The following is a 226,749-nucleotide window of genomic DNA, read 5'->3' on the forward strand; positions in this document are numbered from 1 at the left end:
ACCGAGACCCCCGAACTCGTCGAGGAACTCCGCGCCCACGTGGGCAGGACGCTCGGCCCGATCGCCAAGCCCAAGCAGATCAAGGTCGTCGGCGAGCTCCCCAAGACCCGCTCCGGCAAGATCATGCGCCGTCTGCTGCGCGACATCGCCGAGGGCCGCGAGGTCGGCGACACCACCACCCTGGCCGACAGCACCGTGATGAGCCTGATCCAGTCCCAGCTCCCACCCGCCGGCAGCGAGGGCTGACCTGCGAACTGCGCTGAGCGCAGAGCTGCACGGAACGGTGCCCCGGGGCGGTCAGGAGGACCGCCCCGGGGCACCGCCGTGCCAGGCGGGAAACCGAACCGGCCGGAACGACCGGGCGGCCCCCGCGCCGGTCCGCTGACGCGGCCGGCCGCCCGGCACTCCCTGCAGACCTGGCAGACCTGGCAGGTCGGGCAGGTCGGGCAGGGTCGGTCTGGGCATGGTCGTGCCTGCACAGCACAGCAGAGAGAAGGGAAGAAGGAGAGGGAAAGAGGGGAGGAGGATCACGCCGTCCGGACGGACGGCGCCTGCGATCGACGATAGGGAGGCGTTCACCCGTCTGCATGCGGCCGGCTCCATTCGGGGGCCGTCGAGCCGCCCGTACGGGGGCGGAAGAAGCCACCAGGGCTTAGGTCCTGAAATATGACGATCAGGGTGTCATCTCGCCCTTCCGGCTAGACTGTCAAAGACGCATCAAGATCCAACGCCATTGGATCCAGCGTCACAGGGCGCGCCGGGAAGTCTGGTCGGCACTGCACCACAGGTGCATCCGTATGCCGTTCCCCGCCCCAGGAGGTCTCGCGTGGCCAGCCAGCCGCCCGTCCACGAGCCGACGAACCGACGCCGCCAGCTCCTCGGCAGGCTGCCCCTCCCCGAGCGCACCTTCATCCTCGAAGCCCTGCGCACCGAGACGGTCGGCGGCATCCTGCTGCTCGCCGCCGCGCTGGTGGCCCTGATCTGGGCCAACGTGTGGCCCGCCGCTTACGACAGCGTCCTCGACTACACCATCGGGCCGTCCGGCCCGCTCCACCTGGACCTCACCCTGGCCACCTGGGCCAAGGACGGCCTGCTGGCGGTCTTCTTCTTCGTCGCCGGCATCGAGCTCAAGCGCGAGTTCGTGACGGGCGAGCTGCGCAGCCCGAGCGCCGCGCTGCTCCCCGTGGTCGCGGCGGTCTGCGGCGTCGCGCTGCCGGCGATCCTGTTCGCCGTCGTGAACGCGGGCAGCGGCGGGCACCCGGGCGGTTGGGCGATCCCGACCGCGACGGACATCGCCTTCGCGCTCGGTGTGCTGGCCGTGATCAGCACCCACCTGCCGGCCGCGCTGCGCGCCTTCCTGCTCACCCTCGCCGTGGTGGACGACCTGATCGCGATCCTGATCATCGCGATCTTCTACAGCTCCGGCATCAAGTTCTGGGCACTCGGGCTGGCCTTCGCGGGCCTGGTGCTGTTCTGGTTCCTGCACCGGCGCGGGGTGCACGGCTGGTACCTCTACGTGCCGTTGGCCTTCGTGACCTGGGCGCTGATGCACGAGAGCGGCGTGCACGCCACGGTGGCGGGCGTCGCGATGGGTCTGATCCTGCGCTGCCACCGGGTCGGCGACGAGCAGGAGTCCCCCGGTGAGCACATCGAGCACCTGGTCCGCCCGTTCTCGGCCGGGTTCGCCGTCCCCGTCTTCGCGCTGTTCTCGGCGGGCGTGACGATCTCCGGGTCGGCGCTGGGCGAGGTCTTCACCCAGGCGACCCCGCTCGGGATCATCCTCGGCCTGCTGGTCGGCAAGACCGTGGGCGTCTTCGGCGGCACCTGGCTGACCGCCCGCTTCACCCGCGCCGAGCTGAACCCGCAGCTCAAGTGGGCGGACATGTTCGCCGTCTCGGTGCTGGCGGGCATCGGCTTCACCGTCTCCCTGCTGATCAGCGAGCTGGCCTTCCCGGACTACCCGGCGCTCGCCGACCGCTCCAAGACGGCCGTCCTGGTCGGGTCGCTGCTCTGCGCCCTGCTCGCCACCGTGCTGCTCAAGCTCCGCAACCGGCACTACCGGGCGCTGTACGAGGAGGAGGAGCGCGACCTCGACGGCGACGGCATCCCCGACATCTACCAGCAGGACGACCCGGCCTGGCAGGAACGGACGGCCGAGCTGACGGACCACCCGGCGGAGAACCCGTCAGGGAGCCCGGCCGACAACCCGGCGAGCAACCCGCCAGACCGCCCGGCCGACGGCCCGCCGAACAACCCGTCCGAGACCCCGGCCGACAACCCGGCGAAGGACTCCCCGAAGGGCACGCCCGGGGGCTCGGCGAAGGGTCGCCCGGACCGGGGTTCCGGCACCGGCTGAGGCCCGCGGCGCCGTCGGCAGCAAGGGGACACACCACTCCGGCAGGGCCCCCGGAGTGGTGTGCGACTGACTGCTGGGGGCATGATTCTGAGCTGTCGACAGTCCACAGCCGCCACCGGGCCCCCTCCGGCCCCGGAGAACGCACCGCCCGGCGGCGTACGCCGCAGAGCCGCAGAAGGAGAACCGCTGATGCCCGCAGGAGCCGCAGACCCGTCCAGCAACGGCCGGGCGCCCTACGAGGGCGAGCGTTCGGTGGGGCAGCTGTTCGCGGCGGCCACCGCCGACCTGTCCGCCCTGGTGCACGACGAGATCGCGCTGGCCAAGGCCGAGCTGCGCGCGGACGTCAAGCGCGGCGTCTCCGGCGGCGCCTCGCTGACGGTCGCCGGTGTGGTGGCGCTGGCCGCCGTGCCGATGCTGAGCGCCGCGGCGGCGTTCGGGATCCACGCACTGGGCCTCTCGCTCGGCTGGTCGTTCCTGATCGTGGCCGGTGCCTACCTGCTGCTCGCGGTGGTGCTCGGGCTCCTGGCGCTGCGTTCGTTCAAGCGGATCGAGAAGCCGCACCGCACCATCGAGGGTGCCCAGAAGACCGCCGACGTGCTGAAGAACGCCCGGCCGCGCCCCGCCACCAAGGAGGAGATCGACCGGGCCCTCGGCCGCATCCCGTAAGGACGGACGACCCCGCGGAGCGCGCGGACGCTCCGAGACCGAGTGCCGGGCGCGTGTCCGGCGCACGGATGTGACACGCTCTCGGTATGCCGCTCGACCAGAAGCACCTGCCTGCGCAGCCGTCCGCCGACTCCGGTCCCGACCGCACGAGCGGTCGGGACACCGTCGACCGGGACGCCGTCGACCGGGATGCCGTCGACGAGGCGCCCGACGAGGCGCCCGACGGCGCGACCGCGCTCGCCGACGGCGGCGACCCGTTGTCGGCCGCGCCCGCGCCCGCCTGGGACATCCGCCAGGCGGGCCCCTGGACGCACCGCGACCTGGCCGCGAACGGGGCCCGCTTCCACATCGCCGAGCTGGGCGAGGGGCCGCTGGTGCTGCTGGTCCACGGCTGGCCGGAGTACTGGTGGGCCTGGCGCCACCAGCTGACCGCGCTCGCCGAGGCCGGCTACCGGGCGGTCGCGCTCGACCTGCGGGGCATCGGCGGCAGCGACCGCACCCCGCGCGGCTACGACCCGGGCAACCTCGCGCTGGACATCACCGGGGTGATCCGCTCGCTCGGGGAGAACCGCGCCCACCTGGTCGGCCACGCCTCGGGCGGCACGCTCTCCTGGGTGGCGGCGGTGATGCGCCCCTCGGTGATCCAGAGCCTCACCGTGGTCTCCGCCGCGCACCCGCGCGACCTGCGCCGGGCGCTGCTGACCGACCGCCGCCAGATGGCCGCCTTCGAGCACGTGCTGGGCTTCCAGCGGCCGTGGATACCGGAACGCCGGCTGGTCGCCGACGACGGCGAGCTGGTCGGCCGCTACCTGGACGCCTGGACCGGCCGCAACCAGCTGGACCGGGCCGCGGTCGCGGCGTACCGGCAGGCGATCCAGATCCCCAGCACCGCGCACTGCTCGATCGAGCCGTACCGCTGGCTGCTGCGCTCGATGGCCCGCCCAGACGGCATCCAGTTCGCCCGCCGCATGAAGAAGCCGATCACCGCCCCGACCCTGCACGTCCAGGGCGCGGCGGACCCGGTGCTGCTCTCGCACACCGCGCTCGGCGGCGGCGAGTACGTGGCCGCGCCGTACCGCTGGCGGCTGATGCCGGGGATCGGGCACTTCCCGCACGAGGAGGCGCCGGAGGAGTTCACGGCCGAGCTGCTGGACTGGATCGGCCGGCACAAGGACTGAACGCCGCGGCCGCCCAGCCGGGAGCCCACCCTGGCGGCGGCCCCGGCCGGCGTGCCGGGGCGGAGCGCCGGGCGGCCGGGGCACTCGGACGGCGGACGGAGGGGCGTCGCGGGTACGTTCCTTCCAGAGGCCAAAGGCCCCAACTCCCTTGATCTTGCGTTCATATGACAAACGCATAGGCCAAGTTGGCGCCGCCGCGAGCGATTACCCCGACCGGCCCAGGGGCATCCATTGCGGTATGACCTGGATGCCCGATCGCGGCGGCGCTCCGCGCGGCCGACGCCACAACAGCTCGCAGAGGTCCGGACACCGCCCCGACTGGGCGGACGACCTCGGATACGACGGCCTGGACCGCCGTCAGCGCACGGGGCAACGGCAGCTCGGCATCCCGCGCATCCTGGGCCGGCGCGCCCGCTGGGTGGGCGCGCGCCTGCGGCGCGACACCTGAGGCCCGCGCCGCACCCGCCCACCGGACGGCACCGGACCGGCGGGCTCCACCCCCGGCCCCAAACCAACGGACGGCACCGGACCGGCGGAGCCACCCGGCCCCGGACGAACGGACGGCCCCGAACCCGGCCGGACAGACGGACCCGGCCGGGCAGACGGTCCCGGGCCCGCAGGCGTCAGAGCGCGCAGCCCTGGGTGTCCACCCGGGCGCTCGCCGCGCTGCCCTGGACGGCGTCGTCGCGCACCTCGGCGGCGGTCAGCACGTACCCGGTGTCCGCACTGTCCAGCGACTTGGCGAACACCACGCCGTACACCTGGCCGTCCGGGGTGAGCAGCGGGCCGCCGCTGTTGCCCTGCCGGACCAGTGAGCGCACCGAGTAGACGTCCCGGACCACCTGGCCGCGGTGGTAGATGTCCGGCCCGTTGGCCTGGATCCGGCCGCGGATGCGGGCGGGCTGGACGTTGAAGGCGCCGTTCTCGGGGAAGCCCGCCACGATCGCGCTGTCGTTGGTCTTGGCCTCGCCGGCGAAGGCGAGCGGCGGCGCGTTCAGCTTGGGCACGTCCAGGATGGCGATGTCGCGCTGCCAGTCGTAGCGGACCACGGTCGCGTCGTAGAGCTGGCCGACGCCGCCGATCTGCACGGTGGGCTCGTCGACGCCGCCGACCACGTGGGCGTTGGTCATCACCCGGTGCGGGGCGTAGACGAAGCCGCTGCCCTCCAGCGTCTTGCCGCAGGCGGTGGCGGTGCCGACCACCTTGACCAGGCTCTGCTTCGCCCTGGCCACCGCCGGGCTGGCGGCCAGCGCCGGGTCGGGGGTGTCCACCTGGGTGATCGGCTCGTGCTCGAAGGGGTTGAAGACCTGCGGGAAGCCGTTGCGGGCGAGCACCTTGGAGAAGTCGGAGAACCAGTTGGGCGCGTCGGAGGGCAGCGCGTCCTGGACCCCGCCGAGCACCGCCGAGCTGCGGACCTGCTTGGAGACGGTCGGCAGGGACGTTCCGGCGAGCGCCGAACCGATCAGCCAGGCGACCAGCAGCATCGAGATCACGTTGACCACGGCCCCGCCGGCCGCGTCCAGGGCCTTGGCGGGGCGGCGGTCGATGTGGCCGCGCAGCTTCCAGCCGAAATGGGTGGTGACCGCCTGGCCGATCGCCGCCAGCACGATCACCACCACGACGGCGATCACCGACGCGGTGGTACCCGGGCTGAGGTGGTCGAGCAGCAGCGGCAGCAGTTGGACGGCGATCAGGCCGCCGCCGAGGAAGCCGAGGACCGACATCACGCCGACCACGAAGCCCTGCCGGTAGCCGGACACGGCGAATCCCACGGCGGCGGCGATCAGCAGCAGATCCAGGACGTTCACCCGAACACCCTCCCACGCCCGGCGGGGCGCCCGCGCCGACGGGCGGCCCCCGTTCCCGGGCCACGACGGCGCAGGGCCGGGGAACCGCGGCCTTCCCGACGGACGGCCACGGCCCCCTGAGCAGCCCGACCCGCGACCGCGGCGACCCGGCGTCGCGCGAACACGGCGCCCCCGCGTCGCGTGATCACGGCGACCCGGCGTCGCCGCCCGACAGCGAACCGGCGCGGCCGCGGTCGCCGCCCTGCGCCAGTTCGATCGCCTCCTCGGAGAGGTCGAGCGTCCGGGAGACGTCCCAGGGCAGCTCCAGACCACTGTGGTGCAGTACCCGGTCGATCACCCCGGCGGTGAAGCCCCAGACCAGCCGACCGCCGACCTCGAAGGCGGGGCCGAGGTGGCCGGAGGGGTGCCGCAGCCGGGCCCGGTTGGCCGGGTCGGTGAGCTCGGCGATCGGCACCCGGAACACCGCACCGGTCTCGCCCGCGTCCACCGGCCGGACCGGCGACTCCTCGCGCCACCAGCCGAGCACCGGGGTCACCACGAAGCGGCTGACCGGGATGTAGAGGGCGGGCAGTGTGGCGAAGACCTGCACCCCGGCCGGGTCCACGCCGGTCTCCTCCCAGGCCTCGCGCAGCGCCGCCGCGACCGGGCCGGGCCCGCCGGGGTCGCCGTCCTCCGGGTCCAGCGCGCCGCCGGGGAAGGACGGCTGGCCGGCGTGCGAGCGCAGCGACCGGGCCCGCTCGATCAGCAGCAGGTCCGGTCCGGCGGCGCCCTCGCCGAAGAGCATCAGGACGGCGGCGGCCCGGCCGCCCTCGGCGGGCGGGAGGAATCGGCTCAGCTGCTCGGGCAGGACCCGCTCTGCGGCGTCCCGGACGGGCTCCAGCCAGGACGGCAGGCCGTCCCGCTCCACCTGACGGGCCGGCGCCTCCGGCTGCCCCCCGTTGCTCCGCAGCGTCATCCGGCCACCGCCATGTCCGCGACCTCGCCGTGGTGCGCGGCGGCGTCGGCCCGCGCCGCCGCCTCGCCCGGGAAGTCGGCCGGCGGCCGCAGCCGCTGGCCGGGCTGCCCGCCCATCTCGTACTTGAGGAGCTTCTTCGCCTTCTCCGGATCGATCTCGCCCTCCCCGTAGGACGGGCAGAGCGGCGCGACCGGGCAGGCCCCGCAGGCCGGCTTGCGGGAGTGGCAGATCCGCCGGCCGTGGAAGACCACGCGGTGGGAGAGCATCGTCCACTCGGACTTCGGGAAGATCTCGGCCACGGCCGCCTCGACCTTCTCCGGGTCCTCCTCGGCGGTCCAGCCGAACCGCCGCGCCAAGCGCCCGAAGTGGGTGTCCACGGTGATCCCCGGCACGCCGAAGGCGTTGCCCAGCACCACGTTGGCGGTCTTGCGCCCGACGCCGGGCAGCGTGACCAGGTCCTCCAGCCGGCCGGGCACCTCCCCGCCGAAGTTGTCCCGCAGCGCGATCGAGAGCCCGATCAGCGACTTCGCCTTGGCCCGGAAGAAACCGGTCGGCCGGATGACCTCCTCCAGCTCCTCCGGCACCGCCGCCGCCATGTCCTCCGGCGTCGGGTACTTGGCGAACAGCGCCGGCGTCGTCCGGTTCACCCGGAGGTCGGTGGTCTGGGCCGACAGCACCGTCGCCACCAGCAGCTCGAAGGGGTTGCCGAAGTCCAGCTCCGGGTGCGCGTACGGATACAGCTCCGCGAGCTCCCGGTTGATCCTCCGCGCCCTGCGGACCATGCCCAGATGCGTCTCCGGCTTCCCCGGCCTCACAGCCGCCCTGCTCGCCGCCGGCTTCTTCACGGCCGCCTTCTTCTCGGCCGCGCTCTTCACGGCCACGCTCTTCACGGCCGGCTTCTTCGCGGCCGGCTCCGGCTCCGCGGCCTTCCGGACCTTGCTCTCTGCCATGCCCGAAGGCTACGCCGCCCGCTCGACGGCCGGGAGCACTTCATGACCGTTCACAAGACCCCCTTGTGCAGGGGCGCCGAGTGTGCCGGAGGCGGCGGTTCAGGGGCAGGTGACGACCTGGCCGGCCCAGGAGAGGCCGCCGCCGAAGCCGAGGAGGAGGGCGGGGGCGCCGCTGGGGGCCTCGCCGCGCTCGACCAGCTTGGCGAGGGCGAGCGGGACGGACGCGGCGGAGGTGTTGCCGGAGTCGACGACGTCGCGGGCGACGACGGCCCGGTCGGCGCCGAGCCGCCGGGTGATGGCCTCGACGATCCGCAGGTTGGCCTGGTGGGTGACCACGACGCCGAGCTCGGCCGGGGTGATGCCGGCCCGGCGGCAGGCCTCCTCGGCGATCGGGACGAGGGCGGTGGTGGCCCAGCGGAACACGGTCTGCCCCTCCTGGCGGAACCGGGGCTGCCAGCCGTCGTCCAGCCGGACGGCGTGTCCCCGGGTCGGGTCGGAGCCCCAGACCACGGGACCGACGCCCCCGCCGGTCGGATCGTGGCCGAGGACCGCCGCACCGGCGCCGTCGCCGAGCAGGACGCAGGTGGAGCGGTCGGTCCAGTCGGTGACGTCGCTCATCTTCTCCGCACCGATCACCAGGGCGTGCCGGGCGGCGCCGGCCCGGAGCGCGTGGTCGGCGGTGGCCAGCGCGGTGCAGAAGCCCGCGCAGCCGTTGTTGACGTCGAAGCCGACGGCCGCGGGGACGCCCAGCCGGCCGGCGACCTGGGTGGCGATGCTCGGGCAGCGGTCCATCGCCGAGCAGGTGGCGACCACCACCATGTCGATCTCGTCGGGGGCCAGGCCGGACGAGGCGAGTGCCTTGGCCGCCGCGGCCGCGGCCAGGTCCGTGACGGACTCGGTCTCGGCGATCCGGCGGGTGACGATGCCCGTCCGCTGCCGGATCCACTCGTCGCTGGTGTCGACCGTCCCGGAGAGGTCGTCGTTGGTGAGGACCTTCGCGGGCTGGTAGTGGCCCAGGGCGGTGATACGGGAACCGGGCATGCCTGCTCCTTACGCGGGTGGCGTCACGCATGACGGGGTGTCACGCCGGCGACTATAGCGTCCGAACGGTCGGACGCTAAATGGTCGGCGCTGGATACACTGGCGCGGTGAGCCCCAGAAGATCCGTCGCCGACACCCGCCGGACCCGAACCGCGATCCTGCGCCGGGGCCTGGACCTCGCCTCGGTCGAGGGGCTGGAGGGCCTGACCATCGGGCGGCTCGCCGCGGACCTGGCGATGAGCAAGTCCGGCGTGCTCGGCCACTTCGGCACCAAGGAGAGCCTGCAGCTCGCCGTCGTCGACGAGGCGGTGGCGCTCTTCGTCCGCGAGGTGGTGCGCCGGGCGGACGCTGCCGGCGCGGCTCCCGGGCTGCCCCGGCTGCTCGCCCAGTGCGAGGCCTGGGTCTCCTACCTGGAGCGCGACCTGCTGCCGGGCGGCTGCTTCTTCACCACCGTCACCGCCGAGTTCGACGACCGGGAGAGCGGCCCGGTCCGCTCCGCCGTCGCCGCCAAGAACGCCGTCTGGCAACGCGAGCTGCGGCGGCAGGCCGAGCTGGCGATCGCCGCCGGGCAGTTGCCCGGCGAGCCGGACGCCGAGCAGCTGGTGTTCGAGCTCACCGGACAGGTGCTCGCGCTCAACCACGCCCGGCGGCTGTACCGGGACGGCGCCGCGGCCGGGCGCGCCCGGCGGGCGATGCGGCGCGTCCTCGGGATGCCCGCAGGGGCGGGGCCGCTCGCCGGGCTGCCCGATCCGGCGCCGGGCGAGCCGGCCGGGCACCCGGAGGCGTAGGCGGCGCGCCGGGCCTCGCCGCCCTCGGCCCACCGCCCTGCGACGGCCGCAGACCCCGCGGGCGACCGTCAGCGGCGGTAGAGCGCGTCCAGCTCGCCGAAGCCGAGCGAACCGTCCAGCTCCGCCAGCGTGCCCGCGCCCAGCAGCTCGGCGGCGGCCCGCCGGGCGGCGGTGTACGCGGCCTGCGCCAGGCCGGTGCCGACGCTGATCCGCCTCACCCCGGCGGCCGCGAGTTCGGCGACGCCCGGACCGCCCGCCACCGCCATCGCGTTCACCGGCAGCGAGGTGGCGGCGGTCAGCCGGGCCAGCACGTCGAGATCCAGCAGGCCGGGGACGAAGAGACCGTCCGCGCCGGCCTCCGCATACGCCTCCGCGCGGGCCAGCACGTCGTCCAGGCCGCCCAGCCCGAAGAGGAAGACGTCCGTCCGGGCGTTGACCACCAGCTCCGGCAGGCCCGCCTCGGCGGCCGCCTCCCGGGCCGCGCGCAGCCGGGCGGCCTGCTCGGCCACCGGGAAGAGCGGTCCGCCGGGGGCCGCCGAGTCCTCCAGGTTGACGCCGGCCGCGCCCGCCGCGACCAGCGCCCGGACGGTGTCGGCGACATCGGCCGGCTTCGGGCCGTAGCCGCCCTCGGCGTCGACGGTGACCGGCAGGTCGACGGCCGCGGTGATCCGGCGGGCCACCGCCGCCATGTCCTCCCGGCCGAGCTGCTGGCCGTCGCCGCGGCCGAGCGACCAGGAGACGCCGCCGCTGGTGGTGGCGACGGCGGCCGCGCCGGCCGAGGCGATCACGGCGGCGCTGCCGGCGTCCCAGGCGTTCGGCAGGACGAGCACGCCGTCGGCCACCAGCTCCCGCAGCCGCAGGGCGTGCTCGCGGAGCTTCGTGGTGGGGAGGGTGGCGTCAGTGGACATGCGGGGTCACCGTCTTTCGGGTCTGCGGATGGAGCGGGGCTGCGGGTGTCGCGCATCTGCGAGCGCTTCGGTCTGCGGGCTCGGGCCTGCGGCAGGTGCGGGGCTGCGGCAAGCTCGGGCCTGCGGCGGGTGCGGGGCTGCCGGACCGGCCCTGGTCTGAATCCTGCGCCCGACGCGGCACCCACCTCCATTGATTAAGCTGAGGCCGAATCATCCGCCCCCGACCCCCGGCGCCCGGACCTGGGAACAGGGACACAGGAGGAGCGCGTCAATGCGGACCGAGCTGGCGTTCTCGGCGAACGACCTGGCCCAGACCCGGTTCGCCGTCTCCCCCATGTGGGAGGTGGTGACCAGCCTCCGGGCCCTGGCCCACGCGCCCGCGCCCGCCCTGCACCGCCGCTGGGCCGAGCAGGTCCGGCCCCGGCTGGCCGCCGCCGGGCTGGACTGCGGTCGGCTCGCCGCGATGGTCCCGGCCACCGGCCACCTGCCCGACTTCCTGAACCCGACGCCGACCGGCCCCTCCCCCGCGCTCGCCGACGAGCTGGCCGCGATCGGCGCCACCGCCGCCGAGCAGGTGCGGACCGACCTCGACCACGTCGCGGCGGAGCACGGCGGACGGCTGCCGGCCCGGCTCGGCCCGCTGTACCGGGACCCGGCGGGCCAGCTGCCCCGGGTGGTCGCCGAGATCGAGGCGTACTGGGAGCTGGCGCTCGCCCCGTACTGGGCCCGGATCCGCGCGGTCCTGGAGGCGGACGTCTTCCACCGGGCCCGGCAGGCCGTCGAACACGGCACCGCGCGGGTCCTCGACGACCTGCACGAGACGGTCCGCTGGGACGGCGGCGCGCTGCGGCTGGAGCAGCGGCACTGCGCGGTCGAGCGGATCGACGCCGCGGAGGGACTGCTGCTGGTGCCGTCCGCCTTCGCCCGGCCGCGCGTCCTGACCCGCTCGCTGCCGCCGGACCCGCCGCAGCTCGCCTACCCGGCCCGCGGCACCGCCGCGCTGTGGGAGCGCCGCCCGGGCGCCGGCTCCGACGAGCACGCCGGTGCGCTCGCCGCCGTGCTCGGCCGCTCCCGGGCCCGGCTGCTGGCCGAACTGGACTCGCCCGCCTCCACCACCGAGCTGGCCCGCCGGACCGGGCTCTCCGCCGCCGGGGTGTCCCAGCACCTCACCGCCCTGCGTGCGGCCGGACTGACCAGCGCCCACCGGGCCGGCCACGCCGTCCTCTACGCCCGGACCGCCGTCGCCGACGCACTGCTCGACCCGGCGCGCCCCACCGTCTGAATCCGGGCGGAACCGGCTGAATCCGGCGTCCGCCGGCCCTCCGCAAGGGCCCGGCCGGCGGTACGAATGGCCCCGCGCAGCACACCTCGGCGCACCCCCTCCTCATATGATCGGAGCGACATGCGCCATGCTTGGTGATGCAGAGCACTGTACGGAACTTGCGCCGGCCGGCTTGATCGCCGGGCGGCCGAGAAGGAGGAAGCACGTGGACGACGTTCTGCGGCGCGCCGCACTCTTCGCGGCACTCGACGACGAACAGGCCGGCGAGCTGCGCGCTTCCATGACCGAGGTCACCCTCGCCCGCGGTGAGTCGCTGTTCCACGAGGGCGACCCCGGCGACCGGCTCTACGTCGTCGCCGAGGGCAAGGTCAAGCTGCACCGCGCCTCGCCGGACGGCCGCGAGAACATGCTCGCCGTCCTCGGCCCCAGCGAGATGATCGGCGAGCTGTCGCTGTTCGACCCGGGCCCGCGCACCGCCACCGCCAGCGCGCTGACCGAGGTCAAGCTGCTCGGCCTCGGCCACGGTGACCTCCAGCCCTGGCTGCACGCCCGGCCCGAGGTGTCGATCGCGCTGCTGCGGGCCATCGCCCGCCGCCTCCGCCGGACCAACGACGTGATGTCCGACCTGGTCTTCTCCGACGTGCCCGGGCGCGTCGCCAAGGCCCTGCTGGACCTCTCCCGCCGCTTCGGCGTGCAGTCCGACGAGGGCATCCACGTCGCCCACGACCTCACCCAGGAGGAGCTGGCCCAGCTGGTCGGCGCCTCCCGCGAGACGGTCAACAAGGCGCTTGCCGACTTCGCCGGCCGCGGCTGGCTGAAGCTGGAGGCGCGCGCCGTGGTCCTGATGGACGTCGAGCGGCTCTCCCGCCGTTCGCGCTAACCGCACCCCGTCCGCGTCCGGCCATCGGCCTGCGGCCTCCGGCCGTCTCCCAGCGGCCGACCGGTCCACCGCGAGGGCCCGCACACCACCCGGTGTGCGGGCCCTCGCGCATGCCTGGACGACACCCGTCCGCGCAGGTGGGCGCGCCGCACCGAGCGGGCCCGGGGCGGTCAGATCAGCCCGTGCTCCTCCAGGTACTGGAGCTGGGCCAGGACCGACAGCTCGGCCGCCGGCCAGAGTGCGCGGTCCACGTCCGCGTAGACCCGGGCCACCACCTCGTGCGCCGTCCGGCAGCCCGCCTCGACGGCCGTCTCGACCTGGGCCAGCCGGCCCGCCCGGTGCGCGAGGTAGTAGTCGACGGCGCCCAGCGCGTCCGCGAGCACCGGCCCGTGGCCGGGCAGCACGGTCCGGACGCCGTGCTCGGCGGCCATGGTGTGCAGGTGGCGCAGCGAGTCCAGGTAGTCGCCGAGCCGGCCGTCGGGGTGGGCGACCATCGTGGTGCCGCGGCCGAGGACGGTGTCCCCGGTGAGGATCGCGCCGTCGGCCGGCAGGTGGAAGGTGAGCGAGTCGGAGGTGTGGCCCGGGGTCGCGACCACCCGCAGGTCCAGGCCGCCGACGTCCAGCCGCTGACCGTCGGTGAGGCCCTCGGAGCCGAGCCGGTGTGCCGGGTCCAGCGCGCGGACCTCGGTCCGGGTGAGCTCGGCGAACCGGGCGGCGCCCTCGGAGTGGTCGGCGTGGCCGTGCGTGAGCAGGGTCAGCGCGACGCGCTTGCCCTGCTGCTCGGCGGTCTCGATCACCCGGCGCAGGTGGCCCTCGTGCAGCGGGCCCGGGTCGATCACCACCGCGAGGTCCGAGCCGGGCTCGGAGAGCAGCCAGGTGTTGGTGCCGTCCAACGTCATCGGCGACGGGTTCGGCGCCAGGACGCAGACCGCCCGGGGGGTGGCCTCGCCGCCGATGCCGGCGGCGGGGTCACCCGGCAGGAGACCGCTCACCGGCCGCCCTCGCTGGAGCGGTGCAACATGCGCAGTGGGAGGGCCCGGACGATCGCGCGCTGCGCCACCTCGGTGAAGGGGACGGGGGCGGAATCGCAGGCGGGGGCGTGCGGGGACAGGCTGCGGGCGGGCATCTCGCGCGCCGTCCGGCGAGCCACGTCGTTGTGGGTCATCGGGCGTCGGTCCTTCCTCGGGTCGGTCGGCGTTGTCGGCGTTGTCGGCGTTGTCGGCGTTGTCGCTGGTGTCGGTGATGTTCGGTGGTGTCGGTGGTCTTCGGTGCAGCGGTCGTCGGTGCCGGGGTGATCCGTCGGCCCCGGCGACCGCACCGCGTCCGGGGGGAGGTCAGTCGTCCGCGGGGAAGTGTCCATCGATGGTCAGCTCGTCGTACCCGGCCCAGCGAACCGTCATGCGGTCGCCCCGGACCTCGGCCCGGCCGAGGATCGGTTCGAGCGAACGGCCCGCGGCCGCCCGCAGCGCCTCGGCGGCGCTCTGCACCGGCATCAGCTCGCGCAGCACCGTGACGGTGGGCGGCAGCATGCCGAACCGGCCCTCCTCGCGGCCCCGGACCGCCTCGGCCGGGGTGAGCCAGGTGACCCGGTCGGCCTCGCCGACCTCCAGCGCGGCCCGCTGGCCCGGCGGCAGGGCGGCCACGAAGAACCAGGTGTCGTACCGGCGCTCCTCGAACTCCGGGGTGACCCAGCGGGCCCAGCCGGCCAGCAGGTCGCTGCGGAGCAGCAGGCCGTGCTTGCGCAGGAAGTCGGCGAAGGAGAGTTCGTGGGCCTCCAGGGCGGCGCGCTCGGCGCTCCAGTCCCGCGGTTCCGCGGTGCTCTCCGCATCGGGGCCGGCCAGCAGGACGCCGGCCTCCTCGAAGGTCTCGCGGACGGCGGCGCAGACCACGGCCTGCGCGGTCCCGGCGTCCACCCCGAGCCGCTCGGCCCACTCCTGGGGGCCGGGGCCGACCCAGCCGAGTTCGGCCTCGGCGTCGCGCGGGTCCACGCCGCCGCCCGGGTAGGCGTACATGCCGGCGGCGAAGGCCATCGAGGTGCGCCGGCGCAGCAGGTAGGCCTCGGGCCCGTTCGCCGCGTCCCGCAACAGCACCACGGTGGCGGCGGGCTTGGGCACCGGCGGGGTCAGCTCGCCGGACTCGACCCCCCGGATCCGGGCAGGCCAGCCGGGCGGCATCGGGAGCGTCGTTGCTCGATGGTCCATGCCCCGGATGCTAAGCGCACGGAGGCGGGGTTGGAAGGGCCAACCCCGCCTCGTGATCGACTGCCCGCTCTTCCACCGGCCCGCAATCGGGGCCCGCAGTCGGGGCCCGCAGTCACGGCCCGGTCACGGGGCGGTGCTCAAGCGTCGGTGCTCAAGCGTCGGCGCCCAGGCGCCGCGGTCAGACGTCGGCCTTGATCCGGACCTGCAGCTCGACCTCGACCGGGGCGTCCAGCGGCAGCACGGTGACGCCGACCGCGCTGCGGGCGTGCACACCGGCCTCGCCCAGCACCTGGCCGAGCAGCTCGCTGGCGCCGTTGATCACGGCGGGCTGACCGGTGAAGTCCGGGGCGGAGGCGACGAAGCCGACCACCTTCACGACCCGCTCGATCAGATCCAGGTCGCCGATCACCGACTTCACGGCGGCCAGCGCGTTGAGCGCGCAGGTCTGCGCGAGCTCCTTGGCCTCCTCCTGGGTGACCTCGGCGCCGACCTTGCCGGTGGTCGGCAGCTTGCCGCCCACCATCGGCAGCTGGCCGGAGGTGAAGACGAACTCACCCGTCCGCAGGGCCGGGACGTAGGCGGCGACCGGAGCGGCCACCGGCGGCAGCGTCAGGCCCAGCTCGGCGAGCTTCTCCTCGACCTTGCTCATGCGTTCTTCTCCCGCTTGAAGTAGGCCACCAGCTGCTCCGGGTTCGGGCCCGGCACGACCTGGACGAGCTCCCAGCCGTCCTCGCCGAAGTTGTCCAGGATCTGCTTCGTCGCGTGCACGAGCAGGGGCGCCGTCATGTATTCCCACTTGGTCATGGCCAGACTCTAGACGAGCGGCCCCCGCCAGCGGCGCGGCCCGCGGTCCGGCGTGTGAGGTGGCCCACAAACCGGGCATGATTCAGCCCTGGTCCCCCCGATGCTCCCGGCATCCGGCGCGGTCCCTGGTTACCCTCGCGGGAGGGCACCTGAGCGGTGCCGGCCCTCGGAGACGGACGGAGACGGAGCGTGACACGCACCCCCGGCCAGGAGGCGGCCCGGCGCGACCCCGACTGGGAGGGCGTACGGCTGCACGTGGTCAGCGGCAAGGGCGGCACCGGGAAGACCACCCTGGCCGCGGCACTGGCACTGGCGCTGGCCGCCGAGGGCCGGCGGACCCTGCTGATCGAGGTGGAGGGCCGCCAGGGCATCGCCGAGCTCTTCGGGATCTCCGCGCTGCCGTACGAGGAGCGCAGGATCGCCTCGGTCTCGCGCGCCCAGCTGGGGCTGCCCGGCGCCGGCTCCGGGAGCGGGGCCGCCGGCGGCGAGGTGTTCGCCCTGGCCATCGACACCGAGCAGGCGCTGCTCGAATACCTGGAGATGTTCTACAAGCTCGGCCGGGCCGGCAAGGCCCTGCAGAAGGTCGGCTTCGTCGACTTCGCGACCACCATCGCGCCCGGCGTCCGGGACGTCCTGCTCACCGGCAAGGCCTGCGAGGCGGCCCGGCGCAAGGGCCCGGACGGGCGGCGGGCGTACGACGCCGTCGTGATGGACGCGCCGCCGACCGGCCGGCTCACCCGGTTCCTGAACGTGAACTCCGAGGTGGCCGGGCTGGCCCGGATCGGCCCGATACATACGCAGGCGCAGGCCGTGATGCGGGTGCTGAAGTCTCCCGAGACCGCGGTGCACCTGGTCACCCTGCTGGAGGAGATGCCGGTGCAGGAGACGGTCGACGGCTTCGCCGAGCTGCGCGAGGCCGCGCTCCCCGTGGGCGGGGTCATGGTGAACATGGTCCGGCCCCCGGTCCTGGACGCGGCGGCGGTGGCGGCGGTCGACGGCGACCACCGCGAGCAGGTCGCGCTGGCCCTCGGCGAGGCCGGCCTGGGCGGGCGCTCGCGCAAGGCGGAGACCGTCCGGGCGGCGGTGGACCCGCTGATCGACCCGCTGCTGGACCAGGCTCGGGAGCACGCGGAGCGGGTGGAGCTGGAGCGCGAGCAGCGTGCCGACCTGCAGCAGCTGAAGCTCCCGACGTACGAACTTCCGCTGCTGGGCGAGGGTGTGGACCTCGGCGGGCTGTACCGGCTGGCGGGCGAGCTGAAGCGTCAGGGGGCGGCGTGAGCGACCACGGGGAGAGCGGCGGCCGGGCGGCCGGCAGCCGGGAGAACAGTGGCCGCAGGAGCGGTGTCCGGGAGAACGGCGGTCAGGGGAGCAGTGGCCGGGTGAACGGCGTGCGGGGCACGGGGAGCCGGCTCGCGGTGGACGAGCTGATCGACAACCCGAAGACCAGGATCATCGTCTGCTGCGGCTCGGGAGGCGTCGGCAAGACCACCACCGCCGCGGCGCTCGGGCTGCGCGCCGCCGAACGCGGCCGCAAGGTCGTCGTGCTGACCATCGACCCGGCCCGCCGACTGGCGCAGTCGATGGGGCTGTCCGAGCTGGACAACACCCCGCGGGTGGTCAAGGGCGTGACCGGCGAGGGCGAGCTCCAGGCCATGATGCTCGACATGAAGCGGACCTTCGACGAGGTCGTGCTGGCCCACGCCGAGCCCGAGCGGGCCCGGGCGATCATGGAGAACCCGTTCTACCAGTCGCTGTCGGCCGGGTTCGCGGGCACCCAGGAGTACATGGCGATGGAGAAGCTCGGCCAGCTCCGTGCGGCCGAGGAGTGGGACCTCATCATCGTCGACACCCCGCCGTCCCGCTCCGCGCTGGACTTCCTGGACGCGCCGAACCGGCTCGGGTCCTTCCTGGACGGCAAGGTGATCCGGATCCTGACCGCGCCGGCCAAGGTCGGCGGGCGCAGCGCGATGAAGTTCCTCAACGTCGGGATGGGCCTGTTCACCGGCACCCTGGGCAAGATCTTCGGCGCCCAGCTGCTGACGGACGTGCAGACCTTCGTCAGCGCGATGGACTCGATGTTCGGCGGCTTCCGCGAGCGCGCCGACCGGACGTACCAGCTGCTGAAGGCGCCGGGCACGGCGTTCCTGGTGGTGGCCGCGCCCGAGCGGGACGCGCTGCGCGAGGCGGCGTACTTCGTCGACCGGCTGGCGGCCGACCGCATGCCGCTGGCCGGGCTGGTGCTCAACCGGGTGCACGGGACGGGCGCTCCCCAGCTCACCGCGGAGCGCGCGCTGGCGGCGGCCGAGGCGCTGGAGGAGAACGGCTCGGAGAACTCCTCCCCCGAGGCCGAGCTGCTCGCGGCCGGGCTGCTGCGGCTGCACGCCGAGCGGATGCAGATCATGGCGCGGGAGCGCCGTACCCGTGACCGCTTCGTCTCCGTCTACCCGGACGTGCCGATCGTCGAGGTCGCCGCACTGCCCGGGGACGTCCACGACCTGGACGGGCTGCGGACCATCGGCGAGCGGCTCAGCGGCGGCGCTTCGTAGCGGCGGCACCTCGTAGCGGCGGCACTTCACATTGGTGGCGCCGCACCGTGACGCCCGGTCGGGCGCGCGGAGCCGAAGGCGGCTCGGCCTGTTCCGGCTTCGGCCGTGACGGCATCGGCCGTGGCGGACCGGCCCGTCGGGGCCCGGCCCGTGGCGGCTCAGCCGGCCTGGGCGTAGTCCGTCAGTATCACGCCGGTCGCGAGGGACTCCTCGTACTCGGTGCGGGCCGTCTCCAGCAGCCGCCGCCACGAGATCACCGTCGGCCGGCGGCGCAGCAGCGCCCGGCGCTCGCGCTCCGTCATCCCACCCCAGACCCCGAACTCCACCCGGTTGTCCAGCGCATCCGCCAGGCACTCCGTACGGACGGGGCACCCGCTGCACACCGCCTTGGCGCGGTTCTGCGCCGCCCCCTGGACGAAAAGTTCGTCCGGATCACTAGTGCGGCAGGCGGCCTGCGCACTCCAGTCGTCTACCCAGCCCATGCCGGCGCCGTCCTCTCCCGAATCGAGGCTCCCCCACGGCGGCAACGGCATATTCACCGTTGCCAGTTGAGGACGTTACGGAAGAACGACAGCTTGCAACAGCCCCTTCGGGCTCAATCTCGAATGGTCCGATTGGACTATGGGTATCGGTCAGCTCACTCGTTGGAGTGATCGCAGGTCGCAAGCCTTGCCAAGAATGCCGCGGACACTCTCGTCACGCGCGCCGTCACAGAGCGCCACCAAAACCGCCCGCACCAGGGGTGACAGTCGCCTCAAAAGCACTTCAGAAAGGGGCAATTCGGGCAAAGCTCATCACTCACAAGAGTGAGCGATGTTGACGTACCGAAGCTGTCGCAAGCTTGTGACAAGCCTAGGCGAACACCTGCTCCGCCGGAGGGGATTCGGCAACGTAGGGTTCTCCTCATGGCACCGAAGCGCCCCCAGGCACCCCAGCCCCCAGGCAACACCGGAGCTCCGCGCGGCCGGCGCCGCGAGTCACCGCTGGACTTGGCGGGGCACGGAGTGAAGTTCCTGGGCGTCAGTGTGCTCTCCGGAGTCCTGCTGGCCGGCATGGCCCTGCCTGCGGTCGGCGCGCTCGGCCTGACCGCCAAGAACACCGCGGAGAGCTTCGACAGCATCTCCGACGACTTCAAGACGCCGCCGCTCACCCAGGCCACCCAGATCTTCGACAGCAAGAACCAGCTGATCGCCAAGGTCTACGAGCGCGACCGCACCGTCCTCGCGGCCGACCAGATGTCGCCCTACATGCGCAAAGCGCAGGTGGACATCGAGGACGCCCGCTTCTACGAGCACGGCGCCGTCGACCTCAAGGGCGTGCTCCGCGCGATCGGCAAGAACGCGGAGAGCGGCACCGCCTCTCAGGGTGCCTCGACGCTGACCCAGCAGTACGTGAAGAACGTCAACGTCGAGAAGGCCGGCGACGACCAGGCCGCCGTCCTGGAGGCCCAGCGCAAGACCCTGGGCCGCAAGATCCAGGAGCTGAAGGTCGCGATCAAGCTGGAGGAGGATCTGACCAAGGACCAGATCCTCACCAACTACCTGAACATCACCTTCTACGGCCACCAGGCCTACGGGGTCGAGTCCGCCTCCCAGCGGTACTTCAGCAAGTCCAACAAGGACCTCACCATCGCCGAGGCCGCCACCCTCGCCGGCCTGGTGCAGAACCCCTCCCAGTACGACCCGGTGCGCTACCCGGAGAACACGGTCAAGCGCCGCAACGTGGTGCTCGACAAGATGCTGGAGAACAAGCACATCACGGTGGAGGAGGCGAACACGGCGAAGGCCGCCCCGCTGGGTCTGAAGTACAAGGACCCGCAGAACGGCTGCATCACCGCCAACGCCGGCATGGGCTTCTTCTGCGACTACGTGCGCCACGTGGTCAAGCAGGACCCGATCTTCGGCAAGACCGCCGCCGAGCGGAAGAAGTTCTGGGACCAGGGCGGCCTGAACATCTACACCACCCTGGACCCGGACAAGCAGGCCGCCGCACAGAACGCGGTGACCAGCAAGGTGAAGGTCACCGACCCGGTCTCGGCCGCCGCGACCATGATGGAGCCCGGCAGCGGCAAGATCCTGGCGATGGCCCAGACCCGCCCGTACGGCCTGGACCCGAACAAGAACCAGACCGTCGTGAACCTCAACGTCGACGCTTCGATGGGCGGCGGCAACGGCTTCCAGACCGGTTCGACGTTCAAGCCGGTGCTGGCCGCGGCCGCGCTGGAGTCGGGGATGTCCCCGACCCAGGCGTTCCCGTCCGAGAACCGGATCGACTACCCCACGATGTCCACCTGCTCGGGCACCTGGAAGAACACCGCCAAGGGCAAGGACCGCAGCGTCGGCAACGAGTCGGCCGGCGAGGTCGGCCCGTACGAGCTGAAGCAGGCCATGGCGCTGTCGGTCAACACCTACTTCGTGCAGATGGAGCAGCAGGTCGGCCTCTGCGCGATGAAGCAGATGGCCAACAAGCTCGGCATCAACCAGACGGCCAAGGGCGACCCCTTCGTCGAGGTCCCGTCGATGGTCCTCGGCACCCTGGAGCTCTCCCCGCTGACCATGGCGAACGTCTACGCGACCTTCGCCGCCCGGGGCAAGTACTGCACCCCGATCGCCATCAACAAGATCACCACGGTGGACGGCAAGGAGGTCAAGGTCCCGCAGTCGTCCTGCAGCCAGGCCTACTCCGAGAGCACCGCCGACGCGCTCAACGCCGTCCTGCTCAACGTGACCGAGAAGGGCACCGGTGCCTCCCTCGGCCTGGAGGGCGGCCGCCAGATCGCCGGCAAGACCGGTACCACCGACGAGAAGAAGGCCGCCTGGTTCAGCGGCTACACCCCGCAGCTCGCCACCTCGGTCTGGCTCGGCGGTCCGGCCGGCGGCGTGAAGATGAAGAACATCAAGATCGGCGACACCTTCTACGGCAGCGACGGCGTCTTCGGCGCCACCGGCCCGGGCCCGATCTGGCAGATGGCGATGAACCAGGCCCTGCGCGGCGCCCCGATGCAGACCCTGCCGACGATCAGCATCCCGGACCCGGCCCCCAAGCCGGACCCGAACGCGACGCCGTCGGGCGGCGCCACGCCGCCGCCGAACGGCGACGCGGCGGGTGGCGGCAACCCCGGCGGCAACCCGGGCGGGGGCGGGAACCCCGGCGGCATGATCGGCGGCGGGTTCACCCTTCCGCCGGGCGTCATCGGCGGCAACGGGAACGGCAACGGCGGCCGGCACTGACCGGGCCGACGGACCCGGCCGGCTGACGGCACGCGAGAGGGGCGCCTCCCGAGCGATCGGCTCGGGGGGCGCCCCTCTGTCGTGGTCCTGCACGGCCGCCGGCGGCCTACGAGTCCTCGGGAGTGTCAGCCGGAGAGCGCGGCCTTCACGGCGGCGGCGACCCGGCCGCCCTCGGCCAGCCCGTCGACCTTCGGCTTCACCAGCTTCATCACGGCGCCCATGGCCTGCGGGCCGGTCGCGCCGCTCTCGGCGACGGCGGCGGCCACGATCGCCGCCAGCTCCTCGTCGGAGAGCTGCTTGGGCAGGTACTCCGCCAGCACCTCGCCCTCGGCCCGCTCCCGGGCCGCCTGGTCGGTACGGCCGGCGTTGTCGAACGCGGCGGCCGCCTCCCGGCGCTTCTTGGCCTCGCGCGCGAGCACCTTCAGGACCTCGTCGTCCGACAGCTCCCGCTTCTCCGTACCCGCCACCTCCTCGCTGGTGACGGCGGAGAGCGTGAGCCGGATGGTGGACGAGCGGAGCTCGTCCCGGTTCCTGATGGCAGCCGTGAGGTCCTCCTGCAGCTGCTCCTTGAGCGTCGTCATGGCCCCGAGTCTCCCACCTGCGGCGTTCGGCCGCCCACCATTAACGCCCGGGCCGCCGTTCCGCGACCCGACCGGGCCGGCCGGGTCACGTCCGCAGCCTTCCCTCCGCTTCAGGTAACTCCTTATAGTGGTTACATGACTGACGAGTGGACGCCCGGCCTGGTCCTGCACTCCCCCGAGGGCACGCGGTACCACTTCGACCCCGGGGCGCTCTGCCTGGAACTGCTCACCACCGGCGGGCCCGACGCGTACGCCCGGTACGAGGTGCTGCACCGGCCCGAGGACCTCGCCCAGTGGCTGGAGAAGTCCCGGCTGCGGCTGCCGGCCGACGCGGTCGCCGTCAGCCCCGGCCAGCTGGCCGCCGCGCGGAGGCTGCGGGACGCGCTGTGGCGGCTCGCCGCCGCGCGGGCCCACGGCAGGCCGGGCGCGGCCGCGGACCACGCCGTGCTCAACGAGGCCGCCGCCCACCCGCCGCTGGTCCCGCAGATAGCCCCGGACGGCACGCCGGCACGGCCGCTGCCGGCCGACGGGGCCCAGCTCGTCTCGACCGTCGCCCGCGACGCCATCGCCCTGCTCACCGGCCCCCACGCCGACCGGGTCCGGGAGTGCGGCGCGGCGGACTGCTACCTGCTCTTCGTCGACACCTCGCGCCCCGGGCGGCGGCGCTGGTGCTCGATGGAACGCTGCGGCAACCGCCACAAGGTCCGGGCACTGCGGGCCCGGCGCGACCGGACCGAGGAGTGATCCGGATGACCGGGGAACGACCGACGCCAGGACCGGTGGAGGGCGCCACCGGGAGCGCGGCGGACGGCGCCCCGGGGCGGCCCGACGGGCGGCTTCGGGGGCGGCTCCCGGCAGCACCCCCGGCGGTGCGTCCGACCGGGGGCTCCCCCGGTGCGGCGGCGTGTCCGGGCACGCCCACCAGGCGTTCACCAGCTGATCCGCCGTCTGAGAGCATGGAGCGATGCGACCGCTGTACTCCGTCCCCCTCGGAATCGCCGCCACCGGCGCCGCCTGCCTCGCCTACTCCGTCGGGTACGAGGTCCGTGCCTTCCGGCTCCGCCGGGTCGAGGTCCCCGTCCTGCCCCGGGGCGCCCGCCCCCTCCGGGTGCTGCAGGTCTCCGACATCCACATGGTCAGCGGACAGGGCAAGAAGCAGCGCTGGCTGCAGAGCCTCGCCGGGCTCCGCCCCGACCTGGTGGTGAACACCGGCGACAACCTCTCCGACCCGCTCGGCGTCCCCGCCACCCTGGACGCGCTCGGGCCGCTGATGGACTTCCCCGGTGTCTACGTCTTCGGGTCGAACGACTACTACGGCCCGGCCCGCAAGAACCCGGCCCGCTACCTGCAGGCGATGCGCAGCGGCGTCCACGGCATGAACAATCCCGACGGCACCGCGCGGCGCGGCATCACCGGCGCCGTGCACAACCCGTGGGAGAAGCTGCGCGACGGCTTCGACGCGGCCGGCTGGCTCGACCTCACCAACACCCGGGGCCGGCTGAACCTCGGCGGCCTCGACGTCGAGTTCACCGGCCTGGACGACCCGCACATCCGCCGCGACCGCTACAGCGAGGTCGCCGGGGGCCCGTCCGCCGACGCCGACCTCTCGCTCGCCGTCGTGCACGCGCCGTACCTGCGCGTCCTGGACGCCTTCACCGCCGACCGCTACCCGCTGATCCTCGCCGGGCACACCCACGGCGGCCAGCTCTGCGTCCCCTTCTACGGCGCCCTGGTCACCAACTGCGACCTCGACGCCAAGCGGGTGAAGGGCCTCTCCACCCACCAGGCCGGCGGCCGCCGCTCCTACCTCCACGTCTCGGCCGGCTGCGGCACCAACCGCTACACCCCGATCCGGTTCGCCTGCCCGCCGGAGGCCACCCTCCTCACCCTCACCCCCGCCCGCTGACCTGCGACGGACGCCCGCCGGGAATCGGATTTCGTGTCTCGGCGAGCGTCCGGTAGAGTTCTACTCGTCGCGAAGGAGACGGAGCGACAAACAGAAAGACCGGGGTGTGGCGCAGCTTGGTAGCGCGCTTCGTTCGGGACGAAGAGGCCGTGGGTTCAAATCCCGCCACCCCGACCCAATGCAGAGGCCCTGCCGGAGAGATCCGGCAGGGCCTCTGGCGTTTCCGCAGGCAGGAAGTGCGGTGGGCGGCCCCCGAGGTGAGGGGGCGTCGAGGGGGTGATGCGGAATACACCGCTCGCCACCCGCGCCGCTGTCGACCGGCCGGGTACCGGCTTCGGCCTGCTCGACTTCACCGGCCCGCCTCGGCCGGCACCGCCACATGACGATGGTTTCGGCCGCGTACGCCCCTCGGCCGCGACGACCGGCAGGCCGGGGCCGTCGCGGGCGGGCGGACCGGGCGGACCGGGTGGGCCGGGCAGGCCGCCGGGCCGCTCCGGGCGGGCGCTCCGGGCTCGGCCCGACCGGCCGGGTCGGCCGGGCCGGCGGCGCTCAGAGCAGTGCCGGCAGGTCGGCCCGGGAAGCCACGCCGAGCTTCGGGTAGGCCTTGTAGAGGTGGTGCCCCACCGTCCGGGGGCTGAGGAAGAGCTGGGCGGCGATGTCCCGGTTGGTGAGGCCCTGCGCGGCGAGCCGGACGATCTGGAGCTCCTGCGGGGTGAGCGCGGTGAGCACGCCCGCGGGGGCGTCCGACGGGGCGGGCGCGCTGGTCCCGGTGGCCGTGAGCTCGGTGCGCGCGCGGTCCGCCCAGGGGTGGGCGCCGGCGGCCTCGAAGGCCTCCAGGGCGGCGCGCAGGTGCGGCCGGGCGTCGGTGCGGCGGCGTTCGCGCCGCAGCCACTCGCCGTAGAGCAGCGCAGTGCGGGCCTGTTCGAACGGCCGCTGGGTGCCGTCGTGGAGGTCCAGGGCGGCCCGGTAGGCGGACTCGGCGAGCTCGTCCGGGCCGAGCAGTGCCTCGCAGCGCAGCCGCAGCGCCTCGGCCCAGGGCAGCCCCGCGGCGCGGGCCCAGCGGGCGAACCGCTCGTACGGGCCGGCGGCGCGCTCCGGGGCGCCGAGGCGGACGGCGGCCTCGACCAGGTCGGGGACGGCCCGGGTGCCGCTGACGTGGTGACGGTAGGGGCCGGTCGTGAGGGCGTGCAGGCGGTCGGCGGCGTCACCGGCCCGGCCCCGGCCGAGGTCGAGCAGGCCGAGCGCCCACTGCGTCCAGGGCTCCCCGGGCGCGGGTGCCGCGGCGCCGGCGGCCGCGCCGGTGAGGGCGGTCGCCGTCCGGGCGGTCGCGGCGAGCGCGGTGCACTGCGCGTCGTCGCCGCCGAGCGCGGCCAGGCAGGCGAGCAGCGCGCCGAGCTGACTGACCCACTGGTGCTGCCCGGTGTCCCGGGCGAGGGCGAGGGCCTCGGTCGCGGTGACCTCGGCGTCGCGGTGCCGGCCGTGGAACAGCTCCGCCTCCGCGAGGAAGAACTGCAGCGTGGGCAGCACGCCGACGGCGCCCTTGGCCCGGGCCTCGGCGACGAGTTCCGTGGCGAGCTCGGCGGTCTCGGCGTCCCGCCCGAGGATCAGCGTCGCGCCGCAGAGCTGGACCAGGTCGACCGGGGTTTCGGCACCCGCCCGGCGGGCCGCCGCCGCGGTGTCCCGGACGGCCGGCAGCGGCCCGGCCGGGCGGCCCAGGGCCGGGAGCACGGCGGCCGGCAGGTGCCGGGCCAGCGGGGTGAGCGGATCGTCCGCGGCGAGCGGGAGCCGGGCGAGCCGGTCGAGGACGGCGACCACCGCCTCCTCCCCCGCGTACCAGGCGGCGTGGAAGGCCTGGAGCAGCATCCGGGCGGCGTGGGCCGGCTCGATGCCGGTCGCCGCCGCGTCCAGCAGCAGGCGGTAGGCGGTGGGGTAGGAGCCGCGCCAGAAGTGCGCGGTGGCCCGGACCTGATCGAGCAGGGCGTGCACGAAGACGCTGTCGGTCCGGGCGCCGGCCCGCTCCGCCAGCTCCTCGGCCTGCGCCAACTTGCCCTCTTCGGTGGCGGCTTCGGCGGCGAGGACGAGTCGGCGGGTGGCCGCGTCGCGGTCGGGGGTGAGCCGGGCGGCGCGCTCGTACGCCGCCGCGGCGCCGCCGTGGCCGCCGCGGCCCTCGGCGCGGACGGCGGTGCGCTCCAGCGCGTCGGCGAGCTCGGCGTCGGGCGCGGTGGCGGCGAGGGCGAGGTGCCAGGTGCGGCGGTCGCCGTCCTCCAGCGCCCCTCCGATTGCCCGATGGACCGTCAGCCTCTGCTGCAGTGGCGCGCGTTGCAGGACGGCGGCGCGCAGCAGCGGGTGACGGAAGACGATCCGGCGGTCCGCACCGACGGCGACCAGGCCGGCCTCCTCGGCGGGCGCGAGGTGCTCTGCGGTCGCGCCGAGTGCAGCGGCGGCGGACAGCACGACGTCGAGCTCGCCGTTCTCCTCGGCGGCAGCGACCAGCAGCAGGCTCTGGGTGGCGGGCGGCAGGCCGGTCACCTGGCCGTGGAAGGCGAGCTGCAGCCGGCTGGTGAGCGGCAGCACGCCGGGCGCCAGCGCGGGCTCCGTCGGGCCCGACTCGTTGACGGCGGCGGGAAGTTCGGTGAGCGCCAGCGGGTTTCCGGCCGCCTCGGCGAGCAGCCGGCGGCGGACCTCGCCGCTCACCCCCGCGCCGGCGCGGGCGTCCAGCAGTCGGGCCGCGTCCGGCTCGGCGAGCCCGGCCAGCCGCAGCTCGGGCAGGCCGGCGAGCGGCAGTCCGTCGGCCCCGGTCGCGCCGGCCGGGGCCGACCGACCGCTCCCGGAGGCGCCCCGCGAACCGGCCGCCGAGCCGGGGCCCGGAGCCGCCGCGCCGCCGTCCCGCACGGCGAGCAGCAGGGCCACCCCCTCCGCCTGGAGTCGGCGGGCGGCGAGCACCAGCGCGTCCAGCGAGGAGCGGTCCAGCCACTGCACGTCGTCCACCACGCACAACAGCGGCCGATCGGCGGCGAGTTCGGCCAGCAGTCCGAGCGTGGCGAGCCCGGCGAGCAGTCGGTCGCCGGGCGCCGCCGCACCGGCCGGCGCCTCGGCGAGCCCGAACGCCCCGGCCAGGGAGCGTTGTTGCGGGCCGGGCAGCGCAGAGAGCCGGTCCAGCCCGGGCGCGAGCAGCAGGCTGAGCCCGGCGAAGGGCAGTTCGGCCTCGTACTCGACGCCGGTCGCCCGGATCACCCGGAACGCGCCGCCTGCCGCCGCCACCGCGTGCTCCAGCAGCGCGGTCTTGCCGATCCCGGGTTCGCCGCGCACCACCAGCACCCCGCTGCGGCCGCTCCGCGCGCCGTCCAACAGCGCTTCGACGACGGCCTGTTCGCGTTCCCGCCCGTACAGCATCCCCGGCATCCCCGGCATCCCCCGCATCCCCCCGTGCCTCCGGCCCTCCCGCCCCGGCGGCCACCGGCGCCCCGGCGGCAACACCCGCGCCCCACCGACGACCCTACCCGCGGCTCACCGGCGCCGTACCGGTCCGGCCTACGTACACCCCTACCCATACGTGACAGATTCGGCTGCCGCCCGCCGTCCGTACCTTCATGAGCAGCGGGAACGACCCGCCGAACGGACCAGCCGCACAAGGGAGAAGACGATGACCGAGACCCGGACGACCGACCTGCAGCAGCTCGCCGAGCGCTACCTCGCCGCCTGGAACGAGACCGACCCGGCCGCCCGCCGCAAGCTGATCGACGAGGTCTGGGCGGAGGACTGCCGCTACACCGACCCGCTGGCCGCGGTCACCGGCCGGGAGGGCGTGGACGCGCTGATCGGCGCGGCCCAGACGCAGTTCCCGGGCCTGGTGTTCACCCTCGGCCCGGTGGACGCCCACCACGACATCGCCCGGTTCACCTGGAACCTCGGGCCGGCCGGCGAGGAGGCCCTGGTGGTCGGGTTCGACGTGCTGGTGGCCGACCCGGAGGGCCGTATCACCGCCGTCCACGGCTTCCTGGACCGCGTGCCGGGCGCCTGAGCCACCGAGCGCGCACCAGCGTGCAGGGGCGGGCCGCACGCGCCCGCCCCTCCAACCCCCCGAGGAGAAGCCGAGATGAGCACCGACCTGCGCCCCGCGCCGGCCACCGCCGGCGGCCCCGCACCAGCCGAACCGGTCGAGCACGCCCCGCACGTCGAGCCTGTCGAGTCCGTCGGGTCCGCTCCCCGGGGGCTGCTGCCGGTCGTCCTGACCGCCACCTTCATGACCTCCCTGGACGTCTTCGTGGTCAACGTCGCCGTCCCCTCCCTCCAGACCGGCCTCGGGGCCGGACCGGCCGCCGTGCAGTGGGTGATCGCCGGCTTCGGCCTGGCGCTGGCCGTCGGCCTGATCACCGCCGGACGGCTCGGCGACCGCTACGGCCGGCGCCGGGTGTTCGGCCTCGGCCTGGCCCTCTTCACGCTCGCCTCGGCCGGCTGCGGGCTGGCCCCCACCGCGGCCGCCCTGGTCGGCGCACGGGTCGCCCAGGGGCTGGCGGCGGCGCTGATGGGACCGCAGGTGCTGGCCATCCTGCGGACGGCGTTCAGCGGCGCCACGCAGGCCAAGGCGTTCGCGATGTACGGGCTGACCATGGGCGTCGGCGCGGTGTTCGGCCAGCTCATCGGCGGTGTGCTGATCCGCGCCGACCTCTTCGGCCTGGACTGGCGCAGCTGCTTCCTGATCAACCTTCCGGTCGGCCTGGCCGCGCTCGCCCTGGTCCGCCGCTGCCTGCCGGAGTCCCGTGCCCCGCACCGGCCCGGCCTGGACCCGGTGGGCGTGCTGCTGGTCACCGCCGCGCTGACCGGCCTGGTGCTGCCGCTGATCCAGGGCCGGGAGCTGGGCTGGCCGCTCTGGACCTGGCTCTGCACGGCCGGCTCGGTCGTGCTGCTCGCCGTCTTCGCCGTGCACCAGCACCGGACCCGCGCCACCGGCTCGCCGCTGGTCGACACCCGGCTGTTCCGGTCCCGCGCGTTCACCGCCGGGCTCTTCGCCCAACTCGCCTTCTGGCTCGGCCAGGCTTCCTTCTTCCTGGTGCTGGCCCTGTACCTGCAGCCGGGCCGGGGGCTCGACGCGCTCGGCGCCGGCCTGGTCTTCACCGCGATCGGCGTCGGCTACCTGCTGACTTCCACCGCCGCGCACCGCGTCGCCGCCCGGCTGGGGCGGCAGACGGTCGCGCTCGGCGGGCTGCTGATGGCGGCCGGGCTGGGCCTGCTCGGCCTCGCCGCGTACGCCGGCGGTACGACCGGCAGCGTCTGGTGGCTGGCGCCCGGCCTGTTCGTGGACGGCCTCGGCATGGGCCTGGTGATCGCCCCGGTGACCGCGGTGGTGCTGGCCGCGGTCGAGCCCGCGCTGGCCGGCTCGGCCGCGGGTGTGGTGGCCACCGTCCAGCAGGTCGGCGGGGCGCTCGGGATCGCGCTGATCGGCATCCTCCACTACGGCGCCGGCGACCCGGTCGCCGCCTTCGGGCACAGCGTCGCGGCGCTGGCCGGGCTGGAGCTGCTGCTGGTGGGCCTGGTGCAGCTGCTGCCCCGGCGAACCGGCTGACGGGTCGGCGGACCGGCGGACCGGCTTCCTGCGCACCGGCGGACCGCGGGCTCACCGGCCGGCGGGCTCAACGGCCGGCCGGCCGACCGGCGCGTCTTCGCGGACCGGGCGGGCAGGTGGACGGAGAGCGCACGGGCGGGTGGGCCGACGGGGTCCACCCGCCCGTTCCGTTCGGTCACCCCGATCGGGTTGGATGGGTGGATGAGCGAGGAGAAGAGCGCCGTACCGGCGTGGGAGCAGCGGTTCAGGGCGGCACGGGTTTCCCTGCCGGACTGGGCGGACGACGCCCCCGACCGGGCGCTGTACGTGTCCAACGCGACCGGCACCTACGAGGTGTACGCCTGGGACCGCGCCACCGACACCCACCGCCGGGTCACCGGCCGCCCGAACGGCACCACCGACGCCGAGCTGACCCCGGACGGCGCGTGGGTCTGGTGGTTCGACGACAACGACGGCGACGAGTTCGGCATCTGGCGCCGCCGGCCCTTCGCGGGCCGGCCGGAGGGCGCCGACGGCCCGGACGAGGAGGCCGTCCCCGGGCTGGCCGCCTCCTACTCGGCGGGCCTGGCACTCGGCCGGGACGGCACCGTGGTGGTCGGCCGCTCCACCGACGAGCACGGCACCACCCTGCACCTGCGCCGCCCCGGCGCGGCCGAGGCCGTGGAGATCTACCGGCACGAGGAGTACGGCGGGGTCGGCGACCTCAGCTACGACAGCACGCTGCTGGCGATCGACCACACCGAGCACGGCGACGCGATGCACTCGGCGATCCGGATCGTCCGGCTCTCCGACGGCGCGACCGTCGCCGAGCTCGACGAGGTCACCGGCCGGGACGAGCCGCGCGGGGTCGCCTGCCTCGGCTTCGCCCCGGTCGAGGGCGACACCCGGCTGCTGGTGGCGCACCAGCGCACCGGCCGCTGGGAGCCGATGATCTGGGACGTCGCCACCGGCGCCGAGACCGCGCTGCCGCTCCGCGACGAGCAGGGCCGCGAGCTGCCCGGCGACGTCTCCGCGCAGTGGCGGCCCGGGGCGGCCGCCCTGCTGGTCGAGCACGAGTACGAGGCGCGCAGCGAGCTGTTCTCGTACGCGCTGGACACGGGTGTGCTCACCCGGCTGGACACCCCGCGCGGCACCGTCGGCGGTGCGACCGCCCGCCCGGACGGCACGGTGGAGTTCCTCTGGTCGTCCGCCGCCGAGCCGTCCGCGGTCCGCTCCACGGCCGGCACGGTGGTGCTGCGCGCGCCCGGCGCCGTCCCGCCCGGTTCGGTGCCGGTCGAGGACGTCTGGGTGGACGGCCCCGGCGGGCGGGTGCACGCGCTGGTGCAGCGGCCGGCCGGCGCCGGGGAGGGCGACGGCCCGTTCCCGACCGTCTTCGAGATCCACGGCGGCCCGACCCACCACGACAGCGACGCCTTCGCCGCCGGCCCGGCCGCCTGGCTGGACCACGGCTTCGCGGTGGTCCGGGTCAACTACCGCGGCTCCACCGGCTACGGCCAGGCCTGGACGGACGCCCTGCGCGAGCGGGTCGGCCTGATCGAGCTGGAGGACATCGGCGCGGTCCGCGACTGGGCGGTGGCGAGCGGCCTCGCCGACCCCGCGCGGCTGGTGCTCACCGGCGGCTCCTGGGGCGGCTACCTGACCCTGCTCGGCCTCGGCGTGCAGCCGGAGAGCTGGGCGCTGGGCGTCGCCGCCGTCCCGGTCGCGGACTACCTGACCGCGTACGACGACGAGATGGAGGCGCTGAAGTCGCTCGACCGCACGCTCTTCGGCGGCACGCCCGAGGAGGTGCCCGAGCGCTGGACGGCCTCCTCCCCGCTGACCTACGTCGAGCAGGTCCGGGTGCCGGTCTACATCAGCGCCGGGGTGAACGACCCGCGCTGCCCGATCCGGCAGATCGAGAACTACGTCGAACGGCTGGAGCAGCTGGGCAAGCCGCACGAGGTCTACCGGTACGACGCCGGGCACGGCTCGCTGGTGGTGGAGGAGCGGATCAAGCAGCTCCGGCTGGAGATCGACTTCGTCCGACGGCACCTCGGAGCGGGCGTCGTCGGCGAGAATCGGGTCGACGGGACCGCGGGGGCCACGGGTGCCGCAGTGGCCTCGGGGGTTGCGGGGAGAGACGGGGGGACCGGGTGAGACGACTGCTGGCGGTCGTGGGGGCGGGGGTGGCCGGGGCGTTGGTGCTGACCGGCTGCTCGGGCCAGGACGACGACGACGAGGTGGCCTGCCCGCCGCCGTCGGCTGTGCCGTCCGCGCAGCCGACGGCACAGCCGACCGCGACGGCGTCGCGGTCGGCCTCGCCCTCGGCGGGCGCCTCGGCTCCGGCGAAGGCGTCGCCCGCGGCGTCGGCGGGCGCGACGCGCGTCGGTGCCGCGGGCGTCGGTGCGGCGGGCGTCGGTGCGGCGGGCGTCGGTGCGACGGGCGTCGGTTCCGCGGATGTCGGGACGGCGGATGTCGGGACGGCGGCGTCGGTGGGCGGTCTCGCCGTGCGGGCGGCCTTCGTCACGGCGGAGAACGGTGAGGGCGGGGGCGGGATCGTCCTGCTCGCCAAGTCCGGGTCGAAGAGCAGCTCGAAGGGGTCGAAGAGCTCCAAGAGCGGCCGCAAGGTGCGCCACCACACCGACCACGACTCGGACGACGACGACTACAGCGGGAGCAACAACAGCAGCGGCCGGCGGTGCGACGACCCACCGGCGGCCGGCCCGTCGGCCACCGCGACGGTCTCGCCCACGCCGTCCGCGCCCTCGCCCTCGGCTTCCGCGTCGGCTTCCGCCGCGGCACCGGGTGCGCCGGCCAAGTCGCCGTCGGCCTCGGTGCCCGCGGCACCGCCGAAGTCGCCCGCCGGTGCGGGGGTACCCACCCGCTGAGGCGGGGGCCACCCGCCGGGCGCTACTCCAGGACCGGGTCCAGTCCGAGGGCCCGGTCCTGCTCGGCCTCCGCCTCGCGGCGCGCCAGGCGGAACCACATGAAGACGACGAAGCCGCCGAAGACGAACCACTCCAGGGTGTACCCGAGGTTCTGGAACGCCCGCAGGCTCAGGCCGTTGCCGCCCTGCGGCTGCACGGTCGGCACCGCGGTCAGCCCGGTCGGCACGGTGTCCGCGGCGACCCAGCCGTCGTACCAGCCGTCGTAGGAGAGCTTGTTGACCAGCGCGGCCTGGTTGATCGTGCCGAGCTGCCCCGCCGGGAGCCCGCCGGCCACCGCACCGCCGCTGCCGCTGGTCTCGCCCGCCTGAAGCCGCCCGGTCACCGTGACCTCGCCGGTGGGCGCCGCGACGGCGGACGCCTCGGCGGCCGGCCCACCCGGCGCACCCGGCGCCCAGCCCCGGACGACGGCGACGGTCCGGCCGTCACCCGTCCGCAGCGGGGTGAGCACGTAGTAGCCCTGCTTGCCGTCGAGCACCCGGTTGGGGACGACCAGCTGGTGCTCCTGGTCGAAGGTCCCGGAGACCGTCACGGCCCGGCCGACGGTGTCCGTGGTGACCTGCGGGCGGCCGTCGTCGAGCAGCTCGCCGAGCGGCCTGGCCGCTCCGGCGTCGGTCACCGACTTGCTGATCTCCTGGTGCGAGGAGACCTTGTCCTCGAACCGGCCGAGCTGCCAGGAGCCGAGCCAGACGCACACCGCCACGGCCGCCACGGCCAGCGCGGTGCCGCCCAGCCAGCGCGGGGTGAGGAGGAACCGGTACACACCCCCCACGGTAACCACTCCTCACACCGCTCCCGACCACAGGGGGTGCGCAGCAGCACGGGAAGTCGGCCCGTCCGACTTCCCGTGGACGGGCCGGGGCGCCGAGAGCGCCCGGGTCACCCTCACCGGGCCACCCGCGGGCTCGTCCGCCGGACGTCGGCCCGTCCGACTTCCGGCGCGCGGACTCAGCCGCCCGAGGGGGACGCCGACGGGGTCGCGGCGGGCGGGGGCGGGAGGGGCTGCGGGCCGGTGCGGTAGACCGTGCCGGAGCAGGCGCCGAGGAGGGTCGCCGTGGCCGCGGACGGGCTGCCGGGGGCCGGGGTGTGCGCGATGGTAACGGCGGACGGCGGCGTACTCGGCCCGCCGGTCGCGGTCGCGGTCGCGGTCGGGCTCGAGGCCGTGGTGGGACCGGCCGACGGCGAGGCCGAGCCCGCGCCGCCGCCCGCAGTGGGTCCGGCCGACGGTCCCCCCGCCGGGGCCATGGCGGCCGGGCCGCTGCCCGGCCCGCCGGACCGCGCACTCGACGACGTGCCCGCGCCGCCCGCGTCTCCCCCGCCTCCCGCGATGCCCGGATTGCCCGCCACCGGCCGGCCGGCCACGCCCGGCGTCGCACTGGGCGAGGAGCCGGCCGGTGCCGGGCAGCCGGCGGCGTCCGGCACCCAGCCGAAGTCCACCCGGTACCCCGCCCGCGGCGCGAGGAGCAGGCCCTGGCCGTCCGCGGCCGCGCCGCCGCCGTCGCCCGCGGTGGAGGTCGGGCCCGGCGCGGGCAGTCCGGTCGCGGGATCCCCGGCCACGTGGTCGGTCACCCTGATCCGGGCGGGGTCGGTGCCGGCGGTCTCGGTGACGGTGACCGAGCCCGGCCCGCCCAACCGGCAGACCCGGCCGGAGATGTTGACGACCATGAAGTACCCGTAGATCCGTCCGGCGCCGTCGGCCGCGCCGACCTGCGAGGCGCCGCGCCCGAGATCTCCGCGGGTGCAGAGCGGTACCAGGGGGCCGCCGTCGCTGCCGGCGCCGGCCGACGTGACCGGCACGGTCGGGTCCGGGACGGCGTTGGTGGCGCTCGCCCAGGGGCTGGGTGAGGCGCTGGCGGAGCCGGAAGGGGTGCCGCCGGTGGCGGTCCCGCTCCCCCCCGGGTGCGGGGTGGGGCCGTGGCCCCCGACGGTGCCGGGCCCGACACCGTCGTCGTCGTGGTCCGCGGCCGTCCCGCCGCGCGCGGTGGGCGAGCCCGGCCCGCCGGAGAGCCCCAGGTGGTCGGGGTCGTGCAGGGCGGGCAGGGCGATGGCGAGCGCGAGGGCCAGCGCGGCGGCGCCGGTCAGGGCCCCGCGCCGGGCGGCCCGTCGCCGCGGTACGGCGGTCCGGATCCGCTGCAGACCGGAGGGATCGGGCTCGATCTCGGCGACGGCGCGCTGCATCAGCTCCCGGAGCGTCCGCTCCTCCGCGCCCGCACCCGCGCCCGCGCCGCAGGCCGGGCCGCCCGGTGCGCCGGCCGCCCCACCCCGCCCGCCGGCGTCCGCGCCCTCGGCGCCGCCGCCGTCCCGCCTCGGACCGATCCGATCGTCAGCCATGCCCGGCCTCCATCTGGACCCGGAGTGCGGCGAGTCCGCGCGAGCCGTACGCCTTCACCGAGCCGAGCGAGATCCCCAGGGCCTCCGCGACCTGCGCCTCCGTCATGTCCACGAAGTAACGCAGCACCAGAACCTCCCGCTGACGGCGTTGCAGACCCCGCAGCGCGGCCTTCAACTGGTCACGCTCCAGGGCATCGTAGGCCCCTTCTTCTGCACTGGCCATGTCAGGCATCGGCTTCGGCAGCAGACGCAACCCGAGGATCCGGCGGCGCAGGGTGGAGCGGGACAGGTTGACCACGGTCTGCCGGAGGTAGGCGAGCGTCTTCTCGGGCTCGCGCACCCGGCGCCGGGCCGCGTGGACCCGGATGAACGCCTCCTGAACCACGTCCTCGCAGGTCGAGAGGTCGTCGAGGAGCAGCGCCGCGAGCCGCAGCAGGGAGCGGTAGTGGGCCTGGTAGGTCTCGGTGAGCAGATCCTCGCTGGCGCCGGCGGTGGTGTCGGCGCCGGGATCCGCCGCGCCGGGTGCGACCGCGGTCATCTGGCTGTCTTCCGGCCTATCCGAGGGCCGATGGGCGCGCGGCGGGAAGGTCACCGCGGCCATTGCCGAGATGCCCGCCCCAACCCCCACCATCACGTTCGCCACGCCCGTTGGACACTCGATCCCCTGTCATGGTTGCCCAGCCCGCGGGACATTCTCCCGCATGGGCCGAAGCGCCCTCCAGGGGATTGGGACGTTACCCACAACTACCCGGTCCGAGTCGGCGTCACCACCCCCCGGGCCAGGTCCTCACCGTCTCTCGACCGGGTCCTCACGACCCCTCAGCCGGAGAGCTCGCCCGCCACCAGTTCGGCGATCTGGAGGGCGTTGAGCGCCGCCCCCTTGCGCAGGTTGTCGCCGCAGAGGAAGAGGTCCAGCGCGGTCGGGTCGTCCAGCGCCCGGCGGACCCGCCCGACCCAGACCGGGTCCGTCCCCACCACGTCGTTCGGCGTCGGGAACTCCCCCGCCGCCGGGTCGTCGTAGAGCACCACGCCGGGGGCGTCCCGGAGGATCTCCTGGGCGTGCTCCTGCGTCACCTCGCGCTCGAAGACCGCGTGCACGGCCAGTGCGTGGGTGCGCACGACGGGGATGCGCACGCAGGTCGCGGAGACCCGCAGCGCCGGCAGGCCGAGGATCTTGCGCGACTCGTTGCGGATCTTGATTTCCTCGGACGACCAGCCGCCGTCCATCAGCGAGCCGGTCCACGGCACCGCGTTGAACGCGAGCGGGGCGGCGAACGGGCCGTTGTCGGCGATCACCGCGCGGAGGTCGCCGGTCTGCTCGCCGACCTCGGTGCCGGCGACCAGCGCGGTCTGCTCGCGCAGCGCGTCCACGCCGGACCGGCCCTCGCCGGAGGCCGCCTGGTAGGAGGCGACGACCAGTTCGCTGAGCCCGTACTCGGCGTGCAGGGCGCCGATCGCCGCGATCATCGCGAGCGTGGCGCAGTTGGGGCCGGCCACGATGCCGCGCGGGCGCATCCGGGCCGACGCCGCGTTGACCTCGGGGACGACCAGCGGGACGTCCTCGTCCATCCGGAAGGCGGCGGAGTTGTCCACCACCACGACGCCCTTGGCCGCCGCGATCGGCGCCCACTGGGCGGAGACCTCGTCCGGCACGTCGAAGAGCGCGACGTCGACACCGTCGAAGGCGTCCTCGTCGAGGGCGAGCACCTCGACGGGCTCCCCGCGCACGACCAGCTTGCGGCCGGCCGAGCGCGGGGAGGCGACGAGGCGTACCTCGCCCCAGATGTCCTGACGGAGGGAGAGCAGGCCGAGCAGCACCTCGCCGACCGCGCCGGTGGCGCCGACGACGGCGAGGTTCGGCCGCCGGGTCATCGCCCGGTGCCCCCGTAGACGACCGCCTCGTCCGACTCGCTGTCCAGGCCGAAGGCCGTGTGGACGGCGCGGACGGCCTCCGGGACGTCCTCGGCGCGGGTGACGACCGAGATGCGAATCTCCGAGGTGGAGATCAGCTCGATGTTGACGCCGGCCTCGGAGAGCGCCTCGAAGAAGGTCGCCGTGACGCCCGGGTTGGAGCGCATGCCGGCGCCGACCAGCGAGATCTTGCCGATCGCGTCGTCGTAGCGAAGCGACTCGTAGCCGATGCCCTCCTTGACCCGGCCGAGCGCGTCGATGGCCTTCTGGCCCTCGGTCTTCGGCAGGGTGAAGGAGATGTCGGTGAGCCCCGTCGACGCGGCGGAGACGTTCTGCACCACCATGTCGATGTTGACCTCGGCGTCGGCGATGGCGCGGAAGATCCGCGCCGCCTCGCCCGGCTTGTCCGGAACGCCGACGACCGTCACCTTGGCCTCGGACGTGTCGTGGGCGACTCCGGAGATGATGGCCTGCTCCATCTCGCCCCCTTCGGGCTGGTTCGGGTTGTCGTTGCTGACGATCGTCCCGGGAAGGCCCGAGAAGGACGAGCGTACGTGAATCGGGATGTTGTAGCGCCGCGCGTACTCCACGCAGCGGTCGAGCAGCACCTTGGAACCGGACGAGGCCAGCTCCAGCATGTCCTCGTACGCGATCCAGTCGATCTTGCGGGCCTTCTTCACCACGCGCGGGTCGGCGGTGAAGACGCCGTCCACGTCGGTGTAGATCTCGCAGACCTCGGCCTTGAGGGCCGCGGCGAGGGCGACGGCGGTGGTGTCCGAGCCGCCGCGGCCGAGGGTGGTGATGTCCTTGCTGGACTGCGAGACACCCTGGAAGCCGGCCACGATCGCGATGTTGCCCTCGTCCAGGGCGGTGCGGATGCGGCCCGGCGTCACGTCGATGATGCGCGCCTTGTTGTGGACCGAGTCGGTGATGACACCGGCCTGGCTGCCCGTGAAGGACTGGGCCTCGTGACCCAGGGATTTGATCGCCATGGCCAGCAGGGCCATGGAGATGCGCTCCCCAGCGGTCAGCAGCATGTCGAACTCACGGCCGGCAGGGAGCGGGGACACCTGCTCCGCGAGTTCGATGAGCTCGTCCGTCGTGTCGCCCATCGCGGACACCACGACGACGACCTCATGGCCGGCCTTCTTGGCGTCAACGATTCGACGGGCCACGCGCTTGATGCCCTCGGCATCCGCAACGGATGAGCCGCCGTACTTCTGCACGACAAGGCCCACGTGCGCTCCTCGACTTGTGTCGTTTCCGGGGGCCCGGGGCCCCCGGCACCCCCGGGTGGCGGGGGCTGTGCGGTCGGCGCCAGTCTACCGAGCAGGGGTGGCCCGGCCGCTGCTTTCCATATGATGAGACGCACGTTTCAGCAGGTGGGCGCCGGTGCGGGGACCCGACCGGCAGGTCTGCGGGCGCCTCGCCGCCCTCCCGAAGAATCGGCGGACGAACGGACGACGGCCCCCGGGATTTCCGTTCCGCGGAGATCCCTGAGGTTTCCGTCACAGCGCCGCACAGCGCCGTACAGCACCGCACTTCGCCGCACTTCGCCGCGAACGGCTCCTGGCAGAACCGGGGGCCCTAGCGGTGGAGGCCCAGCTCGGCTGCCATCAGGTCGCCGGCCTGCTGCTCCAGCTGCTCGTCGGTGAGCCCGTCGTCGTCGGTGTCCGCGCCGTCCGGGACCGCCCCGATCGGGCTGTCCAGCCGGACGTGGGCGATCAGCGACTGCAGCGCCCGGAGCACCGCCGTGCAGGTGGTGCCCCAGTTGGAGAGGTACGAGAACTGCCACCACCAGAGCGCCTCGCTGACGCGTCCCTCGCGGTAGTGGGTGAGGCCGTGCTGCAGCTCGCTGACCACACCGGCCAGGTCGTCCGAGATCCGGAACGCGTTGGGCTTCTCCGGCGGACCGTACGGGTCGAAGACCTCGTGGTAGACGTCGATCGGCGCGAGCAGCTCGGCCAGCCGCTCGCGCAGCTGCTCACCGTCCGGCTCCGGCCCGGTGTCGGGCTCGAACCGGTCCTCGGGGACGACGTCCTCGATGGCGCCCAGCCGGCCACCGGCCAGCAGCAGCTGCGAGACCTCCAGGAGGAGCAGCGAAACCGCGCTGCCGGGCTCGTCGCCCTTGGCGACCTCGGTGACGGCGAGCACGAAGCTCTCCACCGAGTCCGCGATCTGCACCGCGAAGTCGTCCGGCTCGGAGCCGTGCGCGTGGGTGTGCGGGGCGTGCCGGTCGTGCTGCGGACCGGCCTGGTGGGGCGTGTGGGGCTGCTGGTTGATCGTCCGGTCAGACATCGAGCAGTCGTCTCCCTTCGAAGGCACGGCCGAGGGTGACCTCGTCCGCGTACTCCAGGTCCCCGCCGACGGGCAGTCCGCTCGCCAGCCGGGTCACCTTCAGGCCCATCGGCTTGCAGAGCCGGGCCAGGTAGGTGGCGGTCGCCTCCCCCTCCAGGTTGGGGTCGGTGGCCAGGATCAGCTCGGTGACCGTGCCGTCCGCGAGGCGTGCCAGCAGCTCGCGGATCCGCAGGTCGTCCGGGCCGACGCCCTCGATCGGGCTGATCGCGCCGCCCAGCACGTGGTAGCGGCCGCGGAACTCGCGGGTGCGCTCGATGGCGACGACGTCCTTGGGCTCCTCGACCACGCAGATCACCGCGAGGTCGCGACGCGGATCGAGGCAGACCCGGCACTGCTCGGCCTCCGCGACGTTGCCGCAGACGACGCAGAACCGGACCTTGTCCTTGACCTCCAGCAGCGCGTGCGCCAGCCGGCGCACGTCGACCGGGTCGGCCTGCAGAACGTGGAAGGCGATCCGCTGCGCGCTCTTGGGCCCGACGCCGGGCAGCCTGCCCAGTTCGTCGATCAGGTCCTGAACCACGCCCTCGTACACGTCGCGCCTTCCCTCAGGTGGTCGGTGGGGCACCCGCTCGGGGCGCCCCGGTGCCATCATCCAACGAATCGGGCGCCGGGCACACCGCCCGACGCCCTACTCCCGCATAAATCACACAGGTCGACTGTCTGAACTTCGGACCGTCAACCCCTCTCACCGCTTGCGGTCGAACCGCACCGCCCGCCGTCCGGGCTCACCGCTCGCGGCCGAACCGGAACGATCGCCTTCGGCCCCGGATCTGCCCTGGATCGGGCCTGGATCGGCCCTGGATCAGCCCCGGAACGGACCTAGAACGGCAGACCGGGGATGCCGCCGCCCAGGCCCTGGGTCAGCGGGCCCATGCGCTCGGCCTGCATCTTCTGCGCGGCCTGGTTGGCGTCGCGGACCGCCGCCAGGATCAGGTCGGCCAGGGTCTCGGTGTCCTCCGGGTCCACGGCCGCCGGGGCGATGGTCAGCGCCACCAGCTCACCGGCACCGGTCACCGTCACCTCGACCAGGCCACCGCCCGCCGAACCGTTCACCTTCGCCTCGGCCAGCTCCTGCTGCGCCTTGGCGAGGTCCTGCTGCATCTTCTGCGCCTGCTTGAGCAGCTGCTGCATGTTGGGCTGGCCACCACCGGGGAACACGGCTCACTCCTTGCGTTCTGTGTGCGTGCTGTCGCGCTTGCGTCGTCACCCCGAGCCTACGTGCTCTCCGCGCCCGGTACGCCCGTACGGCCGGGTGGAGCGCCGGGCACCTCAGCCCCGGGGGCCCGGGGCCATCGGGCCCGGGGCTCAGCCGCCGCTGTGGCGGATCTCCTCCAGGACCGTCGCTCCGAGCTCGCGGATGATCAGCTCCTGGCCGGAGAACGCGTCCTCGTTGATGTCCGGGTCGTCCTCCTCCGGGATGTCGTCCTCCGGGGCGACCGCCTGCACCGGCCGGCCGACCGGCGCGGCCACCGCGGCCTGCGCCTGCACGGGCGGCTGTGCCACCGGCGCGACCGGGGCCACGGGGGGCGCGGCCATCGGCGCGGGCACGGGGCCGGGCGCCGGTGCGGAGGGCTGTACCGCGGGCGCGGGCGCAGCCGGGCGCGCCGGGGCGGCACCCCAGCCGCCCCCACCGCCCCCACCGCCCCCACCGCCGCTGCCGCCGAAGCTGCCGCCGCCGGCCGAACCGCCACCGCCGGCACCACCGGCGCCGCCCGACGGGTCGACGATGCACTCGATCCGCCAGTCCACACCGAGGGCGTCGGCGAGCGCCTGGCGCAGCACGTCGTCACTGTTGCTGCCGACGAAGCTGTCCCGGGCGCCCGCGTTGATGAACGACACCTGGAGCACGCTGCCGTCGAACCCGGCCACCTGGCCGTTCTGGCTGAGCAGGATCCAGGTGAAGCGGCGGCGGTTCTTCACCGCCTCCAGGATCTGCGGCCAGAGCTGGCGGACCTGCGCCGCGCCCTGCTGGGCGGCCTGCGAAGGCTGTCCGCCGCCCGGCGCGGCCGCCGGCGCCTGGACGGGCGCGGCCGTTGCGGGTGCGGGCTGTACGGGCTGTGCGGGCGCCTGCTGCACCGGTGCCGGCTCCGCCGGCGCACCGGCCGCACCGGCCGGCGGGAAGCTGCGCGGGATCGGCCAGGCACCGGGCGCGGGCCCGGCCGGGGCCGGCGGCGCCGCGGGCGGAGCCACCGGGGCGGGGGCGGCCTGCACGGGCGCCATCTGTACGGGGGCGGGCTCGTCCACCACCGCCGGGGCCGCCACCTGCGGCACTGCTGCCGGCACTGCCGCCGGAGCGCCCAGGGGAGCCGCCGCAAGGGCTCCCGGCTGTGCCGCGAACCCTCCGGCCGCCGCCCGCCGCTCCAGCTTGTCCATCCGCGCCTGCAGCGACAGCTCGTCGCTGTACGCGCCCGGCAGCATCACCCGGGCGCAGATCAGCTCCAGCTGCAGCCGCGGCGCCGCGTTCCCCCGCATCTCGGTCAGCCCGGTGTTGACGATGTCGGCCGCCCGGCTGAGCTCCGCCGCCCCGAACGCGTCCGCCTGCGCCTGCATCACCGCGACGCGGTCGGCCGGGGCGTCGATCAGCCCCTTCTCTCCCGCGTCCGGCACAGTGGCCAGGATCACCAGGTCGCGCAGGCGCTCCAGCAGGTCCGTCACGAACCGCCGCGGATCGTGCCCGCCCTCGACCACCCGGTCGATCACCTGGAACACCGTCGCCCCGTCGTGCGCGGCGAAGGCGTCCACCACCTCGTCCAGCAGCGCCGAGTCCGTGTACCCGAGCAGCGCGGTGGCCATCTGGTACGTCACACCGCCCTCGGCGGCCCCGGCGAGCAGCTGGTCCATCACCGACATCGAGTCACGCACCGACCCGGCGCCGGCCCGCACCACCAGCGGGAAGACGGAGTCCTCGACCTGGATCTGCTCCCGGCCGCAGACCTCCGCCAGGTAGTCCCGCAGCGTGCCGGGCGGCACCAGCCGGAACGGGTAGTGGTGCGTGCGGGACCGGATCGTCCCGATCACCTTCTCCGGCTCCGTGGTGGCGAAGATGAACTTGAGGTGCTCCGGCGGCTCCTCCACCACCTTCAGCAGCGCGTTGAAGCCGGCCGAGGTCACCATGTGCGCCTCGTCCAGGATGAAGATCTTGTACCGGCTGTGCACCGGCGCGAAGAAGGCCCGCTCGCGCAGCTCCCGCGCGTCGTCCACACCACCGTGCGACGCCGCGTCGATCTCGATCACGTCGATCGACCCGGGCCCGCCCGTCGCCAGGTCCCGGCAGGACTGGCACTCCCCGCACGGCGTCGGCGTCGGCCCCTGCTCGCAGTTCAGGCAGCGGGCCAGGATGCGCGCGCTCGTCGTCTTGCCGCAGCCGCGCGGGCCGCTGAACAGGTACGCGTGGTTGACCCTGTTGTTGCGCAGGGCCTGCTGGAGCGGAGCGGTCACGTGCTCCTGCCCGATGACCTCGGCGAAAGTCTCGGGGCGATAGCGGCGGTACAGGGCTAGGGACACACCACCGACGATATCGGGACGGACAGACAAACGCGTCGCCCCTCGTCCCGCCCCCGCCCACCCTTCCCCGGGAACGCAAAGACCCCTCGCGCACCCGCCAGAGCCCTCCTACCCTTGCTGCCTTCCGGCCCTGGGGGGGTTCAGAGAGATAACGCCACACGAGGGGCTGACCCCCACAGTACCGGATCCCCGCCCCTCACCTCCACCTCCCCGATCCGCAGGTCACACCACTCCCCCGCCTACGAGATACGTGGTCGCGACCACCCCTGAACATGTACTAAGCTCTCCCTCGGAGGATTCGCCTAGAGGCCTAGGGCGCACGCTTGGAAAGCGTGTTGGGGGCAACCCCTCACGAGTTCGAATCTCGTATCCTCCGCCTCCGCCCGCCAGGGCAAACGAAGGCCCCCGACCGCCCAGCGGTCGGGGGCCTTCGTCGTGTCCCGTCTCCGTTTCCGTCTCAGTCGGCCGTTTCTGGGCCGCCGCCGGCCGCTCCGGCGGGCAGACCCCAGAGCAGACCGCCGATCTTCTCCGCGACTTCTTGCAGCATCGGGTCGGTCACGTGCTGGTAGCGCTTGGCCATGGAGGTGGACGACCAGCCCATGATGGCCATCACGATCCGCTCGGGGACCTTGGGAAGCAGCAACACGGTCCCAGCGGTGTGGCGGGCGTCATGGAGCCGGGCTTCGCGGACGCCGGCGGCCCCCAGGATGTCCTTCCACTCGTGGTAGTCGGTGTTCGGGTTCAGCGGCTCCCCCGTCGGCGAGGCGAAGACGTAGTCCTTGTCCGTCCAGAGCTGCCGCGCATCAGCCCGCTCCCGGGCCTGCTCCTCCCGGTGCTTCCGGAACAGCTTGATCAGCTCGTCCGGGAGCGGGATCGGGCGGCGGCCGGCCCGGGACTTGGTGCCCTTCGTCTCCCGCCGGGTCTGCACCCGCTGACGGCAGTAGCCGGCCTTCCGCCCGCAGTCGCCGCCGCAACCGTGCGCATACTTCGACCTGAGGCCCCCCGGCGAAGCCTGACGACGCCCAGCTCCAGGTCGACATCTGACCACTTCATACCGAGCGCCTCTCCTTGGCGCAGGCCGAGTGCAAGCGCGATGACCCACCGGGCCGGATGCCGACGACGTCCGACCTCCAGCAGGATCTTCTGCACCTCACCGACCGAATAGGGCTCGATCTCCTTCTCTTCGAGGCGCGGCGCTTTGGCGATCGTGGCCACGTTGCGGGTCACGTGGCCACGCCGAACGGCCTCGCCGAGGGCTACCCGGACCGGGGCCTGGTGGACAGTACCGGCGGCGCTGCCGCTGGCCTGCATCTTCTTGTAGAAGCGCTCCAGGTGCTCGGGCTCCAGCTTCTCCAGGCGGTGCGCGCCGAGGCCGGGGACGAGGTGCACGCGGACAGCGACCCTCGTATCCGGCGTACGTGTTCTCGCTGACGGTGCCCGGCACGATCTCCTTGATCCATTAGGTCAGCCACTTGCCGGCCGAATCCTCCGGCCAACCACCTCGCCGAGCCCTCACCCCTTCGATGTCTTCTCCGGCGGCCGGGTACCATCCCGGCCGCCGTGCGTCCTGTGTGCTTGCCAACCGACACCCGACACCGAAGGACACCACTTGACCAACCCCAGCACCGACCACGACGGCCACCACAGAGCCGTCATCCGCGCCGTCCCCCACCCCGGCGAACTCGACGCCCGCGGCATCGTCATCACCTGCCCCAACGCCGCGCCCGCCGCGATTGGCTTCTCCTCAACGTCCGCCAGCAGGTATTCGTCCGCTTCCGATGCGCGGCCGAGTGGCACGAGCCCGACCTCACCCGCGCGTACTTCGACCTGCACTTCACCGCCGCCGAACACGAATGGGACGACTACGACACCGCCATGCGGGCACTCGACTTCGACGGCCTGCACGCCGGCACCACCTGGGGCTGGGCAAACAGCTCTACGGGCGGTATCGCAGCGCGGGTGAGCACGGTCAGGCCGACGACGGCAGGGGCTCGGAACTTGCGAGTCGCGCCCCCTCCGTCCACAGGTGCAGGACCGGCTCGCTGCAGCCGTTCAGGCCGCGATCCCCCGAACGCTCCCAGCTACGGCTCCAAGCGGTGGGGCCCGCGGAAGAGGAAGGTGACCTCGCGGATGGTGGGGAGGCCCAGGAGCAGCATGAGAAGCCTGCCAAGGCCGAGGCCGAGGCCGCCGTGGGGCGGGGTGCCGAAGCGGAAGCAGTTCAGGTAGCTGGCGAGGGGCTCAGTCTCCATGCCCTTCTCGCGGGCCTGGGCGATGAGACGCTCGTGGCGGTGCTCGCGCTGGGCGCCCGTGGTGATCTCGATGCCCTTCCACAGCAGGTCGAAGGACTCGGTGACGGTGGGGTCGTCTTCGGGCCGCAGGTGGTAGAACGGGCGGACGGAGGCGGGAAACCGCGTCACGAACACGAACTCGTGCCCGGTCTCCTCCGCGATCAGGGTGGAGAGCTTGCGCTCGCCTTCGGGGTCGAGGTCGTCCTTGACGCCTTCGGGGTCCCAGCCGGTGGCCCGGAGCTTGGTGAGGGCGTCCGCCATTGTGATGCGCGGGAACGGCGTCTCGGGGACCACGACTTGGACGCCGAAGTGCTCGTTGATGGCGTCGCCGTGGCGCTCGGAGACCTTCTGGAGGACGCGCTGGAGGAGGCGTTCCTCGAAGGCCATGACGTCCTCGACGCCGTCGATCCAGGCGAGTTCGGCGTCGACGCCGGTGAACTCGGTGGCGTGGCGGGAGGTGAAGGACGGCTCGGCGCGGAAGACGGGGCCGATCTCGAAGACCTTGTCGATGCCGGCGGCGATGGCCATCTGCTTGTAGAACTGCGGGGACTGGGCGAGGTAGGCGGTGCGCTCGAAGTAGCCGACCTTGAACACCTCGGCTCCGGACTCGGAGGCGGTGCCCATCAGCTTGGGGGTGTGCAGCTCGGTGAAGCCCTCCTCGGCGGTGACCTCGCGCATGGCCTGCTCGACGGTGGTCTGCACCGCGAAGACCAGGTGCTGCGAGGGCCGGCGGATGTCGAGGAAACGCCAGTCGAGCCGCTGGTCCAGGCCCGTGTGCTCGTCGATGGGCAGCTTCGGCTCGGCCGGGGAGACGACCTCGACGCGCTCGGGGACGATCTCCAGGCCGCCGAGCTTGACCTGCGGGTTGCCGACGACCTTGCCGGTGATCTTCACGGCGGACTCGGCGGTGATGCTCTCGAAGACTGCCTCGATCTCGTCGCCTTCGCCGCCTCGGGCGTGGGTGACCTGGATGAGGCCGGTGTGGTCGCGGACCAGCACGAACTGCATGCGCCGCTGGAGGCGAAGTGTGTTGATCCAGCCGTAGACGGTGACCGTCTCGTCGAGGTGGCTGGACAGGTCTGCGACGAGGGTGCGCGTCATGGCTGGCAACTCCCTGGTTGCGGGCGCGTTGGTCGCGCCAAAGGCGTCGGACGGTAGACGGCCGCCCGGGGGGACTGGTTCACCATAACCGAACCTGTCCCGCCCGCCCCGCCGGATTAAGCCGTTCGTGATCACGCGAGGCTGAACACGCCGGAGAAGACCGGGAGTTCGTAGCGGTCGATGATGTCGTTGAAGCCGACGTGGACGTCGATCAGTCCGTCGAGGTCGTACTGGAACGGGATGTCCATCTGCTTGACGACGAACGGGGTGAGGACGGTCGGCGCGGGGCACACGCCCAGCTCGGCGATGGTCTCCAGACCACGGAGAGTGTCTTCGGCAGGCTCGATGCCGGCGAGCAGGCAACTGCCGACCTCGAGGCGACCGAAGACGTCGACTGCGTCGGCGAAGACGGCCGTGTAGTCGTCGAAGGTCAGGGTGCCCTTGTAGCCGTGAACGTGGCGCTGGCGGTAGTCGTTGTTGACGATCTCGACGCCGGAGTTGAAGCGGCTGATCCCGGCTTCGCGCAGCGTGGTCAGGTAGTCGTGGCGGTGGGCTGCGTCGCGGCGCATGCGGTCGGGGATGACCTGGGAGACGTAGATGCCTCCGGTGTAGCCAATTCCGCGCAGGGTGGGGGCCCCGACCGCTCAGCGGTCGGGGCCTTCGTCGTTCTGTGGTTGCAGTTTTAGCGCAAGAGCACGGCGGGCGAGTACCTGCGGGTACGGCACGGCCATGCCCGTCTCAAGATCGGCTACCTGATCGAGGACGCCGCCCAGCCACTACCGCACCTGCCGAGTCGTCACCCCCGGCATGACCGCCCGGCGCTGGGGCCGCGTCGTCAACATCTGCAGCGTCAATGCCCGCGCCGGACGCCCCGGCCTCGCCGCCTACAGCACCGCCAAGGCCGGACTGATCGGCTCACCAGATCGCTGGCCAGGGAACTTGGCCCGGTCGGAATCTGCGTGAACACTGTCCTCCCCGGGGCCATCCAGGTCGAGGCGGAGAACGACCTGCCCGCCCACCACCGCGCCCGACCCTAGGACCAGATCCGCCGCCAGTGCGTCCAGCGCCGCGGTCGCCCCGAGGACGTCGCCGCCGCAACGGCCTTCCTCGCCGGGCCGAGCGCGTCCCTCATCACCGGCCAGTCCTCGCTTCTCTAGCGAGTCCCGTGTTGTTGCAGATCCGTGTTGCTGGGTGCCGCGTACCGGAAGCGTCACCGATTCGGGTGAACGGGTGGCTGTTGAGGCCCTGGTGTGACCTGGGGCAATGCAGGATCCGTGGCGTGAGATGGAGGGTGTACTTTCACGGGGAACGCGTGGGCCTTCTCCCAGAGTGCGACGACCCAGTCGTGTTGCAGCACCGGGACGTCCTCTTGCGGGCCGCAGCCAGGCCGCGGAGGGCTGGCCAGCCATTCCTGCTCGATCCTCTGGGCGCCCCAGATCTCCGAGTGGACAGTTGGTTCGACAGCGACGACGTTCGCGACCTGGGGCGGAAGACCTGGCGGAAGTACGCGTACAGCCTTGCGGTGTGGCTGAACTTCCTTTGGTCGTACGGGCGGCCATGGGACGGCGTCGAGCCGACGGCAGTGGAGGCCTTCAAGACCTGGCGGATGCTGGACGGGCGCAACCCACGTCTGGTGGAGTCGGGCACCTACAGCGACAACCTCACCCACATCCGGCTGTTCTACCTGTGGGCGGCGAACGAGTTCCAGATCACCAACCCGATTCGGACCCGCCCGGGGCGGGGCAAGCGGCACGACGGCACACGGTCAGAGAAGCCCGTGACCGATCCGAAGGCGACACGGGACCGGGATGTGAAGTGGTTCGACCCGGCCGGCTACGAGCGGTACCGGGACTGCGGGCTGCTCGGACTGACGCTGGAGGGCGACGAGGACCCGAGCTGGCGGGGCCGCAACGGGCAACGGAACGCCGCCTTCGCGGACTGCCTCTACAACTCAGGGCTGCGGCTGGAGGAAGGCGGCTCGCTGCTGCTGGTCGAGCTCCCGCCGGACGACCCCAGCCGCGGCTTCTACACCTGTCACCTTGCCGAGCAGACCGCCAAGGGCAGCGTGGCGCGCAAGTACTGGATGTCGCGCAAGGGCCTGGTGCCAGTGCTGAATTACTGCGAGGGCGAGCGGGCCACCGCGGTGCGTCGGGCACAGGCCGCCGGACGCTACGAGCGCATCGCGGGCACCCGGTTGCTGACGCGGACGCTGTCCGGTCGGCGGGTGAGGCTGATCGGACCGGACGGCCTGGTCGAGGAGGTGCCGCTGAGCTCGCTGACGCCGGAGGCCCGCCGACTGCTACTACGTGAGACACCGCAGGGGTTGGAGCCGGTTGCACTGTGGCTGAACGAGGACGGGATGCCCCGGGATCCGCACGGGTGGCAGCACGTCTTCACCCAGGCCAATCAGCGGCTGCGCGACGGCCTGGGGCTGGAGGGGTTCGCGGGCGCGGCCCATATGCTCCGCCACAGCTTCGCGCTGCGCTGGTTCTCGGTGGGTCGGCTGCTGTTCGACAGGAAGTTCGCGCACCTGGACGGGGAGGAGCTGCGGGATCTGCGTTACGAGTTCGGCAGCACCTGGGACCTGGTGCGACTTTTGCTCGGGCATGCGGACCAGCGCACCACCAAGGAGATCTACCTGGAGCCCTTCGAGGCCCTGGAACTGGAGTTGCTGCTGATGCATGCCGACAGCAGCGGCATCGCGGACCTGATGGCGGCGGTCTACGGCGCTGACCGGCGGGTGCTGGGCGATCCAGTGGCGGCTCGATGAGCCCGGGGCGCCCGGCGACGATGCCGGAGGCGGGCTACGTCCCGCCGCAGCGGCTGTTCCTTGAGGAGGATCAGTGCCGGGTGCGGTTCTTCTCGGAGCAGGACCCCGACGAGGTGGCCGACTACGACTTCGCAACGCTTCCGGTGGCCCGTCCGCTGCAGGAGGCGTTCGCCCGTGCCTTCAACGCGCACGTAGGACCGGCCGGGAAAGTGAAGGCGTCCGCTGTTGCCAGCAACACCTTTCGACTGCTGAGTTACTTCGTCGACATCCTGCTCCTCGACGAGAAGCATCCGCAGGCCCCGCAGGACCTGGCGCCCAGGCACCTGACGTCGTTCCTCCTCGGCAGAGGAGATGCACCGACTGCCGGGATGGCTGTGGGGGCACTGAGGGCTCTCCTGATGAACGTGGAGGGGCTGACGCCGCAGTTCGCCGCGAAGTGCGCGGAGTGGGTGCCAGCACGACGGGACCGGATCGCCTCGCGGGGCAGCTACAGCCTGGCCGAGGAGAAGGCGATCCTGGACAACGCGCGGAAGGTGGTGCGGGCGGCCGCGAAACGCATCCGCGAGTCCCGCGAGGTGCTGGGGCGGTGGCGCGAGGGCCGTACCTCGCGCGAGGAGGAACCGGTGCTCTACGAGTACGGCTCGATCCTCGACCGGGTCGAGGCGACCGGGGGGCTGCCGCGCAACAAGCGGGGCAACGGACTTGCACCGTGGGTAGTCCCCCACGGGACCGTGGCCGAGTTGACCACCCGGCTGCACCTGACCCGGGATGAGACGTGCGCGCTGGTGATTCTGCTGGTGCGGCTGACCGGGGAGAACGGCTCGACGATCATCAAGGCGCCGGCAGCGTTCCACCGCACTGACGGCGGGGCCGGGCCGCTGGCCACGGTCCAGGTCGACCTGAGCAAGCCCCGACGGGGCAAGCGGCGCTACATGACTGCCGCGCTGAGCGACCTGCCGCCGTGGGCGCCTGCACCAGCGGAGGAGGGTGAGCTGTCGGCCCGAGACGAGTTGCACACACCGTTCGGCCTCTACATGCTCGCGCTGGAGCTGACCGCCTCGTCGCGAAGGATCAAGGGCAGCAACCGGCTCCTGGTCTACTGGGTTCCCAAGGCCGGGTCAGGGCGCCCGTCCAAGAGCATCGAAGTGATCAAGCGCCGCAACGTGTGCGGGAGGGGCTTTCGCGACCAACTGTCGCAGGCGGCGGTGGGTGAGTGGGGCGCTGGCCTGAACCTGGTCGCCGATGAGCCCGGCGAAGAGGGCAACCCCCAGCGGCTGATCGTGGGTGCCGGGCGGATGCGGGTCACGCACGGGGCACGCGAGCAGAAGCCGGTGGCCCAGACCCGGGAGACCCTGGCGAACATCTACCTGCGACGGGACAAGTCGAGCCTGCGCGAGTACCAGAAGGTGGTCGCCGACGTCCTGGAGAACGAGGTCGCCAAGGCCCGCACCGCGGGCCGAATCCCACGACTGAGTACGGCGGACGTCGCCGAGGCCCTGCGCGCCCCTGAGACGGTCGCCAGACGGTTCGGGGTGACGACGGAGATGATGCGGTTGCTGGTCGCCCGGGACGCCGACACGGTGCTGGCCGCCTGCGTGGACAACGACAACAGCCCGCACAGCACGCCCGGCGAGCCCTGCCGGGCGTCATTCCTAAAGTGCCTGGAATGCCCGTGCGCCCGTGCGATGCCCCACCACCTGCCGCTCCAGGTGGTGGCCCGGGACATGATCGACGAACGCCGCACGCACATGACAGCCCTCCGCTGGGCCGAGCGGTTCGCCCTGCCCTTCGAAGAACTGGATGATCTGATCCGGTCGGCGGGCAAGCGGGCCGAGGACCGGGCCCGCGCGGCGGCGGGCCAGGAGGAGCGGGACCTGGTACGGCGACTGCTGGATGGAGAGCTGGACGAACGATGAGCCACGACGAAGCCGCCCGCGCGCCAAAAGAGATGTTCCTGCCCGGCCCGGGCACGGTGGTGCTGCAGAACCGGCAGCTGCGGCCCGGCACGGACCACTCAACGCTGTCGGTGGTGGGCGACCTGCGCTGGAACCTGCGGCCGGCCATCCTTGAGGATCACATGGCCTCGGTCAGCATCAACTTCGCGTTGGTGCCCGAGCGGTTCCGCGACATCGCCAAGGTCTACATCTGGATGGAGCTGAACTGCGAGGAGGGGTTGACGATCCTCCGCAGGGCGAACATCAACGGCAAGCTCGCAGTGTTCACGATGGTCTCTCAACTCCGCAACCTGCGCGGGCTGTTGGACTGGCTGGATGTCCACGGGTTCACCTCGGTCGCGGAGGCGACGTCGGAGGACCTGGAGGACTACCTCGACGCAGTGCGGGACGCGGAGCTCACCCACGGCTACCGCAGCGATCTGCTGCAGGCCGTCCGGAGGTTGTGGGCGTTTCGCGAGCTGCTGCCTCCCGAGGGGCGGCTACCCGAGATGCCGCCCTGGGGAGGGAAGGAGTCCAGGGTCCTACTGGGCAAATCGCGGCGGGACCGGGAGAACGGCACTCCCCGCATCCAGGAAGCGACGATGACGATGACGGTGCTGTGGGCGGCGAGGTTCGTCGAGGACTTCGCCGAGGACATCATCGCGGCGCTGGAGGAGTTCCGGCCGCTGTTCGGCTGCAAGCCCGGCCGCCACACTCCCGGCCCCCACCGCCGGGTTCGGATCCCGGGCCAGGCAGGGGCAGCCCCGGAGGTCGGCGCCCTGATCAAGTCCTTCCGAGTGAGCGGCCGTGACCTGCCTGGCAGGCAGAGGGAGGACGGCACCTGGGAACCGGACTGGCCCTTCCTCGCCAAGCTCCTGGATCTCGGGCTCACCACAATGCAGAAGAACCAGGCGTACCGAGACATGTTCCTCACCTCCGGCATCCCCGTCGCCCACGGCACGTTCCTTACTCTCCAGCCCCGGCGCCTGCTGGACGGCAAACCCTGGGCGAAGAACATCGCCTACAACGACGTCAAGCAGCTGGTGCGAACACTGTCGACCGCATGCTTCCTTCTGGTGGCCTACTTGACTGGCTGCCGGCCCGGGGAGGCGCTCAACCTGCGGCGGGGCTGCTTGCGCCGGGACCGGGTGACGAAGCTGTGGGAGGTCCACGGCCGGAAGTGGAAGAACGCCCGAGACGAGAACGGCGAGAAGATCCCCGAGGGGCAGTTCCGCGACGAGCCGTGGATCGCCCCCGCCCTCGTCGCCACGGCGATCGGCGTCCAAGAACGCCTCCACGACGCCGATGTCCTGTTCCCCGTCTGGCTGGTAGCGGACGAACGTGCCGAGCACGAGGGAGGCGAGGCCCGCACGCTCGCCTCGATCAATGAGGACCTGAACCGGTTCGTGACCTGGGTGAACCACTTCTGCGACCGGCACGGCCGCAGCGATGTGATCCCCGTCGATTCCAGGCGGCTGACAAGCTCACGCCTGCGGCGCACGCTGGCCTGGTTCATCTGTCGCCGCCCACGCGGCATGGTCGCCGCGGCGATCCAGTACGGGCATCTCCGGGTCCAGATCACTCAGGGCTATGCCGGCACATACGCCTCGGGATTCCCTGACGATCTGGCGTTCGAGCGGTGGCTGACCCGGCTGGAGGACTTGCAGGACGCAGACCGGCGCTTGAAGGCCGGCGAGCACGTCAGCGGCCCCGCCGCCGACACCTACCGATCGCGGGTGGGCGGAGGGACGAGGAAGTTCGCCGGGCGGGTCCTGAGGACCGGGGCTGAGGCGAGGCACGTGATGGCGAACGCCTCGCTGCAGATCTACCCAGGTAGGGGAATGACCTGTGTATTCACCGCATCGACGGCACGCTGCGAGCTGAATCCCTCCCTCGACGACGCACGGGTCACTCCGGACACCGAGGGCTGCCATCCGGCCTGCGTCAACATCTGCCGGACCGACGACAATATCGACGAACTGCGGACCGAGGCAGCGGAGTTGAGAACCGTGGTCGCTGACGAGACGAGTCCGCCGATTCGCTGGGAGCGTGAGCGCCGGCGCCTGGCCCAGCTGGACCGGCTCATCGAGGACCACGAGCGTGGACGCATCGGAGGGGACGCGCGGTGAAGGCCGAGCAAGAGCCACCGCAGGAGTTGTGCGTCAGGCTGAGGGCCGCCGCCGACCGGCTGCTGGCTGGCACCCCGCTGCACTCATCGGGCAAGCTCACCGTCCTCGACCTGGCAGAGGAAGCCCAGATCAAGCGGTGGCTGCTGACGCACAAGTACCCGAACGTCCTCATGGCCAAGTATCAGGCGGAGTTCAAGGCCGCCCAACACCGGAGCGAGCCGGTCAGGAAGGCCGAGGCCGAGATCGACAAGCTCCGCGAGGACCTGGCCCGGGCCAGGAAGGAGAAACGTCAGCTGGCAGACCTTCTGGGCAGCTACGCGGTCATGATCGAGCAGCTGGCTCGTGAGCGAGCCGAGGCCATCGCCGAACGCGACCAGGCTCTGGCTGCCCGAGATGCCGCTCTGGGTGTCACCGCCCTGAATCCGCCACCGCAGCGGACGGCCCCCACCGGCAGGGCGCACCGTCCGCTTCCGCGCGGTCGGCGGTGACCCTTGCGGCCCGTTTCCGCACATCAACCATTTCAGGGGCTCACTGCTCGTCGAACCTCTCGGTTGTGCGTAGCCGCCACTTCGATGGCCCGGCCGAGTTCACAGGCTCCTCGATGAGCTTTCCCTCCTTGACCATCTTCTTCACGTAGTCCCTCCACCGTTCGATGCCATACTCCCGAGTCCACTTCATCCGGACGTCCTCGTCCGGCGGGTTGTGGCGCTCGTTTACGACGATCGCAACGCGGATGTTCGCGATCTTGTCTCTGAAGAACGCCTCGATCGCACTCTCGTCGGCCGGCTCCTCGGGCAGGTTGAGCAGTTCCCGCATTCGGCGTGGACTGCTCGCCAACTCGTTCTGTGTGAGCAACTCGGACACCTGCTTATACGAGTCGCCCAGGAGAGCGTCACCCGAAGCCTCGGATAGGTCCAGCCGGTCTACCTGGCACGAGGTCAGCCGGACAGTGATGCCTGGTCCGACAACCAGGTTCCGGATCTCCGCCTGGTCGAGCGAAACAAAGCCCGAGCCACCAAGTTCGAGCCTGTCGACAACGATCCGGCTCGCGGATCGCGTGCCCTCGGCGGTCCCGTGCACCCTCGCCCACAACTCGCCAAGGCTGGCCATGGCAAGACGACAGTGCTCGGGGGATTCCGCCGCAGTCACCCGCACCTGGAGCTCAGCAATTACGCGCTCAATCGTTTCGGCCTGGCCCTGCGGCCACATCGAGCGGATCAGCTGAGCGCATAGTGCCGAGATGGCGACATTGGACAGCAGGGACAGCGCCTGATCGAACGGCACCCGCGTGACCTGCCGAGCAAGGAAGTGCTCGGCGATCGCTAGGTGAGTGAACCTGAAGGACAGTTCCTCGTCCGACCATTCGGCGCTCATGCCACACAGCGCGACCAGCCGGCGCTTCTCCTCCTGCTTGAGTTCTCGCTCCAGCGCCTGCCACGCCGCCAGTTCCAGGTCATCTTCGGAGATGTCTGGCGTCACCTTGCGGGCGCTCAGTTCCGCAGCCTCGCAGAAGATCTCGGCGAGCTCGTCCTGATCAAAGATGGGGACGCCTTGCTGGCCGACCAGCTTGCTGAGCTCCCGCTGCAGGTAGGCGTCGACCACGAACCGCAGAAACTCAGTCGACTGCTCAGACTGCTTCCAGGCGGCATAGGCAAGGCAGAAGAACGGGGTGGTCAACAGCTGCCGGATCTCCGGGGAGTTGACTGCGGTCCCCACGTCAATCGGCAATTTTGCGGTGAGCGCCCGCAGTTGCTCGGGCCGCCACGGCAGCAGCTCCATAGTCGTCAGACGATGGTGCGACTCCTTCGCGGGATGCTCCCTCAGGCTGTTTCGCAACCGCGCCTCGGAGTAACTCGACCGCGCCGACAGAATGACGGCTCCCCTGTTGCGCAGCTGATCCAGGATCGGCTGCAAGCCTGACAGCGGGTTGTCGTAGGTTCGGAAGCCCAGCATCTCATCGAAGCCGTCGATGACCAGTATCGCCAGACCCGCGCGGCAAAGGGCCAGCACCGACTCCCGGTCCAGGATCCTCGTGCCCGCGACGCAGTCGTTGATCAGCTTCTCTAGGCTGGTCGCACCGGATCTACTGGACGAGATGTAGATCGCCACAGGTTCGAGGTCGCCGCCCGGCGCCAGAGAGTCCCGGGCAAACTGCAACAGACTGTGTGTCTTGCCAGACCCGGCCTCGCCTGTCAGCGTGATGAGGTTCGTGCTGCCGCGGTAGGCGCTGACGCCGTCTGTGACCTTCGCGCACGCCTCTGTGATGGTCAGGTCGCTTTGAGCCCCACGATAGTCATCGTCGATCCGTACCAGGGTGGGTACGTGCGATACGTGCCGCCGCAGGTTCGGGAACAGCTCGTCACTGATCCGGTCTTCTGCGGCGAGTTGCTCCTCCAAACCCTCCAATAGCCGCTGTTTGAGCAACGACCAGTTGCAGATGTCGGCCAGAAACGCCTGGTACGGCCTCCGCCCAGCCTCGGTCAGCCAGGTCCTGGCATGGTCCGTGGTGAGTTCGAACCGGTCGACGCGCCTCTCTGCCCCGTCGGAGGTGCGCCGGTCCCAGCTCACCACGATGGGCTCCGGCGGCGAGACCAAGGTGCAGACCGAGCCCCTCTCAGAGAAGCCCTTGAGGTCTCGCGCAATGTCCCGGGCAAAGTCATCGAGCAGCAGGTCACCGCGCTGCAGCCCCAGACTCTTCAGCGCGTTCAGGGTCTCGCGATCCGTCACGTCGACAGCCTCCCCATGGCGGGGCCAATATCGTGCGACCACCCCCGAGTAGGAGTGCAGAGCAGCGAGGTCGCCGTTGACCGGACGGAAGAGTGGCTGCAACTCGACGGCGTGCCCATGCTCATAGATCCGCACGATCCGTTCGGCGTTGTCGGACACCACTCGGTGGAGAACCTCCAGGTCCACGCTCTCCGGCATGGGGCCGCCGTGACACACCTGGTTGCGTACCTGCTGGATCGATAGCAGCGGGTCATTGACCACCGTGGCGTAGATGCAGGACGCAACAGCATGCGCGTCCTGCTGGCACTCGGGACAGCCAAGCCTCTCGCTCTGCAGCTTGCTGTACTCTGCCCATTTCTCCAGCGATCCCGGGGTGCTGAACTTGGCCGGCGTCTCGTCTGCAGCAGCGCAGAGCAGCCCCAGCACCCGTAGTTGGTACTCCACGTGGACCAGCGTCCTGAATGGATCCTGCTGCAGGTCCGGTGCCGCGACGAGGTCCGCGATGGTCAACATCCACTCCATGACGCGCAGGGCGGCCGCACACACGGAACAGCCGAAAGCATCTACCAATCAGATTACTGACGTCCTGTCAAGTTGATCGAAGTCCTCTGTGGCAGGACCGCAGGGTGGGGCGCTCGTACAGGACAAGTCCGTCGCTTCGCCTGAGCAACTGACCAGCAACAGACAACACACACAGACCGGCTAGAGAACGTTGCACGTCGACGGCGGCTCGATCCTCCACTGACCGCCCGGCACCACCGAGACAGGAAGAGACCACCATGCAGCACCGAGTCCGCGCCGTCCTCCTCACCCCGAACAACACCACGCTGCTGATCAAGCGCATCCGCCCCGGCATCGAGCCGTACTGGGTGATCGTCGGCGGCAAGATCGAGCCGACCGACGCCAGTCCCGAGGACGCCCTGCAGCGCGAGGTCCGCGAGGAGATCGCCGGCGAGGCCGAGATCATCAGCCTGCTCCACACCCTGGAGACCGACGAGGAGCGCCAGGACTTCTACCTCGCCACCATCGACAAGTGGAGCTTCGAGGATCGCACCGGCCCCGAGTTCAGCCAGGAGGGCCGAGGCGATTACATCCTGGAGGAGATCCCCCTGACCGCCGAAGCCCTCGACGCGATCAACCTCCTGCCCCAGGAGATCGCCACCGTCCTCCGCGAGGCCGTCGAGCGCGGAGAACTCCTCGCTACCAAGTAGTCCGAGGAGAGCACGGCCTGGCGAACGCCAGCCGTGTCCGGCAGGCCGTGCTCAGGCCAGAGTGCCGCAAGAGGATCTCCCGCAGTGTGCGTCTGTGCAGCACCTGCTTTGCCGCGGACCGTGGAGGTTCTCGGCGTCAGCGGCGGGTGCGGATCGGTTCGAATCTCGTATCCTCCGCCTTCGCCCGCCAGGGCAAACGGAAGGCCCCGACCGCACGGCGGTTTCTAGCGGTCAGGGCCTTCCGCGTCTCATCGCCTGCGGCCTCTCCGCGTTCCTACCGCCGGACCGTTTCAGCCACCGCCACCGCCACCGCCACCGCCGCCGTCGCCGTCGCCGGGCGACGCCCCGGTGACGGCCTGCATCTCCCGCCCGGTGATCTCCTGCAACGGCAGGCCGTCGCAGTTGCCGAGGACTACGCCGACCCAGCCGGTGTAGGGGTAGATGTTCCAGTGGGCGCTGACGCCTGGGTTGGCACCGCCGCGCCCGAACACCCACTGGCCGTTGGCGATGCGGACCGACATGTCGTAGGCCCCGAACGACGAGCCGCTGTGCGGGATCTTGGCCCCGGTGAGCAATTCGGCCCAGGGCCGGTGCAGCACCGTGCCGTCGCCCAGTGCGCGCGCGAACCGGACCAGATCCGGAGCGGTGGCGAAGCCGCCGTCTCCGGGGGTGTCGATGAAGCCGCGGCCCGGGTTCTTGCCGAGTACCTCCGGGTACGGGCTGCCCTTGTCCAGGTTGCGGACCGCGTCCACCCGGCTTCCGTCGGCCAGCGTCATGTACGGGTGCGCGATGTGCTCGTCGGTGAGCCACTGCGGCCTGGTGCAGAACGCCGAGCCGGTCATGCCGCAGCGCCCGAAGATGTTCTCCTGCACGTAGTCCCAGTACGTCTTGCCGCTCACGGCCTCCACGATCAACGCGGGGATGCCGACATCGGCGCCGGAGTGGCTGGTGCGAGTGCCAGGGGCAGCCACCGGCTTGGACTGCCGGACCCACCGCTCGTGGTACTCGTGCACCTCCTCCCGGCTCCGGAAGATGCGTTGCACGTCCTCATCCGGAGTGTTCAGTCCGGAGGTGCCGGAGAGCAGGTGGTGGATGGTCACCTGCTCTGCGATGTCATCGGCGTAGCCCTTCAGGTAGGTGCCCACCGTGTCCGACAGGCTCAGCGCGCCCTGCTGTGCGAGCTGCAGAACGGCCACCGCACCGAACGGCTTGCCCGCCGAGCCGAGGCTGAACGCGGTGCCTTCGTGATTGCGAATCCCCTTCTCCCTGTCGGCCATGCCGTAGCTGCGGGACAGCACGGTCCTGCCCCGGTGCGACAACAGCACCACGCCGGAGAACTTCCCCTCGGCGGCCAGCTTCGCCACGTACTGGTCGTAGGCTCCGCCAGGACGGGTGGCCGGTGGGATTTCGAAGTCGGTCGGGGCCGGTTCGGCGTGGCGGGGTAGGGCGGCCGCCGGCGGCGCGGCGGCCGCCACCACGCCGGCGGCCGCCGACCCACCCCACCCGAGCAGCCGCCGCCGATTGATACCGCGTACGGAACCCGAATCCATGGTCACGATCCTTTCCTGATCGACAAATCGACCGGTGCAGGTCTACCGGCGACCGCTCGGCAACCGATCACCCACCCGTGTGGCCCTCGTGCCACTACTGAAGACGGAAGACCGTTGCGGTGGCGTACGCGATTCTCGATACGGCCCCGATACGCCGAATCCCCGGCATCGAGGAACTGGCGCGTGCCGGTAGTGCGCCGGTCCTGCCGCTGGTGATCGCGACAGCCCGGCTGCTGCAGGTGCGGACGACTCGTCGGTGAGCATCCGGGTCCGGAACGGCTCCAGGGCCCGGCGGCCGGAGCGGCTGTGCCGGAAGGTCTAGGAGCCGCTCGGGGGCGATGCCTGCGGCGTGCCGGGAAGTCGAACCGTGACGAGGAGACCGCCGGTGGGGCGGGGTGCGAGGTCGATGGTCCCGTCGTGTGCTCGGACGATGCTGTGCACGATGGCCAGCCCGAGGCCGACCCCGACGTGCCCGTCGGTGCGCGTACGTTCCTTTCCGCGTTGGAAGGGTTCGGTGAGGGTCGGCAGGATTTCCGCCGGGACGACCCGGTGGCCGGTGTTCTCGACCCACAGCACGCTCGCGTCCTGCTGCGATTCGATGCGGACCGTGACGGTGCCGCCGGAGGGGACGTTATGGACGATGGCGTTCTGGACGAGGTTGGTCACCATCCGCAGAATGAGCGCCGCGGAACCGAAGATCCGTGCCTTCTCGCCGGTGACGTCGAGCGTGATCCGGCGCCCTTCGGCGAGGGGAAGCAGCGTTTCGGTGGCTTCCTCGGCGATGAGCGACAGGTCGACGGGCTCGCGGGTGAAACTCTTGTGGCCGACGCGGCCGAGCAGCAGAAGGGCCTCGGTGAGGTCGATCGCCCGCGCGTTGACGGCGTGAAGGCGGTCGATGAGTTCACCCTGGTCCCGCGTGGGATCGGTGCGGGCGAGGTCGAGGAGTGTCTTCGAGATCGCCAGCGGGGTGCGCAGTTCGTGGGAGGCGTTCGCGGCGAACCTCTGCTGTTCGCCGACATGGGATTCGAGTTGTTCGAGCATGATGTCGAACATGTCGGCGAGTTCGCGGAATTCGTCGTGGCGACCTCGCATGCGGACCCGGTGGGACAGTGACCCGTTCGCGGCCGCCCGTGCCGCGTCTGCGATCCGCGTGAGTGGTGCGAGCATCCGGCCCGCGAGGATCCATCCGCCCAGGAGGCCGAACGCCAGCAGGAAGGCCAGTGCTACGGCTGCGGCGGGGGCGAAAATGCGCACGAGGAGGTAGCGGTTGGGTGCGACCCCGAGAAGACCCTGGGAGCTGTCCGGTACGTAGCGCAGCAGGAACACCCACACCACGGTCAGCAGGAGAGAGCCGGCGATGAGGAGGAATCCGGCGTAGCTGATGGTGAGTTTCACGCGGGCGCTGAGCCCTGGGCGCCTATTCATGAACGCTGCCGGGGTGAGTGGCGTCCGTACCGGTGTCGATTCGGTAGCCGACGCCGGGCACCGTGGCGATGAGCCATGGCTCTCCGAGCCGTTTGCGCAGACCGGAGACGGTGATGCGGACGGCGTTGGTGAAGGGGTTGGCGTTGGCGTCCCAGGCCCGCTCCAGGAGTACTTCGGCGCTCACGACACCGCCTTCGGCGGCGACGAGGACTTCGAGCACAGCAAACTGCTTCCGCGTGAGCGCGACGTAGCGTCCATCGCGGAAGACCTGTCGGCGGAAAGGGTCCAACCGCAGGCCCGCGATCTCGCTGACCGGGGGTCGGGCGTGCGCGCGTCTGCGGTCCAACGCCCGCAGCCGCATGACGAGTTCCCGGAGCTCGAACGGTTTGGTGAGGTAGTCATCGGCGCCGAGCTCGAACCCGGACGCCTTGTCGTCGATACGGTCGGCAGCGGTCAGCATGAGGATCGGGATGCCGCTGCCGGAGGCGACGATGCGTCGGGCGATCTCGTCACCGGAGGGGCCGGGGACGTCGCGGTCGAGGACCGCAAGGTCGTAGGAGTTGACGCTCAGCAGTTCCAGGGCGGAGTCGCCGTCGCCGGCGATGTCGGCGGCGATCGCTTCCAGCCGGAGACCGTCCCGGACGGCTTCGGCCAGGTAGGGCTCGTCCTCCACGATCAACACGCGCATACCAGGAGCCTAAGCGGCGCGGCATATCGCCGACATATGCTTCTTCACCCGGCTCGGGGTCAACCCCGCCGTCGCCTGCTGGCCCATCCCACACCCCCGACCGTGGCCGGTGGCACCTCGGCGACGGCGGTCTCCTGGCGGTGACCGTTCCCCAGTAGCTCCCGTCGGCAAAAGCCCACCGCACCGGACGCCCATTGCAGCACCAAGAGCCTGAAGATCAGCCCGAGCCTGTGCCCATTCCCACGGCGGCACCACCTGATTGGTCAATGGTCGGTGGCGAGTGGTCTCAGTCCAGGTCATCGGTGGCACCGGCATGAGGCTCGCCTCCGTCCGTGCACTCGGCCCGGTGTCAGGAGCCCACGGCAGAATCACGGGGACAACGCTGCCCCGGAACTCGTCCGGGGCCCATGAGAATCCTGCGGAGAGGGCGACGTGCCGAAGATCCCGAGAGGCCGGCGTGTAGGACAGGCGGCGGTGAACGCGGTCCGCACCCTCCTTGAGGAGCACGACCACATCGTCCAGGAGATATCCGGCCAGAACGACTTCGGCGAGGACCTCTACGTCACGTTCGTCGAGGACGAACACGTGACGAGCGACGTGATCAGGGTCCAGGTCAAGGGCGGGGAGAAGTGGCGCCGGGCCAACGGCTACGCGGTGCCTGTCAGCCACCACGGCGACACCTGGGCGGACGGGAACATCCCTGTCTACTGCGTGGTGTACGACCCGGACAGCAAGCGGCTCTTCTGGGCGAACGCAACACAACAGCTCCGCCGATTCGGCCCCTTCAACCGCCCGAAAGTGATCGGTGTCAGCCCCAACGCGGTACTGGCCGACACGACCATGGGGTCGTTCGTCGCGCAGGCCCGTCGCTACGTGGGGCGATACCGGGGCAGGCAGGCCGTCCTCACTCACCTGGGAGAGATGTCCGGGGTCGAGTTCGACCTGGCGGACCACGTCCTGCACTTCGTCAACGGCTACGACGAAGACCTCATCTTCTGGCGACACCCGGGGGCCGAGCTCGCGACCCTGCTGCACAGCGCACTCGGCTGGGAGCCGCATCTCGTCAGCCTGGCGTCCCTGATGCGCTCCGAAATGCCTCCTCCGGACGTCGAGGTAGCTGGTGAAGCTGCAGTTCGTCTCTGGAATGACCTCGACCTGTCGTCGGCCGAGGACTTGGAGTTGAGCCGATCGGAGATCATGTGGGTCGCCTCCTGCTTCATGTCCACTCGGCAGGCAGACGAGGAGTCGGAGGCCGTAATCGGCTCTGACGAGTGCGAAGGGTGCCCAAGTTGTACGGGCGATGACCCTGTGGAACACGCCAACATCGCAGCAGATGTACTCCACCAGTACGTCATCGACCGAATTACCAGCCGGATCGAGGCCGAGCCGGAACTGCTCCGGCGCTCAATCTCGGTCATGCGCGAGGATGGCGGCCTTGAGCCGGAGATCGTGGCAGAACTCGGGCCCCTCGAAGCCGATCCGCACATCGTCCGGCAGGTGGCGAAACTGAACCGCTCGACCGTGGACAACCTTGAACCGGAAGCGCTCCGATTGGCGCTCCTGTACCTGATCCGTCGCATCTACGTCGGCAGTCCCTCACTCCCGCTGGACGAGCAGGTCCGAATCATCTGGCGAATCCCCGAGCCCTCCGCCTTGATCGAAGACTCTGACCGCTGGAGCAGTGGATGAGATCAGGCGTGCTGCCCCAGCAGCAGGCTGCCGAGTGCTGTGCGCCGGTGCAGAACGGCCTTCCCGGCACGCTCGGTGGAGATCAGGCCGGCGCCGCGAAGGGCCGCGGTGTGGGCGGAAACCGTGGCGGCGCTGATGTGAAGGCGGCGGGCGAGCTCGGTCGTGGTGTGCCCTTCGGCCAGGAGATGCAGCAGTTCGGCACGGGTGTTCCCGATCACCCTTCCGAGCGTCCGCGGGCCGGCGGAGCCGTCGGGCCGCGGCAGGAGGAGGCCGGGGCCGGCCGGATAGGTGACCACGACCGGACGGCCGGGGAGATCGGACAGCAGCGGCCCACCGGACCAGTGGAAGGTCGGCAGGAGAAGGAGTCCGCGCCCGCCGAGGTGGACGTCCCCCGGCGCGCCCGGGAGCTCCCAGACACTGCCGTGCAGACGGGCACCGGGCAGCAGCCCGGCCAGCACCGGGCCGACGCCTTCGGCGAATTGCACCGCACGGCGCACGAACTCGGCATGGTGCAGGTCCTGCACCTGATCCCAGACCGGTCCGAGCAGTGCCTCGAACGCCGAACGCTGCGCACGATGGACCAGCCGCCGGGCCTCGGCGTCGCCCCGGCCGAGGTCGTTGATCCACCCCGGCACCGGCATCCGCGCGGGCCGGTAGACGCGCTCCAACTCTGCGCGGACGAACTCGGAAGGGGCCGTGCGCACTTCTTCCAGCGCTTCCGGAAGGGAGTCCGCCACCACGTCCAGGAATCCCGGTGCCAGGCCGACCGGAACGAGGTCGGCGAGCGGGCGGGCCGCCTTCGGGAGCGCATTCACCGCCCGGCGTCGCCAGGGCCCGTGGAGCAGGTCGTCGCCCCGGCGGCACATCATCGTCAGCGCCACGTTGAGCTCCTGGAGCGGCGCCGGCCGGGATGCGAGGCCGACCCGGGCGAAGTCCTCCGGCGTGAAGTGGATCCGAAGCACGACGCCCCCGCGTGTCGCCACGGACGGCGTCCATGAGGCCATCCTTGAGCTCTCAACCTAAACGTTCGCACGGGCCCGGCCGAGCGGGACAGCCTGTGCCGCATGACCCGCGACTTCACCGTCAACCGACGCACCGTCACCACGTCCGTGCTGCTGGGCTCCGCCGCCCTCCTGCTCGGCGGCACCCGCGCCTCCGCCGGCTCCCGGACCGGTTCTCCGACCGCCGGGGCAACCCCGGGCGGCACCCGCGCCTCCGCCGGCTCCCGGACCGGTTCTCCGACCGCCGGGGCAACCCCGGGCGACACACGGGGCGGCGCCGTCCTCACCCTGCCCGCGCCGACCGGCCGCCACCCCGTGGGCTGCTGGTCGGCCTACCTCGTCGACGCCTCCCGCCGCGACCCGTGGACACCCTCGATCCCGGTACGTGAACTGATGCTGACGGTCTTCTATCCGGCCCGGTCCGTTGCCGGCCTCACCCCGGACCCGCAACTGCCCCCGGAGGCCGCGGCCTTGTTCGGGCAGATCGCTCCGCGCACGCCCCTGCAGTTGCCCGGCGCGGGTGTGGACTGGGCTGCCACCATGTCCCACTCCTTCCCCGGTGCACCCGTGCTGCCGGGCCGGCGGGCGGTACTGGTGTTCAGCCCGGGCGGCGGCGACCCGCGCGGCCTGGGCACCTCCCTGGCCGAGGACCTGGCCAGCCACGGCGCCGTCGTCGTCCTCGTCGACCACCCCGGAGACCCGGCCGCGGTCGAGTTCCCGGCCGTCACGCCGTTCCGGGGGGACGTGGTGCGCCCGACGGTCCTGCGCGGTGATCCCCGCGACCAGCCGCCCCTCTGGCGCACCTTGATCGACACGCGGATCGCCGACCTGCGCTTCGTCATCGATCGCCTGTGCCACGCGGCCGACCTGCCGCTGCCTCCCGGACTCGCCGACACGCTCGACCTGCGCCGCATCGCACTGTACGGACACTCCGCGGGCGGGAGCGCCGTCACCGAGGCCCTACGGGAGAACCGGCAGGTCCGCGCCGGGATCAACCTGGAGGGCTACCTGGACTACCCGCCCGCCGCACCCGGCGGCGAGGCCGAACCGTTCCCGGTCGTGACGGAAGGGGTGGAGAAGCCGCTTCTCCTGCTCGGCAGCCAGGGGTTCACCCGACGGCACGAACTCGACCGGTCCTGGTCCGCCCTGACCGCCCGGTCGAGCCGGTGGGCGCACCGCGAGCGCATCGCCGATGCCAACCACTGGATCTTCACCGACTACGCCGCGATGGTTCCTCAGCTGCAGGCGGCAGGGTTGCTGACGGCGCAGGAGCGGGAGGCGCTCACCGGAGCCGTCGACCCGACCGTCGCGATTCCGAGGATCCGCCGCATCGTCCGCGGGTTCTTCGCACGGCACCTGGCCGTCCGCTGATCGGGGAGAAGCCGCCGCAGACGCCTCGCCCCGGTACCCCGAATACGCCGGCAGCCACAGATCAGAACCGGTCAGCCGCCGAGCGCCGGCGCCCTGGTCCCGGTTTCCGTATCGGTCGGCCGCTGCCGCCCGCTGTCCCTGATCATCACACCAGGGCAGCGGGCGGACTGCACGCAGTTCGAGCCGGTGCTGGAGAAGCGCCCTGCTCCTGCGGGGCTTCCTGCCGGGCAAGCTCCGCAGGAAGCCCCGACAGTCTGGCCGTCCGCATTCGACCGGGAGCGGTACAAGAGCCGGAACACGGTCGAACGGGCCATCAACAGGATCAGGCACGCCGGAGCAGTCGCGGCGCCGCAGCCGCCCTCCTCATCCGGCTCCGCACAGAGTCCTAGGCGTGCGCCGTGGCCCGGCGTGGGAGCTCCCGGCCGGGTGCGGGCGGCAGCCCGATCCGAGCCAGGCCGGCGCGTTCGGCGGCGGACGCATCGACGGACTTCGCGTGCTTGGCCGCATCGACGGAACCGGCACGGTGGATGGTGAGTTCGAAGTCCTGGTGCGCCTTGGCGTCCGGCGCGAACGGCAGGCGGATCCGCCCGTCCGCCACCAGCCGGCGCACCTCGGCCCGGCTGAGGCCGAGACCGAGCTGGAGCAGCCGCTCCACCCGGACCGGCACGGGCAGCTCGAAGCGCACCTGCACCGGGAGCGGGTTCGGGTCGTCGAGCGCGTACAGCGGCATGCGGGTCTCCAGCTCCCACGTCCCGGTCCAGTCGAGCCGGTACCGGTTCTTCGCCGCGAGCGACGCGCTCATCACCAGCTCCCGCACCGCTGCGGGGTCGTTGACCTCGTACGCCACCAGCCTGGCCGGCTCCAGCGCCGAGACGTGGACGCGCTCGTGGACGGGCACCTTCGAGGTCCGGTCGCACGTCGCGCAGCTCAGCAGCAGCCAGACGTCGATCAACTTGCCGTTCGCGTTGGCGCGGATCTTCCCCGAGGCGCGGTGCCGCGTGCCGGGACAGTCCGGGCAGGACCGGACAACGGTGGGCAGGGCGGACTGACGCACGGCCCACAGGGCCTTGCGGTCGGTATTCATATGTGTTGGGTGCTTTCAGGACTCAGCGGGAGGGCATGCCGAACTCACTCGGCGGCTCCCGCTCTCTGACGGATGCTCACGAGAGGCGCGACCCATCGCCCCGGGGCCGGGTCATCAGGCTCCGAGGTCGATCGCGCGACAGGTACGTACTACGTGGCAGTCATCAAAAGTCCATGCGGGCGATCATGATCGAGGCGGCGGCCCGCGGCAACCGAATTTCCCCGCGCCCTCGGCCGGCGGTCGAGGAGATCCTCGCCGGGTACGCGCGCAACCTGTCCTTCACCGACGTCCGCCAGCTGGCCCACGCCGTCGACGGGGGACAGCCGATCAGCGTCGAATACATCGCCACCTCCGGCAGTGCGACCGTCCGCACCCTCAGTCAGCTCGAACTCGATCCGCCCTACCTCCATGCCTGGTGCCACCTGCGCAGCGCCGAACGCATGTTCACCCTCTCCCGCATCCACGGGGTGATGCCCGGGTAGCCCGGGGTGCGCGGGACGAGAGCCCGGAGGCGTGTCGGGGGCAACCCCTCGCTAGGTCGGAACTCGTGTCCTCCGCCGTGATCGAAGGCCCGGACCGCTGGAAACCGCCCTCAGCGGTCCGGACTTCGTCGTTCTGCTCGGCCGGAGCGGAGGATTCTGTTCGGGTTCAGCCTCGCAGGGCGGCGATGGCCTTCTCGATGCGACGCTGACGCGTCTCGGGCTTCTTCGCGTCCTCGATGGCGCGCACGTGTTCACGCTTGCGGCTGTCGGTGAGGCCGTCGAATGCGGCGCGGGCGGCCGGGTCGTCGTCGAGGGCCCGGGCGAGGTCCGCGGGTTCGGCGACGACGCGCGGCTCGGTGTCGAGCTCCAGCTCGACCTCGACCTCGTCGCCCGTCGCGACGCCGGCGGCCTGCCGGTTGGCGTTGCTGAGGCCGAGCAGGTGACGGCCGCGCAGGATGGCGACCCGGCTCTTCCAACGGTGCCCGTTGACGGTGATCGTCACCGGCGGTCGCGCGCCCCCGCCGAGCGCCTCGACCACCTCGGGCGGAACTTCCAGTCCCCGCATGGGCTCGGTCGGCTCGACGAGGGTGCGGAACTTCACGACGTGCTCCTTCACTCCGCGTAGGGCTGGTCGGCGCCCTGGGCGCTGTAGCCGAGGCTCCAGATGTAGCCGTCCGGGTCGGCGAAGGTGCCGCCGTACCCGCCCCACGGCAGGGCGCCGGCGGGCTTGAGGATCTTGGCGCCGGCCTTCGCGGCCTCCGCCAGCACCTCGTCGACCCGCGCCTCGCTGCGGACGACGTAGGTGAGGACCAGCCCGCTGAAGCCGCTGCCGTCCGCACTCGTGCCCACCTGGTCGGCGAGGCCTTCGCGGCTGTAGAAGCCGACGGGCGAGGCGCCGTCCGATTCGAAGAACACCGAGATGCCGTAGTCGCTCTGGATCTTCCAGCCGAGTCCCTCGGTGTAGAACCGCTTGGCGGCCTCCATGTCCCGGACGCCCAGCAGGATCGAGCTCACGTGCGCCTTCATGTCGTTTCTCCATTCGTTCGGGGTGCAGGTACTGCATGAACCATCAGGTCGGCCGCCGTGGCCCCGCACCGCGTCTTGTGACCATCACGCTAGGGGCTGCCCGGTGGTCGGGGCTTCTCGATTCCTGACCGGTCGTGCGACCTGCTTCGCGACGCACGCCGGCATCCCCTCCACCTCGATCGTCGCGCCCGCCGCGTCGCCCGTACCCGCGGCATCGGGATCGACGGCCGCCGCAGCGGCCGCCTGGCGCCGGAAGGCACCGGGCGGCATGCCGACCAGCTCGGTGAAGCGGGTGGTGAACGTGCCCAGCGACGCGCAGCCGACCGCGAAGCAGACCTCGGTGACGCTGAGATCGCCCCGCCGCAGCAGCGCCGCCGCCCGTTCGATCCGACGCGTCATCAGGTACGCGTACGGCGGCTCACCGTAGGCCGCCCGGAACTGACGGCTCAGGTGCCCGGCGGACATGTGCACGTCGCGGGCGAGCGCCTCCACGTTCAGCGGCTGCGCGTACTCCCTGTCGATCCGGTCGCGGACGCGGCGCAGGCGCGCGAGATCTTCCAGGTGCTGTGCCTGTGCACGCCGCCATTCAGGCCTGCCCATGAGAGCCCTCCCCGTTCGTCGTTCGTCTTCCCGTGCCACGGACGTCCAAGAGCGCCCGGGGTTGCCGCCTCGGCGGGAAACCCCGGGCGCTCGGCACCCGCAGGGTTCAGCGCCGTTCCTGGATGCGGACCAGGTTGCCCGCGGGGTCGCGGAAGGCGCAGTCACGAACGCCGTAGGGCTGGTCGGTCGGCTCCTGGACGACCTCGGTGTCACCGGCCTGCACCTTCTCGAACGTGGCGTCGAGGTCCGAAGTGGCCAGCAGGATCCAGCCGTACGTGCCCTTGGCCATCATCTCGGTGATCGTGCGCCGCTCGTCCTCGGTGATGCCGGGATCGGCGGCGGGCGGCGCCAGCAGGATCGACGTGCCGGGCTGACCGGCCGGACCGACCGTGATCCACCGCATCCGGCCCTGCCCCACATCGCTGCGGACCTCGAAGCCGAGGACGTCGCGGTAGAAGGCCAGCGACGCGTCCGGGTCGTCGTGCGGGAGCGCGGTCGTGTGAATGGTGATGTCCATGGTGGGCAGGCTAGGACGAGTCCGTGAGCGGCGCTTCTCGATTCCTGCTCGATCCGGACCGGTCGGGACGTTCGCCGGCATGCAACCCGGAACGTTCGCCGTCCACGGCGGCGCACCCGACACGCCGACAGCGTCTCTCCAGCGGCCGGGAGGCGTCCCGCCCGGGAGAGCGGGCGGGACGGCCGGGCCGGTCAGCTGCTCCGGGCGGGGGTGTCCTTGATGCGGTCGACGACAGCGCGGGTCATCACGGCGTGGGTGAACACCACCGTGCCGGGCTTGATCAGGCCCTGCTCGCCGGAGCTGCCCTCGACCTGGACGGTGCGCTCGCCGAGGAACGCGAGGGTGGTGCTGTCGAAGATCCACTCGGTGCGCTGGCCGGAGGTGTCGTCCAGGCGGGCGACCGCGACCCCGTGCCGGCCCGCGGCGTCGACCGCGTCGTCCACCGTGACCACACCCGGGATCTTCGCCGCGGCCTTGTAGAGCGCCACCGTGAGGGCAGCCGGCGGGTAGCTCTCGCGCAGCAGGTCGCCGATGGTGGTGAACGCCTCCTGATCGGGGGTGCGGCCCTTGCCCCGGGTCTCCGTGTAGATCTTCTGCAGCAGCACGTCGGGGTCGGTGGGCAGAGCGGCGAGGTAGTCGTACGTCGGCGCGTTGAGCGTCGCGGTCGGCGTCTGGCCGGTCTCGGTGGGCCCGGCCAGGGTGATGCCCTCGGTGCCGGTGGTCCCGGGCTCGATCAGCCAGCCCTTGGTGCCGTCCGGGGACCTCCAGGTCTGGCGCAGGTGCAGCTCGTCACCGACCAGGCTGCTCTTGCCGTTGACGCTCCGCACGTGCGTGCCGGCCGACTTGGTGCCGATGTAGATGAACTGGTCTCCGCGCACCGGCGCCGGGCCGGTCACGCCGGCGGCGGCCAGGGAGATTCGGTCCAGCAGCTGCGGGGCGCCCTTGGGGTCGACGGCCCCGATCCGGGTGATCAGCACCGGGCCGGTGGCGGCGACGCCGGCGCCGCGGTCCGTGTCGTCCTGGGTGCCGAGGAGGTGGGCACCGGTCGCGATCGTGCCGGCCAGCACGCAGGCCGCCACGGGCAGCAGGACCGGGCGGCGCAGGAGGGTACGGCGCAGGAACGGGCTGCGCGAGCCCGTGGCTCGGGTGGGCCGCGCGGGGGCGGCGGTGCGGAGGTCGTCGTGGATCCGGGTCATCAGGCGCTCCTTGTGGAACTCGTGGCGGCCCGCCGGCAACTCCCTCCCCACGGAGGGCAGGAAGTGCTCGCTCTGCTCCCGCTCGGCCGGGTGGGGCTGGGAAAGGTCGGCGTTCATCGGGTTCCTCCCTGTGCGGGCCGGACCGCGTTTGCGCGGTCGCCATGTGTCTGTCGCGGTCGATCGGCGAGTTCCCGGCTCTTCTTCCGCAGTTCCGCGTCTGCGAGCTTGCGCAGCTTCGTACGGGCCCGGGACAGCCTGGAGCGGACGGTGCCGATCGGAACCCCCAGGACCTCCGCGGCTTCGGCGTACTCCAGGCCCTCCTGCAGGCACAGCAGGAGGACTTCGCGGTCCGGGCGCCGCAGCGCGCTCAGCTGGTTCAGCGTGACCGCGATCCGTCGCAGGTCGTCGAGCCGGCCGGCCACCTCGTCGGCGTGGTCGGGCACGGCGACCGGGAGCGCGGCAGCGGCTGCGGCCGCGGCCCGGTAGCGCCGATTGCTGCGGCAGTGGTTGCGGGCGAGATTGGTGGCGACGCCCAGCAGCCACGGCCGGAGTGAGCCTCCCTCGGGATCCACCGCGGTGCGCCGCCGCCAGACCTCCATGAAGGTCGCCGACATCACGTCCTCCGCGACGGACCAGTCGCCGGTCAGCCGGAAGGCATGGTTGTAGACGGCGCGGGCGTAGCTGTCGAAGAGCTCCGCGAAGGCATCGGGGTCCCCGGACCGCACCCGGGTTCTCATCTCTGTGGTCACTCCTGTCGGCTGTCCGGCTCCGGCGGCCGGGTTCCCATGACGCACGTCACAATCGACGCCGCCGGGGGGCGGGGCGGCGTGAAGTGTCCCGGGGTCCGCGCGTGGTCACGTGGCGCGGGAGGCTGCGGCGGCGAGGAGGGTTTCGGCGGCCCCGGTGCGGACGTAGAGGACGTAGCGGCCGGTGCGGTGGGCGTCGACCAAGCCGGCGGCGCGCAGGGCGGTCAGGTGTTGGGAGACCCCGCCGGCCGTGAGGCCGGTGCGGCGGGCCAGGTCGGCCGTAGATGCCGGGGTGTCGAGCTCGGCCAGCAGGACGGCCCGGGAGCGGCCGATGACGGAGGCCAGGGCGTCCGGGTGGCTCGTCCGCCGCTCCCACAGGGTCGCCACCCCGCGGGGTGGGAAGCGCAGCACGGGCTGCCAGTCGGGACTGGTGACGGAGAAGACCCGGGGCCAGACGAACACCGACGGGACGAGGAGGAGGCCGTGGCCTCCGAGGGTCCGGCTGCCGCGAACGTGGCGGTGCCGGACGTGCAGCGTGTCGGCGTCCCAGGCCACCTGCGGGTCCAGGTCGCTGAGCAGCTGCTGGGCGCCGCCCTCGGCGAGGAGTCTGGCCCGCTGGAGGACGTCGCCCTCCAGCAGTGAGCGCATCCGCGGCCAGTACGGGGCGATGGCGATCTCCCAGTAGGCCTCCACCGTGTCGGCGAGCTCCGCCAGGCCGCGGCGCGGATCGTCCCGGAGCGCGTCGATCCGCGCGGACTGCGGGGCGCGGCGGCCGACGAGGACGGCCCGGACCCGCTCCGGAGCGGTGGACCGTAGGACGGCCAGCTCGACGCCGAGGTCGGGGACCGGGACGGTGGGCGGTGGGGCGACGAAGACCGGGATGAGCCGCGGCGGTTGCGGGACCAGATCGGCGAGCAGGCCCCAGTCCAGGCCCGAAGCCGCGAGCCGCGGGCGGACCTCGTCGCTCCAGGGCCGGAAGAACGGGTGCTCGGCGGGATGCTTGACGATCCGGACGCTGGCCACCACCTCCCACAGCGGCGACACCGCGAACCTGGTGCGGGCCAGGTCGCGGGTGGAGAACGCCAGGTTCAGCACGATGCCCCGTTCGGTGAGTCAGTACGGCCGGTTCGGCGCGGGCGGTTCGGCACGGGCCGTTCGGCACGGTCGGGCAGCGCCGCGGATTCAGTACAGCCTAAATTCGTCGTCGGCCGGGGCGGGTGGCTCCAGGCTCGGTCCATGACCACGACCGAACCGATCCGACGACCCGACACCACCGCGTCCACACCCGCAGCCTCACCTGCACCGCCTCGATCGCTGTTCCGCGACCGCGGCTTCCGCCTGCTGATCACCGCCACGGCGGTGAGCCGGCTCGGCAGTTCGGTCGGCTCCCTCGCCGTCCCGCTGACGGCCGTGCTGGCCCTGCACGCCACGGCCGGGCAGGTGGGCCTGCTGGCGATGCTGAGCACCGTCTCGTTCGTGCTGGTCGGCCTGCCGGCCGGCGCCTGGATCGACCGGATGCGCAAGCGCCCGGTGATGATCGCCGCCGATCTGGCCCGGGCCGTGCTCTTCGGATCGGTGCCGGTCGCCTGGCTGCTGGGCGTGCTGACCGTCCAGCAGCTCTACCTGGTGGTCCTGTTGACGGGCACGGCAACCGTGTTCTTCGACGTGGCCGCTCTGAGCCACCTCCCGAGCCTGGTCGAGCGGGACCGGCTCACCGACGCCAACGCGCACCTGGTGACGGTGGACGCCGTCACCCAGGTCGGCGGCCGGGGCGTCGGCGGCTTCCTGACGGCGCTGCTGTCCGCGCCGGCGTCCGTCGCCGTCGACGCGGTCAGCTACCTGTGGTCGGCGGCCTGCCTGCTGCGGATCCGCCGCCCCGAGCCGCAGCCGCGGCGCGCGGCGGACCGCGGCGGCCTGGCCGGCGAGATCGGCCAGGGCCTGCGCTTCGTGTTCGGCCACCCGCTGCTGCGCCCGATCGCCCTTGCCGGGGCCTGCACCAACCTGTCCATCCAGCTCTGCCAGACCATGCTCCCGGTGCTGTTCGTCCGGGAGTTGGACCTCTCCGGCAGCGCGATCGGGCTGTTCTTCGCGGCGGGCGGGGTCGGCGTGTTCCTCGGTTCGCTGTCGGCCCGATGGCTCGCCCGCCGGCTCGGCGCGGGCCGGGTGCTCTGGCTGATGGGGCTCGCCGTCGCGCCACTGGGCGTCCTCATCGGCCTGGTCGACCGCGGTCCGGCGCTCTGGCTGGCCGGCGCGGCCTGGCTGGTCACGACCTTCAAGGTCGGCATCGACAACGTGATCAAGGTCAGCTTCCGTCAGAGCGCCACCCCCGACGCGCTGCTCGGCCGGATGAACGCCACCATGCGCGTGGTGCTGACGGGTTCGCTCGCGGTCGGCGCCGGGCTGGCGGGCGTGCTCGGCGAGTACGCCTCTCCGCGTACCGCGCTCTGGGCCGGGGCGGCGGGGCTCGCCACGGTCTGGCTCCCGATCCTCTGCTCGCCGCTCCGGACCACCCGCCACCTGCCCGGCCCCCGCTCGGCCGAGCCCGAGGCCGCGACGCCGCGGAAGCACGCCACGGCGTCGCGGGTGTGACGACACCTCGGCACGGCCTGGCCGGCGAATGACGGACCCGGGTCGGCCGCGGGCGGGCCCCTACCGGGCCGTGCCGGGCGCCGGGTCCTGCGGGCTGTGGGGCAGGAGGTGACGGGCGAGGACGTCCAGGGCAGCGGTGACCTCGCCGAGCTGCCCGGGGTCCTCGGTGCCGAGCGCGGCGGCGAGGGCCTGTTCGATGCCGGCGGCGCGGACCCGGGCGACCCGGTCGGACACGTCGGCGGCCTGCCGGACCAGGACGCGGCGGCGATCGGCGGGGTCGGGGGCCGTCACCGCCGAACCGGCCTCCTTGAGGCGCGCCACGGCGGTGGAGACCTGGCTCTGCGGGAGGCCGGTCCGGGACGCGATCTCGCCGACGGCGCTGTCCGGGTGGGCGGCGATGTCGCTGGCCACGATCAGGACCAGCCGGGCGCTGCCGGCGTAGCGGCCGGCGCCGCCGGGGGGCTCCGGCAGCGCGTCCTCGCCGAGCTTCATCAGGGCCCGGCCCAGCAGGAACAGCTCCACTCCGTTCATGGCCGGGAGCATACATCGGATTCGATTCATCGAGATCAATGGATCCTGTCGATCCGCGCGACGAGAAACATCCATCTCAATACATCTAGACAGATGCATCTCTTTCGATGAATCATGGTGGAGCACCGGGCGGCGGACGGACCGCCGGCCCCGGCGAAGGGGGACCACCATGCCCAGCACCACGCACCCGACCACCGCCACCCTGGCCGTCGCCGGCGCCGATCTTCACTATCAGGTCAGCGGCAGCGGACCGATGCTGCTCATCTCCCAGAGCGGCGAGGGGGACGCCGACCGCAGCGTCGACCTGGTCGCCGGGCTCACCGACGCCTTCACCGTGGTGACCTACGACCGCCGGGGCCTGTCCCGCAGCCGGCTGACCGAGCCCGACCGCGGGGCGACCCTCGTCGAGCACGCCGACGACGTCCACCACCTGCTCGCCGCCCTCACCGACGAGCCGGCGCTCATGCTCGGCTGCAGCCTCGGCGCCGTCATCGGCCTCCACGCCGCCCAGCGGTACCCGGGGCAGATCGGCACCCTGATCGCCCACGAGCCCGTCGCGCCCCGCCTCCTGCCCGCCGACCGGTGTGCGGGCCACGAGCGGGAGCTGGCCCACCTCCAGGACCTCTACCGGCGCGAGGGGCTGCGCGCGACGTTCCCGGAGATCGCCCGGGTCCTGGGCATCGACCCGGCCAGTCCGGACCGGGAGGCCGACCTCACCCCGCAGCCCCTCGACGAGCGGCGGCTCGCCAACTTCGACCACTTCATCCGGCACGACTTCAGCGCGATCATCCAGGACACCCTCGACCCGGCGAGCCTGCGCGGGACCGGCACGCGCATCATCCCGGCCGTCGGGCTCACCACGCCCCGCGAGGTCTTCGACGTCCAGTGCGCCCTGGCCCTCGCCGACCTCCTCGGCACCGAGGCACTGGAGCTGCCCGGCGGCCACAACGGGAACACCACCCACCCCCGGGCCTACGCCGCCCGCATCCGGGAGATCCTGGGCGCCGCCGCCTGACGGTGCCGGTGTCCGCGGCGGCCGCCGCCCTCAGCCCACCGACCGGACGGCGGCCGCCAGGCGGTGGGCGGCCTCGTCCAGGTCGGCGGGGGTGGGCGCGGCGGCGAACGCCAGGCGCAGGTGCGGGGCGGGGGGCTCCGCGGGGAAGTAGGAGTGGCCGACGTTGACGGAGACCCCGTGGGCGCGGGCGGCGTCGGCGACCGCGCCGTCGGTGAGGCCCCCGGGGAGGCGGAGCCAGAGGTGCAGCCCGCCCGCCGGGGGGCGGGCGGGCGTCCAGTCGGGGAGCTCGCGGGCCAGCGCGTCGGCGAGGACGGCGCAGCGGTCGCGCAGCGCGGTGGAGAGCGACCGCAGGTGGCGGTCCCAGGCGGGGGTGCTGAGCAGTTCGACGGCCGCCTCCTGGAGCGGGCGGGCCACGAAGAAGTCGTCGACCTGCCGCATCGCCTGCAGACGGCGCATCACCGGGCCGCGGGCGATCAGGGCGCCGATCCGCAGGCTGGGCGAGGCGGGCTTGGTCAGGGAGGTGACCTGGACGACGGTGCCGTCACGGTCGTCGGCGACCAGCGGGCGGGGCACCGGCCGGCCGTGGCCGAGGTGGCGGGCGAAGTCGTCCTCGATCAGGAACGCCCCGGCAGCGCGGGCCACGTCGACGACCTGGCGGCGGCGCTCGGGGGCGAGCACCGTGCCGGTGGGGTTGTGGAAGGTCGGCTGGCAGTAGAGCAGTCGGGCGCCGGTCATCGCGAACGCGTCGGCCAGCAGGTCGGGGCGGATGCCGTCGGCGTCCATCGGCACCGGCACCGGGCGCAGTCCGGCGGCCCGGGCGGCCGCCAGCGCGCCCCGGTAGGTGGGCGACTCGACCAGCACCGGACTGCCCGGGGCGGCCACCGCCCGGAACAGCAGGGACAGCGCACCCTGGCCGCCGCCGGTGACCAGGACGTCCTCGGGGGCGACGCCGGCCCCGGCCTGCCGGGCGAAGACCGCGCGCAGGGGCGCCAGGCCGGCCGCCGGGGCTCGGTGCCAGGCGTCCGGGCGGCGGGCGGCGCGGGCCAGCGCCGCGCCGAGCGCCCGGGTGGGCTGCAGGTCCTCGTGCAGGTAGCCGCCGGAGAGCGCGATCGTGCCGGCCGGCAGCGCCGTCGAGGGTCCGTCCAGGCCGATCAGGTCGTGGTCGCGGCCGGCCAGGGCGACCGCCTGCCAGGAGGTGTCCGACGCCTCCCCGCCCCGGCCGGGTCGGCGGGCGGCCACGTAGGTGCCGGCACCGGGCCGGGTGACCACCGCGCCCTCGGCGGCGAGCAGGGCGATCGCCCGGGAGACGGTGACCGGGCCGACGCCGTGACGGGTGATCAAGTCCCGGCTGCTGGGCAGTCGGTCGCCGGGGGCGAGCCCGGCGATCTCGGAGCGGAGGGTCGCCACCAACGCCTCAGTACTGCTACCGTCATTCATGAAGACTCAGGATAGCGCTTCTGCGCCGACATCGGAACCGCTCCTCGACCTCGCCGCCCTGCGGGCCGACACCCCGGGCTGCACGTCGGTCATCCACTTCAACAACGCCGGCTGCGGCCTGATGGCCCGTCCGGTCCTGCGGGCGATGATCGAGCACCTCCAGCTGGAGGCCTCCGTCGGCGGCTACGAGGCCTCCGCCGCCCGCGCCACCGAGGTCGCCGACTTTCACGCCGCGACCGCCGAGCTGATCAACGCCCGGCCCGGCACGGTCGCCTTCGCCGGCAGCGCCACCCACGCCTACGCCAAGGCGCTCTCGGCGATCGACTTCCGCCCCGGCGACGTCGTCCTGACCACCCGCAACGACTTCATCTCCAACCAGATCGCCTTCCTCTCGCTGCGCCGGCGCCACGGCGTCGAGGTCGTGCACGCCCCCGACCTCCCGGACGGCGCCGGAGTCGACGTCGCCGCGATGGCCGCGCTGATGCGCGCCCGCCGCCCCCGGCTGGTCGCCGCCACCCACGTGCCCACCAACTCCGGACTGGTCCAGCCGGTGGCCGAGATCGGCCGGCACTGCCGCGAGCTCGACCTGCTGTACCTGGTCGACGCCTGCCAATCGGTCGGCCAACTCCCCGTCGACGTCGAGGAGATCGGCTGCGACCTGCTCACCGCGACCTGTCGCAAGTTCCTGCGCGGGCCACGCGGCTCGGGCTTCCTGTACGTCTCCGAGAGGGTGCTGCGCTCGGGCGCCGAACCGCTCTTCATCGACATGTACGGGGCCCGTTGGACCGCGCCCGGCGAGTACCGCCCGGTCGAGACCGCTGCCCGCTTCGAGGAGTGGGAGTTCCCGTACGCGACCGTGCTCGGCTGCGCGGCCGCCGTCCGCTACGCCCTGCGGGTCGGGATCGCGCCCGTCGCCCGGCGCACCCCCGCACTGGCCGCGCGACTTCGCGCCGGGCTGGCCGGGCTGCCGGGGGTCCGCGTCCTCGACCGCGGGCCCTCGCCCGCCGCGCTGGTCACCTTCGCCGTCGCCGGGTGGCAGCCGCAGCCGTTCAAGCGGGCGCTGGACGACCTCGGCGTCAACTCCGCGCTGAGCTTCCGGGAGTTCGCGCAGTTCGACTTCGGCGACAAGGACGTGGAGTGGTGCCTGCGGCTGTCGCCGCACTACTACAACACCGAGGACGAGGTCGACACGGTCGCCGCCGCCGTCGCCGAGCTCGCGGGCGCCGTCCGGTGACGCCGGCAACCGACTCCGGCGCAGCGTCCGGGGCCACCGGGACGGCCGGGACCACGGAGTCCTCGGCGCACCGCGCGCCGGAAAGCCTCTGGCGCAACGGCGACTTCCTCAAGTTCTGGGCCGGCGAGACGGTCTCCCTGCTCGGCACCCAGGTCACCAACCTGGCCCTGCCGCTGACCGCGATCCACGCCTTCGGCGCCAGCGACGAACAGGTCGGCCTGCTGCGCTTCCTGCAGCTCGTCCCCTACCTCGGGCTGGCCCTGCTGATCGGTGTCTGGACCGACCGGGTCCGGCGCCGACCGGTCATGCTGGGCGCCAACCTCGTCCGGCTCGTCCTGATCGCGCTGGTCCCGCTGCTGTACTGGTGGGACGCGCTCGACCTCACCGTGCTGCTGGCGATCGCCTGCGCGGTGGGCGTCGCCTCGGTCGTGTTCGACGTGAGCTGGATGTCCTACGTGCCGGTTCTGGTGCGCACCCCGGAGCACTACGTCGAGGCGAGCGCCCGGATGGGCACCAGCTCCTCGGCCGCCGACGTCGCCGGGCCCGGGCTGGCCGGTCTCCTGGTGTCGGCGGTCACCGCGCCGGTGGCCCTGGTCGTGGACGCCTGCTCGTACGCGGCCTCCGTCGTATCGCTGCTGCTCATCCGCACGCCCGAGCCGCGCCCCGAGCCGGCGGCCGAGCGGCACCTGCTGCGCGAACTCCGGGACGGGCTGGGCTGGGTGCTGGGCGACGCGGTGCTGCGGGCGCTCGCGCTGATCGGCTTCTGCTGCAACTTCTCCATGGTCACCGTGTGGACCATGTTCCTGCTCCACGGGACCAACGACCTCCACCTCGGCTCCACGGTGCTCGGGGCGGTCTTCGCGACGGCCTCGGTGGGCGGGCTGGTCGGGGCGCTGGTCTCCCGCCGGGTGATCGCCCGGTTCCCGCTCGGCCGGATCTACCTGGTCGCGCAGTCGGCGCTGCTGCTCGGGCCGACACTCGTCGCCGCGGCCGCCGGGCCCCGGCCGGTGATGATCGCGATGTTCGTGGCCTCGTTCTTCACCACCTACCTGGGCCTGGGAGTGGCGGGCGTCGTCATCGTCAGCCTGCGCCAGGCACTGACGCCGCAGTCAATGATGGGCCGGATGACGGCGGCCTTCCGGACGTTGCTCTTCGGAGGCGGCGCCCTGGGCGGGCTGTCGGCGGGCCTGCTCACCGGGTGGCTCGGCGGGCGGGGCGCACTGACCGTGGCCGCGATCGGCTCCGCCGCCGTGGTGGCCGGGCTGGCCGTCTCCCCCGTGGTCCGGCTGCGGACGCTGCCGACGGCACCCCGCGAGGCGGCCGGCCGGTAGCCGGCCCCGGCGCGGGCCCCGACCGCACGGGGGCCGGGGCCTGCGCCGCCGCCGGGCGACCAAAGAGCTGACTTCAGGCCGATTCCCCTTCGGCAAAGCCATTTCGCCGCATCCGCCAAGGTCACAACGGCCGGTCAGGCGGCGACCCGGAGCTCGCGCCGGTAGCCGCCCGGCGCCTGGCCGAACTCGCGCTTGAACGCCTTCGCGAACGCGTACTCGGAGCCGTACCCGGCCTGGGCTGCCACCGCGGTCAGCGGGGCCTCCGACTCGCGCAGCAGCCGGGCCGCGGTGGTCAGGCGCCATCGGGTCAGGTAGGCCATCGGCGGCTCGCCCACCATCGTGGTGAACCGCCGGGCGAAGGCCGCCCGGGACAGGCCCACCCGCTGGGCCAGCGACTCCACCGTCCACGGGGTGGCCGGGTCCTCGTGGATGGCGGCCAGGGCCGGCGCGACCGCGGAGTCGCCCAGCGCGGCGGCCCACCCGGCCGCGGCGGCCGTGGGCTGGTCGTCGAGCCAGGCCCGCAGGATGTAGAGCAGCAGCGAGTCGATCAGGGCCGGGACGATGCCGGTCGACCCGAGGCGCGGGTTCTCCAGCTCCGCCCCGAGCAGGTGGACGGCGGCGCTCAGCTCGGGGTGCCGGCCGTGCCCGGTGGCCAGGTGGACGACCTCGGGCAACTGGCGGACCAGCGGGTGCGGACGGCCCTTGTCCAGGTGGTAGTTGCCGCACAGCAGGCTGGTGCGGGCGCCGTCGCCGCCGAGCGTCACGGTGCCGATCGGCCCGGTCGGGCGGTACTGGTCGGGCCGCTCGGGCTCGGCCGGGGTGGACGGGTGGTCGGCCAGGATGTGGCCGCTGCCGTCCCGCAGGAAGACCACGTCCCCCGGGTTGAGCGCGATCGGCTCGGTGCTGGACGCGCAGCCCAGCGGGATCAGCCAGCAGGTGCCGTGCAGCACCACGTGGAAGCCGGCTCCGGCGACCGGCGGGAGGCGCAGGCCCCAGGGGGCCCGGCCCTCGGTGCGCACCGACGTGGGCAGCCCCGTCCGCATCGAGCTCAGCGCCTCGGTCAGGATGTCCAACGACCTTCCCCCGTCCTCCGTTTGTCCACGGTCCGCCGCGGTCCGCCCCCACCTTAGGGGCTGTCACGACCGGCTCCCGGTCCTGTCCGGCGGCTGCCGGCCCGCCCCGGCCACCCCGCCCGCCCGACGCGCCCGGCCTCCGCCCGTCCCCCGATCGGGCGGAAGCCCGGCCCTGCGTCGGTCCGTCCCCCTGTCGGTCCGTCCCGCTGTCGGTCCGTCCCTGTCCGTCCGTCCCGCTGTCCGTCCCCGCACCCCCGCCCCCGCGGGTGTGCGTTCAGACAACGGTCAGCACGACCTTGCCCTGCACCCGGCCCGAGCCGACCAGCTCGTGCGCCTTGCCGGCCTCCGCGAGCGGGAAGGTCGCGGCGACGTGCGGGCGGATCCGGCCCTCGTCGACCAGCGCGGCGATGGCCTCCAGCGAGGCGTAGTCGGGCTCGACGGAGACGCCCGCGAAGCGCCGGCCGGCCTCCTCGATCTTCGCGGCGAGCTCCGTGTTCCAGTGCTCCATGATGCTGACCAGGGTGCCGCCCGGCTTCAGCACCTCCAGGGCCCGGGTGCCCTCGGAGGAGGAGTCGAAGACGACGTCCACGTCGGCGACCGCCTCGGTGTAGTCGGTGGTCCGGTAGTCGATCACCTCGTCCGCGCCCAGGCCGCGCACGAACTCGTGCTTGGCCTCGCTCGCAAGCGCGATGACGTGGGCGCCGCGGGCCTTGGCGATCTGGACGGCGAAGTGGCCGACGCCGCCGGCGGCGCGGTGGATCAGGACGCGCTGCCCCTCGGTCAGCCCGGCCGCGTCGACCAGACCCTGCCAGGCGGTGAGCGCTGCCAGCGGGAGGGCGGCGGCCTGCACGTGGTCGAGCGTGGCGGGCTTGCGGGCCACCTGCCGCGAGGGGACGGCGACGTAGTCGGCGTAGCCGGTGGCGGCGCGGGGGAAGAACGGCATCCCGAAGACCTCGTCGCCGGGCTTGAACCGAGCCCCGGGGCCGGCCTCCTCGACGACGCCGGAGATGTCCCAGCCGACCCCGTAGGGCGGCTCGCCGAGCAGCGGGTAGGCACCCGAACGGACCGCCACGTCCACCGGATTGATGCCACTGGCGTGGACCCGGACGAGGACCTCGGCGCCGAGCGGGGCGGGGCGCTCGGTCTCGACCACCTCCAGGACCTCGGGGCCGCCGAAGGACTTCTGAATGACTGCGCGCATGGGAGGACTGCCTCTCGCTCGGTCCGGTCCCTGTCGGCCCGGCTCCTGATGTCCTCAACTCTAGGAAGGTCGAACGAGCCGCTGAATATCCTTCAGTCTTCGAAAGATGTCCGATCGTCTCGCTCGCCGAGCGCCCCGGTCGAGGACACCGCCGACGACCCGGATGCCCGCCCGCCCCGGCCCCACCGCGCCGGGGCCCCGCCTGCGCGCAGCGGTGCCCCGGCCCGGGGTGACGCCAGGTCAGGCCCGGTCGGCCACCCCGTCCGCGCGGGTGGCACCACCGGTCCGGCCGGTCCGTGCGGCAACCGCCCGCCGGAGGGCGTCGATCGCGGTGCAGAAGCCGATCAGCCCGACCACCACGCCGAGGTTGCGCAGCGCGGCGTTGGGAACCGGCGGGATCAGGTAGTCCGGCGCCGAGAGCATCACCGTCCAGGGCAGCGCCGCCAGCGCCGCCCCGGCGGCCCGGAGGCGGTCGAGCCGGGCCGCGCCGAGCCGGACCAGGTAGGCGAGGCACATCACGGTGGCGGGCCAGGCGGTGGAGACGTCGAGGAGGACCTTCGTGGTCCCGGAGAACTCCGTTTCCACGGCCGACGCCGGATCCGGCCAGGGCCAGAGCGCCACCAGGGTGATCATGGGCACCGCCACGGCCACGGCGGCCAGCGCCGTCCCGTAGCGGCCCCGCCGCGAGAGGTCCACGGCGTCGGGCGGGGCGGCCAGCAGCACGCCGCCGAGCACCAGCCAGAACGGCAGCAGGAAGACGTACTGCCAGAAGGACGCGTAACCGACGAGCAGCGCCGCCGCGGCGGAGCCGATCCGGAGCAGGGTGCCCGCCAGCACCAGCAGCCGGGCCTGCGGCCAGTGGCCGGCGACGGCGAAGGACAGCGCGAGGATCCACGGCAGCGTCTGCGCCGCGCCGACCGCGATCGCCACCCCGGGGTGGGCGAAGTCCTCGAAGAACGGCTGCCGCAGCACGAGGCCGAGCAGCAGGTGGACGGTGGCCAGCGCGGCCCCGCCGGCCAGCATCAGGGGTGCGGCACCTGCGGCGATCCGGCCGAGCCGGTCGCGCGAGCTGAGCCCGGCGCGCAGCCGCAGGGCGTGCGCGGCGAGGACGGCCCACTCCCGCAGGACGGTGCGGCGGTCGGCGCCCTCGACGGACTCGGCGAAGACGGCGGCGATCTCCTCGCCGTGCGCGGCCCGGTACCCGGCGGGATAGAGGCCGAGCAGGGGCAGCCGGGTGGGCAGCGGGAGCTGCGGCGACGCGGCGCTCATGCGGTCACCCCGCCCCGCCCCAGCACCGCGCCGAGCGTCCGCTCCACGCCCTCCTCCAGGCCGCGCTGCAGGCCCGGCCGGAGCTTCGGCAGGAGCCCGCCGAGGGCGAGCCGGCGCTCGGCCTCGGCGACACCGGCGCGCAGCCGCTCGGTCTCCGCGGCCAGCACCTCGCCGCCCTCCTCGGTCAGGGCGAAGGTGCGGCGCAGCCGGCCGCCCACCACCTCCTCGTGGTCGATCCGGATCAGCCCCTGCTGGAGCAGGCGGTCCAGCGCGGTGTAGAGCGTGCCGGTGAGGAGCTTGGTCCGGCCGCCCGAGATGGCCAGGACCTCCTGGACGATCGCGTAGCCGTGCCGCGGGGCGTCGGCCAGCGCGGTGAGCACGAGCCTTGTCGGCTCCTGAAGTTGACGGTTAGCCATGCATCGGAGCATAGATCAACGATTTGGATATGTCGATGATTTACCTATCGCGGTCCGCGCTCCCGGGCCGGAGTCCGCGGCCCGCGGCCCGGGCCCGGGACGCTTCGGCCTCCGCCGAACTGCCGCGGGGGCACCATGGAGGCATGTCACTCGCCCACCTCGCGGGACTGCTCGCCGACCCCACCCGCGCCGCCTTCTGCACCGCGCTGCTCGACGGCCGGGCCTGGACCGCCGGCGAACTCGCCCGGTACGCCGGCGTGGCGCCGTCCACCGCGAGCGAGCACCTGTCCCGGCTGGTCGCGGGCGGACTGCTGGCCGAGGAGCGGCAGGGCCGGCACCGCTACGTCCGGCTGGCCGACCCGGCGGCGGCCGCGCTGATCGAGGACCTCACCGCCTTCGCCGAGGCGGCGAGCCCCGGCCGGACCCCGCGCACCCTGCGCGAGTCCACCCGGCAGAGCGCCGAGGCGCGAGCCCGGACCTGCTACGACCACCTGGCCGGCCGCCTCGGCGTGGCCGTCTCCGACGCGCTCCACGACCGCGGCCTGGTGGCGGACGACGCGGGCCTCGCCGTCACCGAGGACGGGCGGGCCTGGCTGGCCGGCGCCGGGATCGAGCTGCCGGCCCGGTCCGGCCGCGCGGGCGGCCGCCCGCTGGTCCGCAGCTGCCTGGACTGGACGGAGCGCCGCACCCACCTGGGCGGCGTGCTCGGCGCGGCGCTCTGCCGGACGGCGCTGGACCGGTCCTGGGTGGAGCGGATCGGGTCCGGCCGCGCCCTGCGGGTGACCGCGGACGGCGGGCGCACGCTGCGCGAACTGCTCGGGATCGCCGTCGACCCGGCGCGCTGAGCCTGCCCCGCCCCGCGCCGGCTCTCGGCCCGGCCCGGCGGCCTCAGCCCATCGTTCTCTGCCCGTCCAGCGACTCCCGGATGATGTCCGCGTGCCCGGCGTGCTGTGCGGTCTCCGCGATGACGTGCAGCACCACCCGCCGCACCGACCAGCCCGCGCCCGGCTCGAACCACGGCGCCTCGGGCAGCGGGTGGACGAGGTCGAGGTCGGGCAGCGTCGACACCAGCTCGTCGGTCTCGTGCGCCACCCGCTCGTACGCGGCGAGCAGGCCGGCCAGGGTCTCGCCGTCCGCCATCCGGAACTGGCCCGCCCAGTCGTACGGCACGCTCTCCATCGCCTCCGCGCCGCCGACCGCGAACCGCATCCAGCGTTCCTCGGTGCCCGTGACGTGCTTGATCAGACCGCCCAGGCACAGCTCGCTCACGGTGGTGCGCCGGGCAGCCTGCTCGTCGTCGAGGCCGCGGACGGTGTGGCGCAGGAAGCCCCGGTGCTTGTCCAGCGTCTGGACCAGCTCGGCCCGCTCGCCGGCGCCCGTCAGGTGACCTGCGCCCGTCGGGTGACCCGCGCCCATCAGGCGTCCGCCAGCGCGGGGACGTCACCGGAGGCCGCCCCGAGGTCGATGATGCCGAAGGCGGCGCCCTGCGGGTCGCCCACCGCGGCGAACCGGCCGTACGGGCTGTCCATCGGCCCGAAGAACAGCTGCCCGCCGTGCTCGGTCACCTTGCCGACGGCGGCGTCGCAGTCCTGCACGGCGAAGAAAACGCTCACGTAGGACGGCGCCTCGGGCGGGAGCTCCCCCGGGCCGACCTTCATCCGGCCGAGCACCGGTTGGCCGCCGACGTGGAAGATCTTGTAGTCGACCTCCTCGGTGTCCATCCGCTTGGTGGTGAACGGGAAGACCGCCGGGAAGAAGGCGTCCGCGCTGCCCGGCTCGCGGGTCAGCACCTCGGCCCAGGTGTACGCGCCGGGCGCGCCCTGCTTCTCGAAGCCCTCGTGGCTGCCCGCCTGCCAGACCCCGAAGGCGACCCCGCCCGGGTCCTTGGCCAGCACCATGGTGCCGAAGTCACCGACCGGCATCGGGCCCATCAGCACCTCGCCGCCGTTGGCGCGGATCCGCTCGGCGGTCAGGGCCGCGTCGGGCGACGCGAAGTACAGGCACCAGGCCGGCTGCGGCTCCTCGCCGCCGGGCATCGGCGGGACCACGGCGGCCACCGCCTTCCCGTCCGAGTACGCCGTCGTGTAGTTGCCGAACTCGGACGCGCTCTCGCCGAAGGTCCAGCCGAGCACGGCACCGTAGAAGGCCTTCGTGCTGTCCAGGTCCCTGACCATCGCGTCGGCCCAGCAAGGCGTTCCCTCGGGTAGCACAGCCATGGCTCTGCCCTCTCCGTGTGACGATTTGCCCCGGTTCGCCACAGTAGTCAGTCCGCCGCCGCGCCGCGCCCCGAGCCGCCGACGCCCGCACACGCGGGGGCGGGGGGCCGCCCCCGGGGGGGCCCCCCCGGCGCCCCCCCCCCCCCCCCCCCCCCCCCCCCCCCGCCCCCCCCCCCCCCCCCCCCCCCCCCCCCCGGGGGGGGGGGGCCCCCCGCCCGGGTGGGACCCCGGGCGGACCGCCGCCCCGACACCACTGCCGCCGCGCGCTACCGCAGCTCCACCGCCGCCCGGACCGGCCCCGGCGCGCCGGCCGCGGCCGGCACCGCCCCGCCGAACGGCGCCCGCGCACCCGCCGTACCGAACCCGGACGGCCCGAGCCGCAGCGCGGCGACCCCGGCGGGCGCGTCCGCGGCCGGCGCCTCCCCGCCCGCCGCTTCCCCTTCCGCAAGGACGGCCGCCGCCGGAACCGCCGCCGAAGCCGTCACCGGAACCGCCTCCGCCTCCAGCCCGAAGTGCCGCCGCAGGTCGGCCTCGCCGTACCGCCGGCAGTCCCGGTGCCAGACGTCGATGCCCGCGATCCAGTTCTCCAGCTGCCTCACGTGGCCGTCGAGCAGCGCCCGGCCCTCCGCGTCCAGCCCGAAGTCGTCGTACAGCACCGGGAACTCGTTCTGCGCCACGTGCTGGAACTGGTCCACCCGCGAGTGCATCAGGTCGTCGACGATCCGGACGGCGGACGGGTAGTCGCAGTTGAAGAAGTTCTGCACCACCAGCACCGCGTTGTGGACCTCGCCCTCGTACTCCACCTCCTTCTGGTAGGAGTACAGGTCGTTCATCATGCACGCGTAGTCGGCGGCCGCGTTCTCCAGCGAGCGCATCGGCCCGCTCTCGTGGACCGCCTCCGGCACGGCCTGCCCGCGGGACAGCCGGCCGAGGCCCATCGTGAGGTCGGAGCCGAAGGTCCTCCGGCGCATCTCGATGTAGTCGACCGGGTCGGGGATCCGGTGCTGCGCCTGGTTGTCGAGCTCCCAGAGCCAGCTCTCCACCATCGACTCGACGGCCGTGCGGAACCGGCGCCGGGCCTCGACGGCCAGCGGTCCGGCGGTCCGCCGCCAGAGGTCGGCCAGGCCGCGCTCCAGGGCGTTGGCCGGGTCCGGCACCGGGCCGCCGTCGACGGGCATGAAGGCCGAGAACCGCTCGTTCTGCAGCCGGGCGCCGAGCAGGTCCCGTCGGCGCCCGAACACCACTGGGTAGTAGTCGTCGGCGTACGTCCCCCAGGCCAACCAGTCGGAGGTGAGGTCGAGTTCCTCCGCCGTGGCGTCCGGGTGGATGCCGGCCGAACAGAGCGGGAAGTCGTAGTCGGCGAGCTTCTCCGCGGTCCAGATGCCCGAGCCGATCACGCCAGGCTGGGCCTCCAGCAGGCCCATCCGTGCGGCCCATTCCCCTGTGTGCAGCCGCGACGCCTCCAGGTGCGGGCTCGGCTCCACGGTGAACGGGTGCCTGAACTCCGGCAGCCGGGAAGGCCCGACGTGCTGGAACGGCACATGGGCGTGGGAGCGCGCCCGCCGTACGGCCGGATCCCGGCCGGCGGCCGGCGCGGGTTCCTCGGCCACCGCCCGCGCCCGGCTCAACGAACCCAACTCGCCCATCCCGCCGGGGAGTCCGCCCGGCGACCCGGGCCGCAGCACGTCCAGCGCCGACGTCCCGACCCCGCCGATCGCGTACGCGTCCCACCAGTTGCCGCCCGAACCGGCCGCCGCGCCACCGCCGTTCATGTACCGGCTGGACCGCATGTGCCACTCGTGGCCGCCCGACTGCCAGTCCTGCAGCCCCTTGACGTACGCGAGCACCCGGGCGCAGCCCTCCGGGTCCAGCCCGGTCTCCGCGAAGAGCACCGGGAGCTCGGTGAACACGGTGTTCTCGAACTGCTGCAGCCGCGAGGTGAGCAGGTCGTTGACGGCCTCGGCGGCCTCCTGCGTGGTGCACCCCAGGAAGGTCTCCAGGACGAGCACGCCGTTGCTCAGTTCGCCTTCGTCCTCGACCTCCCGCTGGTACGAGAAGAGGTCGTTGCGCAGGTGGACGCCGTCTGCGAAGGCGTCCATCAGCACCCGCAGCGGCCGCGAGCCGGAGACCTCCTTCGGCACCTCGGCGCCGGCGGCGTACTCGATCAGCCCGGCGGACCAGGGCGCACCGCCGACCTTGCGGCGCATCTCGATGTACTCCACCGGGTTGGCGATCCGGCCCGCGTTGATGTTGGCGAGCTCCCAGAGCGACTCGTTGAGCAGGTTCCGGGTGCTCTCGGCGAACCGGATCCGCCAGTCCTCGCCCATGGCCGGCACGGTGCGCCGCCAGAGGTCGGCCAGCCCGGCCTCGACGGGGTTGGTCGGCTCGGGCATCGGGGTGGCCGGGTCGGCGGGCATGAACAGCGGCAGCCGGTCGAGGTAGGCCTTGCCGCCCTCACGGTCGTTGGTGCGCTTGTAGATCTCCAGGAAGTGGTCGTCGAAGAAGAACACCCAGACGTACCAGTCGGTGACCAGCGACAGTGCCTCGGCGGAGGCGTCCGGGTGGGTGTAGGCGCAGAGCAGGCCGTAGTCGTGGGCCTCCAGGTCGGCCCGGTCCCAGATTCCCGAGCCCTCCAGCATCCCCATCTCCCGTGCCCAGGCGGTGGAATGGGTGCGGGCCTCCTCCAGATGGGGGTTGAGCCGTGCCGGGTGCGGCACGTAGAAGGAGGGCAGTTCGAACGGCTGAGTCACCGGGCGAGCCTTTCTGGACGCGTCGACGAGGCCGACCGGCACGGCGAAGCTGCGCCTTCACTCCCCACACCCGCCGCCCGGTCGGCACAGCATTACCCGCCGCCGCCGTCCCGCACCGGCCAACAGGAACAGTCATATGAAATAAGCCCATTGACTCGAACGGGCGCTCCAGGAATCGCCCGGCATTGGATCACCTGTACGCCCGGTTCCCCCTTCGGGCAGGGCGCCGCGAGAGGCCCCCGCACGGCGCCCCACCGCACGCCCGCACCGGCCGGGGCGGGCGGGATCGGCGCGCGGACCACGAACGCGCAACAACTATGCCGACGAACCAACCAGTCACCACAAGGAGAAGCACCCCGGTGGGCGTGTTGCCCCTCCCCCTCCTCGCCCGTCCACCAGACTGGGCGGCGACCCGATTCTCCACGCTCAGAGGAGGGCTTGCCCATGAACGTCACCGTGCGGCTCGCGCAGCAGCCCGAGGCCGACGAACTGCTCGGGCGCAGCGCGCTCGCCGCGCTCGTCGGGATGCTGCTCGACCAGCAGGTGCCCATGGAGTGGGCGTTCAGCGGACCGCTGACCATCGCCCAGCGGCTCGGCCGGGACGACCTGGACGCGCACGAGATCGCCGTCTACAACCCCGAGGAGTTCGTCGCGCTGCTCTCCGAGAAGCCGGCCGTGCACCGCTACCCGGCGGCGATGGCCAAGCGGGTGCAGCAGCTCTGCCAGTTCCTGGTGGCCCAGTACGACGGCGACGCGGCCGCGCTCTGGCGTGGCGTCGCCACCGGCAAGGAGCTGCTCAGCCGGCTGAACGCACTGCCGGGCTTCGGGAAGCAGAAGTCGCAGATCTTCCTCGCCCTGCTCGGCAAGCAGTACGGCGTGCAGCCCGAGGGCTGGCGCGAGGCGGCCGGCGCGTACGGCGAGGAGGGCGCCTACCGCTCGGTCGCGGACATCACCGGACCGGAGTCGCTGGAGAAGGTGCGCGCCCACAAGCAGGAGGTGAAGCGAGCCGCCAAGGAGGCCAAGGCGAAGGTCTGAGCCCACCGTGCCACCCGGGCCCGGCACCCACGGGGAGCGCCGGGCCCGGGCCCCGGGGCGTCCGGCGGACGCTTCACACCGCGCCCCGGACCGGCACCGCCTTCTCGTCCGCGTCGGCGAGCCAGAAGTAGAGCGGGGACAGCGCGAGTTCGAGCACCATCAGGCCGAGCTGGAACCCGTGCGGCCGGCCCTCCACCGCGATCGACAGCAGCCGCCCGACCGCGCCCAGCAGGAAGACGCCGGTCAGCACCCGCACCGTCCGGGCCGGGATCGGCGTCTGCCGCGCCACCTGGATCCACGCCAGCCCGTATCCCGCGAAGACCGCACCGAAGAACCGGCCCAGGCTGTCGATCGTCGGGCCGGCGTCCGCCTCGCCCGGGATCGCGGCGTTGCCGCCGAGCACGTGGAACAGGCCGATCAGCACGCACGCGACGCCCATCGTCCGGGCGAGCACCCGGAGCGCCTTGACCCTGGCCATGGCGACCACCCCTCACGTCACTGGTTGACATGTGTCTACTAAGCTAGCCCGCCCTGGTAGACACGTGTCAAGTAGGCTTCCCCGCATGCCTCCCCGCCAGCGGCTCAGCCCCGCCGACCGCCGCGCCCAGCTGCTCTCCGTCGGCGCGCAGCTGTTCGCCGCGCGCCCGTACGAGGAGGTGCTGATGGAGGACGTCGCCGAGCGCGCCGGCGTCTCGCGCGCCCTGCTGTACCGGCACTTCGCCAACAAGCACGACCTCTTCGCGGCCGTCTACCGGCAGGCCGCGGACGAGCTGCTCGCCGGGACGACGTTCGACCCCGCCCACACGCTGGTCGAGCAGCTCACGCAGGGCATGGACGCCCACCTCGACTACTTCGTCGCCAACCGCCACGCCGTGCTCGCCGCCAACCGGGTGCTCGCGGGGGACCCGGTCATCCAGACGATCATGAACAACGAGCTGGACGCCCTCCGCGCCCGACTGCTGGGCGTCCTCCCGCTGGCCGACGACGACGCCCGCGAGGCGGTCTCGGGCGTCCTGAAGAGCTGGCTGGTCTTCGTCCAGGTGCTCTGCGTGGACTGGCTCACCGCGGAGACCTGCTCCCGCGCCGAGCTGCGCGACGTCTGCATCGGCGCCGTCCTGGGCGCCGTCCGGCCGCTGCTCGACACGGATCCGGCCCCCGACTGGCCCCGCTGACCCGGCCGGCGGGGGCGCGGCCGGCGGGGGCGCGGCCGGCGCGCGCAGGCCTCAGCCGAGCCGACGGTAGGGGTACCTGCCCCGGATCTCCCGGACGAAGTAGCGGCCGTGGCTCTCGGCCGCCATCAGCTCCCGGTGCACCCGCCCCGGGACGGCCCGGTAGACGTACAGCCGGCCACCGGTGAACTCCAGCTCCAGCACCCGCCGTGCCGCGTCGTATCCGACCGAGCGCAGCACCGACGAGTCCACCGCCGTACGGTCCATGGCCCTCCCAGTGTGCGCACGAAGGCCCCGGCCGCGCACCGCGACCGGGGCCCGTCACCCGCACACCGTCAGACCAGCACGGGCTCCTGCTCCTGCTCCTGCTCCTGCTCCTGCTCCTTCTTCTGCTCCTGCGCCACGGCCTCGGCGCTCTCCGGCGCGAGCGCCGCCGGCCGGTGCCGCGGCAGCGCGCACATCAGCAGGAACACCACCGCCAGCACCCCGACGACCCACCACATCGCGTGCACGAAGGCGGCGCTGAACGCCTCCCCGGCCGCCGCGGGGGCGACCGCCTCCGGCATCGCCCCGAAGAAGGCCACCGACACCAGGCCCAGCCCCAGCGCCATCCCGACCTGGCCCACCGTGTTGATCAGCCCGGAGGCCGACCCGGCGTGCTCACGCGGCACCTCGGCCAGGATCGCGTCCGTGATCGGCGCGACGATCAGCCCCATGCCCAGGCCCATGATCACCAGCGGCAGCGCCATCTGCCAGGGCGCGATCGCCGTGCCGTACCGCTCGGCCTCCGCGATGTAGACCAGCACGCCGGCCGCCATCACCGCCGCGCCCGCCTGGAGCACCTTGCGGCCGAAGCGCGGCACCAGCTTCTGCACCGAGAGTCCGGCGGCCGTGGAGACCGCCAGCGAGAACGGGATGCCGGTCGTGCCGGCCTTGAGCGGGCTCCAGCCCAGCCCGAGCTGCATGTAGAGGGTCCAGACCAGGAAGAAGATCCCGGTGACCACGCCGAAGGTCAGCTGCACCCCGATGCCGGCCGCGAAGCTCCGCACCCGGAACAGCGAGAGCTCGACCAGCGGCGAGCCGTCCCGCCGGGTCTTCACCCGCTCGTAGGCGACGAACAGCGCGAAAACCGGCAGGCTCCCGGCCATCGAGAGGTAGCCCCAGAGCGGCCAGCCGGCCTCCCGGCCGTGGGTGAGCGGGTAGATCAGCATCAGCAGGCCCGCGCTGGCCAGCAGCACGCCCACCAGGTCGAGCTTCAGCGCCCGCTCGGCCTTCGACTCGGCGATGAACGCCCGGCCCAGCAGCAGCCCGGCCACGCCGACCGGCAGGTTGATCAGGAAGATCGGCCGCCAGCCCAGGCCGAAGAGGTCCCACTCGGTCAGCAGCGCGCCGATCATCGGCCCGGAGACCGCGCCCAGCCCCACCACCGCGCCGAACATGCCGAACACCTTGCCGCGCTCCTCCGCCGGGAAGGTCGCGTGGATGATCGACAGCACCTGCGGCACCATCAGGGCGGCGGTGGCGCCCTGCACCACCCGCATCGCGACCAGCATCTCGGCGCCGCTCGCCACTCCGCAGAGCGCGGAGGCGAGCGTGAAGCCGCCGATGCCGACCAGGAACAGCCGCTTCCGGCCGTGGATGTCGCCCAGCCGGCCGCCGGTGATCAGCCCGATCGCGAAGGCCAGCGCGTAGCCCCCGGTCACCCACTGGACGGCGCTGAACGAGGCCCCGGTGTCGGCCTGGATGCTCGGCACCGCGATGTTCACGATGGTGACGTCCACCAGGTCCATGAACGAGGCGGTCATCACGATCGCCAGCGCGATCCACCTCCGGCGGTCCGCCGCCACGGCGTCCCTCGTCATCACGTACTCCTCTTCGTCGCTCTTCGGCACGTCTGCGACGGTAGAGGGCATGTAGGTCAGATCCTGTCCGCCTTGTCCGGCATGCTGGGCACCATGACCGACACTCCGGCACGACTGCTGAGCCTGCTCTCCCTGCTCCAGACGCCGCGCGAGTGGCCCGGCAGCGAACTGGCCGAGCGCCTCGACGTCAGCCCGCGCACGATCCGCCGCGACATCGACCGGCTGCGTGCGCTCGGCTACCCGGTCGAGGCGACGATGGGCGCCGTCGGCGGCTACCGGCTGGTGGCCGGGACGGCCATGCCGCCGCTGCTGCTCGACGACGAGGAGGCGGTGGCCATCGCCGTCGGCCTCCGGGCGGCCGCCGGGCACGCCGTGGTGGGCATCGAGGAGGCCTCGGTGCGCGCGCTCGGCAAACTGCTCCAAGTGCTGCCGAGCCGGCTGCGCCACCGGGTCGGCGCGCTCAACACGGCCACCGTCCCGCTGCTCACCGGCGACGGCCCGACCGTCGACCCCGAGGACCTCACCGTGCTCGCCAACGCCGTCACCAACCGGGAACGCGTGCGCTTCGCCTACCGGGCCGGCGACGGCGCCGAGACCAGGCGCCAGGTCGAGCCGGAGCGGCTGGTCTCGGCGGGCCGCCGCTGGTACCTCGTCGGGTACGACCTGCACCGCGACGACTGGCGGCTGTTCCGGGTCGACCGGCTCAGCGAGCCGTTCGCCACCGGCGCCCGGTTCACCCCGCGGCCGCTGCCCGCCGAGGACGCGGCCGCGTTCGTGGCGAGCAAGCTCCGCCGGCAGTCCCCGACGTACACCCTGGAGGCCACCCTGCAGGCGCCCGCGGCCGAGGTCGCGCGCCGGATCGGCGGCTACGGCGACTCCGCGGTCGAGCCGGTCGACGAGCGGACCTGCCGCCTCCGCTCCAGGGGCGACTCACTGGAGTGGCTGGCGATGCGCCTGCTGATGCTCGGCTGCGAGTTCGAGGTGCACCGGCCGACCGAACTGCACGCCCACCTGCGCGACCTCGCCGGCCGGGCCGACCGCGCCGCGAACGGCGGGGGCCGGGGCGGCACGGACTGATCCGTGCCGCCCCGGCCCCGTGGACGGTCCGTCAGACGCCGTACTCGGCGGTCAGCACCGCGCGGGCCAGCGTGTGGAAGGTGATGTGGAAGCCGACCTGCGCCGGCGGCGTGTCGGCGGCGACGTCCAGCGCCTCGACGTCCAGCGCGTGCACGGCGAAGGCGTACCGGTGCGGGGCACCGGGCGGCGGCGCGGCGCCGTCGTACTTGTTGCCGGGGAAGTCGTTGCGGGCGTGGAACGAGCGGGCGCCCGGCAGGTCGGCGTCGGACGCGCCGGCGCCGCGCGCCAGGCCGGCGGTGTCGGCCGGCAGGTTGAGGGCGAGCCAGTGCCACCAGCCGGAGCCGGTCGGGGCGTCCGGGTCGTAGCAGGTGACGGCGATGGACCTGGTGCCCTCGGGCAGGCCGGACCAGGCCAGCTGCGGCGAGAGGTTGCCGCCGGCGTGGATGAACTCCTCGGCCAGCTTGCCGCCTTCGGCGATGTCCTCGCTGGTCAGCTCGAAGGACGGCACCTGCGGCAGGAACTCGTACGGCAGCGGCGGACGAACACTCATGGGTGGTCACCTCTCGACGAGCCGGTGGGCCCGGCTCCTGGCTGAATGACGCCATTCACTCTAGTGGGGTGCACACCCGATCGACGCGGCCCTAGAGTCGCCGTCATGGCCTCGAACGACCAGAGCGGTTCCGCGTCCGCCCTCGATCCCGTCCGGATGATCGCCGATGCGCGGCGGGCGCTCTTCACCATGGTCGGCGTCATGGCCGTCGTCTGGCTGCTGCAGCTGGTGAACTGGCTCGACGACTACGGCCTCAGCCGGGCGTACGGGGTGCGGCCGCAGGACCTCGGCAGCCTGCCGCACATCGTCACCTCGCCGCTGCTGCACTGGAACTGGGCGCACCTGGAGGCCAATTCCGGCCCGCTGTTCGTCTTCGGCTTCCTCGCCGCCTACCGCGGGGTGAAGAAGTTCCTGGGCCTGACCGCGCTGCTCGCGGTGACCAGCGAGCTGACGGCCTGGGTCTTCGACAAGCCGAACTCCATCGGCGTCGGCGCCAGCGGTCTGGTGTTCGGCTACTTCGGCTACGTGGTTCTCCGCGGCGTCTTCGACCGCAACCTGATCGACACCCTGATCGGCGTCGTACTCGGCGCCTCCTACGCCTACATGGTCACCGGGGCCCTGCCGGGCGTCGCCCCGGGCATCAGCTGGGCCGCCCACCTCGGCGGACTGGTGGGCGGACTGGCCGGCGCCTGGATCTTCCGCAACCGGGAACCGAAGGCCGCCGCCCCGAAGCCCGCCACCACCGGCACCACCACCGGCACCACCACCGGCACCACCACCCGCACCGCCGCCACCCGCACCGCCGCCGGTCCGGGCACCCCCGCCGTCCCCGGCTCCCGGGCCGAGCTGCTCAAGGAGCTGGACGACCTGGGCCTCTGAACCGCAGCGGCCGGACCGCAGCGGCGCGCCACCGGCCAGGTATAGACCAATAACCCCCCGCGGGCTAGCGTGAGGGCACCTGCCCCCTGCTCCGGAGCCGCACCGTGGAGTCGTCCGTCCTCGCCTTCGCCACCGATCTGCTCGACGAGGGGGCCGACACCTTCTTCGGCAACCTCACCGACCGGGCGGGCGTCGGCGGCGTCACCCTCGCCTCGGTCTACCACGCGGCCCGGGACGTCTTCCCGCACAACCCGCACCGGGTCATCCGCCACCTGGAGCCCGGCGCCGCCTACTTCCGCCCCGACCCGGACCGCTGGGCCGGCCACCGGCTCCGGCCGACCCCGTCCACCGCGATCGGCGACCGCGACCCCTTCGCCGAGGCCGCCGCCGAGGCCCGCCGGCGCGGACTGAAGCTGCACGCCTGGACGGTCTTCTGCCACAACGACCGGCTCGGCTTCGAACACCCCGACTGCGCCCCCGCCAACGCCTTCGGCGACCGGCAGCTCACCGACCTCTGCCCGGCCCACCCGGAGGTCCGCGCGTACGCCGCGACCCTGGTCACCGAACTGGCCCGGTACGGGGTGGACGCGATCCGGGCCGAATCGCTGCACTTCCACGGCCTGCGCCACGGCTACCACCACGAGCGCTACTTCGAGGAGCTGGGCCCGGTCGCCGAGGCCCTGCTCGGGGTCTGCTTCTGCGCGCACTGCCGCGCCACCGCCGACCGGGTCGGCGTGCCCGCCGACGAGGTGGCGGCGGCGGTCCGGACCGAGCTGCGCCGCCGGCTGTCGGACGAGGCGGCCGCCGCCGCACCCGCCGCCCTGGACGAGTTGGCGGGCGGCGCCTTCGCCGCGTACGTCGACGCCTCCGCCGCCACGGTGACCTCACTCGCCGCCGAGCTGGCCGAGCAGGCCCGCCACCACGGCATGCGGCTGAGCTTCATGGACGGCGGCGGCCCGGGCCGGGGGTGGCTCGCCGGCATCGACCTGCCCGCACTCGCCGGGGCCGCCGACCAGATCGAGACCCTCGGCTACGCGAAGTCCCCGGAGGCGGTCCGCGAGAAGGTCGCCGCCTTCGCCCTGCACGGCGTCCGCCCGCAGGAGATGGCGGTGATCCTGCGGCCGATGGCCTCGGACTGCGACGGCCCGGCCGACCTCGCCGCCAAGATCGCCGTGCTGCGTGAGCTGGGCGTGCCGGAGGTGGAGTTCTACCACTACGGCCTGATGCGGCTCTCCTCGCTCGACCGGATCGGGGCCGCCCTCCGCGGCTGAGGCGGGCGGCCGGCCGGCACGGGAAACCGGCCGGCCGGGGCAGGTACCGGCCAGGCAGGATCCGGCCAACGACTGCCCGCCCATTGGCCGAAAACCATCGCTCACCTGCGCGATTACCCCTGTCCATGCCAACATCTGGACCCTAGGCTCCCCCTCGTCGTGATCATCCGCCGAGGGGGAGCAACCATGGAGACCACACCCGCCCGCATCAGCCGCCGCAGGCTGCTCGCCGGAGCCGCGGGCACCGCCGGTGCCGCCGCCCTGGCCACCGCGGCCGGCACCGCCCCGGCCACCGCGGCCACCATTCCGGCGGCCGCCCCCTACGCACTCAAGCTCCCGCACCAGATCGAGGCCGAGGCGCTGGTCGACAACCTGCGCCTGCTGCCCTGGGAGTTCGAGGCCAACCGCTACAAGGCGAAGAACACCCCGCTGGAGGGCCTCAACAGCCGCGTCCAGTGGGGCAGCCCCGGCCACCCCGAGGACTTCTACAACCTCTCGCAGTGCGCGTCCTTCCTCAGCCTGGTGCTGGAGCGCGCCTACGGCACCGCGCCCACCAAGCCGGCCGCCGCCCTGCCCTGGTCGGCCTACAGCTACGGCTGGGCGAACGAGCAGTACTTCCGGGACAACTTCTTCCTCGACAAGACCGACACCAAGGACTTCCCGAACGCCCAGGAGTACCGGACCGCCTTCGCCCGGAAGGACGTCGCCGGGGCCGACCCGCTGCCGCACTTCGAGCCCGTCACCAAGCCGGTCAACCTGCGCCCCGGCGACCTCGTCGCCTTCGAGTACGACGACGACAGCGATGCGCTCTACACCGGGCACATCGTCATGATCCGCGAGCGCAAGGGCATCTGGACCGACCCCGAGACCGACAGGCTCGTCGGCCCCAACGTCGTCCCGTACGTCTTCGAGGTCATCGACTGCACCAGCAGCCCGCACGGCGGCCCGAGCCTCGGCGGCGCCGCCACCGAGCTCTACCGGGCCTTCCCCGACACCCGCTTCGAGGAGGTCTTCGCGACCACCGGCCAGTCCACCTTCGTCAAGCACAACGGCGTCGGCTACGGCCACATGGTCTTCTACGCGGACGCCGACACCAAGCTGTTCGCCGGCTACCGCTGGAGCGTGACCTCCAAGACGCCGCACGCGGCGAAGGACCGCCCGATCGCGGCCGGCCGGGTCTGGCTCAAGGACAACCTCTGATCCGGACCCGCCCCCGTCACCTCCGCCGCCGGGACGTTCCGAACAGGCTCCGGGAGATCTCCCGCCCGAGCTGAGTCCCGGCGGACCGCGCGAAGGACTTGAGCGCCGGGCTGCTCAGCAGCGAACCGAGCAGCCCGCCGCCCTCCTTGCCGCCCCGCTCCGCCTCCTCTCCGGACGCCTCCTCCGGAACGTCCCGCGCCTCCGGCACCTCGGCGGCAGCGGGCCGCGCCGCCCGGGCGGCCAGCTTCTCGTACGCCGACTCCCGGTCGACCGCGTCCCGGTACCGGGCCGTCAGGGCGGAGACGTCCACCGCCGCCCGCAGCGCCGCCGGCTCGATCGGCCCCATCAGCGACTGCGGCGCCCGCAGCCTGGTCGCCGCCACCGGCGTCGGCGCGCCCTTCTCGGAGAGCACCGTCACCACCGCCTCGCCGGTGCCGAGCGTGGTCAGCACCTCCCCCAGGTCGTACGCGGGCGACCGGGGGAAGGTCGACACGGTCGCCTTCAGCGCCTTGGCGTCGTCCGGGGTGAAGGCGCGCAGCGCGTGCTGCACCCGGTTGCCCAGCTGGGCGAGCACGTCGGCGGGGACGTCCTTCGGCGTCTGGGTGACGAGGAAGATGCCCACGCCCTTGGACCGGATCAGCCGGACGGTCTGGGTGATCGCCTCCAGGAAGGCCTTGGAAGCGCCCTTGAAGAGCAGGTGCGCCTCGTCGAAGAAGAAGACCAGCTTGGGGCGGTCGAGGTCGCCCACCTCGGGGAGCTCCTGGTAGAGGTCGGCCAGCAGCCACATCAGGAAGGTCGAGAAGAGCCGCGGCCGGTCCTGCACCGCGGGCAGCTCCAGCACCGAGACCACGCCCCGGCCGTCCGGCGCGGTCCGCAGCAGCTCGGTGGTGTCGAACTCCGGCTCGCCGAAGAACGCGCCGGCTCCCTCGTTCTCCAGCATGGTGAGCGAGCGGAGGATCACCCCGGCGGTCGCCGCGGAGAGCCCGCCGATGCCCTTCAGCTCCTCCTTCCCCTCGGGCGAGGCGAGGAAGGAGATGACGGCGGTGAGGTCCTTGAGGTCGTACAGCTCCAGCCCGTTGCGGTCGGCGTAGTGGAAGACCAGGCCGAGCGAGGACTCCTGGGTCTCGTTCAGGTCCAGCACCTTGGCCAGCAGCAGCGGGCCGAAGCTGGTCACGGTGGCCCGGATCGGGATGCCCTCGCCCTGACCGCCGAGCGCGTAGAACTCGCCCGGACAGCCCTGCGGCGCCCAGCTCTGGCCCACCTCGGCCGCACGGGCGGCGGTCCGCTCGCTCGGCGCGCCGGGCGCCGAGACACCGGAGACGTCGCCCTTGACGTCGGCCAGGAACACCGGGACGCCCTGGGCGGAGAGCTGCTCGGCGATCAGCTGGAGGGTCTTGGTCTTGCCGGTGCCGGTGGCGCCGGCCACCAACCCGTGCCGGTTGAGCACCCCGAGCGGGACGCGGACGGGGGCGTCCGGGTAGGCGGTGCCGTCCAGCAGTACGGCGCCGAGGTCGAGTGCGGGGCCGGTGAAGGCGTAGCCGGCGGCGATCTCCCGCACCTGCGGCGGGAGACCGGCGGGGGCGGGGCCGGCGGACGGCGGCTCGGCGGGGGACGGCTGCTCGGCGGGGGCCATCGGGCACACTCCAGAGGCAGAGCTGAGGAACGACGATCGCGACATTTCCCATGAAACAGCCGCAATCGGCCGCCCGCAGCTCGCACCCGAGGGCGTGGCGGCGCCGCGGCTGCTGCGCCATCCGCCGCCCAAACGGTAGGCTTTCCGTGTGATCTTCAAACGCATCGGCAATGGGCGGCCGTACCCGGATCACGGCCGGACCAGCACCCGCCAGTGGGCGGACGTCGCCCCGCGTCCGGTGCGCCTGGACCAGCTGGTGACCACCAAGGGGCAGCTGGACCTCGAAACGCTCCTCGCGGAGGACTCCACCTTCTACGGGGACCTCTTCGCCCACGTCGTGAAGTGGCACGGCGACCTCTACCTGGAGGACGGGCTGCACCGGGCGGTCCGCGCCGCGCTCCAGCAGCGCCAGGTGCTGCACGCCCGCGTCCTAGAGATGGAGTGACGGGCCCCTCCCGCGTACCGCCGCACCGCCTTCCGGCCACCCGCCGGGGGGCGGTCCGTTCGTACCCGGATACCTCCTTTCGGGTACCGGCGTACTCCAGATGATGATCATTTAGTACCTTCGCTGCCGTACCGCACTAGTCTGCTGACTACGGCCGCGACCACGGCGAACGCCGGCACCGGCCTACCCGTCACCCGATCCCCGCCCTGGCACGAGGGGGAGACAAACCGTGAGCATGTTGACTCCCCAAGGCCTGAAGGGGAAGCAGTACCGCATCACCGGCAACAGCTATCCACGGCTGGGCCGGCCGCCGAAGAAGAGCCGCAAGGTGTTCGCCCTGATCGGCTCGGTGCTCGCACTGGCGCTGATCGCCCTGGGCGGCGTGCAGCTCTACGACATCTTCACAGGCAAGGGCAAGAACTCCTCCGCCCAGGCCTGCGCGACGCCCTCCGGCAAGCCGCTGGCCGCGCCCACCCCGGACGCGTCGCCCGGCGCCCCCGCCGGCGACCCGAAGGCCATCCCGCAGCCGACCGCCTTCAAGCTGAACGTCTTCAACGCCACCACCAAGTCCGGCCTGGCCGGGCGGACGGCCGAGGAGTTCACCAAGCGCGGCTTCACCGTCGACAAGAAGGGCAACGCCCCGGCCGAGCTGGACAAGAAGGTGCCCGGCACCGCCGTGGTGATCGCCGGTCCGGCCGGCGCCGGCGCCGCCACCCTGATCAGCTCGCAGATCGCCGGGGCCACCGTCACCACGGACGCCCGCACCGACAACACCGTGGACGTCGTCGTCGGCGACAGCTACAACGCCCTGCTGGACGAGACGCAGGCGGCGGCCGCCCTGGCCCTGGCCACCAAGCCCTCCCCGACTCCCAGCACCACCGGCAGCTGCTGAGCCGCTCCCGGACGCGAAGGAGCCCCCCGGCGCCGTGCCGGGGGGCTCCTTCGCGTCGAGGTGCCGGACTCAGCCGGCGGTGCCGTACAGGCGGTCGCCCGCGTCGCCGAGCCCGGGGACGATGTAGCCGTTCTCGTTCAGCCGCTGGTCGATCGCGGCGGTGACGACGGTGACCGGCAGCCCGGCCAGCTCCTTCTCCATCACCGCGACGCCCTCGGGGGCCGCGAGCAGCACCACGGCGGTGACGTCGGTGGCGCCCCGCTCGATCAGCATCCGGATCGCGGCGACCAGCGTGCCGCCGGTGGCCAGCATCGGGTCGAGCACGTAGACCTGGCGGCCGGAGAGGTCGTCCGGCATCCGGGTGGCGTAGGTGGAGGCCTCCAGGGTCTCCTCGTTGCGCACCATGCCGAGGAAGCCCACCTCGGCGGTCGGCAGCAGCCGGGTCATCCCGTCCAGCATGCCGAGGCCGGCCCGGAGGATCGGCACCACCAGCGGGCGCGGGTAGCTCAGCCGGGTACCGGTGGTGACCGCCACGGGCGTGGTGATCTCGACCTCGTCGGTGCGGACGTCCCGGGTCGCCTCGTACGCGAGGAGGGTGACCAGCTCGTCGGTCAGGCGACGGAAGGTCGGCGAGTCGGTGCGCTCGTCGCGCAGGGTGGAGAGCTTGTGGGCGACCAGGGGGTGGTCGACGACGTGGATCCGCATGCGTCGAGGTTAGCCCGCGACCGGACGCCCGTACGACCCGCCTTGGCCCGCCCGGCCGAGAACAGCCCCCGGACGGCCGCCCCGGAGGCCCCGCCGGCGGGGAGCCGGAGTGACATCGCCGTGACACGCCGTGACGGACCGCGAATGTCCGGACGGAACGGCTTCCTGTGGTATCAACCGGGCGGATCTGGGAAAGTCACGTCCTATGACGAGCAACCCGAGGACCGGGGACGGCTCGGCGGACGGCCCCCTGGGCCCGTCGGGCGGGCGCTCGGGCCAGCCCCCGGACCGCCCGGAGACGGAGGCGGAGCGCCGCAAGCGGCGGGCCGTCTTCCTGCGCGAGCTCGCCGAGGCGCGCGAACTGAGGGAGCGGGTCCAGCCCCGCCGGACCAAGGAGCGCCGGATGCGCGAGGCGATGCGGATGCGAACCTTCCGGATCTGACAACGATCCGGCCGGTCCGGCGCGGCCGGGGCCGCGGTTCACCGGCTCCCGGCCAAGGCTTCCGACACGACCTGCAAAGACGCGCTGCCGAACACCCCCCGCAAGGGCGGGCTTTCTGTCACGATTCCGATGGGACGGTCCGAACAGCGGACCGCCTCTGGCGCGGGGGCGGCCAGGATCCGCGTTGCCCGAGCGCGCCGACAGCCGAGACCGAGATCTTGGGAGTGTCCCTGGTGGCGTACTTCGCTGCAGTGCTTGCTCGCACCGAGGACGGGTGGGATGTGAGCGAGACGGAGCTCGACAACGTCGAAACGCTGGCCGACCTGGCCGACCTGGCCCGCGAGGCCGCGCAGGACGACGACAGCGTCCTGGTCTTCATCGAACAGGAGGACGCCTGGTTCGCCATCGTCCGGGTCGACGGCGAGGACGACCCCCGGATCTTCGTGTCGGACGGCGCCGCCGCCGCGCGCAGCTCCTACGGCTCCGTCCTCACCGACGAGCTGGTCGACCAGGCCGGCGAGAGCGAGTTCGGCGACCTCGACAACCTGGTGGCCGAACTGGAGGACGAGGAGGCGGCCCAGGAGCAGGAGGACGAGGACGAGGACGCGGCCGACCGCGGCGGCGTCCCGGTCGGCCCGCTCGGCGACTCCCACCTGCTCATCGAGTTCGGGCTGGCCTCGGAGGAGCTGCTCGGGCTCAGCGGCGAGGGCGCGGTGCCCGGCGACGCGCTGGAGGAGATCGCCGAGGCCCTCGGCTGCGGCGAGGTCCTGGAGGCCGTGCGGTAGCGGCCGGTGCCGCTCGACGGATGCCGGACACTGGATGCCATGCAGTCCGCGCCCGCCCACCAGGCCGCCCCCCTCCCCGCTCCCGTCCGCCCCGACCCGGTCCGCGACCGCTGGGCGGCGCCGATGCGCCTCGCCATGGCCGAGGCCGCGCTGGCGCCGGCCACCGGGGACGTCCCGGTCGGGGCGCTCGTCCTGGCCCCGGACGGCGAGGTGATCGGACGCGGCCACAACGAGCGCGAGGCGATCGGCGACCCGACCGCGCACGCCGAGGTGGTGGCGATCCGGCAGGCGGCAGAGAAGATCGGGGAGTGGCGACTCGGCGGGTGCACGCTGGTCGTCACCCTGGAGCCGTGCACGATGTGCGCGGGCGCCATCGTGCTCTCCCGGATCGACCGCGTGGTCTACGGCGCCCTGGACGAGAAGGCCGGCGCGGCCGGCTCCCTCTTCGACGTGATGCGCGACCGGCGCCTCAACCACCGCCCCGAGGTGGTCCGGGGCGTCCTCGCCGACGAGTGCGCCGAGCAGCTCCGGGGCTTCTTCGACACCCACCGCTGAGCCCCTCCGCACTCCTACCGCACGCCCGCCGGACGCCCCCGCGGATACGGATTTCGTGACGGCGGGCACCGTCCGGTAGAGTTCCCCTCGGTAGCGTGTCCGAGCGGCCAAAGGAGCACGCCTCGAAAGCGTGTGTGGGGGCAACTCCACCGTGGGTTCGAATCCCACCGCTACCGCCAGCAACACGAAGGCCCGTCCGTCCGGACGGGCCTTCGTCGTTTCCGCGCACCCTCATCCGCGGAAAGTGGGCTCCGCGCCGGGGGCCGATGACCACCAACGCCCTTCGTGCACGGAGCCTGAGGGGGAGCGGTTCGGGGGGACTGACCGCTCCCCCGGACGGAGTCCCACAACCGGGGCCGCGTCGGGGGGAAGCCGCGGCACCCGGTCCCACAGCGGGGAGCTCCGGATCCACGTACCGGGGACTCCTGCCAGATCCTCGGTACGACATCCATCCTGCTCGACCGCCCGCGCCGGGGCACCCGGAGAAAGGCCCCAGTCGCGAGGACCTTCGTCCCGCCGGGTGAACGCGTCGCACACTTGATGGGCCGTTCGGTGGATAAGCTGCCCACTGCAGAGGGCCGCTCGGGGACCGAGTGACGGCGGCCCGCAGCAGGGAGGAAGGTCCCGGATGGCGCAGGCGAAGAAGATCGGCATGGTCCTCCTGCTCGTCTTCGTGCTCTACACGATCATCACGTCACCCGCCCGGGCCGCCGAGCTGGTCCAACTGGGGTTCGAGGGCATCTCGAACGCCGCCAAGGCCATCGGCACCTTCATGACCGGGCTGGTGAAGTAGGCCCCGGGGCACCCGGCTACGGTGGGGCCGTCCCTCAACCCCGTCCGCTAGGAGCGGCATCGTGATCCGGCATCTGGTCCTGTTCAAGCTCAACGAAGGCGTCGGCAAGGACGACGCCCGCGCGCTCGCCGGCGCCAAGGCCTTCGAGGAGCTCGGCCCGGTGATCCCCGAGCTGCGCGAGTGGGAGTGCGGCTGGAACACCACCGAGCGCGACATCGCGTACGACTACGCCATCAACAGCCTGGTCGAGGACCGCGAGGCGCTGCAGTCCTACCTCACCCACCCGGCCCACCAGGCCGCGGCCGGTCAGTGGCGCGAGTTCGCCACCTGGGTGATCGCCGACATCGAGGTCTGATCCCCGGGGCGTCCCCCGGACGGACCGCGGCGCCCCGCCCGAGACCCGGGCGGGGCGCCTTGCTCTGTCCAGGAACGGTCCTCCCGGTGCCCCGCCGGGAGGCCCCGCGAAGCGCCAACACCGCACCAACACACCTCCGCTCGGTGCTTGCCCGAACTGCGCCCAGCTTGTGATGCTATGACCGGTTTTGCCGGACATGGCGAGGTGGTGAATCGAGACGCGACACCCGATCCGCAAGTCCCACCGTTGTCGACTTTGGGAGGGGTGACGTGTCCGTGCGGACACCAGGGAGCGCGCCGGGCGCCGACACCGGTCCGGCCGCCGCACCGGCCGCCGCGCAGTCCGCCACGGCGCCGTCCGCGACCGCGCCGGCCGCCGCCGCGCACTCCGCCGCCGCGCGGCCGGCCGCACCGACCGCTCAGCCCCCCGCCCCGGCCAACCCGCCGGAGGAGGTGCTGGCCGCGATCATCAGCCCCGCCGGCGAGCTGCGGCCGGACGGCCTGCGCGGCCCCGGGGGCCGCCCCGCGGTGGACGTCCGGACGCTGACCCGGGTGCTGTTCGAGCGGCTCGCCGAACTGCCCCCGGACGCCCCCGAGCGGGAGCGGGTCCGGGCCGCCCTGATCGAGGTGAACATCCCGCTGGTCCGCTACGCGGCCACCCGGTTCCGCAGCCGCAGCGAGCCGATGGAGGACGTCGTCCAGGTCGGCACGATCGGCCTGATCAACGCGATCGACCGGTTCGACCCGAGCCGCGGCGTGCAGTTCCCCACCTACGCGCTGCCGACCATCCTCGGCGAGATCAAGCGCTACTTCCGGGACAACGTCCGCACCATGCACGTCCCGCGCCGGCTGCAGGAGCTCTGGGTGCAGGTCAGCGGCGCGATGGAGGAGCTGACGGTGGTCCACGGCCGGGCCCCCAAGGTGCCCGAGATCGCCGCCAGCCTGCGCATCCCGGAGGAGGACGTCCGGGCCTGCCTGGACGCCGGCCGGGCCTACAACGCGGCCTCGCTGGAGGCCGCCCAGGAGCACGAGGGCGGGCTCGCCCTGCTGGACCGGCTGGGCTACGAGGACTCGGCACTGGCCGAGGTCGAGCACCGGGACATGGTCCGCCACCTGCTGGTCCAGCTGCCCGAGCGGGAGCGGCGGATCGTCATGCTGCGGTTCTTCGCCAACCTGACGCAGTCGCAGATCAGCACCGAGCTGGGGATGTCCCAGATGCACGTCTCCCGGCTGCTCTCGCGGATCCTGACCAGGCTCCGGACCGGCAACTCCTGGGAGGACTGACCGGCACGCGGGGGCAGCGGCCGATCGCTGCGCGTTACCCCCTCGTGACATCTTGCGACACTCGGGTTTGCCGGGGCCGGTGCGCCGGTATGGAGGGGGAAGGCGCCGTGCGGGAACGCTCCCGCGACGGCACCCGTTGAACCGTCAGTCACAAGGGGGTGGGCGCATGTCCGGAGAGCTGGGCACTGCGGAGATCCACACTGCACGGAGCCAGGCCGGTGCGGCCGACCGCACGGCGACCGCCGGCCTGATCCCGCTCCAGCGGGCCGAGGCCGCACCGCCCGTCCCCGGCGCCGACGCCCCGCCCGGCACCGCCGGGCCGGCCGCCGTCGCCGGGCCGGCCGCCGTCGTCGCCGAGCCGGCCGCCACCGGTCTCGACACCCGGACGCTCTCCCGCTCGCTCTTCCTGCGGCTGGCCGCACTGGAGACCGGCAGCGCGGAGCACACCTACGTCCGCGACACCCTGATCGAGCTCAACCTGCCGCTGGTGCGGTACGCCTCGGCCCGGTTCCGCAGCCGCAACGAGCCGATGGAGGACATCGTCCAGGTCGGCACGATCGGCCTGATCAAGGCGATCGACCGGTTCGACCCGGAGCGCGGGGTGGAGTTCCCCACCTTCGCGATGCCGACCGTGGTCGGCGAGATCAAGCGCTTCTTCCGGGACACCAGCTGGTCGGTGCGGGTCCCCCGGCGGCTGCAGGAGCTGCGGCTGGCCCTCACCAAGGCCGGCGACGAGCTCTCCCAGCGGCTGGACCGCTCCCCCACCGTCGCCGAGCTGGCCGCCTGCCTCGGCGTCAGCGAGGAGGACGTGGTCGAGGGCCTGGCGGTGGGCAACGCGTACACCGCCAGCTCGCTGGACTCCGCCCCCGGCGAGGAGGAGGGCGACGGCCCGCTGGCCGAGCGGCTCGGCTACGAGGACCTCGCCCTGGAGGGCGTGGAGTACCGCGAGTCGCTCAAGCCGCTGCTGGCCAAGCTGCCGCCGCGCGAGCGCCGGATCATCATGCTGCGGTTCTTCGGCAACCTCACCCAGTCGCAGATCGGCGAGGAGATCGGCATCTCCCAGATGCACGTCTCCCGACTGCTGACCAAGACCCTCACGCAGCTGCGCGAGGGCCTCATCAGCGAGGTCTGAGCCGCCGCGGCGGGCGCCCGGACAGGACCTACCGGGCGTCCGCCAGCAGGTTGGCCCGCAGGCCGGCGAGCACCCCGTCGTCCAGCCCCAGACCGTCCTGCCAGAACTCCTCGAAGGTGGCCCAGCCGGCGTCGACCTCCTCGAAGGCCGCCTCCAGGTAGCGGCGCTCCGCCCGGAAGACCGGGAGCAGCAGCTCCGGCTCCTGCATCAGGCCACGGGTGCCGAAGCTGTCGACGACGTGCTCCACGATCGCGGCGGAGCGCTCGTTGGTGAGCAGGTAGTCGGCGAAGACCGTCTCGCGGTCGACCCCGAGGGCGGTCAGCAGGACGGCGGCCGTCCAGCCGGTCCGGTCCTTGCCGGCCGAGCAGTGGAAGATCAGCGGCGGGCCGTCCGGGGCGGCCAGCAGGCGCAGCACGGCGGCGAAGCGCTCCCGGGCCACGGCGTCCGTGACGAACCACCGGTAGAGGCCGATCATCATCGCGGCGGCCTTGCCGTCCCCGAGCAGCGCGCGCTGCTTCTCCGGGCTGCGGTCGGCCAGGGCGTCGCGCAGCGCCACGTAGATGTCGAAGTCCGCCGCGAAGACCGGCAGGTGGTGCAGGGTCATGCCGTCCCCGGAGGCGGGCGCCACGGTGATCGGCGCGGACGAGAGCTCGGCGGCCGCGATCGCGGCGACCGGCAGGCCCGGGACGCGGTCCGGACCGGCCTCGCGGACCTCGTCGAGGCTGCGCAGATCGACCACCTGGCGCAGACCGATCGCCGCCAGCAGGCCGAGGTCCTCCTCGGTGAGCCGGTTGAGACCGTCGCTGCGCAGCGCCACGCCGTGCTTGAGCACCCGGCCGTCGGCCGTCCGGTAGCCGCCGAGATCGCGGGCGTTGACGGCGCCGCGGAGCCCGAGGCTCCGGGCCTGCGGGGCCGCCTCGACACCGTCCGTCGGCACGCGCACCGCTTTCCGGTCGGCCTGGATTGCGGTGGTCTCGGTCTGCTGCTCGGTCACGCGGTGGCCTCCATTGGATATTCGGACTGTGACATGGCACAACCCTGCGCAATATTGCATGAACCTGCCCGACAGAACGGCTGGATGTGCAAGAGTGTCATGCGCAACGCCGCCAGTGTAGGCCGCGGGTTACCGGCCCCGGCCAGAAGATCGGTGACCAGCGGTAACGCTCCGACTCCGCCGCCTTTTAATTCTCAATTCATTATTTGCGCAACAGGCTCGGTTCCGGCCACAATCAGCGCTTCCATGGCATCGCCATGAACGTTGGTAACAGATTCGCTGCACTCCCGCCCATTTGGTCCCAATCGGTGCGGAGTCTCCACCAGGATGGGCGCCGGGCAGCCTGCTGCCCGCGAACAGCGACAGGGCAGGTGAGCGCCGAGCAGCGGAGCGCCCTGCCCAGGGGAGGAACACAGAATGGGTCGAGCGACCCGAAGAGTTGCCGCCTGCGCGGCAGCAGTCCTGCTGGCCGGCGGCCTGCAGTCGTCCCTCGCACACGGTGCCACCAATGCACCCAGGATCGACCTGACGGTCCTGGTCATCAGCGACGGCGGGCCCGCGACGGCGGCCATCGCCGCCGAGCTCAAGAGCCAGGGCACCCCGTACAAGGTCGTCGACCTCACCGACGCCCACCGTCCGGTGATCGATGCCGCCTTCCTCAGCGACACGGTCAACGGACAGCCGCGGGGCAAGTACCAGGGCATCGTGATGCCCAACAACAACCCGTTCGCGGCGGGCTCCGCGGAGATGACCGCGATCGCCACCTACGAGGCCGCGTTCAACGTGCGCCAGGTCGACGCGTACACCTACGCCCAGCCGGACGTCGGTCTGAACTGGGCACAGAACCCCGGATACATGGGCAAGCTGGACGGCGTCCAGGCCCAGGTCACCGGCGCCGGCCTGGCCGGCCCGTTCGGGTACCTCAAGGGCTCCGTCCCGTTCGAGGACAACGACCCGGGCGTCGACGAGAGCTACGGCTTCCTGGCCACCCCGCTGGCCTCCCTGCCGTCCGGCTCCACGTTCACGCCGCTGGTCGACGCGCCCATACCGGGCGCCACCGAGCGCGGCTCGCTGGTCGGCGAGTACAGCCACGACGGCCGCAAGGAGCTGGTCGTCACCTTCGTCTACAACCAGTACCAGCAGCAGTACCGCCTGCTGGCGCGCGGCATCGTGGACTGGATCACCCAGGGCGTCCACCTCGGCTACGACCGCAACTACTTCGCGGCCCACGTCGACGACGTCTTCCTGGCCGACGACCGCTGGGACACGGTGCTCAAGTGCACCCCCGGCGACGTCACCTGCCCGCCCGGCACCCCCGAGACGGCCAGCCCGATCCGGATGTCCATCGCGGACGCGCAGTACGCCAAGCAGTGGCAGACCGCCAACAACTTCACCATGGACATGGTGTTCAACGGCGGCGGCAGCGAGGACTGGAAGGCCGACCACGAGGTCACCGCCGACCCGGTGGTGGACCAGATGGTCGCCGACCAGAACAGCTACCGGTGGATCAACCACACCTACACCCACCCGTACCTGGGCTGCCTCCAGGACGTCTCGGTGGTGCCGTGGAAGTGCACCAAGGACGCCTCGGGCAACACCGTCTGGGTCGACCAGGCCACCATCACGTCCCAGGTCAAGAACAACATCGACTGGGCCGCGGCGCGCAACCTGCACATCGACAAGACCGAGCTGGTCACCGGCGAGCACTCCGGCCTGCTGACCGCTCCGCAGGAGACCAGCGACAACCCGTACCTGGCCCCCTCGCTGGTCGCCAACGGCGTCAAGTGGACCGCCAGCGACGCGTCCCGCGAGCCCGCCCAGCGGGCCGTCGGCTCGTCCACGCTGACCGTGCCGCGCTACCCGATGAACGTCTTCTACAACGCCGGTACGGCGAAGGAGGAGGCCGACGAGTACAACTGGATCTACACCAGCGTGGCCAACGGCGGCAGCGGCGTCTGCGAGAGCAACGCCAACTCCACCTGCCTGCCGGCGCCGCTGAACGTCAACACCGGCTACCAGTCGTACATCGTGCCGCTGGAGGCCCGGATCGACCTCGGCCACGTGCTGAGCAACGACCCGCGCCCCCACTTCATCCACCAGTCGAACCTGGCGGAGGACCGGATCGTGTACCCGGTGCTGGAGAAGATCCTCTCCACCTACCGGTCCCTGCACGCCGACAACGCCCCGATCGTGAACCTGGCGCAGAAGGACATCGGCGCCGAGTTCCAGCGCCGCGCGTCCTGGAACGCGGCCCTGGCCGCCGGCCAGGTCACCGCCTACCGGGTCGGCAACACCGTGACGGTGTCCGCCCCGGCCGGCGTGCAGGTCCAGGCCACGATGCCGACCGGCACCGTTCAGCAGTTCGCCATCGGTACCGGCGGCTTCGGCTCGGCCTACGCCGGTACGATGTCGGGCTGGGTCAAGCCGGGCTCGCTGCAGAGCAGCGTCCTGCTGAAGCTGCCGTCGAGCGTCGCCCCGGTGGCGCCGACCGCTGCTCCGAGTGTCGCCGCCAACTCGGTGACGGCCCCGGCCCCGGCCGACAAGAAGGTCGTGCCCAAGGGCACCGCCGACGCCGTTCCGGCCGGTCCGAGCGACACCGCCCGTACCGACGCCCCGGTGCTGGTCCCCGGCAGCGGGGCTCCGGTGGCCGGCAAGGGTGTGACCGCCGGCAAGGCGGCCGCCAAGGGCGGTACCACCGCCGGCACGAAGAGCACCACCGGCAAGGCCTCCGGGGGGAAGGCCGACCCGGCCAAGAAGACCGCCGGCCAGCCCGGCAACCGCTAGACAGGTGACACCGGTGGTGGGGTCGGGCCGTCCCCCGGCCCCACCACCGGCACCCGACCCGGACCGTCCAGGACCGGGCGCTTGACGCAAGGACAGGAGGGGGGAAAGCCATGCGCGTCACCCTGCTCACCGAGGGGACGTACCCGCACCAGCACGGCGGCGTGAGCGTCTGGTGCGACCAGCTCGTCCAGGGCATGCCCGACGTCGACTTCGACGTCATCGCCGTGACCGGCACCGGCCACGAGTCGCTCGCCTGGGAGCTGCCCGCCAACGTGCGGTCGGTCACCACCGCGCCGCTCTGGGGGCCGCCCTCCGAGGGCAGAGCCCCGCGCGGCAAGGAGATGCGCCGCTTCCTCAACGCGTACGAGCGCTTCCTGCACTCCATCCTGGACCCGGTCTACACCACCCACTTCGGCACCGAGCTGTACGGCTTCGCCGACCTCGCCCAGCGCGGGCTGCTCAGCCCGGCGCTGCGCAGCGAGCGCGCCCTGCGCACCCTCCAGCACGTCTGGACCCGCGACTACCTCTCCACCGCCGTCTCCCGGCCCACCCTGCACGACGCGCTCAACGCCACCGACCTGCTGGAGCACGCGCTGCGCCCGCTGTCGGTCGCGCCGCCGCGCGAGGGCGTCGCGCACGCCGCGAGCGGCGGCCTGGCCACGCTGCCCGGGCTGATCGCCTCGCAGCAGTACGGCGTCCCCTTCCTGCTCACCGAGCACGGCATCTACCTGCGCGAGCGCTACCTCGGCTACCGCACCGGCCCCTACCGCTGGCCGGTCAAGGCGCTGCTGCTGGGCTTCTACCGGATGCTCGCCGAGGAGAGCTACCGCCGCGCCGCCCTGGTCACCCCGGGCAACCGGTACAACCGGCGCTGGGAGGAGCGCGGCGGCACGCCGTCCGCGCACATCCGCACCGTCTACAACGGCGTGGACCCGGCGGCCTTCCCGCCGGCCGGGCCCGAGCCGGAGACCCCGACGCTCAGCTGGGCCGGCCGGGTCGACCCGATCAAGGACCTGGAGACGCTGATCCGGGCCTTCGCCATCGTCCAGCGCGAGATACCCGAGGCGAAGCTGCGGCTGTTCGGCGGCACGCCCAAGGGCGGCGAGGCGTACCGGGACGGCTGCATAGCCCTGGCCGCCGAGCTCGGCATCGCCGACTCGGTGGCCTTCGAGGGCCGCGTCGCCGACATCACCGACGCGTACGCGGCGGGGAACGTGGTGATGCTCTCCAGCATCAGCGAGGGCTTCCCGTTCACCCTGATCGAGGCGATGTCCTGCGGCCGCTCCACCGTCTCGACCGACGTTGGCGGCGTGCGCGAGGCCGTCGGCGACACCGGCCTGGTCGTCCCGCCGCGCGAGCCCGAGCCGATGGCCGCCGCGGCCGTCGAGCTGCTGCGCGACCCGGAGCGCCGGGCCCGGCTGGGCGAGCAGGCCCGGCTGCGGGTGATCGAGCAGTTCACCCTTCGCCAGAACATCGACGGCTTCCGCGGCATCTACACCGAGCTGCTGGGCACCTCCCGCTGGATGCCGAAGGGCGTCGTGGCGGTCGAGGACGGCGCCCCGGCCGGCTGGGACGAACCGCTGAGCGTCGGTGAGCGTGACGAGGTGACGGCATGAGTGGGCCGCTGCGTCTGGTCCCCGACGAGGCCGGTCCGGACTGGGCCGAGCAGACCGTGCAGCTGCGCACCCTGCCGCGCAAGCGCCGCCGCCCCGTCCTGCCCGGGCAGCGGCCCGAGCCGGACCCGCAGCTCGACCTCTCCCCCGACCCGCTGGACGAGCTGGCCGAGCGGCTCGCCGACGTGTGCGCCGACGCCGTCCACCCGTACGAGATCGCGGCCTTCCTGGAGTCCGACGGCCTCTCCGACGAGCAGGCCGCCCTGCTGTACGGCCGCCCCGACGCGTTCACCGTCGCCGAGGAGCTGTTCGAGAAGGTCGAGCGCCGCTACCCCGGCCCCAGCGCCGAGTTCGCCAACCCCTGGCGGGCCGACCCCTGGCGCTGCGTGGTGCGCGGCCTGGTCTTCGCCCTGCCCGGCCTCGGCTACCTGCTCGGCGCCAACCTGTTCGCGGCCACCCGGATGCGCTTCGGCCTCCCCTCCGGGATGCTCGCGCTCTCCGTCGCCACCCTGGTCAGCTGGTCCTGGAACCAGGCGCTCGCGCACCGCTCGTACGCCTGGCTGGGCCGCGGGCGGCGCCGCGCGGCCGGGGTCTGCCTGGCCGTCGGCGCACCGCTGGGCGCGCTGGTCGCGGCCACCGCCGGGTACGTGGTCGGCGGGCCGCTCGGCGCACTCTGTTTCGCCGCCGGGCAGTCCGGCTACCTGGCGGCGGCCACCGTCCTGCTGGTGCTCGGGCGGGAGAAGTTCCTGCTGCTCGCACTGGCACCGTCCGCGGTGGGCGCCGGTGTGGTGCTCGCCGTGGACGTCCCGCAGCTCGCCCGAACGGTCGTGCTGCTGTCCTCGCTGGGGCTGGCGATCGGGCTGGCCGCCCGCGAGATCGTCCGCTGCCTGCGCGGCGAACGGGACACCACCGTGCTGAAGCTCCCGCTCCTGCACGAGCTGCCGCACCTGCTGTTCGGCCTGGCGGTCGGCACGCTCACCATGATCGCCGGCCTCGGTACCACCGTGCACCAGGCCGTCGAGACCGGCGCCGCCGCGGGCGCGTCCGCCAGCCCGACGGGGCCGGCCATGATCGCGCTCACGCTCAGCCTCGGCCTCGCCGAGTGGCTGCTCTTCCGCTACCGGGCGATGGCCGTCGCCGCGCTGCGGACCAGCCACACCCCGGCCGCGTTCGTCCGCCGCACCGGCGGCGTACTGCTCGGCTGTCTGTTCATCTACCTCACCACCGTGGCCGCGCTGGACGCCGCCGCGACCGTGCTCTGGCCCGGCGCCCCGGCGCTCGGGATCCCGGAGCTCGGTGCGCTGCTGCTCCTGGGCGGCTCCCTCTGGCTGGCGCTGCTGCTGAACGCCTTCGGGCTCAGCTGGAGCACCGCCCTGATCTGTCTGGCAGCCGCGGGCGCCGAGTGCGCCGGGCTCCTGACCGGTGCGGACCCGACCGTCCTGCAGCTGATCGGCTGCGGGGCCGCCGCGACCGTCCTCACCGCCATCGCCGGGCCCGTGCTCGGCCGCACCACCAAGCACCGCTGAGCGCGCCACCACGACCGTCCGGCGCTCGGCAGTCCCCATCCACAGAGAGAGAGTCACCGTGAGCAGCGTTGCCGTCACCGGAGCCGAGGGCTTCATCGGCTCCCACCTGGTCGAGACCCTGGTCGCCGACGGCCACCAGGTCCGGGCCATGGTCCAGTACAACTCCTTCTCGTCCTTCGGCTGGCTGGAGACCCTGCCCAAGGAGGTGCTGGACTCGGTCGAGATCGTCCTCGGCGACGTCCGGGACCCGGGCTCGGTCAACGGCCTGGTCAAGGGCACCGAGGCGGTCTACCACCTGGCCGCCCTGATCGCGATCCCGTACTCCTACCGGGCCCCGCACTCGTACATCGAGACCAACGTCACCGGCACCCTCAACGTGCTGGAGGCGGTGCGCCACCTGGACATCCCCCGCCTGGTGCACACCTCCACCAGCGAGACCTACGGCACCGCCCAGACCGTGCCGATCACCGAGGACCACCCGATCAACACCCAGTCCCCCTACGCCGCCTCCAAGGCCGGCGGGGACCGGCTCGCCGACAGCTACCACGCCAGCTTCGAGACCCCCGTCGTCACGCTGCGCCCGTTCAACACCTTCGGCCCCCGCCAGTCGATGCGCGCCGTCATCCCGACGGTGATCGCCCAGCTGGCCGCCGGCGAGACCGAGATCACCCTGGGCGACCTGCGCCCCACCCGCGACTTCACCTTCGTCAAGGACACCGCCAGCGCCTTCCGCACGGTCGGCACCGCCCCGGCCGAGGCCGTCGTCGGCAAGACCTTCAACGCCGGCACCGGCGGCGAGATCTCGGTCGGCGACCTGGTCACCCTGGTCGGCAAGCTGATGGGCGTGGACGTCACGGTGAAGGAGGACGAGCAGCGCATCCGCCCGACCAACTCCGAGGTCATGCGCCTGGTCGCCGACGCCACCCGGCTGCGCACCGCCACCGGCTGGGCGCCGCAGTTCTCCCTGGAGGAGGGCCTGGAGCAGACCATCGAGTTCTTCCGCGACCCGGCCAACCTCGCGCGCTACAAGACCGACATCTACAACGTCTGATCACGCGCGCCGCTCCGCCACCACCGGGGCCGCCGGCCGCACGAACCGCCGGCTCCGCACACCACTGGTAACCGAAGGCTCCAGTCGCACCATCTTCCGTGGGGGAAACACCATGCACGCAGTGATCCTGGCCGGCGGCAAGGGCGTACGCCTGCGCCCGTACACCACCGCGCTTCCCAAGCCGCTCGTCCCGATCGGCGACCAGCACGCGATCCTGGAGATCGTGATGCGCCAGCTCGCCGCGGCGGGCTTCAAGTCGGTCACCCTGGCCATCGGCCACCTCGGCCACATCATCCGCGCCTACGTCGGCAACGGCTCCCAGTGGGGGCTGCGGGTCGGCTACGCCGTGGAGGACACCCCGCTCGGCACCATGGGCCCGCTGCTGACCATGCAGGACCGGCTGCCCGAGAACTTCCTGGTGATGAACGGCGACATCCTCACCGACCTGGACTTCGCCGGTGTGCTCAAGCACCACGAGGCCTCCGGGGCGCCGCTGACGATCGCCACCTACGCCCGCCAGGTCAAGATCGACTTCGGTGTGCTGACCACCGAGTCCGGCTCCATCACCGGCTTCCAGGAGAAGCCGAGCATCGACTACCGGGTCTCGATGGGCGTCTACGGCGTCTCCCGCTCGGCGCTCGCCAAGTACAGCCCCGGCCTGCCGCTGGGCTTCGACGAGCTGGTCCTCGACCTGCTGGCCGCCCAGACCCCGCCGTCCGCCTACGAGTTCGGCGGCTACTGGCTGGACATCGGCCGGCCGGACGACTACGACCGGGCCAACGCCGAGTTCGCCGAGATCCGCTCGCAGCTCCTCCCGGCCGAGTCCGCCGAGAGCCTGTACGCCGTCCCGGGCGGCCAGGAGGCGCCGATCCCGGCCGCCCGCACCGAGGCCGACGCCGCCGGGCAGCCGGCTGCGGCCGTCGTCGGCGGCCCCGAGAACGGCGGACGGGCCGCGTGAGGATCCTGCTGCTCGGCGCGGACGGCTTCCTCGGCCGCCACGCCGCCGACGTCCTGCGGTCGCTGCCCGGCGCCACCGTGCTGACCGCCGGGCGCCGGCCCGACCACGACCTGCGGCTGGACCTGGCCGCGGCCGAGGCCGGCCCGCTCGGCGAGGAGCTGGCCGCGCTCGCGCCGGACGCCGTGGTCAACTTCGCCGGCGCGGTGGCCGGCAGCGCGGTCAAGCTGGCCGAGGTCAACGCCCGCGGCCCGGCCGTCCTCTGCGAGGCGCTCGAACAGGGCGCCCCCGGGGCCCGGCTGGTGCACATCGGCTCGGCCGGCGAGTACGGCGTCTGCGACCCCGGCAGCTCGCTCGCCGAGGACGCCGACGCCCGCCCGGTCGGCGTCTACGGCGCCACCAAGCTGGCCGGCTCCCTCGCGGTGGCCGGCTCGCCGCTGGACGCCGTGGTGCTCCGGGTGTTCAACCCGGTCGGCCCCGGTGCCCCGGCCGGTTCGCTGCCCGGCCGCCTCACGGCCGAGCTGCGCCGGGCGCTGGCGGACGGAGCCGAGGGCGTGGTGAAGGTCGGGGACCTCTCGGCCCACCGCGACTTCGTCGACGCCCGCGACATCGCCCGCGCGGTCGGCCTGGCGGTCACCGCCGAGCGCCCGCTGCCGCGGGTGCTCAACCTGGCCTCCGGCCGGGCCCAGCCGGTCCGGGCGATCGCCGACGGCCTGGTCACGGCGTCCGGCTTCACCGGCCGGATCGACGAGAGCGGTGCCGGGTCCGAGCGCTCGGCCGCCGTCTCCTGGCAGCAGGCCGACGTGTCGGCCGCCGCCCGGGAGCTCGGCTGGCACCCGGAGACCGCACTCGCCGACACCCTGCGCGACCTCTGGCTCAGCACCGAAGCACCGGTCTCCGCATGACCGGCGCGAGCCACCCCGACGGCCGCCTGCTGGTGCCGCTGTACGTCCACCCCGCGGTGGACCCGGCGGCCTGGCAGGCGGTCGCCGCCGCCGACCCGCACCGGATCGCCGCCGTCGTGCTCAACCTCGCCGACGGCCCCGGCGCCACCCCGGACCACGTCTTCGCCGACGCCGCCGAGGAGCTGCGCAAGGCCGGACTCCCGCTGCTCGGCTACGCCGACACGGACTACGGCCGGCGCCCGCACGCCGCCGTGGTGAACGACGTCCTGACCTACCGCCAGCGCCACGGCATCACCGGCGTCTACCTCGACCAGGTCGCCACCCACCCGAGCGCGCTGCCGCACTACCGGCGGCTGGCCACCGCGGCCCGCGCCGCCGGCTGCTCCACCGTGGTGTTCGGGCACGGCGACCACCCCGACCCCGGCTACGCCGAGGTCGGGCTCGCCGACCTGCTGGTCACCTTCGAGGGCGACTGGACGGCGTACCGGGAGATGACCCTGCCGCTCTGGACCGGCCGGCACGCCGCCGCCCGGTTCTGCCACCTGGTGTACGACGTGCCCACCGAGGAGGCACGGGAGGCCACCGCTCTGATCGCCGCCCGCCGCGCCGGCGTCGGCTGCGCCGTCCCGGGCACCGGGGACAACCCCTGGAGCACCGTGCCGCACGGCCTGACCGTCGCCGAACCGACCTGACCCCACCCGGAGTTCGAGTACCGTGACCCGCCGTACCCGGCCCCTGCTGGCCGCGCTCGCCCTGACCACCGCCCTGCTCGCCACCTCCTGCAGCAGCTCGGGATCGGAGGACGAGGACGACCCCTCGGCCGACGCCACCGGCGCCCAGCCGCCCGCGGCCACCGCCGCACCCGTTCCGGGCAGCCCGACCGAGCCCCCGTCGACGCCGCCCGCGACATCGGCCCCCGGCACGCCCGGGACCCCGACCGCATCGGCCGGACCCACGACGCCGGGCACTCCGGGCACTCCGGGCACCCCCGCGACCCCCGGTACCCCGGGCACGCCCGCCACGCCGGGCACCCCCGGCACCCACCAGCCGAGCGGCGGCCGCTGGCAGCCCACCCCCGGCCTGGCCTGGCAGTGGCAGCTCGGCGGCGGCGTCGACCAGTCGGTGGACGTGCCGGTCTACGACATCGACGGCTTCGAGACCGACGCCTCGGTGGTCGCCGCGCTGCACGCCAAGGGCCGCAAGGTGATCTGCTACGTCAACGCCGGCTCCTGGGAGGACTTCCGCCCCGACTCCGCCGCCTTCGCCCAGGCCCTCCAGGGCTCCGGCAACGGCTGGAAGGGCGAGAAGTGGTTCGACATCCGCAAGATCGACCAGCTGAAGCCGCTGATGGCCGCCCGCTTCGACATGTGCCGGCAGAAGGGCTTCGACGCGGTCGAGCCCGACACCATCGAGGCCTACAACCAGAACAGCGGCTTCCCGCTGACCTCCGAGGACCAGCTGCGCTACAACCGCATGCTGGCGGGCCTCGCCCACGAGCGCGGCATGGCGATCGGCCTGAAGAACGACCTGGAGCAGATCCCCGCCCTGCTGCCGGACTTCGACTTCGCCGTGAACGAGGAGTGCGCGCAGTTCAACGAGTGCGCCCGGCTCTCGCCCTTCGTCCAGGCGGGCAAGGCGGTCTTCCACGTCGAGTACAAGCTCGGCACGGAGAAGTTCTGCACCCAGTCCAAGGCCCTGGGCCTCAGCTCGATGCAGAAGAAGCTCGAACTGGACGCCTGGCGGAAGCCCTGCTGAACCGGCAGGGCGGGTGCTCCGCCAGGCACCCCGTCGTGAGGGTTACTTGACCGCCAGCCAGATGACGGCACCGAGCACGGCGAGCGCGACCACGGTCACGACCGCGATCAGGCCGGTCCGGCTGCTGCTGCTGTTGCCGTAGGTGGAGACGGAGCCCGGTGCCTGCGGTGCCGGGGTCTCGTCGACGAACGCCCGGAACATCTGGGTGCTGCCGGCGGAGTCGTAGTCGTTGTCAGCCATGGCAGGGACTCTAACGAATCCGCACACTCCGCCGACACCCCGGACCCTCCCGGCGGGGCCCTTCGACGGCACCCTCCACCAGGCCTTCACCCGCCGGCCGTGCAACACCGGGCCGACGGACGCGTGGAGTCCTCCCCGATCACGGAATGCCCACCGACCCGACCGACGGCCGTCGCAGTCCGGGCGCCGGGCCGGCGACCGCGCCCGGGCCCCGGCGGGACGACTCCCGCCGGGGCCCGGTCTCCTGCGGCCCGGTGCCACCGGACAGGGCTTAGGGGCGGCCGAAGTGGGTCGGGCGGAATCCGGAGCTGATGGTGGAGACCCGGACCGTCTTCCCCGGCCGCGGCGCTTCGACGAACGTGTTCCCGCCCAGGTAGATCCCGACGTGGTGGATGCCGGAGGCGCGGCCGCTGTCCGACCAGAACAGCAGGTCCCCGCGGCGCAGCTGGCCCGCGCCGATCGGCGTGGTGGCCGCGTACTGGTCGTCCGCCACCCGCGGCAGGCTGATCCCCGCGCGCCGGTAGGCCTGCTGGACCAGGCCCGAACAGTCGTAGCCGGAGGGCCCGTTGCCGCCCCAGACGTACGGCTTGCCGAGCTGGGCGAGTGCGTAGTCGATCGCCGCCTCGACGCGGCCGGAGGCCGGCGCGGCGTCCGCGGGCGCGGACGGCGCGGTGGCCGTGCCGCCCTGGCCGGACGAGCCTCCCTGGGCGCCCGACCCACCGGACTGGCCGGTGCGGTCGAGGTAGACGTCGTAGTGGCCGGTGTAGCGCCACTCGCCCTTGGCGTTCTTGAACCAGTACTTCGAGCCGTCCCAGCCCTGGCGTATCCCACCGGAGGCGGCCGGGCCGTCGGTGACGGCCGCCGGGTGGCCGGTGCCACTCACCGCAGTGCCGGAGCCGGCCGGAGCGGCGGGCTTCTCGGAGCCGGCGGGACTGCCGGAACCGGCGGACTTGCCGGTGCGGTCGGCGTAGACGCTGTAGTGGCTGGTGTAGCGCCACTCGCCCTTGGCGTTCTTGAACCAGTACTTCGAGCCGTCCCAGCCCGGCTTGCCGGGCGCGGCGTGTGCTGTTCCGGCCCCGGCCGTCACACCGACCACGCCGGCGCCGGCCAGCACCGTGGTGGCCAGGCAGGTAGTTCGCACCGCACGGTGTATTCGCCCGCCACCGGCCGCCGCGGGGCGCGCGGTACGCGGCCGGGCGGCGCAGTTCGGGCAGCCGCAGCCCGCGATCGCGGGGATGCTGCCGAGGCTCTCCTCGAAGCCGATCAGCGCGGCGTCGGCTTCCGTGCCGGTGGCTATCCTCATGCCGGTCGTCCTTCCTTCCGCCCGGCCCGGGCGGCCGGGGGCGGTACCGAAGCGGCCACTCCGGCCGGGGCGACGAAGGCGACCAGCAGCTGCTCCATCAGCGCGCTGCGGGCGGCCTCGTCCAGTTCGTGCGCCGTGGCGCGCTCCAGCCGCCGGACGGCGAGCGCGGCGGCCTCCACCGCGTCGTCCACCAGCACGGTGCGCAGGCCCGCGTCCAGATCGGCCAGCCGGCGGCGGCGCATCGACTCGGCCACCTCCGGCGCGTAGTCCAGCGCCAGCGGCTGCGCCGAGTAGACCTCCAAGCCGGCCGGGGCGACCTCGGCGGCCAGCGCCCGGGTCAGCTCGTCGGCGAACCACTGGCCGTCGCGCAGCGCGGGGCCGGGCGCCGCATTGCTGTCGCACGGCAGGGTGGACGCCGTCCGGGTCAGCACCGCCTGCACCTGCTCGCGCAGGTAGTTCTCGTGGTCCTCGATCGCCAGCAGCGCCCGGGCGGTGTCCTTGACCCGCCAGACGATCAGCAGCCGGACCACGATCGGCGTACCGGTCCGGTCGACCACCTTGACCGGCTCGCTGCGCCAGTGCCGCAGCCGGACGTCCACCCGGCGGCGGCGCAGCAGGGGATTGACCCAGACCAGGCCGGTCCGGCGGACGGTGCCGCGGTAGCGGCCCCAGCGGGTGAGCACCCGGGTCTCGCCGCCCGCGTTGGCCAGCAGTCCGGCCAGCGCACCGACGACCAGCAGGCCGGCGGCGGAGACCGAGGCGATCGACCACGCGTCCACCGCCGGCCCGCCGCCGGCCCGGACGGCGGCACCGCGCAGGTCGGGCAGCGCGTCCCAGTACGGGACGACGCCGTCGTGCAGCAGCACCAGCAGCACGGCGGCCGCCCCGAGCAGCACCGCCGCCAGGGCGATCCAGCCGGGCAGCGTGGCGGCGGCGTGCTCACGCAGCGCCTGGTCGGCGCGCGGGGGGCGGCGGGAGGTGGCGGCGGTGACGACGCCGCCCGGGGTGGCCTCCGGCAGCTCCACCGTCTCCGGGCTCGCCGCCTCCAGCGGATCGCGCAGGTCGACGGGGGTGACCGCCGAGCCGGTGACCACGGCCGACGGGGTGACGGCCGGCCCGCCGTCGAGCGGCTCGCCCACCCGGCGCGCCGTGCCGTTCAGGGCGGCGGCGGCCACCTTGGCCATCGGGCTGGAGCCGGAGGCGGAACGTTCCGGCAGGGCCGGGGGCAACGCCTCGGACAGGTTGTCGAGTCGCTGCGAAGAGTCGCGGGTGACGTCCATGCACGGATCCTCGGGTTCAGTGTGTCGCGCAACGGGCGGCCCGGACCTGACGGGCAGTGCCAGAGTCAGGCTAGGTTCATACGTCATCAAATGCGACATTTGAGATAGAGCGTGTCGACATTTCCTGACGAATCATCCGAGCCGGACCTGACGCGCAGGCACATGAGCGGATGGTCGGAGTTGTTCAGCGCCGCCGTCGGCCGGGGCCCCGGGCGAAGACCCGGCGGGTGATCAGCCCGGCCCCGGCGAGCAGCAGCAGGACACCGGCGAGGCCGCCGCGCCAGCCGTCCGACCGGGAGTGGTCGGACGCCGTCTGCGTCGCCTCCGCCCCCGGTCCGGTGGGCCGACCGGCGGGCGGCGCGGCCAGCGCCCGGGAGGACTCGACGGCCGTCCGGCCGGCCGCCACCGCCGTCGCCCCGGAGGCGGCGGCAGTGGCCGAATGGGTGGTGGCGGCCGGCGCGGTGGCCGCCACCGTGGACGGAGCCGCGGGCCGTGAGCCGGACGGGGTCGCCGTCGCGGAGGCGGACGGCGAGACCGGGTGGACGGACGGGGCTGAGGACGGGGACGCGGACGCGGACGGGACCGCGGAGGGGGACGGGACCGCGGAGGGGGACAGCGACGACGGGGCGGACGGCGAGACCGGAGGAGCGGAGGTGGCGGCCGCCGGCGACCGGGACGGCAGCGGCGGCGGGGTGCTCCCGCCGGCGGTCGCCGCGGGGGCGGATGCCGCCGGGGCGACGGCGCCGGTGACCGGGGGAACGGTGATCGGCAGCAGCCCCGGCGGTACCGGCATGGGTGCCGGCACCGGCTCCACGGCCGGGGTGGCCGGCGCCGCAGGCTCGGCCGGAGCGGTGGTCGCCGGCGCCACGGGCACCGACGGCGGCGCCGCGGACGGGGACGCCGCGGGCGGCGTGGACGCCGTCGCCCCGGACGGGGACGCCGCGGGCGAGGGCACCCCGGCCGTCGGCGTGCCACCCGGCGTGGGGGCGGACGGCGCCGGAACGGACGGCGTTGCGGGACCAGCCACCGTGGGAGTCGCCGCAGGTGTGGCCACGGACGTCGCCGTAGGTGTCGTCGCGACCGACGGAGCCGCCGCCGCCGAGGGAGCCGCACTGACCGACGGGACGGCCGACGCCGAAGGAGCCGCACTGGCCGACGGAGCCGCCGTGGCCGCCGGAACCGCCGCCCGGACCGTGACGGTCACCGCGTCGGCCGCCGTCCCGTTGCCCGCCCGGTCGGTCGCCGTGACGACCAGCCACTGCTCGCCGTCCACCAGATCCCGGTTGGCCGTGCAGACCCAGCTGCCGTCGATCGCGGCGGTGGCCCCGCAGGCCACGATCCGCTCGGCCGAGGCCGCACTGCCCGAACGGGCGGTGACGATCACCGCGGCTTCCGGTTCCGCGCGCCCGGCCAGCTTCGGCCGGGCCACCCGGACGGTCTCCCCGGCGGCCGGCACGGTCAGCACCGGCCGGTCCGGCGGAACGGTGTCGACCACCAGCCCCATGGCCCGGCCGGCCGTCCGGTTGCCCGCCGCGTCCACCGCGGTCGGGGTGAGCCGGTGGCGCCCGTCCGGCAGGTTCTCCACCGGCAGGCAGGACCACGCGCCGTCGGACCGCACCGCCGTGCTGCAGAGCTCGACGGCGGGGCCGCTTCGGGCACCGGCCGGCTCGTCGACCACCGACACGGTGCTGCCAGGCTCGCCGGTCCCGGTCAGCTGGAGGCCGGGGTCGTTGGTGAACTCCGGGACGGTGAGCGCCGGGGCGGCGGGCGGCGCGGTCTTCACCGTGATCCGGACCGGCTCGCCGCGCAGCACCAGGCCGCCGCTGGTGGTCTCGACCGGGGTCAGGCTGTGCGGCCCCGCCCCGAGCGGGCCGCCCGGCCGACAGGACCAGTCGCCGCTCCGCTCGACCCGGGCCCGGCAGAGCACCGCGTCGCCCTCCCGGACCTCGACCGCCGCACCTGCGACCGCGCCCTCGCCGCGCACCTGCGGGCGGGCGTCGGCGACCACGGCGCCGTCGACCGGGATGGCGATCTCCGGGCGGGCCGCGCCCACCGTCAGCCGGATCCGCTGGTCGGAGACCTGGCCGGAGTCGGCGAAGCCGCCGGCCGGCACCAGCTGGGCGGCGTCCCGCCCGATCCGCAGCCGGGCCCAGGTCTCCCCGGACGAGGCGTTGGAGGGGACGGTCCACTCCAGGGCCGCGCTGTCCGCCCCGGGCTGGATCTCGGCCTGCACCCGCTCGGTGGCGTCGAAGCGCCCGTTGCGGTCGAAGTCGATCCAGCCGGCCAGGGTGGCCGGTGTGCCGCCGACCGAGACCGGAACGATGAGCCGGTAGTAGCGGCCGATCGCCGCCTCGGCGGGGTAGCTGATGGCCGGATCGGCGCCCTGGTAGTCGCCGTGTCCGGGCTGGAGCTGCGGGGGCGCGGGGTTGGACCAGACGCTGTGCCGGCCGGCTCCGTGGTCGAGCTGGACCAGCGGTTCACCGCCCGCCCCCGCCGGGACCCCGGCGGGGGCGGCCGTCGGCGCCGTCCCCCCGCCGGTCGCGGACCGCCGGCCGTTCGGGCCCGAGGAGCCCGCGTCCGCACCGAGGAAGAGGTCCGACAGCAGGTGGGAGGCGTTGCCGTAGTCCTGCGGGGCGGTGCTGACGCCCTCGTCCAGGGTCACGGTGTACGCCTGGTCCAGGGGCTCCGGCGCGGTGCTGCTGCCGGCCCGGGCGGTGGAGCGCAGCTCGACCCGGAAGACGGCGGTGCGGAAGGTGCCGGCCAGCTCAAGGCTGCCCTCCGCGGCGGAGCCGGCCGAGGCGTCCTCGGCGCCATCCGCGCCGGCCGGGGTGAGGGCGTTGCCGTCGACCGTCCAGCCGGGCCAGTCGGTCCGGTTGACCAGGGTGGGGGCGCTCGGCGAGCCGCCGGTCAGGGTCAGCCGGGTCGCGGTGCTCGTGCTGCCGCCTCTTCCGGTGGCCGTTCCGGCCAGCCCGCTGAGGTGGAGCCGGGGATTCCGCACGGCCCGGGAGAAGGTGAGCTGAAGCGTTCCCACGGTGCGCCAGGAGCCGTCCGCCTGCGAACGCTCGGGGGCGATCCGAAAGGCCTGTGCGGGATCTCCGGGCCGCACGCCGTCGGTGTAGAGCGCGGCCGCCCGGCCCCCTCCGGCACGGTCGGCCAGTTCCCCGGGTTCGGCGATGACGGCCATGCCCGGCGCGGCGGCGAAGTCGAGCTGCACGGTGAGACCGGAGGGAAGGACCGCGCGGTGTTCCCCGGACCAGCCGTCGGGGGACTGCTGGGCCGCCGACGGCGGCGGATTCCAGCCGATCAGCAGTCCGGCGGCCAGCGCCGCCGAGGCGCCGGCGGCCGCCGGGCGCAGCCGCCGCCCCCGGGCTGCCGGGGCACCGTGCCGGTCCGGGGCCGGAGCGGACGGGGCGGCCTCGCGGGAGAACTGTCGGCTCATCCGGCTCTCCTTCGGTATCGGCTGCCGGGGCGGCCGATGGCCGGGCAGTCTGGGCACAAGATCCGACAAAACGGAATCACGATCCTGGGCCGGTCATACCGCGACACCTGCGCGGGAGGCCGTCTCCCACCCGATTGGCGGGCATCCGACCGGCAGGGCGGGGGTACCCGAAAGGGACGCATTTCATCCGTTGGGCAACGTAACGCCGTGAATGTCCGGAAATCCCCGCGAATGCAACCGAATGCCACCGTCCGGCACCTGAACATGCATCGGGCGGATCGGCTCAGGCGGATCTGCTCGGGCGGATCAGCTGGGTCGGATCGATCCGAACGGCCCGCGCGCCCGGCGGCGGTGTCGACGCCGCCGGCCGGCACCCTCAGCGGCCGGGGTGCCCGGCACTCCCGGCGACCCCGGCACCGGACGGCCGACCGCCGGGGTGGCCTCCGCCACCCGGGAACGGGAGAAGCCCCCGGCCGGTGGCCAGGGGCTTCTCGCTGGTGCGCTCAGCAGGATTCGAACCTGCAACCTCTTGATCCGTAGTCAAGTGCTCTATCCGTTGAGCTATGAGCGCAAGTGCCGGGCAGGGCCCGGTCTTGCGGGGTTTTGGTGCGCTCAGCAGGATTCGAACCTGCAACCTCTTGATCCGTAGTCAAGTGCTCTATCCGTTGAGCTATGAGCGCTCGCCCTGGTGAACGTGCCACCGGGGCGGTGCGGGGACAACATTACATGACCTGCGACGCGGGGCGAAATCGATTGATCCGGGCCCCTGCCGCCCGCCCGCCGACCCGCCCGGATCCGGCCTTCGACACCACCCGGCCCCGACTCCGGGCCGGGTGCACCCCAGGTCCTGCCCTCGGCTCGCCCCGGCCCCGGCCCCGCCCGCGGCCGCGGAAATTGGCCCGGACATGCGAGAAGCCCCGCCGACAAGATCGTCGACGGGGCTCCCGGCTGGCGGAGGCTGAGGGATTTGAACCCTCGATGGGCTTTAAGACCCAAACCGCATTAGCAGTGCGGCGCCATAGACCGGACTAGGCGAAGCCTCCCCACAAAGACCGGACCCGCAGGGCGGACCCGTTCCGTGTGCCTGTGATGATGCCACAACCCGTGGGCTCGGCACCAACCACCGACCACGTTACTAGGCGGGTCGTCCCCGCCGCAAAGAAGAATGAGATACTGCCGTCTCCGGAGGAGCTGCCCTGAGCCGAGGAGACCTGTCGACGTGAGCAGCAGGCCGATCCGAGGCGCTGCTCGCCTCGCCGCCATACTCGACGCCCTGCCCGACGCGTTGCTGCTGGTGAACAGCAACGGCACCGTCGTCGATGCCAACAACGCCGCCGTCCATGCCCTTCAGGCGCCCGGCACGTCGCTGGTCGGCATGGGCGTGCTGGACCTCCTGCCCGAGTTCGATCCGAGCCGGATCCCCGGCTCGATGCGCCCGGCGGCCCGCGAGGACGACGCGCTGGACCGCCCGGTCCGGATGACCGCCTGCCGCACGGACGGCACCACCTTCCCGGTCGAGGTCTCCGGCAACGACTTCGCCGACGACGGGGCGTCCTCCGGCGACGGCCGCGGCTACGCGCTCTCGCCGCTCGTCCCCTACGACCCCTACCGCGAGGGCTCCCGGTCCTCCGCGAGCGACCTGCTCCTGCTGCTGGTCCGCGACCTCTCCAGCCGGCTCGGCGTCGAGGCGGAGCTGCGCCGCCAGCACAAGCAGACCGAGATGATCCTGCGGGCCGCCGCCGAGGGTGTCCTCGGCGTCGACCTGGAGGGCCGCTGCGTGCTGGTCAACCCGGCCGCCGCGCACATCCTCGAGTACCGGGCCAGCGAGCTCGGCGGACGCGAGCTGCACCCGCTCATCCAGCACTCCCGGGCCGACGGCACCCCGCTGGCGCTGGAGGAGTCCGCGCTGCTGGACACCCTGACCTCCGGTCGCAAGCACCGGGTGCGCGGCACCGTGCTCTGGCGCAAGGACGGCCGGCCGGTCACCGTCGACCTCACCACGGCCCCGGTCCGGGACGGCGACCAGCTGGTCGGCGCGGTGATGACCTTCACCGACCGCAGCCGTGAGCTGGCCCTGGTCGCCCGCAACGAGCACCTCACCGCCGTCCTGGAGAGCGAGCTGGGCGGCGCGCTGACCGCGCTGCACCGGCGGATCGACGCGCTCGCCGCCGACCCGGCCGGCCAGCTCTGGCCCGAAGCCAACTGGACGCTGCGGCGGCTGGCCGACGAGTGCCGCCGGTTCGGCAAGCTGATCGACGGGGTGCTCGCCCACCAGCGCTCCGAGGCCGGCGAGGCGTCGTCCGGCAGCTCCGGCGGGGGCGCGGGCGAGGGGCGGACCGGCAAGAAGCCCGCCGAGCGCGTCCCGGTCGCCCTGGACAAGGTGGTCCGGCGGGCCGTCGAGCACGCGGGCGAGCTGGTCGGCGCCGGGCGGGTGCGGTTCTCGGTGCACGCCGCCGCCGTGGAGGTGATCGCCGACGAGCAGCGGCTCGCCCAGGCGCTGGCCCACCTGGTGGCCGACGTCAGCGGCGTCACGCTCTCGCTGGACGCCGCCCCCGGCCTCCCCTCCCCCGGCCTGACCCCGGGTCTGCCCGCCGCCGGCGGGACCGCGCAGGGGTCGGCCGAGCCCGAGGTGCCGATGGTGGTGCTCGCCGCCGCCCAGCGCGGCGACGTCGCCCGGGTGGAGATCCGCGGCCCCGGCCGCGGCGGCAGCCCGGTCCACCTGCCGATCGCCCGCGCGGTGGTCGAGCGCCACGGCGGCGTGCTCCAGCCGCACGAACTGCCCGGCAAGGCCGGCACCACCTACGTCGTCGAGCTGCCGCTGGACCCGGCCGCGGCGAAGGCCGCCGCCGAGCGCGCCGGCGCCGAGGGCCGGTCGGACCGGCCCAAGGAGAGCGACTCCGCCGTCCTGCCCGAGCTGCCCGGAATCCCGCAGCTGCCCACCGCGCAGCGGCCCGAGGACGGTGCCGAGGGACCGTCGGACGGTGCCGCCCCGGCCACCGATCGCACGGACCGGCCCGCGGACGGCGATTCCGCCGAGCAGCCGGCGGGCGAGCGGCGCGGGCGCCGCGGCCGGCCGGCCCCCGAGCAGCAGTCCGCGCAGGCCCGGCCGTCCGGCGACGGTGCCGCCCCTGCGGACGGCCCGGGAGGTGCAGGAGCGACAGGCGGCGCGAACGCCCCGATCGCCCTCGGCCCCGCTCCGGCCGCCGCCGGTACCGCGGCCGCCCCCGATGCCGCCGAGCAGTGGCCGCACGCGCCGGCCCGGGTCGAGCGGGCCGTCCCCGAGCAGTGGAACGGCACCGGCAACGACGCCGCCTACGGGCGCCCGGGCCTCGGTGGTCCCACCCCGCAGGCGGCCGACCCCTGGGGCAAGGACGACGGCCGGTCCGGCACCGCGTACGCCGTCCCGGTCGACGGGCTCCCGGAGGACGACCGAGCCGCCGCCGAGGCGCGCCCGGCCGGTCCGCGCGGACCGCTCGCACTGGGCCCCGCGCCCTCCGACGCCCCGGCAGGGACCCCGGCGCACGGGACTCCCGCCGACGGCACGCCGGCCGACGGCACCCCCGCGGGCGGCACGCCGACCGGCGCCGAGACCGGCCCCGAGGCGGCCGGCGCACCGGAGGCGAAGCCCTCCCGGCGGCGCCGCGCGCTGCCCGCCGCCGAGGACTCGTCCGGCGGGTTCGCGCTCCCCGGCGTCCCCGACGCCGGCACCCCGCACTACCCCGGCCTGGAGCACGCCCTGCCCGCCGGACCCTCCCCGGCCCTGCCCGAGCCGGCCGCCGCGCCGACCGGCCGCCGCCGACGGCTGGCCGTCCCGCCGGGCCCCGGCGCCGAGCCGCAGGCACCGGCCGAGGGCCCGGGCACGGCCCTGGCGCCCGCGCGCCCCGCGCTGCCCGCCCCCGGTGCGGCACCGGACGGCCGCGAGGCCGGCCCGCAGCCGGTCGCCACCGGGCTGGCCGAGCTGGTGCCGGCGCGCCCGATGCACGCGCCCGCCGTACCGGGCGACCAGCAGGACGGCGCCGGCCGCGACCAGCACGGCGGGCCCGACCAGGCCGGCTTCCCGGCCGCGCTCCCGCCCGCACCGCTGCCGCCCGCGCCGGTCCCGCTCCAGGGCACCGGTGCGCCCCTCCCGTTGCCCGCGGCCGACGCGCCGCAGCCGCCCGCCGGGCAGGAGGCCCGTACGGCGCCGCGTCCGATGGCCGAGCTGCCCGCCGCCGGCAGCGAGACCTCGGAGCACCCCGCGACCGCCTCCGGCGAGGACGGCGGACGCCGGCTGCTGGTCTGGCCCGAGCCCGACCCGGCCACCCGGCAGGCGCTGCAGGAGCGCGGCTACCACCCGGTGATCGTCCGCTCCCGCGAGGAGGTCGACGCCCAGGTGGCCGGCTTCCCCGCCGCGCTCTTCGTCGACCCGCTGACCGGACCGATCACCCGGACCGCGCTGCAGTCGCTGCGCACGGCCGCGCTCAACAGCCGCGTCCCGGTGCTGGTCACTGCCGGCCTCGGCCAGGCCACCCGGGACGCCGCGTACGGCGCGGACCCGGCCGTCCTGCTGCGCGCGCTCGCCCCGCGCGACGGCGAGAACCACGCCCCGCGCGTGCTGCTGGTCGAGGGCGACCCGGACATCGCCGCCGCCATGATCAGCAGCCTGGAGCGGCGCGGCATGCACGTCGAGCACGCGACGGACGAGAACGACGCCGTCGCCCGCGCCAGCAGCGTGCAGCCCAACCTGGTGGTGATGGACCTGTTCCAGATCCGCCGCCGCCGGGTCGGCCTGCTGGACTGGCTGCGCGCCAACGACCGGCTGCACCGCACCCCGCTGGTCGTCTACACCTCGGTGGACCTCGACCCGCGCGAGCTGCCCCGGCTGCGCACCGGCGAAACGGTGCTGTTCCTCGCCGAGCGCTCGACCACGGCGGACGTCCAGTCGCGGATCGTCGATCTGCTCGGGCGGATCGGCGCCATGGGCGAGGCGGGCGTCGCCGCGGCCGGCTGACGGTCGCGGGCCACGACGGCCCGGGCGGCCGGCCGACCGTCGCGGCACGGTTGCGGAAAGGCCGAGGGCCGGCCGCCCCTTCCGGGGTGGCCGGCCCTCGGGCCGTGCCGGTGGGCTACTCCTTGCCGAGCAGGGTGACGGTCAGCTCGTCCGCCGCGTAGCTGGCGCGGATCACCTTCTTGTCGAACTTGCCCACCGAGGTCTTCGGCACCGACTCGACGATCGACCAGCGCTCGGGCAGCTGCCAGGAGGCGACCCGCCCGGCCAGGAAGGCGCGCAGCTCCGGCAGTCCGGCCGTGGCGCCCGGCCGCAGCACCACGGTGGCCAGCGGGCGCTCGCCCCACTTCTCGTCCGGCACCGCCACCACGGCCGCCTCGGCGACCTCCGGGTGGGCCATCAGGTGGTTCTCCAGGTCCACCGAGGAGATCCACTCGCCGCCGGACTTGATCACGTCCTTGGCCCGGTCGGTGAGGGTGAGGTAGCCGTCCGGGGTGATCGTGCCGACGTCACCGGTGCGGAGCCAGCCGTCCTCGGAGAACTTGTCGTCCGGGCGCTCCGGGTCGTTGCCGGCGCCGCCGTAGTACGCGCCGGCGATCCACGGACCGCGCACCTCCAGCTCGCCCGCCGCGACCCCGTCGTGCGGCATCCGCTCGCCGGCCGGGCCGATCAGCCGGGCCTCGACGGAGGCCGGGAAGATGCCCTGGGTGACCCGGTACGGCCATTCCTCCTCCGGGGTGAGGCCGCCGGGCGGCTGGGCGAAGGAGCCAAGCGGCGAGGTCTCGGTCATGCCCCAGGCGTGCACGACCCGGATGCCGTGGCGCTCCTCGAAGCCCTTCATCAGCGACGGCGGACAGGCGGAGCCGCCGATGACCACCATGCGCAGGGTGGAGGTGTCGTAGTCGCCCGCGTCCAGCTCGTCCAGCAGGCCGCTCCAGATGGTCGGCACGGCGGCGCTGACGGTCGGCTTGAGTGCGGAGATCATCTCCGCCATCGGCTTGGGCTGGAGGAAGCGGTCCGGCATGAGCAGGTTGGCGCCGGACATGAAGGCGGCGTGCGGCAGGCCCCAGGCGTTGACGTGGAACATCGGGACCACCGGCAGCGCGGTGTCGCGCGGGGTGAGGGCGAAGTTGTCGCCGGTGTTGACCTGGAGGCAGTGCAGGTAGACCGAGCGGTGGCTGTAGAGCACGCCCTTCGGGTCGCCGGTGGTGCCGGAGGTGTAGCAGAGCGCGGCGGCCCGGCGCTCGTCGATGTCGGTCGCCCAGGGGTACTCGGTCGGCCGGTCGGCGATGAGCTCCTCGTAGTCGTGCACGGTGCCCGCGAAGCCGTCCAGGACGGACCGGTCGCCGGGGCCGGTGACCACGATGTGCTTCAGCGTCGGGTTGAGGTGGGGCAGCACCGCGGCCAGCAGCGGGAGCACCGTGCCGTTGACGATGATCACGCGGTCGGCGGCGTGGTTCACGATGAACGACAGCTGGTGCCCCGGCAGCCGCAGGTTGAGCGTGTGCAGCACCGCGCCCATCGACGGCACCGCGAGGTAGGCCTCCAGGTGCTCGGCGTTGTTCCACATCAGCGTGGCCACCCGGTCGTCCCCGGTGACACCGAGCTCGTCCCGCAGGGCGTACGCCAGCTGCGCGGCGCGCGCCCCGACCTCGGCGTACGTCCGGACCACCGGCCCCGTCCCGTCCCAGGTCGTGACGGTCGAGCGCCCGTGGATGGTCGCGCCGTGGGTGAGGATCCTGGCGACGGTGAGCGGTACGTCCTGCATCGTGCTGAACACGGGTCCTCCTTGACCGGGCGGCACTGCGGCTGCGACGGCGCCTGCTACTGGTGGGTAACGCGGGCAGTCGAGCCCGATTGTGCCCTTCCCACCTCGCCGCTGTCAGCATCCCGGCCCCGCCCGGCCGGTCACGGATTCGCCGCGGTGCCCGGGGCCGGGCGGCGGCACGGAATACTGGGCCGCATGAGTGACACAGGTGACGACCGCCGGGTCGACCCGGGGCCGACCGGGTTCAAGGTGCCATGCCCGTGCTGCTCCGGCGGCGTGCGGACCCGGGCCCGGCTGGGCGTGCGGTCGGACCGGTCGGGGACCGGCCACATCCCGGAGACCTGTCGGGACTGCGCCGGGAGCGGCTGGCTCTCGCTCGGCCTCCGGGGCTGATTCCCCTCCGGCAACGGCCCGGGGCCGCACCGGACGAATCCGGCAGGACCCCGGGCGGGACCGGCACGACGGTCGGTCACATGACGGCCGGCCAGGCGGCCCGGTGCGGTGGGCGGGCGAGGTGGCCGGTGCGGCACCGCGGCCGGGCGGCCCGTCAGGCGGCCCGTCAGGCGGCCCGGTGCGGCTTGTAGAGGCGGACGCAGGCCTCCGGCTCGGGCGTGTACGCCGGGTCGAGCACCCAGCCCTGCTCCGCGGCGATCCGCAGCACCTCCTGGGCGCCGGCGCCGCGGTAGGTGGCGAGGTTGACCCGGGTCCGGGCGGGCACGACCGCCCGGACGACGGGCGAGGGCACGCCGGGCTCGTCGGCCTTCTTCGCGGGCGCGCCCCGGCCGGGCTTCAGGATGCGCCGGATGTGGCGCTCCCAGGCCGCGGAGCTGCCGGTCAGCTCCGCCCAGAAGGCCCGCGGTCCGACCGCCCAGCGCGCACCCCAGCGGTCCCAGTAGTCCGGCTGGGCGTGGCGCCCCCAGAAGAGCAGCAGGCTGAACACTCCGCAGAGCGGCACATAGGCGATCTGCAGGACCAGGATGAACGGCAGCAGCAACGCCGGGCGGCTCGGCTGCGGCCCCCACGGTGTGCCGGGGGCCGCCGGCGGGTCCAGCGGGCCGGGCGCCGCCACCGGGGCCGGCGCCGGGAAGACCCGGCGGAGCCGGACCCTTCCCTCGTCGCTCGCCCCGCCCTGCCAGCCGTACCGCTCGGCGATCCGCACCACGCCGGCCGCCCCGAGCCCCCGGTAGAGGCGCAGCGCGAGCTTGACGTGCATCACGCGGGAGAAGTCCTCCTCGACCGCGCCGTCGCCGAACGCGTGCCGCCGCTCGGCGTCGCGGATCCGCCGCTCCACGATCGGGGTGACGTAGCGCTCCCAGTCCTCCGGCCTGCCGGTGAGCTCGGCCTTGAGCCGGCGCGGCGGGATGAAGGTGCGGTTGACCTTCAGCCAGGCGTCCGAGGAGGGCCCGGACGGACCGCTGCTCCCGCTCCAGAGCAGGAGCGCGAACAGCGCCACCAGGGCGGCGATCCAGAGCGGCGCGTAGATCCACTGCAGGGTGAACTGCAGCAGCACGGCGACCGGGTTGCGCCGCGGCGCCGGGCCCGGCCGGCCGCCGAGCGGGCCGCCCGCACCGCCCGGTGCCGGGCGCTGCGGCGCGGGCGCGGGCTGGTACGCCGGCACGGGCTGGGCGACGGGCGCCGGCTGTGAGGGGACCGGCTGCGGCGGGAGCGGCTGCGCGTACGGGTTGGCCGGGTACGAGGCCGGAGCCTGGTACGGGGCCGGAGCCTGGTACGGCTGGCCGTACGGGTTCGGCGCGCCCTGCGCGTACGGGTCGGACTGGCCGTACGGGTTCGGCGCGCCCTGCGCGTACGGGCCGCCGCCCTGGCCGTACGGGTTCGGTGCCCCTTGCCCGTACGGGCCGCCGCCCTGCGCGTACGGGTTCGGTTGCGGCGCTCCACCGTGCCCGCCCGCTCTTCCGCCGTACCCCTGGTCCGTCATGCCCGTCCCCCGTCCTTGACCAAGCCGACCTTGATCGAGTCGACGGGCAACCCTATCCGGACCGACGGGCAACCCTATCCGGCCCGTCGGGCCGTCAACTCGCCAGCGGGGCGTCGACCTCGTTCCGGTCGATGACCAGCGTGGCGCCGCCGTACGTCTCCTCGACGTTGCCGCGGTGCTGGTGGACACGCTGGTGGTTCGCCCAGAGGTCCGGGGTGAGCGGGCCCTCGGCAGCCGTGTCGGCGTGGTCGTTCCAGCGCGCGTACCAGAGGGTGTCCGGCAGCGGGGAGCTCCCGGCGCGGGCCGCGGCGGCGAGATCGGCGATGCCGGAGTCGAGGCTGGAGTAGAAGCCGGCCCGGAAGCCCGCGCCGTGCAGGCCCTGGGTCCAGCCGAGCGCGAAGTCGACGACGGCCTGGCCGCAGGCCGGATCGTGCGGCGGGTAGGCCTCGATGTCGAGGAAGACCGGGCCGCCCCCGCCCAGTCCGACGGCGCGCAGGCCGCGGACCGCCGCGGCGGCCTCCTGGCGCCCCTGCTGGACGGCGCGGGCCGGGTCGATCCGCAGCGGCTTGCTCCCGAGCTCGCTGCACGGCGCCTGCGGCCCGACGTGCACCGGGAGGAACCGCCAGCCCATCGCGCGCGCCCGGCGGACCCAGCCCGCGGTCAGCTGCGGCTGGGCGCAGGCGCGCTGGCTCCCGCTGGTGTAGATGCCGAGCGCCCCGTACGGGGAGGCGCCGCGCCAGGCCCGCAGGGTCTCCAGCGGCGGTGCGGTGCACGCGTCGAAGGCGGCGCCGCGGTAGGTGTCGCGGGCGGCGGGGGGACCGGCCCGGTCCGGCAGGACGGTGGCCCGGATCCGGGGGCCGGCGGCGGCGACCGCGACGGTCTCCGCGGCGCCCGCGCCCGCCCCGTCGACGGCGAGCAGCAGCACAAGGGAGGCGGCGGCCATGGCCGTCGAGCGGAGATAGCGCACCCGGCCTTGATACTGACGGACCATCGGACGATTGCGGCAGCCGCGCCGGGCCCGCCGGAGAAGCTCACCCTTTCGGGGGCACCCGTCCGCATCCGTCCCGATATTTGTAACGAGCTTGCCCCATACTGACTCCTTACGGCAAACTCACCAGTATGCCCACGCCCCACCTCAGCGAAACCACCGCTCCGGCGCCGGCCTCCGCCGCCGCCGAGGCCCTTGCCATGCCGCCCGCCCCCAAGGGCGAGCCCGCCGGCGAGCGCGGTGGATGGCGACGAGGCGGGGCTCCCGGCTCGGAGCTGCCACCGGAAGCACTGTCCGCCGGGCCGACCGGCCGGCGGTCCCCGAACTTCCTGCGGCGCCCGGAGCGGATCCCGGCGCCGCTTCTCTGTCTGGCCGCGATGCTGCTGGTCCAGCTCGGGATCGCGCTGTCCAAGCCGCTGTTCGGCCCGCTCGGGGTCAGCGGCACGACCTTCCTCCGGCTGGGCTTCGCCGCGGTGGTGCTGCTGGCCGCCACCCGGCCGACGCTGCGCGGGCGCCGCCCGCGCGACCTGGCCGCCGCCGCCCTGCTCGGAGTGGCCTCCGCAGGGATGACGTTCCTGTTCGCCGGTGCGATCGACCGGCTGCCCATGGGCACCGCAGCGACCATCGAGTTCCTCGGCCCGCTCGCCGTGGCGCTGGTCTTCGCCCGGCGGGCCAGCCACCTGGTCTGGGCCCTGCTGGCGGCCGGCGGCGTGGCGCTGCTGACGCTGCTCGGCGAGGACGGTGGTGGGTCGTCGCTCGACCCGGTCGGCCTGGCGTACGCGTTCGGGGCGGCCGCCTGCTACGCCGCCTACATCCTGTTCACCGACAAGGTCGGCGCCGCGTTCCAGGGCTTCCAGGGGCTGGCGGTGTCGATGACGGTGGGTGCGCTCGCGCTGGCGCCGTTCGGGCTCGGCCAGGCCTGGGACGGGCTGACCGCGCCGGGCGCCTCGCCGCCGGTGCTGCTGCTCTCGGTCGCGGGCGTCTCGCTGCTGGTGCCGGTGATCCCGTACGCGCTGGAGATGACGGCGCTGCGGCGGATGCCGCAGCGGGTGTTCAGCGTGCTGGTCAGTCTGGAGCCGGCGGTCAGTGCGCTGGTCGGCCTGGTGGTGCTGGGCCAGTTGCTGGGCGCGGCCCAGCTGGCCGGGATCGGCTGCGTGGTGGCCGCCAGTGTGGGCGCCACGCTGACCGGGCGGCGCTGACGCCCGGTCGGGTCGGAACCTGACCGGGGGCGGAGCGGGGCGGGGCGGGGCGGGGCGGGTTCGCGGGAACGCGCGCCGCGTCCCCGGCCCGCCCCGGCGCCCTACGGCCAGAGCAGCGTGCGCGACCACTCCGGGGCGCGCACCGGGCCCGTCCGCGTGTAGCGGAGCCGGACGTGGCGGCGGTCCGCGTCGCCCTGCCAGAACTCCACCTCGTTGGCCCAGAGCGTGTACACCGCGTGCCCGGCCGCCACGGCGTCCGGAGTGGCCTCCAGCCGGCGGCGGGCGACCGCGACCGCCTCGTCGTACTCGTCCAGCGAGCCCAGCGGCTCGCTCTGCCGGCCGACCAGCGCACCGACCCGGGCGGCCGGGGAGCGGGTGGCGAACTCCGCCCCGGCGACCTGGTCCGCGGCCCGCTCGACCGTCCCCCGGACCCGCACCTGGCGGCCGAGCTGGGGCCAGTAGAGGGTGAGCGCGGCGGCCGGGTGATCGGCGAGCTGCCGGCCCTTCGGGCTGTCGGCGGCGGCCGAGAAGACCCAGCCCGTGCCGGCGGCGTCCACGTCGCGCAGCACCAGGACGCGGGCGTCCGGCATGCCGTCGGCGTCGACCGTGGAGAGCGTGGCGACCTGCGGGTCCAGCACACCGGCCGCGAGGGCGGTGGCCAGCCAGTCGACGAAGAGCGGGCCGGGCTCGCCGGGCGCCGCCTCGGCGTCGAAGGAGGGCAGTGGACGGGCCATCGGCGGGCGGCCGAGCAACAGCTCGGGCACGGACCTGGCTTCGGGCCTGGCCTCGGGCTTGGTCTCGGACCTCGCCCCGGCCCTCGGGTCGGGCCCCGGCGCAGGCCTGGCCCCGCCCGGACCGTTCAGGCCCGCCTCCTCCGCTGCCATCGCGCCCTTCCTTCCGGTTGCCGCGGCCGCAGCCCCGCGGCGGCCCGACCGTCGGGCCCGGGCGCGGGTTTTGCGCTGTCGGAGCGCAACCGTACCGCCGCGGGGTGACGGCGCCGCGTCCACCCTGGCCGGTCGGCTCCGGGCGGCGCACCTGCCCCGGCGGCACCGGGCGTTCCGCCCGAACACACGGACCCCGGACGCACGCGTGGGCGGTGCCGTCGACGGCACCGCCCACGCGGCCGGTTTCGCGGTGACCCTTTCCGCTGCCCCGGATCGTTCCCTGCATCGGATCGTCCCCTGCTGCGGCTCCGCGAGCGCCTTCCGGCCGCCCGGAGCCGCCACGAGCCCGCCGCGGATGATCGGCCCACCCGCGGCCGTTCCACCTCAGGCGCCCCCGCCGTCGGTGGGACCCGTTCCGGTCAGTTGAAGACCGGGGCGAAGACGACGTTGACGTTCTTGTTGGCCTGGCCGACCAGGATGGCGCCCGAGTTGTCCTTCACCGCGAGGGTGTTGGCCTGGTTCGAGGCACCGGAGCCGGTGGCCGTCTGCTGGGTGGAGACGTAGTTGCCGTCGACCGAGCCGAAGACGTTGCCCGTCCCGACGTTCGACACCACGCTGCTGTTGGAGCCGTCGTTGGCCGCCGCGCCGTTGTCGGCGGCGGCGGAGCCGGCTCCCGCGAGCAGCAGACCGGCCGCGAGCGGAGCGGCGCACAGGAGACCGGCCAGCCGGCGGGTGCGGATGCGAGCCATGGGGTGTCCTCCAAAAAGCTGTACATCGTGATTGCGTAATCGTTCGATCGTGCAAGGTGGTGCATTCCTGCATGAGGTGCGGGAGTTCGCCGGCCAGACGAACACCTGCGGGCTGCGACGCCGAGAGACAGACTTCCGCAACAAATCGACAAAGCGCCACCACGCCGCAGCGTTTTCGCCCTTTAGCGTGATATCCGGGGCGTCGGCGAATAACGCGCTCCAGAGCGGAGAGCGCGCCGACACACCGGCGCCCACCAGGGATTTCGCCCGGACGGTCGGACCCGGAGGAGCTTCGGACGACGGCGCGCGGAGGGCACACGCACGACCGGGCGCACCATCGCGGCGCAGCACACCGGTGAATGCGCCCCTCGGGGGAGCGTCACCTTCCCATGTCGATATATCCAGCCATTCTATGACCGTCCCACAATCCTATTCAGCTCACCGGAGGAAAGGACCTCAGACCGCCTTGCCCGGGTTGAGGATGCCCAGCGGGTCGAAGACCGCCTTCAGCTGCCGCTGCAGCTCCAGGGCCACCGGCCCCAGCTCCCGCGCCAGCCACTCCCGCTTCAGCAGGCCGACCCCGTGCTCCCCGGTGATCGTGCCGCCCAGCTCCAGCCCCAGCGCCATGATCTCGTCGAAGGAGCGCTGGGCCCGGGCCGACTCCTCGGGGTCGTCCGCGTCGAAGATGACGATCGGGTGGGTGTTGCCGTCGCCGGCGTGGCTCACCACGCCGATGGTCAGCGCGTGCCGTTCGGCGATCTCCGCCACGCCGTTGAGCATCTCGGCCAGCCGGGAGCGCGGCACCGCCACGTCGTCGATCATCGTGGTGCCCAGCCGGTCCAGCGCCGGCAGCGCCAGCCGCCGCGCCTCCAGCAGCAGCTCCGACTCCGCCTGGTCGTCGGCCGGCACCACCTCGGTCGCCCCGGCCGCCCGGCAGATCTCCCCCACCGCGGCCAGCTCGCCCGCCGGGTCCGGCCCGTCGAAGGCCACCAGCAGCAGCGCCTGGGTCGACTCCGGCAGCCCCATCTGCCCGAGCTCGTTGACCGCCCGGACGGTCACCGCGTCCATCAGCTCCATCAGCGACGGCGTGAGGCCGCGCGCCATCACCTCGCAGACCGCCGCCCCGGCCGCGTCCGCGCTCGGGAACTCCGCGGCCAGCGCCAGCTGCGGCGCGGGAGCGGGCCGCAGGGCCACCACCGCCCGGACCACCACGCCCAGCGTGCCCTCCGAGCCGACCAGCAACCGGGTCAGGTCGTAGCCGGCCACGCCCTTCGCCGTCCGGCGGCCGGTGGAGAGCAGCCGCCCGTCCGCCAGCACCACGTCCAGCCCGAGCACGTACTCGGCGGTGACGCCGTACTTGACGCAGCAGAGCCCGCCCGCGCCGGTGCCGATGTTGCCCCCGATCGTGCAGGACTCCCAACTGGACGGGTCCGGCGGGTAGGAGAGGCCGAGACCCGCCGCGGCCCGCGACAGTTCGGCGTTCACCACACCGGGCTCGACGACCGCGATCCGGTTCACCGGATCGAGCTCCAGGATGCGGTTCATCTTCACCATCGACAGCACGATGCAGCCGTCCACGGCGTTGGCCGCGCCGGAGAGCCCGGTCCGGGCGCCCTGCGGCACGACGGGGACGCGCAGGTCGGTCGCCGTCCGCAGGATGTGCTGCACCTGCTCGACCGTCTCCGGGAACGCCACCACCGCCGGTGTGCCGGCCGTGCAGAAGCCGGCCATGTCGTGGCTGTAGGCGGCCATCACGTCCGGGTCCACCACCAGCGCACCGGGCGGAAGGCCCTGTGCCAGCCGGTCCGTCAGATCACTCATCGCCGCCTCCGCTCGTCCGGCGCCGCGGAACCCGGTGGTCGCCCCGGGCCGGCGCCGCCCAGTCCGTACGCCGTCGGGCCGCGGGCGCGCCACTCGTGCGCGGCCGGGTCGTACGCGGCCCATCGCCTTCGGTGGCACTCTGCCCGGCGGGTGCACGACCGGCAAGTACGCCGTCCCGGACGGGGCGCCCGGGGCGGGGCGCCCGGGGCGGGTGCTCCGCCGGCGACCGGTGCTCCGCCCGGGACGGAGCGCAGGCCCACCGGGCCGCGGTTCGGACCCACCGGGCCGCAGGTTCAGGCCCACCGGGCCGCAGGTTCAGGCCCGGCGCAGCGTCGGGGAGGCGAACGCCGCCAGGCCCGCCGCGCCGGTGGCCAGCGCGCAGAGCAGGGCCGGCGGACGAGCGCCCGCCGCGTCGGCGAGGACCCCGAGCAGACCGGTGGAGAGCACCAGCGCCCCGCTCTGCACCAGCGTCAGCACGGCCTGCACCCGGGAGAGGTGGGTGCTCGGCGCGGCCCCCAGCACCAGCGGCCCGATGTGGCAGGCGAACAGGCCCGCACCCGCGCCGAGCACCACTCCTCCGGCGACCGCCACCACCGCACCCGGCACGGCGCCGCCGAGCACCGGCGCGTCCCCGACCGGGCCGCCCGGCGCCCAGGCCAGCAGCGCGATCCCGGCCGACGCCGTGCACAGCCCGGCCGCCGCCCCGACCCCGGCCCGCCGCAGGCCGCCCCGCCAGGCGACCAGGGCCGCCACCACGAGCACCCCGGCCCCCTCACCGCCGCCCACCAGGCCGGCCGCCCCGGCGCCCCAGTCGCGCGCGCGGGCCAGCAGCGGCACGAGCAGCGACACCACCGGCAGCAGCGCCCCGGCGGCGGCCCCGGTCAGCAGCAGGGAAGCCCGCAGCAACGGGTCTCCCGCCGCCAGCCGGACACCGGCCGCCGCCTCGCGCAGCAGCCCCGACGCGCCGGCCGGCCGGGCGGGGGCGGCCTCCGCCGGGCGGACCCGCAACAGCACCAGCAGGACGACACCGAAGCTCAGCGCGTCGGCCAGCGCCGCCCCCGACAGCCCGCCCAGGGCGACCAGCACCCCGCCGAGCGGTGCCCCGAACAGCGCCGCCACCTGGCCGCCGGCCTGGCGCAGCGCGAGCGCGCGGGGCAGCCGGTCGGCGCCCACCAGCCGGCGCGGCATCGAGCCGCTCGCGGGGAGGTAGAACGCGTCGACCGTGCCGATCACCGCCGCGGCCGCCACCAGCAGCCCCAACGAGGCGCCCCGGCCGGACGCGACCCCCGCGAGGGCGAGGGTGGCGGCCAGCATCACGGTGTCCCCGACGAGCATCACCCGGCGCGCCCCGAACCGGTCCGCCACCGCACCGCCCAGCAGGACGAGGGCCGTCCGGGGCAGCGTGATCGCGGTCAGCACCAGCCCGGCCGCGCCCCCGCCGTGCGCGGACGCGGCCCAGCCCAGGGCGAAGTAGAGCGCGGCGTCCCCGAGCAGGCCGATCTGGACCCCGCCGAGCCAGAGCAGGTACCGGCCCGGCAGCGCGGCCGGCCGTACCCCGGGGCGGGGTGCCCCGGGGCGGGCCGGCCCGCCGGCCGCGGCGGTGACTGCCGGGTCGGCGGACGCCGCGTCGGGGGCCGGGTCGGTGGATGCCGGGTCGGGGGCCGCGTCGGCGGACGCCGGGTCGGTGGATGCCGGGTCGGTGGACGGGGTGGGTGGACCGGGATCGGTGCTCGTCGCCATGCCCGCCGACGGTAGGACCCTCGACCTGGTCGAGGGCAAGCCGCCGGCCGGCCGACCGCGTCACGCCGGGCGACCGCGCGGCCGCGCCCTAACCGGCGCGGACCACCGGCTCCTGAAACTCGGTCACCCAGTCCGCCGTGGACTCCGGGCACTCCAGGTACAGCTCCCGCGCGTACCCCGTCGAGCGGTAGCCGTTCTCGTCGATGAACCGGGCGAGCGTCTGGAAGGCACCCAGCGCATCGTCCATCGAGCCGCGGTGGACGACGGTCGCCGCCGCCTCGATCTCCGGCAGGTCGACCACGGCGAAGCCGTGCTCCGCCGCGGGCTCCACCGCCGCCCCGATCGGGACCGCCACCCGGATCAGCACCGAGCCGTCCCCCTCGGGCGTGTCCTCGTACCGGGCCACCGACGGGCCGGTCTCCGCGACCCCGGCCTCCGCCACCCGCCGGCAGAGCTCCGCGAACAGCGGGCCGATCACCGGCGTGATGTCCTCCGGCTCGTAGCCGGCCGCCACGGCCGTCAGTTCCGCCACCCGGACCGGCGGCACCCGCTTCACCACGACATCCTGCTCAGGCATGTTTCCCTCGCTCTCGATCGTCCGGAGCCTCGCCTCGACCCGGGCCAGCCGCTGGGCGTCCGCCGCCATCGCGGCGGCGAGCTCGGCCCGTCGCAGCCGCAGCATCCCGCGCAGCTCACCCGCGTCCACCCGCTCGTCCAGGACGTCCAGCACCTGTTGCAGCGTGAAGCCGAGGTCCTTGAGCGCGATGACGCGGTTGAGCCGGGCGAGTTGGGCGGCCTCGTAGGACCGGTAGCCGCTGACCGGGTCGACCCGGGCCGGGCGCAGCAGGCCGATCGCGTCGTAGTGACGCAGCATGCGGACCGACACCCGGCCGTGCTTGGCGAAGTCTCCGATGTTGAACATGATGCCTCCAGTGCAGCCCCTCACACGGTGTCATGGTCAAGCACCGGATCCGCGCCCGGCCCGGGCCTGCCCGGCCAGGGCCCGCCCGGCCCGCTCGGGGCCGGCTCAGTCGGTCACGTCGAACCCCCGCCGCCGGCCCAACTCCCGCAGGCTGCGCTGCCCGGGGATGCCGTTCGCGTCCGTGCCCGCGTAGCCGAGGCTGCGCTGGAAGGCGGCGTACGCCTGCACCGTCCTGGTGCCGAGCGAGCCGTCGACCCAGCGCTGCTCCAGGTAGCCCTCGTCGGCCAGCGCCTGCTCGACGATCCGGACCTCGCCGCCGTAGGTCTGGTGCCCCTGCTCGGCGCCGGGGTCGGTCCGGGCCGCCGCGACGACATGGGCCAGCGAGACCCGGCGCGGCGAGGGCAGCCGCCCGAGCAGCCGGCGCAGCGACTCCTCCCCCGGAACGCCGTCCGCGGCGGACCCGGTGTAGCCCAGACTGTGCTGGTAGTCCTGGTAGTTGAGGGTGTCGGCGTCGCGCCAGTCCTCGTCCGGACCGGCCGTGTAGTGCGAGCCGTGCCCCGACGCCACCAGCGCCTCGCCCACCTCCCGCACCTGCGGGCCGTGCGCGCCGTACCCGTACTCCAGCCCGTTGACGGTCACCCGGTACCGGGCCGGCGCGTCGTCCGACCGCGGCGGCGGCAGCGGGGTGCCCGTACCGCCGCCGCTCACGAAGGCGGCGATGCCGGGCAGCACCAGGTTCTGGAACTGCCGCACCCGGGCGTCACCGGGGCAGGCGGTGCCGCCGTCCGACCAGTCCGGGAACAGCCGGTGGTACCCGAAGCCGGGATCGTCCGTGCTGCGGCAGACCCGCACCGGGATGCCGTGCTGGCGGTGCAGCCAGGCGCCGAGCGCGACCAGCGCCGCCACCTGCGCGTCCGTCCACGGATCGGTGTGCTGGTCGTTGCTGGCCGACTCGACGCTCACCGCCCCGGTCCCGTCCGCCCGCCGGTTGGCCCGGTAGTTGGCGTCGGCCCGCGTCTGCGTCCCGATGAACTGGCCGACCGCCCCGTCGTAGCCGACCCCGAAGTGCGACTCCAGGTTGGTGGAGTCCCGCCAGTACTCGTACATCCGCCGCGGCGTCCACGGCGCCGCGATGCTGTGGAAGATCACCTGCGTCGGCACGATCGCCGGCTGCGCGTCCGACTCGGGCTGGAGCTCCATCTTCTCCGCGCCGGGGTACCAGGCCATCTGTCTCTCCTCGCCGGGCCCAGGGCAGTCCGCCCCTTACCCCCGACACACGAGACACCGCCTCCACCCCGAGGACACCCCCGCCCCAAACCCCCCGTTCAGGTGAATTCCGCCCTCCGCTCCCGCCCGGGGGAACGCAAAGGGCGGGTGCCGGATCCTTCCGGCACCCGCCCTGAGCAGGTGGTTCTCCAACCAGCGGAGAGCGTGGGATTCGAACCCACGGTGGCGGGTCACGCCACGACAGTTTTCAAGACTGTTCCCTTAGGCCGCTCGGGCAGCTCTCCAGGCGGAGGTCAGCCTAACGGTTTCGGCGGGGTTCGGTGCACACGGTTTTCCGGGGCGGCGGTCAGTTGTCGCCGACGCGCTCGCTGAGGGTGACCTTGGTGTTGAAGGTCTGGCCGTTGCGGGTGTACTCGACGTCGACGGTCTCGTTGGGCTTGTGGGTCCAGATGCGGCTCACCAGGGCCGGGCCGTTGTCGATCGGGACGCCGCCGAGCTTGGTGATGACGTCGCCCGGCTTGAGGCCGGCCTTGTCGGCCGCGCCGCCGGGGGTGACGGCGGGGGTGCCCTGGATGTCGCGGGTCTGGATCTGCGCGCCCTCGCCCTTGTAGTCGTCGTTGCGCAGCACGTCGAGCTTGGCGTAGACGGGCTTGCCGGTCTTGATCAGGGTCTCGCCGACCCACTTGGCCTGGTTGATCGGGATGGCGAAGCCGAGGCCGATGCTGCCGGCCCGGCCGGTGCTGGAGGTGTTGGACTGGATCGCCGAGTTGATGCCGACCACCGCGCCGGTGGAGTCGAGCAGCGGGCCGCCGGAGTTGCCGGGGTTGATCGACGCGTCGGTCTGAAGGGCGTTCATGTACGAGGACTGGGCGCCGGTCTCGTCGCCGGAGGCGACCGGGCGGTCCTTGGCACTGATGATGCCGGTGGTGACGGTGGACTCCAGGCCGTACGGGGCACCGATGGCGATGGTGGAGTCGCCGACGTTGACCTTGTCGGAGTCGGCCAGCGGAAGCGGCGTCAGCTTGCCCTTGGGCGGCGTGTCCAGCTTCACCACGGCGACGTCGTAGCCCTCGGCGCGGCCGAGCACGGAGGCGGCGTAGGAGCTGCCGTCCGCGAACTTGACCGTCAGCTTGCCGCCGTTGGAGGCGGGCGCGACGACGTGGTTGTTGGTGAGGATGTGGCCCTCGGTGTCGAAGACGAAGCCGGTGCCGGTGCCGGACTCGCCGTTGCCCTGGGCCTTGATGGTGACGACGCTGGGCAGCGCCTTCTGCGCGATGCCGGCCACCGAACCGGGGGCGGGCTCGTTCTTCTGCGGGCTGCTGGCCTGGACGGTGGTGCTCCGGTGGTCGTCCGCGGAGGCCACGCTCTTGCCGTCGCGGTCGGCGACGGTCACGCCCACCGCGCCGCCGGCCACACCGGCGACGAGGGCGACGGCGGCGATCAGGGCGACCAGGCCGCCGCGCTTCTTGCGCGGGGCGGCGTGCCCGGGGGTGCCGGGGTAGTCGGAGGGGTAGCCGAGCGGGCCGCCCGGGTAGCCGGGGCCGGCGGGGCCACCTGGAGCGCCGGGGGTGACGTCGTGCGCGCCCCAGCCGCCGAGCGGCTGGCCGGCGCCGAACGGGTGGTGCTGGCCGGTCGCGCCGGGGGCGGCGGGCGCACCCGGGGCGGCGTACGGGTCGTGGGCCGCGGCGGCGGGCGCCGCGTACGGGTAGCCGGCCGGCGCAGCGGGCGCGGCCTGGGGCGCGGCCTGGGCGGCCGGCGCAGCGGGCGGCAGGACCGGCGGCGGGGCGTCGATGTACCCGGTGTCGGCCGCGGCCGGGGCGGCCGCGGGAGCGGCCGGAACGGCCGGCTCGGGGGCGCTGACCTTGCTGAACGCCAGCGTCGGCGTGGACCCGCCGGCCGCCGGGGCGGCGGGCGCGGCCTCGGCCAGCGTGTAGTCGGCCTCGGGTGCCGCTGCGGGGGCGGGCGCGGACTGCGCCGAACCGTCGGGAGCGGGACCGACCACCCCCTGGCCGGAGGGCTGCTCCCCCTGCGGCCCGGTGGGCCCAACCTCGCGCTCGGTGCTCACGGACGACCTCCATAGCTGACAGGACCAACAACCATAGTTTTTCGCACACCCGATTCGATTGTCGTAAGGACCCTTCTGAAGAACTCATAAGAATCCTTAGCCCGGTCCAACAGCACGTGCCCGGGGCCCCCGCGGCACCCCCGCGCGACCCTCTGCCGCGGCCCCGTGCCGACGGCGCGCCGTCCCGCGATGCGGACCGCCGGGACCACGGCCTTGGCGTTCCCCACCTGGGCGGCTAGCCTGTCGCTCCAAACTGACACGCGGGAGCTTGGACCCACCAGGCTGAGAGTGCGCCGGTCGACCGTACGCCACGGGCTCCGTGGACGGACCGTCGAGGGGGCGCAGACCGCCGGAACCTGTCCGGGTAATGCCGGCGTAGGGAGTATCGGCCATGCCGTCTGCTTCGCCATCCTCTTCTTCGGGCGCGCCCGCGTCCAAGGATTTCCCCGAGTCGTCCTCGGCCGTTCACTCCGACGCCGCGGCCCCCGCCGGCGGTTCCACCGCGGTGCTGGACCGTCCGGAGCCGGGCGAGCGGGTCGAGGCGCCGCTCGTGCTGGACACCGAGCCGCCGCGCACGCTGCGGTTCCGGGACCACTTCGCGCTCTGGATGAACCTCGGCGTCAGCCTGATCGGCTTCACCACCGCCGCCACCGTGCTCGGCGCGCCCGGCAGCGAGCTGTCGCTGGCCGCCGCGGTGACCGCGATCGTGGCCGGCACCGTGGTCGGCACCGCGATGCTCGGCGTCGCCGCGCTGATCGGGGCCCGCACCGGCGCGCCCGCGATGGCCAACCTGCGCGGGCTCTTCGGGACGAAGCTCTCGTACGTGCCGACGGTGCTGAACATCGTCCAGTGCATCGGCTGGGGCGTGTACGAGCTGCTGGTCATCGCGATGGGCGCGCAGACCGTGGCGCACACCGAGGGCTACCGCTGGGTGTTCGTCGTACTGGCGGGCGCGGTGACCACCGCGCTGACCATCTGGCCGCTGGGCGCGATCGCGGTGCTGCGCCGCTTCGTCGCCGCGGCGGTGGCGGTCGCGATGGTGTACTTCACCGTCCAGCTGGGCCGCCACGGCGTCCCGGACCCGGGCGCGGGCAACTGGCACGGGTTCCTCAAGGCGACCGACGCGATGATCGCCGTCTCGATCTCCTTCGTGCCGCTGGCCGCCGACTACACCCGCCACTCGCGCACCCCGCGGGCGGCGTTCTGGGGCAGCTTCTCCGGCTACACGATCGCCCAGGTCTGGTGCTACGTGCTCGGCCTGTTCGCGCTGCTGCAGGCGGACGGCGACGCGACGAAGATCTTCGACTCGTTCCTGGGCGTCTGGGCCGGCTGGCTCTTCCTGCTGGTGCTGGTGCTGCGCGAGACCGACCAGTCCTTCGCCAACGTCTACTCGACCGCGATGTCGGTCCACAACCTGCTGCCGAAGGTCGACCGCCGGGTGCTGACCGGCGCGACCGGCCTGCTGATCACCGTCCTGGCGCTGCAGATCACCGAGTTCACCGACTCGTACTACGCCTTCCTCGGCCTGATCGGCTCGGTCTTCGTGCCGATGTTCGCGGTGCTGGCGGTGGACTACTTCCTCGGTGCCGGCCGGCGCGGCTGGAACCTCGCCGCCGACGCGCCGTCCCGCTGGCTGATGCTGCTGCCGTGGGCGCTCGGCTTCGCGGTCTACCAGCTGATCGCACCGACCGCGATCGCCGGCTGGTGGACGGACTTCTGGACCTCCGTCCAGGAGGCCCTGCACTTCACCCCGCAGGAGTGGACCTCGGCCTCGCTGTTCGGCTTCCTGGTGCCCGCCCTGGCCACCTGGGCGCTCACCCCGCTGACCCGCGGCCGGCGCTGACCGCCGCCCGCACCCCGAAGACGGCCCCGCGGATTGGGGCCGTCTTCGCTTCCGCTTCACTTCCGCCGCTTATCGTTGACGCCGTGACCAGCCCTGATCTCTCGCCTGCGGCGGCGCGCACCGCGCCGCCCGTCCAGGTGATCGCCCACCGCGGTTCCTCGCACGCCCTGCCCGAGCACACCCTTGCGGCCTACCGCCGGGCACTGGAGGAGGGCGCGGACGCGGTCGAGTGCGACGTCCGGGTGACCGCCGACGGTCAGCTGGTCTGCGTCCACGACCGCCGGATCGGCCGGGTGTCGGACGGCCGCGGCACGGTCTCCGCGATGACGCTGGCGCAGCTGGAGGCGCACGACTTCGGTGCCTGGAAGACCGGCGTGCCGAGCCGGGACCCGGAGCTGCGCGAGGTGCTGCGGCTGGAGAGCCTGCTGGAGCTGGTCGCGGACTGCGGCCGGCCGGTGGACCTGGCGATCGAGACCAAGCACCCGGTCCGGTTCCGCGGGCGGGTCGAGAGCGAGCTGCTGCGGACGCTCGACCGGTTCGGGATCGGCGGCGCCCGGGGAGCCGGCACGCAGGCCGCCGACGGCCCCCGGGGCGACGGCCCGCGGGCCCGCATCATGAGCTTCTCCTCGCTGGCCCTGGCCCGGGTGGCCGCCGCCGCGCCGCAGTACCCGCGGGTGTTCCTGTTCGAGCGGATGCTGCCGTTGCAGGGCCGGCTGCGGCCGGGCGCGGCGCTGCCGGGCGGTGCACGGATCGCCGGCCCCGGCATCGACCTGGTGCGGGCCAAGCCCCGGCTGGTCACCCGGCTGCGCGAGCTGGGCCACGAGGTGCACGTCTGGACCGTCGACGAGCCGGCCGACGTGGAGCTCTGCCTGGAGCTGGGCGTGTCGGCGATCATCACCAACCGCCCGGCGGAGGTGCTGGCCCAGCTGGGGCGGTAATTCCCCGGGCGTCCCATCATCCTCGGGTGTCCCGGGTGTTTCGGGTCACCGTCCACTCGGCCGTGACGCGGCGTTCAGTTGATCGTCTTGGTAGGGACTCAAACCTTCCGCTGTCGCTTTTCTGCCGTGGTTTTTGCGTTTCACGACAGAGGGTGAGCGGCGAATCACCTGTCGCGCACCGTGTGTCGTGCGGCTCGAAATGTCCGGCCGGGATCGCCGTGCGGTCGTTTCCGACGCATTACCAAGGGGCATCCATCCCTCGGCATACGCTGAAGGAGGTCCGGGGGTGGCGTTGATGGTGGCGCGTGAAGTGCCGACTTCATCGACCATGGCAGTGCCGCACGGCCCAGCGAGTGTCGGGGTCGCACGGCGCCGACTGCGTCGAGATCTGGGTGACCGGCAGATACCGGAACCGGTCATTGATGATGCTGTTCTGATCCTTTCCGAACTGTTGAGCAATGCCTGTCGTTACGCCCGGCCGCTCGGGCCGCTGCCCGTGCTCGGCCGCAGCGCCCGCGCCGAGGTCGTGGGCCAGGTGCTGGTCGGCGTCCCCTCCGGGGCGGCCGGCGGCTCGGCCCGGCCGGGCAGGTCCGACGAACGCCCGCAGGAACGGTCCCGGGACGGCGAGGACGTGGGAGCCGACGACGGCGGCATCCTGGTCCGCTGGCAGATGCACGCGGACGGCGTCCTCACCCTGGAGGTGACCGACGGCGGGGCACAGACCCGGCCGTCCCCGGCCAGCCCGTCGCTGACCTCTCGCGGCGGCCGCGGCCTGAGCATCGTGGACCAGCTGGCGAGCGACTGGGGCGTGCGCGACGCGCCCGGCGAGGTGACGGTGTGGGCCGCGCTGCCCGCCCGGGCCCGCCACGCCCGGCGCACCGGCGGTGATGCCCGCAGCGCCTGACGGCCGACCGGTTCGCCGACCCGGGCCGACCCCGGCCCGCGGCCAGGGCGGTCCGCACGCCCCGGACCCGCAGGCCGCGGGCGAGCGGGCCCGCAGGCCGAACGGGCCCGCAGCGCCGTCCCCCTCCCCCAGGCCCCGGCGTGTGCCCACGCGCCGGTGGAACGTCAGTAGGCTGCCCGGAGCACAACACCACCGTCCCCGGGAGAGCCGCACCATGGGCAAGAAGGCCGCCAAGAAGGCGCCGCAGCGCAGCCAGTCCACCACCGCCGTCACGGGCGAGATCCCCGTGGTCGGGGCCCGCGAGAACTGCCCCTGCGGTTCGGGCCGCCGTTACAAGGCGTGCCACGGCCGCGAGGCCTCGCACGCGGTGCAGGAGCTGGTGCACCGCCCGTTCGAGGGCCTGCCGGGCGAGGCCGACTGGGTGGCGCTGCGCGAGCTGGTGCCGGCCGCGACCGTCCCGCTGACGCTGGCCGCCGGGGTGGCCGGGACCGCCACCGGAGACGTGCCGTCGGTGACGCTGGCCACCGTGCTGCCGCTGGCCTGGCCGGCCCTGCGCCGCCAGGACGGTTCGATCCTGCTCGGCCTGCAGACCCAGTCCTCCTCCGGCGACCTCAGCCGCGACCTGGCCGACGCGCTGGAGCTGGCGCTGGCCGCCGAGCCGGGCTCGCCGGTGCCCGCCCGCCGCACCGTCCCTGGCGGCCGCCGCCTGCAGGACCTGCTGGACCTGGAGGCCGATTTCGCGCCCGCCGTGCACACCGGCTTCGAGTTCTGGCTGGAGGACGCCGAGACCGCCACCGGCGAGGTGGCCGCCTCCCTGGAGCGCGCCAACGCCTCGGCCATCCCGACCGAGAAGCTGAGCGGCGTCGACTCCGCGTACTGGTGCGGCACCCCGGACAAGAACCACCTCCGCTGGGTGATGACCGTCCCGGAGGAGCAGTTGCTGGACGCGCTGGCCCGGCTGACCGCCGCCGAGAAGTCCTCGCTCGGCGCGGACACCCGTCTGGTCGGCTCGTTCCGCGCGCACGGCCTGACCGTGCCGGTCTGGGACCTCCCGCTCGCCATGACGGCCGCCGACTGCGAGAAGCCGGCCGCCGAGTTCGCCGAGCGGCTCGCCGAGACGCTCGCCGACGAGCGGCCGCTGACCGCCGAGGAGCGCCGCGCCCGCGCGAACCTGGTGAACCGTCAGGTCACCTTGAACTAAAGGCGACCGGGATCCGGGTGATACGCGTCACATTGCCCGTCCGAACGGCAATTTCCGGACTGCCAGGGCATCTTGGAAATTGGCGTAGCCGCGGATCCTTGTTACTGTCTAAAGAGTCCGGTCGCTGGTGCATCCCCCGTCGCCAGCGGCCGGATCTTTTGTTTTTCGCCGCAGGCGCCCCGGTTGCACCGTGTCCGATCAGTTTCCGGGCAGCGCGGCGGCGGCCCGTGGGCCCCGCGCCGGCCCGGTCCGCCCGCGGCCGTCAGTACGCCGAGCGGCCGCTGTCCAACCGGACTGCCGCCTCGACCAGTTCGCCGAGCAGCGGCCCGACCTGGGGCAGCCAGACCCCGCCGTCGGCTGCCGGGCGGGGTGCGAGCACCCAGCGCACCCGGCCCCCCGTCCCGCCGCCGGGCGGCAGCGGCAGGAAGCCGCCCGACCCGTGGTAGCGCAACGACCCGGGCACCCAGGGCAGTTGGGCGAGCATCTCGCCCAACACCTCCAGTGAGTACGGGGCGACCAGCAGCGCGTAGCGGCCGGGCAGCGCCAGCACCGGGCCGAGCGGCAGCCGCAGCGCGGCGAGGTAGGCGAGCGCCCGGGCGCCGGCCGCCGCGGGCAGGCTGACCGCCGAGACGGTCCGGCCGGTCGCGGCCAGCACGGGCGCGTCCGGCTGCCGCTCCCACCACCAACGCACCATCCGGGCATCGGTGGTGGCCGCGAGCAGCGGCGGATCGTGCGGATGGGCGCCGGGGACGGGACAGTCCTGGTCCCCGCAGGAACACCGCCCGCCGCGGAGCAGCGTGCCGGGCACCACGGGCCAACGGTGGTCGACGGCGGCCGCCAGGGCCGCGGCCAGCCGGGCCGAACGGGCCGCCGGACGGTTGCTCGGGTTCTCGCGCATGGCACTCGTTCCTTTCCGTGACCGCTCGGTTCGCTCCCGGCCCGCGGCCCGCGTCGGGGAGCGCCGCACCGGCCCGGATCGGGGCGGCGGGCAGGGCGAACGGCGTGGGCAGGGGTGGAGCACGGTGTGGAGCACGACCTGAGAAGGGCCGCGGACCAGAACCTGTCCGGCCTGGAACAGCCCTTGGAACGAGAATCCCGCATGCGACCGGATGGACGCCGCCCGGGCGCGGTTGGTTCCACCGTACGAGTGAGTGACTTCCGACCGGCCCGGCCTCCGAGCGGCGAAAGCATACGATCCGGACGGCCGTCCGGGCCGTCCTGACGGTTCTGCCCGTTCTCCGGCCGGTCCATGCCCTCCGCCCGGCACCGGCGGGCCGCCGGAACACCCCCGGCCGGGCCGCGGCGGCACCCGGCGCGCGCTCGAACGGAACGCGCCCCGCGCGGGTTCCCGGGCGCACTCCGGTACCCGTCGGGGTCCGGTGCCGGACCCCGACGGGTACCGGCTCCGGGGGCGGCGGGACCGGGCACCGGCACCGGAACGGATCTGGACATGCCCCGAATGGCCTGTGTAGAAGTGGTGGCATTGCTGACGATCAATGACGAGAAGTAGCGAATCGAGGCGGAACGCGCCCTTTGCCGTCCTCGCTCCACATCGGCCGTACCTGGGGGGTTCCGTATGACACGTACCGCGTCAGGAGTGGCGGCATGACCGAGTCCCACGCATCGTCGACGTCCGCCGAGCCGGGCGAGCCCGGCACCGCCAGCGGCCTCTCGGTGCTCGACCATCCGGGCTTCCCCGGCCCGGCCGCCGGACCGGCCGAGGAGCAGGCCGACCCGGCCGGGGCCGGCGACGGACGGCCCGCGGCCGCCGGCGAGCCGGCCGGCGCCGACGGACGGAGCACACCCACGGCCGGGCTGCAGGACCGTTTGGCCGGACGGCTGTCCGATTTCACCAGCCTGCACGAGCACACCGAGCGGCTCGCCCGCGCCCGCGGCCTCGACGCCACGGTCGACGCCCTGCTGGCCTCCGGCACGGCGCTGCTCGGCGCCAGCCGCGCCCTGCTGGTCACCGCCGCACCCGGCGGCGGCCCCGGCCGGCCGACCGGCCACGGCCTGGACCGCGCCAGCCTCGGCTCCCTGGAGACGGTGCCGGCCGACCAGAGCCCGGTCGCCCGGCTGCTGCGCGAGCGCGACCGGCCGGACCAGCTGGAGTGCCGCGACCTCGCCCACGACCCCGCGATCGGCGCCCGGCTGCGCGAGCTCGCCGCCTCCCTCGGCCTCGGCGGCTGCTACGGCCTGCCGCTCGCCACCGAGGAGGACGGCCCGCTGGCCGCCGCGCTCTGGTTCTACGACGAGCCCGCCGCCCCCACCGAGCGCCAGCGCGAGCTGGCCCACCGCTACTGCGAGGTCGCCGCCCCGCTGCTGGCCAAGCAACTGGACGCGGAGAAGGTCCGCCGCACCACCGAGGCGCTGCGCCGCGGCCTGCTGCCCGACCGGCTCCCCCAGCCGGCCGGCCTGCGGCTCGCCGCCCGGCTGGTCGCTGCCGGCCTGGACCACTCCGCCGGCAGCGACTGGTACGACGCCATCCCGCTGCCGGACGGCACCGTCGGCCTCACCGTGGGCAGCGTCTCCGGGGACGGCCCCGGCGCCGGGCCCGGCTCGGCGCCCGGCGCGGCGGCCGCGATGGGCCGGGTCCGGGCGGCGCTGCGGGCGTACGCGGTGCTGGAGGGCGAGGACCCGGTCTCCGTCCTCGGCGACCTCGAACTGCTGCTCAAGACCACCGAGCCGACCCGCAGCGCCACCGCCGTGTACGCCTGGGTGGAGCCGGAGGACCGCCGGGTCACCCTGGCCGGGGCCGGGCACTGCCCGCCGGTGCTGGTCACCCGGCACGGCGCCGAGTTCGTGGAGACCTCGCTCTCCGCCCCGCTCGGCATGCTCTCCTGCTGGGAGGCGCCCGGGGTCGAGTTCACCGCCGAACGCGGCGACACCCTGGTGCTCTACACCGAGGGGCTGGCCCGCCGCTGCGGGCCCACCCTGCACGCCGGGCAGGCCAACCTGCGGCGGGCCGCCGCCGACGCCCCGCGCGACGTGCGGATCGACCCGGACCGGCTCTGCGCCCACCTGCTGGCCGTCTGCCCGGACCCGGCCGCCGGAGCCGCCACCGACGACCTGATGCTGCTGGCCGCCCGCTTCGAGTAGGGCCCGCCTTGTGGATCAGGTCGGACCGGGCCCGATCCGCAAGACAGGCCCCAGCCCGCCGGGAGGCCGCACCGGGCCCCTGCCGACTGCCCGGTGCGGCCCCCGCGCGGGCCGTCCGCCGCGGGGCCGCCGCTCCCCCGCCGGGGCGCGCCGGCGGACGTCCGTACCATGGACGCACGGCCGCCCGTGCGTGTCGCGATCCGACGCGCCCCAGGGCTCCGGCCCCCGGGACACCCCCATGGGGCGGCCGCACGCGCAAGGAGGCGACGTACGTGACCGAGGACCGCACCCCGGCAGTGGCCGAGAACCCCGAGGCCGGGGGCGAGGAGCAGCCGCAGGAGTTCAAGGGCCGCAAGAACGGCCTGTACTCCGGGGTCTCCGACGAACTGGCCGCCTCGATGAAGTCCGGCTGGGCCGACACCGAGCTGCACGGCCTGGAGCCGGTCGCCCAGGCCCCGTACGCGGCCGAGCGCCGCGCCCGGCTCTCCGCCGCCTACCCCGGCGAGCGCCTGGTGGTCCCGGCCGGCAACCTGAAGGTCCGCGCCAACGACTCCGACTACAGCTTCCGCGCCGCCAGCGAGTACGTGCACCTCACCGGCGACCAGACCGAGGACGCGGTGCTGGTCGCCGAGCCCACCGGCGACTCAGGTCACGACTTCGGCCTCTACCTGCTGCCCCGCTCCGACCGCGAGAACGGCGAGTTCTGGCTGGACGGCTACGGCGAGCTCTGGGTCGGCCGCCGGCACAGCCTCGCCGAGCAGGAGCAGCTGCTCGGCCTGCCGGCCCGCGACGTCCGCAAGGCCGCCGAGGAGCTGGCCGACAAGGCGAAGTCCGGCACCGTCCCCACCCGGATCGTGCGCGGCCACGACGCCGGCCTGGAGGCCGCGCTCGCCGACGTGCTGGACGCCGGCAAGGACGCCGAGTTCAAGGAGTTCCTGAGCGGCCTGCGGCTGGTCAAGGACGAGTGGGAGATCGGCGAGCTGCGCGCCGCCTGCGCCGCCACCGTGAACGGCTTCACCGACGTGGTGCGCGAGCTGAGCCAGGCCGTCGCCACCTCCGAGCGCTGGATCGAGGGCACCTTCTGGCGCCGCGCGCGGGTCGAGGGCAACGACGTCGGCTACGGCTCCATCTGCGCGGCCGGCGCGCACGCCACCACGCTGCACTGGGTCCGCAACGACGGCGCCGTCCGCCCGGGCGAGCTGCTGCTGCTGGACGCCGGCGTGGAGACGCACACCCTCTACACCGCCGACGTCACCCGCACCCTGCCGATCAACGGGCGTTTCGACGAGCTCCAGCGGAAGATCTACCAGGCCGTCTACGACGCGCAGGAGGCCGGCATCGCCGCGGTGAAGCCCGGCGCCCGGTTCCGCGACTTCCACGACGCCTCGCAGCGCGTGCTCGCCGAGCGCCTGCTCGCCTGGGGCCTGCTGGACCCGTCGCTGTACGACGTCGAGAAGGTGCTGGAGCTCGGCCTGCAGCGCCGCTGGACCCTGCACGGCACCGGCCACATGCTCGGCCTGGACGTCCACGACTGCGCCCACTCCCGCCGGGAGGAGCACGTCGACGCCCTGCTGGTGCCGGGCATGGTGCTCACCGTCGAGCCCGGCCTGTACTTCCAGGAGGACGACCTGACCGTGCCGGCGGAGTACCGCGGCATCGGCGTCCGGATCGAGGACGACATCCTGGTCACCGCGGACGGCAACGAGAACCTCTCGGGCGGCCTGCCGCGCCGCGCCGAGGACGTCGAGGCGTGGATGGCCTCGCTCGCCTGAGCCTGCCGCCCGTCGCACGTCCGAACGGGCGGACACACCGGAGCCCGGCTCCCCTCGGGGGGGCCGGGCTCCGGTGTCGTGCGCTACTTGGCCACCACGCGGACCGGGATGCTGCGCTCGCCGATCGGGGTGAACTCATTGCTGCCGGTGTAGGGCAGCGCGGCCTGCACCGTCACCGGCATCACACCGGGCCCGGCTGCGTGGTCCATGGTGAGGCGGAACTTGACCGTCCTGCTCTGCCCGGGGGGCAGCGGGAACAGCGACTTCGGATCGGCGACGGCGTAGCCCATGTCGCTGCCGGGGGAGATCGCGACCCGCGTCCAGGTGTCGCCGTCCTGGCGCTCCAGCTTGCCCGCGTTCTCCGGCACCGGCGCGGCACTGGCCGGCGTGCCCGCGTAGCTGTCGGTGATCACGAACGGCTGGACCTTGGCGTAGTCGGTCTGGCTGGTGTTCTTGTACGTCACCGAGAAGGTCACGGGCGTGCCGTTGTTGGGCACCTGCTGGCCCACCCCGAGGCCCTCCACGCTGACGCTGATGTCGTTCTGGTTGGCGCGCTTCGCCGGGGCCTGCCGCCCGCTCAGGTCGATGCTGTCGAGGATCGACACCACGCCGGCCTGGTACTCGGGCTTGAGGCCGATGGCGGAGACGAAGACCTGGTCCTTCTCCAGGCCCCACATCTGGGCGGTGAACTTGTCCGTGCCGTTGCAGGTGACCTGCCACTGCGTCTTGTAGACGGGCCGGCCGGCCACGATGTCCCTGGTGCGGACTGCGGAGCTGGTGATCTTGTCCGCAGGAACGGGCGCGTACTGCTTCCCCCAGATCGGGCAGGACGGCTGGGGGGACCATCCGCTGTCCGAATCGAGGAAGTGCTGGGACGGCCAGAGCGCGTGCTCGACCTCGTCCGCCGTGTTGTAGGAGGTCAGGAGCACCCCGTAGGGAGTGCAGTCGTCCTCGGTGCCCGGCTGCGGAGCTCCCGGGCTCAGCACGCACACGTTCAGGGCACCCGGCTGCGGCTCCAGGACCCGCCAGCCCGCCGGGGCCTTGAACTTCACGCCGCGGAAGGTCACCTGGGTCGGCGTCCCGGACGTGGCCGCGGTGGTCGACGAGGAGGCCGACGGGGCGCCGCTGGGCCGGCCGGCCGGGACGTCCGGCTCACCGTCGGCCGTGGCGGACGGGGACGGGGAGCCGCTCGCGGTCGCCGTGGGGGACGGGGTCGTGGTCGCAGTGGGGGACGGGCTGGCGGGCGACGACGTCAGGGTGGCGGCCGGGTTCGGCGTCCGGTGGTCGGCGACGTCGTCGGCGCGGAAGGTCAGCACGCCGACGGCCAGCGCCGCAGCCAGGGCGAACGCCGGCACCGCGGCCAGGTAGACCGGCCGCAGCCTGCGCATTCTTCGGCTGGGAGGGTCGGCCGGGCGCAGGTCGTGCGCGGTGATCTGCGCGGCGCGGGCGTTCATCGCCTCGCGCAGCAGCTGCTCCATCGGGCTCTCGCCCGGATCGGCACCGCCGCCGGGCAGGCGGGGATTCTTGTCGGTCATCGAACCTTCTCCAGGTGCTTCTCCAAGGCGTCCAGAGCCCGGCTGGCGGTGGACTTCACAGCACCCCGGGACAGCCCCAGGGTCTCGGCGATCTGCGCCTCCGACATGTCGGACCAGTAGCGCAGCACCAGCACTTCCCGCTGGCGCGGGGTCAGCTCCTGCATCGCCACCAGCACCCGCCGGTGCTCGTCGTTGAGGACGGCGTGGTCCTCGGCGGACGGCGCGTCCGCCTCGTGCGGCGGAACGTACTCACGCGCGGTCTTGCGGCGGCGCAGCATGGACCGGGCACCGTTGACCACCGAGGTCCGCAGGTACCCGAGGGCGTTGTCCAGATCGTCGAGGTGCTCTCCGTGGCGCTGGTAGAGCTGGGTGAAAGCTTCCTGCACGACGTCCTCGGCGAGGTCCTGATGGTCGACCAGGAGCACCGCCATCCGGACCAGACCGAGCCGGTGGGCGTGGTAGAGGTCGGTCAGCGTGGGCCGGTCCTCGGTCTGCTTCCGGCCACCGCGCAGCAGCCGGAAGCCGGAGCGGCGCTTCTCCGCCTCCGGCTCCGCGCCCGGGAGGTCGGCCGCCCGGCCGGCCTCCTGGACGCCGAACAGCAGCCCGACCACTCCCGCGAGGATGCCCCGCCCTCTCGCTGGTCCCGCTATCGGCCCGATGGCCATGGACATCTGCGTTCTGCTTTCCCCCAGGACGCGATCGGCGTTCTGCCGCCCCGTCAGGACCCGTGATCAAGTTCGTGATCAGCGGAATCATGCCAGCGTCAAGCTCTCCGACCGGTTCCGCCCCCGTAGTGATGGACGTGTGGGCGGCGCGGGGGTTGCAGGCGGGTTCCGGGGAAATCCACGTTGGCCGGAACGGCTACACTCACCGGCATTCCGCCACCCGTCAGCAGGGGGTTTTCCATGGCCCAGCAGAGCCGCTCCGGACCGGTGGCCGTCGCGATCGGCCGGCGGCCCGAACCGGTGCACGACGTCGCGGTGTACGCCTTCTCCGGCATGGCGCCGTTCGAACTCGGCGTGGTGGTGGAGGTGTTCGGGCTGGCCAGGCCGGAGCTGGCCGGGCTGCTGGCGGCGCCCTGGTACGGGTTGAAGGTCTGCGCCGACCGGCCCGGCACCGAGCTCGACGCGGTCGGCGGCTTCTCCCTGACCGCCCGGCACGGGCTGGACGAACTCGCCGCCGCCGACACCGTGGTGATCCCCGGGGTGCCGAACGCCTTCGGCGGCGCGGGAGCACCTCCCGGCCGCCAGGCCGGGGGAGTCTCCCCCGAGCTGGTCGCCGCCCTGCGGACGGCGCACGAGCGCGGCGCCCGGATCGTGTCGATCTGCTCGGGCGCGTTCGCCCTGGCCGCCGCCGGGCTGCTGGACGGGCACGAGGCCACCACCCACTGGCGGTACGCGGAGCTGCTCCAGCAGCGGTACCCGTCGGTGCGGGTCAACCCGGACGTGCTCTACGTGGACAACGGCTCGGTGCTGACCAGCGCCGGCAGCGCCGCCGGGATCGACCTCTGCCTGCACCTGGTCCGCCGCGACCACGGCGCCAAGGTGGCCAACAGCGTCGCCCGCCGCTTCGTCGTACCGCCGCACCGGGACGGCGGGCAGGCGCAGTTCATCGAGGCCGCGATCCGGCCGGTCGAGGAGGAGGACGACGGCGTCGTGCGCTCGATGCAGTGGGCGCTGGACCACCTCTCCTCGCCGCTGACCATCTCCGTGCTCGCCCGCGCCGCGCAGATGTCCGACCGCTCCTACCTGCGCCACTTCACCGCGCGCAACGGCACCAGCCCGATGCGCTGGGTCGTCACCCAGCGCATCGCGGCCAGCCTCCCCCTGCTGGAATCGCCCGACGGCTCGGTGGAGGAGATCGCCGCGGCGGTCGGCTTCGAGAGCGCCGCGACCTTCCGCCACCACTTCGGGCGGGTGATGCGGACCTCCCCCACCGCCTACCGCCGCTCGTTCGGCCGCGGCGTCGCCTGAGCACGCCGCCCGGCCGGCGCCGCAGCCCGCCCGTCCGACGTGGCGGGTCGGCCCTGCCGCGTCAGCCCTGCTCGCCGGTGCGGAAGGCCGCGTTGGCGAGGATGGCGTCGTGCAGCCACTGGGCGAGCCCGGGGGCGAGCTGCTCGTAGACCTCGGTGAACCGGGGGTCGGCGACGTACATCCCCGCGATGCCCCGGTGGATCTCGAAGGTGCACTCGTAGAAGTTGTCGACGATGTGCTGCCGGTGGACCTCGGCGAGGTCCATGGCCGGGCCGCCGTCGGCGGGCTCGCCGGCGGTGAAGGCGGCGACCAGACGCTCGTTCAGGGCGTCCGCCTCGGCCTTGATCCGCTGCCAGTCCGCCTTGTCGTAGCCGGCGGTGCGGCGCTGGGACTGCGCCCAGGCCTCGGTGTCGCCCCAGCGCTGCTCGGCCTCGTCCTCCCACTCCTCGCGGTAGGCGTCGCCGAAGACCTCGAACTTCTCCTCCGGGGTCAGCTGAATTCCCATCTTCTTTGCCTCCATGGCGTGTTCGACGGCCGCGGCCAGTTCCTGGAGGTGGGCGATGCGGTCGCTCAGCAGTCGGTGCTGGCGCCGCAGGTGCTCGCTCGGGCTGACCGAGCGGTCGTCCAGGATGGTCGCGATCTCTTCCAGGGGGAACCCGAGCTCGCGGTAGAACAGGATCTGCTGCAACCGGTCGAGGTCGGCGTCCCGGTACCGGCGGTAGCCGGCCCGGGTACGGCCCTCGGGCGACAGCAGCCCGATCTCGTCGTAGTGGTGCAGGGTCCGGACGGTCACCTTGGCGATCCCCGCCACCTGCCCGACCGAGTAGCCGCCGCTCATGCGTGCCCTCCGACGATCCGCTCCCTCATGTGGGGCTCCCTTCGTGCTGACCACGAGCCTCCGCCCTCCCGCTGCGTGAGGGTCAAGCCAGTTTCACCGGTCCCGTCCGCCCCGGCGGTCGACGGCCCCGTGCGAGTCTCCGAGCGGGGGTGCCCGGGCCGGGCGCGGGTTGGACGAAGCCGCCAATTGCCGGGCCGGACGGCGGCCGCGACCATGTCGCCATGACCACGATCTCTCCGCCCCTGGGACGACGGCTGGCCGCGGAGGCGGTCGGGACGGCGGCGCTGGCCGCCGTGGTGGTCGGCTCGGGCGTCCGGGCCGCCGCGCTCACCGCGGACGGCGGGGTGCGGTTCCTCGCCAACGTCGGCGCCTCGGCGCTCGCCCTGACGGTCCTGATCCAGCTGTTCGGCCCGGTCTCCGGCGGGCACTTCAACCCGCTGGTGACGGCGGGCGCGTGGTGGGCCGGCCGGCGTGGCGGCGACGGGCCGGGCCTGCGCGAGCTCGGCGCCTACGCCGCCGCGCAGACCGCCGGCGCGGTGCTCGGGACGGGCCTGGCCAACGTGATGTTCGAGCGGCCGTTCGCCGAGCCGTCCGGGCAGGCCCGGGACGGCGGTGCGCTCTGGCTCGGCGAGGTGGTGGCCACCGGCACCCTGCTCCTGGTGGTGTCCGGCCTCGACCGCAGCAGGCGCGGCGGGCTGGTGCCGGCCGCGGTCGGCCTCTGGGTAGGCGCGGCCTGCTGGGCCACCTCCTCGGGCGGGTTCGCCAATCCGGCCGTCACCGTGGGGCGGGCCCTGACCGACAGCTACACCGGGATAGCCGCCGGCTCCGTCCCCGGGTTCGTGCTCGCCCAGGCGGCCGGTGCGGCGGTCGGCGTGGCGCTGGCCGCGCTCCTGTTCCGCCCGTCCGACCTGACGGCCGCCGTGCCGGAGGACGCCCGCGACCTCGTCCCCGGCCCCCGGTAGCCGCGCGCCGGCGACCGCGGCCCGCGGGCCGCGGTCGCCGGTCAGCCCGCCGCGCCGACCAGCGTGCGCTCCCGCCGCCGGGCCGTCCGCCGGCCCCGCGGATCGCCGCCGCCGGCCCGCGGCCGGCGCGTCCGGCGGGTGGGCCAGAGCAGGACGTACGCCGCCGAGAGCACGACGAAGGCGAGGCGGACGAAGCCGCGGCCCGAGTCCGACGGGATCAGCAGCGTGCCCCCGTACAGGGCGGCCAGCGCGATCCAGCTCCACCAGGGCACCAGCCGCTGCTGGCCGACCGCGTCCCAGAGCAGCGTGCCGAGCAGGATGGAGGCGGTGTAGTACGTGTAGACGCTGGGATCGAGCAGGATCCGCGCGTCGGCGCCGAGCAGCACGACGGCCGGCCAGCGGCCGCGCCAGACCGCCAGCGCGCCCAGCCCGAGGCCGAGGGCGAACTGGGTCGGCCGGTCCCACCAGGGGGTGGCCGGGTCGGTGACCCCGAACCAGCGCAGCGACGAGGCCGGCTGGTTGGGGATGGTGAACTTGGCGGCCGCCACCGTGTCCAGGTTGCCCAGGTAGAACGGGAGCCAGGCGACCGCGACCAGCCCGGCGAACCAGAGCGCCGTCCGCAACCAGGCCGGTCGGGGCAGGGCGAGGATCAGCGGGGCGAAGGCCAGCGCCCAGGGCTTCGAGTCCACCGCGAGCGCCAGGTGGAGGGCGACCAGGGTGGCCCGGCCGCGGCTCAGCTCGTACGCGGCGAGGGTGGTGAAGAAGAGCGCCAGCACGTCGTCCAGGTGCGCGAAGCGGACCGAGACCTCGACCCACATCGGGATGAACGCCAGCCCGGCGACCAGCAGCCGCTGCTGCAGCCGGCGGTGGTTGGTCCCGGTGCCCAGGTAGTACCAGGCGGCGGTGCGGCCGATCAGCACCAGCATCACCAGCCCGAGCCCGGACATCACCGCCTCGGCGAGCACCTGCCCGGTGTGCGGCGGGAACGGGTCGAAGAGCCGCGCCACGGCCAGGCTGACCGGCCCGATCTGAAGCTCGGGGTGGTGCGCGTAGAGCGAGAGGCCGCCGTCGGACCGCCCGCTGAACAGCAGCTCCTCGCCCTGGCGCAGGTAGTGCCAGGAGAAGCCCCCGCTGGGCTCGACCAGCAGGAACCAGAGCACCGTCCAGGCCACCAGGAGCACGTGGTGTCTGCGGACCGGGAGGCCCGCGATCCGACCGGTGGCCGCCTCGTAGTCGGTGGTGGCCCGTGCCGAACGTGCTCCCCGCACCCTGTACCTCTCCGCGCCGTTCCGCCCCCTCCGGCGGGTCATCCTAGGCCAGATCGGGAAACTCCCGTCGTCCGCCCGCCGGTGACCGGCGGAGGAACGACGGTGCCCCTGGCGCGTCCGCGGACGGACGCACCAGGGGCACGCGGGTCAGGCTCAGCCCTGCTGGGCCGACTTGCGGCGGCGGAGCACCAGGAGGGTGCCGGCACCGGCCGCGAGGACGGCGCCGCCGGCGATCGCGATGGCGGTGGTGTCGTCACCGCCACCGGTGGTCGCCAGCGCCTTGTCCGCGGCGGCCTTGGCGCCGGAGACGGCGGCCGGGGTGAGCTTCGGCGGCGTCACGTTCGGCACGGAGACCGGGAAGTCGATCGGCTCCTGCGGGCCGGCCGAGGTGGTGGCGACCGGGGCGGTGGCGGCCGGGGAGGTCGCCGGGGCCGAGGTGGCCGGGCCGGTCGGCTTGGCGGTCTCGGTCGGCGCGGTGGTCGGCGAGGTGGTCGCCGACGGCGAGGCCGTGGTGGACGGGGTCGCCGTGGCCGACGGCGTGGCCGTCGTGGTTGCCGTGGGGGTCGCGGTCGCGGTGGCGGTCGGCGACGTGGACGTGCTCGGCGTGGCGGTCGCGGTCGGCGACTGGCTCGTCGTCGGGCTGCCGCTCGGCTTGGTCGCGGTCGGGCTCGGCTTGGCGGTGGTGGGCTTCGCCGTGGTCGGCTTGCCGGTCGGGCTCGGCTTGCCGCCGCCGGACTTGATGGTGAAGCCGGCGCCCTTGATGCCGTCGCAGCTGAAGTGGCCGTTGCCGACCGCCTCGCCGGTCTTGTCGTCGAGCTGCTCGGAGAAGACCACCGGCACCACGCCGGCCTTGCCGAGCGGCGCGTCGTCGGTGAAGGAGACGCGCACGGTGATGTTCAGGCTCTTGCCGCGGTTGACCGCGAGCAGGGCGCCGCCGTCGACGTTGCCGTCGCCGTCCACGCCGCCGAGCATGATGAGCACCGCGTCGTCGTCGGTGTCGCCGCCGCCGGGGGCCACGCCGGCCGGCAGCCACGAGCCGCCGGGCAGCTGGTACTCGACCTTGAGGTTGTCGGCCTCCAGGCTGCCCTCACGGTTCTTGAACTTGAGGAAGGGGTAGAACACGAAGTCGTGCTTGGTCGCGTTGTCGACCTTGAAGGTGAACTGCTTGGACTCGCCGCCCGCGATGAAGGTGTTCGGCACCCCGGCGACGGACAGGTCGAGCGCGTTGTGCGCGGCCTTGTCAGCCTGCGGCGCGGCAGCGGCCGACGGCGAACCCGTGGTACCGGCGGCCACGGCGCCCTGGGCGCCGGCCAGGACCATCGAGGAGGCGAGCGCGGCGGCGCCGGCGAGGGCGAAACTGCGGCGTATGGACTTGGACAAGGAGACCTCACGAGAGAGTCCGGGCGCGGCCCGGGAAGCGGTGGGCACGGCTGTCCGAACAGCAAACCCCCCGCGAAGCTGAAAGTCCGACGGAGACTACCGAAGGAATCGGCCACTCCGGAAGGCGGGTACCCCTCTTGCTTCCCGCCCGCGAACCCGCGCCTGTCCGTTTGACCCAACTCTGCTACCGGACAAGGCTTTTGATCACGACCGCCAGGTGATCCCACCATGACCGGTACACGTCCGCGGGACGGTACGCGAACACCGCCCGGTGGCGCAATTCCGACCCCGGGCGCATTTCGACCCGGGTCCGGTGCTCGTGCGGCAGGACCGGCTGCGTCCCGCCGGGGCCGGTTGCGGTCGCGGCCCCGGGGGCCGGCCCCGGCTCACCGACGCCGGCTCACCGGCTCAGGCGCAGGCCCGCTGGGCGAGGGCGACGGCGGGCGCAACGACAGCGGGGGCGACAGCGGGGGCGGCGCCCGGCCGGCCGGTCTCCAGCTGGGCGACCACCCTGCGGCGCAGCAGCTCGTACTGGGCCTGGAGCCGGCCGGGGCGCTGCGGGCGGGCGACCGGACGGCCCGGACCGACGTGCTCCTCCGGGCCGAACTGCTCCCGGGTCAGGTCGACCTCGAAGCCGGTGGCGAACCGGTTCCACCAGTGCAGGTCCGTCCGGACCCCGCCGACGTGCACCTCGCCCATCATCAGCTCGCCGCCGAGCAGGTCGTGCAGCACCATCGCCGTCACCCCGCACTGGCCGCGGGCGGGATTGTCGGGACGCCAGTGGGCCAGGTCCTCGGGCGCACAGGTGTCGACACCCCAGGAGGAGCGGATCGCACGTTCGATGTCGTTGAGGGTCCACGCCGTCATACCGGGAAGCCTGCCACGCGCCACCGACAGCGGCACGGGTTTTCAGTCCGCGACCCCGTGTTCCGCGGTGACCTTCTCGATCGCGACCCGGACCAGCAGTTCGCCCGGGACGCCGTTGCGGGCGCCGTACTCCTCGGCGCGGTCCTCGCCCATGTAGCGGGCGGCGATCCGGGTCGCCCAGGCGCGCACCTCGGGCAGGTCGTCGACGAGCCGCGCGGCGCCCTGCACCAGGGCGTAGGAGAACGGCGGCCGGTCGTCGTCCACGCAGAGCATCACCCGGCCGTCACGGGCCAGCGTGCGGCCCTTCACGGTGGCGGCGCCGGTGTTGAAGACGATCTCGTCGCCGTCCAGCAGGAACCAGACCGGCGCGACGTGCGGGCGGCCGTCGGCCCGGGTGGTGGCGATCTTGGCGGTGCGGGTGCCGGCGGAGAGGAAGGCGCGCCACTCGGCCTCGGTCATGTGTGCCATGGGCCCATCCTGGCCGCTGCGGTGCTCCGGCGGCAGGATCCGGGGCGGCGCGGCGCGGCGGAGCGCAGTGGTCCCGCGCGCCGGTGGCACGAACCGAGCGCCGGGGCGGTCGGGGGCCCGTCCCGGCGCTCGTCGCCGCCCGCGCGCCGGACAGGGCCGGACAGGGCGGGGCGGTCGCGGATGCGGAAACGGCCGGGCCGGGCCGGATGTCCCGGACCGCCCGGCCGCCACCGGCCCGCCGTTACTTCGAGAGCGCCTCGACACCGGCCTGGGCGAACTGCTCGTCCAGGTCGCCGCTGGGCGCGCCCGCGACGCCGATCCCGGCGACCGGAGCGCCCTTCGCCTGCACCGGCGCACCGCCGCCCAGGAAGAGCGTGCCCGGGATGTCCTTGAGGTTCGGCGCCTGCGCCAGGCGCTTGGCCAGCTCGGAGGTCGGGGCGTTCCAGGAGACGGCGGTGAACGCCTTGCGCTGCGCCGACTCCGGCGACTGCGGGCCGGCGCCGTCGCCCTTGAGCAGGACCCGGGTCACGCCGTCGCGGTCCACCACGGCTACCGAGACGTGCTGGCCGGCCTTGGTGGCCGCGTCCAGGGTGGCCTGGGCGGCCTTGGTGGCGGCCTCGATGGTCAGACCGGTGGTCTGGGCGAGGTTCTTGTTCTGGGTGTCGGCCTTGACCGCGGAGGCCGCGGCGGCCGGGGTCTCCGCGGTGTCGGCGCTGGCCGAGACGGCGCCGACGGTGGCGGCGGCCAGCGCGGCGGCGGCGACGGTACCGGTCAGCACACGGGTGCGCACGGAGGTCTTCTTCATGGTCCTGCTCCTCGTCGGATCGGTCGGGGGCCACGGCCGGAACCAGGGGGCCGGGTCGGGCTCGGCGGCTTCGGTATCGATCCTCCGGCCGGTACCCCCTCGGCCACATCGACGGTCCGGCCGCCGCCGGCGCGCATGATGGATGACGGTCCCGTCAACCGATCGGCTGATGCGCGGCCCGGCCGACCGGGTCACCATCGAGGGATCGGCGCAGGTCGGCGCAGGTCGGCGCCGTGGCCCGGACGGCCGCCGCAGCACCGGCACGCCGGACGCGCCCGGGTCCGCCGGACGCCGCCGGACGCCGCCGCGGTCCCGGCCACCCCGGCCGCGCAGCACCGGAAGCAGAGTGAGGAACGACCCCGTGGAGCAGCCGCCCCGCACCGCCGCCGCCGCGAGCGGCGACGTGCCCGCCGCCGACCCGGACGCGGGCCGGCTGGCCGTGCTGCTCGACTCCGCCTTCCTGCTGCTGCTCGCCACCTCGCTGAGCCGCTTCCTCAGCCACCACCCCGACAATCCGCGCATCCCCTGGGTGCTCGGGCTGAGCCTCGCGCTGGCCCTCGCCCAGCCGGCCGGCTCCTGGCTGGCCCACCGCCGTCCGCCCGCGCCCGGGCAGCACCGGCGGCTCTGGCCGCTGGCCCTGGTGGTCGGGCTCTGGGTGGTGCTGGTCCTGCTGGCGCCCAGCTTCGCCTGGTGCGCCGTCCCGCTGGTCTACACGGGCCTGCGCACCCTGCCGGCCCGGGCGGCCATCCCCCTGGTGGCGGCGCTGACCCTGCTGGTGGTGGTCGGCGAGATCCGGCTGCCCGGCCCGGTGGACGCCAACCTGGTGCTGCTGCCGCCCGCGGTGGCCGCGCTGGCCACGGCCGTCTTCCTGTACATGGAGCGGCAGTCCGAGCGGCAGCGCGCACTGATCGCCGACCTGCGCCGCACCCGGCGCGAACTCGCCGCCACCGAGCGGCGGGAGGGCACGCTGGCCGAGCGCCAGCGGCTGGCGATGGAGATCCACGACACCCTGGCGCAGGGGCTCTCCAGCCAGCAGATGCTGCTCCAGGCCGCGGACCGGACCTGGGACGCCGACCCGGCGACGGCCCGCACGCACGTCCGCACCGCCGCCGACGTGGCGGCCCGCAACCTCGCCGAGGCGCGCCGCTTCGTCCACGACCTCGCCCCGGCCGAGCTCGCCGACGGCCGGACGCTGGACCGGGCGCTGCGCTCGCTCGCCGAACGGGAGTCCGCCGAGAGCGGCCTGCCGGTCCGCTTCCACCTGGACGGCCTCCCGGTGCCGCTCCCCGCGGCCGCGCAGTCCGCACTGCTGCGGATCGCCCAGGGGGCGCTGGCCAACGTCCGGGAGCACGCGGACGCCTCGGCGGCCGCGCTGACCCTCTCCTTCCTCGGCGACCAGGCCGTCCTGGACATCGCCGACGACGGCCGGGGGTTCCGGCTCGCCGGAGAAGCGGGAGCCGGAGCCGGCTCCCGACCCGGCGCCGCCGGCCGCGGCCACGGGCTGCCCGCGATGCGGGCCCGGCTGCGCCAGCTCGGCGGCACCCTCACGGTGGAGAGCGCCCCCGGCGAGGGCACCGTGGTCTCCGCCGCCATCCCCCTGGAGCCCCGACGAGAACCCCTGGAGCCCCGATGAGCACCGCGCCCGCGTCGCCGCCCCCGACCCCGCCCGTCCGCCTGCTGGTCTGCGACGACCACGCCGTCGTCCGGGCGGGCCTGCTCGCGCTGCTGGCCAGCGCCGGCGACATCGAGGTGGTCGGCGAGGCCAGCAGCGGTGAGGAGGCTGTGGCGCTGGCCGCCCGGCTGGCACCCCAGGTGGTCCTGATGGACCTGCAGCTCGGCGACGGCATCGACGGCGTGGAGGCGACCCGGCGGATCACCGCGGCCCCCGGCGCCCCGCACGTCCTGGTCCTCACCACCTACGACACCGACGCCGACATCACGCGCGCGATCGGCGCCGGTGCGACCGGCTACCTGCTGAAGGCCGAGCGGCCGGAGGAGCTGTTCGCGGCGGTGCACGCGGCGGCGCGCGGCCGTACCGTGCTCTCGCCGCCGGTCGCCTCCCGGGTGATGGCCCAGATGCGGGCCCCGCTGCCGCAGCTCACCGACCGGGAGCAGGAGATCCTGGCCCAGCTCGCGCAGGGACTGGGCAACCGCGAGATCGCCCGGGCGCTGTTCATCAGCGAGGCGACGGTGAAGACCCATCTGGGGCGGATCTACGACAAGTTGGGCGTCGACACCCGCGCGGGCGCGGTGGCCGTGGCGAAGGAGCGCCGGCTGCTGCGCTGACCGCGCGGGCGCCGCCTCCCGCCGCCTCCCCGCGCCGCGCTCGCCGCACCGCCCGGCTCACCCCAGGGCGCTCCAGAACGCGCAGCGGATCCGCGGCAGCGCCGCCGTGCCGGCGCCGGCCCCGGGGAGTGGAGCACTGCCGGCCTCGGCCGACCACCCCGGCCGGGCCGCCGTCCCCGGCGAGACCGCCGTCAGCCTGGCCTGGCCCAGCGGGCCGAACTCCAGCCCGAGCCGGTAGCCGTCCGGGGTCACCGCGGCCAGGCCGGGCAGCGGGCGGCCGGCGTTCACCGAGGTGAGCCGCCAGCCCCGGCGCTGCCAGGCCGTCGCCACCATGCCCGGCAGTTCCGGCCGGCGCGCGGGCGAGATGACCGTGACGATGTCCAGGCTGCGGGCGACGTACCAGTGCACGGCCCCGTCGGCCGGGCCGGAGCCGGGCGCGAGCAGTCGCGTGCCCGTCCGGGTGGGCCCCTGACGCCAGGCCAGCTCGGGCCGGACCGCGTCCAGGGTGTCCCGGAGCAGGCGGTCGCAGCGGGCGGCGGCCTCGGCCCGTTCTGCCTGCCCGCCGTGGACCGGCTCGGCGGCCGGCACGGGGGCCGTCCGCAGCGGCCGTACCGGCCGGCCGGCGTGGATCTCGACGTTCGCTTCGGCGCCACCTGGCTGCACCGGGACCTCCGTGGTTCTCCCGGCGTTCACCCCCGGGCGGCATGCGGTTTCTTCTGCTCCCTGGACGGCCCGGCACCCGGCGCCAGTTCCACCGCCCGCGCAGGCGCGTGGGCCGTCCGCCGGCCGGACCCGAGAGTAAACTGCACCGAGTAGTGCAATCAATGGCGAAGGAGCGACCTCCGGATGACCCCAGGGACCTCAGGGGCCTCAGCAGCCCCGACCACCCCCGCCACCCCGGCGCCGGCCGCGGGCTCCCGCCGGATGCCGGAGAAGCGGCAGGCGATCACCCGCGCCGCGAGCACGGTCTTCGGCCGCGAGGGCTACACCCGCGCCAGCGTGGATGCGATCGCCGCCGAGGCCGGGGTGTCCAAGCGCACCATCTACAACCACTTCGGCGACAAGGAGAAGCTCTTCCTCTCCGTCGCGCTGGAGACCGCCGACGAGCTGACCGAGGTCATCGCCGGCCTGGCCGACCGGCACCTGCACAAGATCGTCGACCTGGAGGCCGACCTCACCGCCTTCGCCGTCGACCGCGCCCGGGCCGTCCTGACGGCGGGCGACCACTACGCCCTGGGGCGGACGATCCGCGCCGAGGCCGCGAACATCCCGCCCGACGTCCTGCGGGCCTGGCTTGACGCCGGGCCGCTCGCCTCCCAGCGCGACCTCGCCGCGCACTTCGGCCGGCTCGCCGACCAGGGGCTGCTGCACATCGAGGACGCCACCCTGGCGGCGACCCAGTTCACCCTGCTGACCTTCAGCGGCGCCGCCGACGCCACCTTCTTCGGGGCCGTCCCGATCGCCGAGGAGGACCTGAGGAGCGGCATCACCGCAGGCATCAAGGCCTTCCTGCGCCTCTACGGCTGAATCCCACCCGCGGCCGCGCGCGCCGCAACACCCACGGCGAGGGCCGGCCCCACCTCCGGGGCCGGCCCTCGCCGCACGTCCGAGCCCGGCCATCCCGACCCAGGGCACCCCCCGCCCACCGACACCGGGCCCCACACGCCCCGCGCCACGCCCCAAAGTGCACTGCACGGTGTAGTTGATTCAGTGATCTACACCGTGTAGTTTACTTTCTGTCGGCGGGACCCCGCCGAACACCCCGCCCCACCGCTCCCGGAGGACCCCCATGCCCACCGTCACCGTCAACACCGCCCGCATCCCCTACCGCATCGTGGGCAACGGCCCCGAGACCCTGCTCCTCGTCCACGGCACCGGCCCCGGCTCCGGCATGTGGGACCACCTGCTGGACGGCTTCACCGACCGCTACACCGTGCTGCTCCCCGAGCTGTCCGGCAGCGAGACCGCCGAGGACGACGGCGCCGAGCTGACCGTCGACACCCTCGCCGCCCAGGTCAACGCCGTCATCGAGGACGCCGGCCGCGGCCCCGTCCACCTGGTCGGCTTCTCGCTGGGCGCGGTCGTCGCCACCGCCGCCGCGGCCCGCCGCCCCGAGCAGGTCCGCCGGCTGGTCGCCGCCGCGGGCTGGATCAACGCGGACGACGAGTACCTGCGCAACATGATGACCGTCTGGCTGGCCACCGCCGGCGACCCGGCCGCCTTCGGCCGCTACGCCACCCTCACCGCGTTCAGCCGCGGCTTCCTCAACCGGATCGGCCGCGAGGCGGTCGAGGCCAACGCCGCCTTCATGCAGCCCACCCCCGGCACCCTGCGGCACATCGCGCTCGACCTCAGCCTGGACATCACCGACCTGCTCCCCCGTGTCCAGGCCCCGACCCTGGTGATCGGCTGCCGCCAGGACGCCACCATCCCGGTGGAGAACACCCGCCGCCTCCACGCGGCCATCCCCGGCAGCCAGTACGCCGAGTTCGACACCGGCCACGTCGTGGTGTTCGAACAGGCCGAGGCCTTCACCAGCACCGTTCGCGACTTCCTCGCCGCGGCGTGAACCGGGCCGCGCGGCGCCCTACGACCGGCGCCGCCGCCCGGCCCCACCACCGGCCGGACAGCCCGTCGCACAGCCCCGACGCATCTGCGACAAGAGCTGTACATGACCGGGTTAGTGTGCGGGCGTGAGCCTTCATGTCGTCATTGGATTCGGGCCCGCCGGAGCGGCCACCGCTCGGCTGCTGGCCGAACAGGGTCATTCGGTACGGGTCGTCACCAGGTCGGGCCGCAGCCCCGAGCCCGGAATCGAACACGTCGCGGTGGACGCGACCGACACCGAGCGGCTGGTCGCGGCCGCTCAGGGCGCGACCGCCATCCACAGCTGCGCCGCGCCGCCCTACCACCGCTGGGCGGACGAGTGGCCGCCGCTGGCCGCCTCCCTTTGCACGGCGGCCGAGCGGACCGGGGCCGTCCTGGTCATGCTCGGCAACCTCTACGGCTACGGCCCGGTGGCCGGTCCGATCACCGAGCAGCTGCCGCTCGCGGCCACCGGCACCAAGGGCCGGGTGCGCACCGCCGCCTGGGAGCAGGCGCTCAGCCTGCACGAACAGGGCCGGATCAAGGCGGTCGAGCTTCGCGCCTCCGACTTCTTCGGACCCGGTGTGACCGACGGCGGCCACCTGGCCGCACGGGTCGTGCCCCGGCTGCTGAACGGCAAGCCGGTCTCCACGCTCGGGGATCCGGACGCCCCGCACAGCTGGACCTACCTCCCCGACGTCGCCGCCGCCCTGGTCGAGATCGCGGGCGAGGAGCGGGCCTGGGGCCGAGCCTGGCACGTCCCGACCGAACCCCCGCTCTCCAACCGGGAGATGGTCGACCGCCTCGCCGCCGAGGCGGGCACCGGACCGGTGGCCGTCCGCCGGCTGCCGCCGGCCGTCCTCGGCCTCGCCGGGCTCGTCTCCCCGCTGCTGCGCGAACTCAAGGAGATCCGCTACCAGTTCGACGCGCCCTTCGTCGTCGACTCCACCGCCTACCAGGCCGAGTTCGCGGTCCGGGCCACCCCCGTCGCCGAGCAGGTCGAAGCGACCGTGGCGTGGTGGCGAGAGCGTCTGGCCGGCGCCCGATGAGCAGCGCGACAGCGAACGAGGGGGCTGGCGCCGCGCCGGCACGGCGGGACGACGTCGCGATCGTCGGGATGGCCTGCCGGTTCCCCGGCGCGCGGAACCTGAACCAGTACTGGCGGTTGCTCACCGCCCCGCAGGCGCAGTTCTCCACCGTCCCGGACAGCCGGTGGCGCGCCGGCGCCTTCCTCAGCGACAACTTCCGTGACGCGTCGTCGGCCTACACCGACCGGATGGCGCTGCTGCCGGACGTGGGCCACTTCGACGCGGCGCACTACGGCATCCCGCCGCGCCGCGCCCGGTCGATGGACCCGCAGCACCGGCTGCTGATCGACCTCGCCCGCGAGGCTCTCCAGGACGCGGGGTGGGAGGCCGAGGGCTTCGACCGCGAGGAGACCTCGGTGATCACCTCGCTCACCGAGAGCGGCTACCGCGACATCAGCGCGATGCGGATCCGGATGCGCCAGCTGGCCGGCGGCGAGTTCGGGGCGCGGGCGACCGACCCCGGACTCCACGAGGCGGTCCGCGCCGTCGACGGCCTGCACGGCTCCTCGGTGGCCGGGCTGCTGCTCAACATGGGCCCGAACACCGTTAGTTCGGTCTTCGACCTGCACGGCGAGAGCTACGCGCTGGACTCCGCCTGCTCCGGCGGGCTGATGGCCGTGGCCAACGCGGTGTACGCGCTGCGCGCGGGCCGCAGCCGGATCGCCCTCGCGGGCGGCGCCCAGCTGATGCTCACCCCCGACCTCCTGATCGGGCTCTGCCGGATCGGCGCCGTCTCGCGCAGCGGGCAGTGCCTTCCGTTCGGCGCCGAGGCCGACGGCTTCGTGCTCGGCGAGGGCGCCGGGGTCCTGGTGCTGCGGCCGCTGGCCGACGCGCTGGCGGCCGGGGACCGGGTCTACGCGGTGATCCGCGGGGTCGGCACGGCCAACGACGGCACCGTGCAGGGCGGTCTGCACCCGCAGGCCGCCGGCCAGCTCCGGGCGCTGCGCCGGGCCTACCGCGACGCCGGCCTCGCCCCCGGCTCGGTGGACTACCTGGAGGCGCACGGCACCGGCACCTCGGTCGGCGACCCGGTCGAGATCGGCGTCCTGCGCGAACTGCGCGGCGACGCCGGCGCACCCGCCTACCTGGGCGCGGTCAAGGCCGTGCTCGGTCACTCGCTCAACGCGGCCGGAATCGCCGGGCTGATCAAGACCGTGCTGGCGGTGCACCGCGGAGTGGTCCCGCCGCAGCCGGAGTTCGGCCTGGCCGACCGCTCCGCGCTGGACGCCGCGGGCCTGAGCGTCGCGACCGCCCCGAGCAGTTGGCCCGCGACCGACGGGCCGCGCCGGGCGGGCGTGAGCGCCTTCGGCTTCGGCGGCACCGGCGTGCACCTGGTGGTGGAGGAGTGCGCCACCGCCCCGGCCCCCGCGGAGCCGGACCACGAGCCGCAGCTGCTGGTGCTCAGCGGCCGCGACCGGGCCGGGCTGGCCCGCTACGCCCGCGAGCTGGCGGACACCCTGACCGCCGACCGGCCGCCGCTGGCCGCGGTGGCGGACACCCTGGCCCGCCGCACGCCGCTCGCGGAGCGGCTGGCCGTGGTGGTGCAGGACACCGAGGACGCCGCCGCCAAGCTGGTCGCGGCGGCCGAGGCCGTCGCGGCGGGCCGGAGCGGGGAGTTCGGGCCCGGGCAGCTGGCCGGCACGGTCGCGGACGGCGAGCCGGCCGAGGCGGCCGTCCCGGCGCCGGGCTCGCTCCCGGCCGGGGCCCGGACGGCGGCGCTGGCCGGGCTCGCCGAGCAGGCGGTCGCCGGCCCCGGGCTGCGTCCGCTGATGGAGCGCAGACCCCCGAGCACCCTGCCGCCGAGCCCGCTCGCCCCGCGCCACCACTGGGTGGTGGCGGAGGCCGGGCGCGACGTGGCGGAGCCGGCGGCCGAGGCCGACGCCGCGGCGGCCGGTAGCCCGGTGCGTGCCGCCGACGCCACCGCCGTGGCCATCGTGCTGGAGGAGGTGTCGCGGACCGGCGTCTTCCCGCTCTCCGACCTGGACGGGCGGATGACGCTGGTGACCGATCTCGGCTTCGACTCCCTGATGCTCCAGGAGCTGGAGGTCAACATCGGCAAGCGCGTCCCGGGCTTCCGCAGCGAGGAGCTCTACGAGCCCGGCGTCACCGTCGAGGGCCTGTCCGCCCTGGTCGGCCCGCACCTGGACGGCCCGCACTCGGACGGTGTGCAGCCGCCCGTGTCGGACAAGGCCGTACCGCACCCGGCCGTGCCCCACCCGGCCCGGCCGTACCCCGACCTGCCGGCGGCCGTGGGCGAGCCGCTGCCCGAGCCTCGGCCGCGGCTGATGCGCGTGCCCCAGCCCCGGCGGCCGGAACCGCCGGCCTGGTCGCCGGCGCAGCAGCCGGCCTGGTCACCGGGAACGGCGAGCGTCGACGACTTCCCCGAGGTGCGGCAGTTCGAGGAACGCCTGGGTGCGATCACCGCGAGCGGCGCGGAGTGGCCGTACTTCCGCGTCCACCAGGGCAACATCCGCGACACCACCGTGATCGGCGGCCGGCCGTACCTGTCCTTCGGCAGCTACAACTACCTGGGCCTGTCCGGCCACCCGGCGGTCAACCGGGCCGTGCACGAGGCGGTGGAGCGGTACGGCACCTCGGTCTCGGCCAGCCGGGTGCTCTCCGGCGAACGGGACCTGACCGTCCGGCTGGAGCGGGCGCTGGCCGACTTCCTCGGCGTCCAGGACTGCCTGACGCTGGTCAGCGGCCACGCCACCAACGTCACCGCGATCGGGCACCTCGTCGGACCGGGCGACCTCGTCATCCACGACGCGCTCGCCCACGACAGCATCCTCCAGGGCTGCACGCTCTCCGGGGCCGCGCGGCGCCCGTTCGCGCACAACGACACGGGGCAGCTGGAGCACATGCTCCGGCTCAACCGCTCGCGGTTCCGGCGGGTCCTGATCGCCGTCGAGGGCGCCTACAGCATGGACGGCGACCTCGTGGACCTGCCCGCCGTGATCGAGCTGAAGAAGCGGTACGGCGCACTGCTGCTGGTCGACGAGGCGCACAGCATCGGGACGGTGGGCGCAGGCGGCCGCGGCGTGGGCGAGTTCTTCGGCGTCGACCGGGCCGACGTGGACCTCTGGATGGGCACGCTCTCCAAGGCCTTCGCCAGCTGCGGCGGCTACCTCGGCGGCTCGGCCCGGATGGTCCGGTGGCTGCGGCACACGCTGCCGGGCTTCGTCTACAGCGTGGGCCTCACCCCGGCCAACGCGGCCGCAGCCCTGGCCGCCACCGAACTGATCACCGCGGAGCCCCACCGGGTCGGCGCCCTGCGGCGCAACTCCGAGCTGTTCCTCGGGCTGGCCGGCGCGGCCGGCCTGGCGACAGGCTCCAGCGCGCACACCCCGATCGTGCCGTGCATCCTGGGCGACTCGGCGCACACCCTGCACGTCGCGGACCGGCTCTTCGCCCGGGGCCTCATCGCCGATCCGATCTTCCACCCCGCCGTGGAGGAGGGGCTCTCCAGGCTGCGGTTCTTCGTCACCTGCGAGCACCGCGAGGACGACATCCGGCGCGCGGTGGCGATCCTCGCCGAGGAGGTGGCGGCCGTCCACGTCTGACCGGCGCCGCCCGGGCCGGGTCCGCGCCGGCCCGGACGGGTTCGGGCTCGGGTGACGTCCGCCCGGGGCGGGTTCAGATCAGCGTGCGCTCCATCCGGCTGAGCACCGCGCTCGCCCCGCCCCCGTCGGCCGGGGCGGCGCTGCTCGGTCCCCCGGCACCGCCCACCCGCTGGGAGAGCAGATAGGCGATGATCTCCGCCTCCTGCTCCTGGACGTCGTCGTAGGTGGCGCGCAGGAGCATGTCCCGCACGAGGTCGGGGTCGAGGTTGGGGAAGAGGAGGCGGGCGGTCGCCTCGTCCAGCCAACCCGCCCCGCGGTGGCAGCAGATGATGTGACCCAGCTCGTGCAAGATGATGTGCTCCTGATGCGTGCTGGTCGTGTTGGCGTCGTAGAAGATGAGGTCTTCGTCGCGTGCGGCGACCCACATGCCGCACGGGTGCGAGGCCGGCATGTGCATCGGGACCAGCGTGATCGGGCGTTCCCGGATCTCCCCGAGGTAGTGGCAGAGTTCGGCCACGTCGGCCACCTCGGGGAGGCCGAGCTCGGCGATCTTCTTGGCGCCCGCCTTCCGGAGCCGCTTGAGCTGGCTGTGGCGGTCCTGACCCGCCCCCGAGGCCTTCCTGCCGGCCCTCACTCCGGATTGGTGGCGTCGTCGACGGGCGGCAGACCCTGCAGCTGCCGGTACTGGTCCATGATGGCCGTGATGGCCTGGAGGTTCTCCTTCTTCATCCCGGCGGCCCGCATCGCCACCGCGCGGACCCCGGCCTGCCGCAGCGCCTCGATGGCGGCGACCTGGCTGAGCACCGACTCGGCGACCTGCTCGTCGAAGAAGTACGCGACCGAGACCCCGAAGAACTTCGCCAGGGCGGCCAGGAGGTCCGGTGAGGGGTTGGAGCGCTTGCCCGTCCGAAGCTGCGACAGATAGACACCCCCGACCTTGAGTTCGGGGCTGACCCGCTTCAGCTCCTCCGCCACCTCGGCGTTGGTCCAGTGCCGGCCCTTGGGCCGGACCGTTCTGAAGAGGTCGTCCAGACGCACCGCCAACACGGGCCGGTCGTCGGTCTCGGACATTGCGATTCTCCCCCCGTCACCTCCCAGTATTGCTCTCAGCTATCCGTCAGTTTCGCAGATTAGCCGCTAGTTGACAATCAGCCGAGACTCCGCCAACGTGGACCTCGCAGATAGCTGCCAGTTAACTTTGCTCACGGGGGTGGCCGAGTTGGCTGCAGCCTGCCACCTGGTCCGACCCTCGGGGGACGGGCCGGACCAGGCGCGGCCCGGCGGGGGAGACGTCCTCGCCGGGCCGGACATGACGAGCGGCCGATCCACCAGGGGGGAACCGGGGGACGGGGAAGCCGGTCGGGGGGAAGGCGGCGACCCGCGGGGGGGACGCGGGGAGTCGTCGAAACGGGGGCAACAAAGAAGAAACCCGCCCGGTCTGACGGGGGTTCAGGCCGGGCGGGAGCTCTATCGGTCCGCGGTGCGGAGTCTACTGTAGGCGGATGCGACCTGGGTGAGCCAGGCCACTTCCGCGGTGAAACCGACGGTGTCCCGGTCCTCGAAGTCGCCCGCGTCCTTGTTGTCGGCGGGGATGGTGCCGGTGCTCTTCGCCCGCAGCGCCTGGCGGATCTGGGCCGCCTCGGCGAGGGCCTGCCGGGCCTCCTCGGTCGTGCCCGCGCCGGCCCGGTCGGGGCCGTCGGCGGCGCGGTCGATGTAGGGCCGCAACTCCCGCCAGCCGTCGCGGATTTCGACCACCCGCCGGTGCAGCCGGTAGTTGAGGTCGGAGACCGAGGCGTTCGGCCGCGGCGGCTCCAGCGCGATGTCCGGCGAGGACTCGTAGAGGTCCCGCCAGAGCGGGTAGAGCGTACGGTATGACCGGTAACTCCGCGCCCACTCCAGCAGCTTGGCGGCCGACGCCCCCCACGAGGTGATGGTCAGGCCGAGCGAGAGGGTGACGATGCCCAGCGCGCTGAAGACGTTGGAGGCGAGCTGCCAGACGCCGATGTCCACCCCCGCCGCCGCGGTGAGGATGTTGACCGTCCGCGCCGTGCAGTAGAGAAACAGGATCACCGTGGCGACGGAGAGCGTCTGCAGGGCCTGCCGCAACGAGGCGTTGTCGGTCATCCGGGCGTACGGGCCGCACTGCAGGAAGATGGTGACGCACGGAACCGCCTGGGAGACGATGAACACCAGGAGGTAGGTCAGCACCAGCGGCTGGCCGCTGCCGGTGTTGAAGTCCGTGGCCGGCCGCCGGGTGCCGTCGGCGACCAGGAAGAGCACCACCAGCAGCACGTTGAGGGCGATGCCGGTGATCACCCAGTAGCGGGTCTTCCGGGCCGCCTCCTCGGCGACCGTCGCCGCCCACCCCAGCAGGATGATCTGCGCGCAGACGCAGTAGGCGACCGCCGACAGGTGCATCAGCAGGATCGCGAGGTTGCCGACGCCGAGGAAGCTCCCGCCCCCCATGGCGACGGCACCCATCGTGAAGGTGAGGCACTGCAGCAGCAGCGTGATCACCAGGACGCGGTAGCCGGCGTCCCGCCAGCTGCGCCGGACCTGGCCCAACCGGTAGGCGAGCGCGGCATAGGAGGAGAGCGCCGCGATGACGAAACAGAGGGTTCTAGTGGTATTCACGGCCTGATTCCCCGCCACTGCCGCACCCGCGGCCGACGGACGGTCTAGTCGTTGTGGTCGCCCAGCGGCACGTCGAGCCCGATGCTCTCGGCCGCCACGGCGATGGCGAAGTCGAAGAACGCCGGTTCGTCCCGGACGCTGTCGTGGGTGCGGCTGAAGACCTGGAACACCAGGAGCCCGATGAGGTTGCTCCACAGCACGATGCCGCGCTCGATGACGTCCGCAAACGGAGCCCCGGGCGCGCCCCCGAAGAGCTCGACGGCCTCCGGCAGCAGCAGCGACGGCCCGGGCAGCGGGCGGCGCGGCGGCGTGAGCTCGCCGGCCTCCAGCGCCGAGCGCACGATGCCGGCCATCACCGCGGGGGTCCGCGCGGCGGCCGGGACGGTGTCCTGCGGCGCGTGGTACCCCGGCACGGGCGAGCCGTAGATCAGCGTGAACTCACCGGTGTTCGCGAAGGACCACTCGCGCAGCGCCCGGGTGACCGCGAGGAACCGCGCACCCGACGACGCGCCCGCCTCCCGGGCCTCCTGGTCGGCCCGCTCCATCGCGGCGGCCGACTCGTTGTAGGCGTCGATGATCAGCGCGGTCAGCAGATCGTCCCGCTCCGGGAAGACGGCCGACACCTCGGCGGCGGCGTACCCGCCCGCTCTGGCGACGCCGTCGAGGGAAAGCCCCCCGGCCCCCAGTTTCACGAGCAGTTCACGCGCACTGGCCTTGATGGCCGCCGTCAGCCCGTCCTGGTCGGCGACGCTTGCTCCGGAAACATCCATGGGCCAAACCGTACCCGGCGGCCGACTCCCCCATAAGGCCGACGGCGAAGCCGCCCCGGCCGCCCGCTGTGATCCCGGCCACCGGCCCGCCCGACCACCCGCCAGGGCCTGCACCACCCCCGGCAAAAGCAGAAGCCGCAGGTCAGTGACCTGCGGCTTCTGCCGTACGGAGCGGGCGACGAGAATCGAACTCGCGCTCTAAGCTTGGGAAGCTCATGTTCTACCATTAAACTACGCCCGCCTGATGAGCCGTCAGAGACCGCTCGATCCGTTCTCACTGTACCCCATCCGTGACACCGGTTGCACAGGTGGCGGGGGGCCGTGGCGGAGCCGCCCGGAGCGGGGCGGGAGGCGTACTGTGTGGCCCGCGTGAGAGCGCTCCGGCGGGTGGGGTGCGGGGCGGCGAGCCGCGGTGTGGAATGTCCGGAACATCCCCTAATGTGACGCTGTCCCGAGGGGCCTCCCCCGTTCGGGGCGCGAAGAGTACGGGTGAGTACTGGGGTAAGGATGGGAAGGGGACCGATGGAGCAGCGCGCCGTCGTTCGTTGTGCCGAGGGGCACCTGTTCAGCACCACCACGTTCCCGATGCAGAACCTCGGACCCGGTCGGCTGGGGCCCGGCCGGTTGATCCGCTGTCCGCAGTGCGGACGGCTGCGGAGCTCGGTGCTGGCCGACGCGCGGGAACTGTCCGAGCCGCAACTGGCCCGCGCGATGCGGCTGGAGGCCGCGGAGTTCCTGGCCTGACCGGGGCGGTGGCAGTGCAGTGGTGACGGGCGCGGCCCCGGGCGATTCGTCCGGGGCCGCGCTGTGCACGTAACCTCGAAGCGTGCTGCTCTCTGACAAGGACATCCGGGCCGAGATCGACAAGGGCCGGGTCGTGATCGACCCGTTCGACCCCGCGATGGTCCAGCCCTCCAGTATCGATGTGCGACTGGACCGCTTCTTCCGGGTCTTCGAGAACCACCGCTACCCGCACATCGACCCCTCCGAGGAGCAGCCGGACCTCACCCGGCTGGTCGAGCCGGAGGGCGACGACGCCTTCATCCTGCACCCGGGCGAGTTCGTGCTGGCCTCGACCTACGAGGTCATCACGCTGCCCGAGGACGTCGCCTCGCGGCTGGAGGGCAAGTCCAGCCTCGGCCGGCTCGGCCTGCTGACGCACTCCACGGCCGGCTTCATCGACCCGGGCTTCAGCGGCCACGTCACGCTGGAGCTGTCGAACGTCGCGACGCTGCCGATCAAGCTGTACCCGGGGATGAAGATCGGGCAGCTCTGCCTGTTCCGGCTCTCCTCGCCGTCGGAGCACCCGTACGGATCGGAGCGGTACGGCTCGCGCTACCAGGGCCAGCGCGGCCCGACGCCGTCCCGCTCCTACCTGAACTTCCACCGCACCCGGATCTGAGCGGGTCGGGCCCCGGGCCCGGCCGCGGCAGAGCGCACGCACAGCGGGCGGCCGCCCCTCCGTCGTGAGGGGCGGCCGCCCGCAGCCGCGTCCGGAGCGCGCCGGGCCCGTGTGGGGCCCCGGCGGCCGCGGGGCCTCAGGCCCGCTTGGGCCGGGTGACGGCGACCAGCTCGCTGCCGTCCTCGGAGAGCCGCAGCTCGGTGCGGAGCTCGGCGAGCTCGCCGAGGTGGTGCAGGTGGGTGCCGCCGCAGAAGATCTGCGCCGCGCCCTCCGGCAGCTCGCAGTGCCACTGTCGGCGGGCGGTGAGCTCCGGGCCGGGGACGTCGATGCGGACCGGGGCGTCGGCGGCGACCCAGGCGGCCAGCCGGCCGTTCACGGCCTCGGTGAGGGCGGGCAGCGCGTCGGCGAGGGCCGGGAACTCCTCGGTGGCGTCCACCGTGAAGCCCTTCTTCTTCAGCGACTTGCCGAGCCGGTAGGTGTCGGTGCTCGCCTCGGTGTCCATCACCGAGCTCGCCATGGCGAGGCTGTCGAAGTCCGGGTGGCCGAAGGCGTCGGCGCGGCCCGGGTCCTTGCGCCAGCGCGGGGCGAGGGCCTCGTTCAGGGCCAGGGCCAGCAGGTGGCAGCCGCTGTGCGAGGCGGACAGGGCGCCCCGGCGCTCGGCGTCGACGGACAGCACGGCGGTGCGCCCGGCGATGTCGCCGGGGTCGGTGGCGAGGACGTGCAGGACCAGCCAGGACCACTCCTCGTCGCCGCGGCGGACCGGGATGTCGGCGCCGACCAGCGGGGCGCCGCCGTCCGGGCCGACGGCACCGGTCAGGCAGTCCACCACGGCCAGCTCGGTGCCGTCGACGGTGAGGGTGCCGAGGTCGGCCGGCTGGTCGGGCCAGGTGTGGTCAAGCGGGTGGAACGGGGTCGCCGCGGTGACGACCGCGAACCGGCCGCCGTCCAGCGGGTGCACCGCGAGCACCGGGGACTCGCCGGTCACCGCCCCGGCCGGGAAGCTGACGTGGGTGGTGGGGAGGGTCATGCCTGGCTCCGTGCGGGTGAGGGTGGGCGGAAGCGGAACGGGCCCCGCAGGCGGGGCCCGTCGACCATTCTCCCCCGGACCCCCGGTGGTGGCCGGGTGCGGGCTCAGCCCAGCGTCGGCAGCTTGATCAGCACCAGCAGCGCCGCGAGCTGCAGGGCGGCCGCGCCGGCCGCCTTGCCCCAGGGCAGGTCGTGCACCCGGCGGACCATCGTGGTCAGCAGGACGGCGCAGAGCAGCCAGCTGGCCCAGCCGACCGCCTGGACGACGACGTTGTCGGAGGGCAGCACCAGGGCCAGCAGCAGCCGGGGCACGTCCGTCGTCCAGCCGATCAGCACGGCCAGGCCGACCGTCGACTTCCACGGGCCGTCCCCGCCGAACTGGCGGGCCAGCGTGTAGGTGACCGCGCCGAGCGTGGCGCCGGCCAGGGTGAAGCCGATCGCGGCGGCCAGCATCGAGGTCAGCGCGACGGCGAAGGTCGAGTTGAAGACGTCGTCGCGGGTCATGCCGAGGCCGAGCACGGCGAGTGCGCCGTAGATCAGCGAGACGGTCAGCGCGGGCAGCCAGACCTGGTGGTCGCGGGTGCGGTCGAAGGTCGCGGCGGGGCTGCGGAAGATGCCGGCCAGCAGCTCGCGCCAGGTCGGGCGCGGTCCGGTGGCGTGCGGGGCGGACTGCCCGCCGGCGCGGTAGACGGCGACGTTGTCCTGGCCGTAGCCCTGCTCCTGGCCGTAGCCGCCCTGGCCTTGGCCCTGGTCCGGTCCGTACCCCGGCCCGTGCTCCCCGCCGTACCCGGCCCCGTACTCCTCGCCGTACTGCGGCGGGTACCCCTGGTCGGGGTACGGGTACGGCGGCTCGCCCGCGTACGGGTCGCTGCCGACCGGGAAGGCCCGGGTGTGGCCGGGCCGGTCGGCGGCGTACGGGTCGTGCCCCCCGGCCGGGCCACCGGGAACAGAGCCGGGAGCAGAGCCGGGCGCGGATCCGGGAGCACCCCGGTGCGGGGCGGTGAAGTACTCCGGCCCGTCCGTCTGCCCGTACCCACCGGGTGCACCCGCCGAGGGCGGAGGGGCCGACCACCCGCCATGGGGATCGGCGCCCTGACCGCTGTCGTATCGATTACCAGCCACGTTCCGAAGGTACCCGTCCGGCTGACTCCGCGTCGGCCGGGAACGGGGCCGGGGCAGCTTTGCAGCGAGCCTGTGACGGCGGTGACGGCGGTGACGGCCGCCACGGCCCCCACTGCCACCGCGGGCCCGTCGCCGGTGCCGTCCCCGCGGACGGACCTCCGGCCCCGCCCGGACTCAGCGCTGCGCGGAGACCTTCGGGCCGTGCACCGCCGCAGCCGCCGAGGTGCCCGCCGGGCAGCCGCCCGGACCGGCCGAGGTGCGGACGGCGCCGACCGGCAGCAGCGTGCCGCAGGCGATCCGGATGCCGCTCGGCAGCTCGTTGTCCGCCTCGACGATCGCGCCGTCGCCGATGACCGCGCCGTCCAGCGCGGTCCGGTCGCCGATGGTGGCGTAGGCGCCCACGATCGAGTCCTTGACCAGGGTGTCCGGGCCGATCACCGCGCCGGGCAGGATCACGCTGCCCTCGACGATCGCACCGGCCTCGACGACCGCGCCCTCGGAGATCACCGTGCCGCCGCTGAGCACCGAGCCCGGGTGGACGGTCGAGCCGGGCAGCAGCAGGGCGTCACCGGTCGGGCCGGGGACCGCCGGGGAGTCCACCTTGCCGAGCACCAGGTCGGCCGAGCCGCGGACGAAGGCCGCCGGGGTGCCGAGGTCCAGCCAGTACGAGGTGTCCACCACGCCGCGCAGCAGCGCGCCGGTGGCCAGCAGCTCGGGGAAGGTCTCGCGCTCGACGGAGACCTCCCGGCCGGCCGGGATGCGGTCGATCACGGAGCGGGTGAAGACGTAGCAGCCGGCGTTGATCTGGTCGGTGACGATCTGCTCCGGCGTCTCCGGCTTCTCCAGGAACTCCAGCACCCGCCCGTTCCCGTCGGTGGGGACGAGCCCGAAGGCGCGCGGGTCCTCGACCCGGGTGAGGTGCAGCGTGACGTCGGCCCCGGCGGCCACGTGGCCGTCGCGCAGGGCGGCGATGTCGACGCCGGAGAGGATGTCGCCGTTGAAGACCAGGACCGGCTCGTCGGGGCCGCAGGTGAGCCCGGAGGCGGCGTTGCGGATGGCGCCGCCGGTGCCGAGCGGCTCGCGCTCGGTGAGGTAGACCAGCTCGATCCCGTACGGGGTGCCGTCCTGGAAGTGGTCCTCGAAGACCTCGGCGAGGTAGGAGGTGGCGAGCACCACGCGGGTGACCCCGGCCGCGGCCGCGCGGGCCAGCTGGTGCGCGATGAACGGAACGCCTGCCACCGGCAGCATGGGCTTGGGGGTGTGGGTGGTGAGCGGGCGCAGTCGCGTGCCCTTACCACCGACCAGCATGATCGCCTCGGTCATGGTCTGCGCTGTTCCCCTTGTGGTCTCTGCGGCCCGGCCCGGCGGGCCGATACCTCCGTCAGTGGTCAGGACACCCGTCCGGTGGGCCGGAACGGGGCGACCGGCACAGGGCCGGTCAGGCGCCTACTGTATTTCCTTCCAACGCGGGCGCGGTCAGGCGGCCGTGCCATTGGCACCAGCCCCTCACGAGTCCCGCCCTCCGCGGGCGTGCGCCGCGGGCGCCGCCGCGGGCCCAAAAGCCCGGCCCGGCGGGCGCTCTCGCGGCGTCCACCGGGCCGGGCAGTTGTAGCAGAACTGTCGAACAGGGACGTTACGCGTCCACGGTCTCCGGCTGCTCCGCCGCGGCGGGCGGGGTCGCCTTGACCGAGTCGAGCAGCAGCTGGGCCACGTCGACGACCTTCAGGTGCTCCTTGGCCGCACCCTCGTTCTTCTTGCCGTTGACCGAGTCGGAGAGCATCACCAGGCAGAACGGGCAGGCGGTGGAGACGATGTCCGGGTTGAGGGACAGCGCCTCGTCCACGCGCTCGGTGTTGATCCGCTTGCCGATGCGCTCCTCCATCCACATCCGCGCGCCGCCGGCGCCGCAGCAGAAGCCGCGCTCCTTGTGGCGGTGCATCTCCTGCTGGCGCAGACCCGGGACCTTGTCCATGATCTCGCGCGGCGGGCTGTAGACCTTGTTGTGGCGGCCCAGGTAGCAGGGGTCGTGGTAGGTGATCAGGCCCTCGACCGGGTTGACCGGGACGAGCTTGCCCTCGTCGATCAGGTGCTGCAGCAGCTGGGTGTGGTGGATGACCTCGAAGTGGCCGCCCAGCTGCGGGTACTCGTTGGCGATGGTGTTGAAGCAGTGCGGGCAGGTGGCGACGATCCGCTTCTTGGGCGCGTCCTCCAGCGCCGCGTTCAGCGTCTCGACGTTCTGCGCGCCGAGCATCTGGAAGAGGAACTCGTTGCCCAGGCGGCGGGCGGAGTCACCGGTGCAGGACTCCTCCTTGCCGAGGATCGCGAACTGCACGCCGGCGGTGTGCAGCAGCTCCGCGAAGGCCTTGGTGGTCTTCTTGGCGCGGTCCTCCAGGGCGCCGGCGCAGCCGACCCAGTAGAGGTACTCGACCTCGGCGGGGTCGATGTCCTCGCCGATCACCGGCACCTCGATGCCGGTCTCCTTCTTGAGCTCCTTGACCCAGTCCAGGCGGGCCTTGGTGGCCATGCCCCACGGGTTGCCCTTGTTCTCCAGGTTCTTGAGCATCGTCCCGGCCTCGGTCGGGAACGAGGACTCGATCATCACCTGGTAGCGGCGCATGTCGACGATGTGGTCGATGTGCTCGATGTCCACCGGGCACTGCTCGACGCAGGCGCCGCAGGTGGTGCAGGACCAGAGGACGTCGGGGTCGATGACGCCGTTCTCCTCGGCGGTGCCGATCAGCGGGCGCTCGGCCTCGGCCAGGGCGGCCGCGGGGACGTCCTTGAGCTGCTCGGCGGTGGCCCGCTCCTCGCCCTCCATGTCCTTGCCGCCGCCGGCCAGCAGGTACGGCGCCTTGCCGAAGGCGTGCTCGCGCAGGCTCATGATGAGCAGCTTGGGCGAGAGCGGCTTGCCGGTGTTCCAGGCGGGGCACTGCGACTGGCAGCGGCCGCACTCGGTGCAGGTGGAGAAGTCGAGGATGCCCTTCCAGGAGAAGTGCTCGACCTGGGAGACACCGAAGACGGCGTCGTCGGCCGGGTCCTCGAAGTCGATCGGCCGGCCGCCGCTGGTCATCGGGCGCAGGGCGCCGAGCGCGGTGCCGCCGTCCTCCTCGCGCTTGAAGTAGATGTTGAAGAAGCCGAGGAAGCGGTGCCAGGCCACACCCATCGAGGGGTTGAGGCCGATGGTGGTCGCCCACGCGAAGGAGATGCAGATCTTCAGCATCGCGAAGAGGTAGACCAGGTTCTCCAGCGTCCCGTGCGACAGCCCGCTCAGCGCGGACACGATCGGGTACGAGACCAGGTGCTCCGGCCCGTAGGAGTCGACGCCGGCGAGGGCGCCCTCCAGGGCGCGCAGCATGGTGATGCAGAGGCCGATGCCGAGGATCGTGTACTCGACGTAGAAGGCCTGCCAGGCGATCGAGCCGGCGAAGCGCGACTTGCGGCCGGACTTCGACGGCAGGCTGAGCAGCCGGACCACCATCAGGGTCAGGATGCCCAGGGTGGTCAGGGTGCCGAGGAGCTCGACGAAGAGCTGCCAGAGCATCCAGTGGCCGATGATCGGCAGCGCGAACTCGGCGTCGAACAGCTGGCCGAAGGCGTTGACGATGGTCAGCACCAGGCTGAAGAAGCCGACCGCGACGAACCAGTGCGCGACGCCGACGACGCCCCACTTGTTCATGCGGGTGTGGCCGACGAACTCGACGGCCACGGTCTTCACGCGCTGGACGGGCTGTCCGAACCGGGTGGGATCGGACTGGCCGGTCCGCACCACCTTGAAGATGTACATCGCCGCACGGGCGGCGAGCGCGGTGCCGATCACAAACGTGACCAGCGAGATGACGATCGCTGCTAGCTGCATCGGCTCTCCGTCTCCTGCGGCTTTCCTAGGGGTGCAGTCTCTCCGGGGTCAGTGTACTCGTCGGTAACTTACAGGGCCGACGGGCGGGACATTACCGTTTGTCAACTCTTCTCCTGAAGATGCTCAAGGTATGGCGGCAGTCACGTAAGTCCACCCTCGGCACTTCGAATCGGCCCGTGCGCGCCCGTCCGGCGCGCCTCCAGTGTCCGATCCGCACCCGACCCGACGCCAGAGCTCAGCAAAGTTGAGCGCGCCGGACTCAACGCTGTTGACGCTCCCGGGGGAGTCGTGCATCCTTGAGCCTGTAAAGCTCAACTCTTCCGTGGAGGTATCTACGATGGCACGCGCGGTCGGCATCGACCTCGGTACGACGAACTCGGTCGTCAGCGTCCTTGAGGGTGGCGAGCCCACCGTCATCACGAACGCCGAGGGTGCGCGGACCACGCCGTCCGTCGTGGCCTTCGCCAAGAACGGCGAGGTCCTCGTCGGTGAGGTGGCCAAGCGCCAGGCCGTCACCAACGTCGACCGGACGATCCGCTCGGTCAAGCGCCACATGGGCACCGGGTGGAAGATCAACCTGGACGGCAAGGACTTCAACCCGCAGCAGATCAGCGCCTTCATCCTGCAGAAGCTGAAGCGCGACGCGGAGTCCTACCTGGGCGAGACCGTCACCGACGCCGTCATCACCGTCCCGGCGTACTTCTCCGACTCGGAGCGCCAGGCCACCAAGGAGGCCGGTGAGATCGCGGGCCTCAACGTCCTGCGCATCGTCAACGAGCCGACCGCGGCCGCCCTGGCCTACGGCCTGGACAAGGACGACCAGACCATCCTGGTCTTCGACCTCGGCGGCGGCACCTTCGACGTCTCCCTGCTGGAGATCGGCGACGGGGTCGTCGAGGTGAAGGCCACCAACGGTGACAACCACCTCGGTGGTGACGACTGGGACCAGAAGGTCGTCGACCACCTGGTGAAGGTCTTCCAGGCCGGCCACGGCGTCGACCTGTCGAAGGACAAGATGGCCCTCCAGCGTCTGCGCGAGGCCGCCGAGAAGGCCAAGATCGAGCTGTCCTCGTCCTCCGAGACCTCGATCAACCTGCCCTACATCACGGCCTCCGCCGAGGGCCCGCTGCACCTGGACGAGAAGCTCACCCGCGCCCAGTTCCAGCAGCTCACCTCCGACCTGCTGGAGCGCTGCAAGGTCCCGTTCCACAACGTGATCAAGGACGCCGGCATCTCGCTCTCCGAGATCGACCACGTCGTCCTGGTCGGTGGCTCGACCCGCATGCCGGCCGTCGCCGAACTGGTCCGCGAGCTGACCGGCGGCAAGGAGGCCAACAAGGGCGTCAACCCGGACGAGGTCGTCGCCATCGGCGCCTCGCTCCAGGCCGGTGTCCTCAAGGGCGAGGTCAAGGACGTCCTGCTGCTCGACGTCACCCCGCTGTCCCTCGGCATCGAGACCAAGGGCGGCATCATGACCAAGCTGATCGAGCGCAACACCACGATCCCGACCAAGCGCTCCGAGATCTTCACCACGGCCGAGGACAACCAGCCGTCCGTGCAGATCCAGGTCTACCAGGGCGAGCGCGAGATCGCCGCGTACAACAAGAAGCTCGGCATGTTCGAGCTGACCGGCCTGCCGCCGGCCCCCCGCGGCCTGCCCCAGATCGAGGTCACCTTCGACATCGACGCCAACGGCATCATGCACGTCGGCGCGAAGGACCTCGGCACCGGCAAGGAGCAGAAGATGACCGTCACCGGCGGCTCCGCGCTGCCGAAGGACGACATCGAGCGCATGATGCGCGAGGCCGAGCAGTACGCGGAGGAGGACCACAAGCGCCGCGAGTCGGTCGAGACCCGCAACCAGGCCGAGCAGCTCGTCTACTCGACCGAGAAGTTCATCGCCGACAACGCCGACAAGCTGCCGGCCGAGGTCAAGACCGAGGTCGAGACCGCCATCGGCGAGCTCAAGGAGGCCCTGAAGGGCGAGGACATCGCGACGATCCGCGAGGCCTCGGAGAAGGTCTCCACCACCGCCCAGAAGCTCGGCCAGGCCCTCTACGCCAACGCCGACGCCGCGGGTGCCGCGCCGGCCGGCGACGCCGCGGGCGCCAAGGACGACGACGTCGTCGACGCCGAGATCGTGGACGACGAGAAGCCCAAGGGCGGTGCGGCATGACGGAGAAGCCGCAGGGTGCTGAGCCCGGCGACGACTCCGCCGCCGAGGAGGCCGTGGTCAAGGCGGCCGAGGAGGCCGCCGCGGCGGGCTCCGGCTCCGACGAGGACGTCGCCGCGGCCAAGCGCGAGCTGGCCGAGCGGACCGGGGACCTCCAGCGCCTCCAGGCCGAGTACCAGAACTACCGCAAGCGCGTCGAGCGCGACCGGATGACGGTGCGCGAGATCGCGGTCTCCAACATCCTGGAGTCCCTGATCCCGGTCCTGGACGACATCGGCCGGGCCCGCGAGCACGGCGAGGTGACGGGCGGCTTCAAGTCCGTCGCCGAGTCGCTGGAGACGGTCGTCGCCAAGCTGGGCCTGCAGCAGTTCGGCAAGGAGGGCGAGCCCTTCGACCCGACCATGCACGAGGCGCTGATGCACAGCTACTCCTCGGACGTCACCGAGGACACCTGTGTCCAGATCCTCCAGCCCGGTTACCGGATCGGCGAGCGGATCATCCGCCCGGCGATGGTGGCGGTGGCGGAGCCCCAGCCGGGTACCCAGACCACCTCCGCCCCGGACGCCGAGTCCGGGAAGTCCGCGAAGTCCGCGGACTCGGACAAGGCTGACGGTGGCGCGGACAGCTGACCACCTGTGACAGCTGAGACCCTGTGCGCTGCGGAGTCGTACGCCGGCCAGTACGGCGGCCGGCTCCGCAGCGCCGTATCCGTTGACGCCACGTGGCGTGGACCCGTAACTGTTGACTTCGGGAGGTGGCGGGAGCGCATGAGCGTGCGAAGCGAGCGAATCGTCGAAAGGTGCGCGTTCCGCGAAGCGGCCGCCGAGCGATGGGGGCACCTCCCGGCCGCCCCGGCCGGGGGAGAGGTGGGCGCATGAGCGGCAAGGATTTTGTGGAGAAGGACTACTACAAGGTCCTCGGCGTACCCAAGGACGCCTCCGCCACCGAGATCAAGAAGACCTACCGCAAACTGGCGCGCGAGTTCCACCCCGACGCCAACAAGGGCGACACCAAGGCCGAGGACCGCTTCAAGGACATCTCCGAGGCCTACGACGTCCTCTCGGACGAGAAGCGCCGCAAGGAGTACGACGAGGCCCGCGCCCTCTTCGCCAACGGCGGCTTCCGCGCCGGCGGCCCCGGCGGCGGCAACTACGGCTTCGACTTCGGCGACCTCTTCAGCGGCAGCCAGGGCGGCTCCGGCGGCGGCCTCGGCGACGTCTTCGGCGGCCTCTTCAACCGCGGCGGCGGCGGCCGGCAGGCCCAGCCGCGGCGCGGCGCCGACGTCGAGACCGAGGTGACGCTCTCCTTCGAGGAGGCCGTCGACGGCGCGACCGTCCCGCTGCGGATGACCAGCCAGGCCCCCTGCCGCACCTGCAGCGGCACCGGCGCCAAGGCCGGCACCACTCCCCGGGTCTGTCCGACCTGCGTCGGCGCCGGCACCGTCAGCCGCGGCCAGGGCGCCTTCGCCCTGTCCGAGCCCTGCCGGGACTGCCGCGGCCGGGGCATGATCGTCGACGACCCGTGCACCGACTGCCACGGCAGCGGCCGGGCCAGCTCGGCCCGCACCATGCAGGTGCGCATCCCGGCCGGTGTCCAGGACGCCCAGCGCATCCGCCTCAAGGGCAAGGGCGCCCAGGGCGAGCGCGGCGGCCAACCCGGCGACCTCTACGTCACCGTGCACGTCGATCCGCACCCGGTCTTCGGCCGCAGGGCCGACAACCTCACCGTGACCGTCCCGGTCTCCTTCCCCGAGGCCGCTCTGGGCGGCACCATCGAGGTACCGACGCTGAACGGCCCCTCGGTGAAGCTCAAGCTGCCCCCGGGCAGTGCCAACGGCCTCACCCTGCGGGCCCGCGGCAAGGGCGCCACCCGCAAGGACGGCACCCGCGGCGACCTCCTGGTCACCGTGGAGGTCGTGGTGCCGCAGCACGTCACCGGCGACGCGCTGACGGCCCTGGAGCAGTACCGCGAGGCCACCGCCTCGGACGACCCGCGTGCCGCCCTCTTCAAGGCGGCGGAGGGAGCGTGACGACCAGATGACCCCCGACAGCAACGCGCGCGGCCCGATCGGCCCCGGGATCGGCGAGGGCCTGCCCGGCGCCACCGCACCGCGCGCCCGCCGCACCGCCCCGCCGCCGCAGTACGTCCTCACCGAGGACACCCCGGTGTACGTGATCTCGGTCGCGGCCGAGCTCTCCGGCCTGCACCCGCAGACCCTGCGCCAGTACGACCGGCTCGGCCTGGTCTGCCCGGACCGCACCGCCGGCCGCGGGCGCCGCTACTCGGCCCGGGACATCCAGCAGCTGCGCGAGGTCCAGCGGCTCTCCCAGGACGAGGGCATCAACCTGGCCGGCATCAAGCGGATCATCGAGCTGGAGAACCAGGTCACCGCGCTCCAGTCCCGCATCGCGGAACTGATCGACTCGCTGGAGGGCGCCGCCACCGCGCTCCAGCAGCGCGAGGCCGCCGTGCACGCCTCGTACCGCCGCGATCTCGTCCCGTACCAGCCGCCGACCCAGTCGAGTGCGCTGGTCGTCTGGCGGCCCAAGCGCTGACCGGCCCACTCACCGACGGCCGCCGGTTACCTCCTGAACGGGGGGTGCCGGCGGCTCGGTGTTTGATGAGAGGCTGCCACTCGACAGCCCCGCCGCGGGCCGGTGGAACAATGCCTGATCCCGAACCCGACCCACGACCTAAGATCGCCGGCGGGGGCGCGTACAGTCCTGGAGCCAATCTGTCGTCGAGAAGGAGCCGCCAATGAGCGGGAGGGACGACTCCACCGCGGGCGTCGGCACGCAGGGCACCCTGTCCGCAGGCGCCCACGATCTCTATCTCGCGGTTATCCGCACGCACGGCCGTATCGCGCGCAAGGAAGTGGCGGAATCCGAGTACAGCTATCTCAGCGAACTGCTGGACATCGGCCTTCTCGTCCCCGACACAGATGATCCGCACGTTCTGCTGGCCGCCGATCCGCAGCAGCTCTCGTCCGGTCTGAGCGCCACCTGGCAGCGCCAGGCGCTGGAACTCCTGGCCCGCGCAATAGCCATACCGGGCGACCTCCAGGGGCTCGCGGACGCCTTTCACAACCCGGACGCCACCGGGGGGACGGTCGAATACGTCCGCGGCAAGGCGATCATCAATCAGCGCATCAATCACGCGGTCGCCTCGGCGAAGGAAGAGGTGCTCGCCGCCCAGCCCGGGGGTCCCCGGCCCCCGGAGGTCCTCTCCCAAACCCTCTCCGAGGACCTCGAGGATTTGCGGCGGGGAATCTCCGCGCGGACCATCTACCACCCGAGCACCCGGTACCACGCGCCGACCAGAGACTACGTGGCGACGCTCACCGAGGCCGGCGGGAGGTTCCGCACGCTGGACGAGCCGTACACCCGGCTGATCATCGTCGACCGGGCGCTGGCCGTCATCCCGGTCGCCGAGGACCTGAACCTGGCCGCGTTCATCCACGACCCGGCGGTCATCCACTTCCTCACGCACGAGGTGTTCGAGCGCAACTGGAACCGCGGGCTCGACTTCAGCGGCGGGCGGACCGTCCCCCAACAGGTGGTGTCCCGGATGCGGCAGACGATCATCGACCTGCTGCTCGACGGCACCAACCACAGAGTCATCGCCCGCCGGCTGGGCATCAGCGAGCGCACCCTGGCCCGCCACCTCGCCGAGATGCGGGAGGACTACAACGTGGAATCGCTGTTCCAGCTGGGGTACGCGCTGGCGCGGTCGTCACGGGAGTCCCACCACAGGCCTGCCAATCCCGCCGCACCCGGGAACGGGTGAGCGGCGAGATTCGCAGCCCAACCGACTGTCAGGTCCAGGAGTGGTCCTGGTCCAGCAGCAGAACGGAAGCCTGATCGGAAACACCGTTCGCGTCGCCCTCGGAAACCGAGTAATTGACATGAACGGAACGATCAGCATCATGGCCAGTGGCAAAAGCACCGGCGCCAAGCATCACGAGGACGCCGGCGGCCATCGTCACCATGACCGTCCGAGCAGCCCGACGTATACGAGACATGCGCGCACCTCATCCTCTAGTGGCGCGTCGGATCGAATACACGCGCGACGCACCGTCAAACGATCAGATGGTGCCACACGGCAGTTCTGACTGTCACGGGCGCACTCACGTCAGAGGGTGTCATCTCTCTGCCATGCAGACGGATGCCACCAAGCATCAGTGGACTGGTGACTCTACTCGGTGGACGATCAACTAACGCCTCTTCCCGGCGTTGGAACAGCGAATAATCCCTGCGATTGTCCCGCCCTGATCTCCACACCCGGTGTCGGCCAGGAGCAGCCGAGCCGACGCCCTTCCCCCGGAGTCGACAATGACCGAGCCCTACCTGCGTCACCACGACAGCCAGGCCCACGAGGGCCGGCGTGCACGGGTCTTCCTGGCCGCACCGCTGATGCGGCTGACCGGCCCGGCGGACAGCGTGGTGACCCTGGCCAGCCGGACGCGGCTGACGACGCTCCGCACCACCCTGCTCCGCAGCGGCGCCGCCGTGTACAGCGCCCACCACAGCGACGCGTGGACCGTGTCCGGCCGGGCCCCCGAGCCCCGGGTCCCCTCGGACTTCCGCGCGCTGCAGTCCGCCGACCTGGTCTTCGCCTACGTCGGTGCGCCGCTCTCCGCGGGCGTCAGCCTGGAGCTGGGCTGGGCCTCGGCCCTGCGCAAGCCCATCGTGCTGCTGGTGGACGAGGCGATCACGCACAACCCGCTCATCGCCACCATCGAGCAGGTCGCCCCGGTCCTGCCGCTGGTCTTCGACGACACCTGGTCGCAGGAGGCCCTCCACCACACCGTGGAGACCGCCCTGGACTGGGCCGGCATGGCGCTCTCGCTGCGCGAGGGCTTCTGGACCGCCCCCGGCGAGCAGTTCACCGTCCCGCGCCAGCAGCCCCCGACCGGCTACTGGCCGACCGGCGCTGCCACCGGCTGACCTCGGCGGCCCGCACCGGGCGCCCCGAGCGGCCGCCCAGGCCCCCGTACGCGGCCGTCCGTGCCGGAGGGCCGGGGCGGCCGCGCTCACCCCGCCTCGCCGTCCTGCTCGCCCCGCATCAACCAGCCGAGCTGGAACAGGGTCTGCGCGCCGTGACGGTCCCGCAGACGGGAGATGTGGGCGGCGACGGTGCGCTCGCTCAGCCCCAGGCGGGTCGCGACGGCGCGCTGGGTGAGGCCGCGGGCGAGCAGCCGACCGACCCGGTCGGGCCCGTCGCGGCTGGTGCCGTGGGCGTGCGCGGCGGCCCAGTCGGTGCTCTCGGCGCGGGCCCAGTCCCGTTCGAAGGCGTTGACCAGGAAGGCGACGGCGGACGGGTCGGAGATGAACGCCGCGGCGCTGTGGTCCTGGGCGGCGGAGATCACCGCGACCGAGCGGTCGAAGACGAACAGGCGCTGGAACGGCTCGTCCAGGGTCCGGATCGCCGAGCCGAGCCGGGTGACCTCGGCCGCGTACGCGCGGGCGGCCGGCTCCGAGACGGCGATCGGCTGGTAGATGGTCCGCAGCGAGCAGCCGCGCTGGAGCAGTTGGACGTCCTGCAGCAGCGCGATCTTGAGGGCGTCCGGCGGGCGGTGGCCCGGCTGGGCGGTGAGCACCTCGGTGCGGCAGTCCGAGACCAGCTGCGAGATGCGGTGCCGGATGTGGACGTGGCCCTCGATGTAGACCGCGCCGCCGGAGCGCTCGGGCGGGCGGGGCGGCATCGCGTCGTAGGCCTGGGTGAGGCCGTCCAGGGCGCCGGGGAGGTTCTCCGCGCGGACCAGCAGCCGGGTGGCCTCGCTGCGCAGCTCGGCGCCCAGGCGGTCGCTGACGGAGCGGGGGCTGACGGCGACGTAGCAGGCGTCGATCGGATTGGGCATCAGCAGGCCGACGTCGACCAGCTGGCGCAGGGCGTCCTGGTCGGAGTCCGGGACGTCGGCGGCCGGGACGCGCCCGCCGTCGGCGAGGACGGCCAGGTAGAGCCGCCGGGCCGCCTCGTCCGGTTCGCCGCCGGGCCCGCCGGGGCCCGGGGCGGCCGTCGGCTCCGCCGTCACCTGGAACACTCCCTGCCGAATGGATCGCGGATGTGCCTGTGCTTCGGCCGGGCCGCGGTCGGGCGGGCCGGCGCCACGCGTGCCCACGCGCCTTCCGGTCATGATCCCAGCACCGCGCGCCGCACGCGATCACGGTACTAGTCCGGCCCCAAGCGCCGGCGGGCCCCCGGGTCCCGGGTGCCGTCGCACGCCGGGAGGCCGGGGGCCGCCGGTGCCACGCCAGGGTCTGTGCGCTTCCGGCGAGGCGGAGCAGCAACGCCTCGCCGGATCCGGTCCCGGGGGCCATCACCACACATGGCGTCCCGGCCGGCGCTCTTCCCCCCGATATGCAGGTACGGAGTACCTCACGCATCCAGTACTGAAGAGCAAGTCGCCACCACGGGCTGCGGTGCCCGGTCGACCTGACGTGACTCCACCCTCACAGCGTGACGGCCGGTGAACAAGTGCAGCCAGAGTGCAGGTTCCCGCAATTGCAGGAACCTGCACCGGCGGGCCGGAGCGTCTTCCTGCGCCGGGCCGCGGCCGCTGGTAAAGGGGCTGGTCAGCGAGGTCGGGCCGCGGAGTCCGACCGTCCGGTCATTCGGTCGTGGACCGCCCCGGCCACAGGCCGGCGCTCCGGCCCGGCGGCCGTCGGTCCGTCAGCGCGCCAGCAGCCGCCCGCCGGCCAGCCCGGCCGTGGTGCCGGCGGCGGCGACCGCCCAGGCCGCGACGAGCAGCACGAAGAGCCCGGCGGCCAGGCCGGTGAAGCCCGGGAAGCCGGTGTGCCGGGCGAGCGCGGCCGTGCCGGTGACGCAGGTGCCGATCGGGAAGGTGTACGCCCACCAGGTCATCGCGAAGGGCATCCCGGCCCGCCGGGCCCGCAGGTTGGCGGCGACGGCGACGGCCAGCCAGAGCATCGCGACGCCCGTCACCGCGACGCCGTAGAGCTCGGCGAGGGCGAGCGCGGCGGGCGCGAGCTGCGGGGTGACCGGGCGGGCGGCGTCGGCGAGCTGGTGCAGGGCGGTGGTGGACTGGCCGAGCGGGCCGAGCACCAGGAAGAGCGACGGGGTGAGCGCCAGGGCGGGCAGCTTGCTGTGGACCAGGCCGGTGAACACCACCGGCAGCAGTGCGAGGGTGGCCAGCAGGCCGACGCCGAACAGGGCCCAGCAGCCGTAGAGCATGGCCTGCTGCGCGGTGCCGGCCGGCAGGTGCGGGACGAGCGCGGGGCCGGCGGCGGAGGCGACCAGCGGGGCGACCACCGGCAGCAGCCAGGTGGGGTTGGCCTCCAGCGGGGAGACCCGGTGCCGGGTGATCATCAGGTACGGGATGCCGGCCGCGACGGTCAGCGCGTAGAGGGTGCCGGCGCTCCAGAGCACGGCGTCCAGCGCGACGGCGGGGCCGGTGCCGATCACCCGTGAGCCGACCGCGAGGGTCCCGAGGCCGACCGAGATCATGGCCATCGGCGGACAGCCGTAGAAGACCGCGGTGGCCGGGGTGTCCAGCAGGTGCGCCCGGGCGGCGGCGCGGTACCGGGTGAGGTGGACCAGCCGCCCCGCGCCGAGCACCAGCAGCGCGGCCAGCCCGAGCGCCCACATCACCTCGCCGAAGCCGGTCAGCCCCGGCGCCCGGACCGGCAGGGCGGCCGCCCCGTTGCCGACGATCGCGGTGCCCATGACCACCGCGTACCAGTTGGGGCCCAGCTGGGCGAGGTCGGGACGGGGTGTGCGAGCGAGCGGTCGGACGCTGATCAGGGTGGCCATGGCATCCACCGTCGCCGCCGGACCCGGATGCCGGTAGCGCCGGGCGCTCTATGAGGGCATAGGCTGAACCTATGGCCCTCTCCCCGCGCGTCCCCGAACTCGGTGCGCTGGAGCTGCTGCTCGCGGTGGCCCGGCTGGGCAGCGTCGGCCGGGCGGCGGCCGAGCTGGGCGTGAGCCAGCCCACCGCCAGCGCCCGGATCAAGGGCATGGAGCGGCAGATCGGCGTGCCCCTGCTGGACCGCTCGCCGCGCGGCAGCCGGCCGACCGAGGCGGGCCGGCTGGTGGTCGAGTGGGCCCGCCACGTGGTGGAGGCCGCCCAGTCGCTGGACGCCGGGATCGACGCGCTGCGCGAACGCCGCGACGCCCGGCTGGTCGTGGTGGCCAGCCTGACCGTCGCCGAGTACCTGATGCCGGGCTGGCTGCTGGCGCTGCACGAGTCCAGCCCGGGTACCGCGGTGACGCTGCGGACGGCGAACTCGGCGGACGTCGCCGGGCACGTGCTGGCCGGCGACGCGGACCTCGGCTTCGTCGAGGGCCCGTCCACCCCGGCCGGCCTGGCCGGCGCGGTGGTGGCCGCCGACCGGCTGGTGGTCGTGGTCGCCCCGGACCACCCCTGGGCCCGCCGCCGGGCCCGGCTGACCGGGGAGGAGCTGGCCGCGACCGCGCTGGTGCTGCGCGAGCCCGGCTCGGGCACCCGCGAGGTGCTGGAGATGGCGCTGGCACCGTTCGGGGGCGCGGCGCGGCCGCGGCTGGAGCTGGCGTCGTCGACGGCGCTCAAGGCGGCCGCGATGACCGGGGCCGGGCCGGTCTGCCTGAGCGAGCTGGCGGTGGTGGAGGAGCTGGCGACCCGGCGGCTGGTGGCGGTGCCGCTGGCGGAGGAGCTGGACCTGCGGCGTCCGCTGCGGGCGGTCTGGCCGGCCGGGCAGCGGCCCGGCGGGCCGGCCCGGGAGCTGCTGACGCTCACCAGGCGGACGGCCGGGCCGCTGCGCCCGCACCGCTCCGGAGCCGTTCACCGGAAGGTCTCCAAAAGTTGAGCGGAATAGACTCAACTTAGTGCATGCTGTATCCAGCAGCACTACGCAGCAGCACTACGCCCGGGCGGCCGACGGCCGGCCGACGGGCAGAACCACGGGCAGCGGCACGAGCACAGCTGCGCACAGGTACGAGACACAGCGCTCCGCACGAGCGAGGAGGACACCCCAGCAGTGGACGCCAGCAAGTTCACCACCAAGACGCAGGACGCCCTGTCCGCCGCGATCCGGCAGGCCGGCGCGTCGGGCAACCCGGACGTCAAGCCGGTGCACATCCTGATCGCCCTGTTGGAACAGCCCGAGGGCATCGCCAAACCCCTGCTGGAGGCGGTCGGCGCGGACGCCGCCCGGATCGGCTCCGAGGCCCGCCGGCAGCTGGCCGCGCTGCCCAGCGCGATGGGCTCCACGGTCGCCGCCCCGCAGCTGGCCCGCGACACCCTGGCCGTGCTCACCGAGGCCGGCAAGCGGGCGGACGACCTGGACGACCAGTACGTCTCCACCGAGCACCTGATGGTCGGCCTGGCGCACGAGGGCGGGCCGGTCGCCGAGCTGCTGGTGCAGCAGGGCGCCACCCCGAAGGCCCTGCTCGCCGCGTTCAAGGACGTGCGGGGCAGCGGCCGGGTCACCTCGCCGGACCCGGAGGGCACCTACAAGGCGCTGGAGAAGTACGGCACCGACCTCACCCAGGCCGCCCGGGACGGCAAGCTCGACCCGGTGATCGGGCGGGACCAGGAGATCCGCCGGGTGGTCCAGGTGCTCTCCCGGCGCACCAAGAACAACCCGGTGCTGATCGGCGAGCCCGGCGTCGGCAAGACCGCCGTGGTCGAGGGGCTGGCGCAGCGGATCGTCGCGGGCGACGTCCCGGAGTCGCTGCGCGGCAAGCGCCTGGTCGCGCTGGACCTCGGTGCGATGGTCGCCGGCGCCAAGTACCGCGGCGAGTTCGAGGAGCGGCTGAAGGCCGTCCTCAACGACATCAAGCAGAGCGACGGCCAGGTCGTCACCTTCATCGACGAGCTGCACACCATGGTCGGCGCGGGCGCCGGCGGCGACTCCGCGATGGACGCGGGCAACATGCTCAAGCCGATGCTGGCCCGCGGCGAGCTGCGCATGGTCGGCGCCACCACCCTGGACGAGTACCGAGAGCGGATCGAGAAGGACCCGGCGCTGGAGCGCCGCTTCCAGCAGGTGCTGGTCGGCGAGCCCAGCGTGGAGGACTCGATCGCCATCCTGCGCGGGCTCAAGGGTCGCTACGAGGCGCACCACAAGGTGCAGATCTCGGACGCCGCCCTGGTCTCCGCGGCGACGCTCTCGCACCGCTACATCACCTCCCGCTTCCTGCCCGACAAGGCGATCGACCTGGTCGACGAGGCGGCCTCCCGGCTCCGGATGGAGATCGACTCCTCCCCGGTCGAGATCGACGAACTCCAGCGCGCCGTGGACCGGTTGCGGATGGAGGAGCTGGCTCTGGAGAAGGAGTCCGACCCGGCCTCGGTCGACCGGCTGGCCCGGCTGCGGCGCGATCTCGCCGACAAGAACGAGCACTTGAGCGTGCTGACGGCCCGGTGGGAGCAGGAGAAGAAGAGCCTCAACCGGGTCGGCGAGCTCAAGGAGCGGCTGGACGACCTGCACGGCGCCCTCGAACGCGCCCAGCGGGACGGCGACTTCGAGCGCGCCTCCAAGCTGATGTACGCCGAGGTCCCGGCCGCCGAGAAGGAGCTGTCCGAGGCCCAGGCGCGGGCCGCCGACGAGGACTCCTCCGCCTCCATGGTCAAGGAGGAGGTCGGCCCGGACGACGTCGCCGACGTGGTCGCCTCCTGGACGGGCATCCCGGCCGGCCGGCTGCTGGAGGGCGAGAGCGCCAAACTCCTGCGCATGGAGGACGAGTTGGGCCGGCGCCTGATCGGCCAGAGCGAGGCCGTGCAGGCCGTCTCGGACGCCGTGCGGCGCACCCGCTCGGGCATCGCCGACCCGGACCGCCCGACCGGCTCCTTCCTCTTCCTCGGCCCCACCGGCGTCGGCAAGACCGAGCTGGCCAAGGCGCTGGCCGACTTCCTCTTCGACGACGAACGCGCCATGGTCCGCATCGACATGAGCGAGTACGGCGAGAAGCACTCGGTCTCCCGCCTGGTCGGCGCCCCGCCCGGGTACGTCGGCTACGAGGAGGGCGGCCAGCTCACCGAGGCGGTCCGCCGCCGCCCGTACAGCGTGGTGCTGCTCGACGAGGTGGAGAAGGCCCACCCCGAGGTCTTCGACGTGCTGCTCCAGGTGCTGGACGACGGCCGGCTCACCGACGGCCAGGGCCGCACCGTGGACTTCCGCAACGCGATCCTGATCCTCACCTCCAACCTGGGCTCACAGTTCCTGGTCGACCCGGCCACCCCGGAGGACCGGAAGAAGGCGCTGGTGCTGGAGTCCGTCCGGGCCGCGTTCAAGCCGGAGTTCCTCAACCGGCTGGACGACATCGTGGTCTTCGACCCGCTGGGCACCGCCGAGCTCAGCCGGATCGTCGACCTCCAGGTGGCCCGGCTGGGCGAGCGGCTGCGCGACCGCCGGCTCACCCTCCAGGTCAGCGAGGCCGCCCGGGACTGGCTGGCGCTCACCGGCTACGACCCGGCGTACGGCGCCCGCCCGCTGCGACGGCTGGTGCAGTCCGCGATCGGCGACCAGCTGGCCCGGGCGATCCTCTCCGGCCAGGTGCACGACGGCGACACCGTTCTGGTCGAACGGAACGAGGCCGCCGACAACCTCACCGTCCGTGCCCGCGGGCCGCTGGAGAAGTAGGGAATCCTGGCCCGCGATCCGGTGGGCCGCCCCTCCCGCAGGGGCGGCCCACCGCCGCGCGCCGACGGTCGCCCACGGGCGCTCACCCTGGGTCGCCGGAGCCTCCCGGGACGCCCCGGCCAAGATCCCTCCGGGTGCGGGCCGCCCCTGTGAGGCAGGGCCCGAATGAGGCAGGATGGGAGGTGGAAAGGGCGGCCTCTCATTGCCGGCCACCACGTGCACTGAGGAAGAGGACCCCCATGAGCATCGACCCGTCGTCCATCCCGTCGTTCGGCGTGCCGCAGGGCGGGCAGCCCGGCGGTCAGGGCGGGCAGCCGGCCGGCCCGCCGCCGATCATCGTTCCGGACCAGGCCCTGGTGACCCAGCTGCTGGACCAGATGCAGCTGAAGCACGTCGTGGACGAGGAGGGCGACCTCACCGCCCCCTGGGAGGGCTTCCGCGTCTACTACATGTTCCGCGGCGACCAGAAGGAGCTCTTCGCGGTCCGGGCGTTCTACGACCGCCCGTACCCGCTGGAGGCCAAGGGCGAGATCCTCGACCTGATCGACGAGTGGAACCGCGAGACCCTCTGGCCCAAGGTCTACACCCACACCCACGAGGACGGCGTGGTCCGCCTGATCGGCGAGGCCCAGATGATCGTCGGCACCGGCGTGAACCTGGACTACTTCGTGACCACCACCGCCAACTGGACCCAGGCCGCCGTCGGCTTCGAGCAGTGGATCATCGAGCGCCTGGGCCTGCAGAAGGACATCGAGGAGGGCGAGGGCGAGGGCGAGGCCCCCGAGGGCACCGACGAGGCCTGAGCCCCGCCCGATGGCCCGGCCTGCCGCCCCGGCGGCCGGCCCCCGGCCCCGCGCATCCGTACGGCCCGCCACCGGCACACCCGGTGGCGGGCCGTCCTTGTCCGCGGCCCCCGCCCGGCCCGAGGATGGGGCCCGACACCGAGGCGTGAGGAGCCGCAATGGGTACGAGGCCGCTGCTGAACCGCAGGCTGGACGGACTGGGCACGACGATCTTCGCCGAGATGTCCGCGCTCGCGACCGCCACCGGTTCGATCAACCTCGGCCAGGGCTTCCCCGACACCGACGGGCCCCGCGGGATCGCCGAGGCCGCCGCCCGGGCCGTGCTGGAGGGCCGCGGCAACCAGTACCCGCCCGGCCCCGGCATCCCGGAGCTGCGCACCGCGATCGCCGAGCACCAGCAGCGGTTCCGCGGCCTGGCCTACGACCCGGACACCGAGGTCCTGGTGACCGCCGGCGCCACCGAGGCCATCGCCGCCGCCCTGCTCGCGCTGCTGGAGCCCGGCGACGAGGTGATCGCCCTCGAACCCTTCTACGACTCGTACGCCGCCTGCATCGCGATGGCCGGCGCGGTCCGCGTCCCGCTCACCCTGCGCGCCCCCGACTTCCGCCCCGACCTGGACCGGTTGCGCGCCCTGGTCACGCCGCGCACCCGCCTGCTCCTGCTCAACTCCCCGCACAACCCCACCGGTCTGGTGCTCTCCCCCGACGAACTGGCCGCGATCGCCGCCCTCGCCGTCGAGCGCGACCTGCTGGTCGTCACCGACGAGGTCTACGAACACCTGGTCTTCGCCGGCGCCCACCACCCGATCGCCGCCCTCCCCGGGATGCGCGAGCGCACCGTCTCCATCTCCTCGGCCGGCAAGACGTTCTCCTTCACCGGCTGGAAGGTCGGCTGGGTCACCGCCCCCGCGCCGCTGGTCGCCGCCGTCCGCACCGCGAAGCAGTACCTCACCTACGTCAGCGCCGGCCCCTTCCAGTACGCGGTGGCCGAGGCCCTGCGCCTGCCCGACGCCTACTTCGAGGACTTCCGCGCCGACCTGCGGCGCAAGCGCGACCTGCTCGCCGACGGCCTGGCCGCGGCCGGCTTCCGCGTCTTCAACCCCGAGGGCACGTACTTCATCACCACCGACATCACCCCGCTCGGCGAGAAGGACGGCGTCGAGTTCTGCCGCGCCCTCCCCGAGCGCTGCGGCGTCGTCGCCATCCCCAACGCCGTCTTCTACGACGACCCCGAGGCCGGCCGCCCGCTCGTCCGCTTCACCTTCTGCAAGAAGGACGAGGTGCTGCAGGAGGCGGTCACCCGGCTCCAGCGGCTCTGACCCACTGCCCGCCGATGACCGCACGGGCCGTTCGGCCGTGCCCGTGCGCCCCGGCCTCATCCGCCCGGGGCGACCAGACCGGACTCGTAGGCGAGGACCACCGCCTGCGCGCGGTCGCGCAGGTCGAGCTTGGTCAGGATCCGGCTGACATGTGTCTTGACGGTCTGTTCGGCCAGGACGAGGTCGGTGGCGATCTCACTGTTGGAGAGGCCCCGGGCGACCAGCCGCAGGACCTCGCTCTCCCTGGGGGTCAGTTCGGGCAGCCGGCGGGCGGGGCCACCGTGCGGGGGACCGGGCCGGCGGCTCGCGAAGTCCTCGATGAGACGGCGGGTGACCGAGGGGGCGAGCAGGGCGTCACCGGCTGCGACAACACGCACTGCCTGGATCAGCTCCTCGGCCGACGCGTCCTTCAGGAGAAAGCCGCTGGCGCCGGCCCGCAGCGCCTCGTAGACGTAGTCGTCCAGGTCGAAGGTGGTGAGCATGAGCACCCTGGGCCGTTCGCGGCGGCCCTCCAGCATTCGGCGGGTCGCCTCAAGACCGTCCATCACCGGCATCCGCACGTCCATCAGGACCACGTCCGGGTCCAGGCGGGCCACGGCCTCCAGCGCGGCCGCGCCATCGGCGGCGTCGCCCGCCACCTCCAGGCCCGGCTGGGCCGCGAGCAGCGCGCCGAAACCCTGGCGGACCATGGCCTGGTCGTCGACGATCAGGATGCTGGTGTTCATCGTCACTCCGGCAGCGGCAGGTCGGCTGTCACGGTGAACCCGCCTTCCGGCGTGGCCCGGGCGGAGAACTCCCCTCCGAGCAGGGCGGCGCGCTCCCGCATGCCCATCAGACCATGGCCCGACCCCGTGGAGTCCGGCGGGGTGGCGGTGGACCGGGTGCTACCGGGGCCGTTCCGAACGGTGATCAGAACCGATACTCCGGTGCGCTCCACCCGAACCGCCACCGGCGCGCCGGGGGCGTGACGTCGTGCGTTCGACAGCGATTCCTGGACGATCCGGTAGGCGCAGACCCCGACCGTGGCGGGCACGGAGCCGAGTTCCCCGACCGCCTCCAGCGTGACCCCGGACCCGGCGTCCCGGACCAGATCGGCGAGTTGGGCGAGCTCGGGCTGCGGCATCCGCTCGACCGACCCGTCGCCGCGCAGCAGGCCCAGCAGGCGTCGCATGTCCGTCAGCGCGTCGCGCGCCGCACCGCTGACGGCCCGGAACTCCTCGCGAACCTCCGCGGAGACGTCCGGCAGGCGGTAGGGCGCGGTCTCCGCCCGAACGGCGATCAGGGACATGTGGTGGGCCACGACATCGTGCAGTTCGCGGCCGATGCGGGATCGTTCCTCCAGCAGAGCACGCCGCGTCCGCTCGGTCTCGCTGATCCGTTCCTGCTCGGCCAGACGGACCCGGGTCAGCGCGCGGTCGCGCAGCACCTCGGCCGCGATCAGCGCGAGCGCGACCGCGACGGCGACCGGCAAGAGGTTCGACCAGCCGCCGCGCTCGGGCAGCGTGGCCAGCAGGGCGGCCGTGGCGGCGACGACCGCCGCTCCCAGCGCCCCCGAGACCCGCCGCTCCAACCGGCTCCCGGCCAGGACCAGCACCACCACCTGTGCGGCCAAGCTGGTCACGGGCCACGGCCACGGCTCGGCCCCCGAGACCGGCCGGGCCACCAGCGCGGTCAGCAGGACCGCGGCGAGCGACACTCCCCAGGCGAGCAGCGGGCGGCTGCGACACCACAGCAGCGGCACCGCGCGGGCCACGCTCAGGGCCATCGCCGGTGGCGCGCCCAGAGCGTAGTGCTGGACCAGGTCGAGCCATCCCAACAGCACCAGGGCGACGGTGGCGGCCGGAAGGGCCGCGACCCGCAGCCGCTGATTCATCTGTTCGACGCTCATCGGCGGCAAGCCCGGGGCAGCCACGTCAGGCGTCCGCGGACGCGTCGAGGAGACGGACGGCCAGCCGCCGCTGGGCGACGACGAGCGCCCGGGACACCGGCAGCAGGACCGCCAGGGTGAGCACTCCGACGCCGAAATGCGCGGCCCACGCGCCGATGAGCGTCGGGCCACCCCAGGCCTGACTCACGTCCTGCCCCCACTCCGCCAGCGGGTAGCAGACCCCCCGGGCCAGGACGTCGGCCCACAGCACTCCGGTGAGCAGGGCGGCAAGGAGCTGGAGCGGCAGGGCCAGCACACCATGAGCCACCACCCGTGCCGCCCGGCCACGTGCCGGCTCGGTGATCCGGGCGTCCAACAGCCGCGCCGCGAGGCCGCGCTGCAGCCGGTGGGCGGCGCGTGACCCGCCGAGCAGCGCCAGCGGCAGGGACACCAGGCCGACCGGCAGTGCCGCGACGGCGTACACGGAGCTGCGCCAGTCGTAACTGGTGCGGAACCAACCGGCCTTCACCGTCGAAGGCTCGGCGTTGCGGACGGTGGGGGCTGCGAGTGCCATCGGGTCCCTCCCTGTGGGGGTGATCAGTTGGCTCGACACTAGGTTTCGCCGACCCTCGCCCACGTCCCTCCACGGAGCCAACCTCGGACCCCTACCGGGGTAGGGGGTCGGCGGGAACGGGTGTCGCCCGCGACGCCCGGCCCCGGCCGGGCGCGGCGACCGGCCGGGTGTGCCAACGCATCGTCAACTTGCCCGACCAGCAGGGTATTTGCTGCCTGTCGGGCATTCAGTATGCCTTCTTGGCAGGCCTTGGTCCTTCGCATGCCACCGCTCGCGCGGCACTCCGACGGCAGGGGGGCGTGCGGGCCTCGGGAGCGGCGCACTACCCGCGCGCACGGCGCGCAGGCCGGGGCGAGGAGCGCGCGCGGTGCAGAGTCGCACACTGGGTCGATCAGAGCGGGGAAGCGGGTGTGCTCGAAACGGTGAATGCTTGACAAAGTTGGGTAAATCACCGACGGACCCGGCGTATTCATGCTTCTCTGCTGCTGAATCTCCAGCCGGAATCCTTCCTTCCACGGTCGGCCGCGCCCTGGACCGCACAGCCACGAACAGCCTCGCCTTTGCCTGGGCCTACTCGCTGCTGCTCGGCGGGCGCGCACGGAGCTGAAACGCGGAGCCGAGCATGCTCACCACACTGCAGACCTCCTACACGGACACCCGCGCGGGCGACCTGGCCTGGTGCCTGGGCGGCGAACCGCTGCCCGCTCTCGCGGTCCGTGACCTGAGACTGGACGGTGCCGGGCGCCCCGGCCCGCCCGGCACCGTCCAGCTGCGCCTGCTCGGCGCCTCCCACCAGGTGGTGATCGCCGCCGGGCGGGGCAAGTGCCTGGAGACCGTCGCCTGCCTGCCCGGGCGCCGGACCCCGCTGCCCGCCCGGGTGGCCAAGCAGGTGGACGGCTGGGAGTACGAGTTCGCCGCCCGGATCGAGGTCATGCCGCCGCACGAGTTCGCCGCCCGCGCCCAGGAGTTGCTGGCCCTGGTCGAGGGGCACCCGCGCGGGCTGGCCGGCGTCTTCCCCGGCGATCCGAGCGCCTTCACCGCGCTGGTCACCCAGGGCGGTGCGGACCGGCTGCTCTGGCGGACCTGGCACGCCTACCCGCAGGAGGGACAGCTGGTCTGCACCCGCTCCTCGCTGGTGCCGGCGCGATGAGGCCGCCCGCCGACGCCGATGCCGCCTTAGGCCGCGGATCCGCCGCCCACTCGCACGCAGGAACGATTCGTCAACCAGGCGCACCGCACCGTCCGTCGAATGGACGCAGCCATCCGTACCGAACGTCCCCTAGCGTTTGTTCGTGATCAACCATCCGGCCGGTCCACCCGCACAGGGGCTCGAACTCGACGACGGCAGCCCACCCCGACCCGGGCGGAGCCTGACACCCCTGCCCGCCCGCCGTCCGTCCCGGCTGCGCGCGCACCCGAGGCTCGCCCGGCTCACCGTCCTGCTGGCCGCGTTCGTCTGCGCGGCCTGCGGACTCGTCTACGAGCTCGAACTCGTGGCGCTCGGGAGCTATCTGCTCGGGGACTCGGTCACCCAAACCTCGGTCGTGCTCTCCGTCATGGTGTTCGCGATGGGGCTGGGCTCGCTGCTCGCCAAGCGCTTCACCTGCCGCCCGGCCACCGCCTTCGCCCTGGTCGAGTGCGCGCTCGCGCTCACCGGCGGGCTCTCCGTCCTCGCGCTGTACTCGTGCTGGGCCTGGACCGGCCGCTACCAGGTCGCGATGGTCGGTCTGACCTGCCTGATCGGCGTGCTGATCGGCGCCGAGATCCCCCTGCTGATGACGCTCATCCAGCGGATCCGGCGCGAGGACGCCGGGCGGGCCGCCGCCGACCTGTTCGCCGCGGACTACGTGGGCGCGCTGATCGGCGGGCTCGCGTTCCCCTTCCTGATCCTGCCCGCCTTCGGCCCGGGCACCGGCGCCCTGGTCACCGGCGCGGTCAACGCCGTCGCCGGGGCCGCCGTGGTGCTCTGGCTCTTCCGCGAGGAGCCGGGCCCGCGGGTCCGGCTGCTGCTCTGGGGCTGCTGCGCGCTCGTCCTGGCCCTGCTGGCCGCGGCCGCCGTGTGGTCCGGCGCGATCGAACGCGCCGCACGCAGCGCCCTGTACGGCGCCCAGGTCCGCTTCGCCACCCACAGCCGGTACCAGGAGATCGTGCTCACCGGCCCCGCCGAGGGGCCGCTGCGGCTCTACCGGGACGGCCGGCTCGCAGTCTGCGGCCCGGACGAGTACCGGGGCAACGAGGCGCTGGTCCACCCCGCGATGGCGGCCGGGCCGGACACCCGGGTACTGCTGCTCGGCGGCGGCGACGGGCTCGCCCTGCGCGAGGTGCTGCGCCACAGCGGCGTCCACTCGGTGCTGGTCGTCGACGCCGACCCGGCGCTCCCCCGGTTGGCCCGCACCGACCCCGGCCTGGCCGCGCTCTCCGGCCGCTCGCTGGACGACCCGCGGGTCCGCGTCGCCGAGGCCGACCCGCTGGAGTGGCTGCGCAGCGTCCGGCCCTCCGACCGGACCTTCGACGTGGTGCTCGCCGACCTCCCGGTGCCGGCCGACAGCGGGACGGTGAAGTTCCACTCGCAGGAGTTCTACGGCCTCGCCACCCGGCTGCTCTCCCCCGGCGGGCGGCTCGCCGTCCGGGCCGGCGGCGAGCGGGAGGAGCTCTGGCAGGTGGAGTCCGGCCTGCGCGCCGCCGGATTGCGGACCATCCCCTACGCCGTGGCGGGCAGCGCCACCGCGAGCTGCCCGCCCGGCCCGGCGGAGAGGACGGCAGAGAGGACGGCGGCGGATGCGGTGGCGGATGCGGATCCGGGCCAGGGCTTCCTGCTCGCGTCGGCGGCCCAGCCCCCGCTCGGGCTCGCCCCGGACGCCCCGCCTCCGCGCGCGCTGACCGCGGACGGCCTGCGGGCCTCCGCCGCCCGTCTCACCGCCCTGCGCCCGCCCCAGCCGCCGGCCGCACTCACCCTGCTGGGGCCGCGGTGACGGCGGACCGCGCGCGGTCCGCCGGGCCGGCGGGGCGCGGCCGTGGGGCCGACCGGGGAGGCCCGCGCAAAAGGTGGGGCCGCAGCGGGGACCAGCCGGGGTTCGATCGGTAGGCTCCGTGCCATGGAGCATGAGGTTGTCGTCCCGATGCCGGCCGAGCAGGTCCGGCAGGCCCTGCAGGATCCGGCTCTGCTGGCCCGTTGCGTGCCGGGGCTGAGCACCGAACCCGCCGCAGCCGGCAGCGGCCCGGCCGAGGAGATCGGCGGGCGGCTGAAGCTGCGGATCGGCGCCTCCACCATCACCTACCGCGGGGTGCTGTCGCTGATCGAGGGCCGCGAGGGCGTGCTCACCGTCTTCGCCGAGGGCCAGGAGGCCCGCGGCAGCGGCGAGGCGACCGCCACCGTCCGGGTCAGCGTCGCCGAGGGTGCCGAGGACGGCAGCACCGTGGTCCGCTTCACCGGCGAGCTGGACGCGAGCGGCCGGCTGACCGAGTTCGACGAGGAGACCCTCGCCGCGACCGGCCGCCGCCTGCTGGACCGCTTCGCCGCCGCGCTCGCCTCGCCGGACGGCGTGGCGGAGCCGGACGCCGACGCCGACGCCGAGGCCGACGTCGAGGCCGAGGTGGGCGGTGAGGCCGAGGGTGCCACCGGCGCGGAGGCCGCTCCGGAGGCCACCGAGACCGAGGGCGCCGAGGACGGTGCCGCCGACGCCGCGGAGGCCGCCGAGGCCGCGGAGGAGGCCGCCGAGGCCGAGAACGGTGCCGCCGAGGACGACAGCACCGAGGACGACAGCGCCGAGGAGGACGAGGCCGAGGAGCCCACCGCCACCGTGCTGTTCCTGGAGGACCACCAGAGTGCCCCCGGCGAGGACGTCGACGACGACCTCTCCGACCTGATCGCCTTCTCCGACGCCGACGCCGAGCGCTTCGGCCTCCCCACCGGCGGCCACGACGACGAGGACGAGGACGACGAGCGCGCCGAGCCCGCCGAGGACGACCGCCCGGCCGCCGAGTCGGAGCCGGAGCCGTCCACCGAACTCCCCGCCGAGCTGCCCTTCGAGTACGAGCAGGAGCCGGTGCTCAGCGGCCCGGTCCGCCGCAGCATCGTCGGCCGCTCCGCCGAGGAGGTCGACCACGCCCCACCGCGCGGCCGCTACGCCCCCGCCCTGCCCGCCCGCAGCGCCCGCGCCCGTGCGGCCTCCCGCTGGGGCGGCGAGGCCGGCGGCATCGTGGTGCCGGGCCCGGGCGGCCGCAGCGCCGTGCCCTGGATGATCGGCGGCGGGGTCGCCCTGATCGGCGGCGCCGTGGTGCTGGCCCGCGCGCTGCGCCGCCGCTAGGTCCTGTCCGGCCCGGGAGCCGGCAGGTCACGGGCTCCAGGGCTCTCGGACAAGCCCTAGACTGGACGCTCATGAGCAACGACCGCGACGCCCTGCTGGCACAGATCAAGGACAAGGCCGTCGTCCACGGCAAGGTCACCCTTTCCTCCGGCAAGGAGGCCGACTACTACGTCGACCTGCGCCGGATCACGCTGGACGGCCAGGCCGCCCCGCTGGTCGGCCGGGTGATGCTGGACGCGACCGCCCACCTGGAGTACGACGCCGTCGGCGGTCTGACCCTGGGCGCCGACCCCGTCGCCGCCGCGATGCTGCACGCCGCCGCCGCGCGCGGCCGCGAGCTGGACGCCTTCGTCGTCCGCAAGGCGGGCAAGGCGCACGGCCTGCAGCGCCGGATCGAGGGCCCGGAGGTCAAGGGCCGCCGGGTGCTGGCCGTCGAGGACACCTCCACCACCGGTGGCTCGGTGCTCACCGCCGTCGAGGCGCTGCGCGAGGCGGGCGCCGAGGTGGTCGGCGTCGCGGTGATCGTGGAGCGCGGCGGCGCCGGCGCGGTCGAGGCGGAGGGCCTGCCCTACGTCACCGCCTACACCCTCGACGACCTGGGTCTCTGATCGTCCGGTTCCCCGGGGCGCGTCCGACGCACCCGGGGAACCGATGCGGAACGGCCGGGGCCGGTGGTGTTTCACGTGAAACACCACCGGCCCCGGCCGTTCGTCGTCGCGTCCGCGGCGCTCAGGCCCGGCGGTGGCGCCCGCCGGCCTGGACGGCCTCGCCGGCGGCGGGCTCCTCGGCACCGCCGGCCTTCTTCTTCCGGCGCTCGCGGACGATCTCCACCAGGATCGGCGAGATCGAGAGCAGCACGATCAGCAGCACGGCCGGGATCAGGTACTTGTCGATCACCGGGGCCAGCGCGTCACCGAAGAAGTAGCCGATGAGCAGCATCGACTCGGTCCACAGCACGCCGCCGATCACGTTCCACAGGAAGAACGTCCGGGCCGGCATCTCCAGGGTGCCCGCGACCGGGTTGAGGAAGGTGCGCACGATCGGCATGAAGCGGGCCAGCACCACGGCCTTGCCGGGCCCGAACTTGTTGAAGTACTCCTCCGCCTTCATCACGTACTCGCGGCGGAAGATCTTCGACTCGGGCTTGTCGAACATCTTCGGTCCGACCCTCACCCCGATCAGGTGCCCGAGCTGTGCACCTGCGATGGCCGCGAGCGGCGCCCCGATCAGCAGGGCGGCGATGGGCAGCTTGGTGCCGTCGCCGAGCACCGACGAGGCGGCGTTCGAGGCGGCGACACCGGCGATGATCAGCAGCGAGTCACCCGGGAAGAAGAACCCGACCAGGAGGCCGGTCTCCGCGAAGATGATCGCGATCAGCCCGATGGCACCGAGGGACGAGATCAGTGATTTGGCGTCGAGCAGGTTGACGGCCAGCTGGTTGTAGTCCACTCGCGCAGAATAGCGGGCGTTCCTTTACGGGAGCCTCGCCCCGGGGGTCGAGCCGGGCCTCATCCCTTCGTCGCACGTGAGGGCGCCCGAGGCCGCGATCAGGGGCCTCCGGACGGCCCGGGGGCCGCCGTCCCGACTGGCGGGCCACATGCTGACCTGGAAGCACGAGTCTGGGAGGATGGCCCCGGCGTCCGGACCGCGGTCGCAACCACCCTCATGTCGTACCGCGGTGGCCGCCACGAACCTTGGTACCGGGAGCCGCACCGCAGTGCCGCGCATCGGCGACCGGTACCCCGGAGTCGTAACGAAGGCGTACACAGCGTCGGACAGCACCGTCCGTACGCCGCAAACCCGACAGGAGCGGATCTCATGCCCATCGCAACCCCCGAGGTCTACAACGAGATGCTGGACCGGGCCAAGGCGGGCAAGTTCGCCTACCCGGCCATCAACGTCACCTCGTCGCAGACGCTGCACGCCGCCCTGCGCGGCTTCGCCGAGGCCGAGAGCGACGGCATCATCCAGATCTCGACCGGCGGTGCGGAGTTCCTGGGCGGCCAGCACAACAAGGACATGGTGACCGGCGCCGTCGCCCTCGCCGAGTTCGCGCACGTCGTCGCCGCCAAGTACGACATCACCGTCGCGCTGCACACCGACCACTGCCCGAAGGACAAGCTGGACGGCTACGTCCGCCCGCTGCTGGCGATCTCCGCCGAGCGCGTGGCCAACGGCCGCAACCCGCTCTTCCAGTCGCACATGTGGGACGGTTCCGCCGAGACCCTGAGCGACAACCTGGAGATCGCCCAGGAGCTGCTGGCCCAGGCCGCCGCCGCCAAGATCATCCTTGAGGTCGAGATCACCCCGACCGGTGGCGAGGAGGACGGCGTCACCCACGAGATCAACGACGAGCTGTACACCACCGTCAACGACGCCGTCCGCACCGCCGAGGCCCTGGGCCTGGGCGAGAAGGGCCGCTACCTGCTGGCCGCCTCCTTCGGCAACGTGCACGGCGTGTACAAGCCCGGCAACGTCGTGCTGAAGCCGGAGCTGCTGCGCGAGCTGCAGGACGCGATCGGCAAGCAGTACGGCAAGACCGACCCGTTCGACTTCGTCTTCCACGGCGGCTCGGGCTCGACCGCCGAGGAGATCGCCACCGCGCTGGAGAACGGCGTCGTGAAGATGAACCTCGACACCGACACCCAGTACGCCTTCACCCGCCCGGTCGCGGACCACATGTTCCGCAACTACGACGGCGTGCTGAAGGTCGACGGCGAGGTCGGCAAGAAGAACACCTACGACCCGCGGACCTGGGGCAAGCTCGCCGAGGCGGGCATGGCCGCCCGCGTGCTGGAGGCCGCCCAGCAGCTGCGCTCGGCCGGCAACCGCCTGAAGTAGCAACCCGGTCCCCGGACCGGTCCTGCCGTCATGCCCCTCAGTGGTTCACTGGGGGGCATGACCACAGACCCCACTCCTTTCCAGGGACAGAACCTCCTCGGCGGCCCCGCCCCGACGCAGCTGCCCGCGGAGCCCGGTCCGCTGCAGCTGCTGGCCGGCGGTGCCTCCCCGGCCGAGGTCGCGGCGAAGTACCCGACCTCCTCGCTGGCCTGGGCCCAGCTCGCCGACGACGCCTTCGCGGCCGGCCGCACCGTCGAGTCCTACGCGTACGCCCGCACCGGCTACCACCGCGGCCTCGACGCGCTGCGCCGGGCCGGTTGGAAGGGCCACGGCCCGGTGCCGTGGGAGCACGAGCCGAACCGCGGCTTCCTGCGGGCGCTGCACGCGCTCGGCCGGGCCGCCGCCGCGATCGAGGAGAAGGAAGAGGCGGAGCGCTGCGCCCAGTTCCTCCGGGACAGCTCGCCGACCGCCGCCGCCACCCTCGGCTGACCGGCCCCACCCGCTCACGGGCCGACCGGCCCGCCGCGACCGCCCCCGTCGCCCGCCCGGGCGACGGGGGCGGCTTCGCGCGCCCTGCATACCCGGTATGTGGACAGTCACCCGTCCGCCGTGCCAGGGTGTGCGGGCGAGGGGGACGCACCACACGGCAGTTCGACGGCTCCGCGGCCCCAACCGGTCCCGACAGGAAGCCCCACCGTGCCCGCAGCCCGATCCGACCAGCGCGGCTCCCGCTCCCGCGCCCGCAGCGCCGGCCGGTCCGGCACCGGCCGGGCTCGGGGCGCGGCGCCCCACGGCACCGGCCCGCGGTCGGGCGCCGGCCGCCGGCGGCGCAGACAGCGCCGCGGACCGGGGCCCGGGATGATCGCGGCCCTGGTCGCCGCCCTGGCGATACTCGGCGGCACGGTCTTCGTGCTCAACCGCCCCGACGTCCTGCCGGACGGCGGGCAGACCGCCCAGGGCCGGGTCGCGCCGACCGGCGTCGGTGCCACCGCCGGGGCGCCCGGTCCGACCGCCACTCCGGCACCGACGCCCACCACTGCGCCGGCCCAACCCGCGCCGCAGCCGAGCACCCCCACGCCGACCGCGCCCGACCCCGGGCCGAGCAAGGGCGCGGGCACCTTCACCGTCGCCCCCGGCGCGGCGGCCGCGGTCGGCAAGGGCCCCGTCCGCCGGTACCGGGTCGAGGTCGAGGACGGCATCGGGATCGACCCGGCGGCGGCCGCGGCGCAGGTGCAGGGCATCCTCGCCGACAAACGCGGCTGGACCAACGACCGCAAGAACGGCTTCCAGCTGGTCGCGGGCGGCTCCTACGACTTCACGGTGAAGATCGCCTCGCCGGCCACCGTGGACCGGATCTGCGGGGCGTCCGGGCTGGACACCCACGGCGAGGTGAACTGCAACGTCGGCAGCCAGGTGCTGGTCAACGTCAAGCGCTGGAACACCGGTTCACCCCAGTTCAGCGGCCCGATCGACGAGTACCGGGCGCTGATCGTCAACCACGAGGTCGGCCACCGGATCGGGCACGGGCACGAGACCTGCCCGGGCAAGGGGAAGCCCGCACCGGCGATGATGCAGCAGATCTACGGCCTCAAGGGCTGCGAGCCCAACGCCTGGCCCTACACGGCGGACGGCACCTACCTCGGCGGCCCCTCGGTGCCCTGAGCCGCGGACCGCCGCCGGCGCACCGCCCACGGCGCCGGTCCGGTCGCAACCCACGGACAGATCCGGTACACCGTCACCGACCTTTCGCGACAAGCCCGTTCTACCCTGACGGCATGACAGCAGACCGCACACCGCCGCGGCGCCGCCGGTACCTCGCCGCAGCGGGCACCGCCGGCCTCCTCCTCGGAACGGCCGCCTGCTCATCCTCCGGCGAACCGGCCGGCGGGGGGACGCTCTCCTACGCCCACGTCCGGTCGACCGCCGAGGGGCTGGCGAAGTCCGGGTCCTGCCCGTTCGGCCTCGATCTCGCGGCCGCTCTCAAGGACGCCGGGATCGACCGCCCGGCCACCCCCGGCGCCGCGGACCGGCCCGCGGTCGACACCGACCTGGGCAACGGCGTCCCGGCCCAGCCCTGGCCCTCGGGCGTCACCCCGCCGCCGTCGATGGCCTCGATGCCGGCCACGCCCCCGACGGCCTGGGTGACCTGCACCTACACCGTCGGTTCGACCCCGGTCCGGGTCGACCTGCTGGCCGTCCCCGAGAACGGGGTGGCGGTCGCCCTGATGCTGCCGCACATCCAGCGGTTCGGGAACGTCGGCGTCGACCAGCTCCGGCAGTTCTCGGTCGACCAGCCGGGGCCCGGCGAGACCAGACTCACCCCGGGCGCGGGCCTCGCCGCGGTCGCCCGGGTCGCCGCCAAGGGCAAGGGGGACATCACGCTGACGCTCTCCCAGGACACCGACGACGCCCAGCGGCTGCCCGACCTCGCCGGCGAACCGCTCCGCAGGGCCACCGAGCGCCTCGCCGCCCAACTGCACCCGTAGGCCCCGTCCGGCCCAGGGCCCGACTTCGGGGCTCAGCCCAGGAGCGGCAGGTAGGCCCGCAGGTCGCTCCGCTCGCCGCCGGCCGAGACGGCGGCGGCCTCCACCTCCGCGGCCCAGTCGGTGCGGCCGGTGGCGAGCCGGATCCAGGTCAGCGGGTCCGTCTCGACGACGTTCGGCGGGGTGCCGCGGGTGTGCCGCGGGCCCTCCACGGCCTGCACCACCGCGTACGGCGGCACCCGCAGCTCGACCGCGCCGCCCGGGGCCCGGTCGGCCAGCGCGTCGGCGAGCAGCCGGGTGACGGCGGCGAGCGCCTGCCGGTCGTGCGGGAAGGCCGCCGGGCCGACCGCCCGGGCCAGGTCGTCCGCGTGCACGACGGTCTCGACCAGCCGGGTCACCAGCATGTCGGAGAGCAGCATCGAGCCGAGCCGGATCTCGAACCTGCGCTCCTGGTCCGCGACTTCGGGGCCGGCCAGGACGGCGAGCAGCGCGTCCGCGGCCCGGTCGAAGGCGGCCGCCACCGCGGCCGGGTCACCGCCGAACCCGCCCGCCGCGTGCTCGCGCGCGCCCGCGTCCAGGAGCGGAGCGGACTCGGCGACCCGGGCCACCCAGCGGAGCAGGTCCAGCGGGGGGCGGCCCTCCAGCGGGTCGTCCAGGTGGGCGGGCACCCAGTCGAGCTGGACGGCCAGGTGCGCCACCAGCTCGCGCACCCGCCACTGGCCCAGACCGGCCGGCCGCTCCAACAGGTCGGCGGCGTCCGGGCGGGCGCAGAGCTGCCGGACGGCGGCGCGCAGCGCCTCGGTCTGCCCGGCGAGCGCGGCGCGGACCTTCGCAGGCTGGTACGTACGGGACTTGGCAGGCATGGCCCCAACATACGCCGAGGGGCGGACGGTTCTGCTGAACCGTCCGCCCCTCGGCGTCACTCGGCCACGCGGCCGCTCGCTCCGGGCACGGCCCGGGGCGAAGCGCTCATCAGGCCAGCAGGGCCTCGATGACGCCGGTGTGGGCGTCCTTCAGCTCGGCCAGCGAGACGGTGAACCGGCCCTGGACGTCCAGGACATCGCCGTCGACCACACCGATCCGGGTGGCCGGCAGGCCACGCGCGGTGCACATGTCGTTGAACCGGAGCTCCTCGCTGCGCGGCACCGCGACGACCGCGCGGCCGGCCGACTCGGAGAACAGGAAGACGAACGGGTCCATGCCCTCGGGCACGATGATCCGGGCGCCGTGGCCGCCCTTGAGGCAGCTCTCCACCAGGGCCTGGCCGAGGCCGCCGTCGGAGAGGTCGTGCGCGGCGTCGATCATGCCGTCGCGCGAGGCGGCGATCAGGATCTCACCGAGCAGCCGCTCGCGCTGCAGGTCGACCTTGGGCGGCAGACCGCCGAGGTGGTCGTGGACCACCTGCGACCAGGCCGAGCCGCCGAGCTCGTCCTCGGTGTCGCCGAGCAGGTAGAGCAGCTGCCCCTCCTCGGCGAAGGCGACCGGGGTGCGCCGGGTGACGTCGTCGATGACGCCGAGCACCGCGACCACGGGGGTCGGGTGGATGGCGACGTCGCCGGTCTGGTTGTACAGGGAGACGTTGCCGCCGGTGACCGGGGTGCCGAGCACCTGGCAGGCGTCGGCCAGACCGCGGGTCGCCTCGGCGAACTGCCACATCACGTCGGTGTCCTCGGGGGAGCCGAAATTGAGGCAGTCGGAGACGGCGAGCGGCTTGGCACCGCCGGCCGCGACGTTGCGGTAGGCCTCGGCCAGGGCCAGCTGGGCACCGGTGTACGGGTCCAGCTTGGTGTAGCGGCCGTTGCCGTCGGTGGCGACCGAGACGCCGAGGTTGGTCTCCTCGTCGATCCGGATCATGCCCGAGTCCTCGCCGACCGAGAGCACGGTGTTGCCGAGCACGTAGCGGTCGTACTGGTCGGTGATCCAGGACTTGGAGGCCTGGTTCGGGTGGGCGGCGACCTTGAGCAGGTCGGCCTTCAGCTCCTCGCCGGTGGCCGGGCGGGCCAGCCGCTCGCCGGTGGGGGCGTCGGCCTGCAGCGCGTCCTGCCAGCTCGGGCGGGCGAACGGGCGCTGGTAGGTCGGACCCTCGTGGGCGACGGTGCGCGGCGGCACGTCCACGACCTGCTCGCCGTGCCAGAAGATCTCCAGGCGCTCGCCGTCGGTCACCTCACCGATGACGGTGGCGATGACGTCCCACTTCTCGCAGATCTCCAGGAAGCGCGCGACCTTGGCCGGCTCGACGATGGCGCACATGCGCTCCTGCGACTCGCTCATGAGGATCTCCTCCGGCGAGAGCGTGTTGTCGCGCAGCGGGACGGTGTCGAGCTCGATCCGCATGCCGCCGGTGCCGGCCGAGGCCAGCTCGGAGGTGGCGCAGGAGAGGCCGGCGCCGCCGAGGTCCTGGATACCGGCGACCAGGTCCTCCTTGAAGATCTCCAGGGTGCACTCGATCAGGAGCTTCTCCTGGAACGGGTCACCGACCTGGACGGCGGGGCGCTTGGCCGGGCCGGTGGCGTCGAAGGTCTCCGAGGCGAGCACGGAGACGCCGCCGATGCCGTCGCCGCCGGTGCGGGCGCCGTACAGGATGACCTTGTTGCCGGGGCCGGAGGCCTTGGCCAGGTGGATGTCCTCGTGCTTCATGACACCCACGCAGAGCGCGTTGACCAGCGGGTTGCCCTGGTAGCAGGAGTCGAAGACGACCTCGCCGCCGATGTTCGGCAGGCCCAGGCAGTTGCCGTAGCCGCCGATGCCCGCGACGATGCCGGGCAGCACGCGCCGGGTGTCCGGGTGGTCCGCCGCACCGAAACGCAGCGGGTCCATCACGGCGACCGGGCGGGCGCCCATCGCGAGGATGTCGCGCACGATGCCGCCGATGCCGGTGGCCGCGCCCTGGTAGGGCTCGATGTACGACGGGTGGTTGTGCGACTCGACCTTGAAGGTGACCGCGTAGCCCTGGCCCACGTCGACGACGCCGGCGTTCTCTCCGATGCCGACGAGCATGGCGTCGTTCTCGGGGGCCTTCTCGCCGAACTGCTTCAGGTGGACCTTGGAGCTCTTGTACGAGCAGTGCTCCGACCACATGACGGAGTACATCGCGAGCTCGGCGCCGGTGGGACGGCGGCCGAGGATCTCGCGGATGCGCGCGTACTCGTCCTCCTTGAGGCCGAGCTCGGCCCAGGGCTGGGCGGCGTCCGGGGTCTGCTCGGCGTTCTTGACGGTGTCGAGGCTCATCAGGCGTTCACCAGCTGCTTCAGGACGGAAGTGAAGAAGCCCAGGCCCTCGGTGGTCGGACCGGTGAGCGGCTCCACGGCGTGCTCCGGGTGCGGCATCAGGCCGACGACATTGCCGGCGGCGTTGGTGATGCCGGCGATGTCGCGGTACGAACCGTTCGGGTTGACGTCCAGGTAGCGGGCGACGACCCGGCCCTCGGCCTCCAGCTCGTCCAGGACGTGCTGGTCCGCGACGAAGCGGCCCTCGCCGTTCTTCAGCGGCACGACGATTTCCTGGCCGGCCGAGTAATCCCGGGTCCACGCGGTGCCGGCGTTCTCGATCCGCAGCTTCTGGTCGCGGCAGATGAAGTGCAGCGAGTCGTTGCGGGTGAGCGCGCCGGGCAGCAGGTGCGATTCGCAGAGCACCTGGAAGCCGTTGCAGATACCGAGGACCGGCATTCCCTGCTTCGCCTGCTCGATGACGGTCTCCATCACCGGCGAGAAGCGGGAGATGGCGCCGCAGCGCAGATAGTCGCCGTAACTGAATCCGCCCGGCAGGACGACCGCGTCGACCTGGTGGAGATCCTTGTCACGGTGCCAGAGGGCGACCGGCTCGGCGCCGGCCAGGCGGACCGCGCGCTGGGCGTCGCGGTCGTCGAGGGAACCGGGGAAAGTGACGACGCCGACTCGGGTGGTCACTTGCCCTCCTCCTCGATGCGGACGGTGAAGTCCTCGATCACGGTGTTGGCGAGGAAGGTCTCGGCGGCTTCGCGGATACGGGCGAGCGCGGCGTCGTCGACCGGGCCCTCCAGCTCCAGCTCGAAACGCTTGCCCTGGCGGACGTCGGCGATCCCGGCGAAACCGAGACGGGGCAGTGCACGCTGCACCGCCTGTCCCTGGGGGTCGAGGATCTCCGGCTTGAGCATGACGTCGACTACGACGCGTGCCACTGGCACTCCCGGTGGTGTCTTCGTGAGGCGGGGGAACTCCAGACTACCGGTGGTTTCGGGCGGGATTGCTGGCCGGGGAGGGCGACGCGCGTAGACTCGGGACCCTTACGCCGCAAGGGTTCCAGCCCCCGGGAGCCCTCCCCCCGGCATCCGATTTCAGTGGATTCGGCGCTCCGAAGGGGAACGCCCGAAGAGCACCCGAATACCGGCACTCCGGGACAGATCGACCGGCCGAGTGCGCGGGTATCCGGCACTCCGGCGAAGACACGTGAATATCCGGAAAAGAAAGCCGGACTCTTCGATTTCGACCCCCTTCGGGTGCAGAATAGGGCCACCTGCCGCGGCAAGCGCCGCGTATCCGGCACGCCATCAGGCCTGCCCGCATGCGCTTGCGCGAGTGGTGCACATCAGGCCTGGGGAACGCACCCTGCGCCCTTCGGCCGAATTGCCCGAGAGGATTGACACCCATGGCTCAGCGTGTAGTCGTCACGCTCTCCGACGACCTGGACGGCGGCGCCGCCGCGGAAACCGTCCACTTCGGCGTCGACGGGAAGTCGTACGAGATCGACCTGTCCCTGGACAACGCGGAAAAGCTGCGGGAGGCCCTCGCTCCGTTCGTCGCGGCCGGCCGCCGCCAGAGCCGCACCGGAAAGTCCTTCCGCCGCACCGCGCTGACCCCGGACCCGGCCGCCGTGCGCGCCTGGGCCCAGTCCCGCGGCATGGAGCTGCCGGCCCGGGGCCGTATCCCCAAGCACGTCTACGAGGCGTTCGCCGAGGCGAACTGACCGCTCCGCGGCCCGGTCGTCCCATCCACCCAAGGAGGGTGGGACGACCACCCCGAAGGATGCTGTAGAGTATTCCTCGTCGCCGCAACGGAGAGATCCGAAGAGGCGGCCGGTGCCCCACCAGGCACCGTGCGGACGTGGCTCAGTTGGTAGAGCATCACCTTGCCAAGGTGAGGGTCGCGAGTTCGAATCTCGTCGTCCGCTCGCAGTGTGCGAGCACAGCACAACTCAATAGTTCAACCCTGCGGACGTGGCTCAGTTGGTAGAGCATCACCTTGCCAAGGTGAGGGTCGCGAGTTCGAATCTCGTCGTCCGCTCCAGTACGAAGGGCCCCCTCGGTCGAGGGGGCCCTTCGGCATTCCCCCGCGCACTTCCCCGGCCGGGCCGATGACATTTGTCATCGCCGATCCGTGGAACCGCACCGCCGTCCGATGAGGCCGTGCACTGCCCGCAGAGCCTTCCCGGCGGAAGGCTTGAGTCATGGAAACGCGCCAGCCCCTCGCCCCGGGCGACCCCGTGATCGAGGTCACCGACCTCCACCGCCACTACGGATCCGGCACCACCGGCTACCACGCGGTGCGCGGGATCAACCTCGCCGTCGGCCGCGGCGAGCTGTTCGCCCTGCTCGGCACCAACGGGGCCGGCAAGACCTCCGCGATGGAGCTGATCGAGGGCCTCGCCGCCCCCACCGGCGGCCGGGTCCAGGTGCTCGGCAGCGACCCGCACCGCGAGCGCGCCGTCGTCCGCCCCCGGATCGGCATCATGCTCCAGGAGGGCGGCTTCCCCGGGGACCTCACCGTCGCCGAGACCGGCCGCACCTGGGCCGGGATGACCAGCGGCGCCCGCCCGGTCGAGGAGGCGCTGGAGCTGGTCGGCCTCACCGGCCGCCGCAACGTCCGGGTCAAGCAGCTCTCCGGCGGCGAGCGCCGCCGGCTCGACCTGGCGATGGCCCTGCTCGGCCGGCCCGAGGTGCTCTTCCTCGACGAGCCCAGCACCGGCCTGGACCCGGAGGCCCGCGCCGCCGTCTGGCGTCTGGTCCGCGACCTGCGCGCCCAGGGCACCACCGTGCTGCTCACCACGCACTACCTGGAGGAGGCCGAGGAGCTGGCCGACCGGCTGGCCATCATGCACGGCGGCCGGATCGTCACCACCGGCACCGTGGCCGAGGTGATCGCCGGCCGCCCCTCCCGGATCGGCTTCGAGCTCCCGGCCTTCGCCGGCGCCTCGCTCCCGCCGCTGGCCGGCGCCCACGTGGCCGTGGACGGCCGGAAGGTCACCGTCCAGACCCCGCGGCTCCAGGCCACCCTCACCGAACTGCTCGGCTGGGCCGACCGCCACGGCATCGAGCTCGGCGGCCTGGACGCCCGCAGCGCCTCGCTGGAGGAGGCCTTCCTCGCCATCGCCTCCGAGGCCGCCCTGGCACCGCCCGGCCAGGCCGGGGGCGAGCCCCCGACCGACACCCCCTCCGACCGCCCCGCCCGCCGCCGCCTGATGGGACTCGCCCGATGAGCACCGCCGCCACCACCGCCGTTCCGCAGGGCACCGGCCGCCCCAGCACCACCGTCCGCCGGCTGCTCGCCCTCGGCCGCGCCGAGGCCGTCCTGCTGCTGCGCAACCGGACCGCCCTCTTCACCGCCCTGCTGCTGCCGGTCGTGCTGGTCTTCGGGCTGAAGAACGCCCTCAACGAGCAGGCCAAGGACAACCCCGGCCTGGACGTCGACTCGCTGCTGGTCAACGGCGCCGTCGGGATGGTCCTCGCCTTCGTCGTCTACTACAACCTCACCGCCGCCTACGTGGCCCGCCGCGGCGAGCTGGTGCTCAAGCGGCTGCGCACCGGCGAGGCCCGGGACGCGGAGATCCTGGCCGGCACCGCGGTGCCCTCGGTCGGGCTGGCCCTGCTGATGTGCGCCGTGATCGGCGGGGTCGGCGCCTCCGCCCTGGACCTGACCGCGCCGGTCAACCCGCTGCTGCTGGCCGCCGGGCTGGTGCTGGTCGTCGGCACCCTGATGGCGCTGGCCGCCCTCTCCAGCGCCTTCACCAGGACGGTCGAGAGCGCCGGGATCACCACCATGCCGGTCCTGCTGCTCACCCAGTTCGGCTCCGGCCTGTTCATCCCGCTGGAGGTCATGCCCGACCGGCTGGCCGACGCCTGCCGGCTGCTGCCCACCACCCCGGCCTTCCAGCTGATGCGCCTCGGCTGGTTCGGCACCGACGGCTCCGCCGCCGCCACCGGCTTCGCCGGCACCTGGGCCACCGCCGCCCCGCACCTGGTCACCGGCACCGCCTGGTTGGCGCTGGCCGTCTGGGGCGCCGTCCGCTACTTCCGCTGGGAGCCGCGCCGCTGACCGGCCGGGCACGGAACCGAAGGTCCGCTCTCCGTCCGGTCTCTGATCCGGCCTCTGATCCGGCCTCTGATAGGAAGACTGCAGCACGATCATGAACGGACGGGGAGCGGAACAGATGGGCGTCGTGAATCCGGTGCGCAAGTGGCGGGGCTACAGCAAGCCGCAGCGCTCCGAGCTCTACCTCCGCTGGTCGCTCTACCTGATGGCGCTCGCCCCGCTGCCGATCAGCCTGGTGAGCAACGTCTCCGCCGCGAAGGACCCGGGGTACGCGGACGCCGCCCGGGTCGCGACGGTGATCGGCCTCGTCCTGACGCTGACCACCCTGCGCGCCTACCGCACCTCGCTGGACCACTACCTCAAGCGGCCCTCCGACCACCTGCGCTGGCTCGCCCTGAACGGCGGCGTCGCGGTCGCCGGCTGCTGGGCCGTCCTGCTGCTCGGACCGCAGGCCGGCACGGGCCCGGATCCGGTGCCGTTCAGCGCCCCCTTCGCGAGCACCGTCCTCTTCTCGGCCTTCGGGCCGGTCGCCGTCGGGCTGTCGCCGCGCCGGTCGGCCCCGGCCGGGCTGGCCGGGCTGCTGGCCGTCGCACCGGCGATGCTCCTGGCGGGCATCGGCCCGGCCACCGCCTGCGGGGCGCTCACCTTCACCGCACTCGCCATGGCCTTCGTCGGCTGCAGCTGCCGCAGCTTCGCCTGGATGCAGTCCGTGGTCTGGGAGCTGGACGCCGCCCGCGAGGCACAGGCCCGGCTGGCCGTCGCCGAGGAGCGGCTGCGCTTCTCCCGCGACCTGCACGACGTGATGGGCCGCAACCTCACCACCATCGCCCTGAAGAGCGAGCTCGCCGTCCAGCTGGCCCGGCGCGGCCGCCCGGAGGCCGCCGAGCAGATGGCCGAGGTGCAGAAGATCGCCCAGGAGTCCCAGCGCGAGGTCCGGGACGTGGTGCGCGGCTACCGCACGGCCGACCTGCACGCCGAGGCGATCGGCGCCCGGGCGGTGCTCCGCTCGGCCGACGTGCACTGCGAGATCGACCTCGGCGAGGACGCCGACCGGCTCCCGCCGGCGGTGCAGTCCGTGCTGGGCTGGGTGATCCGCGAGGCCACCACCAACGTGCTGCGGCACAGCGAGGCCGGCCACTGCGCGATCCGGCTCTCCCGGGCGGGCGACCGGGCGGTGCTGGAGCTGGAGAATGACGGGGTGCCCGCCGTGCCGATCCCCTCCCAGGGCAGCGGCACCGGGCTGCGCGGACTGCGCGAGCGGCTCGCCGCCCACGAGGGCGAGCTGAGCGTCCCGGACGCCGGGCCGGGCCGGTTCCGGCTGCTCGCGACCGTCCCGCTCTGACCCGCTCCGCCGCCCGCCCCGCAGGAAGGCCCACCCGATGACCGACACCGCCCCCGTGCGCGTCCTGCTCGCCGACGACGAGCACCTGATCCGGGGGGCGCTGGCCGCGCTGCTCTCGCTGGAGGACGACATCACCGTGGTCGCCCAGGCGGCCTCGGGCCCGGAGGCGCTGGCGATGGCGCAGGCCCACCTCCCGGACATCGCGGTGCTGGACCTGCAGATGCCGGGGCTCGACGGCATCGAGGTGGCGTCCCGGCTGCGCCGACTGCTGCCGAACTGCCGCTGCATGATCGTCACCGGCCACGGCCGCCCGGGGTACCTGAAGCGGGCGCTGGAGGTCGGCATCCGCGGTTTCCTGCCGAAGACCGTCTCGGCGGCCGACCTCGCCGGGATCATCCGGACGGTGCGCGCGGGCGGACGCTACGTCGACCCCGAGCTGGCGGCGGACGCGATCAGCGCGGGCGAGACGCCGCTGACCCCGCGCGAGACGGACGTGCTGGAGCTGGCCGCCGACGGCACCTCGATCGCCGAGATCGCCGAGCGTGCGTCGCTCTCCCAGGGCACCGTCCGCAACTACCTCTCCTCGGCCGCCGGGAAGCTGGGCGCCGAGAACCGCCACGCGGCGGTGCGGATCGCCCGCGAGCACGGCTGGATCTGAGATCCGCCGCACCCGCGGGCGGGGCCGGGGCCGGGCCGGCCCAGGTGGTTCCGGGGCCGGGCCCGGTCGGTGCCGGGGTCAGGCCCAGGTGGTGCCGGTCAGCCGCTCGTAGACCTCGATGTACTTGGCCCGGGTCTGCTCGACGATCTCGGCGGGCAGCGCCGGCGGCGGCTCCTCGCTGTAGCGGTCCCAGCCGGAGGCCGGGGAGACCAGCCAGTCGCGGATCAGCTGCTTGTCGAAGGACGGCTGCGAGCGGCCCGGCTGCCACTGGTCGGCCGGCCAGTACCGGGAGGAGTCCGGGGTGAGCGCCTCGTCGCCGATCACCAGCTCGCCGTCCAGCAGACCGAACTCGAACTTGGTGTCGGCCAGGATGATGCCGCGCTCGCGGGCGATGTCGCGGGCCCGGGCGTAGACGTCCAGGGTGGTGCGGCGCAGCTGGTTGGCGAGCTCCGCGCCGATCCGGCGGGCGGTCTCCTCGTAGGGGACGTTCTCGTCGTGCTCGCCGACCTCGGCCTTGAGCGCCGGGGTGTAGATCGGGGCGGGCAGCTCGGAGCTGTTCTCCAGGCCCTCGGGCAGGGCGATGCCGCAGACGGTGCGGCTCTCGTCGTACTCGGTGAGGCCGGAGCCGGCCAGGTAGCCGCGGGCGACGGCCTCGACCGGGATCATCTCCAGGCTGCGGCAGACCAGCGTGCGGCCCTTCCAGTCGGCGGGGGCGCCGGCCGGGACCTCGGTGGAGACCACGTGGTTGGGGACGATGTCGGCGATCCGCTCGAACCACCACAGCGAGAGCTGGGTGAGGATCCGGCCCTTGTCGGGGATCTCGTTCGGGAGCACCCAGTCGTGGGCGGAGGTGCGGTCGCTGGCGACCATCACCAGGTCGCCCGACCCGGTGCGGTAGAGGTCGCGCACCTTGCCGGTGTGCAGGTGGACCAGGCCGGGTACCTGGACCGGCTCGGGCTTGGTGACAAATCCACTCACGGTCGTCTCAGTCCTCAGGGGTCGTTCGCGGGCGTGGGGCGGCGCGAAAGGGGAGGTCAGTGCCCCGAGTCTGTCATGGACGCCGGTGCCCACCGGACCGGGGCGGGTCGGCCGTCCCCGGATCGGCCCTTCTTGCAGGCCGTTCCCGCACGGGTCTTTCCCGCACCGGCCGGCCCTGGATCAGCCGTTCTTGCAGAGGTGGTCCAGCAGATTGGCGGTGGCCCGCTGGATCCGCTCGTCGGTGAGGCCGGGCCGGTCCAGCGCCGGCGACCAGGCGAAGGTGCCGGAGGCGAAGACGTACGCGCCGCTCGGCGCCCGGTAGAGCGAGGTCTCCTGGAAGCGGGTGCGGCCGGCGAGGTCCCGGTACGGCGAGTGCGCGAGCAGCACCCGCTCGGTGTGCTCGGGCAGGGCCACCCGGGGGTAGTAGCGGTCGGCCTCGCCGGCGACCAGGCCGGGCAGCTCGTCGCCCTCCTGGAGGCCGGTGCCGGCCCAGAGCCAGTGCGCGGTGTGCCGCGCGACCAGCGGGACGGGTGCCGAGACCCGGCCCGAGTACTGCAGCCCGAGCAGGTGCTGCTCGGGCTCGCCCGCGTCCCGCCAGAGCGCGCTGGCGGCCCCGGGCGCGCCGGCCGCCGGGCTGCCGGCCGGGACCTTCTGCCGCTTGCGGCAGTTGAGCAGCCGGTTGGGCTCGCCGGAGGCGGCGGCGGACAGCTCGACCCGCCAGTACATGGTGTTGGCGGAGAGGAAGACCAGCGAGGTGCCGCCGTCGCGGGCCTGCTCGGCGGCCCGGCGCATCGGCTCGGACCAGTACTCGTCGTGGCCGGGGAAGATCAGCGCCCGGTGCCGGGAGGCGTCGACCAGGCCGGCGTGCATGTCGGTGGCGGTGGCGTAGGAGAGGTCGTAGCCGTAGCGCTCGGCCCAGCGGATGAAGTCGTAGGCGTGGCCGACGTGCAGCGGCAGCCCGGCGGTGGCGTGCGGGCGGTCGAAGGAGACGGTGACGGCCGCCTCCGGCTCGCCGACCAGCCGGCCCCCGTCGTCCCAGGCGTGGTAGAGGCTGGCGCCGCTGCGGCCGTCCTCGGGGAAGAGGTTGTACGCCTGCCAGGTCACGTCCGGGAGCACCAGGAGCAGTTCGGCGGCGTGCATCCGGTCCTCGAAGTCCCGGACGGTGAAGGGGATGTGGCTGCGGTGCAGCATGTCGCCGGTGGTCAGCACGGCGACGTAGGCGCCGGGGCTCCAGTGGGTGGGGATCTGCAGCCGCCAGGTGTGCCACCAGTGGTGGCAGGAGACGGTCCGGCCGGCCACCAGCGGGGCGGGCTGGACCATGCCGGCGATCAGCGGGCTGGAGGTCATGTGGTGGGCGCCGTCGCCGCCGTAGTGGCCGATCCGGAAGACGTCGACGGTGAACTCGCGGGGCGGGTTCACGGTGACCCGGAAGTCCACCGAGCCGCCGGGGCGGACCACCCCGGCCGAGGCGAAGCCCTTGATCTGCTGCACCACGTCGTTGGCGCCCTGCGGGGTGCCGACCGACGGCTTGGGCCTGGCACCCGCGGTCAGCGGCTGCTGTCCCGGGGCGTCGACCGAGACGTACCAGGGGACGGCGCCCCCGGCGCCCGCCAGGTACTGGTCCGGGCTGCGCAGCCAGGGCAGCGGGCCCTGGCCGAAGGGGTCGGAGACGCTGTACGCGTGCGTTCCGGACTCCCATCGGCGGTTGAGTTCCGTCCCCACGCGCCCCTCCCACTGGTGCACCCTCTGCCGGATGGCACGTGCCCACCGGATGTGCGTGCGGTCTAATACACCACAGAGTGCTGGCGCTGCGTCACCCAACGGTAGCAACTAGTGGTGGGGAATCTTCCGCTCCGCCCCGGAAGGGCTTCCGGCCTGCGAAGACCCGCCGCCGACGGTCCGGCCGGGGGCGCGAGCGGACGGGCGAGCGCCCTCCCCCACCGATGCGGTCCGGCCGCCGGTCAGAGCCGCACCGGCTTCTCCAGCCGGACGCCGGCCGCGTCCAGCCAGGCCCGCAGCGGGCCGTCCTGGCCCTGCTCCACGGCCTGGGCGACCGGACCGGCCAGGTCGGTGCGGCGCACCCCGCGGATCAGCAGCACGGGGCCGTCCAGCCAGTCCAGGCCGGGGGTGGCCCCGGCGGTGTCGACGGCGGCGCAGCAGACCATCGCGGTGACGTGGTCGACCAGCAGGTCCCGCCCGGTGCGGACGGGCTCCAGCAGGGGCGCGGGGGCCGTGGTGCGGGCCAGCTGGGCGGTCAGGGCGGCGGCCAGCTGTTCGCCGTCGCCCTCGGCGAGCCGGACCAGCAGCCGGGTCAGGGTCGGGGCGCCGGGCCGGGCCTGCGGGGCCGGGCCGTCCAGGGCGGACTGCAGGGCCGCGGCGCGGGCCCGCCAGCCGGCGTCCACCACCTCGGCCGGGTAGTCCGACCACTCCAGCTCCTGCCAGCCGCCGGAGGCGGGGCGGCCGAAGAAGAGCTCGGCGGCGAGCCGCGAGACCGCCGCGTCGACGGCGCCCGGCTCCTCCAGCAGGTCGCAGGCGGGGCGGTCGCCGAGCCGGCTGCTGTAGCCGTCGGCCAGCCGGTCGCGGCGGGACAGCTCGGTGAGCGCGGCGACCACGCCGGCGTTGAGGTGCGCCGGGTGGCGGCCGAGCCGCCAGGCGGGCAGCGCGACCCGGGTGAGCAGCCGGTCCCACCCGGCGTAGGCGAGGCCGACCTGCTCCTGCGCGGCGATCCGCAGCCCGTAGTCGACCGCCCTGGCCTGCTCGGAGGCCCGGCCTGCGACGGCCCGCTCCAGCTCCGCGGAGTGCCCGCGGCAGGCGCGGAGCAGCCGGCGGGTGATCCGGTCGGTGAGCGCGGCCGGGCCGCGGCGGGCGGTGCGCGGCGCGGCGGGCGCCGGGGCGCCGCCCAGGCCGGGCGGCGGGGCGTCGGCCAGGCTGGCGTCCAGGGAGCGCAGGAAGCGGCGGGCGGCGGCGATCTCCGGGTCGGCGGCGGCCGCGGTGCCGGCCACCACGGGGGCCAGCAGGGCGCGCAGCTCGCCGGCCCGCATCCACCAGAGGAAGGGCGAGCCGATCACCAGCACCGGGGCGGGCGGCTCCGCGCCGCGGGCGCGGCGGTGCCGGCGGGCCGGCGGGGCGGCCGGCGGGACGTCCTCCAGCCAGCTGTCGCAGTCCGGGGTGAGCGCGATCGCGGAGGGCGCGGGCACGTCCAGCCGGTCGGCCAGTTCGACGATCAGCCGGTACAGCTCGGGGGCCTCGGCGCGCTCCAGCGGGACGACCGGGGTCTGCGGCGGTACGGCGCGGCGGTAGGTCCGGGCGGCCAGGCCGGCCACCAGGAGGGTCACGGCGGCGACGGCGCAGACCGCCCACCGGGCGGCGTCCCAGGCCGCGGCGTCGGCCGCACCCGGTGCACCGATCCGGCCGGTGATCCGGCCCGCGAGCAGGACCACCGCGAGGGCGGCGGGCAGCGCGGCGACGGCCAGGGCGAGGCCTCGGACCCGCAGGACCGCCTGGGCGTGAGCGCGCGCGGTGTCGACAGCGGCCATACGGTGCGGCACCCCCTTCGGAGTCCTCGGGCGCCCGGCGACGGGCCCTGAGCCGACTCGAAACGATCAGTTCCGACTGGGAAACGGCGGCGTCCGATCCCCGGTAGTACATGCTGCGTGGCGCTTCTGACATTTTCGACGCCCGTCTCCGGGTGGGTGTTCCGGTTCTCCCGGTTTCCACTCGTCCCGGTGACGGCGCCCGGATTCCGGACGACGCGTCGGGGCCCGTGCGAAGCGGCCCGGGCGTGTCCACCCGGCCGGACGCCGTCCAGCATCCCCCCGCACGACCGCCGCTACCCGGCGGCGACCACGGACGACCCGCCCGTGGCGCTGCGGACCAGCGCACCATAAGGCCGTTCGCCCGGTTACGTCAGCCGGATGCGGGTGCTGTCACTCGATGGGCTGGATTCCCGCCGCCGAACGGTGTGGCGGCGGGTGCAACCGCTCCGAGCCCGCCGACCCCGGAAACGCCGCAGGGCGCTGCGGCCATGGGGGTTGTTCCACCCCTGGACGCAGCGCCCTGCGGAACGCCTAACCCGCCTGCTACTGGGCGGCCTTGAGCGCGATGTCGGTCCGGTGCTGCCCGCCCTTGAGGGCGATCCGGCCCACCGCCCGGTACGCCCGGTCGCGGGCCTCGGCCAGATCGGCCCCGGTGGCGGTCACCGAGAGCACCCGGCCGCCGGCGCTCAGCACCTGGCCGTCCTCGCCCGTCCTGGTGCCCGCGTGCAGCACGTACGCGGTGCCGTCCGCGGCCTCGGCCTCGGCCAGGCCCTCGATCGGGTCGCCGGTGCGCGGCGCGGCCGGGTAGCCCTCGGAGGCGACCACCACGGTGACGGCGGCGCCGTCGTCCCAGCGCAGCGGCTCCAGCTGGTCCAGCGTGCCGGTGGCGGCGGCGTGCAGCACGCCCGCCAGCGGGGTACGCAGCCGGGCCAGCACGACCTGGGTCTCCGGGTCGCCGAAGCGCGCGTTGAACTCGATCACCCGGGTGCCGCGCGAGGTCAGCGCCAGGCCGGCGTAGAGCAGGCCGGAGAACTCGGTGCCGCGGCGGCGCAGCTCGTCCACGGTGGGCTGCAGGACGGTCTCCAGGACCTCCTCGACCAGGCCCTCGGGGGCCCAGGGCAGCGGGGAGTACGCGCCCATGCCGCCGGTGTTGGGGCCCTCGTCGCCGTCCAGCGCGCGCTTGAAGTCCTGGGCGGGCTGCAGCGGGAGGACGGTGGTGCCGTCGGTGATGGCGAAGAGCGAGACTTCGGGGCCGTCGAGGAACTCCTCGATGACCACCCTCTCGCAGGAGGCGGCGTGGGCCAGTGCGGCCTCGCGCTCGGCGGTGACCACGACGCCCTTGCCGGCCGCCA

The 226,749-nt window shown here is 73.5% G+C and carries 198 protein-coding genes, 10 tRNA genes, 1 other RNA gene, 2 pseudogenes and 1 riboswitch (1 of these 212 only partly in view); of the genes and pseudogenes, 103 read left to right on the top strand and 108 right to left on the bottom strand.

Translation table 11 applies throughout. The features are described 5' to 3' along the window. From ACIPSC_RS02935 to ACIPSC_RS02955, 5 genes and pseudogenes are all read left to right on the top strand, one after another. Positions 1-246: pseudogene (locus tag ACIPSC_RS02935) on the top strand (acetyl-coenzyme A synthetase); the annotation flags it as partial. Between the two features lie 580 nt (positions 247-826). Then, entirely contained in the window at positions 827-2,356 is a 1,530-nt protein-coding gene (gene nhaA, locus ACIPSC_RS02940) for a Na+/H+ antiporter NhaA (RefSeq protein ID WP_400822511.1), read from the top strand. Positions 2,357-2,545: 189 nt separating this feature from the next. Next, on the top strand, positions 2,546-3,022 hold the full coding sequence (locus tag ACIPSC_RS02945; RefSeq protein WP_238950438.1) for a phage holin family protein: 477 nt from the start codon (positions 2,546-2,548) through the stop codon (positions 3,020-3,022). Positions 3,023-3,108: 86 nt separating this feature from the next. Next, positions 3,109-4,200, top strand: coding sequence for an alpha/beta fold hydrolase (locus ACIPSC_RS02950; RefSeq protein WP_400822512.1), 1,092 nt, complete (start codon positions 3,109-3,111; stop codon positions 4,198-4,200). A gap of 238 nt (positions 4,201-4,438) precedes the next feature. Next, positions 4,439-4,648 carry a hypothetical protein gene (locus ACIPSC_RS02955; protein WP_400822514.1) on the top strand — a complete coding sequence of 70 codons (210 nt, stop codon included), beginning with the start codon at positions 4,439-4,441 and terminating at the stop codon, positions 4,646-4,648. A 175-nt stretch (positions 4,649-4,823) separates the two neighbouring features. Here ACIPSC_RS02955 and ACIPSC_RS02960 read toward each other — a convergent pair whose 3' ends face one another. From ACIPSC_RS02960 to ACIPSC_RS02975, 4 genes are all read right to left on the bottom strand, one after another. Then, positions 4,824-6,008, bottom strand: coding sequence for a MarP family serine protease (locus ACIPSC_RS02960; RefSeq protein WP_400822515.1), 1,185 nt, complete (start codon positions 6,006-6,008; stop codon positions 4,824-4,826). A gap of 184 nt (positions 6,009-6,192) precedes the next feature. Further along, positions 6,193-6,963 (bottom strand): NUDIX hydrolase, encoded by a 771-nt coding sequence (locus tag ACIPSC_RS02965; protein WP_400822516.1) that lies wholly within the window; start codon positions 6,961-6,963, stop codon positions 6,193-6,195. Next, positions 6,960-7,913, bottom strand: coding sequence for an endonuclease III (nth, locus tag ACIPSC_RS02970; RefSeq protein ID WP_400822518.1), 954 nt, complete (start codon positions 7,911-7,913; stop codon positions 6,960-6,962). The genes ACIPSC_RS02965 and nth overlap by 4 nt, the downstream gene beginning before the upstream one ends. Positions 7,914-8,012: 99 nt before the next feature. After that, positions 8,013-8,954 carry a beta-ketoacyl-ACP synthase 3 gene (locus ACIPSC_RS02975; RefSeq protein WP_400822520.1) on the bottom strand — a complete coding sequence of 314 codons (942 nt, stop codon included), beginning with the start codon at positions 8,952-8,954 and terminating at the stop codon, positions 8,013-8,015. Between the two features lie 107 nt (positions 8,955-9,061). Between ACIPSC_RS02975 and ACIPSC_RS02980 the strand changes: the two genes are divergently transcribed. Further along, complete coding sequence (locus ACIPSC_RS02980; RefSeq protein WP_400822521.1) at positions 9,062-9,742, top strand: TetR/AcrR family transcriptional regulator; 681 nt, start codon at positions 9,062-9,064, stop codon at positions 9,740-9,742. 68 nt (positions 9,743-9,810) lie between these two features. Here the strand turns inward: ACIPSC_RS02980 and ACIPSC_RS02985 are convergent, their stop codons facing one another. Further along, positions 9,811-10,650, bottom strand: coding sequence for an isocitrate lyase/phosphoenolpyruvate mutase family protein (locus ACIPSC_RS02985; RefSeq protein WP_400822523.1), 840 nt, complete (start codon positions 10,648-10,650; stop codon positions 9,811-9,813). A gap of 271 nt (positions 10,651-10,921) precedes the next feature. On the opposite strand from ACIPSC_RS02985, the gene ACIPSC_RS02990 reads away from it, so the two are divergent. Together ACIPSC_RS02990 and ACIPSC_RS02995 are read left to right on the top strand one after the other, a co-directional pair. Further along, complete coding sequence (locus ACIPSC_RS02990) at positions 10,922-11,932, top strand: DUF5937 family protein (protein ID WP_400822524.1); 1,011 nt, start codon at positions 10,922-10,924, stop codon at positions 11,930-11,932. Between the two features lie 205 nt (positions 11,933-12,137). Beyond that, a complete protein-coding gene (locus ACIPSC_RS02995; RefSeq protein WP_030392646.1) occupies positions 12,138-12,812 on the top strand; it encodes a Crp/Fnr family transcriptional regulator in 675 nt (224 codons plus the stop codon). Between the two features lie 170 nt (positions 12,813-12,982). Here ACIPSC_RS02995 and ACIPSC_RS03000 read toward each other — a convergent pair whose 3' ends face one another. The 5 genes from ACIPSC_RS03000 to ACIPSC_RS03020 all read right to left on the bottom strand — a co-directional run bounded on the left by ACIPSC_RS03000 (position 12,983) and on the right by ACIPSC_RS03020 (position 15,817). Continuing rightward, positions 12,983-13,804: an MBL fold metallo-hydrolase gene (locus ACIPSC_RS03000; protein WP_400822526.1), complete on the bottom strand. Its 822-nt coding sequence runs from the start codon at positions 13,802-13,804 to the stop codon at positions 12,983-12,985. Then, positions 13,801-13,977: a hypothetical protein gene (locus tag ACIPSC_RS03005; RefSeq protein ID WP_400822528.1), complete on the bottom strand. Its 177-nt coding sequence runs from the start codon at positions 13,975-13,977 to the stop codon at positions 13,801-13,803. The genes ACIPSC_RS03000 and ACIPSC_RS03005 overlap by 4 nt, the downstream gene beginning before the upstream one ends. A gap of 169 nt (positions 13,978-14,146) precedes the next feature. Next, a complete protein-coding gene (locus ACIPSC_RS03010) occupies positions 14,147-15,013 on the bottom strand; it encodes an NUDIX hydrolase (protein WP_400822530.1) in 867 nt (288 codons plus the stop codon). 178 nt (positions 15,014-15,191) lie between these two features. Beyond that, positions 15,192-15,662: a RidA family protein gene (locus ACIPSC_RS03015; protein ID WP_400822531.1), complete on the bottom strand. Its 471-nt coding sequence runs from the start codon at positions 15,660-15,662 to the stop codon at positions 15,192-15,194. Next, on the bottom strand, positions 15,659-15,817 hold the full coding sequence (locus ACIPSC_RS03020) for a DUF4177 domain-containing protein (protein ID WP_094743074.1): 159 nt from the start codon (positions 15,815-15,817) through the stop codon (positions 15,659-15,661). The genes ACIPSC_RS03015 and ACIPSC_RS03020 overlap by 4 nt, the downstream gene beginning before the upstream one ends. A gap of 189 nt (positions 15,818-16,006) precedes the next feature. Here ACIPSC_RS03020 and ACIPSC_RS03025 point away from each other — a divergent pair, with 189 nt between their 5' ends. After that, positions 16,007-17,095 carry an ArsA-related P-loop ATPase gene (locus ACIPSC_RS03025; protein WP_400822532.1) on the top strand — a complete coding sequence of 363 codons (1,089 nt, stop codon included), beginning with the start codon at positions 16,007-16,009 and terminating at the stop codon, positions 17,093-17,095. 101 nt (positions 17,096-17,196) lie between these two features. Beyond that, positions 17,197-18,363 carry an ArsA family ATPase gene (locus tag ACIPSC_RS03030; RefSeq protein WP_400823322.1) on the top strand — a complete coding sequence of 389 codons (1,167 nt, stop codon included), beginning with the start codon at positions 17,197-17,199 and terminating at the stop codon, positions 18,361-18,363. 158 nt (positions 18,364-18,521) lie between these two features. Here the strand turns inward: ACIPSC_RS03030 and ACIPSC_RS03035 are convergent, their stop codons facing one another. After that, positions 18,522-18,845 carry a WhiB family transcriptional regulator gene (locus ACIPSC_RS03035; protein WP_030240986.1) on the bottom strand — a complete coding sequence of 108 codons (324 nt, stop codon included), beginning with the start codon at positions 18,843-18,845 and terminating at the stop codon, positions 18,522-18,524. Between the two features lie 423 nt (positions 18,846-19,268). Here ACIPSC_RS03035 and ACIPSC_RS03040 point away from each other — a divergent pair, with 423 nt between their 5' ends. Continuing rightward, positions 19,269-21,593: a transglycosylase domain-containing protein gene (locus ACIPSC_RS03040; RefSeq protein WP_400822533.1), complete on the top strand. Its 2,325-nt coding sequence runs from the start codon at positions 19,269-19,271 to the stop codon at positions 21,591-21,593. A gap of 125 nt (positions 21,594-21,718) precedes the next feature. On the opposite strand, the gene ACIPSC_RS03045 is transcribed toward ACIPSC_RS03040, so the two are convergent. Then, positions 21,719-22,174, bottom strand: coding sequence for a GatB/YqeY domain-containing protein (locus ACIPSC_RS03045; RefSeq protein WP_400822534.1), 456 nt, complete (start codon positions 22,172-22,174; stop codon positions 21,719-21,721). Positions 22,175-22,309: 135 nt separating this feature from the next. Between ACIPSC_RS03045 and ACIPSC_RS03050 the strand changes: the two genes are divergently transcribed. From ACIPSC_RS03050 to ACIPSC_RS03060, 3 genes are all read left to right on the top strand, one after another. Continuing rightward, on the top strand, positions 22,310-22,918 hold the full coding sequence (locus tag ACIPSC_RS03050) for a CGNR zinc finger domain-containing protein (RefSeq protein WP_400822535.1): 609 nt from the start codon (positions 22,310-22,312) through the stop codon (positions 22,916-22,918). Positions 22,919-23,138: 220 nt separating this feature from the next. Then, a complete protein-coding gene (locus ACIPSC_RS03055) occupies positions 23,139-24,080 on the top strand; it encodes a metallophosphoesterase (protein WP_400822536.1) in 942 nt (313 codons plus the stop codon). A 100-nt stretch (positions 24,081-24,180) separates the two neighbouring features. Then, positions 24,181-24,254: transfer RNA gene (locus tag ACIPSC_RS03060), tRNA-Pro, on the top strand. A 375-nt stretch (positions 24,255-24,629) separates the two neighbouring features. Here ACIPSC_RS03060 and ACIPSC_RS03065 read toward each other — a convergent pair. Further along, entirely contained in the window at positions 24,630-27,482 is a 2,853-nt protein-coding gene (locus ACIPSC_RS03065; RefSeq protein ID WP_400822538.1) for an ATP-binding protein, read from the bottom strand. A 241-nt stretch (positions 27,483-27,723) separates the two neighbouring features. Here ACIPSC_RS03065 and ACIPSC_RS03070 point away from each other — a divergent pair, with 241 nt between their 5' ends. The 4 genes from ACIPSC_RS03070 to ACIPSC_RS03085 all read left to right on the top strand — a co-directional run bounded on the left by ACIPSC_RS03070 (position 27,724) and on the right by ACIPSC_RS03085 (position 32,510). After that, positions 27,724-28,101, top strand: a complete 378-nt coding sequence (locus ACIPSC_RS03070; protein ID WP_400822540.1) for a nuclear transport factor 2 family protein — start codon at positions 27,724-27,726, stop codon at positions 28,099-28,101. 75 nt (positions 28,102-28,176) lie between these two features. Next, positions 28,177-29,643, top strand: a complete 1,467-nt coding sequence (locus ACIPSC_RS03075) for an MFS transporter (protein WP_400822542.1) — start codon at positions 28,177-28,179, stop codon at positions 29,641-29,643. Positions 29,644-29,844: 201 nt separating this feature from the next. After that, on the top strand, positions 29,845-31,779 hold the full coding sequence (locus ACIPSC_RS03080; RefSeq protein ID WP_400822544.1) for a prolyl oligopeptidase family serine peptidase: 1,935 nt from the start codon (positions 29,845-29,847) through the stop codon (positions 31,777-31,779). Next, the gene (locus ACIPSC_RS03085; protein ID WP_400822545.1) at positions 31,776-32,510 is read left to right on the top strand and encodes a hypothetical protein; all 735 of its coding nucleotides are present in this window, start codon (positions 31,776-31,778) and stop codon (positions 32,508-32,510) included. The genes ACIPSC_RS03080 and ACIPSC_RS03085 overlap by 4 nt, the downstream gene beginning before the upstream one ends. Positions 32,511-32,532: 22 nt before the next feature. Here ACIPSC_RS03085 and ACIPSC_RS03090 read toward each other — a convergent pair whose 3' ends face one another. The 10 genes from ACIPSC_RS03090 to ffs form a co-directional block, all read right to left on the bottom strand. Further along, positions 32,533-33,330, bottom strand: coding sequence for an SURF1 family protein (locus ACIPSC_RS03090; protein WP_400822546.1), 798 nt, complete (start codon positions 33,328-33,330; stop codon positions 32,533-32,535). A 185-nt stretch (positions 33,331-33,515) separates the two neighbouring features. After that, positions 33,516-34,898 carry a hypothetical protein gene (locus tag ACIPSC_RS03095; RefSeq protein WP_400822547.1) on the bottom strand — a complete coding sequence of 461 codons (1,383 nt, stop codon included), beginning with the start codon at positions 34,896-34,898 and terminating at the stop codon, positions 33,516-33,518. Next, positions 34,891-35,436: a SigE family RNA polymerase sigma factor gene (locus tag ACIPSC_RS03100; RefSeq protein ID WP_400822548.1), complete on the bottom strand. Its 546-nt coding sequence runs from the start codon at positions 35,434-35,436 to the stop codon at positions 34,891-34,893. The genes ACIPSC_RS03095 and ACIPSC_RS03100 overlap by 8 nt, the downstream gene beginning before the upstream one ends. A 281-nt stretch (positions 35,437-35,717) precedes the next feature. Next, positions 35,718-36,770: an aspartate-semialdehyde dehydrogenase gene (locus ACIPSC_RS03105; protein ID WP_400822550.1), complete on the bottom strand. Its 1,053-nt coding sequence runs from the start codon at positions 36,768-36,770 to the stop codon at positions 35,718-35,720. Further along, positions 36,767-38,047 (bottom strand): aspartate kinase, encoded by a 1,281-nt coding sequence (locus tag ACIPSC_RS03110; protein ID WP_238860084.1) that lies wholly within the window; start codon positions 38,045-38,047, stop codon positions 36,767-36,769. Before ACIPSC_RS03110 ends, ACIPSC_RS03105 begins: the two co-directional genes overlap by 4 nt. A gap of 349 nt (positions 38,048-38,396) precedes the next feature. Next, complete coding sequence (locus tag ACIPSC_RS03115) at positions 38,397-39,107, bottom strand: DUF5063 domain-containing protein (protein WP_400822552.1); 711 nt, start codon at positions 39,105-39,107, stop codon at positions 38,397-38,399. After that, complete coding sequence (gene recR, locus ACIPSC_RS03120) at positions 39,100-39,699, bottom strand: recombination mediator RecR (protein ID WP_030288200.1); 600 nt, start codon at positions 39,697-39,699, stop codon at positions 39,100-39,102. The genes ACIPSC_RS03115 and recR overlap by 8 nt, the downstream gene beginning before the upstream one ends. Before the next feature lie 287 nt (positions 39,700-39,986). After that, complete coding sequence (locus ACIPSC_RS03125; protein ID WP_238860089.1) at positions 39,987-40,325, bottom strand: YbaB/EbfC family nucleoid-associated protein; 339 nt, start codon at positions 40,323-40,325, stop codon at positions 39,987-39,989. 147 nt (positions 40,326-40,472) lie between these two features. Next, a complete protein-coding gene (locus ACIPSC_RS03130; protein WP_400822555.1) occupies positions 40,473-42,671 on the bottom strand; it encodes a DNA polymerase III subunit gamma and tau in 2,199 nt (732 codons plus the stop codon). Between the two features lie 77 nt (positions 42,672-42,748). Further along, positions 42,749-42,839, bottom strand: an RNA gene (gene ffs, locus ACIPSC_RS03135) — signal recognition particle sRNA small type. 123 nt (positions 42,840-42,962) lie between these two features. Here ffs and ACIPSC_RS03140 point away from each other — a divergent pair. After that, positions 42,963-43,047 (top strand) — tRNA-Ser (locus ACIPSC_RS03140). Between the two features lie 81 nt (positions 43,048-43,128). Here ACIPSC_RS03140 and ACIPSC_RS03145 read toward each other — a convergent pair. Continuing rightward, positions 43,129-43,599, bottom strand: a complete 471-nt coding sequence (locus ACIPSC_RS03145) for a tyrosine-type recombinase/integrase (RefSeq protein WP_400822556.1) — start codon at positions 43,597-43,599, stop codon at positions 43,129-43,131. Positions 43,600-43,739: 140 nt separating this feature from the next. On the opposite strand from ACIPSC_RS03145, the gene ACIPSC_RS03150 reads away from it, so the two are divergent. Next, the gene (locus tag ACIPSC_RS03150; protein ID WP_400822558.1) at positions 43,740-44,102 is read left to right on the top strand and encodes a hypothetical protein; all 363 of its coding nucleotides are present in this window, start codon (positions 43,740-43,742) and stop codon (positions 44,100-44,102) included. 81 nt (positions 44,103-44,183) lie between these two features. On the opposite strand, the gene ACIPSC_RS03155 is transcribed toward ACIPSC_RS03150, so the two are convergent. The 3 genes from ACIPSC_RS03155 to ACIPSC_RS03165 form a co-directional block, all read right to left on the bottom strand. Further along, positions 44,184-44,576, bottom strand: a complete 393-nt coding sequence (locus tag ACIPSC_RS03155) for a hypothetical protein (protein ID WP_400822560.1) — start codon at positions 44,574-44,576, stop codon at positions 44,184-44,186. Positions 44,577-44,752: 176 nt separating this feature from the next. Continuing rightward, positions 44,753-46,060 (bottom strand): aspartate--tRNA(Asn) ligase, encoded by a 1,308-nt coding sequence (aspS, locus tag ACIPSC_RS03160; protein WP_400822561.1) that lies wholly within the window; start codon positions 46,058-46,060, stop codon positions 44,753-44,755. 131 nt (positions 46,061-46,191) lie between these two features. Beyond that, positions 46,192-46,629, bottom strand: coding sequence for a hypothetical protein (locus ACIPSC_RS03165; protein ID WP_400822563.1), 438 nt, complete (start codon positions 46,627-46,629; stop codon positions 46,192-46,194). A 238-nt stretch (positions 46,630-46,867) separates the two neighbouring features. On the opposite strand from ACIPSC_RS03165, the gene ACIPSC_RS03170 reads away from it, so the two are divergent. The 6 genes from ACIPSC_RS03170 to ACIPSC_RS03195 all read left to right on the top strand — a co-directional run bounded on the left by ACIPSC_RS03170 (position 46,868) and on the right by ACIPSC_RS03195 (position 53,381). Then, positions 46,868-47,023 carry an SDR family NAD(P)-dependent oxidoreductase gene (locus tag ACIPSC_RS03170; RefSeq protein WP_400822565.1) on the top strand — a complete coding sequence of 52 codons (156 nt, stop codon included), beginning with the start codon at positions 46,868-46,870 and terminating at the stop codon, positions 47,021-47,023. A gap of 80 nt (positions 47,024-47,103) precedes the next feature. Beyond that, a complete protein-coding gene (locus ACIPSC_RS03175) occupies positions 47,104-47,217 on the top strand; it encodes an SDR family oxidoreductase (protein ID WP_400823324.1) in 114 nt (37 codons plus the stop codon). A 287-nt stretch (positions 47,218-47,504) separates the two neighbouring features. Next, a complete protein-coding gene (locus tag ACIPSC_RS03180; protein ID WP_400822566.1) occupies positions 47,505-48,830 on the top strand; it encodes a hypothetical protein in 1,326 nt (441 codons plus the stop codon). Continuing rightward, positions 48,827-50,746: a hypothetical protein gene (locus ACIPSC_RS03185; RefSeq protein ID WP_400822567.1), complete on the top strand. Its 1,920-nt coding sequence runs from the start codon at positions 48,827-48,829 to the stop codon at positions 50,744-50,746. The genes ACIPSC_RS03180 and ACIPSC_RS03185 overlap by 4 nt, the downstream gene beginning before the upstream one ends. Continuing rightward, positions 50,743-52,893 carry a hypothetical protein gene (locus ACIPSC_RS03190; RefSeq protein ID WP_400822568.1) on the top strand — a complete coding sequence of 717 codons (2,151 nt, stop codon included), beginning with the start codon at positions 50,743-50,745 and terminating at the stop codon, positions 52,891-52,893. Before ACIPSC_RS03185 ends, ACIPSC_RS03190 begins: the two co-directional genes overlap by 4 nt. Then, positions 52,890-53,381: a hypothetical protein gene (locus ACIPSC_RS03195; RefSeq protein ID WP_400822569.1), complete on the top strand. Its 492-nt coding sequence runs from the start codon at positions 52,890-52,892 to the stop codon at positions 53,379-53,381. The genes ACIPSC_RS03190 and ACIPSC_RS03195 overlap by 4 nt, the downstream gene beginning before the upstream one ends. A 40-nt stretch (positions 53,382-53,421) precedes the next feature. Here ACIPSC_RS03195 and ACIPSC_RS03200 read toward each other — a convergent pair whose 3' ends face one another. Further along, the gene (locus ACIPSC_RS03200; protein ID WP_400822571.1) at positions 53,422-56,133 is read right to left on the bottom strand and encodes an NACHT domain-containing protein; all 2,712 of its coding nucleotides are present in this window, start codon (positions 56,131-56,133) and stop codon (positions 53,422-53,424) included. 266 nt (positions 56,134-56,399) lie between these two features. Here ACIPSC_RS03200 and ACIPSC_RS03205 point away from each other — a divergent pair, with 266 nt between their 5' ends. Beyond that, positions 56,400-56,831 carry an NUDIX domain-containing protein gene (locus ACIPSC_RS03205; RefSeq protein ID WP_400822572.1) on the top strand — a complete coding sequence of 144 codons (432 nt, stop codon included), beginning with the start codon at positions 56,400-56,402 and terminating at the stop codon, positions 56,829-56,831. Positions 56,832-57,121: 290 nt separating this feature from the next. Here ACIPSC_RS03205 and ACIPSC_RS03210 read toward each other — a convergent pair whose 3' ends face one another. From ACIPSC_RS03210 to ACIPSC_RS03220, 3 genes are all read right to left on the bottom strand, one after another. Further along, positions 57,122-58,381 carry a serine hydrolase domain-containing protein gene (locus ACIPSC_RS03210; RefSeq protein WP_400822573.1) on the bottom strand — a complete coding sequence of 420 codons (1,260 nt, stop codon included), beginning with the start codon at positions 58,379-58,381 and terminating at the stop codon, positions 57,122-57,124. Positions 58,382-58,699: 318 nt separating this feature from the next. Continuing rightward, positions 58,700-59,806: a sensor histidine kinase gene (locus ACIPSC_RS03215; protein WP_400822575.1), complete on the bottom strand. Its 1,107-nt coding sequence runs from the start codon at positions 59,804-59,806 to the stop codon at positions 58,700-58,702. After that, positions 59,799-60,494, bottom strand: a complete 696-nt coding sequence (locus ACIPSC_RS03220; protein ID WP_400822576.1) for a response regulator transcription factor — start codon at positions 60,492-60,494, stop codon at positions 59,799-59,801. The genes ACIPSC_RS03215 and ACIPSC_RS03220 overlap by 8 nt, the downstream gene beginning before the upstream one ends. Before the next feature lie 432 nt (positions 60,495-60,926). On the opposite strand from ACIPSC_RS03220, the gene ACIPSC_RS03225 reads away from it, so the two are divergent. After that, a complete protein-coding gene (locus ACIPSC_RS03225; protein ID WP_400822577.1) occupies positions 60,927-62,183 on the top strand; it encodes a DUF4365 domain-containing protein in 1,257 nt (418 codons plus the stop codon). A 2-nt stretch (positions 62,184-62,185) separates the two neighbouring features. Here the strand turns inward: ACIPSC_RS03225 and ACIPSC_RS03230 are convergent, their stop codons facing one another. After that, complete coding sequence (locus ACIPSC_RS03230; protein ID WP_400822579.1) at positions 62,186-63,166, bottom strand: ArsR/SmtB family transcription factor; 981 nt, start codon at positions 63,164-63,166, stop codon at positions 62,186-62,188. 81 nt (positions 63,167-63,247) lie between these two features. Here ACIPSC_RS03230 and ACIPSC_RS03235 point away from each other — a divergent pair, with 81 nt between their 5' ends. Next, a complete protein-coding gene (locus ACIPSC_RS03235) occupies positions 63,248-64,555 on the top strand; it encodes an alpha/beta hydrolase (protein ID WP_400822581.1) in 1,308 nt (435 codons plus the stop codon). Positions 64,556-64,940: 385 nt separating this feature from the next. Here the strand turns inward: ACIPSC_RS03235 and ACIPSC_RS03240 are convergent, their stop codons facing one another. Further along, positions 64,941-65,639: a DUF1062 domain-containing protein gene (locus ACIPSC_RS03240; protein ID WP_400822582.1), complete on the bottom strand. Its 699-nt coding sequence runs from the start codon at positions 65,637-65,639 to the stop codon at positions 64,941-64,943. Between the two features lie 173 nt (positions 65,640-65,812). Here ACIPSC_RS03240 and ACIPSC_RS03245 point away from each other — a divergent pair, with 173 nt between their 5' ends. Beyond that, positions 65,813-66,121 carry a WYL domain-containing protein gene (locus tag ACIPSC_RS03245; RefSeq protein WP_400822584.1) on the top strand — a complete coding sequence of 103 codons (309 nt, stop codon included), beginning with the start codon at positions 65,813-65,815 and terminating at the stop codon, positions 66,119-66,121. A gap of 166 nt (positions 66,122-66,287) precedes the next feature. Here ACIPSC_RS03245 and ACIPSC_RS03250 read toward each other — a convergent pair whose 3' ends face one another. The 7 genes from ACIPSC_RS03250 to ACIPSC_RS03280 all read right to left on the bottom strand — a co-directional run bounded on the left by ACIPSC_RS03250 (position 66,288) and on the right by ACIPSC_RS03280 (position 71,301). After that, positions 66,288-66,722, bottom strand: a complete 435-nt coding sequence (locus tag ACIPSC_RS03250) for a YdeI/OmpD-associated family protein (RefSeq protein ID WP_400822585.1) — start codon at positions 66,720-66,722, stop codon at positions 66,288-66,290. A gap of 11 nt (positions 66,723-66,733) precedes the next feature. Then, positions 66,734-67,147 (bottom strand): VOC family protein, encoded by a 414-nt coding sequence (locus tag ACIPSC_RS03255; protein WP_400822586.1) that lies wholly within the window; start codon positions 67,145-67,147, stop codon positions 66,734-66,736. An 84-nt stretch (positions 67,148-67,231) separates the two neighbouring features. After that, positions 67,232-67,747, bottom strand: a complete 516-nt coding sequence (locus ACIPSC_RS03260) for a helix-turn-helix transcriptional regulator (protein ID WP_400822587.1) — start codon at positions 67,745-67,747, stop codon at positions 67,232-67,234. Between the two features lie 106 nt (positions 67,748-67,853). Next, a complete protein-coding gene (locus tag ACIPSC_RS03265) occupies positions 67,854-68,264 on the bottom strand; it encodes a VOC family protein (protein WP_400822588.1) in 411 nt (136 codons plus the stop codon). A gap of 191 nt (positions 68,265-68,455) precedes the next feature. Then, positions 68,456-69,577 carry a CU044_5270 family protein gene (locus ACIPSC_RS03270; RefSeq protein WP_400822589.1) on the bottom strand — a complete coding sequence of 374 codons (1,122 nt, stop codon included), beginning with the start codon at positions 69,575-69,577 and terminating at the stop codon, positions 68,456-68,458. Then, a complete protein-coding gene (locus ACIPSC_RS03275; protein ID WP_400822591.1) occupies positions 69,574-70,197 on the bottom strand; it encodes an RNA polymerase sigma factor in 624 nt (207 codons plus the stop codon). The genes ACIPSC_RS03270 and ACIPSC_RS03275 overlap by 4 nt, the downstream gene beginning before the upstream one ends. Before the next feature lie 117 nt (positions 70,198-70,314). Beyond that, positions 70,315-71,301, bottom strand: a complete 987-nt coding sequence (locus tag ACIPSC_RS03280) for a DUF5937 family protein (protein ID WP_400822592.1) — start codon at positions 71,299-71,301, stop codon at positions 70,315-70,317. Between the two features lie 141 nt (positions 71,302-71,442). Here ACIPSC_RS03280 and ACIPSC_RS03285 point away from each other — a divergent pair, with 141 nt between their 5' ends. Beyond that, entirely contained in the window at positions 71,443-72,795 is a 1,353-nt protein-coding gene (locus tag ACIPSC_RS03285; RefSeq protein WP_400822593.1) for an MFS transporter, read from the top strand. Positions 72,796-72,855: 60 nt separating this feature from the next. Here ACIPSC_RS03285 and ACIPSC_RS03290 read toward each other — a convergent pair whose 3' ends face one another. Continuing rightward, positions 72,856-73,326, bottom strand: coding sequence for a MarR family transcriptional regulator (locus ACIPSC_RS03290; RefSeq protein ID WP_400822594.1), 471 nt, complete (start codon positions 73,324-73,326; stop codon positions 72,856-72,858). Between the two features lie 169 nt (positions 73,327-73,495). On the opposite strand from ACIPSC_RS03290, the gene ACIPSC_RS03295 reads away from it, so the two are divergent. Further along, positions 73,496-74,341, top strand: a complete 846-nt coding sequence (locus ACIPSC_RS03295; RefSeq protein ID WP_400822595.1) for an alpha/beta fold hydrolase — start codon at positions 73,496-73,498, stop codon at positions 74,339-74,341. Between the two features lie 30 nt (positions 74,342-74,371). Here the strand turns inward: ACIPSC_RS03295 and ACIPSC_RS03300 are convergent, their stop codons facing one another. Then, positions 74,372-75,778, bottom strand: coding sequence for a PLP-dependent aminotransferase family protein (locus ACIPSC_RS03300; protein WP_400822596.1), 1,407 nt, complete (start codon positions 75,776-75,778; stop codon positions 74,372-74,374). Here ACIPSC_RS03300 and ACIPSC_RS03305 point away from each other — a divergent pair. Continuing rightward, positions 75,777-77,012, top strand: coding sequence for an aminotransferase class V-fold PLP-dependent enzyme (locus ACIPSC_RS03305; protein WP_400822597.1), 1,236 nt, complete (start codon positions 75,777-75,779; stop codon positions 77,010-77,012). The genes ACIPSC_RS03300 and ACIPSC_RS03305 overlap by 2 nt on opposite strands. After that, complete coding sequence (locus ACIPSC_RS03310; RefSeq protein WP_400822598.1) at positions 77,009-78,343, top strand: MFS transporter; 1,335 nt, start codon at positions 77,009-77,011, stop codon at positions 78,341-78,343. The genes ACIPSC_RS03305 and ACIPSC_RS03310 overlap by 4 nt, the downstream gene beginning before the upstream one ends. A 134-nt stretch (positions 78,344-78,477) precedes the next feature. On the opposite strand, the gene ACIPSC_RS03315 is transcribed toward ACIPSC_RS03310, so the two are convergent. The 4 genes from ACIPSC_RS03315 to ACIPSC_RS03330 all read right to left on the bottom strand — a co-directional run bounded on the left by ACIPSC_RS03315 (position 78,478) and on the right by ACIPSC_RS03330 (position 82,302). Next, complete coding sequence (locus ACIPSC_RS03315) at positions 78,478-79,416, bottom strand: cupin domain-containing protein (RefSeq protein WP_400822599.1); 939 nt, start codon at positions 79,414-79,416, stop codon at positions 78,478-78,480. 274 nt (positions 79,417-79,690) lie between these two features. Beyond that, entirely contained in the window at positions 79,691-80,617 is a 927-nt protein-coding gene (locus ACIPSC_RS03320; protein WP_400822600.1) for an NADP-dependent oxidoreductase, read from the bottom strand. Positions 80,618-80,857: 240 nt separating this feature from the next. Further along, complete coding sequence (locus tag ACIPSC_RS03325) at positions 80,858-81,886, bottom strand: hypothetical protein (protein WP_400822601.1); 1,029 nt, start codon at positions 81,884-81,886, stop codon at positions 80,858-80,860. Beyond that, entirely contained in the window at positions 81,883-82,302 is a 420-nt protein-coding gene (locus ACIPSC_RS03330) for a PadR family transcriptional regulator (protein ID WP_400822602.1), read from the bottom strand. The genes ACIPSC_RS03325 and ACIPSC_RS03330 overlap by 4 nt, the downstream gene beginning before the upstream one ends. Before the next feature lie 143 nt (positions 82,303-82,445). On the opposite strand from ACIPSC_RS03330, the gene ACIPSC_RS03335 reads away from it, so the two are divergent. Next, entirely contained in the window at positions 82,446-83,147 is a 702-nt protein-coding gene (locus ACIPSC_RS03335; protein WP_400822603.1) for an ArsR/SmtB family transcription factor, read from the top strand. Positions 83,148-83,190: 43 nt separating this feature from the next. Here the strand turns inward: ACIPSC_RS03335 and ACIPSC_RS03340 are convergent, their stop codons facing one another. From ACIPSC_RS03340 to ACIPSC_RS03350, 3 genes are all read right to left on the bottom strand, one after another. Beyond that, positions 83,191-83,718, bottom strand: a complete 528-nt coding sequence (locus ACIPSC_RS03340) for a DinB family protein (RefSeq protein WP_400822604.1) — start codon at positions 83,716-83,718, stop codon at positions 83,191-83,193. After that, positions 83,718-84,518 carry a VOC family protein gene (locus ACIPSC_RS03345; RefSeq protein WP_400822605.1) on the bottom strand — a complete coding sequence of 267 codons (801 nt, stop codon included), beginning with the start codon at positions 84,516-84,518 and terminating at the stop codon, positions 83,718-83,720. The genes ACIPSC_RS03340 and ACIPSC_RS03345 overlap by 1 nt, the downstream gene beginning before the upstream one ends. A 266-nt stretch (positions 84,519-84,784) precedes the next feature. Next, the gene (locus ACIPSC_RS03350) at positions 84,785-87,268 is read right to left on the bottom strand and encodes a germacradienol/geosmin synthase (RefSeq protein ID WP_400822607.1); all 2,484 of its coding nucleotides are present in this window, start codon (positions 87,266-87,268) and stop codon (positions 84,785-84,787) included. 444 nt (positions 87,269-87,712) lie between these two features. On the opposite strand from ACIPSC_RS03350, the gene ACIPSC_RS03355 reads away from it, so the two are divergent. After that, positions 87,713-88,303, top strand: coding sequence for an HhH-GPD-type base excision DNA repair protein (locus ACIPSC_RS03355; RefSeq protein ID WP_313764575.1), 591 nt, complete (start codon positions 87,713-87,715; stop codon positions 88,301-88,303). A gap of 73 nt (positions 88,304-88,376) precedes the next feature. On the opposite strand, the gene ACIPSC_RS03360 is transcribed toward ACIPSC_RS03355, so the two are convergent. Further along, positions 88,377-88,781 carry a DUF4345 domain-containing protein gene (locus ACIPSC_RS03360; protein WP_400822608.1) on the bottom strand — a complete coding sequence of 135 codons (405 nt, stop codon included), beginning with the start codon at positions 88,779-88,781 and terminating at the stop codon, positions 88,377-88,379. Between the two features lie 85 nt (positions 88,782-88,866). Here ACIPSC_RS03360 and ACIPSC_RS03365 point away from each other — a divergent pair, with 85 nt between their 5' ends. Then, positions 88,867-89,475: a TetR/AcrR family transcriptional regulator gene (locus tag ACIPSC_RS03365; protein ID WP_400822609.1), complete on the top strand. Its 609-nt coding sequence runs from the start codon at positions 88,867-88,869 to the stop codon at positions 89,473-89,475. A gap of 51 nt (positions 89,476-89,526) precedes the next feature. Here ACIPSC_RS03365 and ACIPSC_RS03370 read toward each other — a convergent pair whose 3' ends face one another. Continuing rightward, positions 89,527-89,739, bottom strand: coding sequence for a KTSC domain-containing protein (locus ACIPSC_RS03370; protein WP_400822611.1), 213 nt, complete (start codon positions 89,737-89,739; stop codon positions 89,527-89,529). A 68-nt stretch (positions 89,740-89,807) separates the two neighbouring features. Further along, the gene (locus tag ACIPSC_RS03375) at positions 89,808-91,334 is read right to left on the bottom strand and encodes an MFS transporter (protein WP_400823326.1); all 1,527 of its coding nucleotides are present in this window, start codon (positions 91,332-91,334) and stop codon (positions 89,808-89,810) included. 93 nt (positions 91,335-91,427) lie between these two features. On the opposite strand from ACIPSC_RS03375, the gene ACIPSC_RS03380 reads away from it, so the two are divergent. Further along, positions 91,428-92,411, top strand: a complete 984-nt coding sequence (locus ACIPSC_RS03380; protein WP_400822612.1) for a helix-turn-helix transcriptional regulator — start codon at positions 91,428-91,430, stop codon at positions 92,409-92,411. Positions 92,412-92,442: 31 nt separating this feature from the next. Here the strand turns inward: ACIPSC_RS03380 and ACIPSC_RS03385 are convergent, their stop codons facing one another. Continuing rightward, positions 92,443-92,961, bottom strand: coding sequence for a YbhB/YbcL family Raf kinase inhibitor-like protein (locus ACIPSC_RS03385; protein ID WP_400822614.1), 519 nt, complete (start codon positions 92,959-92,961; stop codon positions 92,443-92,445). 105 nt (positions 92,962-93,066) lie between these two features. On the opposite strand from ACIPSC_RS03385, the gene ACIPSC_RS03390 reads away from it, so the two are divergent. The 3 genes from ACIPSC_RS03390 (at position 93,067) to ACIPSC_RS03400 (ending at position 96,311) form a co-directional block, all read left to right on the top strand. Next, positions 93,067-93,840 (top strand): rhomboid family intramembrane serine protease, encoded by a 774-nt coding sequence (locus tag ACIPSC_RS03390; RefSeq protein WP_400822616.1) that lies wholly within the window; start codon positions 93,067-93,069, stop codon positions 93,838-93,840. A gap of 104 nt (positions 93,841-93,944) precedes the next feature. After that, positions 93,945-95,111: a hypothetical protein gene (locus ACIPSC_RS03395; protein ID WP_400822619.1), complete on the top strand. Its 1,167-nt coding sequence runs from the start codon at positions 93,945-93,947 to the stop codon at positions 95,109-95,111. A 186-nt stretch (positions 95,112-95,297) separates the two neighbouring features. After that, on the top strand, positions 95,298-96,311 hold the full coding sequence (locus tag ACIPSC_RS03400) for a hypothetical protein (RefSeq protein ID WP_400822620.1): 1,014 nt from the start codon (positions 95,298-95,300) through the stop codon (positions 96,309-96,311). A 16-nt stretch (positions 96,312-96,327) separates the two neighbouring features. Here the strand turns inward: ACIPSC_RS03400 and ACIPSC_RS03405 are convergent, their stop codons facing one another. Beyond that, entirely contained in the window at positions 96,328-97,944 is a 1,617-nt protein-coding gene (locus ACIPSC_RS03405) for a helicase HerA-like domain-containing protein (protein ID WP_400822621.1), read from the bottom strand. Between the two features lie 148 nt (positions 97,945-98,092). Here ACIPSC_RS03405 and ACIPSC_RS03410 point away from each other — a divergent pair, with 148 nt between their 5' ends. After that, positions 98,093-98,389: a type II toxin-antitoxin system VapB family antitoxin gene (locus tag ACIPSC_RS03410; RefSeq protein ID WP_030061387.1), complete on the top strand. Its 297-nt coding sequence runs from the start codon at positions 98,093-98,095 to the stop codon at positions 98,387-98,389. 235 nt (positions 98,390-98,624) lie between these two features. After that, positions 98,625-99,281 carry a LytR C-terminal domain-containing protein gene (locus ACIPSC_RS03415; RefSeq protein ID WP_400822623.1) on the top strand — a complete coding sequence of 219 codons (657 nt, stop codon included), beginning with the start codon at positions 98,625-98,627 and terminating at the stop codon, positions 99,279-99,281. Between the two features lie 69 nt (positions 99,282-99,350). Here the strand turns inward: ACIPSC_RS03415 and upp are convergent, their stop codons facing one another. Further along, the gene (gene upp, locus ACIPSC_RS03420) at positions 99,351-99,986 is read right to left on the bottom strand and encodes a uracil phosphoribosyltransferase (RefSeq protein ID WP_400822625.1); all 636 of its coding nucleotides are present in this window, start codon (positions 99,984-99,986) and stop codon (positions 99,351-99,353) included. A 205-nt stretch (positions 99,987-100,191) separates the two neighbouring features. On the opposite strand from upp, the gene ACIPSC_RS03425 reads away from it, so the two are divergent. The 8 genes from ACIPSC_RS03425 to ACIPSC_RS03460 all read left to right on the top strand — a co-directional run bounded on the left by ACIPSC_RS03425 (position 100,192) and on the right by ACIPSC_RS03460 (position 105,331). After that, a complete protein-coding gene (locus ACIPSC_RS03425) occupies positions 100,192-100,428 on the top strand; it encodes a hypothetical protein (protein ID WP_238860167.1) in 237 nt (78 codons plus the stop codon). A 233-nt stretch (positions 100,429-100,661) separates the two neighbouring features. Beyond that, complete coding sequence (locus ACIPSC_RS03430; RefSeq protein ID WP_400822627.1) at positions 100,662-101,213, top strand: hypothetical protein; 552 nt, start codon at positions 100,662-100,664, stop codon at positions 101,211-101,213. A 39-nt stretch (positions 101,214-101,252) separates the two neighbouring features. Beyond that, positions 101,253-101,768: a tRNA adenosine(34) deaminase TadA gene (gene tadA / locus ACIPSC_RS03435; RefSeq protein ID WP_400822629.1), complete on the top strand. Its 516-nt coding sequence runs from the start codon at positions 101,253-101,255 to the stop codon at positions 101,766-101,768. 89 nt (positions 101,769-101,857) lie between these two features. Next, positions 101,858-101,947 (top strand) — tRNA-Ser (locus ACIPSC_RS03440). A gap of 449 nt (positions 101,948-102,396) precedes the next feature. Continuing rightward, positions 102,397-102,561: a hypothetical protein gene (locus ACIPSC_RS03445; protein WP_174315669.1), complete on the top strand. Its 165-nt coding sequence runs from the start codon at positions 102,397-102,399 to the stop codon at positions 102,559-102,561. Positions 102,562-102,622: 61 nt separating this feature from the next. Continuing rightward, the gene (locus ACIPSC_RS03450; RefSeq protein ID WP_313764588.1) at positions 102,623-102,916 is read left to right on the top strand and encodes a Dabb family protein; all 294 of its coding nucleotides are present in this window, start codon (positions 102,623-102,625) and stop codon (positions 102,914-102,916) included. A 269-nt stretch (positions 102,917-103,185) separates the two neighbouring features. Beyond that, entirely contained in the window at positions 103,186-104,199 is a 1,014-nt protein-coding gene (locus tag ACIPSC_RS03455; RefSeq protein ID WP_400822630.1) for an RNA polymerase sigma factor SigF, read from the top strand. Between the two features lie 166 nt (positions 104,200-104,365). Continuing rightward, complete coding sequence (locus ACIPSC_RS03460; RefSeq protein ID WP_400822631.1) at positions 104,366-105,331, top strand: RNA polymerase sigma factor SigF; 966 nt, start codon at positions 104,366-104,368, stop codon at positions 105,329-105,331. Positions 105,332-105,359: 28 nt separating this feature from the next. On the opposite strand, the gene ACIPSC_RS03465 is transcribed toward ACIPSC_RS03460, so the two are convergent. After that, on the bottom strand, positions 105,360-106,325 hold the full coding sequence (locus ACIPSC_RS03465) for a tyrosine-protein phosphatase (RefSeq protein WP_400822632.1): 966 nt from the start codon (positions 106,323-106,325) through the stop codon (positions 105,360-105,362). A 417-nt stretch (positions 106,326-106,742) separates the two neighbouring features. Here ACIPSC_RS03465 and ACIPSC_RS03470 point away from each other — a divergent pair, with 417 nt between their 5' ends. The 8 genes and pseudogenes from ACIPSC_RS03470 to ACIPSC_RS03505 all read left to right on the top strand — a co-directional run bounded on the left by ACIPSC_RS03470 (position 106,743) and on the right by ACIPSC_RS03505 (position 116,914). Further along, positions 106,743-109,109, top strand: a complete 2,367-nt coding sequence (locus ACIPSC_RS03470; RefSeq protein ID WP_400822633.1) for a hypothetical protein — start codon at positions 106,743-106,745, stop codon at positions 109,107-109,109. A 110-nt stretch (positions 109,110-109,219) separates the two neighbouring features. After that, the gene (pelF, locus tag ACIPSC_RS03475) at positions 109,220-110,725 is read left to right on the top strand and encodes a GT4 family glycosyltransferase PelF (RefSeq protein WP_400822635.1); all 1,506 of its coding nucleotides are present in this window, start codon (positions 109,220-109,222) and stop codon (positions 110,723-110,725) included. Further along, complete coding sequence (locus tag ACIPSC_RS03480; RefSeq protein WP_400822637.1) at positions 110,722-112,248, top strand: hypothetical protein; 1,527 nt, start codon at positions 110,722-110,724, stop codon at positions 112,246-112,248. The genes pelF and ACIPSC_RS03480 overlap by 4 nt, the downstream gene beginning before the upstream one ends. A gap of 58 nt (positions 112,249-112,306) precedes the next feature. Further along, positions 112,307-113,299, top strand: a complete 993-nt coding sequence (locus ACIPSC_RS03485) for an SDR family NAD(P)-dependent oxidoreductase (protein ID WP_400822638.1) — start codon at positions 112,307-112,309, stop codon at positions 113,297-113,299. A 112-nt stretch (positions 113,300-113,411) separates the two neighbouring features. Continuing rightward, positions 113,412-114,113 (top strand): annotated as a pseudogene (locus ACIPSC_RS03490) (NDP-sugar synthase); the annotation flags it as partial. A gap of 140 nt (positions 114,114-114,253) precedes the next feature. Next, positions 114,254-115,159 (top strand): NAD-dependent epimerase/dehydratase family protein, encoded by a 906-nt coding sequence (locus tag ACIPSC_RS03495; protein WP_400822639.1) that lies wholly within the window; start codon positions 114,254-114,256, stop codon positions 115,157-115,159. Then, positions 115,156-115,851, top strand: a complete 696-nt coding sequence (locus ACIPSC_RS03500) for a spherulation-specific family 4 protein (RefSeq protein ID WP_400822640.1) — start codon at positions 115,156-115,158, stop codon at positions 115,849-115,851. Before ACIPSC_RS03495 ends, ACIPSC_RS03500 begins: the two co-directional genes overlap by 4 nt. Before the next feature lie 22 nt (positions 115,852-115,873). Next, positions 115,874-116,914 (top strand): endo alpha-1,4 polygalactosaminidase, encoded by a 1,041-nt coding sequence (locus ACIPSC_RS03505; protein WP_400822641.1) that lies wholly within the window; start codon positions 115,874-115,876, stop codon positions 116,912-116,914. A gap of 42 nt (positions 116,915-116,956) precedes the next feature. On the opposite strand, the gene ACIPSC_RS03510 is transcribed toward ACIPSC_RS03505, so the two are convergent. The 7 genes from ACIPSC_RS03510 to ACIPSC_RS03540 form a co-directional block, all read right to left on the bottom strand. Further along, entirely contained in the window at positions 116,957-117,154 is a 198-nt protein-coding gene (locus ACIPSC_RS03510) for a hypothetical protein (RefSeq protein ID WP_400822642.1), read from the bottom strand. Between the two features lie 271 nt (positions 117,155-117,425). Beyond that, positions 117,426-118,457, bottom strand: coding sequence for a C40 family peptidase (locus tag ACIPSC_RS03515; protein WP_400822644.1), 1,032 nt, complete (start codon positions 118,455-118,457; stop codon positions 117,426-117,428). Beyond that, on the bottom strand, positions 118,454-119,737 hold the full coding sequence (locus tag ACIPSC_RS03520; RefSeq protein WP_400822646.1) for an SPFH domain-containing protein: 1,284 nt from the start codon (positions 119,735-119,737) through the stop codon (positions 118,454-118,456). Before ACIPSC_RS03520 ends, ACIPSC_RS03515 begins: the two co-directional genes overlap by 4 nt. A 184-nt stretch (positions 119,738-119,921) precedes the next feature. Next, a complete protein-coding gene (locus ACIPSC_RS03525; RefSeq protein ID WP_400822647.1) occupies positions 119,922-123,176 on the bottom strand; it encodes an Ig-like domain-containing protein in 3,255 nt (1,084 codons plus the stop codon). A gap of 495 nt (positions 123,177-123,671) precedes the next feature. Then, positions 123,672-123,747, bottom strand: a tRNA-Arg gene (locus tag ACIPSC_RS03530). A 33-nt stretch (positions 123,748-123,780) separates the two neighbouring features. Beyond that, positions 123,781-123,856 (bottom strand) — tRNA-Arg (locus ACIPSC_RS03535). 269 nt (positions 123,857-124,125) lie between these two features. Further along, positions 124,126-124,219, bottom strand: a tRNA-Ser gene (locus ACIPSC_RS03540). Positions 124,220-124,395: 176 nt separating this feature from the next. On the opposite strand from ACIPSC_RS03540, the gene ACIPSC_RS03545 reads away from it, so the two are divergent. Next, entirely contained in the window at positions 124,396-128,166 is a 3,771-nt protein-coding gene (locus ACIPSC_RS03545; protein WP_400822649.1) for a PAS domain-containing protein, read from the top strand. Between the two features lie 115 nt (positions 128,167-128,281). Here ACIPSC_RS03545 and ACIPSC_RS03550 read toward each other — a convergent pair whose 3' ends face one another. Then, positions 128,282-129,943, bottom strand: a complete 1,662-nt coding sequence (locus tag ACIPSC_RS03550; protein WP_400822650.1) for a long-chain fatty acid--CoA ligase — start codon at positions 129,941-129,943, stop codon at positions 128,282-128,284. A gap of 183 nt (positions 129,944-130,126) precedes the next feature. On the opposite strand from ACIPSC_RS03550, the gene ACIPSC_RS03555 reads away from it, so the two are divergent. Beyond that, positions 130,127-130,324, top strand: a complete 198-nt coding sequence (locus ACIPSC_RS03555; protein WP_400822651.1) for a hypothetical protein — start codon at positions 130,127-130,129, stop codon at positions 130,322-130,324. 166 nt (positions 130,325-130,490) lie between these two features. Here ACIPSC_RS03555 and ACIPSC_RS03560 read toward each other — a convergent pair whose 3' ends face one another. Together ACIPSC_RS03560 and ACIPSC_RS03565 are read right to left on the bottom strand one after the other, a co-directional pair. Beyond that, entirely contained in the window at positions 130,491-131,867 is a 1,377-nt protein-coding gene (locus ACIPSC_RS03560; RefSeq protein ID WP_400822653.1) for a hypothetical protein, read from the bottom strand. Positions 131,868-131,961: 94 nt separating this feature from the next. Next, positions 131,962-132,834 carry a DUF1906 domain-containing protein gene (locus tag ACIPSC_RS03565; protein ID WP_400822654.1) on the bottom strand — a complete coding sequence of 291 codons (873 nt, stop codon included), beginning with the start codon at positions 132,832-132,834 and terminating at the stop codon, positions 131,962-131,964. Between the two features lie 152 nt (positions 132,835-132,986). Here ACIPSC_RS03565 and ACIPSC_RS03570 point away from each other — a divergent pair, with 152 nt between their 5' ends. Beyond that, complete coding sequence (locus ACIPSC_RS03570) at positions 132,987-134,054, top strand: EamA family transporter (RefSeq protein ID WP_400822655.1); 1,068 nt, start codon at positions 132,987-132,989, stop codon at positions 134,052-134,054. Between the two features lie 101 nt (positions 134,055-134,155). Here the strand turns inward: ACIPSC_RS03570 and ACIPSC_RS03575 are convergent, their stop codons facing one another. The 8 genes from ACIPSC_RS03575 to ACIPSC_RS03610 form a co-directional block, all read right to left on the bottom strand. After that, complete coding sequence (locus ACIPSC_RS03575; RefSeq protein ID WP_400822656.1) at positions 134,156-134,938, bottom strand: pyridoxal 5'-phosphate synthase; 783 nt, start codon at positions 134,936-134,938, stop codon at positions 134,156-134,158. A gap of 419 nt (positions 134,939-135,357) precedes the next feature. Further along, positions 135,358-135,687 (bottom strand): hypothetical protein, encoded by a 330-nt coding sequence (locus tag ACIPSC_RS03580; RefSeq protein ID WP_400822657.1) that lies wholly within the window; start codon positions 135,685-135,687, stop codon positions 135,358-135,360. A gap of 456 nt (positions 135,688-136,143) precedes the next feature. Next, positions 136,144-137,508 carry an FAD-binding oxidoreductase gene (locus ACIPSC_RS03585; protein WP_400822659.1) on the bottom strand — a complete coding sequence of 455 codons (1,365 nt, stop codon included), beginning with the start codon at positions 137,506-137,508 and terminating at the stop codon, positions 136,144-136,146. Positions 137,509-137,823: 315 nt separating this feature from the next. Beyond that, positions 137,824-139,248, bottom strand: a complete 1,425-nt coding sequence (locus tag ACIPSC_RS03590; RefSeq protein WP_400822660.1) for an MFS transporter — start codon at positions 139,246-139,248, stop codon at positions 137,824-137,826. Between the two features lie 88 nt (positions 139,249-139,336). Then, positions 139,337-140,170, bottom strand: a complete 834-nt coding sequence (locus ACIPSC_RS03595; protein WP_400822662.1) for a MerR family transcriptional regulator — start codon at positions 140,168-140,170, stop codon at positions 139,337-139,339. 105 nt (positions 140,171-140,275) lie between these two features. After that, on the bottom strand, positions 140,276-141,397 hold the full coding sequence (locus ACIPSC_RS03600) for a peptidoglycan-binding protein (protein ID WP_400822663.1): 1,122 nt from the start codon (positions 141,395-141,397) through the stop codon (positions 140,276-140,278). A gap of 196 nt (positions 141,398-141,593) precedes the next feature. Then, a tRNA-Ser gene (locus tag ACIPSC_RS03605) sits at positions 141,594-141,681 on the bottom strand. A 62-nt stretch (positions 141,682-141,743) separates the two neighbouring features. Continuing rightward, positions 141,744-143,462 carry a S1C family serine protease gene (locus tag ACIPSC_RS03610; protein ID WP_400822664.1) on the bottom strand — a complete coding sequence of 573 codons (1,719 nt, stop codon included), beginning with the start codon at positions 143,460-143,462 and terminating at the stop codon, positions 141,744-141,746. 250 nt (positions 143,463-143,712) lie between these two features. Next, positions 143,713-143,861: riboswitch (TPP riboswitch) on the top strand. Between the two features lie 106 nt (positions 143,862-143,967). Here ACIPSC_RS03610 and ACIPSC_RS03615 point away from each other — a divergent pair. From ACIPSC_RS03615 to ACIPSC_RS03630, 4 genes are all read left to right on the top strand, one after another. Further along, positions 143,968-145,305 (top strand): purine-cytosine permease family protein, encoded by a 1,338-nt coding sequence (locus ACIPSC_RS03615; RefSeq protein ID WP_400822666.1) that lies wholly within the window; start codon positions 143,968-143,970, stop codon positions 145,303-145,305. Between the two features lie 83 nt (positions 145,306-145,388). Further along, a complete protein-coding gene (locus ACIPSC_RS03620) occupies positions 145,389-146,243 on the top strand; it encodes a glycerophosphodiester phosphodiesterase family protein (RefSeq protein WP_400822667.1) in 855 nt (284 codons plus the stop codon). A 451-nt stretch (positions 146,244-146,694) separates the two neighbouring features. Continuing rightward, complete coding sequence (locus ACIPSC_RS03625) at positions 146,695-147,147, top strand: ATP-binding protein (protein WP_400822669.1); 453 nt, start codon at positions 146,695-146,697, stop codon at positions 147,145-147,147. 214 nt (positions 147,148-147,361) lie between these two features. Further along, complete coding sequence (locus tag ACIPSC_RS03630) at positions 147,362-148,348, top strand: DUF5926 family protein (RefSeq protein ID WP_400822671.1); 987 nt, start codon at positions 147,362-147,364, stop codon at positions 148,346-148,348. A gap of 262 nt (positions 148,349-148,610) precedes the next feature. On the opposite strand, the gene ACIPSC_RS03635 is transcribed toward ACIPSC_RS03630, so the two are convergent. Next, positions 148,611-149,246 (bottom strand): bifunctional DNA primase/polymerase, encoded by a 636-nt coding sequence (locus tag ACIPSC_RS03635; RefSeq protein WP_400822672.1) that lies wholly within the window; start codon positions 149,244-149,246, stop codon positions 148,611-148,613. Positions 149,247-149,953: 707 nt separating this feature from the next. On the opposite strand from ACIPSC_RS03635, the gene ACIPSC_RS03640 reads away from it, so the two are divergent. Both ACIPSC_RS03640 and ACIPSC_RS03645 read left to right on the top strand, forming a co-directional pair. Further along, complete coding sequence (locus ACIPSC_RS03640) at positions 149,954-151,447, top strand: PP2C family protein-serine/threonine phosphatase (RefSeq protein ID WP_400822674.1); 1,494 nt, start codon at positions 149,954-149,956, stop codon at positions 151,445-151,447. Positions 151,448-151,719: 272 nt separating this feature from the next. Further along, entirely contained in the window at positions 151,720-153,219 is a 1,500-nt protein-coding gene (locus ACIPSC_RS03645) for an aminopeptidase P family protein (protein WP_400822675.1), read from the top strand. Positions 153,220-153,302: 83 nt separating this feature from the next. Here the strand turns inward: ACIPSC_RS03645 and ACIPSC_RS03650 are convergent, their stop codons facing one another. Further along, positions 153,303-154,754 (bottom strand): hypothetical protein, encoded by a 1,452-nt coding sequence (locus tag ACIPSC_RS03650; RefSeq protein ID WP_400822677.1) that lies wholly within the window; start codon positions 154,752-154,754, stop codon positions 153,303-153,305. Further along, on the bottom strand, positions 154,751-155,365 hold the full coding sequence (locus ACIPSC_RS03655; protein ID WP_400822678.1) for an RNA polymerase sigma factor: 615 nt from the start codon (positions 155,363-155,365) through the stop codon (positions 154,751-154,753). The genes ACIPSC_RS03650 and ACIPSC_RS03655 overlap by 4 nt, the downstream gene beginning before the upstream one ends. Before the next feature lie 294 nt (positions 155,366-155,659). Here ACIPSC_RS03655 and ACIPSC_RS03660 point away from each other — a divergent pair, with 294 nt between their 5' ends. After that, positions 155,660-156,727 carry a helix-turn-helix domain-containing protein gene (locus tag ACIPSC_RS03660; protein ID WP_400822679.1) on the top strand — a complete coding sequence of 356 codons (1,068 nt, stop codon included), beginning with the start codon at positions 155,660-155,662 and terminating at the stop codon, positions 156,725-156,727. 61 nt (positions 156,728-156,788) lie between these two features. On the opposite strand, the gene ACIPSC_RS03665 is transcribed toward ACIPSC_RS03660, so the two are convergent. Further along, entirely contained in the window at positions 156,789-157,565 is a 777-nt protein-coding gene (locus ACIPSC_RS03665; RefSeq protein WP_400822680.1) for a MerR family transcriptional regulator, read from the bottom strand. Between the two features lie 221 nt (positions 157,566-157,786). On the opposite strand from ACIPSC_RS03665, the gene ACIPSC_RS03670 reads away from it, so the two are divergent. Then, positions 157,787-158,527 carry an aquaporin gene (locus ACIPSC_RS03670; protein WP_400822681.1) on the top strand — a complete coding sequence of 247 codons (741 nt, stop codon included), beginning with the start codon at positions 157,787-157,789 and terminating at the stop codon, positions 158,525-158,527. Between the two features lie 41 nt (positions 158,528-158,568). Here ACIPSC_RS03670 and ACIPSC_RS03675 read toward each other — a convergent pair whose 3' ends face one another. The 5 genes from ACIPSC_RS03675 to ACIPSC_RS03695 form a co-directional block, all read right to left on the bottom strand. Then, positions 158,569-159,795, bottom strand: coding sequence for a hypothetical protein (locus ACIPSC_RS03675; protein WP_400822682.1), 1,227 nt, complete (start codon positions 159,793-159,795; stop codon positions 158,569-158,571). Between the two features lie 153 nt (positions 159,796-159,948). Then, positions 159,949-161,175 (bottom strand): LPXTG cell wall anchor domain-containing protein, encoded by a 1,227-nt coding sequence (locus ACIPSC_RS03680; protein ID WP_400822683.1) that lies wholly within the window; start codon positions 161,173-161,175, stop codon positions 159,949-159,951. Between the two features lie 408 nt (positions 161,176-161,583). Continuing rightward, a complete protein-coding gene (locus ACIPSC_RS03685) occupies positions 161,584-162,042 on the bottom strand; it encodes a hypothetical protein (RefSeq protein WP_400822684.1) in 459 nt (152 codons plus the stop codon). Positions 162,043-162,084: 42 nt separating this feature from the next. Next, a complete protein-coding gene (locus ACIPSC_RS03690) occupies positions 162,085-162,501 on the bottom strand; it encodes a PPOX class F420-dependent oxidoreductase (protein WP_400823328.1) in 417 nt (138 codons plus the stop codon). 250 nt (positions 162,502-162,751) lie between these two features. Further along, positions 162,752-163,315, bottom strand: coding sequence for a heme-binding protein (locus tag ACIPSC_RS03695; protein ID WP_400822685.1), 564 nt, complete (start codon positions 163,313-163,315; stop codon positions 162,752-162,754). 361 nt (positions 163,316-163,676) lie between these two features. Between ACIPSC_RS03695 and ACIPSC_RS03700 the strand changes: the two genes are divergently transcribed. Both ACIPSC_RS03700 and ACIPSC_RS03705 read left to right on the top strand, forming a co-directional pair. Beyond that, positions 163,677-164,948, top strand: coding sequence for a sensor histidine kinase (locus ACIPSC_RS03700; protein WP_400822687.1), 1,272 nt, complete (start codon positions 163,677-163,679; stop codon positions 164,946-164,948). Beyond that, a complete protein-coding gene (locus ACIPSC_RS03705; RefSeq protein ID WP_400822689.1) occupies positions 164,945-165,601 on the top strand; it encodes a response regulator in 657 nt (218 codons plus the stop codon). The genes ACIPSC_RS03700 and ACIPSC_RS03705 overlap by 4 nt, the downstream gene beginning before the upstream one ends. Positions 165,602-165,658: 57 nt before the next feature. Here ACIPSC_RS03705 and ACIPSC_RS03710 read toward each other — a convergent pair whose 3' ends face one another. Continuing rightward, on the bottom strand, positions 165,659-166,264 hold the full coding sequence (locus ACIPSC_RS03710; RefSeq protein ID WP_400822691.1) for a hypothetical protein: 606 nt from the start codon (positions 166,262-166,264) through the stop codon (positions 165,659-165,661). Between the two features lie 183 nt (positions 166,265-166,447). Here ACIPSC_RS03710 and ACIPSC_RS03715 point away from each other — a divergent pair, with 183 nt between their 5' ends. The 4 genes from ACIPSC_RS03715 to ACIPSC_RS03730 all read left to right on the top strand — a co-directional run bounded on the left by ACIPSC_RS03715 (position 166,448) and on the right by ACIPSC_RS03730 (position 172,838). Continuing rightward, positions 166,448-167,128 carry a TetR/AcrR family transcriptional regulator gene (locus tag ACIPSC_RS03715; RefSeq protein WP_400822693.1) on the top strand — a complete coding sequence of 227 codons (681 nt, stop codon included), beginning with the start codon at positions 166,448-166,450 and terminating at the stop codon, positions 167,126-167,128. 262 nt (positions 167,129-167,390) lie between these two features. Then, the gene (locus ACIPSC_RS03720) at positions 167,391-168,170 is read left to right on the top strand and encodes an alpha/beta fold hydrolase (RefSeq protein ID WP_400822694.1); all 780 of its coding nucleotides are present in this window, start codon (positions 167,391-167,393) and stop codon (positions 168,168-168,170) included. A gap of 124 nt (positions 168,171-168,294) precedes the next feature. Then, positions 168,295-169,236 carry an NAD-dependent epimerase/dehydratase family protein gene (locus tag ACIPSC_RS03725; protein ID WP_400822695.1) on the top strand — a complete coding sequence of 314 codons (942 nt, stop codon included), beginning with the start codon at positions 168,295-168,297 and terminating at the stop codon, positions 169,234-169,236. Next, entirely contained in the window at positions 169,233-172,838 is a 3,606-nt protein-coding gene (locus ACIPSC_RS03730) for an aminotransferase class I/II-fold pyridoxal phosphate-dependent enzyme (RefSeq protein ID WP_400822696.1), read from the top strand. The genes ACIPSC_RS03725 and ACIPSC_RS03730 overlap by 4 nt, the downstream gene beginning before the upstream one ends. Before the next feature lie 73 nt (positions 172,839-172,911). Here the strand turns inward: ACIPSC_RS03730 and ACIPSC_RS03735 are convergent, their stop codons facing one another. The 5 genes from ACIPSC_RS03735 to ACIPSC_RS03755 all read right to left on the bottom strand — a co-directional run bounded on the left by ACIPSC_RS03735 (position 172,912) and on the right by ACIPSC_RS03755 (position 176,483). Beyond that, on the bottom strand, positions 172,912-173,472 hold the full coding sequence (locus tag ACIPSC_RS03735; protein WP_400822698.1) for a toxin: 561 nt from the start codon (positions 173,470-173,472) through the stop codon (positions 172,912-172,914). Next, positions 173,469-173,909, bottom strand: a complete 441-nt coding sequence (locus ACIPSC_RS03740) for a helix-turn-helix domain-containing protein (RefSeq protein ID WP_400822699.1) — start codon at positions 173,907-173,909, stop codon at positions 173,469-173,471. The genes ACIPSC_RS03735 and ACIPSC_RS03740 overlap by 4 nt, the downstream gene beginning before the upstream one ends. A gap of 396 nt (positions 173,910-174,305) precedes the next feature. Then, positions 174,306-175,472, bottom strand: a complete 1,167-nt coding sequence (locus tag ACIPSC_RS03745; protein ID WP_400822701.1) for an MAB_1171c family putative transporter — start codon at positions 175,470-175,472, stop codon at positions 174,306-174,308. A 44-nt stretch (positions 175,473-175,516) separates the two neighbouring features. Beyond that, positions 175,517-176,242 carry a WHG domain-containing protein gene (locus tag ACIPSC_RS03750; protein ID WP_400822702.1) on the bottom strand — a complete coding sequence of 242 codons (726 nt, stop codon included), beginning with the start codon at positions 176,240-176,242 and terminating at the stop codon, positions 175,517-175,519. A 170-nt stretch (positions 176,243-176,412) separates the two neighbouring features. Further along, positions 176,413-176,483, bottom strand: a tRNA-Gly gene (locus tag ACIPSC_RS03755). 281 nt (positions 176,484-176,764) lie between these two features. On the opposite strand from ACIPSC_RS03755, the gene ACIPSC_RS03760 reads away from it, so the two are divergent. Both ACIPSC_RS03760 and dcd read left to right on the top strand, forming a co-directional pair. Continuing rightward, complete coding sequence (locus ACIPSC_RS03760) at positions 176,765-176,986, top strand: hypothetical protein (RefSeq protein WP_238860297.1); 222 nt, start codon at positions 176,765-176,767, stop codon at positions 176,984-176,986. An 82-nt stretch (positions 176,987-177,068) separates the two neighbouring features. Beyond that, a complete protein-coding gene (gene dcd, locus ACIPSC_RS03765; RefSeq protein WP_400822703.1) occupies positions 177,069-177,644 on the top strand; it encodes a dCTP deaminase in 576 nt (191 codons plus the stop codon). Between the two features lie 136 nt (positions 177,645-177,780). Here dcd and ACIPSC_RS03770 read toward each other — a convergent pair whose 3' ends face one another. From ACIPSC_RS03770 to ACIPSC_RS03785, 4 genes are all read right to left on the bottom strand, one after another. Further along, on the bottom strand, positions 177,781-178,671 hold the full coding sequence (locus ACIPSC_RS03770; protein WP_400822705.1) for a metal-dependent hydrolase: 891 nt from the start codon (positions 178,669-178,671) through the stop codon (positions 177,781-177,783). A gap of 104 nt (positions 178,672-178,775) precedes the next feature. Continuing rightward, positions 178,776-179,792 carry a Yip1 family protein gene (locus ACIPSC_RS03775; protein ID WP_400822706.1) on the bottom strand — a complete coding sequence of 339 codons (1,017 nt, stop codon included), beginning with the start codon at positions 179,790-179,792 and terminating at the stop codon, positions 178,776-178,778. 174 nt (positions 179,793-179,966) lie between these two features. After that, positions 179,967-181,115: a sugar phosphate nucleotidyltransferase gene (locus ACIPSC_RS03780; RefSeq protein ID WP_395295237.1), complete on the bottom strand. Its 1,149-nt coding sequence runs from the start codon at positions 181,113-181,115 to the stop codon at positions 179,967-179,969. 310 nt (positions 181,116-181,425) lie between these two features. After that, complete coding sequence (locus ACIPSC_RS03785) at positions 181,426-183,648, bottom strand: (Fe-S)-binding protein (RefSeq protein ID WP_400822707.1); 2,223 nt, start codon at positions 183,646-183,648, stop codon at positions 181,426-181,428. A gap of 337 nt (positions 183,649-183,985) precedes the next feature. Between ACIPSC_RS03785 and dnaK the strand changes: the two genes are divergently transcribed. The 5 genes from dnaK (at position 183,986) to ACIPSC_RS03810 (ending at position 189,607) form a co-directional block, all read left to right on the top strand. Beyond that, positions 183,986-185,824 carry a molecular chaperone DnaK gene (gene dnaK, locus ACIPSC_RS03790; RefSeq protein WP_400822709.1) on the top strand — a complete coding sequence of 613 codons (1,839 nt, stop codon included), beginning with the start codon at positions 183,986-183,988 and terminating at the stop codon, positions 185,822-185,824. Next, entirely contained in the window at positions 185,821-186,450 is a 630-nt protein-coding gene (grpE, locus tag ACIPSC_RS03795; RefSeq protein WP_400822711.1) for a nucleotide exchange factor GrpE, read from the top strand. Before dnaK ends, grpE begins: the two co-directional genes overlap by 4 nt. 245 nt (positions 186,451-186,695) lie before the next feature. Then, positions 186,696-187,850 (top strand): molecular chaperone DnaJ, encoded by a 1,155-nt coding sequence (dnaJ, locus tag ACIPSC_RS03800; RefSeq protein WP_400822713.1) that lies wholly within the window; start codon positions 186,696-186,698, stop codon positions 187,848-187,850. 7 nt (positions 187,851-187,857) lie between these two features. Next, the gene (locus tag ACIPSC_RS03805) at positions 187,858-188,376 is read left to right on the top strand and encodes a heat shock protein transcriptional repressor HspR (protein ID WP_400822716.1); all 519 of its coding nucleotides are present in this window, start codon (positions 187,858-187,860) and stop codon (positions 188,374-188,376) included. 202 nt (positions 188,377-188,578) lie between these two features. Next, on the top strand, positions 188,579-189,607 hold the full coding sequence (locus tag ACIPSC_RS03810; protein ID WP_400822717.1) for a helix-turn-helix domain-containing protein: 1,029 nt from the start codon (positions 188,579-188,581) through the stop codon (positions 189,605-189,607). A gap of 28 nt (positions 189,608-189,635) precedes the next feature. On the opposite strand, the gene ACIPSC_RS03815 is transcribed toward ACIPSC_RS03810, so the two are convergent. Beyond that, entirely contained in the window at positions 189,636-189,809 is a 174-nt protein-coding gene (locus ACIPSC_RS03815; RefSeq protein ID WP_400822718.1) for a hypothetical protein, read from the bottom strand. A 343-nt stretch (positions 189,810-190,152) separates the two neighbouring features. Here ACIPSC_RS03815 and ACIPSC_RS03820 point away from each other — a divergent pair, with 343 nt between their 5' ends. Next, complete coding sequence (locus ACIPSC_RS03820; RefSeq protein WP_238860323.1) at positions 190,153-190,767, top strand: nucleoside 2-deoxyribosyltransferase; 615 nt, start codon at positions 190,153-190,155, stop codon at positions 190,765-190,767. Positions 190,768-190,853: 86 nt separating this feature from the next. Here the strand turns inward: ACIPSC_RS03820 and ACIPSC_RS03825 are convergent, their stop codons facing one another. After that, a complete protein-coding gene (locus ACIPSC_RS03825; RefSeq protein WP_400822721.1) occupies positions 190,854-191,855 on the bottom strand; it encodes a LuxR C-terminal-related transcriptional regulator in 1,002 nt (333 codons plus the stop codon). Positions 191,856-192,493: 638 nt separating this feature from the next. Further along, positions 192,494-193,594, bottom strand: coding sequence for a TDT family transporter (locus ACIPSC_RS03830; protein WP_400822723.1), 1,101 nt, complete (start codon positions 193,592-193,594; stop codon positions 192,494-192,496). 71 nt (positions 193,595-193,665) lie between these two features. Between ACIPSC_RS03830 and ACIPSC_RS03835 the strand changes: the two genes are divergently transcribed. The 4 genes from ACIPSC_RS03835 to ACIPSC_RS03850 all read left to right on the top strand — a co-directional run bounded on the left by ACIPSC_RS03835 (position 193,666) and on the right by ACIPSC_RS03850 (position 199,528). Further along, positions 193,666-194,628, top strand: coding sequence for a LysR family transcriptional regulator (locus ACIPSC_RS03835; RefSeq protein ID WP_400822725.1), 963 nt, complete (start codon positions 193,666-193,668; stop codon positions 194,626-194,628). 171 nt (positions 194,629-194,799) lie between these two features. Continuing rightward, positions 194,800-197,406, top strand: coding sequence for an ATP-dependent chaperone ClpB (gene clpB / locus ACIPSC_RS03840; protein ID WP_400822727.1), 2,607 nt, complete (start codon positions 194,800-194,802; stop codon positions 197,404-197,406). A 239-nt stretch (positions 197,407-197,645) separates the two neighbouring features. After that, positions 197,646-198,209, top strand: a complete 564-nt coding sequence (locus tag ACIPSC_RS03845) for a YbjN domain-containing protein (protein WP_400822729.1) — start codon at positions 197,646-197,648, stop codon at positions 198,207-198,209. A 158-nt stretch (positions 198,210-198,367) separates the two neighbouring features. After that, positions 198,368-199,528, top strand: coding sequence for a pyridoxal phosphate-dependent aminotransferase (locus ACIPSC_RS03850; RefSeq protein ID WP_400822730.1), 1,161 nt, complete (start codon positions 198,368-198,370; stop codon positions 199,526-199,528). Between the two features lie 56 nt (positions 199,529-199,584). Here ACIPSC_RS03850 and ACIPSC_RS03855 read toward each other — a convergent pair whose 3' ends face one another. From ACIPSC_RS03855 to ACIPSC_RS03865, 3 genes are read right to left on the bottom strand one after another with little or no spacing between them, the layout of a single operon-like run. Next, positions 199,585-200,253 (bottom strand): response regulator, encoded by a 669-nt coding sequence (locus ACIPSC_RS03855; RefSeq protein WP_400822732.1) that lies wholly within the window; start codon positions 200,251-200,253, stop codon positions 199,585-199,587. A gap of 2 nt (positions 200,254-200,255) precedes the next feature. Continuing rightward, positions 200,256-201,401, bottom strand: coding sequence for a sensor histidine kinase (locus ACIPSC_RS03860; protein WP_400822734.1), 1,146 nt, complete (start codon positions 201,399-201,401; stop codon positions 200,256-200,258). 40 nt (positions 201,402-201,441) lie between these two features. Beyond that, positions 201,442-201,969 carry a hypothetical protein gene (locus ACIPSC_RS03865; RefSeq protein ID WP_400822735.1) on the bottom strand — a complete coding sequence of 176 codons (528 nt, stop codon included), beginning with the start codon at positions 201,967-201,969 and terminating at the stop codon, positions 201,442-201,444. A 622-nt stretch (positions 201,970-202,591) separates the two neighbouring features. Between ACIPSC_RS03865 and ACIPSC_RS03870 the strand changes: the two genes are divergently transcribed. From ACIPSC_RS03870 to pyrE, 4 genes are all read left to right on the top strand, one after another. Further along, entirely contained in the window at positions 202,592-203,119 is a 528-nt protein-coding gene (locus ACIPSC_RS03870; RefSeq protein WP_400822736.1) for a DUF2617 family protein, read from the top strand. A 142-nt stretch (positions 203,120-203,261) separates the two neighbouring features. After that, positions 203,262-204,941, top strand: coding sequence for a polyamine aminopropyltransferase (locus ACIPSC_RS03875; RefSeq protein ID WP_400822737.1), 1,680 nt, complete (start codon positions 203,262-203,264; stop codon positions 204,939-204,941). 123 nt (positions 204,942-205,064) lie between these two features. Next, complete coding sequence (locus ACIPSC_RS03880; RefSeq protein WP_400822738.1) at positions 205,065-206,276, top strand: SRPBCC family protein; 1,212 nt, start codon at positions 205,065-205,067, stop codon at positions 206,274-206,276. Between the two features lie 71 nt (positions 206,277-206,347). Then, positions 206,348-206,884, top strand: coding sequence for an orotate phosphoribosyltransferase (pyrE, locus tag ACIPSC_RS03885; protein WP_395295220.1), 537 nt, complete (start codon positions 206,348-206,350; stop codon positions 206,882-206,884). Positions 206,885-207,005: 121 nt separating this feature from the next. Here pyrE and ACIPSC_RS03890 read toward each other — a convergent pair whose 3' ends face one another. Next, positions 207,006-207,725, bottom strand: coding sequence for a DedA family protein (locus ACIPSC_RS03890; protein ID WP_400822741.1), 720 nt, complete (start codon positions 207,723-207,725; stop codon positions 207,006-207,008). 369 nt (positions 207,726-208,094) lie between these two features. Here ACIPSC_RS03890 and fbaA point away from each other — a divergent pair, with 369 nt between their 5' ends. From fbaA to ACIPSC_RS03910, 4 genes are all read left to right on the top strand, one after another. Then, positions 208,095-209,117, top strand: coding sequence for a class II fructose-bisphosphate aldolase (fbaA, locus tag ACIPSC_RS03895; protein WP_400822743.1), 1,023 nt, complete (start codon positions 208,095-208,097; stop codon positions 209,115-209,117). 57 nt (positions 209,118-209,174) lie between these two features. Then, positions 209,175-209,606, top strand: a complete 432-nt coding sequence (locus ACIPSC_RS03900) for a DUF3151 domain-containing protein (RefSeq protein WP_313764663.1) — start codon at positions 209,175-209,177, stop codon at positions 209,604-209,606. Between the two features lie 369 nt (positions 209,607-209,975). Next, entirely contained in the window at positions 209,976-210,779 is an 804-nt protein-coding gene (locus ACIPSC_RS03905; protein WP_400822745.1) for a DUF3152 domain-containing protein, read from the top strand. Positions 210,780-210,892: 113 nt separating this feature from the next. Further along, positions 210,893-211,603 (top strand): hypothetical protein, encoded by a 711-nt coding sequence (locus ACIPSC_RS03910; RefSeq protein WP_400822747.1) that lies wholly within the window; start codon positions 210,893-210,895, stop codon positions 211,601-211,603. A gap of 32 nt (positions 211,604-211,635) precedes the next feature. On the opposite strand, the gene ACIPSC_RS03915 is transcribed toward ACIPSC_RS03910, so the two are convergent. From ACIPSC_RS03915 to purS, 4 genes are all read right to left on the bottom strand, one after another. Continuing rightward, the gene (locus tag ACIPSC_RS03915; protein ID WP_400822748.1) at positions 211,636-212,463 is read right to left on the bottom strand and encodes a sterol carrier family protein; all 828 of its coding nucleotides are present in this window, start codon (positions 212,461-212,463) and stop codon (positions 211,636-211,638) included. 109 nt (positions 212,464-212,572) lie between these two features. Next, on the bottom strand, positions 212,573-214,828 hold the full coding sequence (gene purL / locus ACIPSC_RS03920; protein WP_400822750.1) for a phosphoribosylformylglycinamidine synthase subunit PurL: 2,256 nt from the start codon (positions 214,826-214,828) through the stop codon (positions 212,573-212,575). After that, positions 214,828-215,505 (bottom strand): phosphoribosylformylglycinamidine synthase subunit PurQ, encoded by a 678-nt coding sequence (gene purQ / locus ACIPSC_RS03925; protein ID WP_313764667.1) that lies wholly within the window; start codon positions 215,503-215,505, stop codon positions 214,828-214,830. Before purQ ends, purL begins: the two co-directional genes overlap by 1 nt. Beyond that, entirely contained in the window at positions 215,502-215,756 is a 255-nt protein-coding gene (purS, locus tag ACIPSC_RS03930) for a phosphoribosylformylglycinamidine synthase subunit PurS (protein ID WP_238860359.1), read from the bottom strand. Before purS ends, purQ begins: the two co-directional genes overlap by 4 nt. 467 nt (positions 215,757-216,223) lie before the next feature. Here purS and ACIPSC_RS03935 point away from each other — a divergent pair, with 467 nt between their 5' ends. The 7 genes from ACIPSC_RS03935 (at position 216,224) to ACIPSC_RS03965 (ending at position 220,883) form a co-directional block, all read left to right on the top strand. Further along, positions 216,224-216,541, top strand: a complete 318-nt coding sequence (locus tag ACIPSC_RS03935; protein ID WP_238860361.1) for an Lsr2 family protein — start codon at positions 216,224-216,226, stop codon at positions 216,539-216,541. Positions 216,542-216,672: 131 nt separating this feature from the next. After that, positions 216,673-216,745: transfer RNA gene (locus tag ACIPSC_RS03940), tRNA-Gly, on the top strand. 40 nt (positions 216,746-216,785) lie between these two features. Beyond that, a tRNA-Gly gene (locus tag ACIPSC_RS03945) sits at positions 216,786-216,861 on the top strand. 160 nt (positions 216,862-217,021) lie between these two features. Beyond that, a complete protein-coding gene (locus ACIPSC_RS03950; protein ID WP_400822752.1) occupies positions 217,022-218,050 on the top strand; it encodes an ABC transporter ATP-binding protein in 1,029 nt (342 codons plus the stop codon). Beyond that, positions 218,047-218,886 (top strand): ABC transporter permease, encoded by an 840-nt coding sequence (locus tag ACIPSC_RS03955; RefSeq protein ID WP_400822754.1) that lies wholly within the window; start codon positions 218,047-218,049, stop codon positions 218,884-218,886. The genes ACIPSC_RS03950 and ACIPSC_RS03955 overlap by 4 nt, the downstream gene beginning before the upstream one ends. 115 nt (positions 218,887-219,001) lie before the next feature. Then, complete coding sequence (locus ACIPSC_RS03960) at positions 219,002-220,225, top strand: sensor histidine kinase (protein WP_400822755.1); 1,224 nt, start codon at positions 219,002-219,004, stop codon at positions 220,223-220,225. A gap of 37 nt (positions 220,226-220,262) precedes the next feature. Then, positions 220,263-220,883, top strand: a complete 621-nt coding sequence (locus tag ACIPSC_RS03965) for a response regulator (protein WP_400822757.1) — start codon at positions 220,263-220,265, stop codon at positions 220,881-220,883. Positions 220,884-220,961: 78 nt separating this feature from the next. Here ACIPSC_RS03965 and ACIPSC_RS03970 read toward each other — a convergent pair whose 3' ends face one another. From ACIPSC_RS03970 to purD, 4 genes are all read right to left on the bottom strand, one after another. After that, entirely contained in the window at positions 220,962-221,861 is a 900-nt protein-coding gene (locus ACIPSC_RS03970) for a phosphoribosylaminoimidazolesuccinocarboxamide synthase (RefSeq protein WP_400822759.1), read from the bottom strand. Positions 221,862-222,041: 180 nt separating this feature from the next. After that, positions 222,042-223,583, bottom strand: coding sequence for a N,N-dimethylformamidase beta subunit family domain-containing protein (locus ACIPSC_RS03975; protein ID WP_400822761.1), 1,542 nt, complete (start codon positions 223,581-223,583; stop codon positions 222,042-222,044). Between the two features lie 239 nt (positions 223,584-223,822). After that, the gene (locus ACIPSC_RS03980; RefSeq protein WP_400822763.1) at positions 223,823-225,397 is read right to left on the bottom strand and encodes a hypothetical protein; all 1,575 of its coding nucleotides are present in this window, start codon (positions 225,395-225,397) and stop codon (positions 223,823-223,825) included. 543 nt (positions 225,398-225,940) lie between these two features. Continuing rightward, positions 225,941-226,749, bottom strand: partial view of a phosphoribosylamine--glycine ligase gene (gene purD / locus ACIPSC_RS03985; RefSeq protein WP_400822764.1) — the 3' portion only. Its footprint extends 439 nt past the window's final position; 809 of the gene's 1,248 nt are visible here — the last part of the coding sequence; its start codon lies beyond the right edge, outside the window; it ends in the stop codon at positions 225,941-225,943.

The sequence above is a fragment of the Kitasatospora sp. NPDC090091 genome (assembly GCF_044747365.1).
Lineage (GTDB): Bacteria > Actinomycetota > Actinomycetes > Streptomycetales > Streptomycetaceae > Kitasatospora.

Bases quoted from the DNA above. Each gene is read 5' to 3' on its own strand.
- ACIPSC_RS03635 (WP_400822672.1), bottom strand. From the start codon at position 149,246: ATGCGCGAGAACCCGAGCAACCGTCCGGCGGCCCGTTCGGCCCGGCTG.
- ACIPSC_RS03685 (WP_400822684.1), bottom strand. From the start codon at position 162,042: ATGACGGCGTGGACCCTCAACGACATCGAACGTGCGATCCGCTCCTCC.
- dnaK (WP_400822709.1), top strand. From the start codon at position 183,986: ATGGCACGCGCGGTCGGCATCGACCTCGGTACGACGAACTCGGTCGTC.
- ACIPSC_RS03370 (WP_400822611.1), bottom strand. From the start codon at position 89,739: ATGGACCGTACGGCGGTGGACTCGTCGGTGCTGCGCTCGGTCGGATAC.
- purL (WP_400822750.1), bottom strand. From the start codon at position 214,828: ATGAGCCTCGACACCGTCAAGAACGCCGAGCAGACCCCGGACGCCGCC.
- ACIPSC_RS03650 (WP_400822677.1), bottom strand. From the start codon at position 154,754: ATGACCGACAAGAATCCCCGCCTGCCCGGCGGCGGTGCCGATCCGGGC.
- ACIPSC_RS03965 (WP_400822757.1), top strand. From the start codon at position 220,263: ATGACCGACACCGCCCCCGTGCGCGTCCTGCTCGCCGACGACGAGCAC.
- ACIPSC_RS03480 (WP_400822637.1), top strand. From the start codon at position 110,722: ATGAGTGGGCCGCTGCGTCTGGTCCCCGACGAGGCCGGTCCGGACTGG.
- ACIPSC_RS03275 (WP_400822591.1), bottom strand. From the start codon at position 70,197: ATGAGAACCCGGGTGCGGTCCGGGGACCCCGATGCCTTCGCGGAGCTC.
- ACIPSC_RS03105 (WP_400822550.1), bottom strand. From the start codon at position 36,770: ATGACCCGGCGGCCGAACCTCGCCGTCGTCGGCGCCACCGGCGCGGTC.
- ACIPSC_RS03300 (WP_400822596.1), bottom strand. From the start codon at position 75,778: ATGAATGACGGTAGCAGTACTGAGGCGTTGGTGGCGACCCTCCGCTCC.
- ACIPSC_RS03320 (WP_400822600.1), bottom strand. From the start codon at position 80,617: ATGCGCGCAGTCATTCAGAAGTCCTTCGGCGGCCCCGAGGTCCTGGAG.
- pelF (WP_400822635.1), top strand. From the start codon at position 109,220: ATGCGCGTCACCCTGCTCACCGAGGGGACGTACCCGCACCAGCACGGC.
- ACIPSC_RS03170 (WP_400822565.1), top strand. From the start codon at position 46,868: ATGACCGCCCGGCGCTGGGGCCGCGTCGTCAACATCTGCAGCGTCAAT.
- ACIPSC_RS03245 (WP_400822584.1), top strand. From the start codon at position 65,813: ATGCGGGCGATCATGATCGAGGCGGCGGCCCGCGGCAACCGAATTTCC.
- ACIPSC_RS03630 (WP_400822671.1), top strand. From the start codon at position 147,362: ATGGGCAAGAAGGCCGCCAAGAAGGCGCCGCAGCGCAGCCAGTCCACC.
- ACIPSC_RS03690 (WP_400823328.1), bottom strand. From the start codon at position 162,501: ATGACCGAGGCCGAGTGGCGCGCCTTCCTCTCCGCCGGCACCCGCACC.
- ACIPSC_RS03905 (WP_400822745.1), top strand. From the start codon at position 209,976: ATGATCGCGGCCCTGGTCGCCGCCCTGGCGATACTCGGCGGCACGGTC.
- ACIPSC_RS03470 (WP_400822633.1), top strand. From the start codon at position 106,743: ATGGGTCGAGCGACCCGAAGAGTTGCCGCCTGCGCGGCAGCAGTCCTG.
- ACIPSC_RS02975 (WP_400822520.1), bottom strand. From the start codon at position 8,954: ATGCCCGGTTCCCGTATCACCGCCCTGGGCCACTACCAGCCCGCGAAG.
- ACIPSC_RS03555 (WP_400822651.1), top strand. From the start codon at position 130,127: ATGAGTGACACAGGTGACGACCGCCGGGTCGACCCGGGGCCGACCGGG.
- ACIPSC_RS03010 (WP_400822530.1), bottom strand. From the start codon at position 15,013: ATGGACCATCGAGCAACGACGCTCCCGATGCCGCCCGGCTGGCCTGCC.
- ACIPSC_RS03955 (WP_400822754.1), top strand. From the start codon at position 218,047: ATGAGCACCGCCGCCACCACCGCCGTTCCGCAGGGCACCGGCCGCCCC.
- pyrE (WP_395295220.1), top strand. From the start codon at position 206,348: ATGAGCAACGACCGCGACGCCCTGCTGGCACAGATCAAGGACAAGGCC.
- ACIPSC_RS03405 (WP_400822621.1), bottom strand. From the start codon at position 97,944: ATGGCCCCCGCCGAGCAGCCGTCCCCCGCCGAGCCGCCGTCCGCCGGC.
- ACIPSC_RS03870 (WP_400822736.1), top strand. From the start codon at position 202,592: ATGCTCACCACACTGCAGACCTCCTACACGGACACCCGCGCGGGCGAC.
- ACIPSC_RS03055 (WP_400822536.1), top strand. From the start codon at position 23,139: ATGCGACCGCTGTACTCCGTCCCCCTCGGAATCGCCGCCACCGGCGCC.
- ACIPSC_RS03255 (WP_400822586.1), bottom strand. From the start codon at position 67,147: ATGAAGGCGCACGTGAGCTCGATCCTGCTGGGCGTCCGGGACATGGAG.
- ACIPSC_RS03200 (WP_400822571.1), bottom strand. From the start codon at position 56,133: ATGTTGACCATCGCGGACCTCGTCGCGGCACCGGACCTGCAGCAGGAT.
- ACIPSC_RS03575 (WP_400822656.1), bottom strand. From the start codon at position 134,938: ATGGCAGCGGAGGAGGCGGGCCTGAACGGTCCGGGCGGGGCCAGGCCT.
- ACIPSC_RS03240 (WP_400822582.1), bottom strand. From the start codon at position 65,639: ATGAATACCGACCGCAAGGCCCTGTGGGCCGTGCGTCAGTCCGCCCTG.
- ACIPSC_RS03850 (WP_400822730.1), top strand. From the start codon at position 198,368: ATGGGTACGAGGCCGCTGCTGAACCGCAGGCTGGACGGACTGGGCACG.
- nth (WP_400822518.1), bottom strand. From the start codon at position 7,913: ATGGCAGAGAGCAAGGTCCGGAAGGCCGCGGAGCCGGAGCCGGCCGCG.
- ACIPSC_RS03270 (WP_400822589.1), bottom strand. From the start codon at position 69,577: ATGAACGCCGACCTTTCCCAGCCCCACCCGGCCGAGCGGGAGCAGAGC.
- ACIPSC_RS03215 (WP_400822575.1), bottom strand. From the start codon at position 59,806: ATGAATAGGCGCCCAGGGCTCAGCGCCCGCGTGAAACTCACCATCAGC.
- ACIPSC_RS02990 (WP_400822524.1), top strand. From the start codon at position 10,922: ATGCGGACCGAGCTGGCGTTCTCGGCGAACGACCTGGCCCAGACCCGG.
- ACIPSC_RS03205 (WP_400822572.1), top strand. From the start codon at position 56,400: ATGCAGCACCGAGTCCGCGCCGTCCTCCTCACCCCGAACAACACCACG.
- ACIPSC_RS03915 (WP_400822748.1), bottom strand. From the start codon at position 212,463: ATGCCTGCCAAGTCCCGTACGTACCAGCCTGCGAAGGTCCGCGCCGCG.
- ACIPSC_RS03260 (WP_400822587.1), bottom strand. From the start codon at position 67,747: ATGGGCAGGCCTGAATGGCGGCGTGCACAGGCACAGCACCTGGAAGAT.
- ACIPSC_RS03345 (WP_400822605.1), bottom strand. From the start codon at position 84,518: ATGGCTGTGCTACCCGAGGGAACGCCTTGCTGGGCCGACGCGATGGTC.
- ACIPSC_RS03035 (WP_030240986.1), bottom strand. From the start codon at position 18,845: ATGGGCTGGGTAGACGACTGGAGTGCGCAGGCCGCCTGCCGCACTAGT.
- ACIPSC_RS03305 (WP_400822597.1), top strand. From the start codon at position 75,777: ATGAAGACTCAGGATAGCGCTTCTGCGCCGACATCGGAACCGCTCCTC.
- ACIPSC_RS03190 (WP_400822568.1), top strand. From the start codon at position 50,743: ATGAGCCACGACGAAGCCGCCCGCGCGCCAAAAGAGATGTTCCTGCCC.
- ACIPSC_RS03950 (WP_400822752.1), top strand. From the start codon at position 217,022: ATGGAAACGCGCCAGCCCCTCGCCCCGGGCGACCCCGTGATCGAGGTC.
- ACIPSC_RS03835 (WP_400822725.1), top strand. From the start codon at position 193,666: ATGGCCCTCTCCCCGCGCGTCCCCGAACTCGGTGCGCTGGAGCTGCTG.
- ACIPSC_RS03390 (WP_400822616.1), top strand. From the start codon at position 93,067: ATGGCCTCGAACGACCAGAGCGGTTCCGCGTCCGCCCTCGATCCCGTC.
- ACIPSC_RS03570 (WP_400822655.1), top strand. From the start codon at position 132,987: ATGCCCACGCCCCACCTCAGCGAAACCACCGCTCCGGCGCCGGCCTCC.
- ACIPSC_RS03785 (WP_400822707.1), bottom strand. From the start codon at position 183,648: ATGCAGCTAGCAGCGATCGTCATCTCGCTGGTCACGTTTGTGATCGGC.
- ACIPSC_RS03820 (WP_238860323.1), top strand. From the start codon at position 190,153: ATGACCGAGCCCTACCTGCGTCACCACGACAGCCAGGCCCACGAGGGC.
- ACIPSC_RS03830 (WP_400822723.1), bottom strand. From the start codon at position 193,594: ATGGCCACCCTGATCAGCGTCCGACCGCTCGCTCGCACACCCCGTCCC.
- ACIPSC_RS03095 (WP_400822547.1), bottom strand. From the start codon at position 34,898: ATGGCTGACGATCGGATCGGTCCGAGGCGGGACGGCGGCGGCGCCGAG.
- ACIPSC_RS03815 (WP_400822718.1), bottom strand. From the start codon at position 189,809: ATGGTGACGATGGCCGCCGGCGTCCTCGTGATGCTTGGCGCCGGTGCT.
- ACIPSC_RS03075 (WP_400822542.1), top strand. From the start codon at position 28,177: ATGAGCACCGACCTGCGCCCCGCGCCGGCCACCGCCGGCGGCCCCGCA.
- ACIPSC_RS03375 (WP_400823326.1), bottom strand. From the start codon at position 91,334: ATGACGAGGGACGCCGTGGCGGCGGACCGCCGGAGGTGGATCGCGCTG.
- ACIPSC_RS02985 (WP_400822523.1), bottom strand. From the start codon at position 10,650: ATGTCCACTGACGCCACCCTCCCCACCACGAAGCTCCGCGAGCACGCC.
- ACIPSC_RS03595 (WP_400822662.1), bottom strand. From the start codon at position 140,170: ATGTTCAACATCGGAGACTTCGCCAAGCACGGCCGGGTGTCGGTCCGC.
- ACIPSC_RS03780 (WP_395295237.1), bottom strand. From the start codon at position 181,115: ATGACCGAGGCGATCATGCTGGTCGGTGGTAAGGGCACGCGACTGCGC.
- ACIPSC_RS03285 (WP_400822593.1), top strand. From the start codon at position 71,443: ATGACCACGACCGAACCGATCCGACGACCCGACACCACCGCGTCCACA.
- ACIPSC_RS03365 (WP_400822609.1), top strand. From the start codon at position 88,867: ATGCCTCCCCGCCAGCGGCTCAGCCCCGCCGACCGCCGCGCCCAGCTG.
- ACIPSC_RS03210 (WP_400822573.1), bottom strand. From the start codon at position 58,381: ATGGATTCGGGTTCCGTACGCGGTATCAATCGGCGGCGGCTGCTCGGG.
- ACIPSC_RS03045 (WP_400822534.1), bottom strand. From the start codon at position 22,174: ATGACGACGCTCAAGGAGCAGCTGCAGGAGGACCTCACGGCTGCCATC.
- ACIPSC_RS03525 (WP_400822647.1), bottom strand. From the start codon at position 123,176: ATGAGCCGACAGTTCTCCCGCGAGGCCGCCCCGTCCGCTCCGGCCCCG.
- ACIPSC_RS03115 (WP_400822552.1), bottom strand. From the start codon at position 39,107: ATGTCTGACCGGACGATCAACCAGCAGCCCCACACGCCCCACCAGGCC.
- ACIPSC_RS03050 (WP_400822535.1), top strand. From the start codon at position 22,310: ATGACTGACGAGTGGACGCCCGGCCTGGTCCTGCACTCCCCCGAGGGC.
- ACIPSC_RS03265 (WP_400822588.1), bottom strand. From the start codon at position 68,264: ATGGACATCACCATTCACACGACCGCGCTCCCGCACGACGACCCGGAC.
- ACIPSC_RS03740 (WP_400822699.1), bottom strand. From the start codon at position 173,909: ATGTCCGAGACCGACGACCGGCCCGTGTTGGCGGTGCGTCTGGACGAC.
- ACIPSC_RS03805 (WP_400822716.1), top strand. From the start codon at position 187,858: ATGACCCCCGACAGCAACGCGCGCGGCCCGATCGGCCCCGGGATCGGC.
- ACIPSC_RS03515 (WP_400822644.1), bottom strand. From the start codon at position 118,457: ATGAGGATAGCCACCGGCACGGAAGCCGACGCCGCGCTGATCGGCTTC.
- ACIPSC_RS03855 (WP_400822732.1), bottom strand. From the start codon at position 200,253: ATGAACACCAGCATCCTGATCGTCGACGACCAGGCCATGGTCCGCCAG.
- ACIPSC_RS03705 (WP_400822689.1), top strand. From the start codon at position 164,945: ATGAGCACCGCGCCCGCGTCGCCGCCCCCGACCCCGCCCGTCCGCCTG.
- ACIPSC_RS03500 (WP_400822640.1), top strand. From the start codon at position 115,156: ATGACCGGCGCGAGCCACCCCGACGGCCGCCTGCTGGTGCCGCTGTAC.
- ACIPSC_RS03385 (WP_400822614.1), bottom strand. From the start codon at position 92,961: ATGAGTGTTCGTCCGCCGCTGCCGTACGAGTTCCTGCCGCAGGTGCCG.
- ACIPSC_RS03660 (WP_400822679.1), top strand. From the start codon at position 155,660: ATGGCCCAGCAGAGCCGCTCCGGACCGGTGGCCGTCGCGATCGGCCGG.
- ACIPSC_RS03695 (WP_400822685.1), bottom strand. From the start codon at position 163,315: ATGAAGAAGACCTCCGTGCGCACCCGTGTGCTGACCGGTACCGTCGCC.
- ACIPSC_RS03520 (WP_400822646.1), bottom strand. From the start codon at position 119,737: ATGGACGTCACCCGCGACTCTTCGCAGCGACTCGACAACCTGTCCGAG.
- ACIPSC_RS03360 (WP_400822608.1), bottom strand. From the start codon at position 88,781: ATGGCCAGGGTCAAGGCGCTCCGGGTGCTCGCCCGGACGATGGGCGTC.
- ACIPSC_RS03185 (WP_400822567.1), top strand. From the start codon at position 48,827: ATGAGCCCGGGGCGCCCGGCGACGATGCCGGAGGCGGGCTACGTCCCG.
- ACIPSC_RS03445 (WP_174315669.1), top strand. From the start codon at position 102,397: ATGGCGCAGGCGAAGAAGATCGGCATGGTCCTCCTGCTCGTCTTCGTG.
- ACIPSC_RS03295 (WP_400822595.1), top strand. From the start codon at position 73,496: ATGCCCAGCACCACGCACCCGACCACCGCCACCCTGGCCGTCGCCGGC.
- dnaJ (WP_400822713.1), top strand. From the start codon at position 186,696: ATGAGCGGCAAGGATTTTGTGGAGAAGGACTACTACAAGGTCCTCGGC.
- ACIPSC_RS03770 (WP_400822705.1), bottom strand. From the start codon at position 178,671: ATGACCCTCCCCACCACCCACGTCAGCTTCCCGGCCGGGGCGGTGACC.
- ACIPSC_RS03330 (WP_400822602.1), bottom strand. From the start codon at position 82,302: ATGGCTAACCGTCAACTTCAGGAGCCGACAAGGCTCGTGCTCACCGCG.
- ACIPSC_RS02950 (WP_400822512.1), top strand. From the start codon at position 3,109: ATGCCGCTCGACCAGAAGCACCTGCCTGCGCAGCCGTCCGCCGACTCC.
- ACIPSC_RS03935 (WP_238860361.1), top strand. From the start codon at position 216,224: ATGGCTCAGCGTGTAGTCGTCACGCTCTCCGACGACCTGGACGGCGGC.
- ACIPSC_RS02945 (WP_238950438.1), top strand. From the start codon at position 2,546: ATGCCCGCAGGAGCCGCAGACCCGTCCAGCAACGGCCGGGCGCCCTAC.
- aspS (WP_400822561.1), bottom strand. From the start codon at position 46,060: ATGACGCGCACCCTCGTCGCAGACCTGTCCAGCCACCTCGACGAGACG.
- ACIPSC_RS03590 (WP_400822660.1), bottom strand. From the start codon at position 139,248: ATGGCGACGAGCACCGATCCCGGTCCACCCACCCCGTCCACCGACCCG.
- ACIPSC_RS03325 (WP_400822601.1), bottom strand. From the start codon at position 81,886: ATGAGCGCCGCGTCGCCGCAGCTCCCGCTGCCCACCCGGCTGCCCCTG.
- ACIPSC_RS03290 (WP_400822594.1), bottom strand. From the start codon at position 73,326: ATGAACGGAGTGGAGCTGTTCCTGCTGGGCCGGGCCCTGATGAAGCTC.
- ACIPSC_RS03355 (WP_313764575.1), top strand. From the start codon at position 87,713: ATGAACGTCACCGTGCGGCTCGCGCAGCAGCCCGAGGCCGACGAACTG.
- ACIPSC_RS03080 (WP_400822544.1), top strand. From the start codon at position 29,845: ATGAGCGAGGAGAAGAGCGCCGTACCGGCGTGGGAGCAGCGGTTCAGG.
- fbaA (WP_400822743.1), top strand. From the start codon at position 208,095: ATGCCCATCGCAACCCCCGAGGTCTACAACGAGATGCTGGACCGGGCC.
- ACIPSC_RS03715 (WP_400822693.1), top strand. From the start codon at position 166,448: ATGACCCCAGGGACCTCAGGGGCCTCAGCAGCCCCGACCACCCCCGCC.
- ACIPSC_RS03165 (WP_400822563.1), bottom strand. From the start codon at position 46,629: ATGCGCCGCGACGCAGCCCACCGCCACGACTACCTGACCACGCTGCGC.
- ACIPSC_RS03670 (WP_400822681.1), top strand. From the start codon at position 157,787: ATGACCACGATCTCTCCGCCCCTGGGACGACGGCTGGCCGCGGAGGCG.
- ACIPSC_RS03340 (WP_400822604.1), bottom strand. From the start codon at position 83,718: ATGGGCGCGGGTCACCCGACGGGCGCAGGTCACCTGACGGGCGCCGGC.
- ACIPSC_RS02955 (WP_400822514.1), top strand. From the start codon at position 4,439: ATGACCTGGATGCCCGATCGCGGCGGCGCTCCGCGCGGCCGACGCCAC.
- ACIPSC_RS03900 (WP_313764663.1), top strand. From the start codon at position 209,175: ATGACCACAGACCCCACTCCTTTCCAGGGACAGAACCTCCTCGGCGGC.
- upp (WP_400822625.1), bottom strand. From the start codon at position 99,986: ATGCGGATCCACGTCGTCGACCACCCCCTGGTCGCCCACAAGCTCTCC.
- ACIPSC_RS03720 (WP_400822694.1), top strand. From the start codon at position 167,391: ATGCCCACCGTCACCGTCAACACCGCCCGCATCCCCTACCGCATCGTG.
- ACIPSC_RS03810 (WP_400822717.1), top strand. From the start codon at position 188,579: ATGAGCGGGAGGGACGACTCCACCGCGGGCGTCGGCACGCAGGGCACC.
- ACIPSC_RS03980 (WP_400822763.1), bottom strand. From the start codon at position 225,397: ATGGCCGCTGTCGACACCGCGCGCGCTCACGCCCAGGCGGTCCTGCGG.
- ACIPSC_RS03005 (WP_400822528.1), bottom strand. From the start codon at position 13,977: ATGACCCACAACGACGTGGCTCGCCGGACGGCGCGCGAGATGCCCGCC.
- ACIPSC_RS03040 (WP_400822533.1), top strand. From the start codon at position 19,269: ATGGCACCGAAGCGCCCCCAGGCACCCCAGCCCCCAGGCAACACCGGA.
- ACIPSC_RS03750 (WP_400822702.1), bottom strand. From the start codon at position 176,242: ATGGATGTTTCCGGAGCAAGCGTCGCCGACCAGGACGGGCTGACGGCG.
- ACIPSC_RS03400 (WP_400822620.1), top strand. From the start codon at position 95,298: ATGGAGACCACACCCGCCCGCATCAGCCGCCGCAGGCTGCTCGCCGGA.
- ACIPSC_RS03640 (WP_400822674.1), top strand. From the start codon at position 149,954: ATGACCGAGTCCCACGCATCGTCGACGTCCGCCGAGCCGGGCGAGCCC.
- ACIPSC_RS03425 (WP_238860167.1), top strand. From the start codon at position 100,192: ATGACGAGCAACCCGAGGACCGGGGACGGCTCGGCGGACGGCCCCCTG.
- ACIPSC_RS03860 (WP_400822734.1), bottom strand. From the start codon at position 201,401: ATGAATCAGCGGCTGCGGGTCGCGGCCCTTCCGGCCGCCACCGTCGCC.
- ACIPSC_RS03380 (WP_400822612.1), top strand. From the start codon at position 91,428: ATGACCGACACTCCGGCACGACTGCTGAGCCTGCTCTCCCTGCTCCAG.
- ACIPSC_RS03865 (WP_400822735.1), bottom strand. From the start codon at position 201,969: ATGGCACTCGCAGCCCCCACCGTCCGCAACGCCGAGCCTTCGACGGTG.
- ACIPSC_RS03580 (WP_400822657.1), bottom strand. From the start codon at position 135,687: ATGGCTCGCATCCGCACCCGCCGGCTGGCCGGTCTCCTGTGCGCCGCT.
- ACIPSC_RS03845 (WP_400822729.1), top strand. From the start codon at position 197,646: ATGAGCATCGACCCGTCGTCCATCCCGTCGTTCGGCGTGCCGCAGGGC.
- ACIPSC_RS03560 (WP_400822653.1), bottom strand. From the start codon at position 131,867: ATGACGGACCAGGGGTACGGCGGAAGAGCGGGCGGGCACGGTGGAGCG.
- ACIPSC_RS03415 (WP_400822623.1), top strand. From the start codon at position 98,625: ATGTTGACTCCCCAAGGCCTGAAGGGGAAGCAGTACCGCATCACCGGC.
- ACIPSC_RS03960 (WP_400822755.1), top strand. From the start codon at position 219,002: ATGGGCGTCGTGAATCCGGTGCGCAAGTGGCGGGGCTACAGCAAGCCG.
- grpE (WP_400822711.1), top strand. From the start codon at position 185,821: ATGACGGAGAAGCCGCAGGGTGCTGAGCCCGGCGACGACTCCGCCGCC.
- ACIPSC_RS03600 (WP_400822663.1), bottom strand. From the start codon at position 141,397: ATGGCCTGGTACCCCGGCGCGGAGAAGATGGAGCTCCAGCCCGAGTCG.
- ACIPSC_RS03760 (WP_238860297.1), top strand. From the start codon at position 176,765: ATGGAGCAGCGCGCCGTCGTTCGTTGTGCCGAGGGGCACCTGTTCAGC.
- ACIPSC_RS03335 (WP_400822603.1), top strand. From the start codon at position 82,446: ATGTCACTCGCCCACCTCGCGGGACTGCTCGCCGACCCCACCCGCGCC.
- ACIPSC_RS03510 (WP_400822642.1), bottom strand. From the start codon at position 117,154: ATGGCTGACAACGACTACGACTCCGCCGGCAGCACCCAGATGTTCCGG.
- ACIPSC_RS03065 (WP_400822538.1), bottom strand. From the start codon at position 27,482: ATGCCGGGGATGCTGTACGGGCGGGAACGCGAACAGGCCGTCGTCGAA.
- ACIPSC_RS03020 (WP_094743074.1), bottom strand. From the start codon at position 15,817: ATGACCAAGTGGGAATACATGACGGCGCCCCTGCTCGTGCACGCGACG.
- ACIPSC_RS03910 (WP_400822747.1), top strand. From the start codon at position 210,893: ATGACAGCAGACCGCACACCGCCGCGGCGCCGCCGGTACCTCGCCGCA.
- ACIPSC_RS03730 (WP_400822696.1), top strand. From the start codon at position 169,233: ATGAGCAGCGCGACAGCGAACGAGGGGGCTGGCGCCGCGCCGGCACGG.
- ACIPSC_RS02965 (WP_400822516.1), bottom strand. From the start codon at position 6,963: ATGACGCTGCGGAGCAACGGGGGGCAGCCGGAGGCGCCGGCCCGTCAG.
- ACIPSC_RS03585 (WP_400822659.1), bottom strand. From the start codon at position 137,508: ATGAGTGATCTGACGGACCGGCTGGCACAGGGCCTTCCGCCCGGTGCG.
- ACIPSC_RS03100 (WP_400822548.1), bottom strand. From the start codon at position 35,436: ATGACCGCGGTCGCACCCGGCGCGGCGGATCCCGGCGCCGACACCACC.
- ACIPSC_RS03070 (WP_400822540.1), top strand. From the start codon at position 27,724: ATGACCGAGACCCGGACGACCGACCTGCAGCAGCTCGCCGAGCGCTAC.
- ACIPSC_RS03665 (WP_400822680.1), bottom strand. From the start codon at position 157,565: ATGAGCGGCGGCTACTCGGTCGGGCAGGTGGCGGGGATCGCCAAGGTG.
- ACIPSC_RS03220 (WP_400822576.1), bottom strand. From the start codon at position 60,494: ATGCGCGTGTTGATCGTGGAGGACGAGCCCTACCTGGCCGAAGCCGTC.
- ACIPSC_RS03880 (WP_400822738.1), top strand. From the start codon at position 205,065: ATGGAGCATGAGGTTGTCGTCCCGATGCCGGCCGAGCAGGTCCGGCAG.
- ACIPSC_RS03015 (WP_400822531.1), bottom strand. From the start codon at position 15,662: ATGAGCAAGGTCGAGGAGAAGCTCGCCGAGCTGGGCCTGACGCTGCCG.
- ACIPSC_RS03235 (WP_400822581.1), top strand. From the start codon at position 63,248: ATGACCCGCGACTTCACCGTCAACCGACGCACCGTCACCACGTCCGTG.
- ACIPSC_RS03460 (WP_400822631.1), top strand. From the start codon at position 104,366: ATGTCCGGAGAGCTGGGCACTGCGGAGATCCACACTGCACGGAGCCAG.
- tadA (WP_400822629.1), top strand. From the start codon at position 101,253: ATGCAGTCCGCGCCCGCCCACCAGGCCGCCCCCCTCCCCGCTCCCGTC.